A 205388-nucleotide genomic window follows, 5' to 3' on the forward strand; every position below is an offset into this window, starting at 1 on the left:
TAGCCTTTGGTCGCTGGGGGCTCGCCAATCGACAGGGCAATTTCACGCTGTGCCTGGGCGTAGCGGGTGAGACTATCCATCAGCATGAGGACCTGCTGGCCTGTGTCTCTGAAATATTCTGCCAGCCGGGTGGTCAGCTCGGCCGCTCGCAATCGCATGAGTGGCGAATCATCCGCAGGCGAGGCGACTACGACCGCACGTTTGAGACCTTCGGGACCGAGGATGTCTTCAATAAATTCCTTGACCTCCCTGCCCCGTTCGCCGATCAGACCAACGACGACCACATCGGCCGTCGTGAAGCGGGTCATCATGCCCAGCAGCATTGATTTGCCAACGCCACTACCAGCAAAGAGACCAAGTCGCTGTCCCACGCCCACAGTCAGGAGGGAGTTGATGGCAGCAATACCGACATCCTGCTTGGCACGAATGGGCGCTCTGGCAAGCGGATTAATCGTTTCGCCATGAAAGGGGATGAGTTTGGCGCAGTCGAGTGGGCCCTTTCCATCCAGAGGTACACCGGCGCCGTTGAGCACGCGGCCCAATAGCCCGGGCCCAACGCGGATGCCTTGCGATGCAGTCATCGGCCGAACGATGGCACCAGGCTGTAGACCTTCAACGGTGTTGATTGGCATCAGGAAAGTGACACGGTCGTCAAAGCCGACGACTTCTGCTTCGGCGGTGCGACCATTGGCCAGTTCGATAACGCAACGGGCGCCGAGTGTCATTGGGCAACCGGCAGCTTCCAGCGTGAGACCAACCACGCGGGTGAGGCGGCCACAGACTTGAGGCTGCACCTGAGATGGCAGGAATTTTCGGTAAGCTTTCAGCCTGCCAGGCAGCGTATTGAAAGTCTCGAGCGCCGACTGCTTAGTCATCGGTCTCACCGTCACGAGCCTCGACTGACCGCAATCCATCGCTATCTGCATCATCGGGATCGGCAGCGTCGCTTTCAGCGTCATCCTCGTCTGCTGATTCAGCAGCAGGATTCCGGTTCAGCATGTCCGAGATCACCTGCGCGAATCGCTTGTCGGTACTGAAATCTACCAGGGTAGTTCGATTGTCGAGGCGACAGCCACCGGGTGCCAGTGCGGGGTCGGCAACACACTGAGCGAGCCACTCGGGCTGCGGACGGGCATGTTCCTGAAGAAAGGCGAGGTCATCAGGATTTACAAATATTCTGAGCGGCTTGTCCGATTCTGGTAACTGAGTCAATGCGTAACGGACAATGTCAGCCACATGGCTGGCATCCAGTGTCAGCTCTCGAGCGACTACGCTGCGGCTAATGGCGAGAACGAGCGAGAGACTCGCCGCTTCTAGCTCATCACTGAGAGCATCAACTGGACTGGCGAGCACCTGTACGACCTGATCGAGCCTCGACACACCGCTATCAATCTGGCTTCGCAGTTCGGCCATGATTTCGGTACGACCACTGGCCATGCCATCAGTTCGACCCTGTGTCTTGCCCTTTTCATAGCCACTCTTGAACCCTGATTCGTAGCCTTTCTTGCGGCCTTCCTCAAGACCCTGTGCCAATCCATCCTGATAGGCCGCTTCACGAATGGCTTCAAGATCGGCTGCGGTTGGGGGTTTGATGGGGGCGGGCGGCTCGCGGCGCTTCGCCATCTGCCCGGCTTCGCTGATTGCAGGCATTTCCCAGCGCTCATAAGCAGTGAGGCTCTCGGCGGGAATGCGCTCGACCGGCATGCGTTCGCCCGCTGAGTCCCGAGGCTCATGACTCGCAGTCGCGGCGGGTTTGTACGGTCCGTTGCTCATGTCTACAGCATTTCTTCGCCGCTACCACCGAGCATGATTTCTCCTGCATCGGCCATGCGGCGTGCAATGGTCAGAATCTCTTTCTGTGCCGCTTCGACTTCGCTGAGTCGAACCGGACCCCGCGCCTCGAGATCGTCTTTCAGCAACTCACCGGCTCGTTTCGACATGTTACCAAAGATCTTCTCCTGCAATTCGTTGTCCGCTCCCTTGAGCGCAAGGATGAGCGTGTCGCTGGCGACCTCACGCAGGAGTGATTGAATGCCCTTGTCGTCGACATCCTTGAGGTTGTCGAATACGAACATGAGATCCTCGATCTGTGTGCCGAGATCGTTGTCGGAGTTCTTGATCTTCTCCATCAGCACCGCTTCGATGGAGCTTTCCATGAAGTTCATGATGTCGGCAGCACGTTTCACACCGCCAATCTTGCTGGTCTGGCCCTGGGCACCCCCGGAGAACTGCTTCTCTAGAATGGTGTTCAGTTCCTGAAGCGCCTGGGGCTGTATGGTTTCGAGAGAGGCCACTCGCATCATGATTTCGAGACGCACGTTTTCGTCGAAATTGCTGAGCACTTCTGCAGCCTGATCAGGATCGAGATACGACAGCACGATGGCCTGAATCTGAGGATGCTCGAAACGAACGATATCGGAGACCGCACGCGGCTCCATCCACTTCAGCGTATCGAGACCAGTGGTATTGCCACCGATCAAAATCCGGTCGACCAGGCTTGCCGCCTTATCCGCACCCAGAGCCTGCGTCAGCATGGAACGAATGTATTCATCCGCGCCGATGCCCAGACCGGTCTGACCACCTACGGCCTCGAGAAACTCGCTGGTCGCGTCCTCGACAATCTCCTGCGTGACGTTCTGCAGGGTCGCCATGGCCGCACCTACACGCTGAACCTCCTTGGGGCCCATGTGCTTCAGAATCTGCGCCGCATCCGCCTCGCCAAGCGACATCAGCAGGATAGCCGCCTTTTCGAGACGGGACACCTTGGCGCCAGCTCTGGCCTTGTCATCACTCATCCGCTAGAACCCATGTTCTTACAACCTGTGCAACCCGACCAGGATCTTCAGCGATCAGGCCCTTGAGGGCGTTGACCTGTTTTTCATAACTGTCGGATGCACCCGGCAAAAGGAAATCTCCAGAGGCACTGAGACCTACGGAAGACTGAGAATCTGGCATGTCGCCGAGACGTTCGAGCTCGGCCAGGCCATCATCGTCACCAGCCAGGGCAAGGCTCTTGGCGTCGGAACCACCACTGGCCAGTCCCTTAATAGTAGGCCGGACTACGAAGAAAACCAGTATGAGCACGATAAGCAGCGCAGCAACCCACTTGATGGCATTGCCGAACCAATCCTGTTCCCACAACGGTACTTCCAAAGCTTCGAAGACTTCCTGTTCCGCCATGAAAGGCGTGTTGATCACGTTGACGCTGTCACCTCTGGCGGCAGAGTAACCAACGGCATCGCGAACCAGCAGGGTCAGGCGCTCCAGGTCTTCTGCGGGCCAGGCTTCGAAGGTAGCAGCCCCCTCTGGGCCGACCCGACGAATATCGTCGACTACCACAGCTACAGACAGGCGCTCGAGCCGGCCAAGCTGTGAGCGGGTATAACTGACAGTTCTGTCCACTTCATAGTTGCGCACGCTCTGTGTCCGAACATCGGTAGCAACATCGGCTTCACCGGCTGCGCCATTGCCTGCGTTGGCCACTTCAGGGGCAATGCCTGCGCCAGGAGGCTGATTGGCCAGCGCACCAGGCACACCATCTACCGCGCCTGCGATGCGCCGCTCACCAGACTGTTGTTCGCTGCGCAGTGCAGTCAGATCAGGATTGAAGGTTTCTGCAGCCTGCTCGCTGGTACTGAAATCCACATCGGCAGAGACTTCTGCGCGAAACTTTTCAGCACCGAGCACAGGCTCGAGAATGCTGTAGATACGACGTGACAGTACTTCTTCCAGCTTGCGGGCATAAGCGAATTCGCGTGAAGTGCGCTTGTCTTCATCGCTGAGGTTGTTCTGCGACAACAGGTTGCCTTTCTGGTCGACCACGGTGACGCCACTGCTCTCGAGCTCCGGCACACTGCTCGCCACCAGATTGACGATGGCTTCCACTTGAGCCTGATTCAGGTTACCGGACCCTGTGAGCTCGAGAAATACTGAAGCTGAAGGCTTGCGCGGATCACGAATGAACACGCTCTGCTTCGGGATGGCCAGGTGGACCCGTGCGCCTTTGACGTTGCGAATACTGCTGATGGTGCGAACCAGTTCGCCTTCGAGACCACGTCTGTAGCGCGTGGTCTCCATGAACTGACTCGTGCCGAGACCGGTTTCCTGGTCCAGCAGTTCAAAACCAATGGTCTTGTCCTGGGTGATACCCATGGAAGCCAGCTTTAGACGGGCGCGATGGATGTCTTCGGCAGCAATCAGCAGTGCACCACTGTTGGGTTCGATTTTGTAGGCGACATTGTCCTGCTGCAGCACGGCTGCGACCTCGGTGGGGTCGTAACTACTCATGTCATTGAACAAGGGACGATAACTTGGCTCGCTTGCCCACATGATGATCGCGATGCCGAGCGCAATACTCGCTGCCACCCCAACCATGAGGATGAGCTGGCGAATGACCGACAACCGATTGAGACCGAGCAGCGTATCGTTCTTCTCCTCGATCATCGAGTCATCATCATTGCGGCCACGTGGCAGTTCGGCGGGTACTGTAGACATATCTGATTCCTGGCTCTGTTACTGCGCTAGCCTTAGACCGGCATATTCATGATGTCTTCATAGGCCTGAACGACCCGGTTACGCACCTGAGTCAAAGCCTGAAAACCGACTGATGCTTTTTGTGAGGCAATCATGACTTCGGTGAGGTCGACATTGGGATCGCCCTGCTGCCATCTGGTCTGCATGGATGAGCTGGTCTGCTGCATGTCATTGACGCCATCGATGGCCTGCTTGAACATCTGACCAAAACCGGCGCCTTCGACCTTGCCTGTAGGATTGACGCTGGTCGTGTCAGGCCGAATCTCGCGAACCTGGTTTGCAGCCATCGTTGCAGGATTCTGCATCTGTGCCCGCAGGTTCCTGATATCGGCTAGAACATTGCTGACATCGATTCGATTATTCATAGACTCGCCCACCAAAACTCAATTGCGTGTGTATTGCCTTTCTGATCTTCAGCCAGCTGCCAGGCAGGCATCGATATCGATACCTGACTCGCGCATCTTCGCGATCTTGTAGCGCAGGGTGCGGGGTGAAATACCCAGCTTCTCGGCTACACGATTGCGGCGTCCAGATTCATTGCGCAGGGTTTCGAGAATGACCTGATATTCGCGCTGCCGGACTTCCTGACCGAGATCCGGACCTTCGCCGCGTGTTTCATCGAAATTGTCTTCATAGCCTGCGTTATCATCCAGTTCGGCAACAGTATGGTCATCACTGACGAAGCTGCTGGTCATGCTGTCGAGGCAGAGGTCAGCTGAACTGATCAGACCGTTCTGTTGCATGATAAGGGCGCGCTGGATGATGTTATCCATTTCGCGAATGTTGCCTGGCCAGTTGTAAGCCTGCAGCGCGCTGCGAGCAGCTTCACTGAACTGAACGCCGTTGAGCTTCATCTTGCTGCTGTGCATGCCAAGCAGGTGCTTCGCCAGTGGCAGGATATCGCCACGACGCTCACGCAAAGGCAGCCAATGCACTGGAAATACCGAGAGGCGGTAAAACAGATCTTCCCGGAAGCTACCGGCGGCTACCGACTTCTTGAGGTCCCGGTTCGTGGTCGCAACGACGCGAACGTCCAGCTTGATGGTCTTGCGGCTGCCGAGACGCTCGACTTCACGCTCCTGCAGCACGCGCAGTAACTTGGACTGCAGACCAAGGTCCATTTCAGTAATTTCGTCCAGCAGCAGAGTGCCGCCTTCTGCCTGCTCGAATTTACCAGGCATGCTGTTCATGGCGCCCGTAAAAGCGCCCTTCTCGTAGCCGAAGAGAATGGCTTCGAGCATGTTCTCAGGAATCGCCGCGCAGTTGATGGCTACGAAAGGACCGGACTTGCGTGGTGACTGTTCATGGATGTATCGCGCCAGCACTTCCTTGCCAGTACCGCTCTCACCGGAGATAAGTACAGTTGAATCTGTCTTCGCTACGCGGGCAGCCAGTTCGAAAGTACGCTTGCTGGCGGCATCAGCAGCAATCGGCCCGTTCACGACTGCAGGTGTCGATTTGTTGGTATAGCGGCCGATGGCTTCGATGAAATGCGTGGCGTTGAAAGGCTTGACCAGGTAGTCGGCAGCACCATTCTGTAAAGCCGAGACCGCCTGACTGATCTGGCCATAAGCCGTCATCAGCATGACTGGCAGGCCCGGATGCTGCTTGCGTACAGCAGCGAGAAACTGAAAGCCATCCATGTTAGGCATATTGATATCACTAACGACCAGATCGACCGGTACTCGCTCGAGTATGGTCAGGGCTTCAGCCGCGCTGTCGAATGCGATGTAATCAATACCTTCGACATCGAGCGTTGCAGTCAGCGCTTCGAGCAAATCGAGATCGTCTTCTACCAGGCAAATTTTAGCTTTCATGAAGAAGTACCTCTGAACAGGCGAACATTAGTGTCTGCAGCAAGCGTGTCGGCTTCCTGTGGTAGCTGGCCTGCTGGTGCAGGATTGAGCGGCAGTGAGATAAAGGCGGAGGCGCCCTTGTCTACGCCGGCCGAGGCTAGCGCGAACTGGCCGCTGTGTGCCTGGATGACCTGCCGAACCACCGCCAGACCCAGGCCTGTACCGTGAGACTTGGTGCTGACGAAGGCTTCCTGGATGCTCTCACCGCGAGCCGCCGTAAAACCCTGGCCGTTATCGACGACCAGTACTTCAAGGCGCTTCGTTCCTGCAGCTTTACCAGCAGCAGCGACCTCTCTCACTCGCAGCGTAACGCTCACGAGTGGGTCTGCCACCTTATGACAGGCTTCGACAGCGTTATTGACCAGGTTGTAGATGGCACCGAGCAGCGTGTCCTTGTTGCACACGAGCAGCGCGCTATCTTCAACCTGGTTATCGAATTCGATCCGAACCGGCGTCTTGTTGTTGCCTGGCCGCTGAATCAGCGCTGGCAGTGAAGCGATACCGCTGACCAGCTCATCCCCAAACCGTACCGCCGTGATGCGCTCGGCAGCGGGTCTGTCACCGCGGGCAAACACCAGCATGTCCCTGACCTGCTGCTCGAGCGAATTCAGTCTATCGGCCAGCTTGCCGGCGCATGACACTCGCAGCTCGTCGTTCAGTTCAGGGCGTTGCAGATGCCCTGCGTACAACATTGCTGCAGTGAGCGGGGTTCTGATCTGATGAGCCAGAGCTGCGACCATACGGCCCATGGAGGCCAGGCGCTCGTCACGTGAAATGGTAGCCTGCAGGCGACGGGTCTCAGTCATGTCTGTCAGCAGAATAAGCTGACCCACCTGCTGTGAGAGAGAACGGGTTTCAACACTGACTCTGCGCCCATCACGAAGCGACACTTCGTGGCCATCGTCGGCACGCGGCGCAAAGCTTCTATCGATGATGCTGCTCCAGCGTTGACCTACGAGCGGCTCACCGAGGAACTCGATCGCTACAGGGTTGGCTTCCTGTATGATGCCGCGTGAGTCCAGGATGACCACGCCAGCGGGCAGGATTTCAAGCAAGGCCGAAAAGCTGGCGTGCTGCTGAAAATGTGGTGCTGAATCTGCGCCTGCCTGTCTTGCTGCGAGTTGAAGTGCCATTTGCCGCTCCACTGAACGTTAATACCGAAGTCCGTGTTGTGGCAGTCAGTGATATTGACGCTGGCTGCCGGATACGGGAGGTACTGCACAGAGGGGGCCCAATTGGCGATTCTGAACGAAAATCAGCCATTTGCATTAGACTGGCGGTAGGGGCATAACTATTTTTTGACGCCCCCAACACTGTGGAGGCGGGAAAGACTATTCGTTGGCGCTGAGTTCGTACTTGCGCATCTTCTCGACCAGTGTGGTGCGACGGACCTGTAGCTTTTCAGCTGCACGCGCCACCACGCCATCGGTATCGTCCAGCGCCTGCTTGATCAGATTCCGCTCTATGGTGGCGAGATATTCTTTCAGATCAAGCCCATTGGTCGGCAGTATCGCCGGCGAATCCATCATCCCGCCGGATGGCATGTCTTCGCCTGGTTCAACGAAGCGCTCTTCGGTGTCATCGACATGACGAAACTTCGGAGGCAGCTCATGAACGCCTATCACACCGTAAGGGTGCATGATCGCGATTCGCTCCACCAGGTTGGCCAGTTCACGAACGTTGCCAGCCCATTCATGGCGACACAGGCTAAGTATGGCGGCAGAATTGAAACGTAATGAGCCCCGCTTCTCTTTCTCCATCCGTGAGATCAGTTCATTGATGAGCAGGGGCACATCCTCAGAGCGCTCCCGTAGGGGCGGCATCTCGATGGGAAACACGTTCAGGCGATAATACAGATCCTCACGGAACTCGCCCTGCTCGATCATGGTTTCAAGATTCTTGTGAGTCGCCGCGATCACACGAACATCAGCCTGATTGGTCTTGTTACTGCCCACGCGCTCGTAGGTCTTCTCCTGCAGCACGCGAAGGATCTTCACCTGCATGCTCAGAGGCATATCGCCGATTTCATCAAGGAACAGCGTTCCGCCCTGTGCCAGCTCGAATCGGCCAACCCGGGTAGTAATTGCTCCGGTGAAAGCGCCTTTTTCGTGACCGAAGAGTTCACTTTCCAGAAGTTCGCCAGGTATGGCGCCGCAATTGACTGGGACAAAGGGGCCGGTTCGTCGATGGCTGTTGTAGTGAAGATTACGCGCCACGACCTCTTTTCCAGTGCCCGACTCTCCAGTGATGAGCACACTCACCTCCTTGTCAGCCACCTGCCCCATGAGTTCCCTCACTTGCTGAATCTTGCGGCTAGTGCCGACAAGGCTACGAAACAGCTGAACATCACGCTGCTGCCCCCGCCCTGCGGAGGCCGCGAACTGCTCCCTATACACCTGGGCGCGATAGAGATTGTCCATCAGATCGTTGTAGCGCAGAGGTAAGTCGAAGCTCATGATGATCTTCTTGCGCAGTTCTTCATCAAGCTTTTCAAAAGTGGACCGGCCCAGCGTCAATACTGGCAAGCCAGGATCAAAGGCGTGCAGCTCGCTGAGAAAGGCGTCCGTCACCAGCTCCGATTGGACCAGCGCGGCCTGTATGTCCGATGTATTGGCATACTGCTCATTCAGCGCCCGTCGCCACGGGCTCACAGCAAGTTTGCCATCGGGCTCGCCCGATCCGGATGCCGGAACCCTGGGCATGTCCACCAGTGAAAAGGACTCATTCAGGAACGTAAGGACCACCGACAGGACGTCTGCAAGCTGCTTATCGTTACTGACTACAATGATGGAACCCGCATCCGTCATAACTGCTTTTTCGTTGCTAAAGATGGGAGCAATTAAAGTAGTGTTTAGCGGGCTGGTCAAATTAATGACGCCGAAGTGAGGTGCGTGAACAGCCGCCAGAAAACCGTTTACGGCACTCTGGCAGACTGTTCCCGAGGATTACCAATACGATAAGTCCAGCCTCAGCTTCTTCGGCTATTGCTGACGATGGCATCGATCAGGGCTTCCCTGTCGTCGTTATTGGCTAGTTGAATATTCAATGACTTCACATGAGCCTTCAGTTCCTCGTCGGTCCAGCTCTGAAGTTCGGGCTTGGAATAGCCGCCTCTGCCGGGTGCCTGGGTTGAAGGTTGCTCGCGGGCAGTAAACTCGCTGTTGAAATTCTTGCCTTTCTCCAGCTTGGTCTGCTGATCACCTGACTTGATGAAATCCTGCTTCACAGTCTTCGTCGCCATGGATGTTCTCCTGCTAGTGCTGAATTAAGCGGACTCTGACTTGGCTCGCCAAATGCCCACCTCCACTTAGCCTGCACAATATGAGCCAGCGGTCAGCTTCACACATCCTCCGGGTGCTTATATTCCCCGGAATTGACCCGTTGCCCTTCGCACGGTATTTGCTTGTCATTCGCACTGCACCCTGTTTGCGCGAGAGAAGCGCTGCGAACTGTCCACGAAATGGAGGATCATGTGAGCGAACCAGAGCTTATAGACAGCAGTGAAACAAGAATTGCCACGAGGCATGTAGAGATACCTGCAATCGGCTTTGGCACTTGGCAGCTAGAGGGTTCTGCAGCAGAGAGAGCCGTCACCACAGCGCTGGAGGCTGGTTATACCCATATCGATACTGCCCAGATTTACGACAACGAAAAGCAGGTCGGTGACGCTATCGCGAAATCCGGATTGAACCGATCAAGTATATTTCTCACCACAAAAATATGGATCGAGAATTTCAGTCCTTCCAGCTTTCAGGATTCCCTTCAGCAAAGCTTGGAAAAATTACAAACTGACTACGTCGATTTGTTATTACTGCATTGGCCGAACGAAGATGCAGACATGGAATTAACCTTTCGGGAGCTGAATCAGGTTCATAACGAAGGGCTGACGAAGCACATCGGCGTCAGCAATTTTACCAAGGCCTGGCTACGCGATGCGATTGCTGCGCTCGACGCGCCTGTCGTCAACAACCAGATCGAATGCCACCCTTTTCTGGACCAATCTGTCATGGTGAAGGAGTGCAGGGCAAGCGACGTCGTGGTAACAGCTTATTCGCCACTCGCCAGGGGCAAGGTGTTCGAAAACGAAACAATCAACGCTATAGCAAAGAAACACGGAAAGTCGGCTGTGCAGGTGTCATTGCGGTGGCTGAATCAGAACGGCATCGTGGCTATTCCGAAGGGGTCGAGTGAAGAGCATATCAAGGCCAATCTTGATATTTTCGATTTCAGACTCGAAGAGGAGGACATGGCCGCTATCAACCGCCTCGGCAGTCGTGGAGGGCGCCTTATCGACCCTGATTTCGCACCCGAATGGGACTGAACGCCTAGTCGCTATTCCTTGATGCCTGTCGTATGACAGGCATGATCCTTCAATAGTATCCGGAAGAGTCCAGGTAGCGCTGGGCGGCATTATGACGCTTTCTGGCCGTACCAGCTGATTTGGCAGCTTCCTGCTGTTGACCCTGTACCGCAGCCAGAAGAATGGAAAACTGCTTTGCCAGCTCGCTGAGAGCCTCGTAAGCATCCTGATAGATTGCGGTATCTCTGACATGTCCTGATGGCTGATGAGCCTCCTGCACCGACACCACCGCTGCAAAACGCGCAACCGCAGTATTGATGGACTCATCGAGGTCGCCAACCAATTGTATCAGCTGATCACTATCGTTAGACGGGGTCTCGCTGGTTTTATCAAAGGCCGATCCTTGCGACCGGCCAATGAGTTGCAGACTTTGCTCGATTCTCTGAGTCAGCGCTCGGAACTGCTCAGACAGATCGTTGATAGCTGACTCAAAGTTCGACATTGTCACCTCATCCCAGGAATTTGATCATGATACCGGCTGCAACGGCCGATCCAATCACGCCCGCGACGTTGGGCCCCATGGCATGCATCAGGAGAAAGTTCTGCGGGTTGGCTTCAAGCCCGACCTTGTTCGAAACGCGAGCGGCCATTGGCACGGCGGACACCCCAGCTGAACCAATAAGCGGATTAATCGGCTCCTTGGTAAAGCGGTTGAGCACCTTCGCCATCAGAACACCGGACGCTGTACCAACACAGAAGGCAGCCATACCGAGAATCATGATACCCAAGGTCTGCAGGTCGAGAAACTTGTCGGCAGACAGCTTGCTGCCCACCGCCAAACCCAGCACGATCGTCACGATGTTGATGAGCGCATTTTGTGCAGTGTCGTTCAGACGCTCAACTACCCCACACTCGCGGAATAGGTTACCCAGACAGAACATACCCAGAAGTGGGGCCGCATCCGGAAGAAAGAGTGCAACGAGTACAAGCAGCATGATCGGGAAGATGATCTTCTCCTGCTGCGACACTGGACGCAGCTGCTCCATCTTGATCTTGCGCTCTTCTGGCGTTGTCAGCCATTTCATGATCGGCGGCTGAATCAGTGGCACCAGCGCCATGTAAGAGTATGCTGCCACCGCAATGGCTCCCAGAAGATGTGGCGCCAGCATAGTAGCTACATAGATGGATGTCGGACCATCCGCACCGCCTATGATGCCTATGGCTGCGGCCTCCTTCATCGTGAAGTCCATAGTCCCGGTCATCGTCAACACAACCGCGCCAAGCACGGTTCCGAAGATACCGAACTGGGCAGCAGCACCGAGCAGCAGCGTCTTGGGATTCGCCAGCAGTGGACCGAAGTCGGTCATTGCTCCGACCCCAAGGAAGATCAGCAGAGGCGCTACACCCGTTTCAATGGCAACCTTGAAGAACATGTTGAGAATACCGCTCGTATATCCCATCTCTGCAGCGAGCGAACTCAAGGCCTGATAGGTCGTATAGTCAGCGGTCTTGTAGCCTTCGTACAGCGCATCGCGCACTGTATCTATGGGCACGGCTGCACCATCGCCCAGCATCAGCAGATTAATACCGAGTACATCGGCCACCCGCTCCAACTGGAGCATGGAGCCAAGATGGATCGCATTTTCGACCGCCGACAGCGCCATTCCAGCTTCGGGAATGTTGGCCATGAGACCGCCGAAGCCAATTGGCACGAGCAGCAGAGGCTCAAAGCCTTTCCGAATGGCGAGGAATAGCAACAACAGACAGATGCCTATCATCACCACCTGGCCGAATTCCAGATTATAGAAACCGCTTCCGTAGAAGAGTTTGGAAATTCCATCCATTTAAAGCGTACTCCTAAGCCAGGTTCAGAAGAGTCTGACCAACGACGACAGCGTCGCCTGGTTTGACTTCGAAGTTCACTACCGTACCGGCTTTGAACGCTCTGACTTCCGTTTCCATCTTCATGGCTTCGAGAATCAGCAGCAGATCACCTTCCTGTACCTGGTCGCCGGGCTTGGCAACCATCCGAACGATGGTCCCACCCAGGGGTGACCCGATCGGCTCGCCACCGCTCACAGGTGCTGGCGCTGGTGCACTGGCCGAAGCCTGACCTGAGGCCTGTTGTCCGCCTGCCGCAGCCAGTTTCTCGATATCACCACCATCGGTCACCTGCACGACATAGGACTGACCATTAACCTCGACGGTATAGACATTGGGGGTGTCGGACGTTTCAGCAGCTGCGGATGTTTCAGAACCATCCGGTGCAGGTTCGAAGGCGCTAGCGTCGCCACGATTTTCGAGGAACTTCAGACCAACCTGAGGAAAGAGTGCGTAAGTCAGCACGTCATCAACCTGGTCGTCGGCCAGCTTGATATTCTTTTCACTCGCGAGCTGCGTAAGCTCCTGCGTGAGTTTGTCCATCTCATCATCAATATTGTCAGCTGGTCGACAGGTGATGGGCTGGGCACCTTCAAGAACTCTCTTCTGCAATTCGGCATTGAACGGGGCAGGCGCAGCGCCGTATTCACCCTTCAGCACACCGGCGGTTTCCTTGGAGATGGACTTGTATCGTTCACCAGTGAGGATGTTCAGCACTGCCTGGGTACCAACGATTTGTGAAGTCGGGGTCACCAGAGGGATAAAACCGAGGTCTTCACGCACCCGTGGAATTTCAGCGAGTACCTGATCAAATTTGTCCAGGGCGCCCTGCTCTTTCAGCTGGCCTTCCATATTTGTCAACATGCCACCTGGCACTTGAGCCACAAGAATTCTTGAGTCTACACCGCGAAGTGAACCTTCGAACTTGGCGTATTTCTTTCGAACTTCGCGGAAGTAGCCAGCGATTTCTTCCAGTAGCTTGATGTCCAGACCAGTATCGCGATCAGTACCCTCGAGAATCGCTACCACAGCTTCAGTTGGCGAATGACCATAGGTCATACTCATTGAGGAGATGGCCGTATCGACGTTGTCGATGCCCGCTTCAGCTGCCTTCAGGGCTGTGGCTGTGGACATGCCAGTCGTCGCATGACACTGCATGTGAATAGGCACTTTGAGTGTCTTTTTCAGCTTGGTGACGAGCTCGAATGCATCGTAGGGCTTGAGCAGGCCGGCCATGTCCTTTATTGCGATGGATTCGGCACCCATTGATTCGACTGTTTTTGCGAGATCAACCCAGGTATCGATTGTGTGGACGGGGCTCACGGTATAGGCAATCGTGCCCTGTGCGTGCTTGCCAACTTCCAGTACTGCCTTGATGGCAGTTTCCAGGTTGCGCGGATCGTTCATCGCATCGAATATGCGGAAAACGTCAATACCGTTGGTAGCCGCTCGCTCCACAAATTTGCGAACGACATCGTCGGCATAGTGTCTGTAACCCAACAGGTTCTGACCACGCAGCAGCATCTGCTGAGGAGTTTTCGGCATCGCTTTCTTCAGTTCGCGAATACGGTGCCAGGGATCTTCTCCAAGATAGCGGATACAACTATCGAAAGTCGCTCCGCCCCAGGATTCAAGCGACCAGAAGCCGACTTCATCCAGCTTTTTGGCAATGGGCAGCATGTCGTCGAGCCGCATTCTGGTCGCCAGCAGCGACTGATGAGCGTCGCGAAGTACGACATCTGTTATCCCCAGGGGTTTCTTGGTTTGAGCCATGGTTGAGTCCTGCGTTTCCATTTCAAATTGTGTTGAGCTGGTTAGTCCCTGATCGGACCGCTGTTAGCGGACCGACGACACGTCAAGACCTGCGTCGGGCCCTGTGCTGTTTGATCGCGGCAGATATGGCTGCCTTCAGTTGCGGATCAGTATTCTGCGCCTGACCTGCGGGCTGTTGAGCCGCTGATAACTTCGGCGTCGAGGCTACTACTGGCGGCTGATAATGCATGACAATTTTCGACATCAGGCCGGTGAGCACCACGAGTAGTGCAAGGAACGAGAACACGAAGCCCATGCCGATCAACATGAGGTTGAGGGCTTGCATCAATAAATCCCACATAGCTAGGCGTCCTTAAAACTGTAATAGTTTGGTGTAACGATAGCCCGATTGAAATGCACGGCGAATGGTTACCGTCCACGCAAAACCCGGCGAAAAAAATCGCGTCAATGTACCCAAATTTGGGTTGGGGTGCAATCTGGCGTTACCTTCCTTACCCACAAGACTCTCCATTCATTCAGGATGTATGAGCTCGAAAACGCTGAGGCCAGCGCAGGCAGGATCGACATTAACCAAGACAGCCGCGCCAGAATAGCCGCAGCAGGGGAACTAAAAAGAAGTGGCGCGCTCGGGAGGATTCGAACCTCCGACCGCCTGGTTCGTAGCCAGGTACTCTATCCAGCTGAGCTACGAGCGCGCATAAAAATTGACTCAGTTCCTAACTTTTCAACTTCACCAGAACTGACGTCACAATGGCGGAGAGGGAGGGATTCGAACCCTCGATAAGGTTTCCCCTATACGCCCTTAGCAGGGGCGCGCCTTCAGCCACTCGGCCACCTCTCCAGAAGGCGCGTATGTTACCACAATGATTTGAAAAGGCTAGGCCAATTGAACCAAGAATTTACAAAAGAGTGCGAGAAAACGAAGTGGAGCCAATCCTGATACTTTGTGCATCAGGCAGAGGCGCTTCAATCCGATCAGGAATTGCCAAATTCAGGCGCATCGTCTGCGGCCGACTTCTCCTGCTGAATCCGCTGATAGATTTCCTCACGATGCACAGCCACTTCCTTGGGCGCGTTAACGCCGATCCGGACCTGATTGCCCTTGACCCCGAGCACTGTCACCGTGACTTCATCTCCAACCATTAAAGTTTCGCCCACTCTCCGGGTCAAAATAAGCATACATACTCTCCTTATATCCGTCTCTTACGATCCATAGATCCAGCACTGCCAAGTGCCTTCATTTTTTATGCTTGTTTTAAAAACCACGTTACGGATTGCAATGGCGGTTTTTACTGCACACGAATGCTAACTTACGGCGAAATTGTCGCAAGCGACTTTCCTACTTTTTCTATACTACTTTAAATCAAGCATACGCGCGCGGGCGCATCAGGGAGCTTCAGAAAGCTCGAATGCACTGTGTAGCGCACGTACGGCCAATTCGAGATACTTTTCATCCACTACGACTGACACCTTGATTTCGGATGTCGAAATCATCTGTATGTTGATGCCCTCTTTATAAAGCGCCTCGAACATCTTGCTGGCTACGCCGGCATGCGAGCGCATACCTACGCCCACGATAGAGACTTTCGCGATCTTCTTGTTACCGCGAACGGCCTTAGCTTCCAGAGAACCTTTGAGGCCTTCGAGAATGCCGAGTGCCTTTTCATAGTCGTTACGATGCACTGTGAAGGTAAAGTCGGTCTTCTGATCGTCGCCTACGTTCTGCACGATCATATCGACTTCGACATTGGCTTCGCTGATCGGCGTCAGAATGCGCGCAGCCACACCAGGAATGTCCGGCACCCCTGTCAACGTCAACTTGGCTTCGTCGCGGTTGAATGCTATGCCGGATACGACTGGCTGTTCCATGCTTTCTCCATCTTTTCGAATTTTCTTTTCTACAGGGCCATCAGTAGTGATCAGAGTCCCCGGGCCTTCCTCAAAGCTTGAGAGTACTCTGAGCGGCACATTGTACTTACCAGCAAACTCCACTGCACGAATCTGCAGCACCTTTGAGCCCAGGCTCGCCATTTCCAGCATTTCCTCGAAGGTAATGCTGGTCAGACGACGGGCTGAGTCGACGACCCGTGGGTCGGTGGTGTATACACCGTCGACATCGGTATAGATATGACACTCGTCGGCATCCAGGGCTGCTGCCAGTGCAACGCCAGTCGTGTCGCTGCCACCACGGCCGAGGGTTGTAATATTGCCCTGCTCGTCTACGCCCTGAAAACCAGCAACGATGACGACATTGCCGCGCGCCAGATCTGCACGAATGGCAGCATCATCAATGGAGAGAATCCGCGCCTTGCTATAGGCGTTGTCAGTCAGAATCCTGACCTGCGACCCTGTATAGGACCGGGCATTGACCCCGATCTTCTGCAGCGCAATGGCCAAGAGGGCTATCGTCACCTGTTCGCCGGTAGACAGCAGAACGTCAAGCTCACGCTCGGAAGGCCTGTCGTTCAATTCCTGAGACAGTCCTATGAGCCGATTGGTTTCGCCCGACATGGCAGAGACCACGACAACCAGGTCATGGCCCTCCTCTCGGCATCGCTTGATCTTGTCGGCCACCTTGGCGATCCGCTCCACGGTGCCGACCGAGGTCCCACCGTATTTATGTACATATAAACCCATTACTGATGATTACCTGAGCTGATGGTGAATGAAAATAGTTCCAAGCCGCGCCCAATGCCAGATCTTATTCAGAAATCTGCTGCTTCAACCAGGCTTCCACTGCTGCGAAAGCTTCGTCCAATTTGGCGGAGTCGCCGCCTCCGCCCTGGGCCATGTCCGGCCGGCCGCCGCCCTTTCCGCCCATGACAGCAGTCATCTGTTTGATGACATCACCGGCTTTGACCGTCGCGCTGAGTGCCTTGGTCACACCAGCTACCAGCGCCATGGCTCCATCGTCTTCCGAAGCCAGAACAACCACGCCCTGCCCCAGCTTGTTCTTCAACTGATCGGCCGTTTCCATGAGCGTCTTGCGATCCGCGCCATCGATTGAGGCCATAAGATAGCTGATGTCGCCATGCTTTTTCGCCTGGGCCAGCAAGTCGTCTCCCGCCTGCGAAGCCGCCTGGGACTTCAGCTGGCCAAGCTGCTTTTCCAACGCTTTCTGGCGATCCATAACGGTGGACAGCTGCTCACAGACCTTGTCAGGACTTGTCTTCAGAAGTCCAGCAGCAGCTCTGAGACTCGCAAGCGCTTCGGCTGCATGACGATCTGCACCAGCGCCGGTGACAGCCTCCACGCGTCTAACGCCGGAGGCAATGGCTGACTCACTGGTGATAATCAGATGACCAATATCACCGGTGCGACGCACATGGGTACCGCCACAAAGCTCGATACTGAAGGGCGCACCTCTTTCATCTGTTTCCCCCATTTCCAGCACGCGCACCTGCTCGCCGTATTTTTCACCAAACAGCGCCATTGCGCCCCTGCTTCGTGCAGCGGCAATCGACATCTCTTCGGTGTGAACAGGGGTATTCGCCCTGATCTGCGAGTTGACCATATGATTCACGGCTGTCAGTTCTTCGTCGCTGATGGACTCGAAATGGGTAAAGTCGAAACGCAGGCGCTCGGAGTTTACCAGTGAGCCCTTCTGTTGCACATGCTCGCCGAGCACTTTGCGCAGTGCGGCATGTAGCAGGTGAGTCGCCGAATGATTGGCCGCTGTGGCGCTGCGCAAACTCCCGTCGACTCGCGCCGTGACGACCGAATCCACGCGAAAGGCGCCTTTCAGCACAACGCCCAGATGCAGCACACTGTCCTGCAGCCTACGGGTATCACGGACTTCAAACAGGGAGCCATCGTTGCTTTCCATGAAACCACAGTCGCCGATCTGGCCGCCTGACTCACTATAAAACGGCGTCTGGTCCAGAATGATCTGAAGATCGCAGTCGGTATCTGCATCCGCAACGGAGATACGTTCGCCATCACAGATGATGGCCTTGATGCTGGCTTGCGTATGGAGTGACTCATAACCTACGAAGCTGGTCGCCTCACCCTCTGCAGCGGCAGAGTAATCGGTATTGAAAGAGCTGGCTGCACGGGCTCGTTGCCGCTGCACTTCCATTTCTTCTTCGAAGCCGGTCTTGTCCAGCTCCAGGCCCCTCTCCCTTGCGATATCATTAGTCAGATCCAAGGGAAAACCATAGGTGTCGTAAAGCGTGAAAACAGTCTTGCCTGGAATGAGACTGGAATCCAGGCGCTCGATTTCGGCCTCGAGCAGTCGCAAGCCCTTATCGAGCGTACGGCTGAATTGTGCTTCCTCATTGGCCAGGATCCGACTGATCATTTCCTCGCCACGTTGCAGCTCCGGGTAGGCTGTGCCCATTTCGAGTACAAGTGGTTTGACGAGGCGGGAGAAGAAGCCTTCGGAAAAGCCGAGCTTGTGCCCATGCCTCACCGCTCGGCGAATGATTCTTCGAAGAACGAAACCGCGGTTTTCGTTGGATGGCGTGATGCCATCAGCTATCAGGAAGGCGCAGGACCGAATGTGATCCGCTATGACCCGCATCGAAGCCTGACCGACGAGTTCATCGACCTCGGCAGTAATCGAATTGTTTTCCTGCTTGAGCAGCCTGGCAGCAGCCGTGAGCAGGTTGACGAACAGATCGATCTCATAGTTAGAGTGTACGTCCTGCAGCACCGCAGCTACCCGTTCCAGCCCCATACCTGTATCTACAGAAGGCTTGGGTAATGGCTCCATCGTCCCGTCCGCCTGGCGATTGAACTGCATGAATACGACGTTCCAGATTTCGATGAAACGATCGCCATCTTCTTCTGGACTCCCCGGCGGCCCGCCAGGAATATCAGCACCATGGTCATAGAAAACTTCAGTACAGGGTCCACAGGGGCCGGTATCGCCCATTTGCCAGAAGTTGTCCGACTCGTAGCGTTCGCCCTTGTCACCGATGCGAATGATGCGCGCCTCCGGAACACCGATCTTGTCACGCCAGATTGCAAAGGACTCGTCATCTTCGGAATAGACAGTGACTGTCAAACGATCTGCGGACAGACCCAGCCATTCCTTTGACGTCAGAAACTCCCAGGCGAACGCAATGGCGTCTTCCTTGAAATAGTCACCGAAGCTGAAGTTACCAAGCATTTCGAAAAAGGTGTGGTGGCGTGCGGTATAGCCGACATTGTCCAGGTCGTTATGCTTGCCGCCAGCCCGGACACACTTCTGAGCACTGGCCGCGCGATTATAAGACCGCTTTTCCCTGCCCAGGAACAGATCCTTGAACTGGTTCATGCCGGCATTGGTAAACAGCAGAGTGGGATCCTCTGCAGGAACGAGCGAGCTGCTGCTGACGACTTCATGTTGTCTCGCAGCGAAATAATCGAGGAACGACTGACGGAGTTCGGTAGTTTTCATGGCCAGGTCTTTGGTTGAAATGCTTGCATATGAAAGCGCCCGACACACAGGCCGGGCAGCCAATTAATGTAGCATAGTCAAACCTGCGTCACTAGACCCTAGCCAAGTCACCAGAATCTAGCCAGCAGTGAGCTTTTCACCAGTCGAGCGCATGAAACTCAGGAAATCTGCAAAGGCGTCAGGCTCTGGAGCCTGGCCTGACAACGGGGCAGCGCCATCTTCTCCAGCTGGGGCTGCGACGGGCACGGAGATCGCACCCTGTTCATACAAGGCTTTGGCCGATGCTTCCACAAAATCAAGCAGGCCAGCGCCATCGTTGAGCGCCTCCGCCGACTCCAGTGCAGACCGGAGGTTCTCGATAAAGCGAGCCAGTGGCGAAAAGTCATTGGCCGGCAGCGCAGGCTCGGCTGCTGACTGTCCTTTAACGGGCTGCGCGCTGGCGCCGCTTTCGTAGGCCTGGCTGATCGAAGAGTACGAGACCGACGAGAGGTTGACGGCAAAGGAGGCGATCTCGCCCATATCGACGTCGAGCGAGAGCGCTTTGTCAAAAGCTGCCTGCATATCGCCGGCGAAAAAGTCATTGGCCACTGAGTCGATCTGTTTGAGGAATCCACCGATTGCCTCGAGCTCGCCCTCGTCGAGTTGTCCTTCGACGTCCAGCATGAACTGCTTGCCAGAGACGCCCTGCAGGACTTCCTGAAGACTACCGCCATTAGCCTTGATTTCCGCTGAAGCCGCGGCAACCTGGCTCAATGACAGCTTCACAGTGTCTCCATCACGAGTCTTCAACTGGATGACTGAACTTTCAGCGCGCAAAAAGTCCGAGCGTTCAGTAACAGCACCACCGACAGAACGGGGCGCAGCGAGTGAAGCAGTCTCGGCAATGTCACGCGTCTGCGGCAGCCGACCAGCAATGTTATCGGCCACCTGGGCGAAACCCTTTTGCACTGCGGCATAGCCAGCGTCGATGGCCTTTTCCAGCTGACCGTCGTCGCTCGGCAGAAAACCTCTGGCCTTCAATTCCTCACGGGCTTCACCATAGCCCTGCTCCACGCCGGCTCTGGCCTGCTGCAACATCGCGTCCAGACGCTCCGGGCTTGCGCCGTCAGCTTTGGCGAGCGCAATGCGCTTTTCGACGAAACCCAGAATCGTACCTGCGACCTTGTCAGGCGATGGGATATTATCTGACTCCCCAGCTTTGCCGTAGCCGCCCGGACTGACGCTGGCTCCCATTCGCGGAAGGCTCGGCTCCGCCACAGTAGCGCCACCCATGGCTCGGTCGACCCTGCGTACGATGAGTTCAGCTGCAAATGCACCCGGTCTGCGTCCTTCACTCAGTGCCGCGTAGCCCTTTTCCAGTGCCGCAGTCATATCCCCGCCGGACAGCGCAGGCTTTGCACTGCCTGCCGGGCTCTCTGCTGGATTGACGGGAGAAGCCTGCCCATTGACCCTGACGCTGGGCATTTGACGCAGACCATCTGAAAACAGGCGATCGAATGACGAATTGAAAAGTTGATTGTTCATCTGCCGGGCCATCCTGAATGATGCTCGCACGGGAAAGGACACCGTACTCATAGAAAATATGCTAATAAAGGTATCGGCGGCACGATTCAAAACTTTAGCGAAAGCCCCCAAAACATTGTTAACATGCTGCAATACACGATCGGCAGTATGGAACGGGCTGAGTTGATACCGCCTGCCGCTGCTGGCGAATCTGACTCAAGGTGAAGCTCCTGTATCATGCCTGCACCAACTGTTGAAGCGACGCGCAAGGCGCCGCTCCCCCGCCGTTTCGCGGCCATGTTTTACGACTTCCTTCTGTGTCTGGCGCTGGCGCTGGCCACTACTGCCTTTTATGTGGCGGTCAAGGGATGGTGGATTGGTCGCGAAGCACTCGATGCACAAGTTGAAGCGGGAACGCTGAGTCAGGGGCCTGTACTGACAATACTGCTGTTACTGGTGGTGACCCTCTTTTTCTGCTATTTCTGGACCCGAACAGGCCAGACGCTCGGCATGCAGGCCTGGAAGGTTCAGATTCTCACCCGGGATGGACGATTGCCTACCCTCGCCCAGTCACTTATGCGACTGGCCGGGGCGACCCTGTCGTTTGCCGTGTTCGGCGCTGGATATTTCTGGATGCTGTTCGATCGTGAACAACTCACCTGGCACGAGCGAATCTCCGGCACCCATACCGTTTTTCGCGATCATAAAAAAGAGCAGTCCAGCGCCTGGAGGCAAGTGAATTGACCAGTGACTCATCATTGAAGCTCGATGTACGTGATGTCCATAAACGGTTTGGCAATCTCGAGGTCCTCAAGGGCATCTCTCTCACCGCCAGCAGCGGCGATGTGATTTCCATGATCGGTTCATCCGGATCGGGCAAGAGCACCTTCCTTCGCTGCATCAACCTCTTGGAAATACCCACCTCTGGCGAGCTCTATCTCAGCGGTGAACAGGTCCAATTCACGGCAGCCTCCGGCAGTTCCGAACGCAAGCCCAAGGACAGCAAGCAGGTCACCAGGCTTCGCGCAAAACTCTCCATGGTTTTCCAGTCTTTCAACCTCTGGTCACATATGACCGTGATGGAAAATATCTGTGCCGCACCGGTTCATGTGCTTGGTCTATCGAAGAAGGAAGCCAGAACCCGTGCCGAACATTACCTGCAACAGGTAGGCATCTGGGAGCGGCGGGATTACTACCCCAACCACATGAGCGGTGGTCAGCAACAGCGCGCAGCCATCGCCCGAGCCCTGGCAATGGAGCCAGAAGTCATGCTCTTCGACGAACCTACCTCAGCCCTCGACCCAGAACTGGTTGGCGAGGTTCTGAAAGTCATGCGGAATCTGGCTGAGGAAGGTCGGACCATGATCGTGGTCACCCATGAGATGGCGTTCGCAAAAGATGTATCGAACAAGGTCCTGTTTCTCCACGAGGGACTGATCGAAGAAGAAGGCCACCCCTCGAAGGTACTGGTGAACCCGGATTCCGAGCGGGTAAAAGGCTTTCTGAGTCGAACGTATTGACACTGCCCCAGCCTGCCCTGACGAACAATCGGACAGCAAATATTTACAAGGCCGTATAGATAAGCGTATTTTTGAACGCGTGCGAACTTCAACCGGTCTAGAAGAAAGGAACTACTCATGAATAGTAAAAAATTCCTCGCAGGCGCTCTGTTGGCCACCTCACTCGTGTCCGGGCCAATCATGGCCAAAGAGTGGAAGGAAGTCCGAATCGCGGTCGATGTGCCTTACGAACCATTCGAATTCAAGAAGCCTGACGGCACCTTGACTGGCTTCGAAGTGGACCTGGGTAATGCCGTTTGCGCTGATCTCGAGTGGAAATGCGAGTGGGTCATTCAGGCCTGGGATGGGATGATTCCAGGACTGATGACGCGCAAGTTCGACGCCATCATGTCATCAATGTCAATCACTGAAGAGCGGGCCAAGCAGGTTGCTTTCAGCGAGCCATACTACAATACGCCAAGCGCGTGGTTCGGCAAGCAGTCTGACAGCAAGATGGACGTGACATCCAAGGACGCGCTGAAGGGCAAGACCCTAGGCGCCCAGCGCGGTACGATTCAAGACGATTACATCACTGAAGAGTTCGGCGATGTTGCCGAGATAAAGCGATACAGCACTGCCGACGATCTGGTACTTGATCTCAAGGGCGGACGTCTCGATCTCGTGTTTCTTGACTACCCGGTTGGTGATGAAACGGTCACTACCGACAAGAATTACGCTCAGATTGGTGAGCAGATCAAACTGGGCGACGGTATTGGCGTAGCCATGAGAAAGCGCGACACGGATCTTGCTGAGGCATTCAACAAATCCCTGGCCAAGCTCAAGGAAAATGGCACCTACGACGAAATCATGAAGAAGTACTTCGATTACGATATCAAGATGTAAGTAGCTCCGGCCGGTAACATGGCGTTGCCGGCCGGCTCCCACCTGAAGCGAGCGTCATGTTTGAATATCTCTTTGACTTCAAGGGCTATGGTCCAGAGCTGTTACGTGGCGCCTTCCTTACTGCCCAACTTGCCGGCCTCTCCCTCTTGCTTGCGCTCGTACTTGGCCTGGCTGGTGCTGCTGCAAAACTCTCTTCCAGCAGAGCTGCACGAGGCATAGCCCTTACTTATACCACCCTGATTCGCGGCGTGCCCGATCTCGTCATGATGATGCTGATCTTTTATGGCGGTCAGGCGCTTCTCAATATGCTGTCTGACTTCGTATACAACGAGTGGGACATCGACTTCTTCATCAATGTCGACCAGTTCATTGCTGGTGTACTGTCCATTGGCTTCATCTTCGGTGCCTACATGGCCGAAACCTTCCGGGGCGCCTTCCTGGCCGTGCCTGATGGGCAGCTGGAAGCGGGCCGAGCTTATGGCATGAGTGAATGGCAGGTATTCCGGCGTATCATGGTACCTCAGATGATCCGGCATGCCATTCCTGGTGTAGGCAACAATTGGCTCGTCATGCTGAAGACCACGGCACTGGTGTCGATTATCGGCCTGACCGACATTGTTCGTGTGGCCAGTGAAGCCTCCAAGTCGCTCCACCTGCCCTTCAAGTTTTTTATCCCCGTCGTCCTGTTTTATCTGCTGATGACGCTGGTATCCGAACTCTTCCTCAAGTATCTGTCTCGACGTTATAGCGTCGGCGTGCGTGAGGTGGCCTGATGGAATGGTTAGAAGGTCTGCTGGCCGGCAACGACATCTTCACGATGCAAACGCTGTCTGAATACGGCACAGGGCTGATCAACACCCTTCAGCTTGTCGTATTGTCTATCATACTGGGACTTCTGCTTGCACTTCCGCTGGCACTGATGCGCGCCTCGAAACGCTTCTGGGTCAGCCAGCCGGTGCAGGTCTTTACCTATATCTTTCGCGGCACACCGCTGCTGGTGCAGTTGTACATCATCTATTACGGTTCCAGCTTCGTCCTGATCGACACGCCGCTCTGGTTCATGTTCAAAGACGCCTTCATTCCTGCCCTGCTGGCCTTTACCCTGAACACAGCCGCCTATACCACCGAGATCATCCGTGGCGCCATCGTGGCCACTCCGGCGGGAGAACTGGAAGCAGCAAAAGCTTATGGCATGAACTACTGGACGAGAACGCGTTGTGTTGTCTTGCCGAGCGCTTTCAGGCGCGCGCTTCCAGCCTATACCAACGAAGTGATCTTCATGCTTCACGCCAGCGCAGTGGCCTTCACTGTCACCATTCTCGACTTGACGGGCGCAGCGTATCTTATCTATTCGCGCTTTTACGCGCCCTTCTCTGCTTTTATATTCGTTGCCTGTATCTATCTCTGCCTGACATTCTCCATCATCATGCTGTTCCGAAAAATTGAGTTCCGAATGCTGGCGCATTTGCGTCCGCGAACGGAGGCCTGAACCATGCCTGCGTTTCTGAGTGCTGCGTTGAAGCCTTTCGCGAGCTCTTTTCGCTGGCAGGGCCACGGCATCCTGGAGTGGACGCCACCAGAATCCTTGACCGCTACTCAAGAGATTTTTGTGATCAGCGCTGGCATTCACGGCAACGAAACGGCGCCCGTCGAGCTGCTCGACCAGCTCGTTGACGAGTTCGTACAGTCAGAAAAAGCGGCCGCGCCCTGTCTTTTCCTGCTCGGCAATCTGGAAGCCATGCAAACTCAGCAACGCTTTATAGGCACCAATCTCAACCGATTGTTCGGGCCGGACAGTGAGTCTGCGCCAATCGCCACCGGGAACACCGCAGCGGCACGTGAGCAGCATCGGGCGAGAACCCTGCAACTCGCAGTGCGCTGTTTTCAGGCTCGGCACTCCGACAGACTCATGATCCATCTGGATCTGCACACAGCGATCCGGCGCTCAGAGTTCACCCGGTTTGCCATTCTGCCACCAGAGAACGATCCATCTGAACGCTTACCTGATACAGCATTGCTGAATCCATTGCTGGTGGCTGCGGGTATGCAGGCCTGTGTCCGACATCAGGAGTCAGGATCCACTTTCAGTGGCTGGACTGCGAGAGAGTTCAGAGCTGTCTCAGCCACTCTGGAATTGGGACAGGTACAGGCATTTGGAGAAAATGATCTCAGCGTGCTGGATGAGATCAGGCAGACCATGAGCCTGTGTTGCAGTGCAGAGGCCAGACAGGGCCGCTCACTCGAGGAAGCCCTCGGAGAACACCCTGTGAGCGGTGAGATGATCAGTTTTGCAGTTCACCATGAGATCGTGAGACAGACCAGCGGATTTACACTGCACCTGGCCGATGATGTGGCCAATTTTCAACGCTTACCGGAGGGTATGCGCTTATACAGTGACGCCGACCAGCACTACGAAGTCGACCACCCTGAAGCCAGGATTCTGTTTCCGAATGCCAAAGTGGAAATAGGTCATCGCGCCGGACTGATTGTCATACCGGCAGATTCGGTTACTCGGCCAACACAGGCAAACTGAACCAGAACAGACTGCCGGACTCCGCATCAGAATTGTGCAGTTTCGCAGGCTGATAGCCAATTCGCCCCCCATGGGCCTGAACGATGTTCTGACACAATGTCAGGCCAATTCCCATCCCTGTCTTCTTGGTTGTGAAGAACGGGTTGAACAGGAATGGCTGGTTCTCTTCAGTGACGCCTGTACCACGGTCTTCTATCTCGAAATGGACGTGATTGTCGCCAGCCTTGTTGTGATAAACCCTGAAGAAGACACTATCCGATGCTGTGCTCAGGCTCGCTTCCATGGCGTTGCGCAAGAGGTTCAATGCCACCTGTTGTATCTGAATAGCCTCTACCCGCAGCTCAGGAAGCTTCGATTCGATATCTGTATTGAGGGTCATCGAATGCTGTTTGGCTTCAATGCCAGTGAGCTGAATGATGGCCTCTGCCAACTCAGTGGCCGATAAACGGGTCTTGCCTTCGGTCGGCTTGCGCACGAAATCCCTGATGTGTTGAATAACGTCGCTTGCCCGCAGGCTCTGCTGCTCTATTTTTTCCAGCGTTTCCGCAGCCGCCTCGAGCTCCTTGGTCGCCATCACCCGGTTCTTGAGCGATACCAATTGACGACTGGCCAACCTGGCGTAGTTCACAATTGCCGTTAGTGGCTGGTTCACTTCATGCGCAATACCCGCAGCCATCTCCCCCATGGTACTCAGGCGCGACACGTGAGTCAGCTGAGCCCGCTGCGCTTCCAGCTTCAAGCGGGCCTGCTCGAGTTCACGCTCCTGCGCCAGCTTGTCGGAGATATCACGGAACACGACAACCGCATGAGTTGAGCTGGCCGAGTCTGGAACGATGGTCAACTGAAAGGAGGCTGGGAAAAAACCACCAGCCGGCCGAAAAAACAGGGCTTGTTCGACTCGAATAGATTCATCGTCAGCCATCGCCTGTTCCACATGCCGGATCATCCGCTCATGGTCAAACTCGGTAGCGGCTCCGCTACTTTGTCCAGGCACAGCGCCTCGACCAGAAAACTGAAGCTCGACGAAACGCTGTCCCAGCAAGGTATCCACTTCGCATTGATTAGCCCGACAGGCTGCAGGATTGGCAAAGATGATCTGCCCACCCTTATCAAGGCCGTAAATACCCTCGCCCATTGCCCGAAGAATCGAGCTGTTGTCGATCAGCAGTTCCTTGTTTTGCTGTCCGAGCGCCTTTTCCAGGAGACGCAGTCGGAGGTGCGTATCGACGCGGGCGATAACCTCCTTGACCTGAAAGGGCTTGGATATATAGTCGACGCCGCCCAACTCAAAGCCGAGCACCTTGGCGTCGGTATCATCGAGGGCGGAAAGGAAAACCACCGAGACTGACTCGGTAAGTCCATTTTGCTGCAGACGCCGACAGACTTCGTAGCCATCCATTCCCGGCATCATGATGTCGAGCAGGATGAGCTCCGGCTGCATCTTCTGGGCAATGCTCAGGGCTTTGGCACCTGAATCGGCGACCAGCAGCTTGTAACCTCTGCCGTTCAGGGTTTCGTAGAGTATCTTGAGGTTGGCCGGGTTATCGTCGACCAGTAGTACCAGACCTCTGGTGGTGTCAGTCTTCACGTGCAGTCATGACCATCTGCACGAGCTGCGCCAGTGAATGTGTGCCCATTTTCTGCATCACGCGTGATCGGTGAATTTCCACTGTACGCTGGCTGATATTGAGGTCGATGGCGATGACCTTGTTGGCATTGCCGGCAATCATGAGGTCCATGATTTCTGTTTCGCGAGGGGTAAGCGATGCGATCTTTTTCTGCAGAAGGGTTTTTTCCTCGTTCTTGCCATGACCAGCCTGCTCGAGCCGGATTGCTTCCCTCACCTTGCTCAAAAGCTCTTCTTCCTGGTAAGGCTTCTGGATGAAGTCCAGCGCACCAGACTTGATGGCCTCAACGGCGAGAGGCACATCACCGTGACCGGTAACAAAGATGACCGGGAGGCGGCATTGGCGCTTGATGAGCTCACCATGAAGCTCCATACCGGACATGCCTGGCATTCTGATATCGAGAATGGCACAGCCTCGCAGTTGCTCCACCTTGAGCTTCAGAAAGTCGCTGGGGCTTGCGTAGGGGTCGGTGTCGTAGCCTTCAGCGCGTAGCAACAGGACCAGAGAATCACGAACTGCATCGTCATCTTCTACTACATACACTCTGACGGGTTCACCGCTCAGTCCCGGCCCGTTTGGACGTGATCCGCTCGGACTTCCACCATTCACACTGTCCTGTGCATTCGTGGCCATGTCATTTACTCTCCAGTAAGGTCTGCATATCGGGCACCAGCAACTGTGGATCTACCCGCGCTTTTTTCCAGTTCATTCGCCAATCGAGATGGGGACCTGTGACTCGGCCAGTCGCCCCAACCTCGGCGATAGGATCCCCCTGCTCGACTTGCTGCCCAACTTCGACCAGCACCTTGCTCAGATGCAGAAAGCTCGATGTAACGTCGTAGCCATGATTCATGATGACAGTGCCACCCGAATAGTAGAGATCAGGACTGGCAAGTACCACGACACCTGCGGCCGGCGCCTTCACGATAGTGCCAGTCGGTACGGCGACATCCACACCGAAATGCGGGCGGCTCGGGTTACCATTATACCAGCGCTGACTGCCGTAGACGCCACTGATGGGGCCAATAGTAGGCCATTCAAATTCGCTGAACACAGCGTCGTGCGATATGGCTATCAGTCGGGCATTGGCAACGAGGGTCACCTCCTGCCGAATGCGTTTGAGAACTTCTGGAGCAGGCGCCACGTACTTGTGTGCAATACCTTCGACCCGTTGCTCAGCATATGTTCTATCCGGCAATGAGAAACTGTATGAGCTCGTCTTGCCAGTCAGTTCGGTCAGCTCGAGGGTTTGCTTGCCGGGCGCGTCCCGATCAAAACCGAAGACGAAATGACCTGAGTCGCTGACCTTGAGCGCTGTTTCATTCAGTCTGACCTGGGCACCGGGGCTCACCTTTCCACGCACGAGGGCGCCTTGACGCAGCTGATCTCGAAGGCCGAAAACAGCGCGGACTTCCGAGTGAGCCGCCGCGGCGTCCAGATCTTTCGCCGTCGCCCGGCCGTTAGTAGCGGTCATTGCGAGTAGCGCGAGCGCCCCGATGGCCAGAAAGACGGTTCGAATGGGCATCAGATTCAGAAGAGATATAGGCATAATGGCTTGGAAAAGTGACTTCCTGTTGGGAAATAACGAGCTACAGCATATTGCATTGTCCGGCGGTGATGTTCAACTCTACACGGATGTTCTGGCCACCGCCGCAGCCGAGGCGGTGTATAGTCATTTGCGGGATGAACTGCATTGGCGTCAGGATCAAATCAGAATTCATGGCCGTGTTCTGAATATTCCCAGGCTCCAGGCCTGGTACGGCGAACCTCACTGCGTCTACACCTACTCTGGTACTACGCTCGCCCCACGCCCGATGCCGCACATGCTCCAGCAACTGGCTGCACTGAGTTCGGCGCTCAGCGGCAGTGACTTCAACTGCGTGCTCTGCAATCTGTACCGGGACGGAGAGGACAGCATGGGTTGGCATGCCGACAACGAGCCAGAACTTGGACCTGAACCTGTTATTGCCTCATGGTCCTTTGGCGCGATCAGGCGCTTTCACCTGAAACCGCTTCTACGCGCTGGCCGTTCCGCCCTGGCGCCACTGGATCCAGACGCTCGGGTTAGAATCGACCTCCCCCACAACTCGCTGCTGCTGATGCAGGGCGCGACGCAGCAGAACTGGCAACATCGTGTGTCGAAGTCCCGCCAGGTCGATACGCCACGCCTCAATCTGACATTTCGCTATATCGCTGAAGCAGACGCCGGTTCCGCATGAGTCTTTTCAATCTCGCGCATTTTAGCGATGCGATTGCGAACACGTTCATACACCTCCTCGTAACCCGGCACTGAGGTATCGCTAAGCAGTAACTCCAGCACATGCTCTACCCGGTCCACGGCATACACATGGAACTTGCCTTCCTTGCATGCGGCCAGTACTTCGTCGGCGAGCATCAGGTTACGCGCATTCTGTCGTGGAATAATGACGCCCTGCGAACCGGTGAGCCCCTGTAGCCGACAGGTATCGAAGAAGCCTTCGATCTTTTCGTTCACGCCGCCAATCGGCTGAGCATCACCGAACTGGTTCATGGAGCCGGTGATGGCCAGATCCTGTCTCACAGGCATGCCAGACATCGCGCTGATAAGTGCACAAAACTCAGCCATCGACGCACTGTCGCCGTCGACCTCATGATAGGACTGCTCGAAAGTGAGACTCGTCGACAGCGGTATCGGCCCGTCCTGGGCGAACAGCGTCGACAGGTAAGCCTTCAGTATCATCATGCCCTTGGAGTGGATGGCACCGGCCAGCTTGACGTCACGTTCGATGTCGACAATGCTGCCGTCGCCGAAATAGGTAGTCGCCGTCAGGCGTGAGGTCACACCAAATTCCTGGTCGCCAGTGGTCAATACCGAGAGTGCGTTCACCTGCCCCACGGTAGCGCCACGCGTGCTGAGCATGGTCGCCCCGTCGCGAATCCCCTCGAAAACCTGATCCCGGATTCGACCGGCGCGGTACTTTGCATTGATCAGCGCCTGCTTGACGTCCTCCAGGCCAATGACCTTGTGGCTCGCCCTCTGGGCGCAGTAATTCGCCTCGCGCAGTAAATTTGCCACGTCTGCGGCATGAAGGCTCAGCTTGTGCTGATGCGCAGCATCCCGGGCGCTCTGTTCAATGATTTTCATCACGGCTGGTCGATCGCAGTTGAGCAGACCTTTTTCTTTTATCAGCCCGGCGATGAAGCGGGCATATTGAAGTTGTGTTTCTTCGGTGCGGTCGATCTCGGTTTCGAAATCCGCCACGACCTTGAACAATTCGATGAAATCCGGATCGTAGCGCTGCAGCAGAAGATAGGTATCGCGATCGCCAAACAGGATGATTTTCAGGTCGGCAGGAATGGATTCGGGCTCAAGTGAAATGGTGCCAGAAATGGATATTTCCTTTTCCAGCGCATGAATACCGATTTTGCCGGAACGCATCAGACGCTTCAGTGCCTCCCAGACAAAAGGCTGCTCCAGCAGCTTGACTGCATCGATGAGCAGATAGCCACCGTTAGCCCGGTGAACGGAACCTGGCCGGATCAGTGTAAAATCGGTAAAGACCGTGCCCTTGAAAGTGATATTTTCTACCGCTCCGAAGAGGTTATGGTAGTTGGGATTGTCTTCTACCAGAATCGGCACGCTTTCATTCTTGTCATGATGGACGAAAGCATTAATTTGATAGCGTCTCGGCAGCTTGTTATCCATGGTGGCCGCGGCCAGGGCATTGGCCTCTTCCGAGTCGTCGAGAAACAGGTCGATATTTTTCAGGATGTCCTTTTGGATCGCATCGAGATGATCCACCACATCTTTTTGTTCGCGATAGGTCTCCTTCACGCTGTCAATGAGGTGCTGACTGACATTGAGGGCGACTTCTTCGTTGAGTTGTTGCTGGCGCTCTGCGTAGTCCTGCTCACGCGAAGCGAGTTGACGCAGCGTCTTTCTGAGCCGTTTTTCAAGTTTCACGATTTTCGCTTCAATCGCCAGCTGCGCCTCTTCCGACAGGGCTGAAAACACATCAGCAGACATCGGCTCGTCTCCGTCGGCAGCAACCAGCCGATAGCCGCCCGGCGTCGCGATTGTCAGCGATACCCCCTGACGTCGGGCTGAGCGTCCAATCGTCGATAGCGCTTTCTCCTGGCGCTGTGCCAACTCGTTCTTGAGCTTTTCGGATCGCTCAAAGTAAGACTCGTTCTCAAAGGCCTGGGGAATGTTCTTGTACAGACGATTCAATAACTGCTCGACATCGTTTTTCAGCTTCTGCCCCATGCCGACGGGCAATCTAAGTACACGCGGAACACGGGGATCTTCGAAACTGTTGACATAACACCAGTCACTCAGTTTCCCAGAACCTGCAGAGTGCTCAGCCAGATATCGCTCGATCATGGTTCGCTTGCCAAGACCACTACTGCCAACCGCGAAGATGTTATAGCCCGATTCCGCCATCGCGATGGCAAAAGAGAGCGCATCCTTTGCCCTGTCCTGCCCCAGAATGCCGTTCAGGCTGGCGAGTGACGCAGTCGTCTTGAAACGCAGCGATTTCGGATCGCAGGGCCTATACAAATCAGAGTGATCGAGGGATTTCGTATGCATATCTATCGGATGTACCACCAGAAAGAGAGATCATCGACGCAGGCTGAGCGCGGGCCTACCGGAATGCAAGGAAAATAGCAGCCATCAGACGGAGCCACAACCAGCCACTACTAAAGTATTTCGTTTTCATGCCGATATATATAATGAAACACCTGAAACCGCACCGCTCGCATTCTGCGTCGGTCTGACTGATACCGTGACAATAGGGGGTAGCCATGTTTCCAATAGATTCCCGCAACAAGCCCTCAGCGGCACCAGCGCCGACGCCAGATGCCTACAGAGTAAACAGGACGAAGCAGCCGCAGGAAGTCATACCTGTGGATACAGACGAGCCTGCTGAAGAAGAGCGTCGACGTCGCCCGGAGCGTCGATTCAATACGCGTCGCTATGAAGGCAAGGAGAGACGTCGGCGGGTTGATAGAAGACGCCCTGAACTACTGGACGCTCGCTATGGACGCCCGGAACGGCTGAATGACCGTCGGGGTGCCGAAATCGACGTGACTGTGTAATTTCACCCGCTCTGTCGGGAATCTTCGCATTCCTTTGTATTTTTTTGTAAACTCCATCCATCTTAAAGGCAGACGCTGGGGCGGCTTCAAACTTACATAATGCACGAATTCAATTTCAGGCAGCAGCTCGAACGACGCATCAAACGACGTCACGACACAGACGAATTACGGGTTATTGCTGCGCCGAAAGGGTTTTTCGGATTTTCGAAGCAGGCTCGTGAGGTCGACTGTTTTGACTTCAATCGTTATGGCATGGCAATTGGCTTTCCAGGAAAGCTGAAGGTCGGCGATCGTCTCAGTTTCAGTTTTACTGCCAAATATGTGAATGAAAAAGCGATTACTGGCAGAGTTGCAAATGTCGACAGCGACGCGGTGACCACGCATGGCGTCACGCGAGTCGGCATCACTTTTGACTGCTGGGCTTCTGAGAAGAATTATGATCGTGCTGTCGATAATGCATTGGCCCGTATCGAGCGTATCTTCAGCGAGAACAGTCAACAGACTGCGAAAACAGACATCTAGAAGGGCATTGCTCAGTCTTTGGCAGCCCAGCGTGCTGCGGCAAGCCCATCACTGTCTTTGGAAGCGACCCAACTCTGTCCGCTGGCGCTGATTTCTTTTTTCCAGAAAGGCGCTTCGGTTTTCAGACGGTCCATGATGTAGGCGCAGGCTTCAAAAGCAGCGTGTCGATGGGACGACGCCACCGAGACCACCACAACCACCTCACCCAGCTCAATTCGGCCGACGCGGTGGACAATGGCTATTGCCAGCAGTTGCCAACGCTCTGCAGCGTGTTCAGCAATCTCACGAAGCGAGCGCTCCGTCATTCCCGGATAATGTTCCAGTTCGAGCGCGATGACATTTCTGTCATCGCCGTACTCTCTCACCAGACCCTCAAAACTGCATATCGCGCCAAGCGAACTCGAGCCCTGATTCAAACCAGCCCTGAAGGACCTAGCCAGGGTAAGGTTATCAATAGGCGCGGGACCGAGTTCGACGCGAATATGCACGGCTTAACTCATTAACCAGCAGCTTCGGCTTCTACTTCGGGCACAGCTTTTGGACCAATGGGCTTCGGCAGCAACTTATCGCGAATCTTGCCTTCAATCTCAGCAAGCATTGTCGAATTTTCCTCAAGGAACTTGGCGGCATTGGCTTTGCCCTGACCAATCTTGTCGCCATTGTAGCTGTACCAGGCGCCTGCCTTGTCTACAAAACCTTCCTTCACGCCGAGATCAACCACCTCACCGGTGCGATAAATGCCACGGCCGTAAAGAATCTGGAACTCGGTCTGACGGAAAGGCGGGCTCACCTTGTTCTTGACGACCTTCACTCGCGTTTCGTTACCAACCACCTCATCGCCTTCCTTGACCGCGCCGATACGACGGATGTCCAGTCGAACGGAAGCGTAGAACTTCAGGGCATTGCCGCCTGTAGTCGTTTCAGGCGAACCAAACATCACACCGATCTTCATTCTGATCTGATTGATGAACACCATCAGCACGTTAGCCTGCTTGACGTTACCGGTCAGCTTTCGAAGGGCCTGGGACATCAGTCTGGCTTGCAGCCCGACGTGCGAGTCACCCATTTCACCTTCGATTTCAGCCTTGGGCGTGAGTGCCGCCACGGAGTCGATGACGATAACGTCTACGGCACCGGAGCGAACCAGCATATCGGCGATCTCGAGTGCCTGCTCGCCGGTGTCCGGCTGGGAGACCAGCAGATCATCGATATTGACATCCAGCTTCTCGGCATAAATTGGGTCGAGTGCATGCTCTGCATCGATGAAAGCGCAGGTCTTCCCTTTCTTCTGCGCTTCTGCAATCACCTGGAGCGTCAGCGTCGTCTTGCCTGAACTTTCAGGACCATAGACTTCAACAATACGTCCATAAGGCAGCCCACCTATACCGAGTGCAATATCGAGCCCGAGTGAGCCGGTAGACACTGCAGGCATCGCTTCCCTGGGCTTTTCACCCATACGCATGACCGCGCCTTTACCGTACTGTCGTTCGATCTGACTCAGCGCTGCGGTGAGCGCCTTCTTGCGATTATCATCCATTCTTGATTTCACCTTTGATTAATTGAGGTCGGTCAGCAGTGGGAGTTCAGTGCCCTCTGCAGACCAGACAGTAGCTGGCCGGTATGCCAACCATTCTGCGTCCATGCAGTTTGTCGCCTAAGCAATACTGTATAAAACAACAGCAGTATGTCACAAGATAAATCTGCCGTGCAAGCCTGCTGTATGGCTTTTGACCAAATTTTACTGATGCCTGGCAGTCACAATCCCGGCTCCAGATTCTGCAGCAGTCCATACAGCTTTGCCAGGCTGTAGGCGATGGTCTGCTCACGTACGGCCGCACGGTCGCCACTGAAGTGTCGCCGCTCAGTGACGGTATCACCCGGCAGATGCCACCCGAAGCAGACCGTACCAACCGGTTTATCCGCGCTGCCACCACCTGGACCAGCAATACCGCTCACTGCCAGGGCAATTTGTGCTCCAGCACACCTCGCGGCACCCAATGCCATGGCTCCCGCCACCGGCTCACTGACCGCCCCATGATCGAGTAGCAACTGCGCCGGCACCTCGAGCATGCGCTCTTTCGCTGCGTTGCTGTAAACAATGAAGCCCTGCTCGAACCAGGCAGAGCTGCCAGCAATGCTCGTCAGCGCATAGCCTATGCCGCCCGCTGTGCAGGACTCTGCGACGGTGACCTGCCACTGCAGCTTTTGCAAGCTCGCTCCGATCGAAACTAGCAACTCCAGTTCGGGAAGCTTTATACTCAGCCGCTGGGCAGCATCAGACAAATCGTTCTCCATGTATGCGGTCCTTCAGGAAGGTTCAGTGGCAAATGCCGTCACTTTTGGACATTCTGCCCTCGGCGTCCGCGCCGGTCAAAACACGCTCAGCCATATCCCGGACATTAATGACAACGACCACTCAGACAGTCTCGCACCATGAGTCAGACAGCTCATCAATGACAACGACCACTCAGACAGTCTCGCACCATGAGTCAGACAGCTCATCAATGACAACGACCACTCAGACAGTCTCGCACCATGAGTCAGACAGCTCATCGACGAATACAGCACATGGATCGGCCCTGTCGCAGCACACCCCGATGATGCAGCAATTTCTGCGCATAAAGGCAGAGCACCCCGATCAGTTCCTGTTCTACCGCATGGGTGATTTCTACGAACTCTTCTTCGATGATGCGTTGCAGGTATCAGCGCTGCTGGACATCACGCTTACGCACCGCGGGCAGTCAGCTGGCAAGCCAATCCCCATGGCTGGGGTTCCCTATCACGCCGCCGAGGCTTATCTGGCCAAGCTCGTGAAACTCGGGCACAGCGTTGTTATCTGTGAACAGGTCGGTACGCCCGGTGAAAGCAAGGGGCCGGTGGAGCGCAAGGTCGCACGAACGGTCACGCCAGGCACCTTGACGGATGATGCCTTTCTCGATGAGCGCAGCGATAACATCATCGTCGCAGTACACGCTGGTCCTGCTGCAAAAGGCAAGGAAGGACAGGCCGCCAGCCTCGTCTATGGTATCGCCATGCTTGATGTGAGCACTGCTCGCTTCAGCCTGCAGGAAGTCGACTCGCTGGTAGCGGTGGCCGATGAACTCGGTAGACTTCGACCCTCGGAACTTCTATTGAACGAAAGTGGAGCATTGGCTGAAGCTGGCGGTAGTCTGCTCCGACAACAGATTCTTCGAAGCACGGTGCGAAAGCTGCCTGAGTGGCACTTCGACAAAGCCACCTGCGAGCGTATTCTCTGTGAGCAGCTGGGCGTTCTCCACCTTGACGGCTACGGCTGCAGCGACAAACCGGCAGCTGTATCGGCTGCTGGCGCCCTTTTGCATTATGTTCGTGAAACGCAGCAGAACGCCCTGCCCCACATCTGCACACTGGTGACCGAGCGTCATGACGACGCCATCCTCATTGATGCCGCGACGCGGCGAAATCTCGAGATAGATCAGACCAGCGGCGGCGAGTTCCGTCACTCCCTGTGCTGGGCGCTCGATACGACCGCCGGCGTCATGGGCGCGAGGTTGCTGAAGCGGCTGCTGAACAGGCCGCTTCGTGATCCGGTAGCCATCGGCGAACGGCATGATGCTGTAGCGGCATTGATTGAACGCCTGCGCTTCGAGGCAGTTCGAGAGGTCCTGAAAGGCATCGGTGATATGGAGCGAGTGCTGACGCGAATTGCGCTTGGCTCAGCCAGGCCGAGAGACCTCGTCAGACTGCGTGATGCACTGGGCAGAATACCGGCCTTGCATGCCGCGCTCAGCTGGGCCGCGCTGCATGAGGGCGAGACTCCGTCGCTTCTGACAAGCCTCAAGGAAGCCGCAAGACCGCTACCCGATATGTGCGCACTGCTCGAGGCCGCCATAGAAGAAAACCCGCCAGTAGTCATTCGAGACGGTGGGGTTCTTCGTGACAGCTATGACGCAGAACTGGCCGAACTACGGGCTCTCGGCAATAACGCCAGCGATCAGCTACTGGCCATTGAGACGCGTGAACGTGAACGGACGAAACTGTCCAGCCTGAAAGTCGGTTATAACCGGGTTCATGGCTATTATATCGAGATGAGCCGATCACAAGCCGATCAAGCCCCCACTGATTATGTCCGCCGCCAGACGCTGAAGAATACCGAGCGTTTCATTACGCCCGAGCTCAAGCTCTTCGAAGACAAGGCTCTTGGGGCCAAGAGTAAGGCGCTCAGCCGGGAGAAAATGCTCTACGAATCGCTCATAGCAGAAGTGGCTACCCAGCTGCAGGTCCTGCAATCATGTGCTGCCGCGATTGCGATGATCGATGTGTTGGCTTGCTTCGCCGAGCGCGCGCATCAGCTGAATCTGGTCCGGCCCGGCTTCAGCGATACACAGCAGATCAACATTGATGCGGGCAGGCACCTGGTGGTAGAAGCGGTGTCGTCCGAAGCCTTTGTGCCAAACGGTATATCGCTGGATGCAGAGCGTTCGATGTGCATCATCACTGGCCCAAACATGGGCGGTAAATCGACATTTATGCGGCAGACCGCCCTGGTGGTCCTGCTCGCATGCTGTGGCTGTTTCGTACCAGCCCGCTCCGCCACGCTGGGCCCCATTGACCGTATATTTACCCGAATGGGCGCCTCTGACGATACCGCGTCCGGACGCTCGACTTTCATGGTCGAAATGACGGAGACCGCCAACATTCTCAATACGGCGACGACACAAAGCCTCGTGCTGCTCGATGAGATTGGGCGAGGCACGAGCACCTATGATGGTCTGGCCCTGGCCTGGGCCGTTATCGAGCATCTGCATGACAAGGTAGGCTGCCTGACGCTGTTCGCTACGCATTATTTCGAGCTCACAAAACTTGACCAGGCGCACAAGGGTATCCATAACCTGCATCTGGCTGCTGTCGAATATCGCGAGGATATCGTGTTTCAGCACAAGGTGCTCGAGGGCCCGGCCAGTCGCAGCTATGGCATTCAGGTGGCCAAGCTCGCCGGCGTGCCACCCGATGTGCTGGCCTTCGCACGAACCCGCCTCAAGGCGCTTGAAGAGCAGGGCCACCACAACTCCGCCGGTCCTGATGTCTGGCAGCACGAGCTCTTTCCCTCGTCAGATTCGGACAAATTGGCTTCGGTCGAGATGGAGCCGAATGAGGATTCCGGACATGTCGAAGCCGAATCGCATCGAGTAGCGCTAGAAGCGATGCTCGATGCCACCGATCCTGATGAACTATCGCCCAAAGAGGCGCTCGCCCTCGTCTATGCCATGAAAAGCCTGAAGAGCGACTGCCTTGAGCGTCCAAATCATCTACAATAGCCGCAATTCCGTTTTTGAAACTTAAGTCTCTTTACTGAGGGCTCTACCAATGACATTTGTTGTGACCGAAAACTGCATCAAGTGCAAATATACAGACTGCGTTGAGGTCTGCCCTGTCGACTGCTTCTACGAGGGCCCGAATTTTCTGGTCATCGATCCTGATGAGTGCATCGACTGTGCACTGTGCGAGCCTGAGTGTCCGGCCAACGCTATCTTTTCCGAAGATGAAGTGCCCGATGACCAGAAGGAGTTTCTCGAGATTAACGCCGAGCTCGCGTCCAAGTGGGATAACATTACCGAAAAGAAGGATCCCCTGCCCGATGCTGAAGAGTGGGACGGCAAGCCGAACAAGAAGCCACTACTCGAACGTTAGAGGAGACACAAATGTTTAGAGCCATAGTCATCGAAAAGCACGACGATTCGACCTCGGCCTCAGTCGCCTCGGTGGACGAGAAAGATCTACCGGCTGGAGAAGTGGTCGTCGATATTGACTATTCGACTCTGAACTACAAGGACGCGCTGGCCATTACCGGTCAGGCGCCCGTCGTCAGGCACTTCCCGATGGTGGCCGGTATTGACTTTGCCGGGACCGTGGCGGCGAGCGACTCTGATCGCTTCAAGCCTGGGGCCAAGGTCGTGCTCAACGGTTGGGGCGTGGGTGAGTCGCACTGGGGAGGACTGGCCCAGAAGGCCCGCGTCAAGGCCGACTGGCTTATCCCGCTCCCTGATGCGCTGAGCACATTCGATGCCATGGCCTGCGGCACTGCGGGCTATACTGCCATGCTGTGCGTTCAGGCGCTGGAAGCACAGGGTGTGACACCGGACGACGGCGAAATTGTCGTTACCGGAGCCTCTGGTGGCGTCGGCAGCGTGGCGGTATTTCTGTTGGCCAACCGTGGCTATCGTGTCGTAGCCGTAACTGGGCGCATGCAGGAGGCCGACTACCTGCGGTCGCTTGGCGCTACGGAAGTCCTGGACCGTTCCGCATTTTCTGAGAAGGGCCGGCCTTTAGCCCGCGAGCGCTGGGCGGGCGCGGTAGATGTAGCCGGCAGCCACACCCTCGCCAACGTCTGCGCCTCAACGAAATACCTGGGTACGGTCACCTGTTGTGGACTTGCTCAAGGTATGGATTTCCCGGCATCGGTCGCTCCGTTCATACTGCGGGGCGTCAAATTGATCGGCATCGATAGTGTCAACTGTCCGGCTGCTATCCGAGAGAAAGCCTGGGCCGCCCTGGCCAGCGAATGGACACCGGATCTGCTGAAATCGGTAACCAATACCACGACCCTTGATGAGACAGTCGAGGCAGCCGAACGCTTGCTGAATGGCGAAATCAGAGGCCGCCTCGTCATCGATGTCAACGACGGCTAAGGGACCGCTCAGGCCACTACTGAGACATTGAGCAACTTTCTGATTGGCGCAAATGAGCGCCGATGCAGTGGGCATATCCCATGTTGCGTCAGCGCTTTCATATGTTGCGCTGTGGGATATCCCATGTGTCTTTCGAAGCCGTACTGCGGATACTCCAGAGCTGCTCTGCACATCTGATCGTCCCTGTGCACCTTGGCCAGTATTGAAGCTGCTCCGATGGCCTGAATACTATCATCGCCGCCCACTACCGCGGTCGCTGGAAGCGTGAGCTTCGGTAGTCGATTGCCGTCTACGAAGGCATGCTCGATACTGCCTAGCAGGTCTGGCGGTAAGGCCGCCAGCGCTCGTTCCATGGCCAGCATACTGGCGTAAAGAATGTTTATTCGATCTATTTCTTCAATATTGGCCTCGCCTATCGCAAAGCCGACGGCGCTCATTCGGATATCACTGCAGAGCAGCACGCGGTTCTTTGCACTGAGCTTCTTGGAGTCACGCACGCCAACGATGTGCTGCGATTCGTACATGACCACGGCTGCTGCCACGACAGAGCCTGCTAGCGGCCCGCGACCAACCTCATCGAGTCCTACTATCAATCTACCCATCAGCCCGTTCGTCCCTGACCTTGTCCAATATCTGAGCCCTTATGGCCTTTGCAGCGCGCTCACTGGCGTTGCGGTGAATTAACTCATGCAGACCTGCGAAGCGCTGCGTAAGGGCCGCCGCTCGAGCCGGTTCGGTTTCCTTCAGCAGCGCTTCAGCGATTCGCTCGGGTGTTACATCATCCTGAATAAGCTCAGGCACGAGCGCTTCATCCGCCAGCAGGTTCGGCAAGGCAATGTATTTCGACTTCATCAGCCGCTTCATGATCCAGTAGGTGGGCCTCGCCAGACGATAGGCGACCACCATGGGGCGACCGACCAACATAGCCTCGAGACTTGCCGTGCCCGAAGCGAGGATCACACCGTCGGCTGCCTGCATGGCCATTCTGGCCTGTCCCTGGAGTACACGAACGGAATTGTCCGCTGTCAGATCAGGACAGTCGGTGAGCAGGTGGTTCAGCTGTGCTTCACGCAGTTCGCTGGATGCTGGCACCAGAAATACGGCGCCTGGCTGCTGTTGCTTGAGAAGTCGGGCTGCCTGGAAAAACAACTTCCCTAGACGACTCACTTCGCTGCCCCGGGAGCCAGGCAAGATCGCATACACCGGCGCTGAGTGATCTTTTGCAAGCCCGAGGTGCCCACGCGCGGGCGCCTTATCAAGCCCTAGTGGTATCTCGTCAGCCAGCGGATGTCCGACGAACGCGACGGGCACCCGCCAATGTTCATAGAAATCGGCTTCGAACGGCAGCAGCGTCAGCATGAGATCGACAGAGCGTTTTATGCCGTGAATTCGACCCTGACGCCATGCCCAGACGGATGGACTGACGTAGTGCACCGTGGGGATCCCCGCCATTTTCAACTTGCTCGCCAGTCTGAGATTGAAGTCCGGGGCATCGATACCGATGAAAACGTCGGCTTTCCAGCCCACGAAATAGGCAAGCAACCTGGCCCTGAGCTCAAAGAGCTGGGGCAAGCTATCAAGCACTTCGACCAGCCCCATGATCGACAGATGCTCCATGGGAAACAAGGATTCGCAACCTGCCCCCTGCATGAGCGGCCCACCCATGCCACCAAACTCCGCATCCGGATATTGCGCACGCAAGGCATGAATCAAACCCGCACCGAGAAGATCTCCGGAAGCCTCACCGGCGACTATGGCGACTCTCACAAAGACCCCTTCATGGTCAGATCACCCGTCTAGCGAACGATGCCGCGTGTGGCGCGCTTCAGACTTGAAATGAATACCTTTAGTTCCGCAGACTCGTTGTCTGCATCGAGTTGATCAATCTCTTCGATCGCCTGCTCGAATGTAAGTCCAGCTCGGTAGAGCGTCTTGTAGGCCTTGCGTAAAAGCGCAACGGATTCGGCACTGACATCGCGCCGACGCAGGCCTTCGGTATTAAGCCCGTGAGCCGTAGCAGACTGCCCTCCAGCCATGACGTAGGCCGGCACATCCTTGAGTACGATACTTCCACCAGCGCACATGCTTTGAGTACCAATATGACAGAACTGATGCACCAGTGTACCGCCACCCAGAATCGCAAAATCGTCGACGCGTACGTGCCCGGCTATCGTGGCAAGATTGGCGAGGATGGTGCCGTTACCTACGATACAGTCATGAGCGACATGGGATGAGGCCATGAAAAGATTGCCATTGCCAATCGTGGTTTCGCCCCGATCCTGGACAGTACCGCGATGAATGCTGCAGTTTTCGCGGACGATGTTGTCGTCGCCCATGACCAGACGGGTCGGTTCGCCATTGTATTTCTTATCCTGGCAGTCCTCACCTACGCTGGCGAACTGATAAATATGATTATTACGGCCGATGACAGAGGGGCCACGAATAACGACATGAGAGGCAACAACTGTTCCGGCACCAATTTCAACATCGGGTCCGATAACGGTAAAGGGCCCAACACTGACACTCGGATGAATCCGGGCAGATGGGCTGACAATTGCCTGCTCATGTATTGTCATGTCAGTTTTCTCTCCGCTGTCAGTATTTCAGCACTACACACCAGGACACCACCGACGTCAGAGGTGCAGTGAAACTTCCATATGCCGCGACGATCCGTGACGTAGCTGGCGTGCAGGTTCAATTGGTCGCCTGGCACTACCGGCTTCTTGAAGCGAACCTTGTCGGTACCGGCCAGGTAATAGGTTACCCCGTCAGCAGGCTTCTGGTTGGTCGTCAGAAACCCAAGAATTCCAGCCACCTGCGCCATCGCCTCAACGATGAGGACACCAGGCATGATGGCGTAATCAGGAAAATGTCCCTGAAAATACGGCTCATTATGGGTAACGTTCTTGAGGCCCGAAATCGTTTTACCGAGTTCATAGCTCGTGACTCTGTCCACGAGCAAAAACGGGTAGCGATGCGGAAGGTACTCGCGGATATCAACATTTTCCATGTCAGTTACTCTGCCTTTGCGTCACGGTCCGCTATCGCTGCTCAATGCGCTCACGAAGGTCACGGACTTCTTTCTCGAGATTGATCAGCGTTCTGATGTAGCCGTCCAGTTGACGGAAGCGAGCCACATTTCGTCGCCAGTTGGAATTGGGCTCGACAGCGGTTCCGGAAGAATAAACACCCGGGCTGCTGATGTCCTTGGTCACCAGCGTCATGCCGGTGATGTTGACCTGATCACAAATCGTCAGATGGCCGGCTATGCCTACGCCGCCGCCGATCATGCAGTGTTTACCCACTCGCGTGCTGCCAGCTATTCCAACGCAGGCTGCAAGAACGGTGTGGTCACCAATTTCGACGTTATGGGCAATCTGGATCTGATTGTCCAGTTTTACACCATCGCCAATAACGGTATCATCCAGGGCGCCCCGGTCAATCGTGGTACCGGCACCTATCTCGACATCGGAACCAATCCTGACGCCACCAAGCTGCTCGATCTTGATGAATCCATCCCGGTGCGGCGCGAAGCCGAAGCCATCGGAGCCGACGGTGCAATGACTATGAATAATGCTCCTGTCGCCGATAATGACATCGTGATAAATGCTCGCCTGGGGATAAATCAGCACATTCCTGCCGATACGACTGCGCGAACCCACTGACGTACCGGCTGCAATGCGTGCACCGTCACCTATCTGCACGCCGCTACCAATCACGACATTCGGCCCGATACAGACGCCCTGCCCAAGCCGGGCATCGCTGGCTATATGTGCGCTAGGGTGGATGTTCTGAATGAACGCATCAGCACCCTCCCCTGAAGCCTTCGCCGTCTGGTCGCCGAACAATAGTTCGGTTTTATCGTGACTGAACAGATGGGTCAGTTTTGCGTAGGCTGAATAGGGGTCCGGGGTAATGAAACATGGCACTGGACTATCTTCGGCGTGCTGTGGCTTCAGGATCACCGCGATGGCGCCAGTAGCCCTGAGTTGTGCAAGGTACTGATCGCTGGCGAGAAATGCGACCTGTTGTGAGCCGGCTCTGGCCAATGTAGCCAGACCCGTCACAGGACTCGACAGTAATGCAGGCGCTGTATCGTCTCCCTCGGCGCCTGATACTGAAGCAGGCGTAAGGGTGATTCCAAGATGATCAGCAACGTCAGACAAGGTAACCGTCATACGCAATGAACCGCTAGTCAGTCTGACAGGCTAAAGCCTGCGAATGCATATGAGCCTACTGCTTGTTGAGTTCTTCGATCAACTTGTCAGTGATATCCAGTGCAGGCGCCGAAAAGACAGCAACAGTTTTCGGGAGAACCAGGTCCAGATCATTATCTGCAGCCAATTTCTTGATCGCTGCATCGACCTTGGGCTTCGACTGATTGACGAACAGCTCTTCACGCTTGGCGACAGAATTCTGGAACTTGTTTTTCAGGAAATTGAACTCCTGAACCTTCTCTTCAAGCTCAGCTTGCGCCTTTTCCTTTTCGCTCTCGCTCATGATTGCGCCGTCTTTTTGCAGCCGCTGCTGCAGCTTCTGCGCCTCTTCGCCCACCTTGCGAATACGGGCATCATCATCGGCGAAATCCTTCTCCATCTGGGTAGAAAAGGATTTTGCTGACTCCGAACCCAGCAGGGCCGCCCTCAGGTCAATGATGCCGATCTGCATTTCTGCAGTGGCGAACCCTGCAACGGACAATAATGAGCAGGTGAGAACAAGTCTTTTTAAAAACATACAGCTACCTTCTTTGAATATGAAGTTGTCACTGACTGATAATGGCAGAAAGTGTACCCCTTTCCCAAGCGCGGGGCTATGTCCTGTGAAATCAAACTCATAGAGTCTGGCCAAGCAGGAACTGGAAGAACTGCGGTCGATCACCGTCCTGGTCGTTGATCGCCCGAGCAACACTGAAACTGAGGGGCCCGATCGGCGTTATCCACGACAGCGAAAGACCTGCAGCGAATCTTAACTCATCAAATTCTGGGTCGAAGCTACGATCCGTATCAAACACATTCCCGCCGTCCAGAAAGATCGCTGACCTGACCTGCGAGCGATCTTCGAGAAATATGAAAGGGACGATGAGTTCAAGCGACCCTTCGATTTGAAGATTGCCGCCAAATGGATCCGCACGGCCAATAGCGCCCTCAGGTGGTGTGCTCTTCGCGCCAAGAGAGTTCGGCCTGTACCCCCGCACCGACCCGATGCCGCCGCCGTAATAGTGTTCGAAGAAAGGCAGGTCATCTACATCGCCAAAACCTGCGCCGTAGCGAACGTCACCCCTGGTTCTGAACACCCATTCGTGATCGTCGCTGAGCGGAAAATAGGCATTGGTGCCGTAGCCAGTCTTATAGAAGGTAAAGTCGCTTACTTCTGGCAGGATCACGCGGAGACTCACACGTTGTGACGTACCTGAGGTCGGGAAGAGCCCCCTGTTCAGGGTCGATCTTCGCCATTGAGCAGTCACGTCGAAGAAGTCGTAGCTGTCACCGAACTCCTCGAGGAAGCTCGCAATCTCGATGACAGGGCGATCAACCTGGATTCTGGTATGGGTATACCCAACGCCGAAATTCAGCCGCGAATAACGATCTATCGGGTAACCGAAGTTGACTCCGCCGCCAACACTGTCTTCGATGTAGGACGTGAGCTCCGTATTGCTGCCACTGAGATCGGTCTCCCGGTAAAAGAGGTTGAAACCACGGCTGACACCATCAACGGTATAGTAGGGATTGGTGTAGTTGAAATTGGCGCTGCGGACGGTATCGCTTCGGTTCACGCCAAAAGATACCTGCCGACCGGTACCGAGGAAATTATTCTCGGACACGCTGGCACCGAGCACCAGGCCACTGGTGCTATAGCCCAGACTTGCCGAAAGGCTGCCGGTTGACTGTTCTTCGACTGAGTAATTGACGTCGATCTGATCATCAGTACCGGGCACCAGAGGCGTTTCGACAGAGACTGTCTTGAAAAAGCCGAGACGTTCGAGACGGGATTTCGAGGATTCTATGAGGTCAGTCGAGGCCGCTGCTGCTTCCATCTGCATCATTTCCTGGCGCAGGACTTCATCGCTCGTGGTGATGTTGCCACGGAAGTTGATCCGCCTGACATAGGTCCGTCGCCCAGGCTCCACGAAGAAGGTAACCGAGGCTGTATTGTCATCGTGAGGCTCCGGTATGGCGTTGACATCGGCAAAGGTGTAGCCGTCGTTGCCGAGCCTCTTGGCAATAATGTCCGAGGTATAAGTCAACAATTGTCTGGAGAATACATCACCCTCCTTGATCACAATCAGCTTACGCAGTTCCTCTTCGTCAATCTTGAGATCGCCGCGAAGCGCAATATCCTTTATGGTAAATCGCTCACCCTCGTCAACGTTGACGGTGATGTACACATTTTCCCGGTCTCTGGACACCGATACCTGCGTACTTTCAATGCTGAACTTGATGAAACCACGGTCAAGATAATAAGACGTGATTTTTTCGATATCGCCGTTGAGCTTCTGCTTGCTGTACTTATCACTGCCAAAGATAGACGCCCAGAAACCAGTGGTTTCAAGTTCCATCAACGCTCGCAAAGTGTCGTCATCATAGGTCTTGTTACCGACGAAATTGATGTGGGCAATCGACGACACGGGCCCTTCCTTGATCTTGATATCGATGCGGACACGGTTCCGTTCCTGGTCCGTGATACCGGCATCGACCGAGGCGTTGTAGCGTCCCTGTGCAATATAGCTCTGAAGAATCTCCAGCTCGATTCGCTCAAGCGTGGAGCGCTGAAGCACTTCGCCTTCGGCAAGGCCGTTGGACTTCAACCCTTCGAGCAGATCTTCAGAAGGCAGATTCTGGTTACCTTCAATTTCAATCTTGCTAATCGAAGGCCGCTCTTCAACCTTCAGAACGAGAACATCGGTATCCCGAAACACCTTGATATCAGTGAAGAGGCCCGTGGCGAAAAGACTCCGAGTGGCGTCAGCGAGCTGTTCAGGCGTGAACTCACGTCCAACCTGCAAGGGAAAGGCACTGAAGACACTGCCAGCGGAAACCCGCTGTAGTCCCTCAACCCTGACGTCCTTGACAACGAAGGTCTCGATAGCGGCGACAGAAGTTGCTGCGAGAACCAGCGCACAAAAAGATAGAAAACGAAAAAATCTCATGAATAGAGGCTTACATTGTTTTGAGGGTCGGGACAGATTCTCAACACAGGTCGATAGTCGTCCTGCGGATCGGTCGCTTGAGCGCCTATCAATCGGTTTAACAATTAATCATAGACGGGCGAAGTCATTGAATATCGCCAGCAGCATGACACCGCCGAGCAACATCATGCCAAGGCGGATACCCGCCATCTGGATACTTTCCGGCAGTGGTTTTCCACGAACGAGCTCTGCAAAATAATACAACAGGTGTCCGCCATCAAGTACCGGCACCGGTAACAGATTAAGCACACCCAGCATTATACTCAGGTGCGCCAGAAAGCTGATAAAAGCTTCCGAGCCGAATCCAGCGGACTGACCAGCAGCCTTGGCTATGGTAATCGGTCCGCCGAGGTTGTCTGGAGAAATTGCACCGACCACCAACTTCTTCAAGGAAGTCAAAATCATCGCAGCCATGTCGCCGGTTTTGACGACCGACTCCCAGAGCGCTTCGACGGGCCCGTAGCTGATCTCCATCAACTTGTCGGCAGGCCATTCAGGTACATCGACGCTGGCGCCGATGAAGCCCTGACTTGCACCGTTAACGGCGCGGGACTCCGGAACCAGCGTTGCCTGAATGGTTTCAGCGCTGTCCAGTCGGCGATACTCGATGTCCAGCGGCTTCTCGGGCGAAGCCTGTATAAACTCCACCAACGCATCCCAGGTTTGCACCTCGACGCCGTTCACGCCAGTGATCAGATCGCCAGCTGCCAGACCAGCCTGCTCGGCCCGCCCACCTTCAACTACGGTCTCAATTCTTGGCGTGATAGCGGGACGCCAGGGCGAGATGCCAAGTGCCTGCATTGGGTTTGGATCACGCTGCCCACTCAGCCAGTTGGTAATGGGCAGATTGAACTCTCGTGCCGTTCCATCCTCATCGAGCGTCGCCAGCCTGATGCTACCGCTGTCGCCAAGGCGATCGATGAGCTGAAGATTCACTTCAGTCCAGTCGGAGGTCGCATTGCCGTCGACGCCTACGATGGTGAGTTCGGGAGTCACGCCGCTTTCTGCGGCAACGGAGTCTTCCGCGATCTGGCCAGTCAGCGGCTTGACCGCCTGAACACCGACAACGAACACCACCCAGTACACGAGAATGGCGAAGAGAAAATTGGCAAGAGGACCCGCCGCGGCTATGGCAATACGCTGCTGTACCGGCTTGCGATTGAAGCTCTGCTCGAGTTCATCCTCATCGACTGGCCCTTCCCGTTCATCAAGCATCTTGACGTAACCGCCAAGTGGAATGGCTGCGATAACGTATTCAGTGCCAGTTGCGCCGATCCGTTTCCAGATAGGTCGACCGAAGCCAACGGAAAAACGAAGCACCTTCACGCCACAGCGTCTGGCCACCCAGAAATGGCCGAACTCGTGGATGGTCACAAGGATTCCCAGTGTGACAATCAGTGCAAGTGCGTTCTGAATGAAGGGCATACGTTGGAGAACCTGAATCCTGCTTGCTAAGAGAATCTACGCACGAGTTCTTCTGCGCAGACACGACTCCTGGCGTCGGCCTCGACGATAGCCTCCAGAGTCGAAGCTTCATGGATGATACATGAATCAAGACTCGCCTGTATTACTTTTGAGATATCCAGGAAGCCGATCTGCCCGTCAATAAAGGCCTGGACAGCCACTTCGTTGGCGGCATTCAACACAGCCGGAGCGGCACCGCCGGCCTCGAAGGCCTCCCCTGCCAGACGCAGGCAGGGAAAGGCCACAAGATCCGGCGCTTCGAAATGCAGGCCATTCAGAGCGAACAGGTCCAGTCTGGCGGACCGGCTTCCGATTCGTCTGGGCCACCCGAGCGCAGAGGCGATGGGCGTCTTCATATCCGGCGCGCCAAGTTGTGCCAGCACTGAACCGTCGATGAACTCCACCATCGAATGAATGATCGATTCGGGATGGATGACAACATTGATCTGCTTCGGTCTGAGATCGAAAAGCCAGCAGGCTTCGATAAGCTCCAGTCCCTTGTTCATGAGGCTTGCCGAATCTATCGATATCTTCTGCCCCATCTGCCAATTGGGATGCTTGCAGGCCTCCTCTGGCGTCACCTTCGATAGACTGTCCCTCGACCGCCCCCTGAACGGGCCACCAGAGGCGGTGAGATGTACGCGAGAGATGCCGTCCCACAAAGTGTCGGCGGCAGCTGCGTCTGGTAAATGCTGAAGGGCTGACTTGCAGGCTACAGCCTGCTGCAGGCGATCTGGCAAACATTGGAAGATGGCATTGTGTTCACTGTCGATCGGCAGCAGGGTGGCGCCATGCCTCAGGACGGTGTCCATGAGCACGGCGCCACTCATGACCAAGGCTTCCTTGTTCGCCAGAAGAATGCGCTTGCCATGTCGGGCCGCTGCGAAAACGGATGCCAGCCCTGCAGCACCAACGATCCCGGCCACCACCACGTCGACTTCAGCCATGGACACCAGCTGATCGAGAGCGTCGGCACCCTGAATGATGTCCGTGCCAGCCTCATCGGCGACTCGCCTGAGCGCTTCGAATGCCTCTGCATCCATCGCTTCCCGATTGTTATCACTTACAACTGCGATTCGGGGCCTGAACTCGCTGATAATCCCTGCAAGAACCTGAAGGTTCTTATGCGCCGTGACCGCAAAAAGAACGAAAGACTCGGGATTTTCTCGAATGACGTCGAGTGTGCTACAACCTATTGAGCCACTGGCACCGAGTAGTGCCACACGCTTCCGCTGACTCATTGGGCACCACCAGTCATGTCTGTGCCGCCAGCCAGCCGCTCAACAACATGACACACATGAACACAGGCGCTGCCGCCGTCACACTATCGATACGGTCCATGATGCCGCCATGTCCAGGCAATAGCTTGCCACTGTCCTTGACGCCAGCCACCCGCTTGAGCAGGCTTTCAGTAAGATCTCCAACAACAGAAAGCGCTGCCGCGAACAGTGTCACGAGCGTGAGCCATATAAACGCTGACGGTCCTGCCCCGCTATACAATGCCACGCCTACCGGGAGCACAAGTACCGCCAGCAGCCCGCCAATCAGGCCCTCGATGGACTTGCCTGGGCTCACTCGAGGGGCAAGCTTGCGCTTGCCGAAACGCTTGCCGGAAAAATAGGCGCCTATATCTGCTATCCAGACGATGACGAAAATATAGAAAATGAGCCAGGCACCCGACACGCTCGGCATGCCCTCGATCGAACTCACGCGAGCCTGCATGAGCGCCGCCCAGGCCGGGACCAGGATCAGAACACCAGCGAGCATGCGTAGCCCTGGTCTGTTCCATAAGCCCACGCCCGACGGATACATCTTGACGAGCACTGTGCAGGCGAGCCACCAGAGCAGACCCGCCGCCAGTACCAGGGAGATGGGCACGAATCGCAGACAGTAGATGAGTGCGAGCACCAGCAACACATACAGCGCCTTATGCAAAGGCTGACTGAGCCCGGACATAGCCCCCAGCTCCCAGGCGCCCAGCGCAAAAATAAGCGCCAGAAAAAGTGCAAACTGGCCAGGCGTGGTCGCAAAGAGACCCAGACCGAATACGGTCACCAGCACCAAGGCGGTGATGACCCGCTGTTTCAACATCGCTATGCTCCCTGCAGGCGGTTCAGAAATCGATCCGCCGCGCTATTTGATCGTCGGTTTGGCCAAAACGGCGAACGCGCTGACTATAGGCGGTCAACGCAGCACGCATCTGCTCTGTCTTGAAGTCTGGCCAGAAGACCGTACTGAAATAAAATTCGGAGTAGGCCATCTGCCATAACATGAAATTGCTAATTCGCTGCTCATTCGCCGTTCTTATACAGAGATCAGGCGGTGGCACCTCACCAAGATACAAATGCTGCTGAATAAGATCTTCAGTGATATCCCGAGGCTCCAGATTGCCATCCCTGACCTGCTGCGCAATTTGGCGAACGCTGTGAGCAATGTCCGCACGGCCGCCATAATTGGCTGCTATGATCAGCGTCATCGCAGTATTGTCAGCCGTCAACTCTTCAGCTTCAGCCATGCTGGCCTGAAGTACTGTCGAGAATGCTGAGCGGTCGCCCATGATGCGCAGCCTGATCTTGTTGCGGTGAAGCTTGCGCACTTCGCGCTTCAAGGCAATTAGAAAAAGACGCATCAGGGCATTCACCTCGTCTTCCGGTCGGCGCCAGTTCTCGCTACTGAAAGCAAAGAGCGTGAGATAGCGGACGCCAGCCTGGGCGCAGGTCTGGACGCAGGCGCGAACTGACTCTACACCGGCTTTATGACCAGCGATTCCAGGAAGCTTCCGGGCTTTGGCCCATCGATTATTGCCATCCATAATAATGGCGACGTGCTCTGGCGGCCCACCAGAGTTGAGGGGTATTCCAGCTGATCCCATAATTCACTTCAGTCAGGGCCCGAGGATACGCGCCGCAATAGTGCGGGCGCCAGGACCGAAATTGATTTCATCGCCCCGAGAGAGCTCCGGGGCAGACAGACTCAGACTTCCATCAAGTCCTTTTCTTTATCAGCAAGCTGCTCGTCGACGCGGGCGACATATTTGTCGGTCATCTTCTGAACATCGTCGAGTGCCTTCTTCTCCTCATCCTCGCTGATCATCTTTTCCTTCAGCGCTTCCTTGATTTCGGAATTGGCATCGCGGCGCGCATTGCGAACAGACACCCGGGCATTTTCTGCCTCGGCCTTGGCCTGTTTGACATAATTGCGTCTCGTTTCTTCCGTGAGTGCAGGCATTGGCACGCGAATCACCCCGCCAGAAGTCGATGGATTCAGACCAAGGTCCGACTTCATTATAGCCTTCTCGACTTCAGGGACCATATTCTTCTCCCAAGGCGTCACCATGAGAGTTCTGGCATCCTCGACAGTGATGTTGGCCATCTGCGGCAGCGGCGTGTTACTACCATAGTAGGACACCATGACCGAAGACAGGATATTTGGACTGGCCCGGCCCGTTCTGATGCGGCCGAAGGCGTGACCAAGTGCTTCTATGGCCTTTTGCATACTGGCTTCAGCGGTTTTCTTGATATCATTTAGCATTGCTCGTACCTCGTTCTATCAGCGTTCCTTCGTCCTCTCCGAGCACGATTTTAGTCAGTGCACCCGCTTTGTTCATATTGAACACGCGGACCGGCATACCATGGTCCCGACACAGGCATATCGCCGTAAGATCCATGACGCCGAGCTTCTTGTCGAGCACTTCGTCGTAGGTCAGTCTGTCGTATTTCTTTGCATCTGGATACTGCATCGGGTCAGCGGAGAATACGCCGTCCACCTTGGTGGCCTTCAGAACGCAGTCAGCGTCTACTTCTATACCCCGAAGACAGGCTGCAGAGTCAGTTGTAAAAAACGGATTGCCTGTACCGGCACAGAAGATGACCACATCGCCTTCTCGCAGATCTCGAATGGCTCGTCGTCTGTCATAGTGCTCGACAATACCACTCATGGGAATGGCGGACATGATGCGAGTGGTGATATTCGACCGCTCCAGCGCATCACGCATGGCCAGCGAGTTCATCACAGTCGCCAGCATACCCATATGGTCACCGGTCACCCGATCCATGCCGGCAGCTTGCAGGGAGGCTCCACGGAAAAGGTTTCCGCCTCCTACCACCAAACCTACCTGAACCCCGATGCCAACCAGCTGCCCAATCTCGAGCGCCATACGATTCAGCACTTTCGGATCAATGCCGAAATTGCCATCGCCCATGAGCGCCTCACCGGAAAGCTTGAGCAGAACCCTGCGATATTTTGACTGAGTAAGACTCTCTTGCGGCATACAGATGGATCCTTGGACTTTGGAAAGTAAAAACTATGTCATCGCCTGCCTGGGCGCTACACAAAAAAAAGGCGGTCACAGAATAGCTGCGCCCGCCGATTTTCTGAAGCGATTCCTCAGCCTTTGAGCTGCGCTGCCACTTCTGCAGCGAAATCGACTTCTTCTTTCTCAATACCTTCGCCAACTTCAACCCGTGCCATCGCAGTCACAGAAGCACCATGCTTCTTGGCCAGTGCGCCGACCTTGATATCAGGATCCTTGACGAATGCCTGCTCGAGCAGGCTGATTTCAGCCAGGTACTTGCTGATACGACCCTCAACCATCTTTGCGATGATTTCAGCAGGCTTGCCGCTCTGTTCGGCCTGGGCAGAATAGATTTCGCGCTCCTGATTGATCAGTTCTTCGCTGACGTCTTCCTTGCTGATGACCATCGGGTTGACGGCAGCAACGTGCATGGCGATATCTCTGGCCAGGTCGGCATCGCCGCCCTTGAGACCGATCAGTGTCGCAATACGGTTGTTGCTGTGGACGTAAGCGCCAACAACTTCGGCCTCAACGGTCACTACCCGACGAACATTGATGTTCTCACCGATCTTCTGAACCAGCGCTTCGCGCTTGCTTTCGAGATCGCCTTGCATCAGCGCAGCGACATCGGTCTGCCTGTCGGCAAAGGCCTTGTCTGCCACTTCATTACAGAAGTTGAGAAAATTCTCGTCACGAGCGACGAAGTCAGTTTCGCTATTGATTTCAATAATGAGACCGAAACCACCGTTGTCTGCAACGCGGGCAACCACAACGCCGTCGGCTGAAACACGACCGGCCTTCTTGGCAGCCTTGAGGCCACTGCTCTTGCGGAGATTTTCGATTGCGAGCTCGATGTCGCCATCAGCTTCAACGAGTGCTTTCTTGCACTCCATCATGCCGAGACTGGTGCGCTCTCTCAGCTCTTTGACCATAGATGCGGATATCGCAGCCATCTATAAGTTCCTCGTAAACTTGTCGAAAATAAGACAGACAGCGCGCCGAAACGCGACTGTCTCTGAATTAGTAGCCAGGTGAAACACGCAAGAACGCGTCACCTGGTGGTACTTGGCAGGGCTCAGGCGCCTTCGGAAGTAGCCTGATCGCCAGCTGCATCAGCTTTCTTGCCCGCATCCATCGCATCGTTGACTTCGATGAACTCGTCTGCACTACCGGCGCCTTCAGCCTGGGCTTCGAGACAGGCGTCAGCGATGGCACCGATGTAGATCTGGAGCGCTCTGATCGCGTCGTCGTTACCCGGGATAACAAAATCGACACCGTCAGGATCGCTGTTGGTATCGACGATACCAACAACTGGGATACCAAGCTTGTTGGCTTCCTTGATGGCAATACGCTCGTGATCGACGTCGATGACGAACAGCGCATCAGGCAGACTACCCATCTCCTTGATACCACCGATGCTGCGCTCGAGCTTTTCTCTCTCACGAGTCAGCATGAGCGTTTCTTTCTTGGTCAGCTTCTCGAACGTACCGTCGGTCTGCTGGCCTTCAAGTTCACGCAGTCGCTTGATTGACTGGCGAATGGTCTTGTAGTTGGTCAGCATGCCGCCGAGCCAGCGGTGGTTGACGTAAGGCATGTTGCAGCGCTCAGCCTGCTCCTTGACGATCTTGCTGGCGGCACGTTTGGTGCCGACGAACAGGATCTTGTTCTTGCGCTCGGCCAGATTATGCACGAACTGCAGCGCTTCGTTCAGCGCAGGCACAGTCTGCTCGAGGTTGATGATATGAATCTTGTTGCGTGCACCAAAGATATAGTGACGCATTTTCGGGTTCCAGAAACGGGTCTGGTGACCGAAGTGTGCACCTGCCTTCAGCAGGTCTCGCATTGAAACAGCAGCCATAACGATTGTACTCTCTAGTTCGGGTTTGACTTCCATGCTTCCCGGACATCAACCATCCAGGGACGGCACCCAATGTTCGTGTCGAAGCATGTGCGTATTTTCTCGGTGAGGAGGCTTTGAGGCCGAAACTCAGACGGGAATTTTAGGGCGCGTTTTATACCATAGTCCGCGAGGATACGCCAGTTTCTTGGGCGTCGCGATGTTGGCAACGGGCGCTTTCTCAATCCGACCCACCCAGCCCTGCGACCCCAGCGACATGTGAAGCGCGTAGAACTGGCGGTCGGAACCAGCTAACATAGTCATATTACAGAGACGAGGCGGATCCAGCACTCACGATGAAGGTCACTATCAAGAACCAGGAAGAAATCGAAGCCATGCGCGTTGCCGGCCGGCTGGCGGGCGAAGTGCTCGAAATGATTGGCGAGCATGTCGTGGCAGGCGCAACGACTGAAGATCTCGACCGTATCTGTCACGATTATATCGTCAACGAGCAGAAAGCCATTCCTGCTCCGCTCAATTATAAAGGCTTTCCGAAATCGATCTGCACCTCTGTAAACCATGTTGTCTGTCATGGCATTCCGAGCGACAAGAAGGTCCTGAAGAATGGTGACATCATTAATATCGATGTCACTGTCATCAAGAACGGCTTTCATGGCGATACCAGCAAGATGTTCGTTATTGGTCCGCCCGAGCCTTCGACCGAACGCCTCATCCAGGTGACCCATGAGTGCATGTTCAAGGGTATCGAGATGGTGAAGCCCGGCGTCCGCCTCGGCGATATCGGCCATGTGATTCAGACTCACGCCGAAAGTCATCATTACTCAGTGGTGCGGGAATATTGCGGTCATGGCATCGGTCGCGTGTTTCATGAGGAGCCCCAGGTCATGCATTACGGGCGGCCCGGCACTGGCATGGCCCTGGTCGAAGGCATGACCTTCACCATAGAACCAATGATCAATCAGGGACGCCGTGAAACCAAGCTGCTGCCCGATAAATGGACCGTCGTCACCAAGGATCGAAAGCTTTCCGCGCAGTTCGAGCACACCATTCTGGTCACCAGCGACGGCTATGAGATACTGACGCTGCGTGACGAAGAGCGCGCTCAGCGCTAGCGCTGCCGACAATATGCCAAGCGCGCACGATACGGTTACGCTGTCCCTTCAGGGCAACTCCCTGCCCAATGCGCCTGACCTGACCACCACATTTGTTCTCCCTACCAGTATCGAAGCTGTCATCGAGCAGCTTCGCAGTACTGATGCTGATGGCAGTGCCATTCCAGAGCTACGCAAGCTTCTGCAGAACGGCAATGAGCTGCTTTTCAGTTCATTCGACTCCGGACTCGATGTACGCGCTCTGGTCGCTGCTCGCAGTGTGCTGGTCGATTCCGCCCTGCAGACCGTCTGGAAAACGCTGCCACCCGCTGTGGGCGCGCAGTTATGCCTGATAGCGGTTGGTGGCTACGGTCGTGGAGAGCTGTTTCCCTATTCTGATGTCGACCTGCTGATTCTTTTACCTGAACGCGGCACGACCGATCTCGAGGAATCGCTACTGGAGCAGAGTCTGAGCCAGCTCATCGCCTCATTCTGGGATATGGGCCTTGATATTGGGCATAGCGTCAGGACGCCCGATGAGTGTATCGAGCAGGCCTCTGCGGATATCACCATAGCTACGAACCTGCTGGAGACACGCCTGCTGGCCGGCAGTACCGATCTCTATTCGGGTCTGGTGATCAGGGCCTTCAGCGATGAAAGCTGGACCAGCCGGGATTTCTATATTGCGAAACGATCGGAGCAGGCACAGCGGCACGAAAAGTATGAGGACACCGAGTACAACCTCGAGCCAAACCTGAAAACCTCACCTGGTGGCCTGCGAGATGTGCAGACCATAGGCTGGATCAGCAAGCGCTACTACGGCGGCATCGGCGGTTCGAGCCACGCCCGGGGCGAGAATGAGCCGCCAAGAGACATGGTGGTGGACAACGAGATCCACGAGGGCGAAATGCCCGACAATGTCGCCGGCACCATGCAGGATTCTGCGGATATAGGCCACTACAGCTTCCTGAATAGCGGCGAATTTCGCGCCCTCAAGGAAGCAGAGAACGTGCTGTGGTGGCTGCGCTTCGGTCTGCACCGCATATGCAGGCGTAGTGAAAACAGGCTGTTGTTCGATCATCAGCGCACCCTCGCCCTGATGACCCAGGATTCCGACACCGTCGCAGTCGAGGCGGTAGAAGCCATGATGCGGGAGTTTTACCTGCATAGTCAGAGCATTCAGGTGCTCAACGACGTGATGCTGCAGCACTTCGACGAGGTGCACCGTAATTTCCACGACACCGGCAGCGAGAATATCAAGGCGCTGAACCGCCGGTTTCAGGTTCGCAATCATTATATAGAGGCCGTATCGCCGGATATATTCCAACAGCAACCCTTCGCGCTGATCGAGGTCTTTCTCCTGCTGGCCCAATATGAGAATGTCCTCGGCATCAGCGCCGACACCATTCGGGCCATCCGGGAAAATCTTCATCTCATCACCGAGCGGTTCTCGAGGGACCTGATTAACACCTCGCTTTTCATGGAAATTCTCAAGACGCCACACGAGCTATACAAAACCTTGGGGGCCATGAAACGCTACGGTGTGCTAGGACGATATCTACCTGCGTTTGGTCGAATTGAAGGTCAGATGCAGCACGACTTATTTCACGTCTACACTGTCGACGTCCATACCCTGCATTTCATAGAGAATATCGATAGCCTGTTTCAGGATAGTGGCAAGACACGCTTTCCGAACGCCCATGATCTGGCAGCCAAGCTGCCTAAACGGGAACTGCTGTACATCGCAGGCCTGTTCCACGACATTGCCAAAGGCCGGGGTGGCGACCATTCGGAGCTTGGCGCAGAGGAAGTTCGCGAGTTTGCCAGGCGACATCAGCTGAGCCAGCGCGACACTTCGCTACTCGCCTGGCTGGTGGAAAATCACCTGATGATGTCCACGACGGCGCAGCGACGCGATATCAGCGACCCGGTCGTCATTCATGAATTTGCTCAGCGTTTCGACAGTAACATTCACCTCGATTATCTCTACACCATGACTGTCTGCGACATCGCCGCCACCAGCCCGAATCTGTGGAACTCGTGGCGTGCGGTATTGCTGCAGAATCTGTATACCGAGACCCGTGCAGCGCTGGCTCGTGGCAAGGGCAAGGCCATCAATCGTGAGGACTGGATTGCCAGCACCCGCTCGGAGGTTCTGGAAATACTGCTTGAAGACGAAGAGTTCACGGAGCAGCAGCTGACGGCGCTGTGGAACCGGCTTGACGACGAGTATTTCCAGCAGGACTCCACTCGCGATATCGCCAGTCAGACGGCCACAATTCTGCGTCACGGTGATAGCACCCGTCCACTCGTGAGCATTGAGCAGGCGCGTGGCGGGACAGCCGCGGGCTATCTCGAAGTACTGGTGTATATGGAGGACAAGGAAAAGCTGTTTGCAGGTATCGTCTCCACCTTCGACAAACTGGATCTCGGCGTTCTGGAGGCGCGGATTTTTCAGGGCGAAGGCAATCTCAGTCTGAGCCTGTTCATCGTCAGCGAAACGGACAGTCGTGACATGCTCATTCCGCGTCAGCATATTCTGAAGAACCTCATGGAAGTGCTCGACGCCATCCAGAATAATCGGCCCTTTCCACCACCAAGGCAAAATCGGCGCACCTCGAGGCAGTTGCAGTACTTCAGTTTTCCCACTGAGGTGGTACTGAGCAATAATGCTGATACCATGCGCACCATACTGTCAGTCGTGACACCGGACCGCTCCGGCGTACTGGCCCGCATCGCTTCCGTATTCGTGACCATGAACGTGCAGATTCTGAGAGCACGGATCGCCACGCTGGGTGAGCGGGTCGAGGATAGTTTCGAAATCTGTGAGCCCGATGATTCGCCGCTGTCCAACCCAGAACGTTGTAACGAACTGCAGGAAATGCTCTGCGAAGTGCTCGATCGGGCCAATGAAAATGCTGCCTGACTAGCCGCAGCGCGCTGATAGATGCGGCGCGCTGAGTCTTTAAACTACTCAACAGGATCTCTCATGCTTTTATTCGGAATCGGTATCGCTGCACGCAACAATGCCGGCGATCTTCTCGATACCCTGTATCCCCTGCCCCTCACCTTCGATGCCTCGCTCGAAAGCGAATTAGCCTCACTGGCCATGAAGCATTTCAACCTGACGCCCAATTCCAGCTACAGCGAGATTACACTGGCGCAGGCAGATGCCTTCTCTGAAGCCTTGCAGCAGGCCCATGGGAGCGAAGCAGCGGCAGTCAGAACATCCGTGGAAGCTTTGAGAGAAAGTGCTCCCACAAACAGCATCGTTGTCGCAACGCTGGTAGATGCTTCTAAAGCGGTGACCAGTACGCCCGACGCTTATCTCAGGCTGCAGGCGCTCTCGCACCGTCTGCTCAAGCCACACAGCATCAGTCTTGAAGCTGTATTTGGTCAGCTTCCAAATGTTGCCTGGACCAGCGAAGGGCCGGTCGATCTCCGTGAGCTACCGGCACGACGCCTGGCCGCCCGCAGCAAGGGGCAGTGGCTGGGCGTAAAATCTGTAGACAAATTTCCCCCGATGGCTGACTACGTGGTGCCGGCAGGCGTTCGTATTGCCGATACCGCCCGGGTTCGTCTTGGTGCCTATATCGGCGAAGGCACGACCATCATGCACGAGGGCTTCGTCAACTTTAACGCCGGTACCGAGGGCACCTCGATGATCGAGGGTCGAATTTCAGCGGGCGTCATGGTTGGAGAGGGTTCTGACCTCGGTGGTGGCTGCTCCACCATGGGCACCCTGTCGGGTGGCGGCAAGATGATCATATCGGTCGGTAAGCAATGCCTGATCGGCGCGAATGCTGGTATTGGCATCCCTCTGGGCGATCGTTGTATCGTCGAGGCTGGCCTGTATCTGACGGCTGGGGCGAAAGTTACCTTGATCGACAATGAAGGCCAGGCCATGGAGGCTGTGAAAGCTCGGGAGCTGGCGGGGCAAAGTGATCTGCAGTTCCGCCGCAACTCGCTCAATGGCCGGATAGAGGCGGTCAGTAACAGGACGGTCGTCGAGCTCAATAGCATGCTTCACAAGCACAACTAGACGGAAGGCCTCATGACTAGCCCGGATTACGCATCGGATCCTACACTCGCTCTGGCTCAGGCCCTGATTCGCCAGGCCTCAGTGACGCCAGACGATGCTGGGTGCCAGGCCATGCTGGCAGCGCGCCTGAAACCCCTAGGCTTCAACTGTCAACGATTACCCTTTGGCGATGTCGAGAACCTGTGGGCTACCCGGGGAGACGCCGCGCCGCGTTTCGTGTTTGCCGGCCATACCGATGTGGTTCCAACCGGACCCGCCGCACAGTGGACGCACCCGCCTTTCGGTGGGTTGATCATCGACGGTATGTTGCATGGTCGGGGCGCTGCCGACATGAAGGGCAGTATTGCCGCGTTCATCACCGCTTGCGAACGCTTTCTCGCAAGATACCCTGAGTTACAGGGCTCACTCGGCCTGCTGATCACCAGCGACGAGGAAGGTCGTGCAATTCACGGCACTGTAAAAGTCATCGAGCACCTCGAAGCTGCTGGGCAGAAATTCAGATACTGCCTGGTAGGAGAGCCCAGCAGCACCCGGCAGATAGGCGACATCATCAAGAATGGCCGTCGTGGCTCCCTGGGTGCCGTGCTGACGGTAAAAGGCATACAGGGGCATGTGGCCTACCCGCATCTGGCAAAAAACCCGATACACCTGTCCATGGCAGCGCTGCACGATCTCTCCCATCAGGAGTGGGATGCTGGCAACGACAGCTTTCCACCGACCACACTGCAGATTTCCAACATCAATTCCGGCACTGGCGCCACCAATGTGATTCCAGGGGAGCTCGAAGCGGTATTCAATTTGCGCTTCTCGACCGAGCTGGATGTGGAGACCATACAGTTGAGGGTCGCCGCTATTCTGGCCAGACACGAGCTCGATTACGACATCGAATGGACAGTGAATGGTTTACCGTTTCTTACAGAGGAAGGTGATCTGGTGGCTGCTGCACAGGCAGCCGTGCAGGAGATCTGTGGATATCCTGCAGAGCTATCGACCTCGGGGGGCACTTCGGATGGCCGCTTCATTGCGCCTACGGGTGCACAGGTGATTGAACTGGGCCCCTTGAATGCCACCATCCATCGCATCGATGAGCAGGTGAGTACTGAGGACCTGATCACGCTGTCCAAAGTCTATGAGCGCATCATGGAGCGATTGCTGGTGACCGGGCAGAGCTAGTCAGCAGATGTCGCGCGGCGGGCCCATGAGTCGAGGGAAATCCTGGCTGGAAGAGAAAGGCATCGATCAGCGGACGTGCTTCACGAGTTTTCTGGCTGCGGTCATCACGGCCCTGTCCTGCCTTGGGACGGTCTTTCTGATCAAAGGGCAGCTCGCCACCGCTTTCGACGAGCTGCTCATACTGCTGGCACTGGTCATGCTCGTGCCAGCTTTGGTGATCGCGCTCTCAACCTATGTCGCCCTGATCGTTCTACGACTAGGCTGACAGCTGACCCTAGCCTTCACTGACGACTGAAACGTCTTCGGCCTGGGGTCCCTTCTCACCTTCCACAATATTGAAACGGACTTCCTGCCCTGGCTTGAGGTGACGATGGCCTGCGCCCTTGATGGAACGGAAGTGCACAAAGATCTCCTCGCCATCATCAAGCGTTATGAAGCCAAAACCTTTTTTCACATTGAACCACTTGACCGTACCGTACTCTTCTCCAAGTACGCCATCGTCTTCCGCAAAATCCTGTTCAGGTGCTGTTGTTGCTTCGTGCTGGCGTGGCGCAGGCTGATTTCTCGGCTGAGGCGCGGTATTTGCCCGGGGCGCGGCGTTCGTCTTTGGCGCTGCGGCAGATGGTCTTGCAGCTGGCTCCGCACGCTTGCGGAACAGATGAACGATGTTCGACAGGTAGCCCGCTATAAAGAACAGTGCAGCCATCAGGAGGTAGAACATGAAGCCTTTGGCACTTATCAGGAAAATGAACGGAGATTCTGGGTCAGCGGAAATGGTAGCACCGTCGCCAGCCACGAGGCTGATGATGGACACGCCGGATAGCGCCAGGAAGGCCAGACACAAGAGCGGCGCCACGAGGGCATAGATCAGTATAGGCAGTAGATTGGATGAGCCTGTGTTTTTCATAAATGTTGATTACCTTTGCTGTTAGCTGAATTAGAGATGGAGTCAGCTTGGTTGGCTTGTAGAGCTGGAAATAGCATTGACAGCGCGTGACTAAAGCTGCCGCCAGATACTTCAGACGACTGTGTCACGCGAGGGACTATTGTAACGTGCAGGTAACCTGACGCAATGGGTATCTAATCTGTGCAGAATGGCAGTGGCAGAACTCTGACGCTATAGCGGCACGGTGGTGGCTCTCAGCGTCTGCATGGACTGCCGAATGGCGGCTTCGAGCTCGCCATGGACTTCATCGACCGTTCGGCCGGCTGTCTGGATTGGTGCGCCGATCTTCACGCGAATCTGGCCGGGATACTTCCTGATCATCCCTGCAGGCCAGCAGCTACCGGCGTTATGGGCTACCGGTAGTATCGGCACCCCACTGCGAATTGCCAGCATGGCGCCGCCCTTGTTGAAGCGGCCGGTCATCATGGGCCGAACCCGAGTGCCCTCTGGATAGATCACCACCCAGCAACCCTCCTGAATGGCCGCAGTACCTTCACGCAGCACCAGCTTCAATGCGGCAGTCGGTTTGTTGCGGTCGAGCGGTATGGGCCGGAGCATGCGCAGCCCCCATCCAAAGAGTGGAATATTGAGCAACTCTTTCTTCAGCACGGTGGCCTGAGGCCTGAACATCCAGCCAAGAAAGAACGTTTCCCAGGCGCTTTCGTGATTCGACACCACCACACAGGGCGTCGCAGGTATGTTTTCCTGGCCTTCACAACGGAAGCGCATACCGCAGACAAGGCGTGCCCAGTAGATGATCGCGATACTGAACTGGGAGAGCACGCGATAGCGCATTGGAAATCGACAGACTGGTACGGCCAGCAACACAGCGACACCGGACAAAGCCATGGCACTGCCATAGCCAACATAGAAAATCAGGCCGCGCAGGAGCGCGAGACTTTCACGCACTGAGCGAGCAGAGGTTTTTCCTGAAGTGTGAGTCATGCCAGATCCAGTTGTCCAATTTCACCCGATGGGGCAGGCAGATCGGCCGATATCAGCATTCGATTCCACCCAGTTGTCATAGCAGTCTTCGACGAGTCCGGGTAGAAATCGTTTCCAGGAAAGTTGCTTGATGCCAAAAGTATTTCGTAGTTTGAGACAGTTCAGGGTCCCGTTCATGGGCAGCAGCGTGGAGCGTATGAGCTGAGACTCACTTGCTTGCTCAATGACCGGGTTCACCTGCTGATACCCACTTAATATATCGAGAATGGTATCAACGAGCTCAGCGTAGCTGACAGTATCGAGCCCACTGTAATGATAAACGCCCCAGACGTCGATGCCGCAGGTCAGCTGCTTGAGCACCGCGAGCATCACCCGGCTGAGGTCGTCAGTGGCAGTGGGCGCCAGCTGAACCTCGTCCGAGACCGCTATGGGCTGTCCTTCCAGCGCCCTGGTCACGATGCTCTGGAGCCAGCCTGCGGGATCGTTCTCGAGCAACCAGCCACTGCGAAGGATGATGTGCTTCGGCATCCGCTCGCGCAATAACTCCTCAGAGGCCCATTTGGTCTTGCCGAATTCAGTGACGGGCTTGGTCGGATGACTGGGAAGGTATGGCTTGTCTCGTCGGCCATCGAATACAAGATTGCTTGACGAAAGAATAACGGGAATATTGAAGGACTCGGCATACTTGCTCACGGCCGAAATGGAATCGACGTTGTGCCGCCATGCGGCCGCAGGGTTCGATTCAGTCTGATCGAGATGATGCAGGTCATGGCAATGGATGATCAGATCAGGCTGCCTGAACTGCCGAAGACGTTCCTCCGAGGCCTCGGATGATCGGGTGAAGATCCCGCCTTCGATGCCGATAGACTGAATTCCCACCTGGTTTTTGAGGAGCGAAAGAAGAGATCTTCCCTGCGGACTCTCACTGCCAATGACATAGACTGTAGTCAAACGTGTTCCCATAGCGTGCGCGTCAACAATTCTTCGCGCCTTGATTCACTGGATTCAGACTATCAATATAGCGTCTCGGCACCCGTCGCGTCACCCCTGTCAGCAGATGATAGCTGATTGTGGAAGCCCAGCCGGCCACAAGATCGACTGGCAGGTGCTTGCCCCACAATTCGACACTGTCCCCGGCCCGGTAGTCACAATCAGCCGTCGGGCCAAGGTCGACTGTCAGCATATCCATCGAACAACGACCGACGAGGCGGCAGGGCTGCCCTTTCACCAGGACGTAAGGCTCGGTTCCAGCCGATTCTGTCCGGGTCGACACCTGCCGGGGATAGCCGTCGCCATAGCCAGCCGCTACGATGCCGACGCAGTGGTCTTCTGTAGCCACGTAGTCACCGCCATATCCGACCCGGTCACCTGCCCAAACCTGCTGCACGGCGACCAACCTGGTCTGCAGCGTCATCACCGGGCTCAGGCCGTGAGTCTGATGCAGCGTCGAGTCTAGCGCGCCATACAATGCAATGCCTGGCCTGACCTGATCGAAGGCATACTGGGGAAACTGTAACAGGCCGGCGGAATTGAGCAGGCTTCGACGCAGTCGACCCGCCTCACAGATGTTGTCGTATCCTGAGTTCACAAGGATCGCATGACATTTCGCAAAGCAGTCGAACTGTTGCTGATTGAGACCAGCTTCTGGAGTGTCTGCACAGGCCAGGTGGGAGGCAATACCAAGAACGATCACTGTCGACAGCTGTGCAAGCCGACGGAATACCTGCGGCACATCAGTGGGAGGAAATCCAAGGCGATTCATACCAGTATTGATCTTGATCCACACCCTGATTCCGGCGGTCGACTGCATTGGGCTGGACTCCAGCAGCTCGAGTTGCCAGTGACTATGAATCACCCACTCAACGCAGAATCCAAGCTGGCGAATGCGCTCGGGCTCATACAGATCGAAGAAACCTTCCAATATCAGGATCGATCGACCAGACAACAATTCAGAGTCCAGTCTGTCGAGTTCATTCGCAGTGGCCACGGCGAACTGTCCGACTTCTGGCAACGCTTCAATCACCCCCTGCAACCCGTGGCCGTAACCATCCGATTTGACCACGGCAACACAGTTGGCGCCTTGGCCCCTTTCGTTGAGCAGACTGAAGTTGCGCTTGAGTGCGCCAACATCGATCACGGCTTCCAGTGGCCGACCCGAACCGTGATGGGTCTTGCTACTCCTCGTCATAACTGGTGTCGTACCCAGGTGCCAGATTTTCGAACTTGGTATATCGACCAATAAATGCCAGGCGAACAGTACCTATGGGACCATTTCTCTGCTTGCCGATGATGATCTCGGCCGTGCCCTTGTCAGGACTCTCCTCGTTATAGACCTCATCACGGTAGATGAAGATGATAAGGTCGGCATCCTGCTCGATCGCACCTGACTCTCGCAGGTCCGAGTTGACCGGCCGCTTGTTCGGTCGCTGCTCCAGGCTGCGGTTCAGCTGAGACAGCGCGATGACCGGACAGTCCAACTCTTTAGCCAGGGCCTTCAGGCCTCGTGAGATTTCCGAAATTTCGGCGGTTCGCCCTTCCGTCGCGCCTGCTACCCGCATCAACTGCAGGTAATCGACCATGATGAGGCCCATCTTGCCGTTGTGCTCACGGGCAATCCTTCGCGCGCGGGCACGTACTTCAGTCGGACTCAGGGCTGGCGTATCGTCTATATATAGCGGCTTGTCCCGCAGCATATTGATTGCGGAGGTGACCCGAGGCCAATCGTCGCTATCGAGCTGACCAGTACGGATGCGGCTCTGATCGATGCTCCCTAGCGAAGACAACATACGCATGACCAGCGCATCTGCAGGCATTTCCATGGAAAAGACCACCATGGGAAGATCCGAGCTCATCAGGGCATTCTCTACCAGGTTCATGGCAAATGTCGTTTTGCCCATCGAAGGTCGGCCTGCAATGATAATCAGATCGGAGTTCTGCATTCCCGCGGTTCGTTTGTCGAGATTGTCGAAGCCTGTGGTGATACCGGTGATAGCGTTATCAGCCTCTACCAGCGCCTCGATTTTCTTCAGCGTCCGGGCGATGACCGGCTTGATGCCCACCGGTCCTGTCTGATTCGGTCGGTCTTCAGCAATCTGGAAAATTCTTCTTTCTGCCTCATCCAGTATTTCGTCGGAGGCCCTGCCCTCGGGTTGGTAAGCCATCTCGGCAATATCGGTACTGACGCCGATAAGATTCCGTAGCACCGCTCGCTCACGAACAATGGTGGCATACGCCCTGATATTGGCGGCACTTGGCGTATTCCTGACGAGCTCACTCAGGTAGGCGAGGCTGCCGGCAGAGTCGTCGTGATCCTGACCACGAGCAGCATCGATGCGTTCTGACAGTGTTACCGGATCGAAGGGTTCGTTGAGATCTGCCAGCGCATTAATGGCGCGGAAGATGGCCCTATGCTCAGCACGATAGAAGTCCGAATCGTTCAACAGACCCGCCATCTTTTCCCAGCCGGCGTTATCAAGCATGAGACCACCGATCACAGCCCTTTCGGCCTCAAGAGAAAACGGTGGCTTGCGCAGATTTTCGAGCACGGCATCGCCATTGCGCAGGTTATTCCCGGCGGCTAGCGCTCTCAACTTATCTTCAGCCTGGGAACTTGGCAGTTGGCTGGACTTGGGTTCCGTCATGGATACTCTTCGATGCTCTCATCAATGAATGTAGTGGGAGGATCACCCAGGGGCTGGCCCGTAGGAAACAATCTTAACGGATGAAGTGAAAATTACGAGGAATAAAAAAAACCGGGCTGAATAAACGAATACTCAGACCGGTTCTTTGGGGACACTTGAGTCACTGCAGCCGCAGCACCGACCTCAGGCATCCCCCTTGATAGCTGACGCTTACTGCGCGACGACGTTGACCGTAATAGTGGCCATCACATCGGAGTGCAGCTGTACATCGATTTCATACTGACCCAGGTTACGAATCGCACCCTCAGGCAGCTTGACTTCAGTGCGGGAAATGTTCGCATCCAGCTCAGTCAGAGCGTCCGCAATTTCGCGAGTGCTGACAGAACCGAAGAGCTTGCCTTCGTCACCAGACTTGGCAGTGATAGTCACAGTCTGTCCGTCAAGCTTCTGCTTTCTGCTTTCTGCTTCCGACTGACGCTCTTCTGCCTGCTTCTCGAGCTCGGCGCGACGCTTTTCAAACGCTTCGATATTCGAGCCGGTCGCTGGAACAGCTTTACCGTAAGGCACAAGGAAATTGCGTCCGTAGCCGGACTTTACCTTAACCTTGTCGCCGAGGTTGCCCAGATTGGCAACCTTCTCTAACAATATGACTTCCATTGAAGAATCCTCTATTAGCCGTTAAGCCGGCCAGTTCTCACAGATCGTGGCTGTCGGTGTAAGGCAGCAGTGCGATGAAACGTGCATGCTTGATCGCAGTGGACAGCTGACGCTGATACTTCGCCTTGGTGCCAGTGATCCGGCTTGGTACGATCTTGCCAGTTTCAGTGACGTAACCTTTCAGCAGCTCAAGATCCTTGTAATCGATCTGTTTGATGCCTTCCGCAGTAAAGCGGCAATACTTTCTTCTTCTGAAAAATCGAGCCATAGTGCTTATCCTCTTCTAAACCTGTTCGTGTTGAGCAGCTGTGAGCTACTCGTCATCGCCCTGATTGTCGTCATCCGAATCGGAGTCGCTGTCATTGTCGTTGTCAGAACGGCCACGCGAGCTGTCTGAAGCGTCAGAACGGCTACTGCTGCCGGTATCACGACGTGGCGGACGGCTATCCCGTGACTCACCAGCCTTGATAGGTGACATCTCGGTAACAGCTTCCTTGCGACGCAGGATGAGGTCACGAATGATCGCATCGTTGAAGCGGAAGTTATGAGCAAGCTCATCAAGCACTTCTTCTGTGCATTCGATGTTCAGAAGAATGTAATGGGCCTTGTGGATCTTTTCGATTGGGTAAGCCAGCTGGCGGCGGCCCCAGTCTTCATGACGGTGGATACTTCCACCGCTGCCTGTAACCATGGCGGAATACCGCTCGACCATGGCAGGAACCTGTTCGCTCTGATCAGGGTGAACCATGATCACGATTTCGTAGTGACGCATAAATGCTCCTTACGGGTTAGCAGCTTCCAGTTGATGGCCTTGGCCAATACGGACCGGAAGCAAGGAGATCGAACCTGCGGAGGACTGAAAAGCTCAGAACATGCAGGTTCGGGAGGCGCGAGATGATACTTGCTCAGGGCCTGATTGGCAAGCTCTGCCTGACGCTTTCAAACAGTGTGACGCCACAGGCAACAGAAACGTTCAGGCTCTCTATGGCGCCTGGCATGGGGATACTGAAGAGCTGGTCGCAACTTTCACGGGTCAGCCGTCGCATTCCTCGTCCTTCGGAGCCCAGAACAAAAGCCACACGATCAGGCAGTTTTAGCTGGAATATTGAATTCTCGGCCTCGCCATCGGCGCCGGCAATCCAGACGCCATACTGCTGAATAAGGCCAAGTGTTCGCGCGAGGTTGGTCACACGAATGACCGGTACCAGTTCAGCGGCGCCCACGGCTACCTTCCGCGCAACCGCAGTCAGAGAGGCGGAGCGGTCCTTCGGCATGATGACCGCAGCCACGCCAGCGGCACAGGCGCTGCGGAGACAGGCGCCCAGGTTATGCGGATCGGTGACGCCGTCGAGCACGAGCAGGCGCAGCGGGCTGGCTGAGTCGTTCCAGCGGTCCAGCAGCTCATCGAGAGCGCTTTCACCCTGTTCCTGCAAGGGCCTGACCTCAGCGACCACGCCCTGATGCACACCCGGCACCATGTCATCCAGCACAGGCCCATCTACCCGGGACACCTGCAGCTGACCGTTAGACGCCTTCACTGCCTCATCGATCTGTCCAAGCAGCTCAGCCAGCTTCTGCGATGGTTTATCGTTACGCACGCAAAGCCTGAGAATGGCCTCCGGACGGTGTGACAACAGGCTGGCTACGGCGTGTATACCGTAGACATAGGCGGCTGAATCACCGCCCGCATCAGCCTTTATCGCCCCCGCCTGACGCTTTCGCCCCCGCGGCCCCTGACGATTTGCGTCCGCCTGACCGGCTTCGTTTTCTGCCTGGCGAGGCCGGTTTCGCTGCTGTCTTGCCACTCGATTTTCCTTTCTTTGCGGCCGCGTCACCGCCGCCCTCTACTGAAGATGCCGACTTAGGCTTTCGCTTACGGCCGCCCTTGCCAGGCGCTTTTGCACCGGCCTTGGGATCACTTTTGTACTCCTGCTCCCACTTGGCCAGGATTTCCTTGCGCTTGCTGCCGGTCTTGGCCGGCACCACCGTCTCGCCAGCCTTCGTCTTGCCTGAAGACTTGTTTCTCGAGCTCTTTCGGCCCGTCTTCGCTCGACCCTTCAGCACAAGGTCGACCTTGCGCTCATCCAGGTTCACCTGAGCAACCTGAACAAGGAGCTGGTCGCCAAGCGTGAAAGAGCTGCCAGTGCGCTCACCAAGCAATCGCTGCTTGGCGGGTTCGAACTTGTAATAATCCGAATCGAGCGAGGACACGTGAATAAGGCCCTCCACGTAGAGATCCTTAAGCTCGACGAACAGGCCGAAGGCCGTTACGGCACTGATGGAGCCTTCGAACTCCTCACCGACATGATCAAGCAGATATTCGCACTTCAACCAGGCCATGACGTCGCGTGTGGCGTCGTCTGCACGCCGCTCGGTCATGCTGCAGTGCTCACCGAGGACCAGCAGGCTCGCCATGTCATGCTGATAGCGCTCTGCATCCTTGACTGCTGCAGTCGCTTCGGTGCGGATGACGTTCTGGTTTGGCTTGCCACTGCGAATCGCATCGCGAATGGCTCGATGAACCAGCAGATCAGGATAGCGCCTGATTGGCGAAGTGAAGTGTGTGTAGGCCTCGAAACCAAGACCGAAGTGGCCGTGGTTCTCCGGATGATAGATGGCCTGACTCATAGATCTGAGCAGTACCGTCTGCAGCACGTTGAAGTCCGGACGTTCACCAATTTCGGCGAGGAAAGCCTGGTAATCTGCCGGTGCCGGCTTGAGACCACCACCCAGATTGAGGCCGAGTTCGCCGAAGAAGCTGCGGGCATTGACGAGACGTTCAGCCTTCGGACCTTCGTGCACCCTGAATAGCGTTGGAATCTTGTACTTTTCCAGAAAGCGCGCAGTCGCAACGTTCGCGCAGAGCATGCACTCTTCGATGAGCTTGTGGGCATCGTTGCGCTCGACCGGCACGATGGTGTCTATCTTGCGATCAGCATTGAAGACGATGCGGGTTTCGGTCGTCTGAAAATCGATGGCACCACGAGCTCGACGCGCAGCCGATAGCGCCTGGTAGAGTTCATACAGGTTATTGAGCCCCGGCAGAATGTTCGAATAACGCTCGATGACTGCCTCTCCGGCAGGCGACTCCGGAGTCTCCAGATACGCGGCCACCTTGTTATAAGTCAGCCGCGCCTGCGAGCGCATCACGGCCTCGTAGAAACGGTAGCCACTCAGACGTCCCTGCTGGCTCACAGTCATTTCGCAGACCATACACAGGCGGTCGACATCGGGGTTCAGCGAACAGAGACCATTCGAGAGCACTTCCGGCAACATTGGCACGACACGGCTAGGGAAATAGACTGACGTACCGCGATTGACAGCTTCCTTGTCGAGGGGCGTGCCCGGACGAACATAGTGCGACACGTCGGCTATCGCGACATACAGACGCCAGCCACCACCCTTCTTGCGCTCACAATAGACAGCGTCATCGAAGTCACGGGCATCTTCCCCGTCGATGGTAATTAAAGGCACTTTACGAAGATCGATTCGACCAGCCAGATCTTCTTCAGTTAGTGGCTTATCCAGCGCATCTGCCGTCTGCAGTACGTCGTCCGGCCACTGGAATGGAATGTTATGCGAGCGCAGGGCCACTTCGACTTCCATGCCGGGCGCCATATGGTCACCCAGAATTTCGACCACGTGGCCCATGGGTGCTGACTTTAACTCAGGCTGACGCTTGATTTCGACAGAGACATATTGCCCGTCTTTCGCGCCAAGCAGTGCATGCTCCGGCACAAGGATATCCTGGGTGATGCGAATGCTTTCCGGTACGACGAAGGCTGAACCCTGATCTCGGTGCATGCGACCAACGATGTGCGTGGTCTTGCGCTCGACGACCTGAACGATCACCCCTTCCTTCTTGCCTTTGAAGCCGCGACCTTCTTCCCTGGCCAGAACGATATCGCCGTCAAACACCTGTTTCATCTGGCGAGCATTCAGGAATAGGTCGTCACTGCCATCTTCAGGTATGAAGAAGCCAAAGCCGTCACGGTGGCCGGATACCCGGCCCTTGATGAGGCTCATCTTGGCGGGGAGACCGTAAGTGCCGCTTCTGTTCTGCAGCAACTGACCATCACGAACCATGGCGATGAGACGACGCCTGAGACCCTCGAGTGCGTCCTCGTCTTCATCTTTATATTCGAGTATGTCGGCTATTGCATCCATTGTCAGCGGCCGTTCCTGCTCCTCTATCAGGCTCAGGATAAATTCGCGGCTGGCCACGGGATTTTCGTAGTTTGCCGCCTCACGTCCTGCATGTGGATCGTCTGGCATTTTTGGCATAAGCATCGTTACCGAAAAAAAATGTGTGTCATTGTTACGCAGTTGGGCGCTGTGAGCAACGTCAACCACCCGACAGTGCACTGAGCGGGTGGGACCCCGGCGCAGTCAGCTGGTAAAAGGGCCGCTGGATTCCGATAAATAATTTACAACATGGCGATTGACATTAACGCGGTTCCTTATTAATCTGCCGCCCTGCTTCCAGTCAGGCAACCAGTCGTTTCAAGCGCCGAGGTCCGGACTGAGCCATCTGCCCAGGTGGTGAAATTGGTAGACACGCCAGCTTCAGGTGCTGGTCCTCGCAAGGGGGTGGAGGTTCAAGTCCTCTCCTGGGCACCATTTATACCGATTTATCAATAGCTCATCTCTCGAGCGACACCCCTCAAGGTTCACCAGCAAACTCTGGCATTGCACGGCTAATCGCTTTTGCATGCGTCGAGGCCAGGCCATTCCTGCTGATATCTTCTATTAGCCACTCCATCTCCCTGATCTCCTTGCGCTGGCTAGTCATTATCCTGTCTGCCAGGGTGCGCACCCGTACATCTTCGATAGCAGCGCGCTCGCTGGTCAAGAGTGCGATCGAATGGTGCGGAATCATCGCTTTCATGTAAAGATCATCGCCTACTGTGCTCTGCGATCTCACCAGCCAGAGGGCGATGAGAAAGGTGAGACCGCTGCCGATAATGATGACGCTATTGATCAGTCGGTTGGTATACATGTGCAACATGAACAGCAGCATCACAATCGCCATTGTGGCGCCCATGATGATAGTCATGTAAAGCCGGGTCTCGCTAAAACGAACATGGCCGAATTCATAGGTATTCAAATACATAAGGCCGTACATGATGACGGTCGCTGTCGCCACCATGGCGGCAAAACGCCAATAGTGTCCAAAGCTTTCATCCATCACCTGGTCCCCCTCCTCTTCAGCCTACAGTTGCTACGACCATCGGCTCGCAACCGATTGAAGTGTCTCGGACTCAACGCGAATGCCTCCGATTTCGGCAAGCTCGTATCTCCTGACCTATACTTGTTTCCTAGCGGTCACGGGAGACCGCTCGCGACCGGCAAATGGCCTGAAACCCATAGGAACCGAGACTTGAAGCTTTCGTCTACACCAACTCACCTGAACATACTTGTGGTCAGCACCTCGCCCGACCTGGATCAGCTACAGGCGCAACTGCATTCCACGACCGTACAGGTAGCACTGAAGTCTGCTCACAGCTTCGCTGGCGCCCTGGCGGAAATCAGCAGCGGCCAAAGCCATCATGCCGTACTGCTCGATCAGCACCTCGCAGAGGGCAGCGGTCTTACCCTCCTGCAACATATTCGCGGAATTTCGGGACAGCAGATTGTGATCATCCTCAGCGACGCGGACGATCTGGAGGCTGGTCTGGCAAGCCTGGAGGCCGGTGCACAGGATTTCATACCACGCGCCGAGCTCAGCGTGGAGCGCCTGACGAGGTCCATACTGAAGTCGCAATTGCATGCGAGCCTTGATCAGAAACTTCAGCAGAGCCTCGCCAATGCCCAGAACCTGTCTGAGCGGGATTCGCTCACCGGTCTGGCCAATCGTTATCTGTTTGATGAAACGCTCAAGGTCTGTCTGACGAACAATCGTGGCAAGACGACCAAGTTGGCCTTGTTCCTGTTCGACCTGGATCGCTTCAAATTCATCAATGACTCCTACGGCCACGTGGTGGGAGATCGCCTGCTGCAGCAGTTCGCCTCACGGATGTCGACATTGCTGCGGCCGGATGAAATGTTCGCCCGCCTAGGGGGGGACGAATTTGCCCTGCTGGTGACGAATCTGCGAAGTGACAAGCCGGTCAGTAATATAGCCAATCGCATACTGCGCTCACTGTCAGATCCATTTGAAATCGAGCGGCATGTGCTGCCGGTGACCACGAGCATCGGCATCGTGGTGTCGCCCGAGAACGGTCTCAGTTCTGAAGACCTGCTGAAGAACGCTGACATTGCGATGTATCGCGCAAAGAAAAGTGGCAGAAACACCTTCTGCTTCTTTTCCGATGACATGCAGCATCATTACCATCAGCAGCAAACCACCGAACTCAAACTTCGCCAGTCCATCGAACGCAATCAGTTCATGCTCCACTATCAGCCGATCGTCAAGTGTGGCGAGGGTAGCGATCAATCGATCATCGGTGCGGAAGCCTTGTTGCGCTGGTGTGAAGATGGCACCACGATGCGCATGCCAGACAAATTTCTGAAGGTGGCCGAAGAAACGGGCCTCATGGGCGCCATCGGTGAATGGGTCATCCGTGAAGCCTGCGCAAGACTCGCTGACATTCGTGCGGCGCTGGATGGGCAGCAGCGCGACGAATTTTGCATGTCGATCAATGTGTCGCCGACGCAGCTGACCGATGGCAGTGTCGTTCTGGCAATCGAAGAAATGATCAGTACTTACCAGCTGCCGCCACAGAGCCTTGAACTCGAATTGACGGAAACGGCCTTCGTCGAGGATGCGGGCATGATCGAAAAAAGTATCAATGCCATTGCCGCTCTCGGCTGCAGGATTGCCCTGGATGATTTCGGCACCGGGTATTCGTCGATCCAGCACCTCCAGCGCTTCCCGATCTCCACAGTCAAGATTGATCGTTGCCTGATGCCGGACCCCACACAAACGGGCCTTGCCGGAGAGCCTGGAGCTGCCATGCTCAGTAACTCGGGTGGGTATCTGCATACGCTGGCCCTGTTGAAGGGCTTGCTCGCGATGCTGAACTCTCTCCAACTCACTACCACGGCGGAAGGCGTGGAAACTGAAGAGCACATCAAGCTGTGCATGAAAATGGGCGCGACGAGGATGCAGGGCTGGTACTATTCCAAAGCCGTACCCTTTGAAGAGTTCATGATCATGCTTGGTAATAAAACGTGCAGCAGGGCCACCTGAAAATCTGGCAGGTCAGTGACGGCAAGCCGGGTCATGCCAAACAGGCGACAGCGCTGATAGAAGCGCTTGCAGGTTTGCGAAAGATTCAACACGCCGTCCTGCCCCCCTGGCCTCTCACGAAAGTGTTGACCACCCTACTTCGCCCCAGGGGCAGCGGCTCGCAACAGCAGTCCGGATTGGTGATTGGCGTTGGCCATGGCACACATCCGACGGTACTTGCGCTGCAACGACAATTGGGCGCCCGCAGCGCGATCATCATGAATCCGAGCCTTCCGGCCAGGCTGTTCGATGTTGTGATTACGCCTTTTCATGATGGCTTCCAGCCGGGCGGCAACCGGCTGGTGACGCCGCTCTCGCTGGCACCAGTGCCTAAGTTCTCGAACCCGGACTATCGCCGCGGGCTGATCCTGCTGGGCGGCAAAAGTAGGCATTTTGAATGGGATAATGAAGACGTTCTTCAACAGATGAGCACACTGGCCGAACGCTATCCGGCCGTGCAGTGGCAGGCCACGACCTCAAGACGTACTCCGGCTGCGCTTGTAGCGGCCGCAGATGTCCTGCCTGCTTCCATCAAACTGCTCGACTGGACAGCGCTGCCAAGCGACTGGCTGCAGCACAGCCTGCCTGAAGCCGGACATATATGGATCACTGAAGACTCGGCGTCGATGCTTGCCGAGGCCATGAATACCCAAGCCTGTGTGGGACTCATCAAGCTCACTGATACGCAGAAGAAGAACAAGCTTCGTCGCGGCACAGGTGCACTGGAGGCGAAAGGCCAGCTTGCCACGCTGGAGCGTCCTTATGCAATGTCAGAAGATGTAGAAGCCGTACCGGCTGACCGCGCTTGCGGTCAGCGTGAAAATCCCAACATCGTGTGCGCACAGTCGCTGTTGGCCATGCTCGACCTTTAAGGCTCTGCATGGCAAATTCATCCTTCGAATTGCGCTCGACACTTACAAGAATCTTCCAGAGAACAACAGGTGCAAAAACCGAATCATTCGCAATCCAGGCCCGGCAACGCCGCCGGCAGCACAGCAAGTTCTCAGCCGTCTCAGCCAGGCACGTATCATAGCGACCGGCACAGCAGGCCTCTGCACATCGTGCAAGTGCTGCCCGAGTTGCAATCAGGCGGCGTCGAGCGCGGTACGATCGAATTTTCGCGCTACCTTGTTGAACAGGGCCATCGTTCCACCGTCATCTCCAATGGTGGGCGACTGGTTCGTCAACTGGAGGCCGACGGCGGCCACCATATTTCCATTCCCATTCATCGCAAGAGCCCCGCATCGCTGAGATATGTTGCACCGCTTCGGCAAGCGCTGTTTGCGCTGCATCCAGACATCGTGCATGTCCGCTCGCGAATGCCAGCCTGGCTCACTTGGCTCGCCATGCGCAAATTTTCCGAAAGGGAGCGGCCTGTAGTGGTCAGCACCTTCCACGGTCTGTATTCGGTCAATCGCTACAGCGCGATTATGAGCCGTGCCAATGCCGTCATTGCCATATCGCGCTGCGTGCGAGACTACATCGTCGACAACTATCGACTCGAAGCGGCGTCAATCAAGGTGATTCCAAGAGGCGTCGATATTGCCCAGTTTCCGCCTCGGACTGAGGCGAGCGCTGAATGGACCGCGCGCTACCGCGATGAATTTCCACTCGGCCGCGACCGCTTTATCCTGCTGATGCCTGGTCGGCTCACCCGATGGAAAGGACAGCTCGACTTTCTCAAGCTGATTGCCAGCCTGAAGCATGAAGCACCCGGCCAGTATTACGGCGTGATCGTGGGCGAGCCTGACCAGGGGAAAACGGCCTACCTGGACGAACTCACCAAGACAGCCCAGTCACTAGGCATCATGCAGGATCTGGCTTTCGCCGGTCACCGCAGCGATATGACCGAGTGGTATGCGGCAGCGTCTGCTGTGTTCAACCTGTCAACACAGCCAGAGCCCTTCGGTCGAACGGTCGTAGAGGCGCTGGCGACGGGCACCCCTGTCATTGCCTACGACCAGGGCGGGCCGGCGGAGGTTCTGGAGGATATCTATCCAGCAGGGCTGGTCAAAACAGGTGACCTTGCCCAGCTTGCACGTCAGACGCGAGCGTTATGTGAGCATGTCGAGGCCCAGCCGCCCATCGAATTCGGCAGCCCCTATACACTGGCAGCCCAAAGCGAAGCCACGCTGGCTGTGTATCGATCCGCCCTGTCGCTGAATAACTGAGGTCTGCCCGTAGAAGCCAGCCGTACCCAATGAGACTTCACACAACCATTCAAGACAGGAGTTTCTGCCATGGCGGATCATATTCTCATCGTTGTCAGTGGACATCAGACACTCGGCGATTCAGGTGAACCGACAGGCTGGTTTTGCAGCGAGGTTAGCCACCCGCTCGAGGTCTTTCGTGAGGCGGGCTTCAACGTCACCTTTTGCAGCCCGCAGGGTGGCGCGACCCAGCCAGATCCCGGCTCACTGGATAGAAGCGACCCGCTGAACAGCAAACTGCTCGACAACAAGGCAGACATGGAATCTCTCGCCACGACCTTCAAACCCGAAGAACTTGATGGCACTGCTTATAAGGCCATCTTCTTCGCGGGAGGCCATGGCACCATGTGGGACTTCCCCGATCATGCAGGTCTTCGCAAGCTCATTCAGTCGTGCTACGACTCCGGTAACGTTGTTTCAGCGGTTTGTCATGGCCCGGCGGCTCTGGTGAACGCAAAGCTTGGAGATGGCAGCTACCTCGTGGCAGGCAAGGATGTCACCTGCTTTACCGACTCTGAAGAGGCCGCTGTGGAGAAGGATGACATTGTTCCCTTCCTGCTTGAGAGCCGCATGCGAGAACGTGGAGCGACCGTCCACACCGCACCAGACTTCGGCGTATGCGTTCAGGTGAGCGAGCGACTGGTGACAGGCCAGAACCCGGCCTCTGCACAGGCTACGGCCCAAGCTGTGGTCGATCTCGTCTTCAATAGCGACAAACGTGTGGTGGCTCACGCCTGATTGTGACCAGAGGGCTGCTCAGCGCTCGTGAGATAGCAATGCTACCTCACGATCCCCGCCCAAAGCCTTGTTGAGCAGCCTCACTTTTCGATTGATAAAGCGTCTATCCATGATGCTCTCTATCGTCGGATCACTGGTCTTGACAATGTCATCCACAAACTCCACCAGGCCATCGGTTTGGTTGTCGTCCAGATCGGCGTAAGCGACGTTGATGCATGACTCGACCAGCTTGCCCACGACAATGGCGTCCTTTCGGCCGTACTCTCTTATGGGACCAAGCGTGGTGTACAAGAGCTCGAGAAAATCCTTCGCCGTGTAGAACATTCTTGGCTCCCCATCATCGTCGCACTCGACATCGAAACCCGGATGCCGGGCAAAATCGGCAAAGAGAATCGACAGCATGTCGAGCGCACGAATGGCCGTACCGGGATCGTTGATACCCGGACTCAGCGCCTTGATGGCGATCTCCGAGATCTGATTGAAGCCGAAGGTATAATGATCATCAGCGATTTCTGCAATATAAAAGGTAAAGCAATCCAGTATCGCTTTTACGACGTCATCATCGATCTTGCTATTTACCTTGACCATTGGCCTGCCTTTGGCCACGAATTCACCCCGATGCACCAGCGTCACCAGGCAGATATCGTTGTCTGACAGTATCTTCATCAGTTCGGTGATATTCGATTTCTTGAAGTAGCCGGTATGATCGTTCTGAATATCTATCCAGTCATCAATATCTGGCATTGACTGGTCGTCCCTGGAATCCTTGAGCCGCTCCAGACGATTGGCTATTTCACCGCGGGTTCTTTCGAAGATCGAATCCATCACGAAGTCGACCTGGATCGAGCGTGTAATCGAGTGGATGAAATACACGAAGAGCGCTAGCGAAACAATTCCAAAAAGCATGGCGAAGAAAATGCCAAGACCGGGCACCTTGAATCCATCGTCCACGCTATTGATATTGGTCAGCAGCACCAGCGAGAAAATAATGGTGCCTATGTAAACCCCAAGCGTTCTCTGGTGCTGAGGCTTGGTGATGAGGCCTGGTATGATTCGCGGTGACAGTGTGGCGGAGGCCCTTGTCAGCACCACCATGACCATGGAAAAGCTGAACACCGTCAGCGAAATGATGCCGCCCACAAGCGTGCCCAATATGGTTCGCGCGTTCTCGGCGTCATCGACGAAGAGAGTCGGCCAGTTATCTTTGAGACTCTGTGTCTGCGGCTGATATTCAAGATAGATTATCAGGAAATAGAACAGGAACATGCCAACTGCGACCACCGTCGGCACGAAGGCGATACTGTTGAAGACCCGCTGCACGAGGCGGAAGATCGCATTTTTCAGTCTTCTCATGTTGTCTGCCGATAGTGTTTCAAGACGATCTGATTCGAGCCGGTTCCGGCTCACTCAGCAGCTCGAGTGTGAAGGTTTCAAAGGCATCCAGGTCACAGGAGCGCCCTGAGGCTCTGGCAAGCTCGAGTCTGTCGAACATGGCTTCGTCCTCCTGATACTGAACAAGCTTGCAGAGCACTGTCGGATGGATATAGTACTCCCGACAAATGGTAATCGTATTCCCGAGCTTGGCTGCCACCAGTTTCACCAGCTGAGTTTCAAACTTTCGCTGCGGATGTTCGCGGACCAGCTTGACCGCTGAAGTAAACTGACGGGTAGCCTCTACGGTGCCGCCCCATGTTCGAAAGCCTTTTGCTGTGAAAGGCTGACCACTGATAGCCTGAATGTACTGATTCACATCATGGCTGTCGATGGCGCGATAACTTTTCGCTTCGCGGTCGTAATAACGGAACAGCTCATAACCAGGCAGTTCGCTCACAGCTTTCAACAGCTTTTCGAGCTTCCGGTCAGCAATCTGGATTGAACGGTATTTTCCACTCTTTGCCCGGTACTGCAGAGCGAGATGTCCGTTCTCTGCGTGTACATGCTTGCGCCTGAGTGTAGTGGCGCCGTAGGTCTGATTGGTATTGGTATAAGCCTGGTTTCCGATCCGAAGATGATAGGTGTCGAGAAGCCGGACCACCAGGGCGAGAACTTTTTCGCGTGGCCAGTCACGACGACGGAGGTCAGCGTCGAGCCGCTCTCTTATCGCAGGAAGTGCTTTTGCAAAATCGATCAGACCGGAAAATTTGCTGGCCTGGCGGTGTTTGCTCCATTCATCGTGATAACGGTACTGTTTGCGGTTCCGATCATCGTAACCGGTTGCCTGAAGATGACCGTTGGGCAAACTGCAGATCCACACCCGTTGCCAGTTCGGTGGAATGACCAGGGCCCGGATGCGCTCGAGCTGGGCAGGATCGCTCAATCTGATTCCGGCTTCGTCCATGTAGGTGAAGCCACGCCCACAGCGGCGTCTCAGGAAGCCTGGAGTGCTGTCATCAACATACGTCAGGTGCCTGGGACAAGTCGGTATTGTAGGCGCTTTCAACCTGGTTCCTTCCATTCGCCTTTGCTCGGTATAGCGCCGCGTCCGCTGCTGCCAGTATATTGGAAAAGCCGTGATCCTGCGGGACGACACCAGTTTGAGCAACGTCCATCTGCAGGCCCTGGAGCTGGCTCAGACAGGCAACGCCTATGCTCATGGTAATATCGATGCCCAGAGGCCTGCTGGTCTGCACGGCCCAGCGAAAACGGTCAGCCTTGTGTACGGCGTCGACGAGGGAGCAGTTTGGCAACAACAGCACAAGCTCTTCCCCGCCAATTCTAAAGGCGTAATCTTCAGTACGGGTATGTTGACTCATCAGCTTTGCGACCGCCTGCAAAATATCATCGCCAGCCTGGTGTCCAAACCTGTCATTCACCTGCTTGAAATGATCGATGTCGCACATCAACACGCTATAATCACCGTCATGGCGCAGGGCATTGGCGTGAACACGTTGGGCAATACTCTCCAGGGCATGTCTATTGAGCAGTCCCGTGAGCTGGTCTGTCAGCGCCATCGTCTCGAGGCGACTCTGTTCCTGTTCGATTCGACGCCGTTCCTGGTAGTCAGCCCACACACCGACCACGCGGCTGTGCAACTCTTCCAGAGAGACCGGCTTTATCAATACGTCATCGGCGCCAGCAGCAAGCATCTGCATCTTCTGAGCCTGATCCTGCAGGCCGGAGACAATAAAGCATGGCAGTAAGCGCCCCTGGGCACTTCCCTTGATACTCCGGACCAGAGAGAGCCCCGTCAATGTACCTTCCACCATGACATCAGCAACAACGACGTCGTAATCTTCCTTGAGCGTGGACTTCAGGGCGTTTCGCGCACTGGTAAAATGACTGACGCGAAAGCCCTTGGCATTGAAGTACTCAATGAAAAGCGTATAAATAGATGGACTGTCCTCGACGTAGAGCATATGCAGCGGCTTGTCCGGTAACACGGCCGCCATTTGGAAATCCGACACCAGACGATCAAGCGCCGCCGAGTCACCAGACTTGATCACGTCCGTTGCGCCGGCAACCAGCAGGGCATGAAGCGTAGTCTCTTCGAGACGATCTACCACCACGATGACCGGAGTGAGCGCATTATTTTCAGTCTGACGACACTGCCGAACCAGATGCCTCACGCGCTCGAGGAGAGATTCGTAGTTCTGCGCCCGCACCTTCACGACATGGTCACTATCCACGATGCTTGGATCCAGGCCCTTCTCCGGCTCGGAGGACTCAGGGAGGTAGACAAGAATGAGATCCTGCTTCTCAGCCTCTATATGAGTCAACGCCACATCGAGATCGGCAAAATCGCTGATCTGCATGTGTGTCGAGTCCACCTGTGCCTTGCTCCATAGGCGCCGGAATTGAAACTGCTCTGTACTGTCAATCTGGCATATCATCAAAACGGTATCTTGACCCTGCTTCAGTAATGGGTTCCGCACGAATAAGGTATGCAAATCCCGAGCCGGCTGAGAGCTATCCACACAATAGACCTGATTTTACCTTATCCATGAATCGATAGGCTCTGTTAATTAAGAGGTCGGACAATCTTTCAGGACCGGACATTTCCATTAAAATTACAATCGCCTTGTATTTGATTCAACGATTGTAACCCTTAAAAACTAGTTTACGTTGGGGAACTCGGCAATAGTCATTTCTGCTCGAAATCACTATAAAGTGCAGCCTGCAAGGGTTTCGGCGCTATTTAATATTCATCTGATGACATTTGAAGGCCGCCTGGCACGATTCTCGCTAGATAATTCAGCGAGTGCCAACCACAGGCATACACTGAAGCAACAAGGAGTTGATATGAATTGGGACCAAGTAGAAGGTAACTGGAAGCAGCTCAAAGGTAAGGTCCAGCAGAAGTGGGGTAAACTCACGGATGACGATCTCGATATTGCCAAAGGCCACAAGGAAGAGTTACTCGGAAAGATCCAGGAGAAGTACGGTATCTCCCGTGATGAAGCCGAGAAGCAGCTAAATGACTTCGAAAGCAGCATCTAATAGCGCTGTCAGCCAAGAAAAAGCCCCTGCTCAGTCAGGGGCTTTTTTGTGAAAATCGCTTTTCCAGAAGACTCAGCAGAACCTTCATGGTAATAGGCTTCTCGACATAAGCATCGAATCCTGATTGTACCGCACGAGATTTCATCTCGGTCTGGGTATGTCCCGTGGTGGCTACGCAGAACAACGCTTCGTGTCTGAGCCCTTCCTCCTCCAGCGCCCTCATCACTTCGAAACCATCCATATCTGGCAGCGATATATCCAGCAACAGCGCGTCAGGTCTGAAGCGCCTTAAGCGATGGACGGCATCGAACCCGGTATTGGCGACCTCAACCTCGAAGCCGTGCGCTGTCAGGAGCGCCTGCATCGCAGAGGTCACGTCGATATGATCATCCACCACGAGTATCTTGCGTTTCGAACTGGACATTCGCTCATGCGGCAACTGAAACCCACTCTGACGAGCGCGATGAAGACGAGCCTCCCACGCCTCGCCGCCTTTATTCTGCATGAAAAATTCTATCCGCCTGAGCAAGGCGCCAATATTGATAGGTTTGGCGAGATAATCGTCGCATCCAAGCCCAATGATCATTTCACGGTCCCCTTTCATCGCCGCAGCGGTAATCGCTATGATCGGCTGCTTGCAGCCCCTTCGCCTGAGCTCATGCACCGCAGTCCTGCCATCCATACGGGGCATCTGCATGTCCATCAGCACTATATCGATCGCTGACTCGTCATGAAGTGAATCCATGAATGCTTCGACAGCTTCTTCACCGTTCTGCGCCTGCACTACCGTACCACCACAGCTTTCTATGGCGCTGGCCAGGTAGCTGCGAATATCATCATTATCGTCGGCCACAAGCGCTCGGATTGGAAGTAGCGGGCGCTGAGCATCTGCCTCCATGGTGACGGCAACCGCATCGAGCAGGCCGGCGCTCAGCGTAGCTCCGTCCGGATGAATCAGCACTGGCAGGCGAAGGCAAAATAGGCTCCCGAGCCCGGGAGTACTTTCAAAACGCAGATCGCCAGCCATCCGTTCGGCCAGGTTCTTACTGATACTCAGGCCCAGCCCCGTGCCCTTCGCTTTCCTGACTTCTTCACCGCTGCCCCTGGAGAATGGCATGAAGAGCTGCCCATGAAATTCCTCGGGGATACCGATGCCCGTATCCTTGACAGTGAATTCGAGCATTCGAAAATTGTGAGCTGAGCAGGCTTCAAGGTGGCCAAACAGATCGGCCATATCGGCAGGCACTTCCGAAATGCTGCTGACTCCAACGGTGACAGTAATGCTGCCGTCGCCGGTGAACTTGATGGCATTGCCAATAAGGTTGTCAAGAATCTGCTTGAGGCGAACGGCATCGGTATTTACCCGCCGGGGCACCTGCTCAAGGATTTCGAAGCGCAGTGCAAGATTCTTCTCATCGCTGCGTGGGGAAGCCACCGCCAGAATATCCATGATGAGGTCCATGAGTTCGAAATCTTCGGGCTCGATGACCATCTTGCCCGCCTCGACCTTTGACAGATCGAGCAGGTCGTTGAGCAGTTCTTCCAGGTAGGTGCTGTTGCGCCTGATCACATTGATTTGATCCAGCGCGCGAGGATCCGCAATTTCAAGGCGAAGCAGTTCTGCAAAGCCGGCAATGGCAGTCAGGGGCGTTCGCAGTTCGTGACTGATCTTGGCCAGGAACTCCGACTTTGCCTGATTAGCGGCTCGAGCTTCGGCGGTCATCGCCTCGAGCTGTTGCTGATGCTGTTTGCGTTCAGTGATATCCACGAAGGTAATAACGGCACCTACGACCTTGCCCTTCTCATCAGTCTGCGGGTGACACCAGAGTTCCACTGGCACGGGCTGACCATCCCGACGCCAAAGCACCTCGGCATCAGAGTCGACCATCTGCCCGCTACTCAGACTCTGCATGATCAGACTCTCGGCCTCGGACATAGGCTCGCCTTCTGCGCTGGTATGCTGAATGGCTGCGTGAACCTTACTGCCAACCAGGAGCTCGGTTGAACTGTAGCCCAGCAGATTGACGGCGCTCTGGTTGCAAAAGGTACACCGTCCGGCAGCATCCACCCCGACGATGCCCTCGGCGGTGCTGTCCAGCAACAGTCGAATTCGACGAGCCGTGGCACTGGCCTTCTGCTCGCGCTTCCTGCTGGCAGAAACATCGAACTGACAGCCTATGAAATGGGTGATTTCACCAAGCTCATTCTTGACGGGCGTAATCGAAAGATCATTCCAGAAAGCGCTGCCATCCTTCCGGTAATTCTTTAGCGTCACGCGCACCGAACGCCGGGCTTCGATCGCCTGGCGAACTTTGTGGATAGAGACAGGGTCGGTGTCTTCGCCCTGAAGAAAACGACAGTTTCGCCCGAGCGCTTCCTCCCTGGTATAACCAGTCGTGTCGTAAAATCCAGCGTTGACGTAGGTAATGAGCCCAGATCTGGCATCGGTAATGACAATGCCCGCCTGTGAGACTTCGAGCGCCCGCTCTCGCAAAAACAGTTCGAAGTTGGCTGCCAGCCTGCTGCGGAGGTCAGTTGCGAGCACAAGGATGCTATGCTCACCGTCATCGAAACGGATACGCGACATCGACACTTCTACCGGAATCGGGCCGCCGCCACTGCGATTGATGACCTGGGCCTCACAGCTGGATGATCCTTCGGCGATCGCCTGTTCAAAGGCAGCCAGTGGCTGACTCCCGTTAAAGCTGCCCAGGGTATCGCGCACATGGGACTTGCTCAGAGTCGGCAAGTCGGTGCCAGTAAAATTGAGCAAGGTGCTATTGGCGTAGCTGATGCAACCATTCAGGTCGAGAAGCAGCGTCACGTGAGGAGACCGATCGCTCAGCTGTCTGAACTTGTCGGCTTCAAACTGTGCGCGCCTGAGTGAACTGATGTCGACCAGCATCAGGACTGTACCCGTGATGCGCTGAGACTTCTGTTCGCGATAAGGAAGCAGCCGAAGCAGATAACTCGTATTTTTGTGCGAATACACGCCGAGTTCGATCTCTGTCACGCCGCTGATGACCTCGCGAATATCATCTTCGAGGTTCTCCCGCTCAAGCGGCCTGGTGATGACTTCGAGACTTCGGCCCACATCATCAGGCACCAGGTCGAATATTCGCGCAGCCTCCGGAGTGAATCGACGGATGCGCAGGTCTTCACCGATGAACAGCACCCCGATTCGGGTATTCGCCATCAGGTTGTACATATCGTCGTTGGCTTCAGTCAGCTGGTGAATCTTGTTCTGGAACTCCAAATTTACCGTGTACAGTTCCTGGTTGAGCGACTGCAGCTCTTCGTTGGTGCTCTGCAGTTCTTCATTAGAGGAGACGAGTTCTTCATTCGACGCCTGCAGTTCTTCATTTGTGGTCTCCAGCTCTTCTATGGTCGCCTGCAGATCCTCCTGGGAAGCCTGCAGCTCGGCTTCGAGGCGGACGATGTGCTGGCGCGCCATTTCATCGATATCGACCGTGACGTCATCCAGCAAATCGATAGCCGCCACAGCCGAGGGGCGAAATGAGACCGCCATCAATGTGGGCGGCTCCGAGATCGTTCCGCATGGCCGAACTACCAGCTCGAAGCGACGGGACTTCTTCTGATTATCGTCGATCCTGAAGCCTTTGTAGCGGACTTCCTTTTTCAGTTCGCGAGCGCTATTGATCGCAGTGGCCACCGTCGAGCGCACATTGCCATCAAGCATGTCGACCAGCCGACGTGATACCCGGCCGGCATGAACGATCAGAAATTGCTCACCACCACCAAAGATGTGCATCAGCTCGCCCTGCTCATCGATAATGAACGTCGGCGGCATGTGATCCTGTAAAAGGCTCTCGAACAAGGCAGTCTGAACCCGTTCGCTGTCCCGCTGATTCCGTTGGGACGGCACCTGGCTTCCGGCATGAAACATTTCGGTTCGCGCTCGCAGACTCCCTCGGTCCGGTATTCTCAAGCGCACATCACGACGCTTCCGGAATAGCCTGGCCCGCTTGTCTATAACGTCGAATTCGTCGGCCAATTCGCCCAGGGATTCACTCGAGCCAAGCATGAGGATGCCCTGGGGTTTCAAACCAAAATGAAACAGCGAGATGACCTTACGCTGGACTTCAGGCTGGAAATAAATGAGCAGATTTCGACAGCTGACAAAGTCGAGGCTGGTAAATGGCGCATCACGGATAACGTCATGAGCCGCAAACGACACCAGCTTGCGAAGCTCAGGAATGACACGAAAATGTTCACCGTCCTGAACGAAGAAGGACTGTTGTCTCGATTCGCTCAACTCGCGGACGCTGTCCAGGCCGTAAAGGCCGGCAGAGGCAAAGCGCACAGACGACTGGTGCACGTCAGAGGCGAAAACCTTGAACCGTGGCGCTTCATGCATCCGCTTGAACTGTTCGAACAGCAACATCGCCATTGAATACGGCTCTTCACCAGTCGCACAGCCAGCGCACCATAGTCTGAGCTCCACAGATGCGTCTGTATTGTGCGCAAGAAACTGCGACACCAGCCTGGGTATGATCTGCTTTTCCAGTACCTGGAAGGCGACGCTATCACGGAAGAATCGCGTGACCCCGACCAGAAGATCCTTGTATAGGAGTTCGATTTCCTCAGGGTGCTCGTTGATAAAATCCAGGTAGGCCTTACTGCCGCGCCGACCGGTCAACAACATGCGACGCTCGATTCGACGACCGACTGTGCCAGTCTTGTATAGGCCGAAGTCGATACCGAAGGCATCTTGGAGCAAGGTAAAGACCGGACGAAACTCATCAAGTGATATTTCGCTCGTTGATGCAACGAAGCGGTCTGGAGAGAGCCCACTGCGAACAAAGCGTACCAGCGCATCCGGCATGTGCTCCGGCGCCAGCGACAGTGAGCTGACGCCGGTGGCTACAGCGCTGAGCGGCATACCATCAAAAGCAGCGCTCTCCTCGGACTGTGTAATAACCAGCCCGCCGGCACGCGCGATCTCGACAACACCCCTGGAGCCATCCGAGCCCGTACCAGAGAGCACGACCGCCACCGACCTATGTCCAAGCTCTCTGGCCAGAGAGCTGAAGAATGTATCTACCGGCAACGCCGGCTGATCAGCCGGATCCCGTTCGAGCAGCATCAACCGTCCGGCGCTGATCGTCATCGATTTGCCAGGGGGGAGCAGATACACCTCGTTTGGCGCTACCTCCATCTCATGGCCAGCAGGCTGCACGTGCAACTTAGTCTTTCGCGATAGCAGCTGTTCCATCTGGCTCTTGAAATCCGGAGACAGATGCTGAATGACAACGAAGGCCATTCCGGACAGATCCGGAACCGCAGCAAAGAATTTCTCAAGTGGCTCAAGCCCCCCAGCAGACGCACCAATCGCGACAATATGGAAAGCTTCTTGACCGCCGGCCACCGGCTGTTCAGACACTGGCACTTACATTCCTTTTCTTTTATAGGCTCTCGGGCTCGACGTAATAAACAGCAGGATCACCCCCTACAGATGTACTTCTTACATGGAAACAGCTCAAGAGAGAACGATTGACAATTAACAATGCGAGCACGACGAGCAAAGCGACAAGACAAAAATAGTTACTAAACTGTTTTTAATAGTGTTTTCCAGATCAGGCACTCTTATCGCATAGAACAAAGCATTGAGGAGCAACTCAATATCAAAAAAAGCAACGCAAGGAGTGAATTATGTTGTATTGGGCCCTAGTATTTTTCATCGTAGCAATTATCGCAGGTGCCATGGGATTCGGTGGTGTCGCGGGCGCTTCGTCCAGTATCGCCCAGATCCTGTTCTTCGTATTCCTGGTAGCACTGGTCATTTCCGTCATTATGCATTTCGCAAAAGGCCGGCGCTTATAACTGGTTAAAGTAGCATCCAAAGGCCTCCTCGTGAGGCCTTTTTTATGTCCAGTCGTGACCTTTCCCGAAAAGAATGGTATGAATAGCGGCAGTTTGCCGACCGCCAGTGCCGCGGCAGCTTGTACCAATCATTTTTATTACGGATACCATGAGCTGCATCGTAGAAAAGTTTTCACATTTCATAGCCCTGACCCCTGAGGAAGTTGACACGCTCAAGCACCTTGAAAAGGAGGAGTGCGCGTATAAAAAACGTGAGGTGATCTTCTCCCAGGACAGGCAGGTGGAGAACCTCTACGTGATCAAGGAAGGGCTGGCTATCTCCTATTGCGAGCACAGTGACGGGGGCCGCATTGTCCTAAACTTTCATTTCCCCGGCGATCTTGTGAATGCCATGACGCTGGGGCTGGGTGAATCCCCGTATAGTCTGATGGCAGTCACGGACAGTGTGCTATGCCCATTTCCGAAGGCGGGATTCAGTGAGCTATTTTCACAATCGGCCAGGCTCACTTCACTGATTTATGCTTTTGGCATGCTTGATAATACCGTTTTGATTGATCGACTTCGGGCGATTGGCCGAATGTCAGCTGAAAATCGGCTGGCGCTTCTGATCCTGCAGATTCACGCCCGCCTCAATCTTTTTTCAGATCACGAGACGCTTGAATTCGATGCGCCGATCTCTCAGGAAATCATGGCAGATGCCGTGGGCCTCACACCGGTCTACGTCAATCGAATTCTTAGCAACTTTCGTGAGCAAGGGCTCCTCTCCTTTCGCTCGCGTCGCGTTGTCATCCACGACAAAGCTGCACTGCTGGCAATGAGCGAATTCAAGGATCGTTATTACAATCTTGATATTTCATGGCTACCTAGGGAAGGTGTGGCAGCGGAAGACAATATCGACAGAAAACAAAGTCATTAAACCACTTTATAACTTTCTTTAAAATCTCGGCGTAATATCAGGAAAGTCATCACGTTTTCTCGACCTCTACTCGACAGCTTTACGGAGCGGTTATGGGTGCCATCAAGAAAAAGAATAATAGGAATGACTTATATTCGGCTCTGGAAGTGGTGAATCGCCGTTCGACGACTGAACAGAGCTCATATGCTGTCGCGACGGACATGGGAGGTCCAATTCAGCGAATTCGAATGGCGACAACTGCCGCAGTGGAACAACTAGAGTCGAGCAAAGCGCCAGCAGACATCCTGGCCAGTCTGCAGAAGCTTGATGATGAGTGCGAGATCTGCCGGGCAATCCTCTTCAGAGCGTTTACAGAACTCTAAATGCCTCGGCAGCGAAGCAAAAGTTATCCGCGATTCTGATGATCCGTCTTCTCAGGCACATCGACCTGCTGCCTGAGCAGTGAGACTATAGAGCTGAATTTCTTGCACTCGTTCAGAATTCTGTTGAGATTCTCGAAAACTTCCTGATCTGACTGGGAATTCTCGATCTTGAGCTTTGCCACTTCAGTATTCATCGATATCGCGTTGACAATATTCCGCAGTTCATGCAACTGATTGGCATCGCTGCGGCACTGGTCTACCAGGGATTTGTCGAGCGAATCGTCACGGCTCATTCCTTTACTCTCTCGTATTGATTCAGTCGGTTATACAGGGTCTTCAGACTCACGCCCAACATCTCTGCAGCCTTGCGCTTGTCGCCACCCAATTCTTCCACCGTCATCAGAATGAGCTGCCGCTCAGTATCCTCGATCGTAGTACCAACCCGGAGCCCTGTCGGTGCAATTTCCTCGCTGGAAAAGGGTGAAGCCAGCTGATCCGGAAACTCGATCTCATTGGATTCCGGATCGGACATGATATAGGCCCGGTGAATAGTATGACGAAGCTCCCGAACGTTACCGGGCCAGTCATAGCCCTGAAGCTTAGCCATATCGCGTTCTGGTAATTCAAGCGTCGTGCCGCCCCGCTCATTCAATTCTTTCAGGAAGTGCCGGGCCAACAAGGGGATATCACCTCTGCGATCACGGAGAGGCGGGATCGTAATCGGGAACACGGCGAGACGGTAATAGATATCTTCTCGCAGACAGTTCTTTTCAGCAATTTCCTGTGGAGAACGATTGGTCGCAGAAATCACCCGGCATTGTACCGGCAGCTCTTTCGTACCACCAACACGCAGAACCATCCCGGTCTCAAGCGTTCGCAAGAGGGTTGGCTGCAAATCCAGAGGCATTTCCGTCACTTCGTCGAGAAACAGCGTACCTTGGTCTGCGCGTTCGAAAAGGCCACCCTTGCGCGCAATGGCACCGGTGAAAGACCCTTTTTCATGGCCGAACAATTCGCTGCCAATCAACTCTCTCGAGAAAGCGCCGCAGTTTGCTGCGACAAAAGCGCCTGTGGGCGTAGCGCAGTTGTGAATCGCGCGGGCCACCAACTCCTTGCCGACCCCGCTTTCGCCTAGCAGCATCACGTTCGCACCACTATCAGCGACACGAGCTATGGTCTTGTAGAGCTTCTTCATGACCTCTGATTCGCCAACGAGGCAGTCGAAGTGAAGACCGTCGTCGACCTGACCCTTGTCACCGGCCTTGGCGAGCAGGCTCTTGATCTGATCCAGAGAAATGGGTTTTGTCAGATAGGATATATGCGGTCCGCATAGCGTGCGAACCTGTGCCTTGACCACTGGATGACCAGTAATAATAGCCAGATGAGTGGCACGTTGACCCTTGGACATCTCGTCCAATAGTTCGAGACCACTGCCGTCAGGGAGCATAAGGTCCAGCAATCCCAGGTCGAATTGTTCGACAGCCAAGGCTTGCTTTGCTTCGGCAACACTATGAGCGAGCGTTGCGTGGTGACCCAGCATCTCAATCATCTCACTGAAGGCCTCGGAAAAGGCATGATCATCATCAACAAGCAATATATTCAACAAAACGAAGCTTCCACGTATTAGACTGGCACAGAGTGTACCCGTCTTTACGCTAAAGCTCCATTAAACAGATAAAGGACACTCCTCTGGAGCGCCCCTATACTGCTCGATCCACGGAGATCAGTGGGTCTCTTCAAGCTGCTGACGGGCCTGTCGCAATTGTTGCGCACTGGCATCCATCAACTGACCTTTCAGACGGTCGCGCTGAGCGCCCATGATCCTGTCTTCGCGACGGGTGGACGGCAGAAGCAGTCCCAGCGCAGCACCGATGCCGATACCAATGGCGACCAATGCCAGCGGGTTCTGGTCGATGGTGTCAGAAATTCGTGAACGAACCTGACTCGCCTGCTGTTTTGCCTTCCTGGCGCCAGTCCGATACTGCTCGTGCACGGCCTGACCAGCCCTGTTCGCTGAGTCCCTGGCATCCTGGGCTACGTGGCCGGCCTTGTTCTTGAAGTCCTCAGCCTTACTCTTCATATCGTTTGAACCGGAATTTGAATTACTCATCAGATCACCTGCCTTGTTCTTGAGATCTCCAGCTTTCTCCTTGAGATCATCAGCGACATCACTTGCCTTTGATCGAAGACTGGAATCGGTATTGGAGCCGGACTGAGTGTTGCTCGACCCGCTCGTATCGAGCTGAACGTTCTGATCGCCACGGTCAGGCAAGCGATCAGTGCGTTGCGAGGGATCTTCACCTGTCCAACCGTTAATGTCCGCGGCGCGTCCATCGTGTCGCTCGCCCTTGTCACCACCATGATGTCCCGCAGTCGCGGCCGAGGGAGTTGCCAACGGAGAACCGGTCGACCCTGTTTCCCAGCGGGGCTGGGTTCCGGGCGTAGCGCTATTTACATCGAGATTTGACAGCTGCTCACGATCCGCCGAAACGGTCTTCTCATCAATACCACGAGCATTTTTCCGAAGTTTTTCCGAGTTTGGCGTTTGTGACGCCGACTTTGACTGTAAATGCTTGTCCTGAATAGTCATTAATAAACTCCTTTCAGTCAATTGAACTGGAGGACTACCTGATATCGTAGCCCTTTCATTGTCTTTTAGTGTCTTGGGCGCTGTGCAGTGCCGCTACCGTGTTGGCTGGAGCTCTGCGCGAAGCGGGCGAAAAGAAATGCCGCAGCCGCAGCGCAACCGATAACCACACCTGGATATCGCCTTGTAGCATCTTCCAGCTGGCGAATGACGTCGCCTGGCTCGGCGTTCTTGATCCGATCGCCTACGCCTGAGAGTTGACGCGCGGCATCGCTCATGTAACCCGCAACGACCTCATTTTCCTCTGCCAACTCATCAGCGGCACGATCGAGGGCCGATGAGAACCCCTGGACGCGTCCTGCAGCTTCATTTTTCTTCTGGGCCGCCATATCAGCGATGGCATGCTTGCCCTCTTCCAGGATTCGATTGCCTTCCTGTTTGATGTCGGCACCGCCAGCAGACTGTCTGGCCGAATGCTGATGGTCAGCCGCATTCGCGCCGTTCGCCTGACCGGCGCCTGAACCAGCGTTCGGCGAGTCAGCACTATTCGAACGTGATTTGTTATCGGTGTTTTGAGTCGTTGTTGTCATGGCAAATCTCCAGTCTTCTAATATTGAGCTCAGCAATAGTTGAGCAATTGCGACTTTCGCTGGACGGCTAGTCCGCCAGGATCATGAATCCGACGCCTTCCCGGATTCCAGGTAAAGAAGCGTGTCGTCCGCCAGGAGTCTCGCCTTGTTACCAAGTCCAGAAAGAGCGTTATCAATTGAACCAATCAACTCGACATACTGTTCACGTTGTGAAGCTTCGGCCTGTTCACCGAACATCTGCGCCTGCAGCTCACTCGCGGCTTTCACGCTGATCTGATCGAAACCCTGGCTATGGCTTACGCCAAGGATCATGAGCGCTGCGCCGAGGGTGAGAAACGAATGTTTGAGCACCGGTGCGCCGGAAAACCTTTTGAAGCTGTGCGAAATCATTGTGAAGAGCCTGTTGGTTCATTTCATGGTGAGGCGATAACAGGTTGTGCTCCTGCTCAACCGCTGCCTCACCGTGTTCATTGAGAGCTAGCTTTGCCAGCTATGAGCCAACATCGATTAACTGCTTATGAATCATAGGCTTGTAAAATTCAGGATTTATTTGCGGGCAAAGGGAGCCTCAATGAGCCCTGCAATTGCTGTTGCAATTACACAGGCTCTGGAAAAGTTGCCAAAATTTACAATGTTGGAACAGGCTGGGCAGTGCTATTGAGGATCAGGCAAGCTCTGAGCGAGGCTACGCTGAAGTTTACGTTCTGCATCCGAGGCCTGTGGGCGGGCGCCATCCGTCTGCCAGGCCGCGAGGTATTTTCCAACCAGCTGACTCAGGGCCTCGACATGTGCTGGCTCGGCATTCAGGCAAGGGATGAAGCCGTAAGCCTTACCACCGGCCTCAATAAAGTAATGGCGGTTCTCTTCTCCAATTTCCTCGATTGTTTCGAGACAATCAGCTGCAAACCCTGGGCAAAATACCTGTACCGATGCCACGCCTTCCGCAGCGAGTGATTTCAGCGTCATATCGGTATAAGGCTTGAGCCAGGGCTCCCGCCCGAAACGGGACTGGAAAGTGGTGAGATATTCGCCTTCGGCGAGGCCAAGCTTTTGGGCGATGAGCCGTGAAGTCTTGTGGCAATGGCAGTGGTAAGGATCGCCAGCAGACAGATAGCGCGCTGGAATACCGTGATAGGAGAGCAGCAACTTGTCACTGCGACCATGCTCTGCCCAGTAAGCCTGGATTTGGCTGGCGCAGGCAGCAATGAACGGATCGAAGTCGTGATAACAGTTGATGAACTGCAGCGCGGGCAACCAGCGACGACGGGTGAAATCAGCAGCAATAGCATCGAAGGTGGAGCCACTGGTCGCCGCGCAATATTGCGGATACAGCGGCAGCACGATCAGTTGCTCGACCCCCGCTTCCTGCATGCGAGTCAACTTGCTGGTAATCGACGGATTGCCATATCGCATGGCGAAATCCACCACGAGGTCTTCGCCAAAATCGGCCTGCAGCTGCCGCTCAAGTGCCTTGCACTGATCTTCGGTATGGAAGAGCAACGGCGAGCCACGATCAGTCCAGACCGTTTTATAAGCCTTGGCCGACCGGGCAGGTCGGATATTCAAAATCACCAGGTTGAGAATGCACCACCACAGGAGTCGAGGTACTTCCACTACTCTGGGATCGCTCAGAAACTCTTTCAGATACCGCCGAAGCGCTTTTTTTTCAGGCTGATCAGGTGTTCCAAGGTTAGTGATGAGTACGCCGGTGCGACGACGCTGTCCATGCTCAAAGCTGGTCTGCGCCTTGTACTGCGGGGTATCGACCGGGTGCTCGCGCCTGCTCAATTTTTGAATTCCGGCGTCTGCTTGGTCATTCGCGACTTCATGGCCTGCTGAATGTCGTCGCTCAGGATCATGGCGGAATTCCAGGTGGCGATGTAGTTCAGCCCTTCCTCGACACTATGGTCACGTGAAAACAGAATCATTTCCTTGGTGCCACGAATGGCCAATGGTGCCTTGCTCGCGATCTCTGTAGCTAATTCCCCAACCAGCATGTCCAACGCAGGCTTATCCTTGGCAATTGAATTGACCAGACCCATCGTCCTGGCTTCCTCGGCGCCAAACTCGCGGCCGGTATAGGCCAGCTCGCGCATGATACCGTCCGGAATGATTTTCGGTAACCGCTGCAGGGTGCCGACATCAGCGGTCATGCCAATATCGATCTCGCGTATTGAAAACTTTGCATCGCAGCTGGCGTACCGCATATCGCAGCAGGTAATCATGTCGATCGCGCCACCAATAACGGCGCCATGAACGGCGGCTATGACCGGGACCCGGCAACGTTCTATCGCAGTGAAGCTATCCTGCATCGCCAGGATCTGCCGACGCAGTCGTTCACGGAAACGGCCTTCGCAATCGCGCTTGGCGGTAAATATGGCTGAAAACTCAGCGAGATCGATCCCGCCGCAGAAATGTTTGCCTTCACCGGCCAGGATGACGACCCTGATATCAGCGACCTGGTCGATCGCTTCAAAGACCTGCCCTATTTCCGCCCAGAGCTGCATATTGAGCGCGTTGGCCTTATCGGGCCGGGAGAGTGTCACTGTCGCGACATGCTGGCTGACTTCGAGCGTCAGGTGCTCGTACTGAGACGCCTCGAGCGACTCGAGGGTGAGTTCTTTCAACAGTTGCATACATGTTTCCAAATACAGATAAGCAGAATCAGGACGATTCCGTCTTGAGATATTGGTCCAGCAATGGCTTGAAGGCCGCCTGCACACCCAAGCCCTTCATGATCCAGTAGTGACCAGCGATCATCCTGTCGATGAAGAGCGTTTCCACTGGCGGTTTGAACGACGCCAAGTGCTTGAATACAGTATTGGATTTGGCGGCAACTTTCAAATGGACATCGCCAGATTTGAAATCGTAAGTCTCGTCACTGAAGGGCTGGATGATGATATCGCGCCAGAGCGCGTAGTAGGCCTCGTCGACAGCCGGCATTTCCTCCACCCGGACCCCGAGGTCGATCATGAAGCGATCCAGCGCCGCATAGTCTTCTGCCAGCGCCGCATTCACCGATTTGCGATAGGCCTCCACGATCTCGGGCTTGAGTTTTTTCACGCAGCCAAAATCATAGATGATGAGGGTGCCGTCCGGTCGGAAGGCAAAATTACCCGCGTGAGGATCACCATGTATGGCCTTGAACCTGAAGAGCTGGTCGGCCATGGTGCGAAACAGCAACTCGCCAATCTCGTTGATAATGGTCTGGTAGTAGCGCTCGGTCGTGACTTCGCTGACATGATCGCCCGCGACGTATTCCATTGTCAGCACCCGGCGGGAACTCAGTCCTGGCAACACAGCGGGTATGAGCACTTTCGGCTCATCCTTGTGAAAGCCACGAAACAGGTCGACGTTACGCGCTTCATTCTCGTAGTCGAGTTCCTCGACCAGGCGCGCACGAATCTCCGCAAATAATTGATCGACCGACTCTTTTGGCATCTTCAGCAGGCCACCCAACTTGAGGGCCAGCCTCAGTTGCTTGAGGTCGGAGTCGACCGAACCGCCTACGCCTGGATATTGAACCTTGACGATGACGTCCTGGCCTTCACGGGTAGTGGCGCGATGCACCTGGCCGATGGAGGCCGCGGCATAGGGCTCTTCATCAAACGTGGCAAAGAGGCTCTTGTGGCTGGCACCGAGTTCTTCCTCGATCTGTTTGGCAATGACGTCGAAGTCCATTGGCGGCGCTTCCTTCTGCAAGCGCTGCAAGGCTTTCGAGAATTCTTTCGGGAGGAAATCCTGCGTCTGTGAGGCCACCTGCCCCACTTTCATGACTGCGCCTTTCAACTCACCGAGCGTGTCGACGATACGAGCGGCCATCTTGTCGTAGCTTTCGGCTTTCTGCTCATCGTGGGTCTGTTCATCGGTAAACTGGCGGCGAATCTTCTGACCAGCATAATTGCCGGCGACCGAAGCGGTCATGCCTGCCAGTTTGAAAAAACGTCGAGTACGGCTGACAGGCGTCACCCTGGATTTGCGGGGCTTGCTGTCCTTGTCGTTGGTCAAGAGTACACCTGGCTATCTTTGGATGGCTATGGCTGGATGAGCTACCTACTGTATACCATCAGCCAGAGGATATGGATTGCCGTACCGTTCATATGGCGCAGGTCTACTATGGTGCGTAGTGCGTGGAGCGGTTTCGGCCGCCCTGCTTGGACTTGTACAACGCCTGGTCGGCATGCTCTACCCACTGCATCGGTTCGCTGACGGTGTCGTTGACGGGTGCAATGCCAAGCGATACAGTCCAGCGAATGGCGATGCCTTCATGGTGCACCGTGAGACCTTCGATCTTCTTCCGCAGGCGCTCGGCAAAGATCATGGCATTTTCAGCAGAGGTATCTACCAGAATGACTGTGAACTCCTCACCACCATATCGTCCCGAAATATCGGTTTCGCGCATGGTCTCCATCAGTACTGCGGCAGTCTTCTTGATGACTTCGTCGCCCGCCGGGTGGCCGTAGGTATCGTTTACCTTCTTGAAATGATCGATGTCGAACATGACCAGCGTGCTTTGCTGCCCGGTTCGCTTGTGACGCGAATATTCGGCTTTGAGCGACTCCTGCCAGGCCCCCCGATTGTTCAGTCCTGTCAGCGCATCGGTTCTGCTGAGATATCCGAGCTTCTCGTTCGCGGCCTGAAGCTGTTTCGAGTTGGTGGCAATGTCAGTGACGTCGTAGATGATCAGGCAGATATGGTCGACCTGACCGGAGGCAGATATCAGCGGTGATATCGTGATGTTCTGGAACATGTAGGGCTCGGTTCCAGTGATCGGCCGGTAATTTCTGAAACGGAATAGATAAGGCCGCTGCGTCCAGGTGGTGAAGGTCCGGTTCTGCAACAGAAACACCGACTGGGTCTTGCTGAAAAACCAGTCTTTGGGAATCTCTGGAAACAGATCGAAGATGACCTGGTCCCTGACCGTATGCGGCTTCTTGCCGCTGTGGTTTTCCATGAAGCTGTTCCAGGCCTGCACCCGATAGGTTTTGTCCAGAACTACCAGACCAACATCTATGGTCTGCAGCATATCCATCAGCCAGTGAAATTCACCGGCATCCAGGCTTTCCGGTGCGGTCATCGTCGGTATCCTTTACTGGCGCCCTGGGTGCCCATGGGCGACTTATTCAATGAGGTACGCGACTTTGTCGCGCATGACTGGCAGAGAATCTTCGGTGAACATCAGCAGCAGGTCACACTGAATATTGTGATTCTCCACCTTGTAGGCAATTTCGATGGCCAGCATGCGCTCCCAGTTCCACTGGTTGTTCTCCATCAACTGTGACACATCGACATGCTGACCGAGCACCTGTGGATGCCCCTGGCTAAAGGAGATATCCATCTGCTCGGCGATGCCCTTGGTACAGGCACCGATCAGAATGGAAGCGGTGTCCATCAGTAATTCGAGCTCGCCGAGGGTGTTGAGTTCACCCTCATATTTCATGAGGCGGGCCAGGTCCGAGAAGCTGGCGTCGTGAAACAGGAGCAGGGCCTCGCCAGCGATGCCTGAGCCGATGAAGCCCTGGCACACTGCGGAATAGCTGTCCTTGTCCTGAGTCGCCTGCAGCGCCATTCGAAGCTCGCTCTGTTCCAGGAGGTTCACCTGTGGCACTGGCAGGAGGATAAAGACATCGAGCAACCTGGCCAGCAAGTCAGCTGCCTGCCCCATCGCAACGTTGGCGATTTCCTGATAGGCATCGAGCTCGCTGGTCTTGCCACTCTTTTCGAGCATTTTTGGCGTGAGTGCGGGCGCGGCGGCGGGACGTTCTGCTTCAGGCCCCAGAATGCCAAGACGCTGCAGAATCTCGGCCAGCTCGTCCGTGCCAATGGGCTTGCGAATGAAGTCGGCGGCACCAAGCTGCATGACCCGCTTGCGGGCATCCGGCTGAATATCACCAGACACCACCACGACGATGCTTGGCAGATCTTCTTTGGAGATCACGGCCAGGGTCTCGTAGCCATCCATGACCGGCATATTGAGATCGAGGAAGAGAATGTCGCCCTTGCCCTGCTTGATGAGCTCTATCGCTTCACCACCATGCTTGGCAAAAGATATCTCGATATCCCAGTCGCGGGGGAGCGACTTCGCCATTTGCTTGCGCGCGACGCTCGAGTCGTCACAGATCAGAACAGGTGTGGTCATTGATTCACTGGTCGCTATGGCTTATACAGGGGCCTTGTTTTTACACTCAGTAAAGTGCATGGATCAGAATATTGCAATGAGCCCCGCGCCCGATTCGAGCGACAGGGGCTGGCAGGAACGCTTTGGCGGCACTAGTCGTCTGTATGGCCCTGAGGCGCTCTCGCGTTTCATCGGCGCCCGAGTAGCCGTCGTCGGTCTTGGGGGTGTCGGGTCTTGGGCCGCCGAGTCACTGGTGCGAACGGGCATCGGACGAGTCGACCTGTTCGATCTGGACGATATCTGCGTGTCCAACACCAACCGACAATTGCACGCCACTACTGCCACGATTGGGCAGATGAAATGCGAGGCGCTGGCAGTCCGATTCCGGGCGATCAATCCCCTGGCCATCATTCAGGCGCATGCCACCTTTGTGACGCGAAGCAATCTCGAGGCGACGATTGGCAGGGAGTATGATTTCGTTGTTGACGCAATCGACTCGGTGAAGCACAAGGTGGCCTTGCTGGCCTACTGCGCGCGAAACAAGATTCCGGTGGCTACGGCAGGGGCCGCTGGGGGTCTGGTGGATCCATTTCAGCTGCAGCGAAGTGACCTGAGCGTCACTTATCACGACGCCTTGTTAGCGAAAGTGCGCCGGCTATTGCGGCAGGAGTATGGCTTTCCGGTGAACCCGAAGCGACGCTTTGGGATTCCAGCTGTATTTTCAGCCGAGCAGGCAAAACTGCCAATGCAGGCTGATGCCTGTGCTGTTGAGGATGATAAGGAAACGGAACTGGGAAAGAGTGCGCAGCAGTCCATGAGGCTGGACTGCGCGACAGGTTACGGTGCAAGCATGGCCGTTACCGCCAGCTTCGGGCTTGCACTGAGTGCAATCGCCCTGGCGAAGCTGGCAGCGAAGCCTGCGCGCTAGACCGCCCCTTCAGGCGGCCCGGCTCAGGCCGTCAGGGTTCAGGCTGAAGCCTGAGCTTTGGCCTTGCGACGGTAGGCGTGCAGCAATGGCTCGGTGTAGCCGTTTGGCTGCTCAGTGCCCTTGAACACGAGATCGCAGGCGGCTTCGAAGGCCACGCTTGAGTCGAAGTCAGCAGACATAGCCTTGTAGCCAGGATCCGATGCGTTCTGCTCATCAACGATCTTGGCCATGCGCTTCATGGCTTCCATGACTTCTTCCTTCGTGTACAGACCGTGACGCAGCCAGTTGGCAATGTGCTGACTGGAAATACGTAGCGTTGCACGGTCTTCCATGAGGCCCACGTCATTGATGTCTGGCACCTTGGAGCAACCAACGCCGCTTTCGACCCAGCGAACCACGTAGCCGAGCAGGCCCTGACAGTTGTTGTCCAGCTCCTGCTTCTTGTCTTCCGCAGTCAGCGACTGCGGATCCTTCAGAACCGGCACGGTCAGGATGTCATCCAGCTTGGCGTGCTCACGTGACTTGAGCTCCTGCTGCAGTGACATGACGTCGATCTGATGGTAGTGCATCGCGTGCAGCGTGGCTGCAGTCGGTGAAGGTACCCAGGCACAGTTGGCGCCAGACTTTGGATGGCCAATCTTGGTCTCCATCATCTGAGCCATCTGATCAGGAATAGGCCACATGCCCTTACCGATCTGTGCCTTACCGTCGAGACCTGTCTCAAGCCCCACATCAACGTTCCAGTTTTCGTAGGCGGCAATCCAGGCCTGTTGCTTCATCGGCCCCTTACGGACGACCGGTGCCAGCTCCATGCTGGTGTGGATTTCATCGCCGGTTCTGTCGAGGAAGCCAGTGTTGATGAACACGACGCGGTCTTTCGCCTGACGGATACATTCCTTCAGGTTGACGGTGGTGCGACGCTCTTCATCCATGATGCCGACCTTGATGGTGTTCTGCGGCAGACCCAGGCCCTGCTCGATCTGATCAAACAGCTTCATGGTGAGTGCCACTTCTTCCGGGCCGTGCATCTTCGGCTTGACGATATAGACGCTGCCATGACGACTGTTACTGATCGTGCTGCTGCCATTGAGGTCGTGGATGGCGATCAGGGTGGTGACGAAGCCATCCATGATGCCTTCCTGAATCTCGTTGCCATCCTTGTCGATGATGGCATCGTTGGACATCAGGTGACCGACGTTCCGCACGAACATCAGGCTTCGGCCGGGCAGTTTGAAGGCGCTGCCGTCGGCTCCCGTGTATTCACGGTCTTCATTGAGCTTGCGTGTGACGGTAGAGCCGCCTTTGGCAAAGCTTTCAACCAGATCACCCTTCATCAGGCCGAGCCAATTCGCGTAGACCACAACCTTATCTTCGGCATCTACGGCTGCGACGGAGTCTTCACAATCCTGAATGGTGGTCAGCGCAGCTTCCATCAACACGTCCTTGATGTGCGCCTTATCGGTCTCGCCTACAGGATGTGAAGCATCGAACTGAATTTCGAAACGCAGACCGTTGTTCTGCAGCAGCACCGCTTCAGGCTGGTTTGCAGCACCTTGATAGCCCGCAAATTTTTCAGCGTTTTTCAGTGTAGTGTCTTCGCCAGACTCCAGCTTGACCTTCAGCTGGCCATCGACCACCGCGTAGGCAACAGCCTTGCTGTGCGAGCCCTTGGCCAGCGGAGCGGCCTGATCGAGGAATTTCTTGGCGTAGGCCACGACCTTGTCACCACGGACCGGATTGTAACCCGGGCCCTTGCTGGCGCCGCCTTCTTCAGAAATGACGTCTGTGCCGTAGAGCGCGTCGTACAGGCTGCCCCAGCGCGCGTTCGCCGCGTTGAGCGCAAAGCGCGCGTTCATAACCGGAACGACCAGCTGTGGACCTGCCATGGTGGCAATTTCGGGGTCGACATTTTCAGTCGTGATGTTGAAATCGCCGCCTTCCGGAACGATGTAGCCGATGTCCTTCAGGAACTTCTTGTAGGCGCCGAGATCCTTGATCTCACCGTTCTGCTTGCGATTGTATTCGTCCAGTTGCGCCTGGATCTCATCGCGCTTGGCGAGCAGCTGTCTGTTTTCGGGACCGAGCTCATTGACGGCCTTTTCGAGGGCCGTCCAGAACGTTTCCGGTTCGACATCCGTGCCTGGAATCGCTTGCTCGTTGATGAACTTGTAAAGTACTTCTGCGACCTGTAGACCGCCAACCTGAACTCGTTGCGTCATGCTTGTTTCCCATCCTGACGAAAATTATGTCTGAGTGCCGTGCTAATGAATTTCAGGCGGCAGAGTTTACTGGATTACTGGCGGTATTACGACCATGCAGGACAGCAAGACCATAGCCATTGGAACACCAGGCGAAGGTCAGCAGGGGCCGGGAGGTGACTGCCGTAGCGTCGGCCCCTGTGGACGCCGTATCTGGCGAATGGGCCGCAGACACGAAAACGCCTGGCATGGACACAGGTTCGCCGTCATAGCAGATCAGAGGCAGCGCATCGCGCTCCCATGGCAGCAGGCGGCGCTCTGACAGCAGTTTTTTCAGGGTTGTGGACTTGTGGCGACCCGCCACCTTGATTCGGATGGCACCCGCTCTTGGCTCGCAGCTGACGATCTGGCCAGGCTCGGGAGCGATGACGGTACTGTGCATTGGCCAAACGCAATCGCCTTCAGGAGAGCTCCCGGCGAAAATGCCGAGTGAACCGGCCGTCTGTCTGTCAGGACCCGCTATATGGATGAAGAGCGCGCGCTGATACAGCGAAAGCAGCACCGGCTGGGGCAGACGCGTTTCACCACACCTTGCCCCCGGCAAATCGTGCGGCTTTGAACTGGACTGCGATGCAGGGGATTCTGCCAGTTCGACATTCGCCTGATGGCCGCTGTCATGGGAGGATCGCTCCACCGCCCCCAGTAGTTCTGCCCAGCCACCTTCAGACAGCGACAGTGACTGTTGTTTCAGCCAGTATCTCAGTAGATTGCGTTGCCGCGGAACGGGCCACTGATACAGTTCGGACAGCGGTAGCCTGGCGAGATAGTCGGACCCGAGGACTTCGCAAGCGCCTTTCTCCACCTGTACCAGATCAAGTTCGGCGAGCGTCTCGCAAAGTTCGGCCGCCTCTGACAGATATTGTGCGCTCTGGTTCATTCGAGCCAGCGCGCTTGGCCAGCGTGACAGCAGCGGCGGCAGCAGGACATGACGCAAATAGTTGCGGTCATGGACCGTGTCGGTATTACTGGGATCATTTACAGGATGAGGCGGCATGCCACTACCAACCAGCGTGATTTCGAGCAGTTCGAGATCGCGCCGCTGTAGGCCGGCAGCCAGGAAGGGTCTGAAGAGACCACCCTGCCCCAGTACCCTACACTGCGGTATTCCGCTCAGGCCATCCAGGCCGTGGCCTAGCGCCAGCCGGTATAGCACCGTCTCGGCCTGGTCATCAAGGTGATGCCCCTGCAGCAGTACGCCCTGAGCAGGGAGATGCGCCTCAAAAACGCCATAACGCGCTAATCGAGCGGCAGCTTCGGAACTGCCTCGAGCGTGCACCTTGACTGGCACGATATCTAAGGGCACACCCAAGAGGTCGCATGCGCTCATGCACCGCTGCGCCCATTCTGATGAGGCAGCCTGAAGACCATGATCGACATGAATTGCACGAAGTGACGGGCGCTCTCGCTCAGGCAGGTCTTGCCACCAGCGCACACTCAGACAAAGCAGAAGATGTGAATCCAGCCCACCACTATAGGCAATGGAAAAGGATGAGGCCGAATCTGCAGTCAGGGCATCGAGTCGCTCGAAAACCCTGAGAATAAGCGCTTGCTCAGAAGTATTTGTCATAGGCGACGAGGCGCTCGTACCGCTCGTTCACCAGCTGATCGGTAGGCTTGTCGACTAGGCTGTCGAGGGCTTTGACCAAAGACTTTTTCAGGCGTCGCGCGATTGAGCGTGGGTCGCGGTGCGCCCCGCCGAGTGGCTCATGCACCACTTCGTCGATAAGATCGAGCGCCTTCAGCTTGGCCGCAGTGATGCTCATGGCATCAGCGGCATCCGGCGCATAGTCGGCACTCTTCCAGAGAATGGAGGCGCAACCTTCAGGCGAAATGACAGCGTAGGTGGCGTATTGCAGCATCAGCAACTTGTCGCAGACGCCGATGGCCAGCGCGCCACCAGAGCCACCCTCCCCCACCACCGTGGCGATGATGGGAGTTTCGAGCCGGGACATCACGGCAAGATTGTAGGCGATGGCCTCGCTCTGTCCCCTCTCCTCTGCCCCGATGCCCGGATACGCGCCAGGTGTATCGATAAAAGTCAGAATTGGCAGTCCGAAGCGTTCAGCCATTTCCATCAATCGAAGTGCCTTGCGATAGCCTTCCGGCTTCGGCATGCCGAAGTTACGCTTCACTTTTTCCTTGATCTCGCGACCCTTCTGATGGCCGATGACCATGACTGGACGACCATTAAGTCGCGCGGTGCCACCTACGATGGCGGCATCGTCAGCAAAGGAGCGATCGCCATGGAGCTCGTCGAAGTCTGTAAAGATGCTGTTGATATAGTCGAGGGTATACGGCCTGCGAGGGTGTCGAGACAGTCTCGATATATCCCAGGGGGTAAGGTCGGAGAAAATGCTTTCCGTCAAATTCGAACTTTTGGAACGCAGTCGTTCGATCTCTTCGCTGATATTGACATCAGTTTCTGAACCGATGAGGCGGAGTTCCTCTATCTTTTCCTCCAGCTCCGCAATGGGCTGCTCGAAGTCGAGATAGTTCAGATTCATTGCTCTGTCGGCACTGGCCATATCGGCTAAAAATCCTTCAACTTATATAAAGTGGTCAACGTCAGTTATAGACGATGGCGACGTTCTGATCGCCCAGAAGATAACGCAATCCGTGCAGCAAGTCATCCGAGAGACTGACCCGCCAGCTGTCGTCCATGGCCAGCTCCGCCTCGGCGAAGTCATGCTGGTAGCGTATGCTGACCGGGCATCCGACCCGCTCATTGCTACCATTGCCATTGGCTGGCTTGAACTGCTGCAGCAGGCTGCTGAGCTCGCCAATAAGGGAGTCATCAACACGCTCACTGCCAATCGCCAGCGTCATCTTGCTCGCCAGGGCATTCCGGGCATCAGTGATGTTGACTGCTGAATGGCCGCGCACTCGCAGGCCGCCAGAGAAGGTGTCTTCCTCGACCTCACCCTCGATGACCAGAATCTGATCCATCGCCAGCACATCGCGGACGACCTCGAGCGCCTCACCGAAGAAGGCCACCTCTATTCGTGCGGTTCGATCATCCAGCGTGACGAAGCCCATGAGGTGGCCACGCTTGGTTTTCATCGTGCGCATGGCCACGACCAGGCCGGCGATCTTTCGAGTATCCTTGGCTGGCTGCAGTTCGGAGATCGGCAGGCGGGCGAAACGACGGGCTTCAGACTCATACTCATCGAAGGGATGTCCGCTGAGATACAGGCCGAGCGTGTCCTTTTCATAGGCCAGGCGCTGTTTGTCACTCCATTCACGGATGCGTGCGGCAGAGGCAAAGGGATCCGCAGCCACAGCGACCACGTCGTCGCCGAACATGTCCATCATGCCAGCGCTTTCGTTACGGTTGTGCTGGTCAGCCTGCTTGACGGCGTCTTCGAGCACCGCCAGCATCTTGGCCCGGCCAGGTCCCAGGGCGTCGAGTGCTCCGGATTTGATGAGTGCTTCGAGCGCCCGCTTGTTCACCTTGCGTAGATCCACACGGCGGCAAAAATCGAAAAGATCCTCGAAGGCTCCGTTCTGTCGTGCTTCAGTAATGCTCTGTACGGGGCCCTCACCCAGCCCCTTCACGGCGCCAAGTCCATATACCACATCGCCGTCGTCGTTCACGGTGAAGGTGAAGCTACTGACGTTGACATCCGGCAGGCGCACAACCAGCTTCATGCGTCGACATTCTTCAATGAGTGTGACCACCTTATCGGTATTTTGCATTTCAGCTGTCAGCACCGCGGCCATAAAAGGCGCCGGGTAATTTGTCTTCAGCCAGGCAGTCTGATAGGACACCAGTGCATAAGCGGCAGAGTGCGACTTGTTGAAACCGTAACCAGCGAACTTCTCAACAAGATCGAAGATCTTCTCAGCCAGATCGCGAGATATGCCGTTATTTTCACTACCGTCGACGAAGAAGGCCTTCTGCTTGTCCATCTCCTCCTGTTTCTTCTTGCCCATCGCACGGCGCAGCAGGTCGGCGCCACCTAGACTGTAGCCAGCCATGACCTGGGCAATCTGCATGACCTGTTCCTGATACAGGATGATGCCGTAGGTCGGTTCCAGTACAGGCTTCAGGGACTCATGCTGGAAGTCAGTGTGCGGATAGGCCAGCGGCGCCCGGCCGTGCTTCCGGTTGATGAAGTCGTCGACCATGCCACTCTGCAGCGGCCCCGGCCGGAACAGAGCCACGAGGGCGATGATGTCTTCGAAGCGGTCAGGCAGAAGCCGACGAATCAACTCCTTCATGCCGCGGCTTTCCAACTGGAAGACTGCCGTGGTTTCGGCACGTTTCAGTGTGTCGAACACCGCCTTGTCTTCAAGATCGATGCGGGCAATGTCGAGCGGTGGCTCGTTGGTCTTCTCGCGCTGGGCGTTGATGATCTTGATGGCCCAGTCGACGATGGTCAGGGTCCGCAGACCCAGGAAGTCGAATTTCACGAGACCGGCCGATTCCACGTCGTCCTTGTCGTACTGGGTGACCAGACCGCCACCGTGCTCGTCGCAGTACAGCGGCGAGAAGTCGGTGAGCTCGGTGGGGGCGATGACGACACCACCAGCGTGCTTACCCACGTTTCGGGTCACACCTTCGAGCTTGACCGCCATCTCCCAGACTTCAGCGGCTTCTTCGTCGTTGGCGATATATTCACGCAGCGCCTCTTCCTGCTCCAACGCCTTGGACAGCGTCATGCCGACTTCGAAGGGGATCATCTTCGACAGGCGGTCACCAAGCGAATAGGGCTTGCCCTGCACTCGCGCGACGTCACGTACGACGGCCTTGGCCGCCATCGTACCGAAGGTGATGATCTGTGATACAGCCGTCCGGCCGTAGGTCTCGGCCACATAGTTGATGACGTCGTCGCGACCATCCATGCAGAAGTCGACGTCGAAGTCGGGCATCGACACCCGCTCGGGATTCAGGAAGCGCTCGAACAGCAGGTCGTAGGCCAGTGGATCCAGGTCGGTGATGCCCAGCACGTAGGCGACGAGCGAACCCGCACCGGAACCCCGCCCAGGCCCCACCGGAATCTTGTTCTCCCGCGCCCAGCGGATGAAGTCCATGACGATGAGGAAGTAGCCCGGGAATCCCATTTGCGTGATGATGTCGAGTTCGAAGGTGAGCCGGTCGCGGTAGGTCTGGAACCTTGCCTGCCGCTCGGCTTCGTCCGGGTAAAGGAATTCAAGCCTGGCCTGAAGGCCGTCTTCACTGACCTTCACGAAGAACTGGTCAAGCGTCATGCCTTCCGGTATCGGATAGTTCGGCAGGAAGTACTTGCCCAGCGGAATGGTCAGGCTGCAGCGCTTGGCAATCTCGACCGTGTTCTCGATGGCTTCAGGCAAGTCGGCAAAGAGCTCAACCATCTCATCCGCGCTCTTGAAATACTGCGCGTCACTGAATTCGCGGCTGCGTCGGGAGTCGTCCAGCGTGCGGCTCTGGCCAATGCAGACCCGTGCCTCATGCGCCTCGAAGTCCGTCGCGCTGAGAAAGTGAACATCATTGGTAGCCACGACCGGACAGCCGGTTGCCTGAGCGAGCATGACGCTTTCATAGACGCACTGGTCGTCCCCCGCCCGGCCGGTGCGTTGAACTTCAAGATAGAACCGATCGGCGAAAATCGAACGCCAGCTGTCCAGACGCTCCCGCGCCAAACCCTGCTTGCCGGCGAGCAGTGCCTGCCCTACGTCACCATACTGGGCGCAGGACAACGCGATGAGGCCTTCGGCGTGATCACGGATCCAGTGCCGATTGACGACGGGATCACCCTGCCGCTGCTCGTCGGTATAGGCCCTGGAAATGAGCTGGGTCAGGTGTCGATAGCCTTTCGGATTGCAGACCAGCAAACAGATGGTGGAAATCTGACCAGGCGTATCAGGATCGACCACGCGCAGATCGCAGCCGATGATGGGCTTTACACCAGCGCCCTCACAGGCCTTGTAGAATTTGATGGCACCGCAGAGATTGGTCTGGTCGGTGAGTGCCAGCGCTGGCATGTTCTGCTTCGCAGCGGCGCCGACGAGTGCCTTGACCTTTGCCAGACCGTTGGCCAGGGAGAAATCTGAATGCACGCGCAGATGTATGAATTGTGTCATGCTATGAGAATTGGACCATGATTTGCGGGCTGTGGGGATCGAAGCCTCGGTGTTGCAGCTCACCCATTCTCGGTGCTTGAAGGCGATTTCGCAACCGCCTTTCGAGCAGATTTCGGTGTTTGTCCGGTGGCACCAGCTGCCATTCCGGTCGTATCATTTCAAACCAGTTTCAAGCCTTGCAAGGATCCCATGACTTCTGCCGTACCTGGAAAAGCCCCGAGAATGTTGCTCGCCATGCAGCTCAGCTACCTGCTTCTACTCATTGCCGTCTTCGCCGACAAGTGGTTCGCAGTCAATGCCGTGAACACTCAGCTCATCGACGAACAGGCCGCAGCTGACACCATCAGCCCGTGGGTCATCAGCTTTCTGACCATCCTCCCCTTACTGCTCTTCGCCTGGCCGGTTATCGCGGTGAAGCGCAAGTTGCTCGTCGGCTTCTGCTTCGTACTGTGCATCTATTTCGCCACAGCCATTGTCGACTGGCTGACCTATAACCAGCTCATCGCCAGTGCCGTAGCCCTGCTGTGTGCAGCCCACTTCACGGCGATAGGCCTCTATCTGAAAATGAGCAGACCAGCGCCGCCGGTGGACTCGGCAGAGGAATCTGCAGCGCTCTGATATTGCTGAAATAAGCCAGGGGGCATTCAGCCCCCAGCTGTTGTCGCTGCCTGGTCGAGATGCTCCGTCAACAGCTGCGCCCCCTGCCTTTCCAGACTTTCCCACAGGTATGTCAGTTGCGAGTGCGAATTATTGCGAAGGCGATATAGCCTGACTTCGAGCGGTATCCGACTCTGCAGTTGATCGATCAAGGCCAACTGCCCGTGCTGCAAGGCTGAGTGCGCCAACCTGCCTGGTAACCAGCCCACACCGAAGCCGCCCTTCACCAGCGCCTTGACGCCGATACAATGCTTTTCTGAACAGACCACTTCCAGGCTCACACCCAGGTCGATCGATTCCATCGTTGCCTGCACCACCGGGCCGAGCAAGGCGTCGCTATCGTAGGTAATGCATGGCAAGCTGCGCCTCACCGCCGTACCCGGCACAAAGGTATGCACCGCCTCACCAGCGCCATTCGCTGCACTGCATAGCAACAGTTGCTCATGATTGACGGTAATATGCTGAAGCAGCTGTGACTGCTCAGGACTGAACAGCGCCATTTCCGGATGCCAGTAGGTCAGCATCAGATCTGTCGTTCCACTCAGTAGCGCATCAGCAAATTCGCGCGCCCCCCATTTCGAGGAATTGAGATCGTAGTCGATGGTCAGGTCAAGCCGGTCGGACAGCGGCTTCAGCCAGCTCTGGTACAGGTTGATATAGAGTGACTGCGTGGTCGCGAAATTGAGGCGTTCGGTGTCGTCGGCCTGAATACGCTGACACTGCTCGCGGGTATCTGCCAACAAGGCGGTGATGCGTTCAGCCGAGTGCAGAAACACCTCGCCGGCAGGCGTCAGTGAGAGCGGCAGCGTGTTCCGGTTGATCAGCAAGGCACCCATTTCCTCCTCCAGCAGCTTTATTCTGCGGCTGAAGGTCGGTTGAGTGACGTTTTGCTGATCAGCTGCCCGTGAAAAGTGCCTGGTATGCGCCAGAGCGATGAAGTCGTTGAGCCAGCGCAATTCCACTGGATATGACTCAGCTGGTCAGAATTGCGGTCAGTCTTTGCGCGTGCTCTGCGGCCTCGATGCCGAGATCCGTCAGATAGCCACCGTCGTTCTGGGTAACCAGGCCTTTCTGGTACAGCCGCTCGGCAGCGGCTACAGCCTCGGGTGCGGCCGAATGCTTATGCACCTTCAGACCTTCCTGCGTAGACGACAGACTGAACAGCACCAGCAGGTTGGTTTCAGCGACAAGATCGTGTGTAAGCGCCATATCCGTTTCCTTGTTATTTTGGACGATGGTGTAGTTTTATACGATCTCGCGCCAGTCTACAAAGGGACTTTGTAAAGCGGCATCGATTTGTTCACGTTCGCACGGGTTCTGCAGCCGCCGGGCTGAGGACAGCGGGCCGTGGTTTTACCAGCTTCAATACGCCCACACTGACCAGAACCACCACAATACCTGCCCACAGCAAGGGCGTCAGCGCCTCGTCCGGGAACACCGCAAGCGCCACAACGACTGTCACTACCGGCCCAAACATCGCCACCACGCCCGCTTCGACAGAGTTCGAGCGCTTGATGCCTTCGAAAAGAATGAAGAACGGCACCACTGTGGAGAAAATCACCAGCAGGGTCATCCAGCCAAAGGCTGCCGGCGTCAGCGCCAACTGCGAAAGCTCGAGCGTGGGCAGCAGAAAAATGGCCAGCGCCACCAGGGTGAAACTGTTCGTCACCTGGTTGAAGCGCACTGAGCCGATCGCGTTCATGATAGGCTGGCTCATGCGCCAGAAGATGGCGTACGACAGCGCTGCGCCCAGGCCATAGGCGAGACCGACAGCGCCCAGCTCCCCGCCATGCCAGTCTGGCAGTACAATCATACCGATTCCGGCCCAGGCACCAGCAAAGATCAACAGCTGACGCGTGGTCGGCATCTGCCGCAGCTCCAGCGCTTCGATCAGGATCAGAATCGCCGGGAACAGGTACAGCACCATACGAGAGATGCTGGCGCCGAGCGCTTCGATGGCGTGAAAGTCACACCAGGCACTGATAAAAAACAGAAAACCGGTGATCCCGCACAGATACCACTCCTTCGCCGTCAGCGGAGGCTTGTCACGACCACGCATCATCAGCACGCCGCCGAACCAGAACAGCGGTACCGCCAGAATAAATCGCCACACCAGCAGTGCGTTGACGACGACGCCCTCCTGATACACGAGTCGGGCAAAAATGCCCTTGAAGGCCATGGCGAAGGTCGCCACTGCGACCAATATCAAGCCTGAGTGAAGGATCTGCTTCCGTGTCACGTCTATCTCCCGAGTGGACGATGATTCTAGCCGAAGACAGTGTGATGGTGCGCCGATGCTTGCTATTCGCCAAGCGCAGAGCCAGAGTATCAGCTATTCATAATTCAATTAGCGGGTGTCATGGATATCAAACAGCTCCGCCTGTTCATTCAGGTGGCGGAAGTGGGGAGTCTTTCAGGTGCCTCACGGCTGACAGACCTTTCGCAGCCATCGATCGGTCGGGTTATTCGACAACTCGAGACCGAACTGAAGGTGACGCTGTTTCGGCGGACCGGTCGTGGCGTGGTACTCACCGAAGCTGGACTGCTGGTGCAACAGCATGCACGTACCCTGCTGGATGATGCCACTGCGTTGGAGCAGGCGTTGGCGGTGCAGAGCGCGAGTGTCAGTGGCAGCCTGGCCTTTGGCTTACCTCCGAGCATAGGGGTTCGGCTGACTGGTGGGCTTGTTGAGCAGTATCGTCAGGCCTATCCGAAGGTCCATCTCAGCATCTTTGAGACGCTGAGTGGCGATCTGCAGGAGCGCTTGCTGGACGGGAGTCTGAATCTTGCCATTTTGTACGGTAGCTCGATCAGCGCTAGCCTCGCAACGGTCTCTTTGGGGACCGAAGACCTGCAATTGATTTGCCGCAGCGGCCAACCAGAAGCAGAGCAGGTCTCGATCAGCTTCAGAGAAATGCTGCAGCTGCCGTTGATCCTGCCCGGCCGGCGACATGGCCTGAGAGCCCTGCTGGAACAAACCGCCTTTCGTGAGGCTCTGACCTTTACCACCGACATTGAGGTGGACTCGTTGAGGGTTCAGCTCGAACTGGTCAGCCGCGGCCTTGGCTACACCATTCTCCCTTCGCAGACCTTGAAAGCCAGCCATGCCAGGGATCTGGTTGCAGTGCCTATCGTGGCGCCGACGCCAAGGCGGCAGTGCGTGCTGGCGTGGTCACGGGATCGGGCGCTGGCACCAGCGGCTGGGGTGATGCGAGAGCTTGTAGTGAGGCTGTTTGGGCAGAACTAGGGTTTACCCTAGCTAGGGTTCGCCCTAGCTGTAGGACAGGACGCGACCGGGCACAATTGGGAAACTTGTCGTCACCATTCATGGAAGAGACCCTCATGACATCAATCACTGCCGCCCGCCCGGTGGACTCCCTCGCTCTCAGCGCAGCTAATGCACGCATGTCAAGCAGTAGCGCGCCAACTGAACTGAAAGCCTTCGAATTTACCGGGGCGATTGCACCGAGAACGCCATCGGCCCAGGAACTGGCCCAGGCTGTTGATAAGGCGAGCGCCCGGCTCGATCAGGGCGATCGTGCAGGCGCTTATCTTGAACTCTATTCAGTAACGGGAAACGAGCAACTGCTCATGCAGGCGCAAATTACCACCTATTCTGGCGCGATTGGCGGCATGGCGCTTGAGGGAAATTTCCGAGCGAAGATGGCTAAGCCGGAGCAGTACACACTGACGCTCGATCAGTTCTCGCATGAAATCGATAAGGCCGTTATTGGACTAGCCAGGAATGCCGCCGACGAAGGGCGTCCGGAACATTTCAATACCTATCAGATCATGCACACCGACCGAGCCGTCTGGGCGTCCAAGGGGATGGGAAACCATTTCCCTGGAAACGCGCAGTTCATCGGAATCCCTGGCGACGAGCATATCGCGAAATCGGAGGGTAGCCAAAACGCGATTCTGGCGCAGGATGAGGCCGAGCTCGGGCGGCGCCCATCGGAATATGCAAACGATCCTCGCTATGATATCAAGACCAGCAGGGACGGCCGCTTCGTTACTGTTGTGAATAACGAGACACAGCGTATTGAAGTGTTATTTGACAAGGCATTTGATTCCGATCATGGGTCAGCGCTTGACCGTCTACACTCGCCTGACCTGGAGCAGATCAAGGATGAGCCGCCCACCGATCGGATCGTTGCCGAGAGGGAACGGAAAATGAACTTCGTTCAGGCGGGGCTCATGGTGCCCGTGGATGAGCTCCCGGCGTTCAACCCGAGTCTTGCCAGACCAGCTGCAAACCTTGATCGGGTGTTTGAATTCGAGGGCGAGTACTATCAGGTAGATGACAGAGTTTTGTTCGAGCAAGCAGGCGTGGATTTCGAAAAGATGACTGAGGATAACTTTCCTGCGGCACTCAAATATGCCTGGGAGCTAAGCAGTATTGGCCGTGATGTAGATGCGCTTGTATCTGGTAAGAGACCTGATTCTCCAGATGCATTTCGCGAGACCTTCGATCAACTCGTCGAGACAAAAGCCGTTGTAAAACTGATCGATTCTAAGGTGGCGGCTCACCTGGCAAAGGATAAGCCGGAGATGGAGTACCACCCTATCAACGACGCCCATAGACAACTTCGATTCGATCTATTCACAGAACTCAAAGCTCAAGCGACTGAAAGCGCATGAAACAGCAGAGCCGTCGATTTTGAAGACGAATAATTTTCTCAAAAGCTGCAGCGGACTTATCGGTCTGCTGCTCTTGAGTGCTTGTGACGATCAGGCACCGAACACTTACGATACCCCCTGGACGGTGTATCTCAAGTCAGAGAAGGTCACATATACCCTGCGCGTGCCTTTCGGCGCGCTGTATCTCTACAATTTTGAGGACATCGACGAAGATAACCGCTCGGTAGTGAGAACAAGCACCGAAATGGAGTGGGACTCTGACAGCGAGAAACCGTATGCGCTCTGGAGGAAAGAACAACTTGACGCCAATCCTGATTTGGACACTGACCTCGTCGCGAAGAAATTCTGGTTTCACATTGGATTCACGGACCCTTCGACCGATTCCGGAAAACTGGCTCTAGGCGTTTATTTCGAGGGTTCGAGTAGTAAGTCATATCCTGCGGATGCACCATATTCCACCGGATTGATTTGGAACAACACCGCCGAACGATACGAACAGCATGCTTATGAGTACATCCTGATCAAGACTCGTGACAGCAACGACGCATCCATGATCGAGTGTTCGAAATCAGCCATTTACTGCAATCTCAGAGGCGCACGACTTACGCCTCACCTGAAGTTCCAAACCATCAGCATACCAAAGGACGACCTACAGAACTGGCGCAGCTATCAGGAGAAGGCGATCAGGCTGTTCAACAGCACCCTGGTGTCGAGCGAAATTCATTCTGCTGACGATCCGGCTGGTTAAGCGTCCGTCTAACATGAGGAACGCTTTCTCATTGCGTTGACGGTGGTATCCTAGCCCCTGCGAATGGAGATACGCGAACAAACCAGCCAGGAAGCCTAATGAATCGCCACAAAATATTGATTGCCCTACTCTCGACCTCGCTCTTGATTGTTTCACCGCTGGCATCCGCCAAAGAAGCGGCCGCGCCAAATGCCGATGACTTCGTTAATGCCTACATCAAGCTTTTCGTACCGATTCATATGGTGCGAGCGGTCGATAGGCGCTGTCTGATTGAGGAGCCGGAGCTTGTTCCCAGAAGTGCTATTCTGACCTGGGAGGACATCAACTCGGTAGGCAAGCTTGAAGGGGCGTCCGCCAAACTGATGACTCACTCAGCAGACTGGAAAGCCCTGCGGCCTCTGCTCGATGCCAAAATTGCCGAAACAATTGAAACTGACACGAAAAGCATGGACTGCAAAGACTTCAAAGCTACCATCGAAAAAGGTGGCTTTCAGGTACTGAAGTCTTCGCTTGATGATTATCTGGCGGTGATGAAGGGTTTCTCGGCGATGTTGAAGGAGGCCCGGGCTGCGGGGGGCTGATCGGCCCCTGGCGACTGTGGATATGCACCGCCGGGAGCACTCAAGGATCAGCGCCTGAGCCATTGGGCTATTCCACGCCAGCCGCAACAGCTGTTATCGTACAGCAGCCATCAGACGACTTTCCTGGTCGATTGATCCACGCCGACCAGGCTGATATCACGGACTTATCCAATCATGACTAATCTGGACAAGGCGATAGCCATCGCCACACGCGCCCACGCCGGGCAGACCGACAAGGGCGGCAATCCTTATATACTCCATGTGCTCAGGGTGATGATGCAGTTTGAGGACCACGATGAAATGATCGTTGCGGTGCTTCACGATGTGGTGGAAGACACAGGCCTATCGGCAGCGGATCTGGAGAAGTATGGGTTCTCGGAAGAGATCATCGCTTCAGTCGACTGTCTCTCGCGACAGCGTGGCGAGAGCTATGACAGCTTTCTCAACAGAATCGCTCAGGACGATCTCGCCAGACGGGTGAAGATCGCCGACATCAAGGACAATCTCAACCTCACCCGCCTGGATCAGCTCAGCAACCGGGACATCGCCCGGGCACGGAAGTATCACAAAGCTTTGAAGGTGCTGGCCGAGTAGATGTGAAGTCCCGCCGTCTAAGGCGTGCTAACGCCCGCTTCCAACTGCTGATCATCCGCTGGCTGGCCTCGACCGAGAATGATGTTGGCAGCGAGCGACAACGACAACATGATGAGCGCGACCGGCCAGAGCGTATCGTTGTGCAGCTGGGTCGAGAGCCCCCCGGCAAGGCCAGCGAGCAGATACTGAGTGGTGCCCAGGAAGGCCGACGCGGATCCAGTGTGATGCGAGAAGCAACTCATATACAGGGCGCTCGAATTCGGCACGATCATGCCATGGCTCCCTACTGTGAGAATAATACAGCCAGCCACTAACCAAAGTGGCGGATCAAAGGGCAGCGTACATGCGAGCGTCGCCACTGCGGCCAGCTGTATGCACAGGGCAAGGTTCAGCATCGTGGCGGGTGATCGCACGTTGAGCTGCCAGCTGTTGATCCGGTTCAGGATAGCGAGCATGACGATGTTCGCAGCGAACAGAAGGCCGAAGGTTCTTTCCGAGACGCCAAAATAGTCCTGATAGATAAACGACGCATTGGTGACGAACACGACCATCACACTGAAGGCCAGTGCCTGCGTGGCGAGGTATCGTCGAGCCCCGCGCTGACGCCAGACATGCAGATAGCGCTTCAGCACCGGTGTTGGCACCGCGACCGGATCGACGGCAGGACCCCTTCTCGGCAGCACACGCCAAATGATGATCATCATGAGCACGGCCACCACCGACAACACCGCGAAAATGCTGCGCCAGTCGGAAAACTGGAGAACCAGCGCACCCACGGACGGCGCCAGTGCAGGGACGGCGATCATGATGAGGCCCACCAGCGAGAACAGCTTGGCCGCCTCGACGCCGACTGCACGGTCACGAATCAGCGCTGGAATACAGACCGCCGTGAAGCCGCCACCAATCGCCTGTGCAAAGCGGGCCAGCTGCGCGACCCACAGCACATCAGCCATCATGATCACGAGGCTGCTCGCTGAGAACACCAGCAGTCCACTGAGGATAACGATGCGCCTGCCAAAGCGGTCCGACAGCGGACCGCCTACAAGCTGCCCAAGGGCTACGCCCAATACGAAAATACTGATCGTGGTGGCGATATCGTCCGCGCCCACACCGAAATCCAGTGCCATTGCAGGCATGGCGGGCAAATAGAGATCGAGCGCGAGCGGCACCAGCGCCATGACCATCGCGATCGGTAACGCAAATCTGAGATTATTCATCGGTTTCCTGGGTAAACTGAACGGGCATAGCCGTCAAGACAACTATCTTTCCAGAAAGAGAATACCTTGCATCTATCTTTCCGGCAAGGTAGTTTGCCGAACTTTCACAGAGCCCGGATGCCCATGAGCAACAGCCACCTGCCCTTCGACGAATTTCTCGCACTCATGCGGGAGAACTGGCCAGAAGCCCACTCACTGATGACAACCGCTGTGCCGCGTATGATTCGAGTGAACGAGGGTTTCCAGCTGGTCATTCGACAGGTAATGGAAGCTCAGGGTTTGCAGGATGCGGACTTCAGATTGCTGAGCACCTTGCGTCGAAGTGGCGAGCCGTACCGGCTGTCGCCGACCCAGCTGTATTACTACATGCTGGTAAGTTCGGGCGGTTTGACGAAGGTTCTGCATCGTCTCGAAGCGGCGGGATTGGTACGGCGGGTTGATAATGAACTGGATGGACGGAGTAAGCTGGTGGAGCTTACGGCTGCAGGCAAGACGGTGGCCGAGGACTCGATGCTTGCCATTAGTCGCAAGCACCGTGAGATGATTTCGAAGGTGTCGGATGAGGACATTGCACAATTGGATCGGCTGCTGGCTAGGGTGCTGCACTCTATGGAGTAGTGGCGGCGAGGGTCAGCTGCCAGCGGGCGTCGGCAAAACCCCTTCCACGAGAAAACAAGCTGAATCAAAACTGAACGGCTGATGGCGTCCGTCGTGACTCTCAAGCAGCAGCTGGACTTTTTCGGGGCTCGTGGTCACGATCATGTTCTGCTGCGAATGCGGCTTTGGTTTGGCAAGAGCCTGAGGGACAAATAGCGCAACATTTATGCCCGTGTAACCCTGCTCAGCGGTATAAGGCAGTTCAGACAATTCCGCCTGCAGACCTCTCGCAGATAAGAATTCAAATGCTTCGACAGAATTTTCACGCATTTCAGAGCCAAGACTTTGGGTTCTGGAATAGTCGACAGGACTAGTGAGTTCGCTGTGCAAGTCGCCCCAGCTGTCGGTCTGAAGCTGTACGCCGCGAGCGCATCGGTATTTTGCGGAGAACAGGAGATGCTGAGTTGTGAGCCCGTCTGCAAACGGGACTTTAATATCTGCCAGAAAAAGGCAGCGATAGTAAGCAATTTCGGCCAATGTCACAGCAATGTTGGAGCCACCGTAGAGCAAGCTGGGCTCGTGTGAGCGGCCGAAACGGGATCCATGGCGTAAGGGTGGATAGCGAAAGGGCGTCGCCAACAGGTAGTGCAGCTTTGCCGCAGCCGGGGGACGAGGCGGCTTACTGTCCTCCAGTAGCGCCTCAAGCGCCGCCTGCTCGTCGAGATTGTCTACGAGACCTATTGTGGCGACCTGCTCCTGTGACTCAACGACTAGATAGAGAAGGCCCTGAATAGGCTGAACTGCCGCCTCAATTCGACTGGTAAGGCTCAAATCTTGCCACGCATGGCATCGAGATATTGAGCGACCTGAACCAGGCCTTCTACTTTTTGCAATCGATCAAGAGGGCGAACATTTCCGAATGCACGATTTTCAGTCTTCACCCAGTGCTTCATGGCCTTCGAATCTCCGCCTACCAGAACAAACAGTGCCTGATAGATCCTGATGAGCAATAACGCCAGCTCTCCGGTTTTTCCCTTCGGATCGATACCGTCTCTTATGAGACCAGTTCGATTCCGGCCCAGCACATGCGCCAACTCATCTCGCGTCATACCCAAGCCTTCCGAAGCTCTCACAAGCGCCTTGGTTAACACAGCTCGATCATCAACCGCCGACGCTGTGGGGTGTAATGAGCTTATTTCATCTCTCCGACTCGACGATGCATATTCAACAAATAGCAGATTATTGATGAATATAATACATGCAAGGTCATCAGCGCCATGTCGATGGGTCTGATCACGTTGAAGTGGAATAGCTACTGCAGTTTTTCCAGCGAGGACTGAACCGTTTCCGGGCGCACATCGCGGTAATTATCCAACACTTCCTTCAATCCGCCGGACAGGCGCAGAAAGTCCAGGGCTTCCTGAAATCGCCCGATGACCGCATCCGGCACCTTGGGATTAAAAGCCAGGTATTGCGAGGATTCCTCCAACATGAAGGTCTCCTCGTAATCGTTAAGATCAACGCCTTCCTGAGTAAGATACCAGTGAGCGGGCTCTTTGCCATAGGCCCATACATCGACCCGGCCCCTCTTCAACATGGCAGCGCAGGCTTTAGGGCTATTCACGTAAAACAAGGCGCTGGCGGGAACACCTCTCTGCAACAATAGCTGCTCGCCAACATCTTCCCGAATAACGCAGATTCGCACGGCTTCGAGCTTTTCGGGTGGTGTCCCGGCAAAACCACGGTCCTTCCTGGCGGTCAATACAATATTTGAGCGGACAAGCGGTCCCACCCACTTGAAAAGCCTCTCTCGCTGGGGCGTTCTGGTGATCGCAAACAACACCGAATTGCGGCTGCGTTGTGCTTCTCTATAAGCACGGGCCCAGGGGAATACGTTGTTGACACTGGGCTGATTACGGGCACCGATAATGCCTGCGAGTTGGCTGAAAACGTCAACCGCCATACCCTTCAACTGCCCTTCACTATCCAGGTAATTGAAAGGCGCATATTCTTCTGTGTACACCTTCATGCGCTCGACAGCTAAAACAATCTTGATATCCTGCAGCGTCTTTTCATACAAACCGGAGGATTTTATTGCCCGTAATCCGCGATTGAATAGCTGGATAATTTTGTCTGCTTCCGGGTGATCGCGCGAGACGATCAGATGTACTGGTTCCTGTAAGAGAGGATTTTCATCGTAGACTAACGAGTCCGCATCCAGCGGAAAAAGGGTTTCCAGCAAGTGCTCGCCCACCAACGCATCGACCGGAAACAGATCGATCTCTCCTTTGATAAGCCGCTCGATATTCGCTGCGTCGGTAGGTGCGGAAGAGACCTTCAGCAAGTTTTTACGAACGGCTTCGTCAAAATCGGCGCCGTAGGCATATCCGGAGGTCACACCAACCCTTAGCGAGGAAAGGTCGGACAGCGTCTCCCAGCTGACATCAAGGTCTTTGTGGTGATAGAAGACGTTGGTGGTGTAGGCGATCGAGTCAGAGTAAAGCATCTGGCTTGCTCTCTCTTCTGAATGTAGCCAGCCAACGGAGGCGTCGACCTTGCCGGATGTGGCTGTCTCAAACGCATGCGGCCAGTCGGTCTGATAGAAACTGACCGCGTAGCCCTCACTGGCGAAGGCCGCTTTGGTCAGTGACGAAAGGATGCCGCCACTATTAATTTCAATATCGCTGAAAGGCGCCCATTGGCCAAAGGCAATCCTGAATTCGTGTGCCACTTTCGGGTTCGTTAGCGCCGACACCGGGTGACGATTATTCGATGACTCTGCAACGAGTGCGACGCGAGCAGAATTTTCCAGCGCGGACAGTGTTTCAGCCTTGAGAGCAGGAGATGTTACTGCAGTCACCAGTGTAAGGGTGACCAAGTAGCGAACGACACATATCATCTGGCTCAGTCCGGTGGGGAATCAATATCCATTAATAGCCCGGAAAGAGTCGTTGTCAACGCTTAGTCTGGCGGTGTTGCGGTCGATGGAATGGCGAACCCATCGATGAAGATGCGAATCCGGCTCTAAGTCGCACCGGATGTCGCGTTGTGATACGCGCCGATCGGCGCGTGGGGATAGGCGCACAGTCGAACCGTGCGCCTATCGCGTCAGCTAAGCAGCAACCGACGCACGCCTGAAGATTACTGACTTACAAAAGGACGGTCCAGATTGAGCGAATTAGTTCGGGAGCCGTTCTCGAGCTTGCCGCCTAGATAGAGGCTACCGCCACCAACGGCTAGAATATCCGTTCTTTCGAAACTGTATGGCTGGCCGTTAAGTTCCGAAAATTCGAAACCTATTTCAGTGGCCTGCATACCTTCCGTCGTAGTGACTGTCGACCCGAGTGTGTAAAGGCCATTAACGGTAGTCCTGATGGCGGTGGGCTCTCCGACACAGTCTGCATTGTCATAGGCATAAGTGAGATACTCGACGCCGCTTTCAGTGAAATTATACGCGCCGGCATAGTATGCCGCGCCACGCCTCGTCGAGTTCTCGGTGCATTGTCCCTTCCACTGGCCGATGAGGGCCTGAGCAACTGCGCTGTTATCTTCAGGTATGCCTGGATCCATACCATCTGTACCACTGACTGGCACATCACCTGCACCACCCTGAAGCGTGAAGACTCGGTCCAGATCGAGCGTCGTTGTTCGGCTTTCAGGTGTCGCGGCAAATTCATTACCAAAGTAGAGCCCGGCCGAATCAACATAGAAAATATCGTACTGGGTCGACGGCGGTGCATCTTCGGGTACAGGATCTACCTGCATGTCGAGCGCGCTGGCCTGGAGCCCATCGGTAGTGGCAACGGCTGTGCCGATGGCAAAGGTGCCACCCATTCGTTGTACTTCAGTAGTGGTGGAGGGTGTCGCGCAGTCTGGGTCGTCGTAAAAGTTCACGACCATTTCAAAGCGGTTCTTGTCGAATATCCTGCTCTGGCGACTGGAGCCCTCATCAGTCTCGCCACCCTGTCCAGGGGTACACTCAGCGATCCACGTACCCTCGAGCAACGTGGCTTCACCTGACCCGCCAAGCTCGGAGCCACCCTCACTCGAACTGTCCGTGACCGGTGGCGTCTGCACATCATCATCACCGCTCTTGCCATCGCTGCCACAACCAGCGAGCAAAACCAAGCAGAGTGCGAAACATTGTTTACGTTCGAACATAAGACATCCTTGTGTGATTTGATTATTTTGTGATTCCTGAGTCAGGCCTCGGCAGGCTGCATGATAGGGAGAGCTTTGGACAGAGGCAATCGTCCTTTGGGTTGGTTTCTGGGGAGGTACGGTCGAGGCGTAGGCCCACTAAGCCCCACGCCTCGGGTCCAGCGGTCGGCCGAAATGGCTGGGTCAGAATTTGGGACAACGAACATCTTCACGGGGGCAAGAACGATGTCAACGTTCATGATGAACAGGAGCATCCGATCCACCTATTGGCAACAAGACTAAGCCCAAATTTTATTCAATACAATCAATGATGGCAGCGCCAGCTGACCCACAGCTGACGCTTCAAGAAATACTACTGACGCAGTAAAGGCTCTTCCAGATTCAGGGAATCTGTTCGTGAACCGGTCTCGGACTCAGTACCGAGATATAGCGTATTACCGTCGACGGTTACCAGGTCCTGATACTCGAGACCGATGGCCTCACCATCAAGCTCGGAAAACACGAAATTTATTTCCCTCGCCGCGAGGCCCTCGGCGGTCGTCACCGGGCTACCGAGCGTGTACTCACCACGCAAAGTGCTGTTGTCGCCGGCACTGAGCTGCACCGTGCAATCCGGATCTTCATAGTATTCGACTCGGAAGTCGACACCAGACTCGCTAAAGCTGTACTGGTCGACATAGTGGCTTGATCCCCCTGGCGTCGGGTTTGCAGTACAAGCCCCCTTCCATTCACCGATCAAAGCCTGCGCCAGAGCATTACCGTCATCAGTGCCACCGTCATCAGTGCCANTGTACCACCGTCATCGCTACCACCGCCGTTTCCTGGCGTTCCGGGATTCTCAGCACCACCGTCATCCGGCGTCTCGGGTTCATCAGTGCCGCTACCTGGCTCTCCCCCCGCGCCAGGCACAGCCGCGCCACCCTGCTTGGTAAGCAAACTATCAAAATCGAGTGTCGTTGGTCTGCTTTCAGGCGTGGCACCCTGCTCCGCACCGAAATACAGACCTGCCTGGTCAAGGTAGAAAATGTCGTAGAGCGTTGTCGATGTTGCGGTACCGTTGGCTGAATCGACTCTCAGATCGATCGCCTTGGCCTCGAGTCCTGAGGAGGTGGCGACAGCCGAGCCAATGGCAAAGGTCCCGGCGAAACGCTGGGACGCTGTTGTAGTCGACGGTGTTGCACAGACGCCATCGTCGAAATAATCCAACCGGGATTCAAAACGATTCTTATCGAACGTCGCCGTAATCTTATTGGAGCCATCCACCACGTCGCCCTGACCTGGCTGGCAGGACGACGCCCACACGCCTTCCAGTTCCGTTGCCGCGCCTGTACCACCAAGATCTGAGCCGTCCCCGCTCGAACTACCGCCCAGAACGGGCGTTCCCCGATTATCACCACCGCCACTGCTACCGCCACCACAGCCGGCGAGCAACACCAGACAAAGTGCTAAACAAAGCTTTCGTTCGAACATGGGATTTCCTTGTGCGAGTTGATTTTATTATTCAGGGCCTGAGACAGGCTCTGCAGAGTGCATAGTATGAACGCCTTTTGAGTGGATCAATCATCTATTGGGTTAAGTTCCTGCAATTTGGGATCAGTGATTGTGCGCACTAGCTATCCAAGAAGATGCGAGAGCCTTATGGTCTCCGTCCGATTCAGGGCCCAATCCGGATACATGAGCTGTGGCGATCAAGTCAGATTGCAGCGCCATGAATTCGAGCAGTTCGATCAACGAAGGGAAGCACCTACGACTCATTGCAAGCCAATAATCCTTATCACATGGCTGATCAGCGCCCTCATGCTCAGTGCATGCGGCGACGACAAGAAAGTCCAAGGGATGTGGTGAAAAGCCCGCGACAGGCCCGCAAGTACCTACTTCCCACAGCAACATCTACCACTGCAAATCAAGTACAATCGCTACTCTCGCGAGGAGAGGCTTCGCGATAACTCTTCAGAGGAAAAGGATGAACCTCTTTACGATACCGGTGTTCGCCAAAGGCTATTTCCCACACGTAGACGGTCTGCGGGCGATAGCCGTGCTAGCTGTTGTTCTGTTTCACGCGGATTTCTGGTCTTCAAAGGCGGCTTCGTCGGCGTCGATGTTTTCTTCGTGATCAGCGGTTTTCTCATAACACGCTTGATCTATGCGGAAATCGAGCGTACTGGCACCTTCCGCTTCGACAAATTCTATCTCCGCCGGGTCAAACGGCTCTTGCCTGCGCTCCTGGTCGTGCTGCTGGCCACGACACTGGTAGCGACTGTCATTCTCTCTCCGCTGCATCTGGAACGCTTCGGCTCATCACTGGCTGCTGCTGTACTCAGTATTTCCAACTTCTTTTTCCTGGCGGAAGCCGACTATTTCGACAGCGCCACCCGGCTCAAGCCGCTCCTGCATACCTGGAGCCTGAGCGTGGAAGAGCAGTTTTATCTCATCTGGCCGCTCACCCTGCTCTTGCTGCTCAGGTATATCAAGGTTCGCTGGATTCCCTGGCTCCTGGTGGGCGCAGGCGGCGTGAGCCTGTATCTCAACTTCAAGTTCGCCGATGGCAATGTCAGTCTCCTATCCACGCATGCGCCGTGGCTTGCAAACTATCTTGCCAATGGCAAGGGCACGATCTTCTATCTCCTCCCATTCAGAGTATTCGAATTTATCATCGGTGCTCTGACGGTCTGGTTCATGCACGTGCAGCCCAAACGCCAGCTGGTCAGCGATGTGCTGATGCTCGTTGGCCTCGGCTTGATCGGCTACTCGATCTTCTTTTTCCATGAAGACATCCTGTTTCCCGCGCATAGCGCGCTTCTGCCCTGCCTGGGCACGGCATTGGTGATCCATTCTGGCGGCAACAGTCGACTCGTCGGCATGTTGCAGAACCCCCTCATGGTCTGGATTGGCCTGATCAGTTATTCGCTCTACCTGGTTCACTGGCCGGTCACGGTGTTCTGGCGATATCTCATGATCAGCGGTGAGTTCAGCCTGATCGATCAGTTCGGCATCGTGGCGCTGTCGTTTGCTCTGGCCTACGCGACTTATCGTTGGGTGGAAACGCCGGCCAGAAACGGGAAACTGGCGCTGACGGCTCCGCGCTGGGTGGTCGCTACGGTCGCCATCACCGGCTTCAATGTAGCGCTCGGCATGCATATGCAGGTCACGGAGGGCTGGAACTGGCGCGTCGATAATCCGGTAGCGGTTGTCATAGAAGGCGACGGCAGTGATTTCAGTCGGGAACACTATGGCGGCTATGGCTTTCCCTACTACGGCGCCGTTGCGGAAGCAGAACAGGACCCTGAGGGTGCTGATATTGTTCTGATTGGAGACAGTCACGGGCGTCACTACGCAGAAGGCATCTATAGAGAGCTGGCAGAGCCTTTTGGCCGCTCTATGTTCATCGCTTCGGGAACGAGTTGCCTGCATTTGCCGGGGTTCACCCGCAACTCTGTGGGGCAGGACTGGAATCGCTTGTGCCCATCGGCGTTCAAAAAGGCCATGAGCTACATCAATTCGGCAGAAAAGCCACCTCTGGTTATCGTTTCGCATGCCTGGCTGTATCAACTGGAGATGGCTGACAAGCTGGATCAATATGGCAAGCCCCTGCATCAGCGTATCGATGGTGAAACGCTGTTCCAGGGCATCCTTGAGCTAAAGGCGCAGATAGCGCCATCGCAACTGGTGGTCATCGGCAACGTGCCGAGTACAAACGGTGTTGATCTGTTCGATGTGCTGTTCAGGCCCAACCTGCCAGCGCTGACAGGGCGCGACTATGACAGCTTCACCAGAACGGGGATCGATCAGGGCGAGCTGAAAAAGAATCGCGTCTTCAACAGGCAGTTGCGACAGCTGGCGGAGGATTCAGGCGCCTTCGTGTTCGTCGATCCCTTTGATGCGCTGTGCCAGAAGCAGGCCTGCGAAAACCTGGACCCTGAGCGCCACCTCATCTACTCCGACCAGGCGCACCTCAGTCAGGATGGCTCTCGTCATGTCATCTCGCGTCTGCGATCGTCCTTTCTCAGGCAACCACCGCTGGCCTGAGGGCTGGTGGTGTCAGGCGCTGGGCCGAAGAGGTCCGCGAAGAAAACGCCACCGTGCGCTTTGGAATGGATTAGGCGTCAGCTTTTTCAGGGCAAAAAAAAGCGGGCAAATATGCCCGCTCGAAAGACCTTCAGTCAGTTCTACTTACCGTGCTTCTTCTCGTCGTGCTTCTTACCGTCGTGCTTTGATTTCTTGTCATCATGCTTTGGCTTCTTGTCGTCGTGCTTCGACTTTTTATCGTCGTGCTTCGACTTCTTGTCGTCATGCTTTTTCTTGTCATCATGCTTTTTATTGTCGTCATGCTTCTTGCCGTGCTTCGGCTTGTGGCCGTGCTTTCCGCCCTCTCCCCGCACGAAAGTTCGCAGTATCAGGCTACCGAAACGATCACCAACATTCAGTGCCTTCGAGCAGCTCAGGTGCATTGAAAGATCCTGCACTGTCTTGCCGCCCTGGATGATGCTGAAGTCAGTCTGGGCGTCGAACTTGCCATTCGCCGTCACCGTCACGAAACCACCTACGCCGATCAGTTCACCGCTCGGTGACGAGTTGGCGGACTCTGCAACGATCCGGACTGGCTTACTGGCATCAGGCTGTCCTGAACAGCTGAACTTGCCATCCTGATCATTCGCTGGCGAAGCCTCACAGGCCTGGCCGGTGTATTCGAACACCAGTTCCACCGGCTTGCCATCTTCACAGGAGCGCACTGGCGGCTCATCACGAGTGACAGTGACCGCATCGCTTGCCGCACAACTCACAGCTGAGTTACTGGCCACCGTACCAGTCGCCACGGCCGTATTGGTCACAGTGCTCTTGATGAACACAGGCGAACTTCTCACAATCGTCGTCTCGCCTGCAGCCAGGGTAGACGCTGAAGACAACATTTCGCCGAGCTTGTCGTCGAGCACGGATGACAGATCGACTGCTGTCGAGCCCAGGTTACGAACCTTGTATCGGAAGACCACTTCTGCGCCGCTGTGCGGGACCGAACAGCTGTCTGCAGCATTGCCGTTTTGAGGCGTCTCAACCATGACGACGTCATCTTTCTGGCGGAAATTGACCACTTCCCAGTTTGGTGACGGATCACCTTTCTCGCTGTTGGCAGGGCGCGGCGTATTGCCATCCAGAGGTGCTGGCTGGCCAGCCACGTATACCGCGGAACAACTGGTGTGGATGATTTCCTCCTGTCCGTTGATGGTTATCGTCGTCTTTGAGCCGAGCTTTTCGCCAACACCGGCGTCAATCGTGAAGCCGTTTTCTGAAGGCATGGTCAGCAGCGAGACCTTACTCTCCAGATTGATGTTCGAGTACACGGCATCGCCGCCATCTTTTCCGCTAAAGCTCACGGTCGCATTGGATACCGACGGCCCGATATACCGCAGAGTCGTCGCTGAAATGGCAGCTGTACACAGCTTGTCATCAGTCTGTTCGGTTTTCACGACACAGGTCTTGTCGATCGATAAGGCGCAGCTTACCGGAGCCTCGCAGTTGATGTAGGCTGGATCATCATCACTGACAGTCACACCAGTCACCGCTCCGTTGCCGCTGACCGCAGCGACGTTCAGCTTGGCACCAACAGCATCGCAGCGACCCGATGACTTCAGACGAGCCAGACCGCTGTCCAATGCTGTAAGGGCCAGCTCAGAACCTGCTGGCAGATCGCTCACAGCCACATTGCTGATGTTTAGCGCAGGATCATTGATGACGAGATCAGTGAGGTCTTCATCACCGACGTTGCGCAGCAGCAGGCGGTAGTGAGCGTCTGCACCGAGCTCGGCTACAGGAGCGGCCTCTGCCGTATCGGCATCGAACCATGGCTCGGATCCGTTCAGACTGACCTGCTTGAGCAGGAGAATCGCCGGACCGGTGATGCAGCGGACGTTGGCAGGATTTTCATCACTGACAGCGGCGCCGGTCACGGTGCCCTGAGCGTCTACTCTGGCCACGTTCGCCTTGTTACCTGGCTGACCTTCACAACGACCAGGCTGAAACAGGCTGCCGAAGCCGGCATCGCCTGCTTCCAGTATCCGGGTTTCGCCGCTGGCCAGATCCTCGATCACCACGTCGATGCCGAGTGCCTCGTCACGAATTCTTACCGAGCCCAGAAGCTCTGATCCAATGTTCTTTACGATAAAGCGGTAGTGAGCATCGGTGAGGCCAACAATACCTACTGGTACATCAGCGTCGCTGGCAGCATCGGCATCGAAGAAATTGATACCGTCGAGGCTGACCTGCTTGAGCAGTTCAATCTGTGGCTGCTCACAGCTGATATAAGCAGGATCTTCAGCTTCCACCGGTGTCGCACTCAGCTCACCAGTCGCGGTCACTTTCGCAGTATTGAGATGAACACCAATCGTGTTGCAGCGTCCGGCAGCATACAGCGCCGAATACCCGCTGATGGTCCTGTCGAGCACTACCGATGCGCCAGGCGCGAGGGTAGCCACGCCAACAGTGACGTCTGACAGTCCGAGGGCCGCATCGGTAATACGCGGATTCACGAGTGTTTCAGTGCCATCGTTGCGAACAGTAAAGCGATATTCTGCATCTGCACCGAGCTGGCCGGCAGGACCTGCCTCAGGCGTATTCGCATCGACGAACTGCCCTCCGGTCAGTCTAACTTCCTTGATGATGCTGATGTGTGGTTCTGTGACGCAGCGAACCATGGCAGGATCGTCATCGCTGACCGACAGGCCGCTGGTCTCGCCACGCCCTTTCACGCTAGCCATCTTGTTGACGTCGCCACCGAATGGACACACATCAGGCTGATTCAGGCCAAGATAGGCGCCGCTCGGGTCATCTACTGAAATCACGCAGCTCTCACCTGGATCCAGTGAACCGCAGCTGGCAGGGATGGCCACATTGGCAAGATTGAAATCTGTCGAATCGAGCACGATGTCGACGAGTCGCTCGGAGCCTGTATTGTGGACCACGAGCTGATAGGTGCCGTCGACGGCGCCCGCGATGCCAACCGGCACAGCCTGGGAAAAGCGATCACAGACATCGCTGGCAATACTGTCGGCGTCGGAAAATCCGCTGATCATGTCTGGCGCAAGGGTGACCAGCGTACAGAGTTCAATCACTGGCTGCGGCGGTGGATCAAGCGTCAATATGGCCGCATTCCAGGCCAATGATGCCGGATTGCCACCTACGTCGAGACGGTCTTCAGAAAACAGCTGGGCTGTCAGACTGGTCGCACCGGCCGGTACAATGACCGGGAGCACCAGCGTGTCCCACTCCTGCCCATCCACGCTGTCGAGTACGTTATCGAAAGTGGTGGTGGCACCAGCCACTGTGAGGTCGATGGCGCTCGGACGGAACTCGCCAGTCGACACCGTGCCGGAGATCGAAGAGACCGCCATTGTCATGGAGCCAGTGCGCTCGATGGCAGCGGGGGCGAAGGTATAAGTCTGGGGCACAGTGCTGCTGAGTGAGCCGGACCAGTATTTATAGGCGACGTCATTGCCGTCGCGCAGATCGATGCCGGTCTTTTGCCCGCCATCATCGACAATGACGAGCACGCCGGCGCCGTTGGCGATCCTGGAAAACGCGAGCCCATCGATTATCAGAGTATTTTCACCTGGCCCGATTAAGCCCAGCGCGGTGATGTCTGCACGGTAGGTCGTGCTGAAACCGGTGCCGCCCCATTTGGTTGGACCACCGATCCGTGTCCCCTCGACGTTCAGGCCGTTGACCAGAGCGCTCGAATCACCTGCAGCTTTATCCATGCCTTCCCAGTACAACAGCACCTGCTCGATCGTGGCGCCAGACGGGATGCTGAGATTGATTTCACCTGGCTGGGTGCCAAGTCCGGTACCGGCCATGAGGACCCCGGTTCCCTGGGCGATGGCAATACCTGGAGGACCGAGCGTTTCATTGCCATCGGCAAGAAGCTGGGTTGACGATGCCAGTAAAGCAAGCCCCATCGCCATCGAGCATTGCCGCTGAAAAGCGGCCAATGATGTTCTGATCATGTGTTCTGTCCTGTAGTGAGCGCTGAAACCGGTATTTTTTTTAGTTTCGCGGACCTTACAGGAGCGTCAATCAGTGCTCATGAACTAACTGATGATGCTACGGGAACTGTGATGCAGTGCATCCAATTAATTAAAAAAGTTGAATCAAAATGGACTGCGGACTGTGGTTTGAATCAGAGATGTGTCCGTCTTATCAGACAGATGTCACACACCATGCGATGATCGCGACTACAAAAGGAGTTTGGCGAAATGAATATTCACGGTGGTCCCCAGCAGCGCTATTCCTGGGTCCTCGCAACACTGATTCTCATCGTTCTGTTCATCGGCCATACACGGGCTTCGGGTAGCGAAGGCTTTGATGGCGCAGGCCCAACTCCCCTGACAGAGTCTAGATCCGGCGTTCCTGAACAGCGTGACAGGCTACCAGGTGTTCAGCGCTGATTCTGGCACCCTTCGGCTGATCAGGGCTCACCTGCCCCGGCAAGGCTTCGAGCCTTGGCACTTCCCGGCGACAGCGTTCGTTAGCATACGGGCAACGCTGATGAAACACGCAACCTGAAGGTAGATGTACCGGCGTAGGCACCTCGCCTTCGAGTCTGATGAAGGCTGGCCGTTCGTCGCGCAACCTTGGAATCGCACTCAACAGGGCACGGGTATACGGATGTTGCGGGCTGGCAAACAGAGCTCTTGCCGGCGCCAGCTCGCAGAGCGTACCGAGGTACATCACCGCCACCCTGCTGGCGAAATGCTCCACCACTGCCAGATCGTGGGTGATGAAGAGATAGGTGAGTGACCGTTCCTCCTGAGCGCTCGACATCAGATTGAGCACCTGTGCCTGTATCGATACATCGAGAGCGGAAATCGGCTCATCGGCCACAATGAATTCAGGGTCGACCACCAGTGCTCGGGCAATACTGATACGCTGGCGCTGACCGCCGGAGAACTCATGCGGGTAGCGGCTTCCCCACGATGCATCGATACCAACTGAGGCCATCACTTCTGCAATTTTGGCCATGTATTCATTGCGCGAGAGCTCTGGTTGATGCCAGCGTAGCGGCTCTTCCAGAGTCTGGGTAATCGTCATGCGCGGGTTCAGTGAAGCATAGGGATTCTGGAAGATCATCTGCATGCGACGGTGATAGGGTTTCCGCTCTGCGCCGGTCATGTCGTCGATACGCTCGCCGTCGTAAATCACCTTGCCGCTGCTAGGCCGCAGTAGACCGATGACCAGACGGGCCAGCGTGGATTTACCACAGCCGGACTCCCCCACGACGCACAGCGCTTCGCCCTTTCTGACTGTCAGCGACACGTCATTGACTGCATGCACATACTCGCGCTTGCGTCGGAGTCGTCCGTCCTCAAAGGTCAGCTGATCAAGCAGGTCACCATGGATGGCGAAGCGCTTGCTGATGTTATGGATTTCGACCAGATCGCTCATTGCCCGCGCTCCGTCTCGATCAGCACTGCGCCAGGATCCTTCACCAGATCTTCCACCATATGACAGGCAGCGAGTGATTCTCCTGCTTGCGTAAAGCCCGGCACCACGGAGTCACAGCGTGCCCGAACATAGGCACAGCGTGGATGGAAGGCGCAACCAGACGGCAGGTGTTCGAGCGTCGGCATGCTGCCGGGAATCTGGTTCAGCCGCTCCCCGGGCAGTGTCTGCTGTGGTAGTGCCCTGATGAGGCCCTGTGTATAAGGGTGCTGAGGATCGTTGATGATACCCTTGGTCGGCCCCTGCTCGATGATTCGGCCAGCGTACATAACCAGTGTTCGGTCGGTAATCTGAGAGACCACGCCGAGATCATGAGTGATGAGTATCAGCGCCAGGTGTTGCTGTGAACACAGATCCAGCAAGAGCTGCATGATTTCAGCCTGTATGGTGACGTCTAGCGCGGTGGTCGGCTCATCAGCAATGATCAGCTCCGGATCAAGCAGGAGCGCGATCGCGATAATGATGCGCTGCTTCATACCGCCGGACAACTCATGGGGATACTGATCGAGCCGCTTCTCAGGTGACGGCATCTGCACCAGCCGAAGCTTTTCCAGCGCGATGTCTCTGGCGGCACTGGTCGAGATCCTGCGGTGGGCCTTCAGGCATTCGATCATCTGCACGCCGATGCTCAGCACGGGATTCAGGGTCATCATCGGATCCTGAAATATCATGCTGATACGCTGCCCTCTCACCTGACGCAGCGCTTCACTATTGAGGGCACGCAAATCCTGACCGTCGAAACGAATATGACCAGCGGCTACGAAACCCGGCTCGCTAAGCAGATCGAGAATCGAAAAGGCGGCCACCGACTTGCCGGCACCCGACTCACCCACGATGCCCAGGCGCTCGCCGCGCTCCACTGAGAAACTGATGCCCCTGATGGCGGTGACCGCGCCATGCCGGTGGCCGAACTTCACGACCAGGTTGTCAACCTCGAGTAATGCCATGCTCAGCCTTTATAAAGTCGTGGGTTGAGCACATCTCGCAACCAGTCGCCCAGCAGGTTCATGACCAGCACGAGGACGACGAGTGCGATGCCAGGAATGATGGTGATCCACCACGATCCCGAGAAGATATAGTCGAAGCCGCTGGATATGAGCGAGCCGAGCGATGGCTGCGAAACAGGCATGCCCAGGCCGAGGAAGGACAACGAGGCTTCAGCGATGATGGCGTTGGCCACCTGCACGGTGGAGATGACCAGTATCGGCGACAGGGTATTGGGTAGAATGTGGCGAAACATGATACGCCTGGAACTCAGGCCGATAACCTGGGCCGCCTCGACATACTCCTTGTTTTTCTCCGCCAGCACCGAGGCGCGGATGGTGCGGGCATACTGCGGCCACTCGGCGATACCGATGACGACGATGAGCATGATGAGCGCCAGTTGCTGATACAGCTCTGCACCAAAGGCCGCCTGAAAAACGGCGAGTACGATGATGGCGACCATGAGCGTGGAAAACGAAAGCTGTACATCGGCAAAGCGCATCAGGAGGGAATCCAGCCGACCACCGTAATAGCCGGCCAGCAGCCCGATCACAATGCCGATGATGGCCTGCAGCAGCACGGCGAAAAGCCCGATTGTGAGCGAAATCCGCATGCCATAGAGAATGGTACTGAAAAGGTCGCGGCCCTGCGCATCTGTCCCCAGCAGGAAGCGTCCGTCGTTGTCATCGTTCTCGATCCACACTGGCGGCAGTTCGGAATCGAGAATATCGATCTGTGAGAGATCGTAGGGATCATAGGGGGCAAACAGCCCTGCCCCGACACTCAGGATGATGAGCACCAGCAGCATCGTGAAACTGACGATCGCGACCTTGTCCTGTCTGAATCGATGCCAGAAATGCGACTCCCTGAACTGCTTCAGTTTCGAGGCCTTGTCAGGCAGCACCATTGGCACGATGTTGGGTGTGTCGGTCATGCCGGCGCCCCCTGCGTCAGCCGAACCGTGGGGTTCACCAATCCATACACCAGGTCGACCAGGGTATTGGTGACCACGAAAATCAGCCCGACGACGATCAGGTAGGCCACGATAAGGGGCGTATCAACGCGGTTGACGGCTTCGAGAAACATGAAGCCCATTCCCGGCCACTGGAACACACGTTCGGTGAGTATGGTATAGGCCACCATCGTACCGATCTGCACCCCGCCCACCGTAATGACTGGCAGCATGGTGTTCTTGAGGGCGTGTAGAAAGTAGATACGGCTGAGCCTCAGGCCCTTCGCGCGGGCGAAGCGAACATAGTCCGCACTCAGCACTTCGAGCATTTCGGCCCGGATGAGGCGAATGAACAGCGGCATCATGATCGATGAGAGCGCAATCGAGGGCAGCACCAGATGCAGCAGTCCATCACTTGTAAGAAAGCCGGTATCCCAGTAGCCGAACACATGCACCAACTCGCCGCGCCCATACGATGGCATGAGACCCAGCTGTATTGCGAAAATGTACACTAGCAGAATGGCTGTGAGGAAGACCGGCACCGAGATGCCCACGATACTCACACCCATGACGATTCTGGTCAGCAGACTGCGGGGCTTTATTGCTGAATAGACGCCCAGCGGCACCGAGAATATAACGATTAATAAAGTGGCTCCAGCAACGAGCTCCAGTGTCGCTGGCAGCTTCTTCAGGATAACCGTCAGTGCCGGCTCCTTGAAAAAGTAGGAGGTGCCAAGATCGCCCTGCACCGCCTTGCCGAGAAAGCGGCTGTACTGCATGAGGAAGGGATCATTCAGCCCCAGCTCTTCACGCAGCGCATCGCGTTCTACCTCGGAGACCGACTGCCCGACGAGTTCGCGCAGTGGGTCTCCGAGATTATCCTGAATCGAGAAACTGATCAGGCTGATGACGAACATCACCACCAGTCCCTGGAACAGACGCCTGATCAGAAATGCCAGCATGCTAGTTGATCTTCAGGTCGCCGAAGTATGGGAAGTCCATGACGTTCAGGATAGGTTCGGCATCCACGTTTGGCTTGGCCGCCCAGGCTAGATCCTGCCAATGCAGTGGAACGAAGGCAGCATCGTCATACAGCATCTTTTCGATCTCCTGCATGAGCTTCGCCCGCTTGTCCATGTCGGTCATGGTACTGGCCTGCATGATCTTTTCATCGACAGCCTTGTTGCAGTATTGGCCGCTATTGTACTGGCCGAGACCGGTCTTCTTGTCCGGGCAGGCGACGAGGAATTCGAAGAAGTTGTTCGAATCTTCGGTGTCCGCATGCCAGCCAATCATCTGGATATCAGCCGTGCGCTCATCATAGGCAGGCCAGTACTGGGCTTTCGGCATGGTTTTCAGATCGACATCGATGTTGATCTTGGCGAGCATGGTCGCGACTGCCTGGGCGATCTTCTCATCATTTACATAGCGGTTGTTGGGCGCAATCATCGACACCTTGAAGCCTTTCTCGTAGCCAGCCTCTTTCATCAGCTGCTTGGCTTTTTCGATATCGAAGCGCGGCTTCAAAGACTCATTGTGGCCATCGTAGGAGTCCGGGCTGAGCTGCTCCGCGGGCGTGGCGAAATCCTTCATGATCTTCTTGACGATGCCTTCCTGATTCACTGCATAGGTGACGGCCTGGCGAACCCGTGGATCAGCAAAGGCCTTTACCCGTTCCTGATTGAGTTGGAACAGGATGATGCGGGTGCCACTGAGGGTGTACAGCTTTGCATTGTCACTCTGCCTGATTCGCTCCAGATCGTTGGGCGGCACTGGTGATATGAAGTCAACATCGCCAGACAGCAGCGCAGCTACGCGAGTGGGATCTTCGGCAATGGGTGTCAGCACGATGCTGTCGATGTTGCCTGGAGAATCCTCGTCCCAGTAATCCTTGTTGCGCTCGAACACGGTCTTCACGCCCTGTTCGCGTGAAGCCACCATAAAGGGGCCCGTGCCAGAAACATTGCGGGCGGCGAAGGCGTCACCATGCTTGGCCGTAGCACTCTTGTCACGGCCCTCCTCGTCCTGGCCGGTGTAGAACTTGCTGTCCATCGGGAAAATATAGGTCGCCGTATTCAGCGTGAGGGGAAAAGCTGCTTTCGCAACCAGGTCGACCGTATGGTCATCGATGACCTTGGCCTCTGCGATCTGCTCAAAGATGGCCTTGAAGTCGGCTGATGCCTTGAGCCGGTTCAGCGTCCATTTGACATCTTCGGCGGTGAAGGGATTGCCTGAGTGAAATGTCACGCCCTTGCGGAGTTTGAAGCGCATGGTCTTGTCGTCGACCTGCTCGAATGACTCTGCCAGTCTGGGCTCGAACGCCATTGATTTATCGAAACGAATGAGCGGATCGAACACCATGTGCGATAGCTGCAAGGTGGCACCGGACAGCTGCTCATGCGGGTCCAGGGAGACGGGATCCGCATCCCAGGCAAGTTTGAGCGTCTTGGCTTCGGCGATGGCTGGCACTGCGAGCGCCATGGTCAGCGCGGTCACAGCCGCAAGGATGTTACGCCGGAAGGGTTTCAGAGCTGGCTTTTCAGCCCTGCTCAATCTGGTGGTGAGCTTGTTCATGACAGCATCCTGTGTGTTATTTGCGGTTGCACTTCATTCGCCGTTTGCAGCTTCTTCGAGCCTGGGACTCCAACAAGCTAAAACTTTCGTTTCGTTTAGGCCAATCGAAAAAATGGATGCGGCTATACATTTTCTGTATCACCTATACTGAAGCCATATTCCTGACTGAGCTTCGATATGACCGCATTCAGATTTCCTGCAGCCCCCCTCGATGACCGCAGCCTGGTGATGGCCCTCGTTGACGATGGCGTGCTGGCGCAGGATGTGGCTGAACGCTACCTGACCCAGCCAAAGGCGAGCCGGACCGCACGCACGCACAGCAGTACCGGAGCAACAGCACTACCCCACCCATTGGAAAGCCTGGCCCAGGCGGAACTGACTGATCTCAAGTCACAGCGAGTGCTGACGCTGGACCGTCTGACGGCCTGGCTGGCCGAGCGTGCCGGACTGCCGCTGTTTCATATTGATCCACTGAAGATCAATGCCGGAGATGTATCGGAAGTGATGTCGTTTCCATTTGCACAACGTCACAGCATCCTGGCAGTGGAAGTCAGCGATAGCGAAGTCACCATCGCCACGCATGAACCCTTCGTGGAGAGCTGGAAGGACAATCTGCGCCATGTGCTGCGCAAGGATATTCGCGTAGTGGTCGCCAGCCCCGCTGACATCAAGCGTTTTACCATCGAGTTCTACAAGCTGGCGAGTTCTGTACAGGCCTTTTCAAGGACGCGTAACAAGACCGGTGCCGCGGTGTCCACTGGCAATCTGGAACAGCTGCTGGAAGTTGGCAGCCTGGCGTCGGCCGATGCCAACGATCAGCATATCGTCAGCATTGTCGACTGGCTGTTGCAATATGCCTTCGAACAGCGTGCGAGCGATATTCACATCGAGCCACGCCGCAAGCTCGGGCACGTGCGCTTCCGCATCGACGGGGTCTTGCATCCGGTGTATGAGATGCCAATACAGGTGAATGTGGCCGTGGTAAGCCGACTGAAAATTCTCGGTCGGCTGAATGTCGCCGAGAAGCGCAAGCCGCAAGATGGCCGCATCAAGACCAAGAATCCGGGTGGCAAGGAAATTGAACTCCGTCTATCGACACTGCCAACGGCCTTTGGCGAAAAGCTGGTCATGCGGATTTTCGATCCGGACGTATTGCTGCGCTCCTTCAGTGAGCTGGGACTGTCACAGGATGAATTGCAGCGCTGGCGACAGATGATCGCACAGCCCAACGGCATCATTCTGGTAACGGGGCCCACTGGCAGCGGCAAGACCACCACGCTGTACTCCTCGCTGAAGTCACTGGCCACCGAAGAGGTCAATGTCTGCACCATCGAGGATCCAATAGAGATGGTCGAACCGGCCTTCAACCAGATTCAGGTACAGGCACAGGTCGATCTCGATTTCGCGACCGGGGTCAAAGCCCTGCTGCGGCAGGATCCGGACATCATCATGATTGGTGAGATTCGTGATCTTGAGACGGCCGAAATGGCCATTCAGGCTGCGCTGACTGGCCATCTCGTGCTCTCCACCCTGCACACCAATGATGCGCCAGGCACTATCACGCGACTACTCGAGCTTGGTATCGCGCCTTACCTGGTGAAAGCCACTGTTCTAGGCGTTATGGCTCAGCGACTGGTTCGCACCCTGTGTCCAGAGTGCAAGCGCCCGGCAACACTTGACCCTGCCGACTGGAAGGCCCTGGTGAGCCCGTGGAAGGCAGATATGCCCACGAAGACTTTCGAGGCCGAAGGCTGTCTCGAATGTCGATTTACCGGCTTTCGCGGCCGAGCAGGCGTGTATGAGCTCATGCTGATGAGCGAGGGCGTGCGCAATCACATCAAGGATCACACTGACATCGATGCGCTGCGCCTGCAGGCCATGCGCGAGGGCATGAAAACCCTCCGTCTGAGTGGGGCCAACAAGATTGCACAGGGGCTCACAACGCCCGGTGAGGTTCTGCGGGTGACACCTTCGACCGGTGTTTGCTAGTATCCGCAGCCTACCTCACTGCTGTACGGAATAATTATAATGGTAACCAAATCTGCGACCCAGCCGAATATGAAGACCCACACGCGCCTGTTAGTGGCAGCCCTGACGTCGGCAATGTCTTTACCAGCCATGGCTGCCTTCTCGCTCGAAGGCAAGTCCGACGCCGAGAAAGGTCTGGCGGTTGCCCAGGAAGCCGAGCGCCGTGATGAAGGCTGGAGCGATTCCAGCGCCGACATGATCATGGTGCTGAAGAACAAGGGCGGGCGCGAGAGCCGACGCGAACTTCGTATCCTGTCACTGGAAGTCCCGGAAGATGGCGACAAGAGTCTGACCATTTTCGATTCTCCGCGCGATGTGGCCGGCACAGCACTGCTGACGCATTCGCACAAGGTCGACGCTGATGATCAGTGGCTTTACTTGCCGGCCCTCAAGCGCGTCAAGCGTATTGCCTCCAACAACAAGTCCGGACCTTTCGTTGGCAGCGAGTTTGCCTTCGAGGATCTCAGCAGCCAGGAAGTTGAAAAGTACAGCTACCTGTATCTGCGCAAGGAGCCCTGCCCCAGCGCAGAATCACTCGAATGCCATGTGGTCGAGCGTGATCCCGTGGATGAGAACAGCGGCTACACCAGGCAGGTCGCCTGGATAGATGCTGACGAGTTCCGCGTGCACAAGGTCGACTTCTACGACAGGAAGGAAAAGCTGCTAAAGACTCTGTCTGTGAGTGATTTCAAACAGTATCTGGACCAGTACTGGCGCGGCTTGAGCAGTGTCATGCAGAACCATCAGACTGGCAAGAGCACGAGCCTCGAGCTACAAAACCTCGAGTTCAAGACTGGCCTGACCGAGCAGGACTTTACCGAGAACAGCCTGAAACGGGCTCGATAGTCGCAGCGACGGCTTCAGCATTTCCGCTGGGTGGAACCGGGGCTCGTACCCGGGTCCAGAGCTGGGCATGGCGTTGACTGGCCGCCTGGAAGGCCGCCCACACGCCAGCTTCCGGATCGAGATAGCGAGCTGCAAATGCCTGAAAGTCCGGTGGCTTGTTGCTGATCCTGATGGCGTTGGACAGTTCCGCCAGTGGACCAATCCAGGCATGGCCTGCCTTCTGCAACTCGGCCAGATAGGGCTGTATCCGGCCTACGTAAACCAGTTCCAGAACATTCATCGCGATCTTCGTAGTCTCGTCGTCGAGGCGTTCGGGCCGACAGGGCGTACCATCCGAGTGCGTCAGCAGCGTCTCGAGTGTATCTGCAATACTCTGCAATTCTGCCGTCATTGCTTCAACCGACAATAGCACTCGTCCAGGATATGGATTCGCAATCAGGGTGGCATTGATCGCTTCGAGATCATCGAGCGCTGCGGTGTCCTCTCCCTGAACATAGCCCACCAGGCGTTCCAGCGCGCGGCCGAGCTGCTGAGATCGCGCGGCCGCGAAATCACGCTGCAGCAGACCATCTCCTGTAGAGAAAAGAGCCTGGAATTCGACGCTCGCAAAGGTGGCATTCCATTGAGCTATACCAAGCTCCTGGCGCTTGACGTCACGCACCTCAGCCAGGGCTGTCATCAGCTGGGTAACTTCGGACACATCCTCGCCTAGCAAGCGCAGACAGTCATCTACCGATGCGAGGAAGGCCTGTTCATAACGCCAGATCGCACTGGCTGACGCTACTTTTCCAAGCGCACTGTTGCGTTGGGCCACCAGCTGACCAACCGTGCAGGCGTCGAGGGTAAAGATATCGAGGATGCCCAGCGAGAACTCACTGGCCTGGCGTTGCAGATCACGGCGCTGAGGGTAACGGGGCTTGAGCACCTCGGGCGGCTCTGGCGCCTCAAATGACACTTCAAGAACGCGCTCCAGTCGTTGCCGATAGTCATCGAAGTCGGCTTCCGGATTTCCGAGAAGCTCAGATGAGCAGCCACCCGAGATCGACGCAGCGACCAGTATCGCGCCGAACACACTGGTTCGCCAGTCATGGAGCGCAGGCATCTGCAAGACGAGCCTGACCTTTCCTCAGGCCTGCTCGCCAAAGTCGATGGCGTGAAAATCCTCGACCACATCGATATCACTATCAGCGAAGTTGTCCCGCTCCGGCTCCACTGTGGCTGGTGCATCAGTCGGACGACGCAGCAACACGACCATGAAATCGGCAGCTTCGGCGGCTTCGGCCTCTTCGATGATATCGGTCAGGAACAGGATTTGGTCAGGTGGCTGGCCAACCTGCTCTGCAATGCGTCGGTAAGAGGATGCCTCCCGCTTGCCGCCAATCGTGGTATCGAAATAGCCGGTAAACAAGGGCGTCAGGTCGCCAAACTGGGAGTAGCCGAACATCAGCTTCTGCGCGGCAATCGAACCTGAAGAATAGACGTAAAGCTCTATACCATCAGCGTGCCAGGCTTTCAGCTGCTTCACCGCATCCGGGTACATATGGCCGCGCAGTTCGCCGGTTTCGTAGCCCTGACGCCAGATCAGTCCCTGTAGGGTTTTCAGCGGTGTAATTTTGACATCCGCCTCCATCCAGCCATGCAGCGCTTCAAGGCAATCTTCAATGAGTTCGGTGATCGCCTGCTTGCGTGGCAGACCGGCCTTGATGCGAACATCGTCGAGCAGGTCGAGCACATCAGGCTCATCGAGATTGGCCATAATGTAATCATCGATGGCCGCTTCAGCAAACGGAAACAGTGTTTCATGCACGAAAGCGATACTGCTGGTGGTACCCTCGATGTCGGTCACGATAGCTGCGGGCCGGGTTATTCTGGCGACTGGTCGTTCTCCAGAGACACTCATTGCATCAGCGCTTCATAACGGGGAATACGGGTGGCGATTGGATCACCAGTGAAGTCAGCGACCCAGCCTTCGGTATTGGTAAACAGGCGCAGCGCCATGAACTCGGGCTCCGGCCCCATATCGAACCAGTGCGTAGTCCCATGCGGCACGCTGATGAGGTCATTGCGTTCACAGAGAATGGCGTAGACCCGGTCGGCATGACGAATATAGAACAGGCCATGACCGCGCAGGAAAAACCGGATTTCGTCTTCGCTGTGCTTGTGCTCGTCGAGAAACTTCTTTCGCATCTCGGTCTTCTGCGGATGCTCCGGCGTCAGGGCAATGACATCGGCCGTCGTGAAGCCCTTTTGCGCCTTGAAGCGCTCGATATCGTCATGATAGATCGCCAGTACATCGTCCGGCGTCGCGCCTTGGGGCAGATCGCGGGCTTCCCAGCGGGTAAACGCAATGCCGATGTCAGCCAGCTGGCTGGCGATATCACTACCATCGCTGGTTTCCACCGAGGCAGAGGTGACTGCCGTGTCCTCATCGCGCACCTCGAAGATCCAAAGCTTGCTCATTCAGGTGTCCTCACTCTTGTTTTCTAAAAAGTTTCATCAGTTCGAGCTCGCAACTGCAGATGAACTCGAGCGCCTCGATGTGGCGCAGGCAGGTGCGCATATCGCTGGCCCAGGTATACAGCCCATGACCGGCTATGAGATAAGCAACGCAGTCAGGATGAACGTTCAGCCAGCCGTCGACGTCTTCGGCTAGCGCATCGATGTCCTGGGTGTTCGGAAAGATCGGAATCGCTAATTCGGTCTCGTGGGTGTGGCGGCCCGTGAGCGCTTTCTGCATTTCATAGTCCTCTACCACGAGCACGCCATCTTTCTGCAGGAACTTCGACAGTATGGTCGCTGCCGGCGAATGCGTATGCAGCACAGCGCCAATGTCTGGGTAGCGGCGGTACAGGCCCGTATGCAAGGCGGTTTCTGCCGAGCTTTTCTCATCAGGATTGAATGCAGTGCCCTCCACTTCAAGCAATTTGCCCTGAAGATCGATAGCGAGAATGTCCGCCTTCATGAGCTGACCCTTGTGGCGCCCGGATGCAGTAATGGCTGCGGTGTCAGCGCCGAGGCGCACTGAATAGTTGCTGCTGGTGGCTGGCGACCAGCCCTGGCCGTAGAGAAAGCGGCCTGCCTGCATGAGCTGTTCGGCGGCGGGTCCGAACGTGGAGTCTTTTATCATCATGGTCTCTGTGCTGCCTGCCTCTGGCCCGGTATGATTGGCCTATGATTCCAGAATTGCCCGACATTATCACCTTTCAGTTGGCCCTGCACAAAATGGCTCGGCGCGGACGATCCAGCTCTGTACGAATGCCATGACAGATACTGCTGAGGCGCGCCCCCGACATCGACAACTTCGCTGGCTGTGCGCCGATGCCTCAGGTTCGCAGCGACTGCTCGAGCAGCTCCACGAGCGCCTGGCAGACTCGGCTGTGCGAGCACTCATTGTCGATGACCGCTTCAAGCGCCGGTATCAGGATTATCTGGGGCAGGAGTATGACCTGCTGCTGGTCTCGGCCTGGTCAGGTTTTTCGCCAAATGTCCTTGCAGCGCTCTCAGCCACAGTACGAGGCGGTGGCCTGATAATACTGTTGACCCCAGCGCCTGCGCAGTGGTTGACCTACGATGATCCTGAGTACGCACGGCTCCTGGCTCACCCCTGGACAGCCTTAGACAGTCCTGCCTACTTTCTGCGTTACTTTATCGGCGCCCTGACAGCGTCTACAGGCGCGCCCCGAAGGTTTGAGTCAGGCGCGATAGAAGACATGGTCGACGAGTTCCTGGGGTGCATTCAGGCTGATTCGCCGTCAGCTGCCACCACGGCTATCTCCGGTCCCACCGACGAACAGGCCAGCGTGCTGGCGAATTTAGAAGCAGCCAGCGGCCGGGTCGATATCATCAGTGCAGAACGTGGCCGCGGGAAATCGACCCTACTGGGATATCTGGCTGGAAGTCTGGCCGCCGCTGAGCCAATCAGTGGCATCACGGCGCTGCATCCCTGGCAATGTAGTGTAGCCTTGCGGCAGGCTGCGGGCAGCCTCAATTTCCGCGCACCTGACGAGATACTGCAGTCGGGGCAGCGCCCGGCACTGCTGTTCATTGATGAAGCAGCGGCACTGCCCTTGCCCATGTTACTGGCCCTGATCGATTGCGCCGATCAGGTCGTGCTGGCGTCGACCAGCCACGGCTATGAAGGCAGCGGCCAGGGCTTCCGCCTCAGACTGGCCGGGCATCTGCAGGCGCGGGGTCGAGAGGTCCATTGGCATGCACTGGAGCAGCCCGTTCGCTGGGATGCGCAGGATCCTGTCGAAGCCTTTGTCGCCAGGATCCTGCTGTTTCAGAACACCTCGGGCATCCAGCCACCACCTTCTAAGGCAATCGGCTCTCCCGAGGTGATCGATAAGACGATTCTGGCAGACGATCCTGCCGCGCTGGCTGCCATCATGCGGCTGCTGATGGAGAGCCATTATCAAACCAGCGCAGACGATGCGCGGGTAATCCTCGACAGCCCCGGCATCCAGCTGTCAGGTATCTTCGTGGCTGACAGTTCGGAGCCTGTCGCCATATTGATGACTGACACCGAGGAGCCCTTCGAAGATGCACTTCGGGAGGCTATCTGGCAAGGCAGGCGGCGTCCACGCGGTCATCTCACGCAGCAGGTGCTGGCGCAGCAGCTTGGCGTGGAAGCAGCGCTCGAATCGACAATTGTACGCATCGTTCGCGTGGCGGTGGCGAGCGCCTATCGCCGCCAGGGTCTTGCGAGCAGCTTGCTGGCGCATCTCGAGGCGTTCGAAGACAAAGCGGAAGCAGGATCAGCGCTTCATGCAGCCAGCTTTGGCAACGATCCGGTGAGCCTGGCCTTCTGGCTCAGCCAGGGCTATACGCTGGTAAGACAGGGCCAGCGGCAATCGGGCAGCCACGGCGGCGAAGCTTTACTGGTGATAAAACCCATGGAAGAGTCTGGCGAGCAGCTCACGCGGGACGCGCTGTTGGCTCGGGGCCGAGCCCTGGCCACTGAACCCGCAGAACCAGCCAGCGATAGCCACTGCTTATGGCCTCAGCCTGCCCTGGAGCCATGGGAGCGTGAACTCATCGGTCTGTTCTGCGATGGCGCCCGGCCGATCGAAGCTGTTCTGCCCCTGTTATTGATCGACCGCTGCCAGAGCTCCGCCGAACTGGAAGCGCCCTGGCAGTCGGCGCTGCGTGATCTCGCAGGTGGTGGCGATTGGGCGGCGATCGGCCGGCTGACCGGATTGTCTGGTAAAAAAGCCATTGTGGCCGGACTGCGACTGGCGGTCGCCCGGATTATTTGACCTGATTCACCCTGAAACCCTGTTTTCTGAGCAGATCCGCGACGCCGCCAGGCCCCACCATATGACCGGCACCGACGGCCAGCATGCAGCGCAGATTTTCACTCAGGCACTGCTTGAACCCGGTGGTCATTGACTCGTTTCGATCGAAGAACAGCATCTTGTAGAAAGGCTCGAGCTCTGGTGACTCGCGCATGGGTTCGGCGATCGCGGCCTGATAAAGGGCGCCACCATTGCCTGTTTTCCAGGCCTCGCCCATATCGCGGTACATTTCAGGCGCCTCATAGAATTCTTCGAGGTAGCCCAGCACCGCCTTTTCATCAGCGGGCAACTTGTCGAGCAGCTTCATTTGCCCTTCGAAGGTTTCGAGACCCTTGACCCTTATCTCCGGCCGCTTGCGTGCCTGGTTGGTGAGATACAGATCGATGCCGTACTCGGGCGACAGACCCTCGCGCATGGCCTGTAGCACACTCAGCGTGACCACGGTATAGACCGGCTTCTGTGCACGAATACTGTCGGCCGGCACGCCAACGCTTTCCACCGCCTGTTCCAGCTTCTTCACTGTGGACGGGCTGTAGAGATCAGCAATGGTCTGCCCCTTGGGGAGCGAGGCAAAGGAGCTGAACAGCTTCATATTCTCTGTCTGATCGCCCTCTGCCTCATCCAGTTCCACCAGCAGCACATCAGTGCTATCCAGCGCATCCATGATCGGCTTGGCCAGCGGGTAGTAGCTTGAGTCGGCGATATGCACTGTACCGATGAGGTAACCGGGCGCGAATTTTTCCTTGGCGTCTGCTGGCGGTTCGACCTTCCAGAACAGTCCGCTAACGCCGGATTCAGTGCCGCTACCAGTGCGCGTGGGTGCTTCGCTTGCTGGATCGAGCGCCTGTGCGGCAAGCGGTGTAAACAGCGCCAGCGCCAGCAGGAGATGACGAGGCCGCGGAAATTTTGCCAGATTGAGGCTGGTCATAGATTGTTCGTGCCTTGTTGAGTTGAAGTTGAGGGCTGATCTGCCACCACAGGCGGATCCTGAAACAGACGATGCATCAGCCCCCTGAATTTGTCCATCCCGATACTGGCTGATGCCGGCGGCAATTCGATGCCTGGCCTGAAATTGTTTATGGCTAGAAAGGCTGCGACCAGCGCCCTGTCTCGGCTGATGACGTGCACCGGCACATCAAGCGATGCGCCGTCGCCGGTGATGATTGGTGCCGCCTGGTGATCACCGAGAACGATAAGCAGGGAGTCCCCGAGATATGACCGGGCATAGCTGCCAATGACGCCCAACGAGTAGTCGACCGCTCGAGCATATTGTGCCCTCACCCGCTCCGGATCCTGCCACAGCGACTCCGGTGTCTCCGCATTTTCGATGAGGCGATGGAAGTTCATGCCATTGCCAATAGCATCCCAGTCATCCAGCACAGGCAGCACCGGTGTCCAGGGCGCATGACTGCTGATCAGCGCGATTTCGGCAAACACCGGCTGGTCAGCGGAGGCCGCCAAGGTGTCGCGCAGCCATGACAGTGTGTACTGATCCGGCATGGTGACCCAGTTGAGTGCGGGGCCAGCATAGCCAAGACCCGCGTTATCGGCGATCTGATCGTAGCCAAGCCGCTCGCCATCGGGCCATGCTGCCGTAATAGCGGGCATCACCGCCAGGGTGTCATGACCCGTCAGCGAAAAATCATCTACCAGCGTGGTCGCATCGCTGCGGACCAGCTCGTCGTAGCGGAACTGGTCATCGATCCACAAACCACTCAGGACCGTCGCGTGAGCGAGCCAGGATTGCCCACCCTGGACTGGTGAGCGCAACCGCCCAGTCGCCATATGAATACCACGCAGCTCGAGGTCAGCCTGAATAGCCTTCAGCCGTGGCCGCAATACCGCCTTGTAAGGCGCATCGAGCAAGGCAGAGACGCCGTAGGATTCGACGAAAGTCAGCAGGGTGTGCTGCTGCCCGAGCCGCTCCATCGCCATGGCGGGCGTGGGTGAGTCTTGCATCTGCCGACGCAGCTCGCTGGTCGAGTCCAGGGATCGGCGATAGGTATCCATCTGCTGCAAGGCCAGATCCAGGACTGCAGACTTTGGTAGCACGCCGTGCTTGTAGAAGCCGTAGCCGCCATAAAGTGCAGCGCCGATGAGTAATGCGAGTGAAGTGCGAAGCCGCAGTGACGGCATGCCGGCGCTTCCGGACGAGCCCTCGATCGCCAGGGCCGAAGCGTTGAGGCGAATGAGGCTGGCCGTACACAGATAGCCAAGCAGGCCTATGAATAAAATAGCTATTGCGGTCCCGATCATCGCCCACAGAGTCCCGACGCTGCCGGAGAACACGTCAAAACCGGCCAGCAGCAGCTGAGCATCGAGCATCAGGTTGAAGGGTCGGTTCAGGCTATAGGCCATCGCCAGCGCAGAGAGCACGATCAGCAGCATCAGCGCGTAGAGCACCCCCGAAAGGCTGGCGAGCGCGAGCGCTGCCGAAGCTGGCAACAAAATGATCAGGCCCAGCAACACTAGAGCGTCCAGCGGAAGCCACTGCGTAATGAACGGCGGATGCAGCTGCACCGTCAGCAGTGCCAGCATGAGCACGACGATCACAGCCTGCACCAGCGAACTCACTCGCCAGCTGCAGACCCGATCAGCAGTGTCAAGCTTCGGCAAAACGGAAGGTATGCTGCTGCACGCTGGCGAGGGGTGCTGCAGCGTCGTCCACACCCTCAGCCGCGAGCCCGAGGCTGACCTCGAGCACGGCGCCAGGCATCAACGCACCGACGCCAGCCGGCGTACCAGTGAGCACGAGATCACCCGGATTCAGCGTGAAGTGGCGGCTGATATGGCTGAGCAGCTCGATACAGCCGGTCAGCATCTGGCTGGCACGGCCTTGCTGACGCAGTTCACCGTTAAAGCGCATGTCGAAACCGAGCGCCGTCCACAGCGCGTTCGGCTCCAGCTGAGACTTGTCGATAAAGCGGCCTGGCGAGACAAAACTGCCAACGGGGCAACTGCCGTCGAAAGCCTTGGACAGCTCCCAGGGGTGGCCCTGTTTCTTCAACACTGACTGCAGCTCGCGTTTGGTGAGATCGAGGGCGACGCCAATGCCGGCCACACTGTCCACCAGCCTGCGATGATCCCCCGCCACATCCGGACCGATCTGCTCACCTATGAGCAGCGCAATTTCGGTCTCGTAGTGCAGCGACTCATCGTGCTGACTGCCCGCGTCGTGCAGCGGGCAAGAGGTGAGGCCTTCTGCATCGGGCATCACCAGCGAACTGGCCGGTTTGATGAAGAGGATCGGTTCTTCAGGCACCGGATTGTTCAGTTCAGCGGCGTGCGCGGCATAGTTTCGGCCGACACAGACGATCTTGCCTGGTCGCAGCGCTGAGATTTGCTGGTCGAGCACGAAGGTGTCCGAACCAGAGGAAGAGACCTGTGTCATCACACAGCCTCTCCTGCCGCCAGTAATTTACCCGGGTTCATCACATTGTTCGGATCGAAAGCCGCCTTGATGGCCCGCATGTAGGCGATTTCTTCAGCACTTCTGGAATACGGCAGATAAGGCTGCTTCAGCAGACCTACCCCATGTTCGGCCGAAATAGTGCCGCCACAGTCTTTGACGATGTCGAAGACCATGGTATTGACCCGCTCGCAGCGGCTGAAGAAAGTGTCCTTGTCGAGATCGACTGGCTTGAGGATGTTCAGGTGCAGGTTGCCGTCGCCGATATGGCCAAACCAGATGATCTCGAAGTCCGGATATTCAGCACTCACCACTTCGTCGATCCGCTTCAGGAATTCCGGCACGCGGCTCGGCCTCACAGCGATATCATTCTTGTAAGGGGTGTGCGGCGCGATACTTTCCGAGATGCCTTCACGCAGGCGCCAGAGGCTGGCTGCCTGTGCTTCGCTCTGACTGACGACACCGTCGACGACCCAGCCAGCCTCGACCGCCTGTTCAAACTGCGCCATGGCCTCTTCTTCCACGGCCTCGCTCACCACTTCATATTCGAGCAGCGCATAGTAGGGCGCGTCTTCAGCGAAGGGCGCCGCCACACCGCCATGCGCCAGCACGTGGCTCATGGCCTGGTGTGAGAAGAATTCGAAAGCGGTGATCTCGATGGTCTTGCTGAAAGTCTTCAGCACATCCATGACGTTATCGAAATGGCTGAGCCCCAGCACCATGACCTGCAGGTTCTTCGGCTTTCTGGTCAGTCGCATGGTCGCTTCGGTGATGAAACCGAGCGTGCCCTCGCCCGCAATGAAGAGCTGCTTGAGATCGTAACCGGTGTTGTTCTTCACCAGGCCGCGATTGAGCTCGAGAATATCGCCCTTGCCCGTGACGACCGTGAGGCCCGAGACCCAGTCGCGGCTCATGCCCCAGCGGATGACCTTGATGCCACCAGCATTGGTCGAGAGATTACCGCCAATCTGGCTGCTACCGGCTGAAGCGAAGTCGACCGGATAATAGAGGTCATTGTCTTCGGCGAAGCGTTGCAGCTGCTCGGTGATGACGCCAGCCTGGCACTGTACAAGGCGATCACCAGCATCGAAGTCGATAATATTGTTCATCTTGTCGAAGGCGACGACGATTTCGCCATTGGCCGCCACGGCACCACCGCTCAAGCCTGTGCGGCCACCAGAGGGCACCAGCGCCAGTTTCTGCTCATTGGCATAACGCACCAGCGCCTGCACTTCCTCGGTCGTTTTCGGAAATACGATAGCTGTTGGCGCTGGGGTATATTTCTTCGTCCAGTCTTTGCCGTAGTGTTCGAGCGAGTCCTGATCGGTCAGAACGCGCTCACCAAACTGGCTCGTGAGCCACTCGATTACAACATTACTCATAGCTTGGCTCTTTATGCTTCCAAAGATTCGGGGCATATATGTTACCATAGCCCGCTATTTTTCTGCTTGGATCTGTACCCATGACTCGCACGTCCCTTGATAAAAGCAAAATCAAAATCTTACTGCTCGAAGGCATCCATCAGTCAGCCATCGATACCTTGCATGCTGCGGGTTATGACAACATCGAGCATCACGCCAAGGCGCTCAATGATGAGGACCTCAAGACTGCTATCGCCGATGCGCATTTCGTGGGCATCCGTTCACGCACCCAGCTGACCGAAGAAGTCCTGGAAGTGGCGAGCAAGCTGATCGGGATCGGCTGTTTCTGCATTGGTACCAATCAGGTAGACCTGATGGCAGCCATGGAACGCGGCATTGCCGTATTCAACGCGCCCTATTCCAATACGCGCAGCGTAGCCGAACTGGTTCTGGCAGAAGCCATCCTCCTGCTGCGTGGCGTGCCCGAGAAAAACGCATCCTGTCACCGTGGCGGCTGGTTGAAGACAGCGAAAGACAGCTACGAAATTCGCGGCAAGACCATGGGCATCGTGGGTTACGGCTCCATCGGCACCCAGCTGAGCATCCTCGCCGAGAACCTCGGCATGCGTGTCATCTATCATGACATCGTGACCAAACTGTCACTTGGCAATGCGAGCCAGGTCGAATCGCTCGAAGAGCTGCTGGCGATGAGCGACATCGTCACCCTGCATGTGCCAGAGACGGCGGCGACCAGAAACATGTTCGCGGCAGAGCAGTTTGCACAGATGAAGGACAAGAGCATCTTCATCAACGCTTCACGTGGCACCGTTGTGGATATCGAGGCGCTGGCCGATGTGCTGCGAAGCGGCAAGTTGCTTGGTGCTGCAGTCGACGTGTTCCCCGTTGAACCGCGCGGCAATGATGATGAGTTCGTCTCGCCACTGCGTGAATTCGACAACGTGATACTGACCCCGCACGTTGGCGGCAGCACGATGGAAGCCCAGGAAAACATTGGTCGTGAAGTCGGCGAGAAGCTGGCGCGCTACAGCGATACCGGCATGACCGTGACCTCTGTCAACTTCCCTGAAGTGTCGCTGCCTGCGCATCCTAACAACCACAGACTGCTGCACATTCACCACAACGTGCCCGGCGTGATGTCCGAGATCAACGCCGTCTTCTCCGAAAACGACATCAACATCTGTGCGCAATATCTGCAGACCAATGAGCGGCTTGGCTACGTAGTCATTGATGTCGACAAGGCCTATTCCGATCTCGCCATGCAGAAGCTGAAATCGGTCAAGGGCACCATCAAGAGCCGGGTGCTGTTCTAGCCGGACAGCGGTATCACCCCACCAGTCCAGGAGGTCTTCTGAGTCCCGAGAAACAGCAAAAGTTCAGATTCTGGGGCAATGCAGGCCTCTTTGAGCTGCTCTGGCCGGCGGCCGTCGTGGGCGCCTACTATGGCAGCAACGCCTGGGCCGTCGCGGTGCTGATCGCCATGTTCGTATGGAGCAAGGCCTTTGGTGGCTCGCTGGCACAGGACCTGCGCATGGCCTTCGTCGGCCTGCTCGTGGCGTTTACCTTCGAGCCCATCTGGATGGGCGCGGACCTGTTGCTGTACTCATTACAACCCCCGTACATCTATCCACCGGTCTGGATAGTCTGTCTCTGGATTGGCTTTGCCATGAGCTTCAACCACTGCCTGTACTGGTTGCGGGGTCGCTACGGCCTGGCCGCTGTGTTCGGTGCAATAGGCAGCGTACTGTCGATTACAGCAGCGGAGCGAATCGGTGCGGTGACCATGCCTTCAGGTTGGTGGCCAGCCGCCATCAGCTATGCCCTCCCCTGGGCCTTCATCACGCCTGCCTTTGCCTGGTTTACCGATGTTCTCAAGCGCCGGGCCGAAGGCGACAGCGGCATGAGTCAGGATAAAAGCCGGGCGGCCGTGAACGCTGATCCCGACAAGCCGGCACCGCCACCCCGATGAGCAGGGCTGTGCAGCCAGATCTTTCATACATAGGGTAAAAGCGAGAGCGCGAGAGCTTGGGCTACCTAATGAGGTGCTAAGCTGTCCCTGGACGAGCCCAGGGCGGACCTGGACCTGATTCAGCTGCCAGGTGTGGGATCTGTTGAGCGAGTTTCTGAGCAACAGCGCTCGGAACGACCGTGGGCAGCTCTTCGCAGATACTGATTATTTTGTTGATCGTGGCAGGCGCCGCGGTGGGCGCCTGGCTGGCGACCAGATTGACTATCTGGCGCCTCTTCTATGAACGCGACCGGCTTCGCTAGCCTGCGTCTGCAGTGGGCACGAGCTTCAATTCCACGCGGCGGTTCGCGGCGCGACCTGACGATGAGTCATTGCTGGCAATGGGGTCGCGCTGACCATAGCCTTTGGTCTGGACCCGGCCACCGGCTACGCCCTGGGAAGTGAGATAAGAACCCACGCTTTCCGCCCGACGCTGGCTCAGGGCCTGGTTGTACTCGGCTGCGCCTGTGGAGTCGGTGTGCCCGGCGACCATGATATTTGTTTCATCGAATTCCTCGAGTACGATGGCTACAGATTTGAGCGTTTCGTAGAAGGAAGACTTCACGGCATCACGGTCAGTATCGAAAGTGATATTGCCAGGCATGACCAGTGTAATCAGGTTCCCGGTACGTTCGACTCTTACACCACTGCCTTCCAGCTGACGACGCAGCTCTGATTCCTGGCGGTCCATGTAGTAGCCGATACCACCACCGGCTGCGCCACCAGCGGCAGCACCAATCAGTGCACCCTTCTTGCGGTCGCCGTGATTCGCCGCGGCACCGGCGGCGGCACCACCTATGGCGCCAATCACGGCACCTTTAGTGGCATTGGAAGTCTTTTCTTCCCCTGTATATGGGTCGTAAGTCATGCAACCGCCGGTAGCGAGCAGACCAGCTGTCAGGCCGGTCGCCACGAGCGATCGCTTGAAACGGGGTATCAATGTCATCATTCAGTTAGTTCCTCTATACACGCTACGTCGACAGATAGGCTCGACGGTACTGTTCTGAGTGTAGCAGGCCTGCGCCAGCTGCCACCTCGTCCAGTCAGATGAAAGTATAAAAACGGATACTGTTGCGCCCAATGGGTGGATCAGCGGAGCTCGCAGTGGATCTCCTCGCCAGTGTCCGCAGGGAGACTGGCGTTTTTCCGCGCAATGCTCCGACCTGCAGCAGCCTGTCGACTTCGCAGGCCAAGCGCGACCAGCGGCGCCACGATCATCATTGAGCCCGCCAGGAACCAGAGATCCGGCACTTCACTGAACCCTACCCAGCCAATCAGTACCGCCCATATCAAACCGGTGTACTCGGCGCTGGTGACCTGATTGGCTGCGACGTGACGGTAGGCCAGCAGAACCGCAAAGTTATAGCCAAGAATGAAAAACGAAGAGGCGCCGGCGCTGGCCATCAGGCTCCAGCTCCACTCGCGGCCCTCTATCAAAGCCAAAACGCCAGCCACCGGCAGACAGAGCAGATAATTCAGGGCGACTGAATGTACCATGGTCTGGTGCCTGGGGAGCTTGCGCACCAGCAGGGCATTGAAAGCGAGGGAAAACGCGGTAATGAGCGCGCCAAGAGCGCCCCATCCGAACTCTACAGGACGCAGGATGACCAGTATGCCAAGGAAGCCACTGATCACCGCGATCACGCTGAGCAAGGTGAGTTGTTCACGAAAGATCACGACTGAGAGCACCACTACGATGAGCGGCGCAGCGTAGAACACCGCATTGGCCGTCGCCAGCGGCAGCGTCGCCAGCGCCATGACCATGGCCGCAATGCCGACGATACCGATATGCGCGCGCAGCGCATGGTAGCCCAGGCCAGCGAATAGGGCCTGTCGATCGATCATTTTATAGAAGGGCAGCAGCATCAGCACGGTACACAGGCAGCGTAGGAATACGAACTGCAATACTGGTACATCTTCACCAAGTAATTTGATGACCACATCGCTAATGAGTGCCAGCGCATTGCCGATGACTAAAAGCACGATGGCACTGTTGACTGTCTTTCCCGGCATACTCGAATCCAGTTGAAGGCCTGACGAAGATTGCCGAGACTAGAGCCTTATGCCTGTCGCTTCAACTGCAGCCGCCCAAGGTCTCAGCTGGCCCCCGATTCAGCCTGGCGTGTTCTCGCTTTTCTTCCGCATCACTGGTCGTGCGGAACGCTTCACATCGCTGATGAGAAAACCTTCAGGCGGTTGGGCGGGCATTCTGGAAAGATCGATCGCAAGATCCTGCTCAGGCACCTTGTACGCCATCTCGCCGACCAACATCCGCACGGCCTGCTTCAGCATTTCGATGGTAAGCCACTCTCCCGCACAGCGATGATTGATGTCGAACGTGCCGCCACCCTGAGGGATCAGGTTGAACGGTGTAATGTCCGCCTCGAGGAAGCGGGCAGCATTGAATTGATCGGCGTTCTTCCAGATGGCTTCATCCCGGTTGGTCCCATAGAGATCCAGCAGGACGAGATCGCCCTTCCGGAATTCATGGCTCCGCCACTTGAACGGCTCCCGGACGAGACCACCTGCAAAGGGGAAGAAGGGATAGTAGCGGCGAACCTCCTGCACGAACGATGTCAGATAGTCATCGTCTTCGAGCAGGCGCTTTCGGTCCGGCTCATGAACGTGAAGCGCGTGGCCCGCGAACATCACATAGCGACCGATGGCCACGGTAGGACGCAGAATATTCAGCAACTCCACTGCGGCCACTTCTTCACTCAGCTGATCGCCCTGGGCATCTTCATGAAAAGCGATGATGCTCAGCGGTCTGTTCGGCGCCACCTCGACGCCCCCGCGTCGCACCTGACGGATGAGCGCCCTGGCCCATTTTTCCGTTCGCCGGCGTAACCAGAGGCCCCGCCAGTTCCGCGGGCCTGCAGTGCCGGCACCGTCGATCATGGCAGCAAGCTCGCTGGTGCGCTTGTCCAGTTCGTTCTCGCTCAGGTTCACGCCACTCCAGGTACAGACCGCCTTGCAGATCACCCTGTTGATGCTACCCAGCAGCGACACCGGTTTATCGCCAGACCAGCCAGGTATGGCCTCACGCCAGGCGTCGGTAAATAGTTCTGACAGTCCACCGATCGAACCCGGGGTCATCATAGACATGAACATCTGCTTGCGCCGATGATGCTCGGCGGCATCAAGTACCGCGACACTTCCTTCGTCCTGCAGGGACCAGAGGATGGGCTTCGGCAGAGCGCCCTTGCGGGTGAATCTTTCGGGCTTATAGAACACTTCCGCAGCCTCTTCTCCGCCAATACAGACAGTAGGTTTGAGCATCAGACGGATCCTGAATATATCGCTCTCATAGCGGCGTCGACGCTTCTGAATAAATTCATAACCATCGCTCAGAATGGCGAGTGTGCTATCCAGTGCACTGTCTTTGGGTATATCAGACATCGGGACCTCCAGTGTCTTCGGGTTGTCGAGGATGCAATTAAGATTTGCACGATTTGTATTGCTTCTCAGACGTACGGGCGACCGTCATGAGAGGTTGACGGGTGTTTGAAAATTCAGTGGCACGCGCTCTGCATCCCATTCGTCAGACAAGGAGAATTCCAGACAAGAACCGAAGGAGGCATTTGTTATGGCTATTTTTGCACAGGATTCACAGAAACTGGCGGAACGGCGGAACAGCATGGTCGATCGACAGATAGCTGCCCGAGGTGTGCGGTCCAAAAACGTTCTGCAGGCGATGCGGACTGTTCCGCGAGAGAAATTCCTGCCGCAGAGTTCGGTTGATCGTGCCTATGATGACTCTCCGCTACCGATAGCCGCAGGTCAGACGATCTCACAGCCTTACATCGTGGCCCTGATGACTGAAGCACTCCAGCTCGAGGGGGGCGAACGGGTACTGGAAGTCGGCGCTGGTTCCGGCTATGCCGCTGCCGTACTGGCCGAGATCGCCAGCGAAGTCTACACCATCGAGCGTCATGCCTCACTGGCTGAAAAAGCAAAGCGCACACTTGCTCGTGTCGGCTACGAAAACGTCAAGGTCATTTGTGGTGACGGTACGCTCGGCTGGCCGGATGGCGCGCCCTATGATGCGATCACCGTCGCGGCAGGGGCACCAGTCGTGCCGGAAACACTCAGGCAGCAGCTGAAAACCGGTGGCAGACTGGTCATTCCCGTCGGCGACAGAAATTCGCATCAGGCGCTGCTAAGGATCACACGGCTCGGTAAGAATGAATTCCGGGAGGAGCATCTTTCCGATGTGCGATTCGTACCGCTGATCGGCGAGGCCGGGTGGCGTGAGAAAACAGGCAGGGGAGATCAGCAAGGTACCCAGCGGACGTCACAGCAGGCTCTCGAAAAGCTCCCGGAGGAGGCCCGCCTGATCGCTGAAGCGGCCGAACCCTTCGAGTCTATCGACAGTGCAAAGCTCGATGCCTTGCTCGAGCGCATAGGCGATTCGAAAGTGGTACTGATCGGCGAGGCCTCACATGGCACCTCCGAGTTCTACACGATGCGTGCACGTATTACCCAGGCCCTGATCGAGAAGAAAGGGTTCAACATCGTGGCCGCCGAGGCTGACTGGCCTGACGCCTCGCGGATCAATCAATACGTGAGACATCTGGAGAGTCCCGAAGCAAGGTGGCAGACCTTCGCCCGGTTCCCGACGTGGATGTGGCGCAATCGAGAGGTACAGGCTTTCGTGGATTGGTTGCATGAGCACAACGGCAATGTGGCCGAGCAGGAACGCGCGGGCTTTTACGGCCTCGACCTCTATAGCCTGTATACCTCGATAGAAGCGGTTCTCGAATATCTGGACAAGAAAGACCCTGAGGCAGCTGAACTCGCGCGCGAGCAATATGGCTGTCTGCTGCCATGGGAGCCCGATCCGGCCGCCTACGGCAGGGCTGCGGCCAGCAGCCGATACAAGGACTGCGAAGGCGAAGTCACTGCTGCACTGCAGGATTTGCTGAAGCAGCGGATCGAGCAGGCTAACGGCTCGAAGACGGATCGAGCCGAGTTTTATCTGGATGCTGTTCAGAACGCCCGCCTGGTGGCGAATGCTGAAGAGTACTATCGCACCATGTACAGTGGTTACAGCGATTCATGGAACCTTCGCGACAGCCATATGTTCGAGACACTGGAAGCCTTGCTGGCGCATCATGGCCCGGATGCCAAGGCCGTCGTGTGGGAGCATAATTCACATGTCGGCAATGCCAAGGGTACTGATATGCCGGCACGGGGACAGCTCAACGTGGGTCAACTGTGCCGCGAACGCTTCGGCACTGACGTCTATATCATCGGGTTTGGTACCCACACAGGCACAGTCGCTGCAGCAGATGATTGGGGCGACGACATGCAGATAAAGACCGTGCGCCCCTCTCTTGAGCGAAGCTGGGAACGGCTGTGTCATGACACGCAGATACCGCGATTCATGCTACCGCTGCGGGATCCTGCGTCGCAGGACCTGGCTCGCCTCCTCAGCAAGGAACGGCTCGAACGGGCCATCGGCGTGATCTATCGACCCCAGACCGAGCGGGCCAGCCACTACTTCGGCGCACGGCTTGGCAAGCAGTTCGATGAATATATCTGGTTCGACGAGAGCAGAGCCGTAGAGCCGCTTGAAACAACTGAGGTAGACAATTTCCCTGACACCTACCCCTTTGCAATCTGATTCCAGGTCCAGCCATCCTGAAGGATGAGTGCCTTGAGGAGCTTGCGGCGACGTGATAGCGCCTCAGGCTCCCGCTCGGAGCCCACTTTCTTCGCTGTACCCTTGCGGAGACGCTGCGGCAGAATCTGAGGCGGTTCCTCATCAGCCGGATGAATGAAGGCCTTGTTCAGGGTGTTGAGAAAGGTGGAAATGGCATTGGAGCACATGTGTTCCGCAACCCGCAGGGCCGGATTCACCTCGTAGGCCTCCGCAGGCAACGCCAGTATTGCCTCGTCCAGCGCAGCCAGCTTCAGGGGCAGCGCCGTGTCCGGTTCCGGACTGTGGAAGAAATGCAGAATGGGATAGGCCAGATGTTTCTGTGAAATATCCAGGATCTGAGGTGTCAAGTCGGAGAAGTAGGTGTCCACTCCCTGATAATGCCCGGCCTCGGCCCATTGAGCTGCGAGGGCCTCTGCAGATTCTCCCATCACCGCTATTTGCCTGGCGACCGTCCGTTTGGCTGCCGCCGCCTGTACGACCGGTATGGCATAGGTAATGGATAGCGTAATCAAAGCTATACCGTTAAAAGCGGTGATGACCGTCATCGCCTGCCAGAACCCGTCGGCGGGTACGTAGTCGCCCGTGCCTAGCGTAGTCAGCGTAAAGCCTACGAAGTAGATCGTGGAAGAAATATCGGCCGGTAGCAGTGTGGTTCCGTTCAGCACAGGCGCCTCAGCACCAAGATAGATGAGTGACCAGCCCAACCAGACGACAGATACCCACATGTTGATCAGCACAATGATGATGAGCGGCCCCACGCACGCAAGGAGAGCATGCGATTTGAAGGGCTTGTTGATGAATAAAAACACCCGCCAGACGCCATAGGCGACTCGCCTCGAAACCGGCCCACTTTGGGAAGCGGTCAATGCCGTTGCCACGAAGTCGAACCACACCAGGAGCACGAGGAAAGCGCCTGCTATTGTCATCAGTATACTCATGCGCTGCGGAGCCCTCCTGCAGTCAAAACCTCGGATCACGCAAACATCGTGCCTGCCACGGGGCGGTTTACGTCTGCAGAAAGGCGCTGTTCCTGCCCAAAAAAAAGCACCACATATACTTTTTTACAAAATAAAAGCAAGCCTTACACTGGCACGACCACCTTAACGCCATATTTAGCGGCATAAATACATATTTGCTGCATCTGGATGAGCATTCTCAATATGGTCGGTGCTTTGCATGAGTCGTGCTGTTCAGGTTTACCATTTTTCAACCTGCCAGGGAGGCATGCCTATGAGCAATCCCGTCTACGTCATAGATGGTGCAAGAACACCATTCCTCAAGGCCCACGGAAGACCGGGTCCATTTTCACCTGTCGACCTTGCGGTGCAGTGCGGCCGACCGCTCCTGCTACGCCAGAACTTTTCGCCTGATCTTTTCGACCAGGTCATCCTGGGCTGTGTGAATGTTCTGCCTGATGAAATGAATCCTGCCAGAATCGCTGCCCTGCGACTGGGAATGGGTGATGACATGAAAGCCTTCACGGTGCAGATAAACTGCGGCTCAGGCATGCAGTCCATCGATACGGCCTATCGCTATATACAGGACGGCTCGGCGGATCTCATTCTCGCCGGCGGCACTGAAGCCCTCAGTCAGGCGCCCATGGTACTCAAGCCTGAAGCCGTGGAGTGGTTTGCCAGTCTTCGCCAGCAAAGCTCACCGGCGGCTTACGTGAAACAGCTTCGGGAGTTCGACAGCGCATTCCTGATACCCGAGATTTCGCTGAAGAGCGGGCTGACAGACCCGATCGTCGGCTTGAGTATGGGGCAGACAGCCGAAGTGGTCGCGCAACTCTTCAACATCACGCGGGAGCAGGCTGACGAGTATGCAGTACGCAGCCATCATCGACTCGCTAAAGCACAGGACGAAGGCTGGCTTGATGACGAAGTGGTGACCATCATCTCACGCGACGGCGAATGCTTCGATAGGGACGATGGTGTTCGACCGGACACCACGGTAGAGCAGCTGGCAAGCCTGAAGCCGGTATTCGAGCCACCATATGGTCAGGTGACGGCGGGAAACAGTTCCCAGGTCACCGACGGCGCCTGCTGGACGATTCTGGCCTCTGAAAAAATGGTCGAGAAGCTCAAGCTGACGCCGAAGGCGCAGATTGTCGACTCACAATGGTCTGCGCTTGATCCCAAGATCATGGGGCTGGCACCGGTGATCGCCGTGACCGAGATGCTCAAGCGTCAGAACCGGCAGCTGCAGGACATAGATCTCTGGGAGCTCAACGAGGCCTTTGCGGCGCAGGTTCTTGGCTGTCTCAGGGCCTGGGACGACGACGCTTTCATGCAAGCGGCAACGACCCAGGGCTCCTCGCTGGGCCGGATAGATGAATCCCGCCTCAATATCGACGGTGGTGCTGTCAGCCTCGGTCATCCGGTGGGGGCGAGCGGCAACCGGATCGTTCTGCACCTCGCCAATGCAATGCAACGCAAGCAGGTGAAGCAGGGCGTCGCCAGCGAGTGCATCGGCGGTGGGCAGTCCGGCGCAATGCTCCTGCAGGCCGTTTAATCCACGATTTCATGGAGGACAGATGATGACTGGACAAATACTGCAGTCGTTACAGAACAAGAAACGCGAGATGGAGACAGGGCCACTGAATGGAACCGGCACCGCCAAGGCTTCAAAGGCCTTCAGCCACTGGACACTGGCACGCCAGGATGACGTAGCCTGGCTGTTTCTGGACAAAGCAGACAGCAGCGCAAATACGCTGTCTCAGGCAGTGATCCAGGAGCTGGGCGCCGTTCTCGAACAGCTGGACCAGACACCCCCAAAAGGGCTCATCATCCGTTCACTGAAGGCAAATGGCTTCTGCATGGGTGCGGATATCCATGAATTTGCTGATATCGAGAACGAAGCCATTGTCAGGGATCGCCTCACTGAAGCACATCAGATTGTGGATCGGCTCGCCGCGCTGCCCTACCCTACGGTTGCAGTCATCCATGGACAGTGCCTCGGCGGCGGGCTCGAGCTTGCGCTCTGCTGCAAATATCGCCTGGCTGCTCCAGGCGCCAAAATGGGTTTTCCGGAAGTTCAGCTGGGGCTGCACCCAGGCCTCGGCGGGACGGCCCGCCTCACTCATCTCATCGATCCGATGCAGGCAATGACGATGATGCTGACTGGCAAGACGCTGGATGCCGGTCGGGCGAAGTCAGCAGGTCTTGTGGACGATGTGGTGGAAGAACGCCATATCGCCGCAGCCGCACAAGCCGCCATCAAGGGCAGGGTCGAAGCGAATGATACCTCGTTCAAGGAACGCGTTCTCACCTCGACGATAGCACGCAAGTTCGAAGCTCGACAGATGCGCAGCAAGGCGGCCGAGAAAGCGCCGCCGGAACACTACCCCGCCCCGGGTGCCCTGATCGATCTGTGGGAAAACTACGGCAATGACGCAGAAGCCATGCGACAGAAGGAGATTGCTTCCTTCGCCACGCTGCTCACGAGCCCTGCGTCAAAGAACCTCGTCAGGGTGTTCTTCCTAAGGGAGGAGATGAAATCCCTTACTCGCAAGGATGCCGATAAAATTCGCCATGTACACGTGATCGGTGCAGGCGCCATGGGCGGTGATATCGCCGGCTGGTGTGCCTTTAAGGGTCTGAAAGCCAGCCTCTACGATATGGAAGGCGAAGCAATCGTGAAAGCGGTGCGGGATGCGCGAAAGCTGTGTCAGAAGAAGCACCTCTCTGACCGGGAAGAACGAGCAGTTATGGATAGGCTCATACCCGACTTCGCCAACGATGGTGTTCGCCAGGCCGACCTGGTCATAGAGGCTGTACCCGAGAAAGCCGATATCAAGCTGAAGGTCTACCAGGATGCCGAACCACGGATGAAGGCAGGCGCACTACTCGCGACCAATACCTCCAGTATTCCACTCGACGAACTCGCTGGCTCACTGAAGCGGCCGGAGCGTTTCGTCGGTCTGCATTTCTTCAATCCAGTGGCAAAGATGCAGCTCGTGGAAATCGTGAAACACGAGGGTGTCAGTGAGGAGACGCTGGACCGGGCACATCGATTTGTAGGTCAGATTGACCGCCTGCCAGCCCCGGTCCGCAGTTCCCCCGGATTCCTGGTCAACCGGGCCCTCATGCCCTACCTGCTCGAAGCAGTACTCATGGTGGACGAGGGTGTGGATCCGAAGGCCATTGATAAGGTCGCCGAAGACTTTGGCATGCCGATGGGACCGGTCGAACTCGCCGATCAGGTCGGCCTGGATATCTGCCTGTCGGTAGGCGAAATGCTGGGTGAGAAACTAGATGTTCCGATACCCGAGTTTCCAGGGTGGTTCAGGGAAAAGGTCGACGATGGCAAGCTCGGCAAGAAAACGGGCGAAGGCTTCTATAAATGGAAGGACGGCGAAGCACAGAAGAAAAGCAGCGGTTCGAAAGCGCCAGACGATACGCTGGACCGGCTCATTCTGCCGATGCTGAACGCCTGCATGACCTGCCTGACCGATGAGGTCATAGACAGCGCCGACGTGCTCGATGGCGCCATGATATTCGGCACTGGCTTCGCGCCTTTCCGCGGCGGCCCAATGCACTACGCCAGATCTCGCGGCTACGACAATATCAGGACGCGGCTGCAGACACTGAAGGAGACGGCTGGCCCACGGTTCCAGCCTGACGACGGCTGGCACGCCTCCAGTACCGTTCAAGAAAGGCCATGAAGGATGTCCTGGGCTTCCATGAACGCAATAAATAAACCATCGACTTCAAACAGTGAGGAACACGATATGAACGACTTTGGTATCAAATCTGTTTTTACGGCAACTGTACTGACCATGAGCGTAAGTACGGCCCTTGCCGATACGAAACCACTCCCGACCTTCCAGGAAGGTGACCGGGCGGTACTGACCGTGGAGAGCAACGGCAAGACGATGACCATCGATACGGCGGACATGATGTATAACCCGCTGGACAAGCAGTATGGCGAGCCAATCGAGAAAGGCGATAGTGTCTATGTCTACGGTGAAGTGGATGACGAGTTCTTCTCAAAGCGGGAGATCTCGGCAAACTCCGTAGTGAAGTTGAGGGACGCCAGCGAGCAGTCCTGACGAACCCGTCAAGCCGGCAGCCACGGGCTGCCGGCTTTTCCATCAGTCCAGAAACAGATCCTTCATCAGCTGACCATCAAAGCTTTCGTCATAACGATAGCCCTCGAAATCGTCCACGCCTTCCGTTTTCAGAAAGGGTTCATCAACCAGCCACTGTCCTGTGAGACTGCAGTGCGGCACGCTGAGGATGGCATACGCCGCATCAGCCATGATCGCCGGCTTCCTTCCCTTCTGCAGTGCAGCTTCACCGCCCGCTTCAAACTCCACGGCGGCGGTCGAAATCAGCGTTTGCGGCCACAGCGAGTTAACTGCAATGCCATAACGCTTGAGTTCAGCCGCGAGACTCATCGTGAGCATGGACATACCATATTTGGTAATCGTATAGGGCCCAAAATTCTCGAACCATTTCGGGTTCAGATTGACCGGTGGGGAGAGATTGAGAATGTGGCCGCAATGGGACTTCTTCAGATGCGGCAGACAGGCCTGGGTGCAGGCCAGCACGGCTCTGGTGTTGATCTGGTACATCAGGTCGAAGCGCTTGAGGGGTAAGGACTCGGCAGTAGCCAGTTTGATGGCGCCTGCATTGTTGATCAGCCCATCGATACCGCCAAAGGTGTCGACGGCTTCTTCGACCATGTCCCGGATCTGCTGCTCGTCGCGAACGTCGACCTGCACCGCAAGGGCCTGACCACCTGCCTCACGAACCTCATCTGCAACGGAATGTATGGTGCCCGGCAACTTGGGATGCGGCTCGGCTGACTTCGCGGCTATGACGATATTGGCGCCGTCGGCAGCGAACCTGAGCGCCATCTCGCGACCAATGCCGCGGCTTCCGCCGGTTATGACGATCGTCCTGTCCTTCAAGGATTCTGAAACGTTATTCATGGTGTTGTTGATTCCTTATTGTTGTGGGCGTTGGTCGGGATGTCAGAATTTCTGAGGGTTGGCTATGATGTCCGCCGCCCGCCTTTTGATCTTGTCCAGCTCATCCCCAGATTTTTCATCCAGCATTTTCAACATCATCGTCATCCTCCTGTTGTGCTTGAAAAACTCACGCTTCTCATCCAGGAAATTCCAGTACAGGCTATTGAACGGACAGGAAAGTTCGCCAGTCTTGTCCTTCACCTTGTAAGTGCATTCCTTACAATAGTTGCTCATCTTGTTGATATACGACCCACTGGAGACATAGGGCTTCGTAGCCACAATACCGCCATCGGCAAACTGGCTCATGCCACGCGTGTTGGTGATTTCCACCCATTCCAGCGCGTCGATATAAATACCCAGATACCAGGCATCCACTTCATCGGGGTGAGTCTGGGTCAGTAGCGCGTAATTGCCTGTAATCATCAGCCGCTGGATATGATGTGCATAGGCATTGTTCAGACTTTGCCTGATGCTGTGCTTCAGGCAATTCATTTTTGTATCGCCACTCCAGTAGAAGGCAGGCAACTCGTTCTGGTTGTCCAGCTTGTTGCTGCGCTTGTACCCCGGCATTTCTTTCCAGTAAATGCCCCGCATGTATTCGCGCCAGCCCAGAATCTGCCTCACAAAACCTTCCACCTGGGAGATATCAATCTCGTCCTTATGCGCTCTCCAGTAGTCGACAACAGCCTGTATTACCTCTTTCGGGCTGAGCATCTTGGTATTCAAGGCAAAGGATAAGCGGGAATGAAACAGATAGGCCTGCTCGGTATGCAGGGCATCCTGGAAGTCGCCAAAATGCACGAGCAGGTGCTTGCAGAAGTAATTCAGTACCGACAGTGAATCTTCCCGGCTTGTTGGCCAGTGAAAACTGGTCTCCTCAATTTGCCCAAAGCTCTTGATCCCGGCCTGTCTTATCTCATTGAGAATACCTGAAACGTCCTTTCTGAAGCCTCGCTCGTGGGGAATTTCAGGTTTGCCGGACCATTTTCTGCGGTTGGCGGCGTCGAAATTCCATTGTCCGCCTTCGGGGTCGGCGTCATTGACCATGAGCACGTCATATTTCCTGCGCATGTCGCGGTAGAAATACTCCATGGTCATCTGCTGCTTCCCTTCGTAGAACCTGGCGAGATCATCTCTGGAGGTGAGGAAATGTTCGGTATCGAAAGCCTCAGAGTCTATGGATAATGTTTTGCAGAAATCCCTGAGCTGAACATCGAGCCGGTATTCATCGGGCAGCTGGTATTCAAATTTCCCGATCTCGTATTCTGACAGCAACCCGTTCAGGTTCTCGGGCAAGGTCTGCTTGTTCTTCCTGTCGTTGATGCCGAGATAGATGACCTGGTGTTCGCGTTCTTTCAGGTATTGAGCAAAATTCTGCATTGCACAGAAGAAACCCACGACCTTCTGGATATGGTGAAGCACATAGTCGGTTTCCTGCCGCATCTCCATGAACACATACAGCACCTCACCCGGGTCATCCCTGAACCAGCTATGGTGGTGATTGAGTTGATCACCCAGAATAAGCCTCAAGGTCTTCATGCGCCCAGCCATACGTCCTGCCTTTGGTGTTACAGCGCTATGCCGCCCGCTCTTCGGCCGCAGCCACCAGCCAGGGCGCGGGACAGTCTAGCCTAGCAGCGATGACCATCGCAGATTGCACACCGCTTTCCTGCAGGGGTATGCCGGGTACCGCGTAGGAGCCGCAGTACCAGATGCGACGCCCCGGCTGCTGATGCAGTTGTGCCAGCGACTTCAGGGCAGCGAGGCTCTCAAGCGTCACCACTGGCCGCTCGAACATGGCGCGTCCAAGCACGTAATCTTCATCAGGCTGCACCAGCGGATTCCAGGTCTGGAAGATCGGTCGCGCCTTTTTCAGCTGCGGATAGAGATGATTCAACTGGATACTGGCCATCGGCTTGTCGGCCAGCGGGTCGAGCAGAAACTGCAGCGGTGCCGTCGAACGACCTCGTGCCGGAGCGAATTTCGGATCGCTATGCACCACGAGCTCACTGGCCTGATAGTCGATCTTGCTGAGAAGTGCGCTGGCCTCGGCTTCCTCATGAGCGACCAGCTCACGCGCCTGATTGGCCTGGCTGGCGATGACCACGTGATCGAACTGCGCTGAGCCGCCATCGAAGTCGACCTGCACGCCGCTGCCATCTTCCGAACTCTCTACGCGGGTGACACTGGTGTTACAGCGGATGTCCCGACTGTTGGCCAGCATACGGTCGATGGCATCATCTGCACCGTGTTGGGCCCGCCAGATATTGTTGAACAGTAGGCCACCGGCATAGAACTTTATCACCAGCGCGGCCGGATAGGCCGCTGCTGCTTCGTAAGTGCAGGTACCAATGGCTGCCAGCGTTGGCAACATGAGCCTGTCGATGAACACCCGTGAATAACCAGCGGTTTCAAGATAGTCCAGCACTGTCATATCATCTGCCCGGCCTGCTGCAAGGTCTCTCGGCGCGACAAGCTGAAACACCGCCATGTCCTTGGCAATCAATAGTGACGACAGACCGAGACTGCGCAAATTATCCATCATGGGGAATGCAGATTTTCGCCACCCAAGATAGCGATAGCTGAGAAAATCGCTGGTAGCACCTTTCATGCTGAAGCCGGCCGAATGATCCGCATGGCTGGTCTCGACACCGATCATGGCGTAAAGCGCCGTCAGGTTTTCGTAGTAGCCATCGTTGAAGGCGCGCAGTGGAACATCTATTGTCGCGTCGATGCCAGCTTCGCTGTACTGTAAATTGAAGGCGCCCATGCCTGGACGAGCGTGGCGCTCGAACAAGGTGACTTCGTGAGTTCGCCCCAGTAGCCACGCGGCACTCAGCCCCGCTATACCACTGCCTATGATCCCTATTTTCATCAACTCCCTGCCTTGAATAATCGATGACGCCAGTAAACGGGGTTTGCCGACAGGCTGCAAGCCCTGCTCTCGTGACAACTCATGCTTTATCTCGCAACACGGCTGGTATACTGTTGAATGGCGCAGGTTTGCTGCACCGTATCAACAATAATAAGGCACGGACTCTCATGAACCCTATCCCGTTTTCAGCACCCGCACTGTCGGGCACACTCGCTCGCAAAATCGCACAGATGACCTGCATTTCAATGTTTGGTCTCCTGCTGGCTTGCAACGACAAGAGCACCGAGTCAGCATCATCTTCCGACGCCGCTGCAGTTCAGAATACAAACGGCGAGAAGTTCGAACTCAAGCTCGCCGAAACCTGGCAACCAAACTTCCCGATCTTTGGCGACACGCCACAACGGCTCGCCGAAAATGTCGAAAAGATGTCGGGCGGTAGGCTGACCATCAAGATCGATTCCGCGAACAAGCACAAATCGCCCTTCGGCGTATTCGACATGGTGAAGTCTGGTCAGTACGACATGGGCCACTCCGCGTCTTACTACTGGAAAGGCAAGATTCCGACGTCGATGTATTTCACCACCATGCCCTTCGGCATGATCGCGCCTGAACAGTACGCCTGGTTCTATTATGGCGATGGCATGAAGCTCATGCAGGAAGTCTACGACGAGCACGGCGTGCTGTCGTTTCCCGGCGGCAATACCAGCAATCAAATGGGTGGCTGGTTCCAGAAGGAGATCAATTCGGTCGAAGACCTCAAGGGCCTGAAGATGCGCATCCCCGGTTTCGCTGGCGAAGTGCTGGCCAAGCTCGGTGTGAGCGTGACCAATATTGCCCCCGGCGAACTCTATACCTCGCTGGAACGTGGCACCATTGATGCACTTGAATGGGTTGGCCCAGCCCTTGATCTGCGTATGGGCTTCCAGAAGATTGCGCCCTACTACTATACCGGCTGGCATGAGCCTGCGACAGAGCTGCAGTTCCTCATCAACAAGCAGGCGATGGACAAGCTGCCGGAAGACCTGCAGGCCATCCTGAAGATCGCCATGCGCGAGGCAGCCTACAACATGTACGTGCACTCCTATGCCGAGAGCGCCGAAAGCTGGGCCAGCATCCAGGAAGAATACCCGGAGGTGAAGATCAAGACCTTCCCACCTGAAGTCATGGAGGCCATGCGCCAGGCCAACCAGGAACTGCTGGAAGAAGAAGCCAAAAACAACCCGATGGCCAAGAAGATCCAGGAATCCCAGGCAGAATTTCTGCGAAAGGCGCGAGGCTGGACAGAAATATCTGACTTCGCCTATCTGAAGAGCCAGGAAGAAGCCAAAGCCGAGTAAGGATACCGAAACAGATGCTCGAAAAAGTGGATCGCGGCCTCGCGGCCATTAGTAACTTATGCGGCGTTCTCGCCGCAGTACTCTTCATCGCCATGCTGCTCAACGTCACCTACGATGTGAGCGCCCGTTACGCCTTCGACTCGGTGTCCGTAGGCATGCAGGAGCTCGAGTGGCATCTGCTTTCGGCAGCCTTCCTGTTGGCTATTCCCTACGCGGTGCAGACAGATGGTCACGTGCGCGTCGATGTATTCTATGAACGCGCCAGTGATCGAAGCAAAGCCATTATCAATCTGTTTGGCGCCATCGTTTTCCTGTTGCCCTTCGCCATACTCATACTCTGGTATGGTGTGGGCTTCACCGAAAATGCCTGGTCCATCGGTGAAACCAGTGGAGACCCGGGCGGCCTCACCCATCGCTGGATCATCAAGAGTCTCATTCCCATCTCCGCTGGCCTGCTGGCCCTGTCCGGCGTGGGCATGATCACGCACGCGATACTTGTGCTGGCAGGGCGCGCGCATTACTCCGAACCAACGGCCGCGCAGAGCGCCTCACCGAAAAAAGGAGCGCTGCTGTAATGGTCGGCCTGATCATGTTCGTCGTCGCGCTATTTTTACTGCTGCTTGGCTTTCCAGTAGCCTTTACCTTCGGCGGCGTTGCGCTGCTGTTTGGTGTGTTTTCGGAAGGTGTCGAGCTGTTCGCCTTCATGCCCTATCGCATACAGAGCATCATGCAGAACACCCTGCTGATGGCCATTCCCCTCTTTATTTTCATGGGCCTCGTCCTGCAGAAAACGAAGCTGGCAGAACAGCTGCTCGAAGCCATGGGCAAACTGTTCGGTGGTGTACGTGGTGGGCTGGCCATCGCGACCATCCTGGTCGGCGCCCTGCTGGCCGCCTCGACGGGTGTAGTCGGGGCCAGCGTGGTGGCCATGGGACTCATCTCCCTGCCGGTGATGCTCAAGTACGGCTACGACAAGGGCCTGGCCACCGGCGTCATCTGCGCCTCCGGCACCATGGGTCAGATCGTCCCACCGTCGATCATTCTCATCATACTTGGTGACGTGCTCGGCATTCCGGTGGGCGATCTCTTCCAGGCCGCCATACTGCCGAGTGCCATTCTCGTCGGCTGCTATATCGCCTATGTGCTCTTCATCAGCTGGCGTAATCCGGATGACGCCCCGGCCATTCAGGACCTCGATTCGACCGAGACCAAAACCCAGCAGTATCTGAGCGCCCTCATGGCCATCCTGCCACCGCTGGCCCTGATTCTCGTAGTGCTCGGCTCCATCTTCACCGGCATCGCCACGCCGACTGAATCGGCTGCGCTGGGTGGCATTGGCGCCATTGTTCTATCGCTGGTCTACCAGCAGTTTTCATTCCGCATGATCTGGGAAAGCTCGAAGGAGACCATGAGCATCACCGCCATGATCTTCGCCATACTGCTCGGGGCCACTGCGTTCTCCATGGCCTTCACCTACACTGGCGGCGATACGATCGTGGAAGAATGGATGCTGAGCCTGCCTGGCGAGAAATGGGGCTTCCTGCTCGTCAGTATGCTGATCATCCTGGTACTCGGCTTCTTCGTCGATTTCGTCGAGATCTCCTTCATCGTCGTGCCCATACTGGCGCCTGTCGCTGAAGCGCTGGGCATCAGCATGGTCTGGTTTGCGATGTTGATCGCCATGAACCTGCAGACCAGCTTCCTCACACCACCCTTCGGTTTCGCGCTCTTCTATCTCAAGGGCGTAGCACCGACTTCAGTACGGACGACCGACATCTACCGTGGCGTCATGCCCTTCATACTCATCCAGATGTTCGTCGTTCTGCTGCTGCTCTTTTCACCAGAACTGTTTGGACTGTAGGCTGACTGACCATGGATGATCTACCCTGCTCGGAGGCGAGCGAGCGAAACAAACGCCCCATACTCCAGGTGCTGGCCGGCCTGTTGCACGAAGGCCCCGTATATGCCTTTGAAATCGGCTCGGGCACCGGCCAGCATGCCACTTTTTTCGCCGCTGCCCACCCGCAATGGCGCTGGCAGCCGACCGAGCTACCAGAGAATCTTGGCATACTGGAACAGCGTTGCGAACGCAGCGGACTTGAGAATATTCTGCCCCCCATGGGATTCGAAGTGGGTGAGTCAGACGTCCCTGACTCGCTTCAGAATGGCTGCGACCTGGTATTTACCGCCAACACGCTACATATCATGCTGTCCGAGCGACTCCCCTTCTTTTTCCATAGCGCCGGCCGACTACTCAAACCGCAGGGTTTACTCGTCTGCTACGGCCCATTTATGGAAAATGCCGAACACAACAGTGCGAGCAATCATGAGTTCGATGTCGCACTCAGAGCCCAAGGCTGCGGTGGCATACCGGATATCAGGCAGCTCGAATTATTGGCCGACGCCAATGATCTGCGATTTCAGGAGCAGATTCACTTGCCGGCCAACAATCGCGTACTCGTATTCCAGAAACTGGCGACTTTTGATTAGTGCCTTGATGGACTTTATAAAGTTCGTTTTAAGATGATTATTTCCTTTTCGCCTGCTGATAACATTCACTTATCCAAGAGAGGAGTGAACGATCATGATCCAGCTCATCAGCTATGACACGCTTGGCCACGCCAACCACGGCTGGCTCAACGCGCGACACCACTTCAGTTTCGCCAATTATTACGACCCAGAGCGTATGGGCTTTGGCACCCTGCGCGTGGTGAACGACGATGTGATCGCAGCCGGCACCGGCTTCGGCACGCATCCTCATAACAATATGGAAATCATCACCTACGTGCGCCAGGGCGGCATTACCCATCGCGATAGTCTCGGTAACGAAGGCCGCACTGGTGCGGGAGATGTTCAGGTCATGAGTGCGGGCACCGGAGTCGCGCATTCGGAATACAACAGGGGAAGCGAGGCGACCAATCTGTATCAGATCTGGATCGAGCCAGCGAAGCGCAATGTAGCGCCGCGTTGGGAAGCGAGGGTCTTTCCTGAGGCACAGGTCGAAGATAAGCTGGTGCCCCTGGCATCAGGGCGCGAGGCAGATCTCGAACAGGGTGCCCTGCTCATCCATCAGGATGCGACGATATCAGGCGGTCGCCTGGCCGAGGGACGGTCGATAGAACACGAGCTGAAATATCTCGGTTACCTGCTCGTGTCGCACGGTAGCGTGGACGTGAACGGACAGAAGGCGAGCAAGGGGGATGCACTAGCTATCAGTGATGTCAGCCGCCTGACCATCACCGCCGATAGCGACAGTGAAGTCCTGCTTATTGACGTACCGGCTGCTGTTCAGCCTGCCTGAGTGAAGCCTCCAGGGCTTCTTCCATCAGGTTGAAGACGCGGTCCCTGTAGAGCACAGACTCGTTAACCAGGTGGTGACGGGCGTCGGGAATCACGATGCTCCTCGCCCAGGGAAACAGTGTCTCGATCACCGGCAGGTTGTGCTCCCACTCCACCGTCGCATCATCGCTGCCCTGCAGAATGGTAATACCCGGCAGGTTCTGCCGGGCTCTTTCCAGCGCACCGGGTCGTGCCGCTTCAGTTCGCGGGATCCAGTCTATCAAAGCCTCCACCCAACGCGCGTTGACCTGCCTCGGCTGAAGAGGATCACAGTTCTTGATGAAGTTGTGAAAACTCTCATCATGACTGTTGAGATTCCACTGCCTCGGCCAGTAATCGCGATAGCGTCCTATCAGACTGAACAGTAGCTTCGCCTTCTCCCAGGCCCGGGGCCGCACCAGCGGTGCCAGGAGGACGCAATGCTGAAACGGTGTCCTCGACAGGCTGGTGAGCAGATGTTCGAGCAGAATGGCGCCGCCAGTGCTCTGTCCGACTGCAAACTGCGGCAGGGCCGCCACTGCCGGGAACAGTTGGCGACAGTGCTCGATCACGCTATCGAACACCAGACGATACTCATCGAAGCTGCGCACAGCCGCCCTCGCCCCACTCGACAAGCCATGCCCTGGCAGGTCAAAAGCCACGACATTGAAGCCGAAGCTCAGCAAGCGAGTGATGACATGGCGATACAGGCCAACATGATCGAAATAGCCATGCAGCACTGTCACTGTGGCTCTGGCGGAGGCCACCTGAAACACCTGTACGGCGACACTATAGCCGGTCGTTTCCAGAATGCCGCAGTGATAGGCCGAGGTCAGCTCGATGCACTTGTCGAGCTTGTAGAGCTCGATGTAGTCCCCCAGCCCACCTGACTGGCCTTCGATGACCGTCGGAGCCTGCGCCGCCTCCGCCAGAGACGGAAGACTATGGCGCAGGTATGCGGCGTCGAAGCTCATGAGCGGCTCATCGGTCTAGCGCTCAAGCGATCAGTTGATCTTCGCAGCGAGTTCGCCCTTTTCATACCGGCTGGCCATGGCGTCGAGTGACATAGGCTTGATCTTGCTGGCCTGGCCTGCTGTGCCAAAGGCTTCGTAGCGCGCCTTGACGATTTCTGACATCGCCAGAGTCGCCTTGGCGAGATACTTCCGTGGGTCGAATTCAGCCGGGTGCTCAGTGAAATAACGACGGATCGCGCCAGTGGACGCCAGTCTCAGGTCAGTATCGATATTGACCTTGCGCACGCCGTGCTTGATGCCTTCCTGGATCTCTTCAACCGGCACGCCGTAGGTCTCGCTGATATTGCCGCCGTGCTCGTTGATGATCTTCAGCCACTCCTGCGGCACCGATGACGAGCCGTGCATGACCAGGTGCGTATTCGGGATGCGCTTGTGGATGGCTTTGATCTGGCCAATCGCGAGCGTGTCGCCTGTTGGCGGACGGGTGAACTTGTAGGCGCCGTGGCTGGTGCCGATGGCAATGGCCAGAGCATCGACCTGCGTGCGCTTCACGAAGTCTGCAGCTTCATCAGGATCGGTCAGCATCTGTTCATGGCTCAGTGTGCCTTCTGCACCCACGCCATCTTCCTCACCGGCCTGACCTGTTTCGAGCGAACCCAGGCAGCCGAGCTCGCCTTCAACCGATACACCACAGGCGTGAGCCATGGCGACGACCTGACGGGTGACTTCGACGTTGTAGTCGTAGTCAGCAGGTGTCTTGCCGTCTTCCTTGAGTGAGCCATCCATCATGACCGAGGAAAAGCCCAATTGAATGGAGCGCTGGCAAATGGCTGGCGAGGTGCCATGGTCCTGGTGCATGACCACCGGGATATGCGGAAACTCTTCGACGGCCGCCAGGATCAGGTGGCGCAGGAACGGCGCACCTGCGTACTTGCGGGCGCCAGCCGAAGCCTGCACGATCACCGGGCTGTTGGTGGCATCGGCTGCCTCCATGATCGCCCGCATCTGCTCGAGGTTGTTGACGTTAAATGCTGGTACGCCATAACCGTTTTCGGCGGCATGGTCGAGGAGCTGTCTCATGCTGATCAGCGCCATAATCTGTCTCCCTAAACTGGAACTGTTGAATGTGTTGAGCCGGTATTAATCTTTCTGCGCCGCGCGTTCTTCGAGAATTGCCACTGCCGGCAGTACTTTGCCTTCAACAAACTCGAGGAAGGCACCGCCGCCCGTCGAGATATAACTGACGCCATCAGCCACGCCATACTTGTCGATCGCCGCCAGTGTATCGCCACCACCTGCGATCGAGAAACCTTCCGAGGCCTCGATTGCCTTGGCAATTGCAGCAGTACCCTGACCAAACTGATCGAATTCGAAGACGCCCACCGGGCCGTTCCACAGTATGGTCTTGGCATCACGAATGATGTTGGACAGCTGCGAGCGGGTATGTGGTCCGATATCGAAAATCATGTCGTCGGTGGTGACATCTTCGATGATCTTTGTTTCAGCCTTGGCCGACTCGCTGAATTCCTTGCCACAGACGACGTCTTTTGGCAAAGGTACCTTTGTCTTACGAGCAATCTCCGCTGCTGTATCCAGCAACTCGTGCTCACAGAGGCTCTTGCCGACTTCATACCCTGCCGCAGCCAGGAATGTGTTGGCAATACCACCGCCCACGATGAGCTGGTCGCAGATGTCGGCCAGCTTGGTCAGTACGTCGAGTTTGGTCGAGACCTTGGAGCCGGCCACGATGGCAATCATCGGACGCGCGGGTCGGTCAAGCGCCTTTTCGAGGGCCTCGAGCTCCGCGGCCAGCAGTGGGCCTGCACAGGCTACCGGGGCGAATTTGGCCACGCCATGAGTCGACGCCTGAGCCCGGTGGGCCGTGCCGAAGGCATCCATGACGAATATATCGCCCAAGGCGGCATATTTGCGTGACAGGGCTTCATCGTCCTTGCCCTCGCCGGCATTGAAGCGCACGTTTTCGCAGAGCACGACTTCGCCGTCTTCGAGCTCGGGGCGGTTCTCGAGATAATCCTTCAGCAGACGGACCGGTTTGCCGAGGTCCCTGCTGAGATATCGTGCGACTGGCGCCAGGCTGTACTGTTCCTCAGGCTCACCTTCAGTCGGGCGGCCGAGATGCGAGAGCAGAATGACTTTGGCACCCTGGCTGACTGCAGACTTTATCGTCGGCAGTGCTGCGCGGATTCGGGCATCAGACTGAACTTCACCATCCTTGAGCGGCACGTTCAGGTCCTCACGGATGACGAGCGTCTTACCCTTCAGATCCAGATCTTCCATTTTGATCACATTCATTGCACCCGGCCCTCCACATCAGCCTTGTCTGTTTCAGTGTGTTCATCAAGCTTCTTTACTTCAATCTGCGCCCGGAAGGCGTCGTCCAGCCAGTAGCGGGCGACGTCGAGCATCCGGTTCGCAAATCCCCATTCATTATCAAACCAGATCATGACCTTGCAATGATGCCCATCGCTGACGCAGGTCTGGCTACCGTCGATGATGGCACTGTGCGGGTCGTGATTGAAGTCAGTCGAGATCAGTGGGGCCTCGGTGTAACTGAGCACCCTACAATACCCCTGAGTAGCCGTAGCCAGCACTTCATTCACTGCCGCAGCATCGGCTGCCGCGTCCAGTTGAACCGTCAGATCGATCAGCGATCCATTCATGACCGGCACCCGAATGGCGTTGGCGACGAAACGCCCTGCCATCAATGGTAGAAGACGTTCAATACCTTTCGCCAGTTCTGTCGCGACCGGAACAATAGACGCCATGCCGCTTCTGGTCTTGCGAAGATCGCCCGGTTGCCAGGCATCGATCAGCGGCTGATCGTTCATGGCCGCGTGAACCGTGGTCACACTGCCGCGAACAACGCCGAAGGCCTTGTCCAGGGCATCGATGACCGGCACCACACAGTTCGTGGTGCAGGACGCGTTGGACACGATGCTGTGACTGCGATCGAGCTGACTTTCGTTGACGCCATAGACGATGGTGGCATCGACCGAGGCTTCGGCCGGATTCGAGATCAGCACAGCGCCAGCGCCCTGCTGCAGATGCTGTTCAGCGCCAGCTCGTGTACGAATCACGCCAGTGCACTCCAGCACCAGGTCAACTTCGAGGTCTGCCCAGGGTAGCTGCTGCACGTCGGCAGTCTCGAACAGCTGGATCATATCGCCATTGACGATGAGCGCAGGCTGACCATCGGCAAATCGGGTCGAGCGGACTTCGCCGGGGAAAGGGCCGTGGGTGGTATCGTATTCGGTGAGATAGGCGATAGCGTCGGTGGCGGCGAGATCATTGATCGCCACCACCTGCATGGCCTCGCGGTGCCCCGATTCATACAGGGCCCGCAGCACGCACTGCCCGATTCGACCATAGCCATTGATGGCCAGGCGAAGATCCTTCACGGGCATATGCGGGGACGCCTGAAGCTGCCGGGCGCCTTTCAGCGCTGGCTGCCCAGCAGATCCTCGGCGGCTTCGACGATGGCAGCGCTGGTGATGCCGAAATGCTCGAACAGCTGTTCAGCAGGGGCTGACTCACCGAAGGTGCGCATACCGATGATGCGACCATCCAGGCCAGTAAATTTGTGCCAGTAGTCGACATGACCCGCTTCGACCGCAATTCGCTTGCGACACTCGGCTGGCAGCACGCTTTCCTGGTAGGCATGATCCTGCTCCATGAAGGCCTCGGCACAGGGCATGGAGACGACACGCACATAAGGCGCCCCCGGACCATGCGCCAGCTTGTTAGCCGCTTCCATGGCAATACCGACTTCAGAACCAGTGGCGATGATGATGACATCAGGGATGCCCTGCCCCGGCTTGGCCGAGTCGAAGAGCACATAGGCGCCGGCTGCGATATTCGCCAGCTGGCCATCGTCACGATCCTGGTGCGGCAGGTTCTGACGGGTGAAGATCAGCGCGGATGGACCGCTGTTTCGGACCAGCGCCTGCTTCCAGCACACGGCGCTTTCGACCGCGTCGGCCGGGCGCCAGGTGTGCAGGTTCGGCGTGGTACGCAGGTTGGTCAGCTGCTCGATGCCCTGGTGGGTCGGGCCGTCTTCGCCCAGACCGATGGAGTCGTGTGAATAGACGAAGATGACACGCTGCTTCATCAGTGCCGCCATGCGAACCGCGTTACGCGCGTATTCCATGAACACGAGGAAGGTGGCGCCGTAGGGAATGAAGCCGCCGTGCAGGGTGATGCCATTCATGATCGCGGACATACCGAACTCGCGCACGCCGTAGTGCACATAGTTGCCGTCGGCCTCTTTCTCTATCGAGTGATACTTCGCCCAGATGGTGTTGTTCGAGCCGGCAAGGTCGGCGGAGCCGCCGAGCAATTCCGGCAGCAGCACGCCGTAGGCGTTGAGGGCATTCTGAGAGGCCTTGCGGCTGGCAATGGTCTCACCCTTGCTCTGGCACTGCTGAATGTAAGCGTCGGCCTGGGCTTCGAAATCCAGCGGCAGGTCGCCCTGCAGACGGCGCATCAGCTCTTCAGCCAGCTCCGAATGCTCATTGCGATAGGCAATGTAGTCGCTCTTCCAGGTATCGCTCAGGCGCTGGCCCTTGCCCTTGGTGTCCCATTCGCGACGGATATCGTCTGGAATGACGAAAGGATCAGCCGACCAGCCAAGCGCCTTGCGGGTCGCCATGATTTCGTCATCACCCAGCGGGCTGCCGTGGCTTGATTCCTTGCCTTCCTTATTAGGCGAGCCGAAACCGATCTTGGTCTTGCAGATGATGATGCTCGGGCGGTCGCCCTCTGCCTGCGCGGCTTTAATGGCTGAAGCGATCTGCTCGCCGTCATGGCCATCGACAGCCGGTACGACATGCCAGCCGTAGGCTTCGAAACGCTTCGGCGTATCGTCAGTAAACCAGCCTTCGACTTCGCCATCGATAGAAATGCCGTTGTCGTCATAGAAGCAGATCAGCTTGCCGAGCTTGAGCGTGCCAGCCAGCGAACAGACTTCATGCGAGATACCTTCCATGAGGCAGCCATCACCCATGAAGACATAGGTGTGGTGGTTGACGATGTCGTGGCCCGGGCGGTTGAACTGCGCAGCCAGCGTCTTTTCAGCGATCGCCATACCCACGCCATTGGCAAGGCCCTGACCCAGCGGGCCAGTGGTGGTCTCGACGCCAGGCGTGTAGCCAAGCTCGGGGTGACCCGGGGTCTTGGAGTGGAGCTGACGGAAGTTCTTGATGTCTTCGATGCTGACATCGTAGCCGCTGAGGTGCAGCAGTGAGTACAGCAGCATCGAACCGTGGCCATTGGAGAGCACGAAACGGTCACGATTGACCCAGGTGGGGTCGCAGGGATTGTGCCGGAGGAAGTCGTTCCAGAGCACCTCGGCGATGTCGGCCATGCCCATCGGCGCGCCTGGATGTCCTGAGTTGGCCCTTTGAACGGCATCCATACTCAGAGCTCGAATTGCGTTGGCGCGATCACGACGTGAAGGCATGCGGCAGATCTCCTGAAAATTTGAAGGCGCGTATTTTCAACTATTCAGAGGGCGGCGGCAAATCTGATCGCTGTAACAAACAATATCAATTTTCTTTGATATTGTTCTTGAACCCTCCGCAAGCGCCTGTTAACCTCCATCGAATATTTTCAATATAGTTTTGAGATTGATGGCGATACCCCTTCCACAGCACCCAGAACAGCCCTCCGGCAGCGCCCTCAGCGTCGCCGAAAGCGCGCAGCTGTTCAAGGCCTGTGGGGACGAGATACGGCTTCAGGTGCTGCGACTGTTGCAGCAGGACACCTTCGGTGTGCTCGAGCTCAGCGCCCTGCTCGGTATCAAGCAGTCAGCCATGAGCCACCATCTGAAGGTGCTGAGCACCGCCGGGCTGGTGGAATCGCAGCGCGAAGGCAACACTATTTTCTATCGCCGCCCACTGCTCACCCCATCGGATGCCGGTCTGGATGAGTCAGTACTGAGCCGTGTATTCGATCTGGTGGATGAGCTGAGCATTAGCGACGAAGTCAAAACGAACCTCAGCCAGATCCGCACACAGCGCGCCGAACAGAGCCAGGCCTTCTTCGCCCGACACGCCGACGACATGCAGCTGCTGCAGGAGCGTGTGGCGGAATATGGTCTTTACGCCGAACCCGTCCTGAGACTGATCGATCAGCTCAGGGATCCGGACTGGCAGCACGCCATAGAAGTCGGCCCCGGTGAAGGCCACTTTCTTGTAGAACTCGCGCAGCGTTTCGAGCAGGTCACCGCCGTAGACAACTCAGCCGCCATGCTGGAAAAAGCCCGACAGCACTGCGAACAGGCCGCTGTCGCGTCAATCGATTTCAGGCATCTGGATACCGCAGAAGCCAAGGTCTCGGGTCTCGAAGCCGACCTGATCGTCATGAACATGGTGCTTCACCACGTCGCCTCGCCACAGTGTGTGATCGAAGACTGCAGCGCCATGCTCAAGCCCGGTGGCTGCCTGATCGTCTGCGATCTCAGCCACCATGATCAACGCTGGACCCGGGACGCCTGTGGCGATCTCTGGCTCGGCTTCGAAGCGGCCGAACTGCGCAAGTGGGCAGAGGCCAGCGGGCTCGAAGTCGGCGAATGCCTGTATATAGGTGTCCGCAACGGTTTCCAGGTCCAGGTACACGAATTCAGACGGCCGGCCCTTGCAGGGACAAACCGTCTTTCAATGCAGAGCCATAATTCTGCGCCCTACACCGTCGTCAGCTCGTCCTAAGTGATGACTCAGCCAATGCAATGCACGCAGGTACAAGGAACCAGTCAATGAGCGAATACTCAATCTTTACGTCCGAATCAGTCTCCGAAGGCCACCCGGATAAAATGGCCGACCAGATATCGGACGCCGTTCTCGACGCGATCCTCAAAGATGATCCGCACGCCCGTGTTGCCGTCGAAACGATGGTCAAGACCGGCATGGCCATCATTGCTGGTGAAGTCAGAACCAACACCTACGTCGAACTCGAAGAGATCGTGCGTAACGTCATCCTCGACATCGGCTACAACAGCTCTGACGTTGGCTTCGACGGCGCGTCTTGCGCGGTTCTGAACGCCATCGGCAAGCAGTCCAGCGACATCGCCATGGGCGTTGACGAAGCAGATGCGAAAGAACTCGGCGCTGGCGACCAGGGCCTGATGTTCGGCTACGCCACCGATGAGACCGACGTGCTCATGCCTGCGCCGATCTTCTACGCGCACCGCATGGTCGAGCGTCAGGCAGAACTGCGCAAGAACGGCGAGCTGAACTGGCTGCGTCCGGATGCGAAGAGCCAGATCACCCTGCGCTACGAAAACGGCAAGCCAGTCGCGGTTGATGCGGTTGTACTGTCTACCCAGCACAGCCCTGACGTGAGCCAGGCGAGCATTCGTGAAGCTGTCATGGAACTGATCGTCAAGAAGGTCATTCCTGCCGAGTGGCTGCACAAGGACACGCTGTACCACATCAACCCGACCGGCCAGTTCATCATTGGTGGCCCTGTTGGTGACTGTGGCCTGACTGGTCGCAAGATCATCGTCGACACCTACGGCGGCATGGCCCGTCACGGTGGTGGCGCGTTCTCTGGCAAGGATCCTTCAAAGGTAGACCGTAGCGCCGCTTATGCTGGCCGTTATGTTGCCAAGAACATCGTGGCGTCTGGTCTGGCGGCTCGCTGTGAAATTCAGGTGTCTTACGCCATCGGCGTGGTCGAGCCAACGTCTATTTCGGTCAACACTTTTGGCACTGGTATCGTGCCTGATGACCGTATCGCCGAGCTGGTCCGCAAACACTTTGACCTGCGCCCTGCTGGCCTGATCAAGATGCTGGATTTGAAGCGTCCTATTTATCGTCCGACTGCGGCCTATGGTCACTTCGGTCGCACCGGTGACAACTTCACCTGGGAAAAGACTGACAAGGCAGAAGCACTGAGAGCAGAAGCTTAAGCACTGCTGAAGACCAACGCATTCCACGAATTATTGAGGTAACAGTTATGGGACAGGTTGAGCCAATCACGACCCCCACGAATTTTTCAGATTACAAAGTCGCCGACATCAAGTTGTCGGGCTACGGCCGCAAGGAAATCAACATTGCGGAAAGTGAAATGCCAGCGCTGATCAAGCTGCGTGAGCGCTATCGTGCAGAGCAGCCGCTGAAGGATGCAAAAATCCTCGGCTGTATTCACATGACCATTCAGACTGCTGTACTGATCGAAACCCTGACTGCACTGGGTGCCGAAGTACGCTGGTCTTCATGCAACATCTTCTCTACGCAGGATCATGCGGCAGCTGCGATTGCGGCGGCTGGCATTCCGGTGTTCGCGTGGAAGGGTGAGACTGAAGAAGAATACGAGTGGTGCCTGCGTCAGACCGTCCTCAAGGATGGCCAGCCATGGGATGCCAATATGATTCTCGACGACGGCGGCGATCTGACGAACTTGCTGCACGATGAATTCCCTGAGATGCTCAATAAGGTCCACGGTATTTCAGAAGAGACGACCACTGGTGTACACCGTCTGCTCGAGCGTCTGCTGAAAGGCACGCTGCGGGTTCCGGCCATCAACGTCAACGACTCAGTCACCAAGAGCAAGAACGACAACAAGTACGGCTGCAGACACTCGCTGAGTGATGCCATCAAGCGTGGTACCGACCACCTGCTGTCAGGCAAGAAGGCGCTGGTTATCGGTTATGGCGACGTGGGCAAGGGTTCAGCCGCTTCACTGCGTCAGGAAGGCATGATCGTCAAGATCACAGAGATCGATCCGATCTGTGCGATGCAGGCCTGTATGGACGGCTACGAAGTCGTCTCTGCCTACAATAACGGCGAAACTACCGGCAAGGTTGAAGACGTCAATGTCGCGCTGCTGCAGAACACCGACCTGCTGGTGACCACCACTGGTAACGTCAACGTCTGTGACTCAGCCATCCTGAAGACGCTGAAGAAAGGCGCCGTGGTCTGCAACATCGGTCACTTCGACAACGAAATCGATACGCCGTTCATGCGCAAGACCTGGGAATGGGATGAGGTGAAGCCACAGGTTCACCTGGTCTACCGTGACCGCGCTAACGACGACTACCTCATCCTGCTGTCTGAAGGCCGTCTGGTGAACCTGGGTAATGCCACTGGTCACCCGTCACGCATCATGGATGGCAGCTTTGCCAACCAGGTACTGGCGCAGATGCACCTGTACGCCGAGCGTTTCGGTGATCTTCCGGAAGACGAGAAGAAAGGCAAGCTCTACGTCAAGGTACTGCCGAAGAAGCTCGACGAGGAAGTGGCTGCAGCGATGGTTCAGGGCTTTGGTGGCGTACTCACCAAGCTGACCTCGCAGCAGGCAGACTACATTGGTGTGAAGGTCGAAGGACCGTTCAAGCCAAATGACTACAAATATTGATCGCGTAAAGTCGATCTAAGCAGAGAAGGATCCTGGTGATGCAGTCGCAACAGAAGTTCAAGCCACGTTACAGCTTCGAGTTCTTTCCTCCGAAGACGGACGAGGGCTGGAAGAAGTTGCAGAAAGAGCGCGATGAGCTTGCCAAGCGCAAGCCCGACTTTTTCTCGGTGACCTACGGTGCTGGTGGCTCCACGCGTGAGCGTACCATCGACACTGTGCTGCAGCTGCACCGCCAGGGCATCTCCACCGCCCCTCACCTGTCGTGCATTGGTTCGACAAAAGAGGCGATGGACGATCTTCTCACCCTGTACAAGAATGAAGGCATTCAGCGTATCGTCGCCCTGCGCGGCGATTTGCCTTCTGGTATGGGCTCCTCCGGAGCCTTCCGCTATGCCAGCGATCTGGTTCGCCATATCCGCGAGCATAGTGGCCAGCATTTTCTGATCGAAGTCGCAGCCTACCCTGAGTTTCATCCTCAGGCGCCATCGGCCAGCAAGGACGTCGGTTTCTTCAAGCAGAAAGTCGAGTGTGGCGCCAACAGCGCCATCACCCAGTACTTCTACAATATCGACGCCTATTTCAGTTTCATCGACGAGTGCGAGAAACAGGGCATCGATATCCCGGTGGTCCCCGGCATCATGCCGATCACCAACTATTCCAAACTCGCCCGTTTCAGCGACATGTGTGGTGCGGAGATTCCCCGCTGGATTCGCTCGAAGCTCGAGGGCTACGGCGACGATAGCGAGAGCATCATGAAGTTCGGCGAAGAGGTCGTGAGCAGTTTGTGCGAGCGGCTAATTCAGGCTGGTGCGCCTGGGCTGCATTTCTATACCCTGAACCAGGCGGCGCCTAGTTTGGCGATTTGGGATAATTTGGGGTTGAAGTCGCCGATTGAGTTTTAGGTTGTTTTGAAGGGTTCGCAGCTTGCGGCTCTTCCTCCATATTTCGGAAACGATCAACGTTGAATAACTCTTCATTGCGCCATACAAGCGGTACTGCTTCAGTTGCCGGGCTGATCGGTTGCCGTTCAGCCCGGCGGACCTGGTCGATTAGCTCAACTTGACGTTCATGGTAATTTCCGCTGTGAACACCAGTTGACCACCCTCATCAAATACTTCGACTGGAACAGTTTTTTCACCAGCAGTAGTCCAATCAACCTCCTGTCCATTCGCGACAGCACGCAAAGCCGTCTTTGCCTTAGCTAGATATTTGACCGACATAGCCTGTGGGATCCACCGTCCATCGCCAGGTATCGACGCATCTGTCATCAATCCCGCCACTAGCTCAGCGACGTTGCACATCGCGATTGCGTGTACCGTACCCAAGTGGTTGGTAATTTCCTTTCTGAACGGCACCCGTGCTTCGGCGTATTCTGGTTTTAAATCTACGAGTTCTGGCTGGATCGTGCTGAAATACGGTGCCTGTTGGCACACCATGTTACCGAAGCTCTCGGGGCCGAACGCGTTGAATGCTGCTAGGGCTTGGCTCATAGGTAAGCTCTCCATGACATTGAAGGATAATCATCTAAACAGAATTATATTCTGTAAACGAACATTATTCTGTTTATGTCACAGCTGTCAAACGATAGAATCAAAGGTAACGCTAGCCCAAACGGATGAATGACAAATTGATCAGTGAATACAACATCTTGGAATTTCGGTTTCCGGGCCGTAGGGCTGCACTGAAGAGAGAGATCTTGAAGCAAGCGCTCGATTGCTTTAATGAACTTGGAGTGGAGGCAACCACGATCGATACAATCAAGGCTCGTTGCGAAACGAGTGTTGGAGCGATTTATCATCACTTTGGGAACAAAGAAGGCATTTTGAGTGCGCTTTTTTTTGCTGCACAAGATGATCAGCGACAACACCTGGAGCAGGAGTTGGCCAAGACGGACAGTCTTCGCGACGCAGTCTATTCGATCGTATCGAGCTATTTGGACTGGGTTGTAGCCCACCCGAGTTGGGCAAGATTCCTGTTTCAGGCACGCTCTTCAGTATCAAAGGGGCCATTTCATCAGGAACTGAAAGCTCGGAACGCCAAGAATTATCAGGAACTGAAAGAGAAGTTGCTCAGTTTTGAATACAAAGATACCAAGATTGTTCAGCCGTTCGAGATTCTATCTTCTCTGATCGTAGGCCCATCGGAGAACTATTGCAGAGCGTGGCTGGCACATCGGGTCCAGACATCCCCTAGCGACTACCGGGACGAATTCGCGGAATCTGCATGGCGCTCGCTGCAGAGGTGATCCAATCGATCGCTTCAACCAAGCGGCGATCGCATAAAGTGGCGTGTGGTTCCAGGCGTCATGCCAATCACCAACTATTCCAAACTCGCGCTTCAGCGACATGTGTGGTGCGGAGATTCCGTGCTGGATTCGCTCGAAGCTCGAGGGCTATAGCGACGATAGCGATAGCAAGCTAGGATGAAGCGATAATGTTTGATCATTTTGCATGGGCGACCATTATCCTTGCGCTCACCCTGCTGACCGTAAGCCCTGGGGTGGATACCCTGCTCGTGTTGCGAAACGCGAGCAAGGGTGGGCATATCGATGGCTGGCTCACCGCATTCGGCATCTGCATGGGCCTTTTCGTCCACGCATCAATTTCAGCCGCAGGCCTGTCGGCGATACTGCTCGGCTCGGCCACACTCTTCGCTGCACTGAAGCTGGCTGGTGCAAGCTACCTGATCTGGCTGGGTATCCAGAGTCTGCGAGCTGCAAGGCGCAGTGAGTTCGATGTTCCTGACGCGCCGAGGACATCTCGAAGCGTGCCTGCCTGGACATCGTTCAGGGAAGGACTGCTCTCGAACGTCCTTAATCCCAAGCCCATTATCTTTTACATGGCCTTCATGCCGCAGTTCATAGATCCCGAACACTCTGCCGCGCTGCAGTCGCTGTTTATCGCCGGTCTGCATTTCACGATAGCCATGATCTTCCTCGGCACACTGGCCAGCGCTATCGAGTTCGCCAGAAGCTGGCTTCAACGGCCGCGAGTCCGCAGTACTATTGACGGCACCACAGGCGCTCTTCTGCTTGGCTTCGGTGCACATTTGCTGCTGACGTCCGCTGACACCGACCAGTGAATCATCTTGCTCACCTGTTTCTCGCCCCTGATGAGCCTGCTATCAGGATAGGCAGCGTTTGTGGCGACTTTCTGAAGGGTATATCGATGCAGGACATGCCGCCTGCGATGCAGATCGGCATTCGCCATCATCTTGCAGTCGATGGCTACACCGATAGACATCCGGAGGTCCTGGCCAGCAAGCGCCTGTTTTCAAGCGAGAGGCGCCGTTTTGCCGGCGTCGCACTCGACGTGCTCTACGATCATTACCTGTTGAAGAACTGGGAGCACTACAGCGCGCAGAGGTCGAATGGCTTCATCAGCCAGCGCTATCATGAGCTGGAGGCATTCGAACACCTGATGCCTCCAGCAATGCTCCCGGTAGCGAGGCAGATACGCCAGCACGACTGGTTCGGCCAGTACCGCGATCTCGACAATATTGGATACGCGCTCGACCGGATCTCACGGCGAATCAGGTTCCCCAATCGTTTCGAGGGCATTATCACCGAAATCAAGCTGCATCATGTTGAGCTTGAACAACGGTTCCAACGGTTTTTCGAAGATCTGCAGCCAGCGGCCCGAGACTTCTGACACCTTCGTTTTTGCACCAGGGCGTCTTCAGGATTCCGTCGCATCAACCTGCTTCAGTGGCGACTTGCCAATGTAATCCTCAAAGGCAATCGGTGCAGACAGGCAGCCGTCCGGTATGGCGAAGCTCTCGACGTAGGCCAGCGCGTCCGGACGAATCTCGGCAAGTAGTCTGATGCGCACCTTCCGCAGCGCGCGGTGCTTCTCTGGCTGAAAGTAGCCGTTGTCGAGAAACCACGCCGAATCACTGTAGATGGCATCGATCGCAGACAGCTGACGCATTTTCTCCAGCGCGTCCCTGGCGGGCCCTTCACTCATGGCGTCTACTATCGTGAAAAACTGCTCTGCAATGTGCCGCTCCATTTCAGCGGTTGCGTAGGACATCAGATGATCCTGAATCTGGTTGAACGCCAAGAAGGGATCAACATCGTTGTCGATCCTCTTGCGAATGCGTCTGGCAGCCGAGACCAGCAGGTTATGGGCTCGAAGGCTCAGTATGTCGCGATGAAAATCGGCATCGCGCAGATGATCGTCGTCTGTCTTGCGGGCGATGAGTGGATTGCCTTCGAGCAGCTCGGTTTTAGCCTTGCGGGTCAGCTCGCGTACGAAGGTCAGCACCAGGTCCTGCTCGAAGCCCTTGGCGTAGTTGGCCAGGTTGTTCTTTGCCAGCAGCTGCATGAGCACCGTATTGTCGCCCTCGAAGGTCGCGAACACATCGACATCGCGGCGTATGATCGAGATCTGGTTTTCACTGAGAAAACCTTGCCCACCGCAACACTCGCGCGCGGCCTGAGTGGCACTAATCGCATGCCAGGACGCCATCGCCTTGATGCCTGCTGCCAGTGTTTCGATATCGCGGCTGGTGTCAGGCGTCCGGTGCCTGAACTGCTGTATAAGATCCTCGACAGCGAAGTGCAGCGCAAAATTGTGTGCCAGCGCGGGGAACAGACGCAGCTGGTGCGTGGTGTAATCAAGAATTGTCATATCGCCGTCGCCGCCGCCAAACTGCCGTCTGAGCGCTCCGTAACGAACGGCTATGGCAAGCGATTTTCGTGCAGCCACCACCGACGCCGCAGCTACACTGATGCGTCCACCGACCAGTGTTCCAAGCATGGTGAAAAAGCGCTTGTTTTCGCCAGGAATCGGACTGTCGTAAGCACCGTCAGTGCTCACGCTGGCATAGCGGTCCAGCAGATTGTCGCGTGGAACTTTGACCTGATCGAAATAGAGCCGGCCGTTGTCGACGCCATTCAAACCCATCTTGTGGCCGCAATCTTCGACCCGCACGCCGTCGAGCAGTGCACCGTCATCATCGCGAATGTCCACGACGAATGCGTGGACGCCATACTGCTCTCCGCCGGTTTCAAGCTGTGCGAACACGGTCATGGTTCGACCATCACGGGCGGCGTTGCCGATCCACTCCTTGCGTGACGAAATCGTGGGACTGTTGAGAACGAAAGAACCGGATTCCGGGTCATAAGTCGCCGTTGTCTCCAGCTCGCGCACGTTTGAACCATGCCCAGACTCACTCATGGCAAAACCGCCCAATCGCTTCAAAGAAGCGATGTCAGCAAGATACTTCTTGTGGTGCCGCTCAGAACCGAGGAAGAGGATGCTGCCGCCGAACAGACCGAACTGCACACCAAATTTGACGACCAGGCTCAGGTCGAACATGGCGAGTGCCGCAAACATATGGATGAATGCCGGCATGTCATCCTTGCCGCCAACGGACTCTGGCATCATGACGAGGCCCATCTTCTCGCTCGCCAGATGCTTGAGCCAGTCCAACACAGCTTTGCGTTGGCTCTCAGAGCTTTCGCCAAATGAGTATGCGAATGATTCCGCACCAAGAATCCTTCGTACCGCGGCCCATTCGGAGGCGTAGTCGCCTTCGAGCACTGCCTGCAGATCCTCTGCCTGGAAGCTCGGCGAGGGCTCGGCGAAGTCCTGCTGCACGGGCTCCTCCACGTGGGAGAAGATTTCAGCGTACACGCCGGCACCACTTATATAGTGTTCTTGCTCATAAGCGGCGACTGCAGCGGTGAGTTTCTCGCCGCAATCAGCCTTCATGGCGGCACACATGGCGACCAGGGTTGGCTTGTGCTGCTTCATTTGCTCACGAATGTGCCGGCGTAAGGCGCTCAGCTCAGTGGCAGTTGGCGGTTTGTCAGGCTTCAGCCAGGTGTCCAGTGTCGCCCTGGATTCATCATCCATCTCTGGTAGGGCACTCGACAGCTCAGAAATGCGCTCGCATTCCGGTTCATTGAGCTCGACATCAGCCCAGGCGATATAAAGAACCGGGAGCAGCGGCTGTAATTGCTCATTATCAAGTAGCGAGCTCAGGCGGTTATCAGTCATCGTCGTCCTCTTGTTCATGAAGGCAGCCGGTTTTCCCAAACGCAGCTGGCCGGCAAGTCAGTAGCCGGCAAAAGAATGATCGTCACATGGGTTACGACAGAGCGCCTCTGAAGAGCTCATGAAGACAGCAGCGCCGAGTGACCAGGTTGGCTGGCAGGCTAGTATGGATATGGTCTGTGAGACCATGCTGGCTGCGCAAACGTATCCGTCTCCTCGACATCTTTACTGGATATTCATGAGACTACCTTACATCGGCAGCAGCGCAGCCATCGTGCTGTTCCACTGCCTGGCTTATCTAGCAAGCAGTGCGGCAAGCAGTTTGGCAAGCGCTGCCGACGTGCCTGCTGCAATAGAGACTGGATTGACCACAACCGAACGTAAACCCCTCTGGGAGCTTGGTCTTGGAGCGGCAGCCCTGCACCAGACTTATTACACAGGCACCAGACAGACTCGAACCCTCGGCGTGCCGGTCCCCCTGATAATCTATCGCGGGGAGATCTTCAGATCCGACAACGAGGGCATTCGGGCCGAGCTGATCGATGATGAGCGCTTTGAGCTGGACCTGAGCTTTGGCCTCAATCTGGGGATCGACAGCGAAGATGTCGATCTTCGCAAGGGTATGGACGACACCGACACGCTGTTCGAGATCGGTCCATCACTCAAGATTACGCTGGCAAAAACTGAGCTGAGCGAATGGCGCCTGAATTTGCCGCTACGGGTCAATCTTGGCTTCAGCAGCGACGGCATCGATGAATCAGGCTTCACTTTCGCACCTGATATCCGTTATTCGAGGAGATTATTCGAATGGTCGGATCAGACCTGGATCGGCACCGCGTCAGCTGGCGTGCAGTTTGGCACACGCGAGTTCCAGAACAACTACTATGGCGTTGAGCCTGAATTTGCAAGCGATGAGCGACCCGCCTATGAGGCCGAGAGCGGATTTTCAGGTTCTCGGCTGACGCTAACGCTGCGTTCCAAGACTGATCAGCGGCTTATCGGAATTTTCGGCCGCGTTGAGAATATCAGTGGTGCAAGCTTCGAAGACTCTCCGCTGGTCGAAACCAGGACCGGCTTCACTGTTGGGCTCGCCTTTAGCTGGTTCTTTCTGAGGTCATCGGCTCTCGAACCAGGCTGACAGCTCGTGCTGGCCCTGTCATTATCTACTCAAGCTCAGACATGAGCTAAAACGGAGAGACTCAAATGAAAAGGTTATTGAAAATTCCAGTGCTCGTCGCCGCGCTCTGCATAGGCATGATGGCTCACGCCGATTTCGCCCTGCCGTACGGACTTGCCAGTCCGCCGGACTCGACCCTGGTGATCGGGGATGTGTTTGACTCGGCCGGTGGAGATAGAGAGGAGTCGATAGCCAGATTCAGTACCAGCGCCTCACGGCAGGACAGTATCGAATTCTACACACTGGCGCTTGAAAAGGTTGGCTTCGAGATCTATTCCTCATCTGACACTGAAAAACGCGCGATGATCGCAGGCAAGCGAGCCGACGATCGGGTGACGGTGTACTTCAAAGACGAGAGTGACTGGGCTGAAGCGGGCGAGAGCGAGATCTCCGTTCATGCCGTGTATAACAAGTAGCGCGTCGCACACAGCCAGGGCCTATGGGTGGGACAACACTTCCTTGCTTGCCATGATAAGTGACTGGCGGCGTTGAGCATATGCCAGGGCAGTGGGATGCACAGCGCCGCCGGTGCCGGTTTCCAGCCAGCGGCGCACGCGATCGGCATCGCCGATATGCGAACGTTTGCCGAATGAATCCAACAGCACGATAGCCAATCGGCGTTCCTGGATTTCTGCCTGTAATAACAGGCAACGGCCCGCCACTTTGGTGAAGCCAGTCTTGCTCGCCTGGATCTGCCAATGCGCCGCGCGAACGAGAGGGTTGGTGTTATAGAAGGCGCGCACATGCCTCGGAGCGCGGAAATGGACATCTTTTTTTGGCGTGACACTGAGGGCCGTGATAACAGGATTGTTTGCGGATGCCTGGATCAGCAATGCCAGATCACGTGGCGTGGACACATTCCCGGCAGATAAACCCGTGGGCTCAACGAAGTGGCTATTACTCATGCCCAGCGTCGCGGCTTTAACGTTCATGGCGGTAATAAAGGCGTCGTAACCACCGCTGTAGTGGTGCGCCAAAGTGGCGGCCGCGCGATTTTCCGATGCCATGAGCGCCAATAGCAGCATGTCGCGGCGCTGTAGCTGACTACCAAGCCGCACATGGGAAAACACGTTATTCATTTCTGCAGTTTTCGCCACATCCACCGTAATCCACTCATCCAGTGGAGCGCTCTCCACATCGTCCAGTACAACCAGCGCAGTCATCATTTTAGTGACCGAGGCAATGGGTACAATCGCATCAGGATTGCGTGAATACAGAATCTCATTGGTGTTCAAGTCCATGATCAACGCGTTCACCGAAGCCAACTGCAATTTCGCAGGATCTGGCGTAACAGTTTGTGCGCAAACCAAAGCGGTTGAAAACAGCGACAAGACGATCAGAACGAAAACAGTCCGCACAAAAATATCTCGTAATATAAGGGATAAGGCCCAGCACTTGGACTACTTTTGGTGTAACCCTTCAAGTCTAGTGCGCTTTATAGAGTAATGCTGAAAAAATATGGGACCTGCTCCGCAAGATCCACAAGCGCAAGCGATGACTGATGCGCCCCTTTCCGAATATGACCCGGCTCCGGTCAGTCAACCTCCGCCAAAGCCAGTCCGACGCAGGTTTTGGCGCAGGTTGCTGCTGTTCGCTGCGCTATTGTGCATAGGGATTGTCGGGCTCGCCTGGTTTGAGGCGCGCACATCCTGGCTGCAAGCGCGCTTACTGCCGGACTACGCCCGTTCGCTGTCGTTTGATCTCGAGGAGGGGCCGAGCGACCGTATTCGTTTCCCGGTACAGGGTCCTTTCGACCAGCGTTTGGGCTATGTAAATTTGCCCGCGATGCTCGACCGCTTGCAAACCAATGGTTTCTACATTGATCGCCAGGTACGTTTCTCGTCGCCACTCATGACCTTCGTAGACGCCGGTTTTTACCCGCCCTACCCTGAAAAAAATCAAGCGGGCTTGTCGGTACGCGATGTCGATCAACAGCTCATGTTTGACTTTGGTTATCCCCGTCGTGTGTTTGAGGGCTTCGAAGATATTCCACCGTTGATGGTCGAATCCCTCCTGTTTATCGAGGATCGCCGCCTGCTCTCCGACGATCGCCCGCAGATGAACCCGACGGTGAACTGGGGTCGGTTCCTCAAGGCAGCTGTCTTCAAAGCTGGCGAGGCCATGAATCTGAACACACCGTCGATGGGCGGCAGTACGCTAGCCACGCAGATTGAAAAATTTCGCCATTCAGATGACGGCGTGACTGGTTCGATCACGGAGAAGCTGCGGCAGATGGTGTCGTCGAGTGTGCGGGTGTACCGGCACGGAGAGGACACCATGCCAGCGCGTCGGCAACTGGTGCTGGATTACCTGAACACGGTACCGCTTGCGGCGGCACCGGGTTATGGGGAGGTCAATGGCATCGGCGACGGGCTTCGTGTCTGGTTCGCAGCGGACCCCGCGGAGGTGAATCGCTTGCTGGCACTCAAGTCTCCGGAGGAAGACGAATTACGGCTGCAGGGCCTTGCATTGCGCCAAGTGCTGGCGCTGATGATTGCCCACCGGCGGCCGTCTTATTATTTGCTGCAAAACCGGACCGAGCTGGGAGAGATGGCGGACGCTCATTTGCGCCTGCTACGAAGGCGTGACCGTATTAGTCCGGCGCTCGCCGAGGCCGGACTGGAGCAGGCCCTTGAATTTCGTAACTTCCGCGAGCAGCCAGCAGTGATACCGGGGGACACCAACAAAGGCGTCAATATGGTGCGCAACCGCTTGAGCAAACTGCTGGATGTCTCTCTCTATCAGCTCGACCGGATGGACTTGAAGGTGACCACCACGCTTGATCGTAGCCTGCAAGAGCAGATCACCGCACATCTGCGCAGTTTGCGTGATCCCGCTGTGGCTGAAGCTAACGGTCTGGTTGGGGAATCTTTACTTCGCCCCGGGCAGGCGGCAAGCCTTCGTTACAGTTTCACGCTGTTTGAACGCAGTGATCTGGGCAACCAGGTACGGGTGCAAACGGATAACACCGATATTCCCTTCGACATCAATGAAGGCAGCAAGCTGGAGTTGGGCTCTACTGCCAAGCTGCGAGTGCTGGCATCCTATCTGGAGATCATTGCCGAGCTTTACGAGCGTTACGCCCCGCTGCCACGCGCAGCGCAGCCGGCTGATACCGACCCGCTCACCCGCTGGGTGGTGGGGCAATTGATTGTTCAACCCGAGATGACCCTGGAGCAGATGTTGGCAGCGGCGATGGACCGACGCTATTCCGCCAGCGCCGCTGAGTCATTTTTTACTGGCGGTGGCAAACATACGTTCAGCAATTTCCGGCGCGAGGACAACAGTCGCAATCCCACAGTACGCGAAGCACTCAACGAATCCATCAACTTGCCCTTCGTGCGGATGTTGCGGGATGTCATCAGTCATCTCACCCAGCAGCAGTGGCAAGACCTGCGCACACTGATGGGTAATGACAATGACCCTCGTCGTGCCCAAGTGCTGGCTCGCTTTGCGGATCGGGAAGGGACCCAGTTCCTGTCTCGTTTCTGGGGCAAGTACGTGAACAAAGGGGACGACGAGCGCGTAAGTGCTTTTCTCTCCGGGCTACAGCTCACACCAGTGCGGGCAGCGGTGATTTACCGTTACCTGAATCCGTCGGCGGATCTGGACAGTTTCAACCAGTTCATGGCGGAGAAGCTGGTTCAGGTACCAGAGGCCACTGCCTTGGCGCGTCTGTATGGGCGCTACGATCCCCAGCTCTTTAATTTGCAGGATCTGGGCTACCTTGCCAACGTGCATCCGCTGGAATTATGGCTGGTGGGTTATCTGCTGCAAAACGATAAGGCCACCTTTTCCGAAGTACTGACAGCCAGCGCCAATCAGCGTCAAGAGGTCTACCGCTGGCTCAGCCGCACCCGCGCCAGCAATGCACGCGACAGCCGCATACGCACGATGCTGGACGTCGAGGCCTTTGCCGAACTGCACCGGCGCTGGCGGCGCCTGGGGTTTCCCTTTGACTATCTGGTGCCATCACTGGCCACTGCTCTCGGCAGTTCAGGTGATCGACCCGCAGCCTTGGCGGAGCTGATGAGCACCATAATGAACGACGGCGCGCGTATCTCGCCCCGTCGTATCAATCGGCTAGTGTTTGCGGCAGATACCCCCTATGAAACCCATCTCAGCCCGGCGCTGGCCATGGCCGATCAGGTGATGCATCCAGACGTAGCCCGTGTGATGAAGCTCGCCCTCGCCGATGTGGTCAATAAAGGCACTGGGCGACGCCTGCTGGGCACCTTCAAACGCGCCGACGGTAGCGACCTGAACATGGGCGGCAAAACAGGTACGGGCGACAACCGCCTGGTATCCACCGCCGGCGGCCAGCGCATCACCGGTCGCGCCCTCAGCCGCACCGCTACGCTGGTGTTCTACCTAGGCGACAATCACTTCGGCACGCTCACCGCGTTCGTTGTCGGTGATGAGGCTGGGCAATACCGATTTACATCAGCCCTGCCCTCCCAAGTGCTGAAAGGTATGGCGCCGATTATAGAGCCATATATTCAACGCGCAGCCGCCATAGAGGTGTCAATTCCAGAAGCGGCCTTCCCGGCTGGACTTTGGGACGAGGAGATGTACCTGGACGAGACTCCGGAATTGGCTGAACCTGTATTGGAATGAGATAAAAGCCTTACAGTCCGCGGGTGGACGTTCGGTGTGGTGGCATCGCGCTTAACCAAACCTTAAATCAGTAGTGATAGCGAAGCTGGGCGATAAGCAAAGCGTCATCCGTGACCTTGTAAACTATTCGGTGCTCTTCATTAATTCGGCGAGACCAGTAACCGGCGAGGTTGTGCTTGAGAGGCTCCGGCTTGCCAACACCTTCAAACGGTGCTCGCTTGGTCTCTTTGATAAAAGTATGCCTGCGGCAGCTGCTATATCTCTCAAAGAGAAATGGTGTTGCAATGGCGGAGTGAACGCTAAGAGCATTTATAGAATCTGGGGTACAAGTCCAGAACATCGAATACACAGCGAATCACTTTCAGAACGACCTCTGAAAGCCAAACATTAGACGACGGAGAAAGTATGATGGGTGACAAGGAGATATATCGACAGAAAGCTGAGGCCAAACTAGATGAGTGGAAAGCAGAGCTGGACAAGTTAAAGGCGCAGGCATCCCATAAAAGCGCAGATGTAAAGCAGGATGTGAATCATCAGATCGCAGCGCTCGAAGCTAAGCTCGAAGAGCAGAAGACAAAGATTGCAGAAATCAAAGAAGCTAGTGGCGAGGCATGGGATACCTTGAAGGACGGCATGGAATCAGCATTCGATTCAATGAAGTCTGCTTTCAGTGACGCTAAGAACAAATTCAAGAAGTAGAGCGTAGAAACCGGTGGACCTCGGTCACAGGCAAGACCTGTCCATTCATCTGAATAACAGGAACGGCGCTAAAACCGTTTATACCTGCACTTAAACAGGACGCCATCAAAACGTTGGTGTCGATTATTGCCTGCAGCATGCTGGTGATTGCCACCGTTTCGGTAACGTCGATGGTGTCGGCCGACGCTTCTGCATCGGGCACGGCAGCGCGCCAGAGCAACCTGTTAGGCCTTCTGTTTTTTTGGCGCTATCAGCCCATTTCGAAAAATATCTATCAAACACGAGCTATCAAACAACCATGACGAGAAAGACTTTAGGTTTAACCCGGCCACGAAATAAAGACGCCAAACATGTGGCTGAGGCAACCGAAGCGGTGTCTGAAGCTGATCCACAAAAGCGGTTTTTAAACGGCGTAGTTATCAATCCGGCTCCAGGGATTCGCCTGGAGCTGGGTTCAGAAGAATTCTCGGTGCGCGCGATGGATTTGATCACGCCGATCGGAATGGGACAGCGAGGCTTGATCGTTGCGCCGCCGGGGTCTGGAAAATCGACGATCTTGAAACATATTTGCCAGGCGGTGGGAAAGGCGTATCCCGAGATTAAACTGTACGCCTTATTGATCGATGAGCGGCCCGAAGAGGTCACTGATTTCAAGCGTAGCGTCCCGGCTGAGGTACACGCGTCTTCTTCGGATGAAAGCTATGCGCATCACGTTCGCGTTGCCGATGAGCTGCTTGATACCGCCCGCCAACAAGCTGGTGAGGGTCACGACGTCATGATTGTGATTGATTCTCTCACGAGGCTTTCACGTGTGCATAATGCGGAGCGAAAAGGCAGCGGTCGTACCATGTCCGGCGGGCTTGATGCTCGAGCGATGGAGATCCCGCGGAGGATGTTTGGCGCTGCTCGAAACCTTGAGAATGGCGGCTCGCTGACCATTTTAGCCACCGTTCTGGTCGATACTGGCAGCCGTATGGACCAGGTGATATTTGAGGAGTTCAAAGGCACGGGGAACATGGAGCTGGTGTTATCAAGGGACGTTGCGCAACAGCGAATCTTCCCAGCGCTGGATATCTCGAAAAGTAGTACTCGCCGTGAAGAGCTGCTGTTAGATCCGAAAGATCTGGACAAAATAAGAGGCTTGCGCCGGGCGCTGAGCGGTCTAAAACCGCTAGAGGGCACAAAAAAGCTGGTTGAGTTGCTGGAGAAGTACCCGACGAATGCCGAGCTTCTGGAGAACGTTCCCGGGTAGCCCAGCGATTGAGTCCGCGCTAGGGGTTGGACCGGCGTCGGCCATAGATTTTTCGAGCTACCCGTTGCGGGCCACCCAGGCCTTCCCATCACGCTCCCCTTGCGCCCAGGTATCCTCGACCTTCAACTTATCCGAGAAGTCGATTTTGTCTGCTGCCACTTCTTCGCTTGGCTGAATATAGGTGCGTCGGTCAATGCGCGGCAAATTGCGGTAGCGCGAAGTCAGAAGAAGCAGCGTGTTACCGATATCCGGTTTCGGCAGCGGCGCTTTGTCGAATATCCCGCCATCCAGCACACGCAAGCCATTCCACTCTGGCACATCGAATACGGGGGGAATGGTTGCGGCTGCACAAATCAAGTCAATCAGTTTTCCATCACGGGCAGCCTGGCGCATATCGACGCGCTTCCCCTCCAGCCCAATCGAGTGCGTCCACCGCAAATCGTTGTTGGCAAACGCATTCACCATCGCATCCAGCAAAGCCCGTTCCCGATTCGCTATCCACGCAGCTGCCGACAGGGCTCCGCCCGAGACCGTCGATATCCGTTCCGGCTTCAGGGCCAGTGCATCGCCCGCTGCGGCCAGGAATCCGCCATGCCAAAAACACCGGATACCGCCGCCGGAAAAGACCAATTGCTCAAAATCGAATGCAGCCATGATTGCTCCTTTACCCTGCTGATCGTAGCCGATGTCACGACCATCGCCCTCATCAATCACTCGGAAATGCAGATAAGCCGTTATGTTTCTCGTAGGGCGGGCTCAAGCCCAAGGTGCTCAACAAAAGGGATAAAGTCGCGATCCAGAAACAGCAGGGGTAGCGCCTTCTCTATACAGAATGTCGCGATGATCACGTCGGCAGTCTTTCTGATTGTGATGCCCCTTTTTCGAAGCGCTCGGTAATTGTCGGCGCACTTGGCTGCCATATCTTTGCCAAACATCTCATATTGATCCAGCGCGAGCAGGCTTTGTTTGGTCTGGTGGTATTGTTTGTCGTTGCGGATGCCTTGCAGGATTTCGAGAAATATGAGGTCGCCGATAGCGACAGACCCTTGGATTATCGAGGCATCCAGCAGATCAGTATGTGGGTTAGCGGTCCCGTTGAAATAGTCGATCCAGACGCTGGTATCCACCAGTATCATCGACTACTCCGCATTTCATCCAGGTCGCCTTCCCACTTGATTTTGCCTCGCAACTTTCGAAGTTCCTGCTGCTTGCTCAGCTGGACTAGCAGTTTCAGACCTTGCTCAACGGCCTCTCTTTTGGTTTCGTAGCCGGAGGCCTTGAGGGCTTCGGCCATCAACTGATCGTCAATGACAATATTCGTTCTCATGTTGCACCTATGTGTATGGATCCAGCCTTACATACACATTCTAGCGCCTCAGGGAGAACATAACAATCGGCCCACAGCGACCGCTTTTCCGCCGCTTCGCGGCTCAGTATGGACGAATATTCTGATTCACCCGGAACAGGTTCTCCGGATCGTACTTCTGCTTGATCTCCACCAGCCGTTTGTAGGCCGCACCGTAGGCGAACTCGACCCGGTCGGTTTCGTCATTCGACAGGAAATTGATGTAGGCGCCACCGCTGGCGTAGGGCTTGGCGGCCTCGAAGAATGCGCGTGCCCACTGGCGACAGTGATCGTCTTCCCCGGACGTGTCCCAGCGGCCATGCACGTTCATGACATAGTTTGCGTCACGGCTGGAGTAGGCCATGGCGTCTTCCGCTACCCTGCCGGTCTGGCCACCAATAGAGGCGATAAAGATCTCACAGTGGGGTGATGCCAGCTTCTCTCCGTACTCCAGCGCCACCCGAATCACATCGTCCGTGAGTTTGACGAAGTTGTGAGACTTCCAGTAATTGCGCGCACCGTCTGCCAGCAGTGGATCAAAGGCCTGCTGCCAGTCGACGTAGGGCTGAACACCGACATGCTCTCCGTGTGCGTCGCCGAATGAGCGCAGGGGTGCGATCAGTTTTTCGCCCTCTTCGGGATCCCCGGCATAGCAGATCGCCAGGGCGACAATCCGCTTTCCATGAACAGACTCGGGCAGGAATGGCAGCGGTGGCGCCTGGCGCATCACGAGCCAGACGTTGAGCTCGTCGGGCATGTTCTCAGTGAAACGCGCGAATTGAGTCAGTACCGCCCGGGCCTGGTCGAACGGAAAAACGATCAGACCACTCAACAATTCCGGCCCCACGGGGTGCAGCTTAAACTCGAAGCGTGTGACGATACCGAAGTTGCCGTCACCGCCCCGCGTGCCCCAGAACAAGTCAGCATTCTCTGTGGCACTTGCGTGTCTCTGCCGCCCGTCAGCGGTCACCATATCGACGGAGATCAGGTTATCGACGGTCATGCCAAACTTGCGACTGAGCCAGCCAAAGCCGCCGCCCAGGGTCAGGCCTGCGACACCGGTCGTGGAGTTGATGCCGAGGGGCGTCGCCAGTCCGTGTGCCTGTGCGGCCGCGTCAAAATCTGCGAGCCGACAACCAGGGCCTACGTAGGCACGCTGGTTCTCGACATTGATATCAATGTCCTTCATGTATGACAGGTCAATCATCAGGCCATCATCGCATACAGCATTGCCCGCGATGTTGTGGCCCCCTCCCCTGACCGAAATCAGCATGGACTGCTCACGCCCGAAGTTGACCGCGGCCACCACATCGTCCGCTGACAGGCATCGAGCGATCAGCGCCGGCTTCCGGTCAATCATCGCGTTCCAGATCTGACGGGCCTCGTTGTAGCCGTCATCTGTGGGCTCGAATACGGGGCCACCAAGTTCCCCTCTGAAGGTGTCGATCGCTGCGTGCTCTAAGGTCGTCATCGCTATCTCCCTGCCCCGTAAACTTCACTCCCCATCTTGCGCCCTTCGAGCCTGAACACCAGCGCGTTGTTAGACCCATTGGGCGCAATAGCGGCAGTGTTAGACGATCCCGGATTAAAGAGGCCGGAAGCTAACGGCTTGGAAGGTGCCGCGAGATATGGTGGCAGTGCAGGGCTGAGTGCGCTACTTCTGGAGCGCGGCGACGGCGTTGGGGGCCTGTGGCGGGACCTCCCTGCCTGGCAGAACATCAAGGTTCTTGTTTCCTATGGATTCCAACAGCTGCGCGGCAATCCGGGTATCCGCCGTGTAATACAGTGACGCGAAGCCGAGACGGTTGCGGCCCAGGTTGTGAAATACCATGCCGAAAGAAATATCACCGGCGCTGAAGTGCTCATGGTTGTCGGCAAAATATTGGGCGGGTTTGCTGTATTCTTCATCCACCAGCAGCGACCGGATGCGGCCAGGGCCGCCGTGATAGGCCTGAATCAGGATAAGCCGATAGAGCTGTTCCTGCTTTTCCACAGGTAAGTGGCCAAAGCGCGCCAGGAAAGGGCCTTGCAACATGCGGTGATTGCGTTCGAACAACCAGAGGGCGCAGTCAATCTGGGCAATGCGATGCAGGTGCTTATTCGTGGGCACACCGCAGTCCTTCAAGACCAGGGGAGTCAGTTGCAGGATACCGCGCGCCTTCGCATTGGACCTGGCTTCCCTAACGCCGCCACTTTCGATGATAAGAATGCCCGCCAGGTCCGGCAGCAGGTTGATGGGGAGACTGATCCGTTTTTGCTGGGCCCGACGTTGATACACCGCGTAGAGGGTGTCATGGATCGAGACCTGCTTTGTCGCCGTGCCAACTGTGATCCCGTCCCAGGTGCCCGTGAGGCGCCCGTCCGGATGCTCCCCCATATAGCGTTTGATGGCCAGGGGCAGGTCCACATTGGGCTGATGACACCGGATCGCGAAGGGATAGCCGAGGGTGCTGGCATTACCTTCCACCCAGGCGTGAACTCGCCCTTCCCGGACCATGTCCTGACGAGTGGCATTTAATCGAAGCTGCGTTTCCACGGAATCGATGGCGTCGTCGATATAGTTCAGAAAGGTGCCACGCCTATCGAACAGCACATGACGGTTCTCATGGGTACAGTGACCGGACCGGGTCAGTATCCAGCGCCTGACGGTCATCACGTTGTCATAGACGCCCTGGCTGTCCGCATAGGGTTTGTCGCGGACCACCTCGGCCCAGTTGAGCTGCGGCAGCACCGGGCTTTCCGCCAGGGCAACATTGTGGTTCAACAGGGCCCAGAATACGGCCACCAAAGCGCCCCACCAGGGTCTGGCGGGTTTAATGAACCCCATGCAAGCTCCGAATACTACAGTTACGGCGCGTAGGTAAAACCCAGACAAGGGCCCGGGTTTCAGAGAAATGGTTGCCGCTCGTCTCAAGTATAATCTGGCCCCTGACTTTCAATATGGGCGTTACAAAAATATATGTTTCCTGTTGCCAAACGAGAACGTGATCGCAGTATTAACCGTCGCCGTGTACTTGATTTGGACGAGGGTGGTTTCGGACAGGTCAGCGTAATTGCGCCGAGAGTCTCTCTATTGCACCCGCGCCGCTTGACCCGCACCGGCCACCACCGTTAGATTATTGGCATGTCGCACCCAAATTTCTTCAACAGCGCAATGATTATGACCGTCATTCTCACCATGGCGGGCTAGCTCACATCTACCCAAAACCCGCCCAAGAGGCGGGTTTTTCGATTTGTCTCCTGGGCCTAAATAGAACCAGGAGCAACTATGACCACCCTTCTAGATCCACATAGCACGAACGCCAAGCCGCTCAGCGGCGGACCCGATTCTCTCAGTGATGGCTGTAAGCCGACGACGACAAAGCGAGCTGAGCCGGATCTGCTGCTGAAGCGGTACGTTACCAGCATCCTATCCGCTCCGGTCTATGACGTTGCCATCGAGACACCGCTCCAAAGTGCGGATCGTCTGTCTTTGAGCCTCGGCAATCGGGTACTCGTGAAGCGTGAAGATCTTCAGCCGGTATTTTCTTTCAAGATTCGAGGCGCTTACACCAAGCTGGCTCGCCTCAACCGGCAGAAAAAGATTCTCGGTGTGATCACTGCGTCAGCGGGTAACCATGCTCAGGGTCTGGCATTGGCAGCGAAGAGGCTGGGTATCGAGGCGCTCATCGTCATGCCGGTCACAACGCCGGAGCTTAAGTTGCACGGGGTGCGTTCGCGTGGCGGCAAGGCCGTGTTACATGGCGACGCTTTCCCTCAAGCCCTGGCCCATGCGCTGAAGCTCGCCGAGGAAACCGGCTACGACTTTATACCGCCCTTTGACGATCCCGATGTCATTGCAGGTCAGGGCACGGTGGCGATGGAGATTCTTCGTCAACAGCCGGGCCAGCTCGATGCGATTTTTGTACCCGTCGGTGGCGGCAGTCTGATTGCGGGCGTGGCTGCCTACGTGAAATATCTACGACCCGAGGTCAGGGTCATCGGGGTCGAGCCCAACGACTCCAACTGCTGTCAGCAGGCGATGGCAGCGGGTGAGCGGGTGGTTTTACCAAAGGTCGGCGCGTTTGCAGACGGCGTCGCAGTGGCGCAGATCGGGGCTCACAATTTTGAGTTATGTCGGCGCTATGTGGACGAAGTGATCACGGTGACGTCCGACGAGCTGTGCTCGGCGATCAAGACTATCTACGACGACACCCGCTCGATCACCGAGCCAGCAGGTGCCCTGGCAGTGGCTGGGCTAAAGAAGTATGTCGAGCGAGAGGGTTGTCGTGATCAGGTGTTGGTCGCTATCAACTCCGGTGCCAACGTCAACTTTGATCGACTACGCCACGTGGCGGAGCGTGCGGAACTGGGCGAAAGGCGGGAGGCGATCCTGGCGGTAACCATTCCAGAGCGACCGGGTAGCTTCAAGGCATTCTGTAATGCGCTGGGCCGTCGTCAGATCACTGAGTTCAACTACCGGTTTCACACCGACAAAGAGGCACATGTGTTCATCGGTGTGCAGACCCATCCAGACTGGGACCCTCGAGATGCGCTGGTGCAGCGTTTGCGCGAGCAAGGTTATCCCGTGATTGATCTAACGGACAATGAGCTGGCCAAGCTCCACGTTCGACATACCGTTGGTGGACATGCCGGACCGGTGCCGCGCGAGCAGGTGTTTCGGGTGGAGTTTCCAGAGCACCCCGCGGCATTGGCGGACTTTCTCAATCAATTGGGCAGGCACTGGAACATCACCCTCTTCCACTACCGGAATCATGGCGCTGACGCTGGCCGAGTGTTCGTGGGCGTGCAGGTTCCGGCTGACGAACCTTCGTCTGTGCAATCCACGTTTGATGCTTTGGGCTATGCCTATTCAGACGAGACAGAAAACCCGGCGTATAAGTTGTTCATTGGGTAGGTTGGACGTCTAGTGAGTACGAGAGTTCATAATATCCCGACTAAGGAGAGTCAAAATTGGAACTAGCCAAGGTAGTCCCGTGGGGGCGGTCTTTCGAATAATACCGAGCAATGTTTGCGTTATTGGAAGCCGATCTCAACAGGCGAATTCTTGGTTGTGGTGATGGACCCGCCAGCTTCAATGCCGAGGCAAGCGACCGTGGGTGCCAAGTCATCTCTTGTGACCCCGGGTATCAGTTCGATGTGGAAGAGATCCGCCGTCGAATTGACGAGGTTTACCCGGAAATCATTGTTCAGATGCAACAGCGCGCCGACGACTATCTTTGGGACTCCCTGAGCAGTGTCGAGCAACTTGGCGAAGTTCGGATGAAGGCTATGTCGAGCTTCCTTGCTGATTTTAATGCAGGAACTCGCGAAGGGAGATATGTATCAGCATCGTTACCTTCGCTCCCATTTTTCGATTCGGAATTCGAGCTAGCTATCTGCTCAAACTGTCTTTTTCTCTAAAGCGATCGTCTGGATGGGCCGACTCAACTGCATCGGTGCGAAAGTTGTGCAGGTTGGCATCTGACGTTCGCATTTTTTCTGTCGTCTCATTGGATGGGAAAATTAAAAAACGCCTGAATTTAGTTATGACGGCACTGTCCGCTGACGGCATCGACGTCTCGCTAAGGAGTGTCAGTTACCGCTTTCCAAGGAGGCTACCGAGATGTTGGTGATGAAGTCGGCGTAGCCGGTGGCAGCTATAGGAAGCTAGCGTGTTTGCGGGCGGCGAGCAGATGTTCAGAGCATAGTTTATGCAATGCGTTCTTCACCGGCGCTAGCTGATGGTTTTTATTTGAGCGCAGCAGCTAATAACCTACGGTGCTGGAGGCTCCACGCGTGAGCGCACCATAGACACCGTGCTTCAGCTGCTCCGCCAGGGTATTTCCACCGCCCCTCACCTGTCGTGAATTGGTTCGACAAAAGAGGCGCTGGACGATGTTCTCACCCTGTACAAGAATGAAGACATTAATCGTATTATCGGACAGCCATTTCTCTTCGGAAGAGTTTCGACAGGAGCTCCAAGGCAACTTGCACCAACGGCTCAGTACGGCGTGCCCGGCCGTTGGGGTGCAGTGTTAGCCATACAAGCGGCCGCATTGGACGAATGAATGCTGCTGAGCCGAACTAGCCAGGTGGCTTGCCAGAACAGGAGTATAAGCCGACCAAATAGTAATTATGGCGGCAACTGGGTGACAGCTGATGCGCTATGATTTATTCGACTGGCTAGCATCGCTGCTTACCTGTGGCTCGGCTATTAACGAGCGCTATAGTGGGTTAGATTTTCGCTGCGCTGCAGGCCATCCGCAAAATGCTGCTCCAGATTGCTAGAAGCAGTGCAAACTCGCGGGAGATATACAAGTCCAAGAGGGATTATCTTGAAAGAAGGTTTTTTTGCCAAACGGCGACGTTCTCTAGAAACATGCAGCCACGCTGCAACGATTTTTTCGGGGGTCATAGTTGGTGTGGCTGCGATTTATGTCAGCTATCAGTCCAATCAGATTGCAGCCGCCACCCTTCGAACGGCCGAGGCGCAGGCCTCGGCCGCCGCCGAACAGGTTGCGATCGCGAAAGAGCAGACACGGCTGAGCAAATTACAGTACCTTCCGCGAATAACGTTCGCGCGGGAGCTGATTGAAGATAAGGACGGTGTCCGGAAAGAAAAGGTGCATGTTTCGAACGCTGGCAACGCGCTCCACAGCCTTGACGTACAACCATTCGTGTTCCTTCATGTCCGGGAGCTTGCCTTGCTAAACATCGGTGAGTCCATTAAGAGGCTGCCTGCCCTCCACCATGCATCGTTGCCTGTCAAAAACTTCTTTAGCCCCGTCCGTTACTCGGTGGCGGCGGAAACAGGCGTATTGACCACGCTTGAAATACCTAATTCTCGAGTCTTTTCGTCTGTAACGGAAAACCTGCATCAAATATTCCGTACCGAGAAAATCAGCATGATATCTGATATTCAGGTCTACTTCAGAGTGGGGTATACAGATATGTTTGGGGAAAACCACGAAAGATATTTTCTCGTCCAGGCAACAGGAGAATCGCTGCCTATCCCCAAAGAAAAGGCGGGCGAGCTCTATGAAAGATGGCAAGAAGCCCTCAACACGACAGCCCTAGATGCAAGCGGGCCTGACATAGCCGTTCTGAACCAAGGCTGGCTAAGAGGAAAAATGAAGCTGTAGGCGACAAAACATCTAACCCAAACGAGCCATCTCGCACCCGATAGGCATGGTTTTGTCCGAGCTAGCGGCCGATCCAAACCCATTAACGAGAGAGCCTGCATCCTCAGTCTCGCTGGGCTCTCAGACACTCACAGAGTACACATCTAGGGCTCTCTTCCGTAGCTTTGGGCCACAGCCTGAGCGCTCGTTCCATCCGTGGTCCAGGGGCACTAGACCTTCACCGGTTAACCGGTCACTGGCAGTATTCAAGGTATCGGTTGCCCTACGGGCCATAGATCTTGCATGCGATGGCCGTTCGATCAAGCGGCTTCGTCGACCTGTACCGACTCGCCTGCAGCCTACGCCACGTATGATGTTCTTGTTCATCAGCTCGCAGCTTTGCTGGCGTATTCATGCCGGCCAGCGCCCCGGAGACAGCTCCTCGCGGGTCGGCCCTTGCCATTCGCTAGTGGTTAGCGTTCAATCGGGGAAACCCAGTGAACGGTAATCTTTCCATAGGAGACTTTCCCTCCAGCAGTTCATGCCAATTCTGGGCTTACCCAAATCGCTGCAACCGACCGCTTGCAGCGGCAACTGATCGAAGCGTTTAGATGAGCGAGGCATATGATTCAGTTTCTTTCAGACAATATTGACCAACTAGATCTCGCTCTTGATCAGCTAGCAGTTTCCGACCGGAATTTCGATCGTTTTGCTTTGATGCTGGTAGACAATGTGGTCGAGCTTACCTTGCACCGCTTTATACAGGACAGCGCGAATCAAAATGAGTTGTGGGGGAGGTTTAGTGACCATAAACATGACCCAAAACTAATTCAAAAAGGCTTAGGTCAAAACTTCGATAGTAAAGCGAGAGTGTCTCGTAAGTTGGGTTTTTTTGATGATGCTCTGTGTGAATCCCTTTTAAATCTTCATTCATTTAGAAATTCCTCCTACCACAAGGGTCTTAGACATGAAGGAATATTGCATTCTCTGTCGATTTTTTACTTTACCTGTGCCTGCGAGATCTTAACGGCTTACAAACCTACGATATGGTGCTGGTCAAGCACGGACAAAATTTCATACCGTGCCAAAAAATATTTAGGCGAGGCTAGAAGCTTTAATCAGGAAGAAGCATTCCAGGCGGCATATTCTCGATTACGTGAGGTTGCGGCTCATATGGGTAAATCGCTAATCGCGGATCTGGCTTTGGATATGAGGTCAACTATTGAATCCGTGGATGAGTCAATCAGGTTCTTATCTGAAGATGGGCCAGATAGAAAAAGTCGAAATGAAGTGGTAGTCGACTCTCAAGCCTGGCCATTTGCGTTCACAGATGAAGGAAAGCGTTTCGCATATGAAGGCGGGTATATAGGAAAAACGGTAGGGGGTCTTGTTGACTGGATTATAAAGAACTATAGCTGGCAAGTGAGCGCTGACCCTATTCCAAGCTGGCGTTCGCGACTTGAGTCTCTCTCAAGAGAAGATGACGAGCATAAGGCGTTAAAAAAATATTGTGATTTTATGAGGCAAACAGAAGATATTAGGTCACAAATTGATGAATCCGCTGCGCAGCTTGATGGGCATATCCAGCAGCAAATAGATATCATGCGTGGAAAATGAGTTATCTAACGATCGCGCTAATTAGGACGCTCGCAAGCTCGCGCCTACTACTTTTTCGTCGTAGTGGGCATAACTCCTGAATTCTGAGATTTCTTACTGCTGTTACCGGCACTCTATTTTTTATAAGGCATATAATGAAATTATTACAATTCCGCGTAACCAACTTCCGATCTGTAACCGATAGTGGCTGGCTTGATGTTTCCGATGTTACCGCTCTTATTGGTGAAAACGAAGCAGGAAAAACAAATCTGTTACTACCGCTTTGGAAATTTAACCCAACTGCTGCTGGTGAAATTAGCCTTCTTGATGACATGCCACGTAGTCGATACGCCGAAATGCGCAATGAACCGGAATCACATCGGTTCATCTACTGCAAGTTTGAACTGGACGAATCTGATATTCGACTTGCAAACAGCTATGGTATCGAAGCCATAGAAGGAACGACAATTATTGCTCGGCGAAATTTCGCGGGACAATACGGCTTCGAACTCCCTAGTTTTCCAGATGTAGTATTGTCAGACACCTTTAATCCAGCATTGGAAAAGCCCGCTGAAACTGGCGAAGATCCTAATAAGGGGCCAAGCCTAAGGGATCGTTTTAAGAACCGCTTACCGCATTTCGTATACTACTCTAACTACGGAAATCTTGACGATCAAATCTATTTGCCACATGTCGTTGAGAACATGGAGCGTAAAGATCTGGGGCAGCGAGAAGCTGCAAAGGCTCGGACTTTAAAAGTATTGTTTGATCTAGTGAGCCTTAGTGCTGAAGAAATGTTAGAACTAGCCCGTTCGACAGGCGTGGTTGAGAGAATAAATCATCAAGGCCAAAAGGTGGGAAATGTTACAAATAAAACTGACGTTGAGATAAAAGAAGACGACAAGCAACTTCGTGAGCGCTTGGCATTGTTGCAATCCGCATCATCCAAGCTAACGAAGAGCTTTTCGGACTGGTGGAAGCAAGGTAACTACCGGTTTCGGCTGATTGCCGATGGGAACTACTTTCGGATTTTGGTCGCGGATGACCGGCGTCCTGAAGAAATCGAACTAGAGAACAGGAGCGCTGGTCTTCAATGGTTCCTGAGCTTCTTTTTAGTCTTTACTTATGAAAGCGAAGATACCCATCAAGAGGCAATTGTGCTTCTTGACGAACCAGGACATTCTTTGCATCCACTTGCACAGCGAGATTTAACAGCGTTCTTCAACAACCTCGCCGAAACTAATCAACTTATTTTTACAACCCACTCGCCATTTATGATCGATGCAGATCGTCTAGATCGTGTTCGAAAAGTGTTCGTGGGAGAAGATGGTAGTACAGAGGCTTCAAGCGACCTGGGAGTCACTAGAGGAGCCAAAGGACTGAAAGACAAGGGGGCGACCTACGCGGTTCACTCTGCTTTGAACTTGACCGTAGCAGAAAGCCTGCTTCTAGGCTGTCAGCCAATCATCGTTGAAGGCCCATCAGACCAACATTACCTCACCGCTATCAAAAGCATTTTGATCGGCAAGAAGAAGATTGCGCCTAAGTCCGAATTAGTTTTTCCCCCCTCAGGTGGTGCCAAGACGGCAAAGATCATTGCGTCAATTTTGTCTGGACGAGATGACGATCTACCGAAGGTGCTTTTAGACAGTGACGCGGCTGGGAAGCAAGCAATAAAATCTCTTCAAAGTGATCTTTATTCTGATGCAAAGAATAAGGTGATAGAAACTGACGATGTGTTTACCGACCTCAAAGGTACAGAGATCGAAGATCTACTACCCACTAGCCTGATGATTCTGGTGCTCGACCGAATGGAACGACGCGCCGAACAGGAGTTTGAAGACGTGCACGATCCGAAGAAACCGATAGTCCCTCAAATAAAGAATTGGGCTGAAAGAGAAGGCTTCGTTATGGAGCATGGATGGAAAGTGAAGCTTGCATTAGGCGTCAAAGAAAGGCTTCTAACGAATCCAAGTAAATACGTTGAGGATAGTGATATAAAGCGATGGAAAGAGCTTTTCGACAAGTTACTTTGATTTACCCTATGTGGTTAGGCTGCGCCCTAGTGGATTATCAATGGTTGCAACCTAGACCGGCAACACCGCCGCATATGTTGGAGCTGGATTGTCTTTCGCTCCCACGGCATATCAGGCGTTAAATGGTATACGTACAGAAAGAAGAAAGCAGAGGCTTTACCATTTGCATATCTTGCACATTTTAGAATGAGCCCGGATTTCGCCTAAAAAATGCTTCTAGTGTCCCGTCTGGTTAATC

178 protein-coding genes, 3 tRNA genes and 2 pseudogenes (1 of these 183 cut by a window edge) are annotated in these 205388 nt (G+C 55.9%); 68 read left to right on the forward strand and 115 right to left on the reverse strand.

Going from position 1 to position 205388, the window contains the following annotated elements:
- The 9 genes from fliI to ABD735_RS14160 all read right to left on the reverse strand — a co-directional run.
- Positions 1–875, reverse strand: partial view of a flagellar protein export ATPase FliI gene (gene fliI / locus ABD735_RS14120; protein WP_344807522.1) — the 5' portion only. 547 nt of this gene lie to the left of the window's left edge; only the first 875 of its 1422 coding nucleotides appear in the window; it begins with the start codon at positions 873–875; its stop codon lies beyond the left edge, outside the window.
- On the reverse strand, positions 868–1773 hold the full coding sequence (locus ABD735_RS14125) for a flagellar assembly protein FliH (protein WP_344807524.1): 906 nt from the start codon (positions 1771–1773) through the stop codon (positions 868–870). The genes fliI and ABD735_RS14125 overlap by 8 nt, the downstream gene beginning before the upstream one ends.
- Positions 1774–1775: 2 nt before the next feature.
- Positions 1776–2795 (reverse strand): flagellar motor switch protein FliG, encoded by a 1020-nt coding sequence (gene fliG, locus ABD735_RS14130; protein WP_344807526.1) that lies wholly within the window; start codon positions 2793–2795, stop codon positions 1776–1778.
- The gene (gene fliF / locus ABD735_RS14135) at positions 2788–4494 is read right to left on the reverse strand and encodes a flagellar basal-body MS-ring/collar protein FliF (protein ID WP_344807528.1); all 1707 of its coding nucleotides are present in this window, start codon (positions 4492–4494) and stop codon (positions 2788–2790) included. The genes fliG and fliF overlap by 8 nt, the downstream gene beginning before the upstream one ends.
- A gap of 32 nt (positions 4495–4526) precedes the next feature.
- Positions 4527–4898 carry a flagellar hook-basal body complex protein FliE gene (gene fliE, locus ABD735_RS14140; protein WP_344807530.1) on the reverse strand — a complete coding sequence of 124 codons (372 nt, stop codon included), beginning with the start codon at positions 4896–4898 and terminating at the stop codon, positions 4527–4529.
- 48 nt (positions 4899–4946) lie between these two features.
- Entirely contained in the window at positions 4947–6350 is a 1404-nt protein-coding gene (locus ABD735_RS14145; protein ID WP_344807532.1) for a sigma-54-dependent transcriptional regulator, read from the reverse strand.
- Positions 6347–7522 carry a sensor histidine kinase gene (locus tag ABD735_RS14150; RefSeq protein WP_344807534.1) on the reverse strand — a complete coding sequence of 392 codons (1176 nt, stop codon included), beginning with the start codon at positions 7520–7522 and terminating at the stop codon, positions 6347–6349. Before ABD735_RS14150 ends, ABD735_RS14145 begins: the two co-directional genes overlap by 4 nt.
- A 198-nt stretch (positions 7523–7720) precedes the next feature.
- Complete coding sequence (locus ABD735_RS14155) at positions 7721–9196, reverse strand: sigma-54 dependent transcriptional regulator (protein ID WP_344807536.1); 1476 nt, start codon at positions 9194–9196, stop codon at positions 7721–7723.
- 161 nt (positions 9197–9357) lie between these two features.
- Positions 9358–9630, reverse strand: coding sequence for a hypothetical protein (locus ABD735_RS14160; protein WP_344807538.1), 273 nt, complete (start codon positions 9628–9630; stop codon positions 9358–9360).
- Positions 9631–9861: 231 nt separating this feature from the next.
- Between ABD735_RS14160 and ABD735_RS14165 the strand changes: the two genes are divergently transcribed.
- A complete protein-coding gene (locus ABD735_RS14165) occupies positions 9862–10710 on the forward strand; it encodes an aldo/keto reductase (RefSeq protein WP_344807540.1) in 849 nt (282 codons plus the stop codon).
- A gap of 49 nt (positions 10711–10759) precedes the next feature.
- Here ABD735_RS14165 and ABD735_RS14170 read toward each other — a convergent pair whose 3' ends face one another.
- The 10 genes from ABD735_RS14170 to ABD735_RS14215 form a co-directional block, all read right to left on the reverse strand.
- Positions 10760–11191 (reverse strand): hypothetical protein, encoded by a 432-nt coding sequence (locus ABD735_RS14170; protein WP_344807542.1) that lies wholly within the window; start codon positions 11189–11191, stop codon positions 10760–10762.
- A 7-nt stretch (positions 11192–11198) separates the two neighbouring features.
- On the reverse strand, positions 11199–12533 hold the full coding sequence (locus tag ABD735_RS14175) for a sodium ion-translocating decarboxylase subunit beta (RefSeq protein WP_344807544.1): 1335 nt from the start codon (positions 12531–12533) through the stop codon (positions 11199–11201).
- 13 nt (positions 12534–12546) lie between these two features.
- Positions 12547–14343 carry a sodium-extruding oxaloacetate decarboxylase subunit alpha gene (gene oadA, locus ABD735_RS14180; RefSeq protein WP_344807546.1) on the reverse strand — a complete coding sequence of 599 codons (1797 nt, stop codon included), beginning with the start codon at positions 14341–14343 and terminating at the stop codon, positions 12547–12549.
- An 82-nt stretch (positions 14344–14425) separates the two neighbouring features.
- Positions 14426–14668, reverse strand: coding sequence for an OadG family protein (locus ABD735_RS14185; RefSeq protein ID WP_344807548.1), 243 nt, complete (start codon positions 14666–14668; stop codon positions 14426–14428).
- Positions 14669–14961: 293 nt separating this feature from the next.
- Positions 14962–15038: transfer RNA gene (locus ABD735_RS14190), tRNA-Arg, on the reverse strand.
- A gap of 56 nt (positions 15039–15094) precedes the next feature.
- Positions 15095–15184 (reverse strand) — tRNA-Ser (locus tag ABD735_RS14195).
- Positions 15185–15318: 134 nt separating this feature from the next.
- Positions 15319–15522: a carbon storage regulator CsrA gene (gene csrA, locus ABD735_RS14200; protein ID WP_344807549.1), complete on the reverse strand. Its 204-nt coding sequence runs from the start codon at positions 15520–15522 to the stop codon at positions 15319–15321.
- Between the two features lie 207 nt (positions 15523–15729).
- The gene (locus tag ABD735_RS14205) at positions 15730–16980 is read right to left on the reverse strand and encodes an aspartate kinase (RefSeq protein WP_344807551.1); all 1251 of its coding nucleotides are present in this window, start codon (positions 16978–16980) and stop codon (positions 15730–15732) included.
- Positions 16981–17044: 64 nt separating this feature from the next.
- A complete protein-coding gene (gene alaS / locus ABD735_RS14210; protein WP_344807553.1) occupies positions 17045–19726 on the reverse strand; it encodes an alanine--tRNA ligase in 2682 nt (893 codons plus the stop codon).
- Positions 19727–19843: 117 nt separating this feature from the next.
- Complete coding sequence (locus ABD735_RS14215; RefSeq protein WP_344807555.1) at positions 19844–21250, reverse strand: DUF5610 domain-containing protein; 1407 nt, start codon at positions 21248–21250, stop codon at positions 19844–19846.
- 216 nt (positions 21251–21466) lie between these two features.
- Between ABD735_RS14215 and ABD735_RS14220 the strand changes: the two genes are divergently transcribed.
- The 6 genes from ABD735_RS14220 to ABD735_RS14245 all read left to right on the forward strand — a co-directional run bounded on the left by ABD735_RS14220 (position 21467) and on the right by ABD735_RS14245 (position 26164).
- Entirely contained in the window at positions 21467–21973 is a 507-nt protein-coding gene (locus ABD735_RS14220; protein WP_344807557.1) for an RDD family protein, read from the forward strand.
- Positions 21970–22749, forward strand: coding sequence for an ABC transporter ATP-binding protein (locus tag ABD735_RS14225; RefSeq protein ID WP_425548616.1), 780 nt, complete (start codon positions 21970–21972; stop codon positions 22747–22749). Before ABD735_RS14220 ends, ABD735_RS14225 begins: the two co-directional genes overlap by 4 nt.
- A 117-nt stretch (positions 22750–22866) precedes the next feature.
- Positions 22867–23631 (forward strand): transporter substrate-binding domain-containing protein, encoded by a 765-nt coding sequence (locus tag ABD735_RS14230; protein ID WP_344807559.1) that lies wholly within the window; start codon positions 22867–22869, stop codon positions 23629–23631.
- Between the two features lie 56 nt (positions 23632–23687).
- Positions 23688–24404: an ABC transporter permease gene (locus tag ABD735_RS14235; protein ID WP_344807561.1), complete on the forward strand. Its 717-nt coding sequence runs from the start codon at positions 23688–23690 to the stop codon at positions 24402–24404.
- Complete coding sequence (locus tag ABD735_RS14240) at positions 24404–25120, forward strand: ABC transporter permease (RefSeq protein ID WP_344807563.1); 717 nt, start codon at positions 24404–24406, stop codon at positions 25118–25120. The genes ABD735_RS14235 and ABD735_RS14240 overlap by 1 nt, the downstream gene beginning before the upstream one ends.
- 3 nt (positions 25121–25123) lie before the next feature.
- Positions 25124–26164 (forward strand): succinylglutamate desuccinylase, encoded by a 1041-nt coding sequence (locus ABD735_RS14245; protein ID WP_344807565.1) that lies wholly within the window; start codon positions 25124–25126, stop codon positions 26162–26164.
- Here the strand turns inward: ABD735_RS14245 and ABD735_RS14250 are convergent.
- Genes ABD735_RS14250 through ABD735_RS14260 form a run of 3 tightly spaced genes read right to left on the reverse strand, consistent with a single transcriptional unit; the run spans position 26139 to position 29317 of the window.
- On the reverse strand, positions 26139–27752 hold the full coding sequence (locus ABD735_RS14250) for a response regulator (RefSeq protein WP_344807567.1): 1614 nt from the start codon (positions 27750–27752) through the stop codon (positions 26139–26141). The two genes, ABD735_RS14245 and ABD735_RS14250, sit on opposite strands and share 26 nt — an antisense overlap.
- Positions 27742–28425: a response regulator transcription factor gene (locus ABD735_RS14255; protein WP_344807568.1), complete on the reverse strand. Its 684-nt coding sequence runs from the start codon at positions 28423–28425 to the stop codon at positions 27742–27744. Before ABD735_RS14255 ends, ABD735_RS14250 begins: the two co-directional genes overlap by 11 nt.
- Position 28426: 1 nt before the next feature.
- Positions 28427–29317 (reverse strand): M23 family metallopeptidase, encoded by an 891-nt coding sequence (locus ABD735_RS14260; protein ID WP_344807570.1) that lies wholly within the window; start codon positions 29315–29317, stop codon positions 28427–28429.
- Positions 29318–29342: 25 nt separating this feature from the next.
- Here ABD735_RS14260 and ABD735_RS14265 point away from each other — a divergent pair, with 25 nt between their 5' ends.
- Positions 29343–30011, forward strand: coding sequence for an alpha-ketoglutarate-dependent dioxygenase AlkB family protein (locus ABD735_RS14265; protein WP_344807572.1), 669 nt, complete (start codon positions 29343–29345; stop codon positions 30009–30011).
- Here ABD735_RS14265 and ABD735_RS14270 read toward each other — a convergent pair.
- Positions 29978–32362 carry a Lon protease family protein gene (locus ABD735_RS14270; protein ID WP_344807574.1) on the reverse strand — a complete coding sequence of 795 codons (2385 nt, stop codon included), beginning with the start codon at positions 32360–32362 and terminating at the stop codon, positions 29978–29980. The genes ABD735_RS14265 and ABD735_RS14270 overlap by 34 nt on opposite strands.
- A gap of 215 nt (positions 32363–32577) precedes the next feature.
- On the opposite strand from ABD735_RS14270, the gene ABD735_RS14275 reads away from it, so the two are divergent.
- Positions 32578–32871 (forward strand): hypothetical protein, encoded by a 294-nt coding sequence (locus ABD735_RS14275; protein ID WP_344807576.1) that lies wholly within the window; start codon positions 32578–32580, stop codon positions 32869–32871.
- A 99-nt stretch (positions 32872–32970) separates the two neighbouring features.
- A complete protein-coding gene (locus tag ABD735_RS14280; protein WP_344807578.1) occupies positions 32971–33393 on the forward strand; it encodes a hypothetical protein in 423 nt (140 codons plus the stop codon).
- A gap of 11 nt (positions 33394–33404) precedes the next feature.
- On the opposite strand, the gene ABD735_RS14285 is transcribed toward ABD735_RS14280, so the two are convergent.
- The 3 genes from ABD735_RS14285 to ABD735_RS14295 form a co-directional block, all read right to left on the reverse strand.
- A complete protein-coding gene (locus ABD735_RS14285) occupies positions 33405–33881 on the reverse strand; it encodes a molybdenum cofactor biosynthesis protein MoaE (RefSeq protein WP_344807580.1) in 477 nt (158 codons plus the stop codon).
- An 11-nt stretch (positions 33882–33892) separates the two neighbouring features.
- Positions 33893–34930, reverse strand: coding sequence for a recombinase RecA (recA, locus tag ABD735_RS14290; protein WP_344807582.1), 1038 nt, complete (start codon positions 34928–34930; stop codon positions 33893–33895).
- 218 nt (positions 34931–35148) lie between these two features.
- The gene (locus tag ABD735_RS14295; RefSeq protein ID WP_344807584.1) at positions 35149–35688 is read right to left on the reverse strand and encodes a CinA family protein; all 540 of its coding nucleotides are present in this window, start codon (positions 35686–35688) and stop codon (positions 35149–35151) included.
- A gap of 209 nt (positions 35689–35897) precedes the next feature.
- Between ABD735_RS14295 and mutS the strand changes: the two genes are divergently transcribed.
- Genes mutS through acuI form a run of 3 tightly spaced genes read left to right on the forward strand, consistent with a single transcriptional unit; the run spans position 35898 to position 40061 of the window.
- A complete protein-coding gene (mutS, locus tag ABD735_RS14300) occupies positions 35898–38690 on the forward strand; it encodes a DNA mismatch repair protein MutS (RefSeq protein WP_344807585.1) in 2793 nt (930 codons plus the stop codon).
- Positions 38691–38739: 49 nt separating this feature from the next.
- Positions 38740–39063 (forward strand): ferredoxin FdxA, encoded by a 324-nt coding sequence (fdxA, locus tag ABD735_RS14305; protein WP_344807587.1) that lies wholly within the window; start codon positions 38740–38742, stop codon positions 39061–39063.
- An 11-nt stretch (positions 39064–39074) separates the two neighbouring features.
- Positions 39075–40061, forward strand: a complete 987-nt coding sequence (gene acuI / locus ABD735_RS14310) for an acrylyl-CoA reductase (NADPH) (RefSeq protein WP_344807589.1) — start codon at positions 39075–39077, stop codon at positions 40059–40061.
- An 8-nt stretch (positions 40062–40069) separates the two neighbouring features.
- Here the strand turns inward: acuI and ABD735_RS14315 are convergent, their stop codons facing one another.
- From ABD735_RS14315 to rpsB, 15 genes are all read right to left on the reverse strand, one after another.
- Entirely contained in the window at positions 40070–40663 is a 594-nt protein-coding gene (locus ABD735_RS14315; RefSeq protein WP_344807591.1) for a ribonuclease HII, read from the reverse strand.
- Entirely contained in the window at positions 40656–41828 is a 1173-nt protein-coding gene (gene lpxB, locus ABD735_RS14320) for a lipid-A-disaccharide synthase (protein ID WP_344807593.1), read from the reverse strand. Before lpxB ends, ABD735_RS14315 begins: the two co-directional genes overlap by 8 nt.
- A 29-nt stretch (positions 41829–41857) precedes the next feature.
- Entirely contained in the window at positions 41858–42637 is a 780-nt protein-coding gene (lpxA, locus tag ABD735_RS14325) for an acyl-ACP--UDP-N-acetylglucosamine O-acyltransferase (protein ID WP_344807595.1), read from the reverse strand.
- Positions 42634–43071 (reverse strand): 3-hydroxyacyl-ACP dehydratase FabZ, encoded by a 438-nt coding sequence (fabZ, locus tag ABD735_RS14330; RefSeq protein WP_344807597.1) that lies wholly within the window; start codon positions 43069–43071, stop codon positions 42634–42636. Before fabZ ends, lpxA begins: the two co-directional genes overlap by 4 nt.
- 31 nt (positions 43072–43102) lie before the next feature.
- Positions 43103–44239, reverse strand: coding sequence for a UDP-3-O-(3-hydroxymyristoyl)glucosamine N-acyltransferase (lpxD, locus tag ABD735_RS14335; RefSeq protein WP_344807599.1), 1137 nt, complete (start codon positions 44237–44239; stop codon positions 43103–43105).
- A gap of 55 nt (positions 44240–44294) precedes the next feature.
- Positions 44295–44795, reverse strand: a complete 501-nt coding sequence (locus ABD735_RS14340) for an OmpH/Skp family outer membrane protein (RefSeq protein WP_344807600.1) — start codon at positions 44793–44795, stop codon at positions 44295–44297.
- Between the two features lie 97 nt (positions 44796–44892).
- On the reverse strand, positions 44893–47208 hold the full coding sequence (gene bamA, locus ABD735_RS14345; protein ID WP_344807602.1) for an outer membrane protein assembly factor BamA: 2316 nt from the start codon (positions 47206–47208) through the stop codon (positions 44893–44895).
- A 108-nt stretch (positions 47209–47316) separates the two neighbouring features.
- Positions 47317–48672, reverse strand: coding sequence for an RIP metalloprotease RseP (rseP, locus tag ABD735_RS14350; protein WP_344807604.1), 1356 nt, complete (start codon positions 48670–48672; stop codon positions 47317–47319).
- 26 nt (positions 48673–48698) lie between these two features.
- Positions 48699–49952 carry a 1-deoxy-D-xylulose-5-phosphate reductoisomerase gene (locus tag ABD735_RS14355; RefSeq protein ID WP_344807606.1) on the reverse strand — a complete coding sequence of 418 codons (1254 nt, stop codon included), beginning with the start codon at positions 49950–49952 and terminating at the stop codon, positions 48699–48701.
- 13 nt (positions 49953–49965) lie between these two features.
- The gene (locus ABD735_RS14360) at positions 49966–50802 is read right to left on the reverse strand and encodes a phosphatidate cytidylyltransferase (RefSeq protein ID WP_344807608.1); all 837 of its coding nucleotides are present in this window, start codon (positions 50800–50802) and stop codon (positions 49966–49968) included.
- 22 nt (positions 50803–50824) lie between these two features.
- Positions 50825–51583 carry an undecaprenyl pyrophosphate synthase gene (uppS, locus tag ABD735_RS14365; protein WP_344807609.1) on the reverse strand — a complete coding sequence of 253 codons (759 nt, stop codon included), beginning with the start codon at positions 51581–51583 and terminating at the stop codon, positions 50825–50827.
- Positions 51584–51684: 101 nt separating this feature from the next.
- A complete protein-coding gene (gene frr, locus ABD735_RS14370) occupies positions 51685–52242 on the reverse strand; it encodes a ribosome recycling factor (RefSeq protein ID WP_344807611.1) in 558 nt (185 codons plus the stop codon).
- Positions 52232–52981, reverse strand: a complete 750-nt coding sequence (gene pyrH, locus ABD735_RS14375) for a UMP kinase (RefSeq protein WP_344807613.1) — start codon at positions 52979–52981, stop codon at positions 52232–52234. The genes frr and pyrH overlap by 11 nt, the downstream gene beginning before the upstream one ends.
- Before the next feature lie 116 nt (positions 52982–53097).
- On the reverse strand, positions 53098–53958 hold the full coding sequence (gene tsf / locus ABD735_RS14380; RefSeq protein WP_344807615.1) for a translation elongation factor Ts: 861 nt from the start codon (positions 53956–53958) through the stop codon (positions 53098–53100).
- Positions 53959–54080: 122 nt separating this feature from the next.
- Entirely contained in the window at positions 54081–54863 is a 783-nt protein-coding gene (gene rpsB, locus ABD735_RS14385; RefSeq protein ID WP_344807617.1) for a 30S ribosomal protein S2, read from the reverse strand.
- A 335-nt stretch (positions 54864–55198) separates the two neighbouring features.
- On the opposite strand from rpsB, the gene map reads away from it, so the two are divergent.
- The 5 genes from map (at position 55199) to ABD735_RS14410 (ending at position 61434) form a co-directional block, all read left to right on the forward strand.
- On the forward strand, positions 55199–55975 hold the full coding sequence (gene map, locus ABD735_RS14390) for a type I methionyl aminopeptidase (RefSeq protein WP_344807619.1): 777 nt from the start codon (positions 55199–55201) through the stop codon (positions 55973–55975).
- Entirely contained in the window at positions 55950–58880 is a 2931-nt protein-coding gene (gene glnD, locus ABD735_RS14395; protein WP_344807621.1) for a [protein-PII] uridylyltransferase, read from the forward strand. The genes map and glnD overlap by 26 nt, the downstream gene beginning before the upstream one ends.
- 63 nt (positions 58881–58943) lie before the next feature.
- Positions 58944–59996, forward strand: a complete 1053-nt coding sequence (locus ABD735_RS14400; protein ID WP_344807623.1) for a DapH/DapD/GlmU-related protein — start codon at positions 58944–58946, stop codon at positions 59994–59996.
- Positions 59997–60008: 12 nt separating this feature from the next.
- Positions 60009–61169, forward strand: coding sequence for a succinyl-diaminopimelate desuccinylase (dapE, locus tag ABD735_RS14405; protein ID WP_344807625.1), 1161 nt, complete (start codon positions 60009–60011; stop codon positions 61167–61169).
- Between the two features lie 25 nt (positions 61170–61194).
- Positions 61195–61434 carry a hypothetical protein gene (locus ABD735_RS14410; RefSeq protein WP_344807627.1) on the forward strand — a complete coding sequence of 80 codons (240 nt, stop codon included), beginning with the start codon at positions 61195–61197 and terminating at the stop codon, positions 61432–61434.
- A 9-nt stretch (positions 61435–61443) separates the two neighbouring features.
- On the opposite strand, the gene ABD735_RS14415 is transcribed toward ABD735_RS14410, so the two are convergent.
- From ABD735_RS14415 to rnr, 10 genes are all read right to left on the reverse strand, one after another.
- A complete protein-coding gene (locus tag ABD735_RS14415) occupies positions 61444–62076 on the reverse strand; it encodes a cold-shock protein (protein WP_344807630.1) in 633 nt (210 codons plus the stop codon).
- 210 nt (positions 62077–62286) lie between these two features.
- Positions 62287–63060, reverse strand: coding sequence for a lysophospholipid acyltransferase family protein (locus tag ABD735_RS14420; protein ID WP_344807632.1), 774 nt, complete (start codon positions 63058–63060; stop codon positions 62287–62289).
- 21 nt (positions 63061–63081) lie between these two features.
- A complete protein-coding gene (locus ABD735_RS14425; RefSeq protein WP_344807634.1) occupies positions 63082–64011 on the reverse strand; it encodes an SDR family oxidoreductase in 930 nt (309 codons plus the stop codon).
- 22 nt (positions 64012–64033) lie between these two features.
- Entirely contained in the window at positions 64034–65248 is a 1215-nt protein-coding gene (gene alr, locus ABD735_RS14430; protein ID WP_344807636.1) for an alanine racemase, read from the reverse strand.
- A complete protein-coding gene (gene dnaB, locus ABD735_RS14435; RefSeq protein ID WP_344807638.1) occupies positions 65235–66701 on the reverse strand; it encodes a replicative DNA helicase in 1467 nt (488 codons plus the stop codon). Before dnaB ends, alr begins: the two co-directional genes overlap by 14 nt.
- Before the next feature lie 210 nt (positions 66702–66911).
- Positions 66912–67358 (reverse strand): 50S ribosomal protein L9, encoded by a 447-nt coding sequence (rplI, locus tag ABD735_RS14440; RefSeq protein ID WP_344807640.1) that lies wholly within the window; start codon positions 67356–67358, stop codon positions 66912–66914.
- A 37-nt stretch (positions 67359–67395) separates the two neighbouring features.
- The gene (rpsR, locus tag ABD735_RS14445; RefSeq protein WP_344807642.1) at positions 67396–67626 is read right to left on the reverse strand and encodes a 30S ribosomal protein S18; all 231 of its coding nucleotides are present in this window, start codon (positions 67624–67626) and stop codon (positions 67396–67398) included.
- A gap of 45 nt (positions 67627–67671) precedes the next feature.
- Positions 67672–68130: a 30S ribosomal protein S6 gene (gene rpsF, locus ABD735_RS14450; RefSeq protein ID WP_344807644.1), complete on the reverse strand. Its 459-nt coding sequence runs from the start codon at positions 68128–68130 to the stop codon at positions 67672–67674.
- 133 nt (positions 68131–68263) lie between these two features.
- Positions 68264–69163, reverse strand: a complete 900-nt coding sequence (rlmB, locus tag ABD735_RS14455; RefSeq protein ID WP_344807646.1) for a 23S rRNA (guanosine(2251)-2'-O)-methyltransferase RlmB — start codon at positions 69161–69163, stop codon at positions 68264–68266.
- On the reverse strand, positions 69048–71642 hold the full coding sequence (gene rnr / locus ABD735_RS14460; RefSeq protein ID WP_344807648.1) for a ribonuclease R: 2595 nt from the start codon (positions 71640–71642) through the stop codon (positions 69048–69050). The genes rlmB and rnr overlap by 116 nt, the downstream gene beginning before the upstream one ends.
- 249 nt (positions 71643–71891) lie before the next feature.
- On the opposite strand from rnr, the gene ABD735_RS14465 reads away from it, so the two are divergent.
- Positions 71892–71978, forward strand: a tRNA-Leu gene (locus ABD735_RS14465).
- A 43-nt stretch (positions 71979–72021) separates the two neighbouring features.
- On the opposite strand, the gene ABD735_RS14470 is transcribed toward ABD735_RS14465, so the two are convergent.
- Entirely contained in the window at positions 72022–72546 is a 525-nt protein-coding gene (locus ABD735_RS14470) for a DUF305 domain-containing protein (protein WP_344807869.1), read from the reverse strand.
- A gap of 192 nt (positions 72547–72738) precedes the next feature.
- On the opposite strand from ABD735_RS14470, the gene ABD735_RS14475 reads away from it, so the two are divergent.
- The 4 genes from ABD735_RS14475 (at position 72739) to ABD735_RS14490 (ending at position 77537) form a co-directional block, all read left to right on the forward strand.
- Complete coding sequence (locus ABD735_RS14475; protein ID WP_344807650.1) at positions 72739–74550, forward strand: putative bifunctional diguanylate cyclase/phosphodiesterase; 1812 nt, start codon at positions 72739–72741, stop codon at positions 74548–74550.
- A complete protein-coding gene (locus ABD735_RS14480; protein WP_344807652.1) occupies positions 74532–75461 on the forward strand; it encodes an ELM1/GtrOC1 family putative glycosyltransferase in 930 nt (309 codons plus the stop codon). The genes ABD735_RS14475 and ABD735_RS14480 overlap by 19 nt, the downstream gene beginning before the upstream one ends.
- 189 nt (positions 75462–75650) lie before the next feature.
- A complete protein-coding gene (locus ABD735_RS14485) occupies positions 75651–76760 on the forward strand; it encodes a glycosyltransferase family 4 protein (protein ID WP_344807654.1) in 1110 nt (369 codons plus the stop codon).
- A gap of 69 nt (positions 76761–76829) precedes the next feature.
- Positions 76830–77537: a type 1 glutamine amidotransferase domain-containing protein gene (locus ABD735_RS14490; protein WP_344807656.1), complete on the forward strand. Its 708-nt coding sequence runs from the start codon at positions 76830–76832 to the stop codon at positions 77535–77537.
- An 18-nt stretch (positions 77538–77555) separates the two neighbouring features.
- On the opposite strand, the gene ABD735_RS14495 is transcribed toward ABD735_RS14490, so the two are convergent.
- The 3 genes from ABD735_RS14495 to ABD735_RS14505 are packed head-to-tail and all read right to left on the reverse strand — an operon-like array spanning position 77556 to position 81289.
- Positions 77556–78890, reverse strand: a complete 1335-nt coding sequence (locus ABD735_RS14495) for a DUF2254 domain-containing protein (RefSeq protein WP_344807658.1) — start codon at positions 78888–78890, stop codon at positions 77556–77558.
- Between the two features lie 19 nt (positions 78891–78909).
- Positions 78910–79875: a DNA topoisomerase IB gene (locus ABD735_RS14500; RefSeq protein WP_344807660.1), complete on the reverse strand. Its 966-nt coding sequence runs from the start codon at positions 79873–79875 to the stop codon at positions 78910–78912.
- A gap of 52 nt (positions 79876–79927) precedes the next feature.
- Positions 79928–81289: a GGDEF domain-containing response regulator gene (locus ABD735_RS14505; protein WP_344807662.1), complete on the reverse strand. Its 1362-nt coding sequence runs from the start codon at positions 81287–81289 to the stop codon at positions 79928–79930.
- A gap of 487 nt (positions 81290–81776) precedes the next feature.
- Between ABD735_RS14505 and ABD735_RS14510 the strand changes: the two genes are divergently transcribed.
- Positions 81777–81974: a CsbD family protein gene (locus tag ABD735_RS14510; RefSeq protein WP_344807664.1), complete on the forward strand. Its 198-nt coding sequence runs from the start codon at positions 81777–81779 to the stop codon at positions 81972–81974.
- Between the two features lie 34 nt (positions 81975–82008).
- Here ABD735_RS14510 and ABD735_RS14515 read toward each other — a convergent pair whose 3' ends face one another.
- A complete protein-coding gene (locus ABD735_RS14515; protein ID WP_344807666.1) occupies positions 82009–87384 on the reverse strand; it encodes a chemotaxis protein CheB in 5376 nt (1791 codons plus the stop codon).
- A 263-nt stretch (positions 87385–87647) separates the two neighbouring features.
- Here ABD735_RS14515 and ABD735_RS14520 point away from each other — a divergent pair, with 263 nt between their 5' ends.
- Together ABD735_RS14520 and ABD735_RS14525 are read left to right on the forward strand one after the other, a co-directional pair.
- Positions 87648–87818: a DUF1328 domain-containing protein gene (locus tag ABD735_RS14520; RefSeq protein ID WP_344807668.1), complete on the forward strand. Its 171-nt coding sequence runs from the start codon at positions 87648–87650 to the stop codon at positions 87816–87818.
- A 106-nt stretch (positions 87819–87924) separates the two neighbouring features.
- On the forward strand, positions 87925–88734 hold the full coding sequence (locus ABD735_RS14525) for a Crp/Fnr family transcriptional regulator (protein ID WP_344807670.1): 810 nt from the start codon (positions 87925–87927) through the stop codon (positions 88732–88734).
- Between the two features lie 385 nt (positions 88735–89119).
- Here ABD735_RS14525 and ABD735_RS14530 read toward each other — a convergent pair whose 3' ends face one another.
- The 10 genes from ABD735_RS14530 to ABD735_RS14575 all read right to left on the reverse strand — a co-directional run bounded on the left by ABD735_RS14530 (position 89120) and on the right by ABD735_RS14575 (position 98412).
- Positions 89120–89389: a hypothetical protein gene (locus ABD735_RS14530; protein WP_344807672.1), complete on the reverse strand. Its 270-nt coding sequence runs from the start codon at positions 89387–89389 to the stop codon at positions 89120–89122.
- Complete coding sequence (locus ABD735_RS14535) at positions 89386–90702, reverse strand: sigma-54-dependent transcriptional regulator (RefSeq protein WP_344807674.1); 1317 nt, start codon at positions 90700–90702, stop codon at positions 89386–89388. Before ABD735_RS14535 ends, ABD735_RS14530 begins: the two co-directional genes overlap by 4 nt.
- A gap of 117 nt (positions 90703–90819) precedes the next feature.
- Positions 90820–91686: an ElaB/YgaM/YqjD family protein gene (locus tag ABD735_RS14540; RefSeq protein ID WP_344807676.1), complete on the reverse strand. Its 867-nt coding sequence runs from the start codon at positions 91684–91686 to the stop codon at positions 90820–90822.
- A gap of 65 nt (positions 91687–91751) precedes the next feature.
- The gene (locus ABD735_RS14545; RefSeq protein ID WP_344807678.1) at positions 91752–92273 is read right to left on the reverse strand and encodes a hypothetical protein; all 522 of its coding nucleotides are present in this window, start codon (positions 92271–92273) and stop codon (positions 91752–91754) included.
- Between the two features lie 81 nt (positions 92274–92354).
- Positions 92355–92663: a hypothetical protein gene (locus ABD735_RS14550; RefSeq protein WP_344807680.1), complete on the reverse strand. Its 309-nt coding sequence runs from the start codon at positions 92661–92663 to the stop codon at positions 92355–92357.
- A gap of 264 nt (positions 92664–92927) precedes the next feature.
- Complete coding sequence (gene hemH / locus ABD735_RS14555; RefSeq protein WP_344807682.1) at positions 92928–94061, reverse strand: ferrochelatase; 1134 nt, start codon at positions 94059–94061, stop codon at positions 92928–92930.
- Positions 94058–94909, reverse strand: a complete 852-nt coding sequence (locus ABD735_RS14560) for a crotonase/enoyl-CoA hydratase family protein (protein WP_344807684.1) — start codon at positions 94907–94909, stop codon at positions 94058–94060. The genes hemH and ABD735_RS14560 overlap by 4 nt, the downstream gene beginning before the upstream one ends.
- A gap of 28 nt (positions 94910–94937) precedes the next feature.
- Positions 94938–96281 (reverse strand): ABC1 kinase family protein, encoded by a 1344-nt coding sequence (locus tag ABD735_RS14565; protein WP_344807686.1) that lies wholly within the window; start codon positions 96279–96281, stop codon positions 94938–94940.
- A 106-nt stretch (positions 96282–96387) separates the two neighbouring features.
- Positions 96388–97350: a GGDEF domain-containing protein gene (locus ABD735_RS14570; protein WP_344807687.1), complete on the reverse strand. Its 963-nt coding sequence runs from the start codon at positions 97348–97350 to the stop codon at positions 96388–96390.
- A 42-nt stretch (positions 97351–97392) separates the two neighbouring features.
- Entirely contained in the window at positions 97393–98412 is a 1020-nt protein-coding gene (locus ABD735_RS14575) for a response regulator (protein ID WP_344807688.1), read from the reverse strand.
- A gap of 58 nt (positions 98413–98470) precedes the next feature.
- Here ABD735_RS14575 and ABD735_RS14580 point away from each other — a divergent pair, with 58 nt between their 5' ends.
- Positions 98471–99319, forward strand: coding sequence for a tRNA threonylcarbamoyladenosine dehydratase (locus tag ABD735_RS14580; protein WP_344807690.1), 849 nt, complete (start codon positions 98471–98473; stop codon positions 99317–99319).
- Between the two features lie 38 nt (positions 99320–99357).
- Here the strand turns inward: ABD735_RS14580 and ABD735_RS14585 are convergent, their stop codons facing one another.
- The 4 genes from ABD735_RS14585 to dnaE all read right to left on the reverse strand — a co-directional run bounded on the left by ABD735_RS14585 (position 99358) and on the right by dnaE (position 107640).
- A complete protein-coding gene (locus tag ABD735_RS14585) occupies positions 99358–101538 on the reverse strand; it encodes a malate synthase G (RefSeq protein WP_344807692.1) in 2181 nt (726 codons plus the stop codon).
- Between the two features lie 52 nt (positions 101539–101590).
- Positions 101591–103144, reverse strand: a complete 1554-nt coding sequence (gene tilS / locus ABD735_RS14590) for a tRNA lysidine(34) synthetase TilS (protein ID WP_344807694.1) — start codon at positions 103142–103144, stop codon at positions 101591–101593.
- Positions 103128–104081: an acetyl-CoA carboxylase carboxyltransferase subunit alpha gene (locus ABD735_RS14595; protein WP_344807871.1), complete on the reverse strand. Its 954-nt coding sequence runs from the start codon at positions 104079–104081 to the stop codon at positions 103128–103130. The genes tilS and ABD735_RS14595 overlap by 17 nt, the downstream gene beginning before the upstream one ends.
- Before the next feature lie 61 nt (positions 104082–104142).
- Positions 104143–107640: a DNA polymerase III subunit alpha gene (dnaE, locus tag ABD735_RS14600; protein WP_344807696.1), complete on the reverse strand. Its 3498-nt coding sequence runs from the start codon at positions 107638–107640 to the stop codon at positions 104143–104145.
- Positions 107641–107829: 189 nt separating this feature from the next.
- Here dnaE and ABD735_RS14605 point away from each other — a divergent pair, with 189 nt between their 5' ends.
- Entirely contained in the window at positions 107830–108258 is a 429-nt protein-coding gene (locus ABD735_RS14605; protein ID WP_344807698.1) for a DUF2069 domain-containing protein, read from the forward strand.
- 26 nt (positions 108259–108284) lie between these two features.
- Here ABD735_RS14605 and ABD735_RS14610 read toward each other — a convergent pair whose 3' ends face one another.
- From ABD735_RS14610 to ABD735_RS14620, 3 genes are all read right to left on the reverse strand, one after another.
- Positions 108285–109259: a LysR family transcriptional regulator gene (locus ABD735_RS14610; protein ID WP_344807700.1), complete on the reverse strand. Its 975-nt coding sequence runs from the start codon at positions 109257–109259 to the stop codon at positions 108285–108287.
- Positions 109260–109269: 10 nt separating this feature from the next.
- Complete coding sequence (locus ABD735_RS14615; protein WP_344807702.1) at positions 109270–109506, reverse strand: TIGR02647 family protein; 237 nt, start codon at positions 109504–109506, stop codon at positions 109270–109272.
- 91 nt (positions 109507–109597) lie between these two features.
- Positions 109598–110536, reverse strand: coding sequence for a DMT family transporter (locus ABD735_RS14620; protein ID WP_344807704.1), 939 nt, complete (start codon positions 110534–110536; stop codon positions 109598–109600).
- Positions 110537–110656: 120 nt separating this feature from the next.
- On the opposite strand from ABD735_RS14620, the gene ABD735_RS14625 reads away from it, so the two are divergent.
- The 5 genes from ABD735_RS14625 to ABD735_RS14645 all read left to right on the forward strand — a co-directional run bounded on the left by ABD735_RS14625 (position 110657) and on the right by ABD735_RS14645 (position 114861).
- Positions 110657–111544, forward strand: coding sequence for a LysR family transcriptional regulator (locus ABD735_RS14625; protein ID WP_344807706.1), 888 nt, complete (start codon positions 110657–110659; stop codon positions 111542–111544).
- Positions 111545–111639: 95 nt separating this feature from the next.
- On the forward strand, positions 111640–112938 hold the full coding sequence (locus tag ABD735_RS14630; RefSeq protein ID WP_344807708.1) for a hypothetical protein: 1299 nt from the start codon (positions 111640–111642) through the stop codon (positions 112936–112938).
- Positions 112939–112957: 19 nt separating this feature from the next.
- Positions 112958–113686: a hypothetical protein gene (locus ABD735_RS14635; protein WP_344807710.1), complete on the forward strand. Its 729-nt coding sequence runs from the start codon at positions 112958–112960 to the stop codon at positions 113684–113686.
- 98 nt (positions 113687–113784) lie between these two features.
- Positions 113785–114267 carry a hypothetical protein gene (locus ABD735_RS14640; protein ID WP_344807712.1) on the forward strand — a complete coding sequence of 161 codons (483 nt, stop codon included), beginning with the start codon at positions 113785–113787 and terminating at the stop codon, positions 114265–114267.
- Between the two features lie 174 nt (positions 114268–114441).
- A complete protein-coding gene (locus ABD735_RS14645; RefSeq protein ID WP_344807714.1) occupies positions 114442–114861 on the forward strand; it encodes an HD domain-containing protein in 420 nt (139 codons plus the stop codon).
- Positions 114862–114878: 17 nt separating this feature from the next.
- Here the strand turns inward: ABD735_RS14645 and ABD735_RS14650 are convergent, their stop codons facing one another.
- Entirely contained in the window at positions 114879–116078 is a 1200-nt protein-coding gene (locus ABD735_RS14650; protein WP_344807716.1) for a multidrug effflux MFS transporter, read from the reverse strand.
- Between the two features lie 123 nt (positions 116079–116201).
- On the opposite strand from ABD735_RS14650, the gene ABD735_RS14655 reads away from it, so the two are divergent.
- Entirely contained in the window at positions 116202–116696 is a 495-nt protein-coding gene (locus tag ABD735_RS14655) for a MarR family winged helix-turn-helix transcriptional regulator (RefSeq protein ID WP_344807718.1), read from the forward strand.
- A 12-nt stretch (positions 116697–116708) separates the two neighbouring features.
- Here ABD735_RS14655 and ABD735_RS14660 read toward each other — a convergent pair whose 3' ends face one another.
- The 5 genes from ABD735_RS14660 to ABD735_RS14680 form a co-directional block, all read right to left on the reverse strand.
- On the reverse strand, positions 116709–117506 hold the full coding sequence (locus ABD735_RS14660; RefSeq protein ID WP_344807720.1) for an RES family NAD+ phosphorylase: 798 nt from the start codon (positions 117504–117506) through the stop codon (positions 116709–116711).
- A complete protein-coding gene (locus ABD735_RS14665) occupies positions 117503–117985 on the reverse strand; it encodes an antitoxin Xre/MbcA/ParS toxin-binding domain-containing protein (RefSeq protein WP_344807873.1) in 483 nt (160 codons plus the stop codon). The genes ABD735_RS14660 and ABD735_RS14665 overlap by 4 nt, the downstream gene beginning before the upstream one ends.
- 2 nt (positions 117986–117987) lie before the next feature.
- Complete coding sequence (locus tag ABD735_RS14670) at positions 117988–119574, reverse strand: substrate-binding periplasmic protein (RefSeq protein WP_344807722.1); 1587 nt, start codon at positions 119572–119574, stop codon at positions 117988–117990.
- 242 nt (positions 119575–119816) lie between these two features.
- Positions 119817–120836 carry a hypothetical protein gene (locus tag ABD735_RS14675; protein WP_344807724.1) on the reverse strand — a complete coding sequence of 340 codons (1020 nt, stop codon included), beginning with the start codon at positions 120834–120836 and terminating at the stop codon, positions 119817–119819.
- A gap of 352 nt (positions 120837–121188) precedes the next feature.
- Positions 121189–121575, reverse strand: a complete 387-nt coding sequence (locus ABD735_RS14680; protein ID WP_344807726.1) for a hypothetical protein — start codon at positions 121573–121575, stop codon at positions 121189–121191.
- 1224 nt (positions 121576–122799) lie between these two features.
- On the opposite strand from ABD735_RS14680, the gene ABD735_RS14685 reads away from it, so the two are divergent.
- The gene (locus tag ABD735_RS14685; protein ID WP_344807728.1) at positions 122800–122949 is read left to right on the forward strand and encodes a hypothetical protein; all 150 of its coding nucleotides are present in this window, start codon (positions 122800–122802) and stop codon (positions 122947–122949) included.
- Positions 122946–124862, forward strand: coding sequence for an acyltransferase family protein (locus ABD735_RS14690; RefSeq protein WP_344807730.1), 1917 nt, complete (start codon positions 122946–122948; stop codon positions 124860–124862). The genes ABD735_RS14685 and ABD735_RS14690 overlap by 4 nt, the downstream gene beginning before the upstream one ends.
- A gap of 140 nt (positions 124863–125002) precedes the next feature.
- Here ABD735_RS14690 and ABD735_RS14695 read toward each other — a convergent pair whose 3' ends face one another.
- The 6 genes from ABD735_RS14695 to ABD735_RS14720 form a co-directional block, all read right to left on the reverse strand.
- Positions 125003–128830 carry a DUF7467 domain-containing protein gene (locus ABD735_RS14695; protein ID WP_344807732.1) on the reverse strand — a complete coding sequence of 1276 codons (3828 nt, stop codon included), beginning with the start codon at positions 128828–128830 and terminating at the stop codon, positions 125003–125005.
- Positions 128831–129218: 388 nt separating this feature from the next.
- Entirely contained in the window at positions 129219–130268 is a 1050-nt protein-coding gene (locus ABD735_RS14700) for an ABC transporter ATP-binding protein (RefSeq protein WP_344807734.1), read from the reverse strand.
- A complete protein-coding gene (locus ABD735_RS14705; protein ID WP_344807736.1) occupies positions 130265–131272 on the reverse strand; it encodes an ABC transporter ATP-binding protein in 1008 nt (335 codons plus the stop codon). The genes ABD735_RS14700 and ABD735_RS14705 overlap by 4 nt, the downstream gene beginning before the upstream one ends.
- A gap of 2 nt (positions 131273–131274) precedes the next feature.
- Complete coding sequence (locus ABD735_RS14710) at positions 131275–132243, reverse strand: ABC transporter permease (protein WP_344807738.1); 969 nt, start codon at positions 132241–132243, stop codon at positions 131275–131277.
- Positions 132240–133223: an ABC transporter permease gene (locus ABD735_RS14715; protein WP_344807740.1), complete on the reverse strand. Its 984-nt coding sequence runs from the start codon at positions 133221–133223 to the stop codon at positions 132240–132242. Before ABD735_RS14715 ends, ABD735_RS14710 begins: the two co-directional genes overlap by 4 nt.
- Before the next feature lies 1 nt (position 133224).
- Positions 133225–134835, reverse strand: a complete 1611-nt coding sequence (locus ABD735_RS14720; protein ID WP_425548617.1) for an ABC transporter substrate-binding protein — start codon at positions 134833–134835, stop codon at positions 133225–133227.
- Positions 134836–135012: 177 nt separating this feature from the next.
- Here ABD735_RS14720 and tfpB point away from each other — a divergent pair, with 177 nt between their 5' ends.
- On the forward strand, positions 135013–136824 hold the full coding sequence (gene tfpB, locus ABD735_RS14725; RefSeq protein ID WP_344807742.1) for a type IV pilus assembly ATPase TfpB: 1812 nt from the start codon (positions 135013–135015) through the stop codon (positions 136822–136824).
- Positions 136825–136863: 39 nt separating this feature from the next.
- Complete coding sequence (locus ABD735_RS14730) at positions 136864–137709, forward strand: outer membrane lipoprotein-sorting protein (protein ID WP_344807745.1); 846 nt, start codon at positions 136864–136866, stop codon at positions 137707–137709.
- Here the strand turns inward: ABD735_RS14730 and ABD735_RS14735 are convergent.
- From ABD735_RS14735 to ABD735_RS14750, 4 genes are read right to left on the reverse strand one after another with little or no spacing between them, the layout of a single operon-like run.
- Positions 137678–138811 carry a DUF3080 family protein gene (locus ABD735_RS14735; protein WP_344807747.1) on the reverse strand — a complete coding sequence of 378 codons (1134 nt, stop codon included), beginning with the start codon at positions 138809–138811 and terminating at the stop codon, positions 137678–137680. The two genes, ABD735_RS14730 and ABD735_RS14735, sit on opposite strands and share 32 nt — an antisense overlap.
- A 24-nt stretch (positions 138812–138835) precedes the next feature.
- Positions 138836–139609 (reverse strand): acireductone synthase, encoded by a 774-nt coding sequence (mtnC, locus tag ABD735_RS14740; RefSeq protein ID WP_344807749.1) that lies wholly within the window; start codon positions 139607–139609, stop codon positions 138836–138838.
- The gene (locus ABD735_RS14745) at positions 139606–140169 is read right to left on the reverse strand and encodes a 1,2-dihydroxy-3-keto-5-methylthiopentene dioxygenase (protein ID WP_344807750.1); all 564 of its coding nucleotides are present in this window, start codon (positions 140167–140169) and stop codon (positions 139606–139608) included. The genes mtnC and ABD735_RS14745 overlap by 4 nt, the downstream gene beginning before the upstream one ends.
- 10 nt (positions 140170–140179) lie before the next feature.
- Positions 140180–140839: a methylthioribulose 1-phosphate dehydratase gene (locus ABD735_RS14750; protein ID WP_344807751.1), complete on the reverse strand. Its 660-nt coding sequence runs from the start codon at positions 140837–140839 to the stop codon at positions 140180–140182.
- A 130-nt stretch (positions 140840–140969) separates the two neighbouring features.
- Here ABD735_RS14750 and ABD735_RS14755 point away from each other — a divergent pair, with 130 nt between their 5' ends.
- Entirely contained in the window at positions 140970–142967 is a 1998-nt protein-coding gene (locus tag ABD735_RS14755) for a GNAT family N-acetyltransferase (protein WP_344807754.1), read from the forward strand.
- Here the strand turns inward: ABD735_RS14755 and ABD735_RS14760 are convergent.
- The 4 genes from ABD735_RS14760 to ABD735_RS14775 are packed head-to-tail and all read right to left on the reverse strand — an operon-like array spanning position 142960 to position 147797.
- A complete protein-coding gene (locus ABD735_RS14760) occupies positions 142960–143934 on the reverse strand; it encodes a TraB/GumN family protein (RefSeq protein ID WP_344807755.1) in 975 nt (324 codons plus the stop codon). The genes ABD735_RS14755 and ABD735_RS14760 overlap by 8 nt on opposite strands.
- Complete coding sequence (locus tag ABD735_RS14765; protein ID WP_344807757.1) at positions 143931–145580, reverse strand: alkaline phosphatase family protein; 1650 nt, start codon at positions 145578–145580, stop codon at positions 143931–143933. Before ABD735_RS14765 ends, ABD735_RS14760 begins: the two co-directional genes overlap by 4 nt.
- 28 nt (positions 145581–145608) lie before the next feature.
- Positions 145609–146397, reverse strand: a complete 789-nt coding sequence (locus ABD735_RS14770; protein WP_344807877.1) for a fumarylacetoacetate hydrolase family protein — start codon at positions 146395–146397, stop codon at positions 145609–145611.
- The gene (locus ABD735_RS14775) at positions 146397–147797 is read right to left on the reverse strand and encodes an FAD-binding oxidoreductase (RefSeq protein ID WP_344807759.1); all 1401 of its coding nucleotides are present in this window, start codon (positions 147795–147797) and stop codon (positions 146397–146399) included. The genes ABD735_RS14770 and ABD735_RS14775 overlap by 1 nt, the downstream gene beginning before the upstream one ends.
- An 80-nt stretch (positions 147798–147877) precedes the next feature.
- Here ABD735_RS14775 and serA point away from each other — a divergent pair, with 80 nt between their 5' ends.
- Both serA and ABD735_RS14785 read left to right on the forward strand, forming a co-directional pair.
- Positions 147878–149107 (forward strand): phosphoglycerate dehydrogenase, encoded by a 1230-nt coding sequence (gene serA, locus ABD735_RS14780; RefSeq protein WP_344807762.1) that lies wholly within the window; start codon positions 147878–147880, stop codon positions 149105–149107.
- A 38-nt stretch (positions 149108–149145) separates the two neighbouring features.
- Positions 149146–149763: a DUF2878 domain-containing protein gene (locus ABD735_RS14785; RefSeq protein WP_344807879.1), complete on the forward strand. Its 618-nt coding sequence runs from the start codon at positions 149146–149148 to the stop codon at positions 149761–149763.
- Positions 149764–150061: 298 nt separating this feature from the next.
- Here ABD735_RS14785 and ABD735_RS14790 read toward each other — a convergent pair whose 3' ends face one another.
- The 3 genes from ABD735_RS14790 to ABD735_RS14800 all read right to left on the reverse strand — a co-directional run bounded on the left by ABD735_RS14790 (position 150062) and on the right by ABD735_RS14800 (position 153201).
- Positions 150062–150751, reverse strand: a complete 690-nt coding sequence (locus ABD735_RS14790; RefSeq protein ID WP_425548618.1) for a YiaD family glycine zipper/OmpA-like lipoprotein — start codon at positions 150749–150751, stop codon at positions 150062–150064.
- A 140-nt stretch (positions 150752–150891) separates the two neighbouring features.
- Entirely contained in the window at positions 150892–151815 is a 924-nt protein-coding gene (locus ABD735_RS14795; RefSeq protein ID WP_344807764.1) for a DMT family transporter, read from the reverse strand.
- Between the two features lie 99 nt (positions 151816–151914).
- A complete protein-coding gene (locus ABD735_RS14800; protein ID WP_344807766.1) occupies positions 151915–153201 on the reverse strand; it encodes a cytochrome P450 in 1287 nt (428 codons plus the stop codon).
- A 187-nt stretch (positions 153202–153388) separates the two neighbouring features.
- Here ABD735_RS14800 and ABD735_RS14805 point away from each other — a divergent pair, with 187 nt between their 5' ends.
- Positions 153389–155428: a protein-L-isoaspartate(D-aspartate) O-methyltransferase gene (locus ABD735_RS14805; protein WP_344807768.1), complete on the forward strand. Its 2040-nt coding sequence runs from the start codon at positions 153389–153391 to the stop codon at positions 155426–155428.
- Here ABD735_RS14805 and ABD735_RS14810 read toward each other — a convergent pair.
- Positions 155410–156405 carry a potassium channel family protein gene (locus tag ABD735_RS14810; RefSeq protein WP_344807770.1) on the reverse strand — a complete coding sequence of 332 codons (996 nt, stop codon included), beginning with the start codon at positions 156403–156405 and terminating at the stop codon, positions 155410–155412. The two genes, ABD735_RS14805 and ABD735_RS14810, sit on opposite strands and share 19 nt — an antisense overlap.
- A 292-nt stretch (positions 156406–156697) precedes the next feature.
- Here ABD735_RS14810 and ABD735_RS14815 point away from each other — a divergent pair, with 292 nt between their 5' ends.
- From ABD735_RS14815 to ABD735_RS14825, 3 genes are all read left to right on the forward strand, one after another.
- Positions 156698–157981 carry an acetyl-CoA C-acetyltransferase gene (locus ABD735_RS14815; RefSeq protein WP_344807772.1) on the forward strand — a complete coding sequence of 428 codons (1284 nt, stop codon included), beginning with the start codon at positions 156698–156700 and terminating at the stop codon, positions 157979–157981.
- Positions 157982–158003: 22 nt separating this feature from the next.
- Positions 158004–160133, forward strand: coding sequence for a 3-hydroxyacyl-CoA dehydrogenase NAD-binding domain-containing protein (locus ABD735_RS14820; RefSeq protein WP_344807774.1), 2130 nt, complete (start codon positions 158004–158006; stop codon positions 160131–160133).
- A 66-nt stretch (positions 160134–160199) separates the two neighbouring features.
- Positions 160200–160520 carry an OB-fold nucleic acid binding domain-containing protein gene (locus ABD735_RS14825; RefSeq protein WP_344807776.1) on the forward strand — a complete coding sequence of 107 codons (321 nt, stop codon included), beginning with the start codon at positions 160200–160202 and terminating at the stop codon, positions 160518–160520.
- Between the two features lie 42 nt (positions 160521–160562).
- Here ABD735_RS14825 and ABD735_RS14830 read toward each other — a convergent pair whose 3' ends face one another.
- The 3 genes from ABD735_RS14830 to ABD735_RS14840 are packed head-to-tail and all read right to left on the reverse strand — an operon-like array spanning position 160563 to position 164319.
- The gene (locus ABD735_RS14830; protein ID WP_344807778.1) at positions 160563–161405 is read right to left on the reverse strand and encodes an SDR family oxidoreductase; all 843 of its coding nucleotides are present in this window, start codon (positions 161403–161405) and stop codon (positions 160563–160565) included.
- A gap of 42 nt (positions 161406–161447) precedes the next feature.
- Positions 161448–162995, reverse strand: a complete 1548-nt coding sequence (locus ABD735_RS14835; protein WP_344807780.1) for a cryptochrome/photolyase family protein — start codon at positions 162993–162995, stop codon at positions 161448–161450.
- A gap of 25 nt (positions 162996–163020) precedes the next feature.
- Positions 163021–164319 carry an FAD-dependent oxidoreductase gene (locus ABD735_RS14840; protein WP_344807782.1) on the reverse strand — a complete coding sequence of 433 codons (1299 nt, stop codon included), beginning with the start codon at positions 164317–164319 and terminating at the stop codon, positions 163021–163023.
- Between the two features lie 167 nt (positions 164320–164486).
- Here ABD735_RS14840 and ABD735_RS14845 point away from each other — a divergent pair, with 167 nt between their 5' ends.
- The 5 genes from ABD735_RS14845 (at position 164487) to ABD735_RS14865 (ending at position 168957) form a co-directional block, all read left to right on the forward strand.
- Entirely contained in the window at positions 164487–165656 is a 1170-nt protein-coding gene (locus tag ABD735_RS14845) for a TRAP transporter substrate-binding protein (protein ID WP_344807785.1), read from the forward strand.
- A 14-nt stretch (positions 165657–165670) separates the two neighbouring features.
- Positions 165671–166231, forward strand: coding sequence for a TRAP transporter small permease subunit (locus tag ABD735_RS14850; protein ID WP_344807787.1), 561 nt, complete (start codon positions 165671–165673; stop codon positions 166229–166231).
- Positions 166231–167517: a TRAP transporter large permease gene (locus tag ABD735_RS14855; RefSeq protein WP_344807789.1), complete on the forward strand. Its 1287-nt coding sequence runs from the start codon at positions 166231–166233 to the stop codon at positions 167515–167517. The genes ABD735_RS14850 and ABD735_RS14855 overlap by 1 nt, the downstream gene beginning before the upstream one ends.
- A gap of 11 nt (positions 167518–167528) precedes the next feature.
- A complete protein-coding gene (locus ABD735_RS14860) occupies positions 167529–168146 on the forward strand; it encodes a DUF938 domain-containing protein (RefSeq protein ID WP_344807790.1) in 618 nt (205 codons plus the stop codon).
- A 94-nt stretch (positions 168147–168240) separates the two neighbouring features.
- Complete coding sequence (locus ABD735_RS14865; protein ID WP_344807792.1) at positions 168241–168957, forward strand: pirin family protein; 717 nt, start codon at positions 168241–168243, stop codon at positions 168955–168957.
- On the opposite strand, the gene ABD735_RS14870 is transcribed toward ABD735_RS14865, so the two are convergent.
- The 5 genes from ABD735_RS14870 to tkt are packed head-to-tail and all read right to left on the reverse strand — an operon-like array spanning position 168923 to position 175427.
- Positions 168923–169948 (reverse strand): alpha/beta hydrolase, encoded by a 1026-nt coding sequence (locus tag ABD735_RS14870; protein ID WP_344807794.1) that lies wholly within the window; start codon positions 169946–169948, stop codon positions 168923–168925. The two genes, ABD735_RS14865 and ABD735_RS14870, sit on opposite strands and share 35 nt — an antisense overlap.
- 30 nt (positions 169949–169978) lie before the next feature.
- Positions 169979–171043, reverse strand: coding sequence for a class II fructose-bisphosphate aldolase (gene fba / locus ABD735_RS14875; RefSeq protein ID WP_344807796.1), 1065 nt, complete (start codon positions 171041–171043; stop codon positions 169979–169981).
- A 45-nt stretch (positions 171044–171088) separates the two neighbouring features.
- Positions 171089–172261 carry a phosphoglycerate kinase gene (locus tag ABD735_RS14880; RefSeq protein ID WP_344807798.1) on the reverse strand — a complete coding sequence of 391 codons (1173 nt, stop codon included), beginning with the start codon at positions 172259–172261 and terminating at the stop codon, positions 171089–171091.
- Positions 172258–173373, reverse strand: a complete 1116-nt coding sequence (locus ABD735_RS14885) for a type I glyceraldehyde-3-phosphate dehydrogenase (RefSeq protein WP_344807800.1) — start codon at positions 173371–173373, stop codon at positions 172258–172260. The genes ABD735_RS14880 and ABD735_RS14885 overlap by 4 nt, the downstream gene beginning before the upstream one ends.
- A 32-nt stretch (positions 173374–173405) precedes the next feature.
- A complete protein-coding gene (gene tkt / locus ABD735_RS14890) occupies positions 173406–175427 on the reverse strand; it encodes a transketolase (protein WP_344807802.1) in 2022 nt (673 codons plus the stop codon).
- Positions 175428–175596: 169 nt separating this feature from the next.
- On the opposite strand from tkt, the gene ABD735_RS14895 reads away from it, so the two are divergent.
- The 4 genes from ABD735_RS14895 to metF are packed head-to-tail and all read left to right on the forward strand — an operon-like array spanning position 175597 to position 180225.
- A complete protein-coding gene (locus ABD735_RS14895) occupies positions 175597–176673 on the forward strand; it encodes a metalloregulator ArsR/SmtB family transcription factor (RefSeq protein WP_344807804.1) in 1077 nt (358 codons plus the stop codon).
- Between the two features lie 47 nt (positions 176674–176720).
- Entirely contained in the window at positions 176721–177875 is a 1155-nt protein-coding gene (gene metK / locus ABD735_RS14900) for a methionine adenosyltransferase (RefSeq protein ID WP_344807806.1), read from the forward strand.
- A gap of 47 nt (positions 177876–177922) precedes the next feature.
- Positions 177923–179323, forward strand: coding sequence for an adenosylhomocysteinase (ahcY, locus tag ABD735_RS14905; protein ID WP_344807808.1), 1401 nt, complete (start codon positions 177923–177925; stop codon positions 179321–179323).
- 38 nt (positions 179324–179361) lie between these two features.
- Positions 179362–180225, forward strand: coding sequence for a methylenetetrahydrofolate reductase [NAD(P)H] (gene metF, locus ABD735_RS14910; RefSeq protein ID WP_344807810.1), 864 nt, complete (start codon positions 179362–179364; stop codon positions 180223–180225).
- Positions 180226–180372: 147 nt separating this feature from the next.
- Here the strand turns inward: metF and ABD735_RS14915 are convergent, their stop codons facing one another.
- Complete coding sequence (locus tag ABD735_RS14915; protein WP_344807812.1) at positions 180373–180813, reverse strand: hotdog fold domain-containing protein; 441 nt, start codon at positions 180811–180813, stop codon at positions 180373–180375.
- Between the two features lie 206 nt (positions 180814–181019).
- Between ABD735_RS14915 and ABD735_RS14920 the strand changes: the two genes are divergently transcribed.
- From ABD735_RS14920 to ABD735_RS14935, 4 genes and pseudogenes are all read left to right on the forward strand, one after another.
- On the forward strand, positions 181020–181568 hold the full coding sequence (locus tag ABD735_RS14920) for a TetR/AcrR family transcriptional regulator (protein ID WP_344807814.1): 549 nt from the start codon (positions 181020–181022) through the stop codon (positions 181566–181568).
- Between the two features lie 45 nt (positions 181569–181613).
- A pseudogene (locus ABD735_RS14925) lies at positions 181614–181737 on the forward strand (methylenetetrahydrofolate reductase); the annotation flags it as partial.
- Between the two features lie 19 nt (positions 181738–181756).
- A complete protein-coding gene (locus ABD735_RS14930; protein ID WP_344807816.1) occupies positions 181757–182404 on the forward strand; it encodes a LysE family translocator in 648 nt (215 codons plus the stop codon).
- A complete protein-coding gene (locus tag ABD735_RS14935; RefSeq protein ID WP_344807818.1) occupies positions 182401–182973 on the forward strand; it encodes an acyl carrier protein phosphodiesterase in 573 nt (190 codons plus the stop codon). The genes ABD735_RS14930 and ABD735_RS14935 overlap by 4 nt, the downstream gene beginning before the upstream one ends.
- A gap of 27 nt (positions 182974–183000) precedes the next feature.
- Here the strand turns inward: ABD735_RS14935 and ABD735_RS14940 are convergent, their stop codons facing one another.
- Complete coding sequence (locus ABD735_RS14940) at positions 183001–185328, reverse strand: acyl-CoA dehydrogenase family protein (RefSeq protein WP_344807820.1); 2328 nt, start codon at positions 185326–185328, stop codon at positions 183001–183003.
- Positions 185329–185446: 118 nt separating this feature from the next.
- On the opposite strand from ABD735_RS14940, the gene ABD735_RS14945 reads away from it, so the two are divergent.
- Entirely contained in the window at positions 185447–186463 is a 1017-nt protein-coding gene (locus ABD735_RS14945; protein ID WP_344807822.1) for a MipA/OmpV family protein, read from the forward strand.
- A 65-nt stretch (positions 186464–186528) separates the two neighbouring features.
- Positions 186529–186918, forward strand: a complete 390-nt coding sequence (locus ABD735_RS14950; protein ID WP_344807824.1) for a hypothetical protein — start codon at positions 186529–186531, stop codon at positions 186916–186918.
- 21 nt (positions 186919–186939) lie between these two features.
- On the opposite strand, the gene pbpG is transcribed toward ABD735_RS14950, so the two are convergent.
- Entirely contained in the window at positions 186940–187860 is a 921-nt protein-coding gene (pbpG, locus tag ABD735_RS14955) for a D-alanyl-D-alanine endopeptidase (RefSeq protein WP_344807826.1), read from the reverse strand.
- 223 nt (positions 187861–188083) lie between these two features.
- On the opposite strand from pbpG, the gene ABD735_RS14960 reads away from it, so the two are divergent.
- Entirely contained in the window at positions 188084–191119 is a 3036-nt protein-coding gene (locus tag ABD735_RS14960; protein WP_344807828.1) for a transglycosylase domain-containing protein, read from the forward strand.
- A gap of 67 nt (positions 191120–191186) precedes the next feature.
- Here the strand turns inward: ABD735_RS14960 and ABD735_RS14965 are convergent.
- Positions 191187–191366 (reverse strand): annotated as a pseudogene (locus tag ABD735_RS14965) (Txe/YoeB family addiction module toxin); the annotation flags it as partial.
- Between the two features lie 158 nt (positions 191367–191524).
- Here ABD735_RS14965 and ABD735_RS14970 point away from each other — a divergent pair.
- Positions 191525–191818: a sll1863 family stress response protein gene (locus ABD735_RS14970; protein ID WP_344807830.1), complete on the forward strand. Its 294-nt coding sequence runs from the start codon at positions 191525–191527 to the stop codon at positions 191816–191818.
- Here ABD735_RS14970 and ABD735_RS14975 read toward each other — a convergent pair.
- The gene (locus ABD735_RS14975) at positions 191808–192020 is read right to left on the reverse strand and encodes a hypothetical protein (RefSeq protein WP_344807832.1); all 213 of its coding nucleotides are present in this window, start codon (positions 192018–192020) and stop codon (positions 191808–191810) included. The two genes, ABD735_RS14970 and ABD735_RS14975, sit on opposite strands and share 11 nt — an antisense overlap.
- A gap of 96 nt (positions 192021–192116) precedes the next feature.
- Here ABD735_RS14975 and rho point away from each other — a divergent pair, with 96 nt between their 5' ends.
- Positions 192117–193070: a transcription termination factor Rho gene (gene rho / locus ABD735_RS14980; RefSeq protein ID WP_344807834.1), complete on the forward strand. Its 954-nt coding sequence runs from the start codon at positions 192117–192119 to the stop codon at positions 193068–193070.
- A 57-nt stretch (positions 193071–193127) separates the two neighbouring features.
- Here the strand turns inward: rho and ABD735_RS14985 are convergent, their stop codons facing one another.
- The 5 genes from ABD735_RS14985 to ABD735_RS15005 all read right to left on the reverse strand — a co-directional run bounded on the left by ABD735_RS14985 (position 193128) and on the right by ABD735_RS15005 (position 197242).
- On the reverse strand, positions 193128–193784 hold the full coding sequence (locus ABD735_RS14985) for a patatin-like phospholipase family protein (RefSeq protein ID WP_344807836.1): 657 nt from the start codon (positions 193782–193784) through the stop codon (positions 193128–193130).
- A 20-nt stretch (positions 193785–193804) separates the two neighbouring features.
- Entirely contained in the window at positions 193805–194206 is a 402-nt protein-coding gene (gene vapC / locus ABD735_RS14990; protein ID WP_344807838.1) for a type II toxin-antitoxin system VapC family toxin, read from the reverse strand.
- Positions 194203–194397, reverse strand: a complete 195-nt coding sequence (locus ABD735_RS14995; RefSeq protein WP_344807840.1) for a type II toxin-antitoxin system VapB family antitoxin — start codon at positions 194395–194397, stop codon at positions 194203–194205. Before ABD735_RS14995 ends, vapC begins: the two co-directional genes overlap by 4 nt.
- A 103-nt stretch (positions 194398–194500) precedes the next feature.
- Positions 194501–195886, reverse strand: a complete 1386-nt coding sequence (locus ABD735_RS15000) for an FAD-binding oxidoreductase (protein ID WP_344807842.1) — start codon at positions 195884–195886, stop codon at positions 194501–194503.
- A gap of 183 nt (positions 195887–196069) precedes the next feature.
- Entirely contained in the window at positions 196070–197242 is a 1173-nt protein-coding gene (locus tag ABD735_RS15005) for a transglycosylase SLT domain-containing protein (protein WP_344807844.1), read from the reverse strand.
- A 441-nt stretch (positions 197243–197683) separates the two neighbouring features.
- Here ABD735_RS15005 and ilvA point away from each other — a divergent pair, with 441 nt between their 5' ends.
- From ilvA to ABD735_RS15030, 5 genes are all read left to right on the forward strand, one after another.
- A complete protein-coding gene (gene ilvA / locus ABD735_RS15010) occupies positions 197684–199312 on the forward strand; it encodes a threonine ammonia-lyase, biosynthetic (protein ID WP_344807846.1) in 1629 nt (542 codons plus the stop codon).
- A 110-nt stretch (positions 199313–199422) separates the two neighbouring features.
- Positions 199423–199818, forward strand: coding sequence for a hypothetical protein (locus ABD735_RS15015; protein ID WP_344807848.1), 396 nt, complete (start codon positions 199423–199425; stop codon positions 199816–199818).
- Positions 199819–200732: 914 nt separating this feature from the next.
- Positions 200733–201539 carry a hypothetical protein gene (locus ABD735_RS15020; protein WP_344807850.1) on the forward strand — a complete coding sequence of 269 codons (807 nt, stop codon included), beginning with the start codon at positions 200733–200735 and terminating at the stop codon, positions 201537–201539.
- Positions 201540–202142: 603 nt separating this feature from the next.
- Complete coding sequence (locus tag ABD735_RS15025) at positions 202143–203135, forward strand: hypothetical protein (protein ID WP_344807852.1); 993 nt, start codon at positions 202143–202145, stop codon at positions 203133–203135.
- Positions 203136–203269: 134 nt separating this feature from the next.
- Complete coding sequence (locus ABD735_RS15030) at positions 203270–205150, forward strand: AAA family ATPase (RefSeq protein WP_344807854.1); 1881 nt, start codon at positions 203270–203272, stop codon at positions 205148–205150.
- The last annotated feature ends 238 nt before the right edge of the window (positions 205151–205388 follow it).

The sequence above is a fragment of the Allohahella marinimesophila genome, from assembly GCF_039538005.1.
In the GTDB taxonomy this organism is placed as follows: domain Bacteria; phylum Pseudomonadota; class Gammaproteobacteria; order Pseudomonadales; family Oleiphilaceae; genus Allohahella; species Allohahella marinimesophila.

Bases quoted from the DNA above. Each gene is read 5' to 3' on its own strand.
- ABD735_RS14170 (WP_344807542.1), bottom strand. From the start codon at position 11,191: ATGTCGAACTTTGAGTCAGCTATCAACGATCTGTCTGAGCAGTTCCGA.
- ABD735_RS14630 (WP_344807708.1), top strand. From the start codon at position 111,640: ATGACATCAATCACTGCCGCCCGCCCGGTGGACTCCCTCGCTCTCAGC.
- tsf (WP_344807615.1), bottom strand. From the start codon at position 53,958: ATGGCTGCGATATCCGCATCTATGGTCAAAGAGCTGAGAGAGCGCACC.
- ABD735_RS14970 (WP_344807830.1), top strand. From the start codon at position 191,525: ATGATGGGTGACAAGGAGATATATCGACAGAAAGCTGAGGCCAAACTA.
- ABD735_RS14885 (WP_344807800.1), bottom strand. From the start codon at position 173,373: ATGCCCGTGAAGGATCTTCGCCTGGCCATCAATGGCTATGGTCGAATC.
- bamA (WP_344807602.1), bottom strand. From the start codon at position 47,208: ATGAGATTTTTTCGTTTTCTATCTTTTTGTGCGCTGGTTCTCGCAGCA.
- serA (WP_344807762.1), top strand. From the start codon at position 147,878: ATGACTCGCACGTCCCTTGATAAAAGCAAAATCAAAATCTTACTGCTC.
- fba (WP_344807796.1), bottom strand. From the start codon at position 171,043: ATGGCGCTGATCAGCATGAGACAGCTCCTCGACCATGCCGCCGAAAAC.
- ABD735_RS14755 (WP_344807754.1), top strand. From the start codon at position 140,970: ATGACAGATACTGCTGAGGCGCGCCCCCGACATCGACAACTTCGCTGG.
- ABD735_RS14870 (WP_344807794.1), bottom strand. From the start codon at position 169,948: ATGAGCTTCGACGCCGCATACCTGCGCCATAGTCTTCCGTCTCTGGCG.
- ABD735_RS14855 (WP_344807789.1), top strand. From the start codon at position 166,231: ATGGTCGGCCTGATCATGTTCGTCGTCGCGCTATTTTTACTGCTGCTT.
- csrA (WP_344807549.1), bottom strand. From the start codon at position 15,522: ATGCTTATTTTGACCCGGAGAGTGGGCGAAACTTTAATGGTTGGAGAT.
- ABD735_RS14495 (WP_344807658.1), bottom strand. From the start codon at position 78,890: ATGAGAAGACTGAAAAATGCGATCTTCCGCCTCGTGCAGCGGGTCTTC.
- ABD735_RS14860 (WP_344807790.1), top strand. From the start codon at position 167,529: ATGGATGATCTACCCTGCTCGGAGGCGAGCGAGCGAAACAAACGCCCC.
- ABD735_RS14575 (WP_344807688.1), bottom strand. From the start codon at position 98,412: ATGACCACACCTGTTCTGATCTGTGACGACTCGAGCGTCGCGCGCAAG.
- ABD735_RS14280 (WP_344807578.1), top strand. From the start codon at position 32,971: ATGCACGAATTCAATTTCAGGCAGCAGCTCGAACGACGCATCAAACGA.
- ABD735_RS14815 (WP_344807772.1), top strand. From the start codon at position 156,698: ATGAGCAATCCCGTCTACGTCATAGATGGTGCAAGAACACCATTCCTC.
- fliF (WP_344807528.1), bottom strand. From the start codon at position 4,494: ATGTCTACAGTACCCGCCGAACTGCCACGTGGCCGCAATGATGATGAC.
- ABD735_RS14215 (WP_344807555.1), bottom strand. From the start codon at position 21,250: ATGAACAATCAACTTTTCAATTCGTCATTCGATCGCCTGTTTTCAGAT.
- ABD735_RS14735 (WP_344807747.1), bottom strand. From the start codon at position 138,811: ATGCCTGCGCTCCATGACTGGCGAACCAGTGTGTTCGGCGCGATACTG.
- tfpB (WP_344807742.1), top strand. From the start codon at position 135,013: ATGACCGCATTCAGATTTCCTGCAGCCCCCCTCGATGACCGCAGCCTG.
- ABD735_RS14840 (WP_344807782.1), bottom strand. From the start codon at position 164,319: ATGAAAATAGGGATCATAGGCAGTGGTATAGCGGGGCTGAGTGCCGCG.
- ABD735_RS14810 (WP_344807770.1), bottom strand. From the start codon at position 156,405: ATGAGTATACTGATGACAATAGCAGGCGCTTTCCTCGTGCTCCTGGTG.
- ABD735_RS14490 (WP_344807656.1), top strand. From the start codon at position 76,830: ATGGCGGATCATATTCTCATCGTTGTCAGTGGACATCAGACACTCGGC.
- mtnC (WP_344807749.1), bottom strand. From the start codon at position 139,609: ATGAGTGTCTCTGGAGAACGACCAGTCGCCAGAATAACCCGGCCCGCA.
- rpsB (WP_344807617.1), bottom strand. From the start codon at position 54,863: ATGGCTGCTGTTTCAATGCGAGACCTGCTGAAGGCAGGTGCACACTTC.
- fliE (WP_344807530.1), bottom strand. From the start codon at position 4,898: ATGAATAATCGAATCGATGTCAGCAATGTTCTAGCCGATATCAGGAAC.
- ABD735_RS14675 (WP_344807724.1), bottom strand. From the start codon at position 120,836: ATGTTCGAACGTAAACAATGTTTCGCACTCTGCTTGGTTTTGCTCGCT.
- ABD735_RS14700 (WP_344807734.1), bottom strand. From the start codon at position 130,268: ATGAGCGATCTGGTCGAAATCCATAACATCAGCAAGCGCTTCGCCATC.
- map (WP_344807619.1), top strand. From the start codon at position 55,199: ATGAAGGTCACTATCAAGAACCAGGAAGAAATCGAAGCCATGCGCGTT.
- ABD735_RS14415 (WP_344807630.1), bottom strand. From the start codon at position 62,076: ATGAAAAACACAGGCTCATCCAATCTACTGCCTATACTGATCTATGCC.
- ABD735_RS14220 (WP_344807557.1), top strand. From the start codon at position 21,467: ATGCCTGCACCAACTGTTGAAGCGACGCGCAAGGCGCCGCTCCCCCGC.
- ABD735_RS14795 (WP_344807764.1), bottom strand. From the start codon at position 151,815: ATGCCGGGAAAGACAGTCAACAGTGCCATCGTGCTTTTAGTCATCGGC.
- ABD735_RS15030 (WP_344807854.1), top strand. From the start codon at position 203,270: ATGAAATTATTACAATTCCGCGTAACCAACTTCCGATCTGTAACCGAT.
- lpxD (WP_344807599.1), bottom strand. From the start codon at position 44,239: ATGACGGTTACCTTGTCTGACGTTGCTGATCATCTTGGAATCACCCTT.
- ABD735_RS14295 (WP_344807584.1), bottom strand. From the start codon at position 35,688: ATGGAGAACGATTTGTCTGATGCTGCCCAGCGGCTGAGTATAAAGCTT.
- ABD735_RS14640 (WP_344807712.1), top strand. From the start codon at position 113,785: ATGAATCGCCACAAAATATTGATTGCCCTACTCTCGACCTCGCTCTTG.
- ABD735_RS14260 (WP_344807570.1), bottom strand. From the start codon at position 29,317: ATGCCCATTCGAACCGTCTTTCTGGCCATCGGGGCGCTCGCGCTACTC.
- ABD735_RS14510 (WP_344807664.1), top strand. From the start codon at position 81,777: ATGAATTGGGACCAAGTAGAAGGTAACTGGAAGCAGCTCAAAGGTAAG.
- ABD735_RS14715 (WP_344807740.1), bottom strand. From the start codon at position 133,223: ATGCTGGCATTTCTGATCAGGCGTCTGTTCCAGGGACTGGTGGTGATG.
- ABD735_RS14670 (WP_344807722.1), bottom strand. From the start codon at position 119,574: ATGATATGTGTCGTTCGCTACTTGGTCACCCTTACACTGGTGACTGCA.
- uppS (WP_344807609.1), bottom strand. From the start codon at position 51,583: ATGGGATCAGCTGGAATACCCCTCAACTCTGGTGGGCCGCCAGAGCAC.
- ABD735_RS14545 (WP_344807678.1), bottom strand. From the start codon at position 92,273: ATGACAACAACGACTCAAAACACCGATAACAAATCACGTTCGAATAGT.
- ABD735_RS14705 (WP_344807736.1), bottom strand. From the start codon at position 131,272: ATGGCATTACTCGAGGTTGACAACCTGGTCGTGAAGTTCGGCCACCGG.
- oadA (WP_344807546.1), bottom strand. From the start codon at position 14,343: ATGGCTCAAACCAAGAAACCCCTGGGGATAACAGATGTCGTACTTCGC.
- ABD735_RS14775 (WP_344807759.1), bottom strand. From the start codon at position 147,797: ATGAGTAATGTTGTAATCGAGTGGCTCACGAGCCAGTTTGGTGAGCGC.
- ABD735_RS14750 (WP_344807751.1), bottom strand. From the start codon at position 140,839: ATGATGATAAAAGACTCCACGTTCGGACCCGCCGCCGAACAGCTCATG.
- ABD735_RS14695 (WP_344807732.1), bottom strand. From the start codon at position 128,830: ATGATCAGAACATCATTGGCCGCTTTTCAGCGGCAATGCTCGATGGCG.
- ABD735_RS14585 (WP_344807692.1), bottom strand. From the start codon at position 101,538: ATGACGCAACGAGTTCAGGTTGGCGGTCTACAGGTCGCAGAAGTACTT.
- ABD735_RS14505 (WP_344807662.1), bottom strand. From the start codon at position 81,289: ATGCAGATCAGCGATTTTGCCGATCTCGATGTGGCGTTGACTCATATA.
- ABD735_RS14615 (WP_344807702.1), bottom strand. From the start codon at position 109,506: ATGGCGCTTACACACGATCTTGTCGCTGAAACCAACCTGCTGGTGCTG.
- rho (WP_344807834.1), top strand. From the start codon at position 192,117: ATGACGAGAAAGACTTTAGGTTTAACCCGGCCACGAAATAAAGACGCC.
- ABD735_RS14570 (WP_344807687.1), bottom strand. From the start codon at position 97,350: ATGACCGCACCGGAAAGCCTGGATGCCGGTGAATTTCACTGGCTGATG.
- ABD735_RS14770 (WP_344807877.1), bottom strand. From the start codon at position 146,397: ATGACACAGGTCTCTTCCTCTGGTTCGGACACCTTCGTGCTCGACCAG.
- ABD735_RS14940 (WP_344807820.1), bottom strand. From the start codon at position 185,328: ATGACTGATAACCGCCTGAGCTCGCTACTTGATAATGAGCAATTACAG.
- ABD735_RS14850 (WP_344807787.1), top strand. From the start codon at position 165,671: ATGCTCGAAAAAGTGGATCGCGGCCTCGCGGCCATTAGTAACTTATGC.
- ABD735_RS14580 (WP_344807690.1), top strand. From the start codon at position 98,471: ATGGATCAGAATATTGCAATGAGCCCCGCGCCCGATTCGAGCGACAGG.
- fdxA (WP_344807587.1), top strand. From the start codon at position 38,740: ATGACATTTGTTGTGACCGAAAACTGCATCAAGTGCAAATATACAGAC.
- ahcY (WP_344807808.1), top strand. From the start codon at position 177,923: ATGGGACAGGTTGAGCCAATCACGACCCCCACGAATTTTTCAGATTAC.
- frr (WP_344807611.1), bottom strand. From the start codon at position 52,242: ATGCTAAATGATATCAAGAAAACCGCTGAAGCCAGTATGCAAAAGGCC.
- ABD735_RS14205 (WP_344807551.1), bottom strand. From the start codon at position 16,980: ATGGGTTTATATGTACATAAATACGGTGGGACCTCGGTCGGCACCGTG.
- ABD735_RS14605 (WP_344807698.1), top strand. From the start codon at position 107,830: ATGACTTCTGCCGTACCTGGAAAAGCCCCGAGAATGTTGCTCGCCATG.
- ABD735_RS14355 (WP_344807606.1), bottom strand. From the start codon at position 49,952: ATGAGTCAGCGGAAGCGTGTGGCACTACTCGGTGCCAGTGGCTCAATA.
- ABD735_RS14265 (WP_344807572.1), top strand. From the start codon at position 29,343: ATGGCTTGGAAAAGTGACTTCCTGTTGGGAAATAACGAGCTACAGCAT.
- lpxA (WP_344807595.1), bottom strand. From the start codon at position 42,637: ATGACAATACATGAGCAGGCAATTGTCAGCCCATCTGCCCGGATTCAT.
- mutS (WP_344807585.1), top strand. From the start codon at position 35,898: ATGACAACGACCACTCAGACAGTCTCGCACCATGAGTCAGACAGCTCA.
- tkt (WP_344807802.1), bottom strand. From the start codon at position 175,427: ATGCCTTCACGTCGTGATCGCGCCAACGCAATTCGAGCTCTGAGTATG.
- ABD735_RS15025 (WP_344807852.1), top strand. From the start codon at position 202,143: ATGATTCAGTTTCTTTCAGACAATATTGACCAACTAGATCTCGCTCTT.
- ABD735_RS14275 (WP_344807576.1), top strand. From the start codon at position 32,578: ATGTTTCCAATAGATTCCCGCAACAAGCCCTCAGCGGCACCAGCGCCG.
- metK (WP_344807806.1), top strand. From the start codon at position 176,721: ATGAGCGAATACTCAATCTTTACGTCCGAATCAGTCTCCGAAGGCCAC.
- ABD735_RS14500 (WP_344807660.1), bottom strand. From the start codon at position 79,875: ATGGACGAAGCCGGAATCAGATTGAGCGATCCTGCCCAGCTCGAGCGC.
- ABD735_RS14340 (WP_344807600.1), bottom strand. From the start codon at position 44,795: ATGTTTTTAAAAAGACTTGTTCTCACCTGCTCATTATTGTCCGTTGCA.
- ABD735_RS15005 (WP_344807844.1), bottom strand. From the start codon at position 197,242: ATGGGGTTCATTAAACCCGCCAGACCCTGGTGGGGCGCTTTGGTGGCC.
- ABD735_RS14540 (WP_344807676.1), bottom strand. From the start codon at position 91,686: ATGACTATTCAGGACAAGCATTTACAGTCAAAGTCGGCGTCACAAACG.
- dnaB (WP_344807638.1), bottom strand. From the start codon at position 66,701: ATGACGGAACCCAAGTCCAGCCAACTGCCAAGTTCCCAGGCTGAAGAT.
- ABD735_RS14235 (WP_344807561.1), top strand. From the start codon at position 23,688: ATGTTTGAATATCTCTTTGACTTCAAGGGCTATGGTCCAGAGCTGTTA.
- ABD735_RS14650 (WP_344807716.1), bottom strand. From the start codon at position 116,078: ATGAATAATCTCAGATTTGCGTTACCGATCGCGATGGTCATGGCGCTG.
- ABD735_RS14410 (WP_344807627.1), top strand. From the start codon at position 61,195: ATGAGTCGAGGGAAATCCTGGCTGGAAGAGAAAGGCATCGATCAGCGG.
- ABD735_RS14845 (WP_344807785.1), top strand. From the start codon at position 164,487: ATGAACCCTATCCCGTTTTCAGCACCCGCACTGTCGGGCACACTCGCT.
- ABD735_RS14625 (WP_344807706.1), top strand. From the start codon at position 110,657: ATGGATATCAAACAGCTCCGCCTGTTCATTCAGGTGGCGGAAGTGGGG.
- tilS (WP_344807694.1), bottom strand. From the start codon at position 103,144: ATGACAAATACTTCTGAGCAAGCGCTTATTCTCAGGGTTTTCGAGCGA.
- pyrH (WP_344807613.1), bottom strand. From the start codon at position 52,981: ATGCCGCAAGAGAGTCTTACTCAGTCAAAATATCGCAGGGTTCTGCTC.
- ABD735_RS14790 (WP_425548618.1), bottom strand. From the start codon at position 150,751: ATGATGACATTGATACCCCGTTTCAAGCGATCGCTCGTGGCGACCGGC.
- ABD735_RS14730 (WP_344807745.1), top strand. From the start codon at position 136,864: ATGGTAACCAAATCTGCGACCCAGCCGAATATGAAGACCCACACGCGC.
- ABD735_RS14685 (WP_344807728.1), top strand. From the start codon at position 122,800: ATGAACCTCTTTACGATACCGGTGTTCGCCAAAGGCTATTTCCCACAC.
- ABD735_RS14865 (WP_344807792.1), top strand. From the start codon at position 168,241: ATGATCCAGCTCATCAGCTATGACACGCTTGGCCACGCCAACCACGGC.
- acuI (WP_344807589.1), top strand. From the start codon at position 39,075: ATGTTTAGAGCCATAGTCATCGAAAAGCACGACGATTCGACCTCGGCC.
- ABD735_RS14835 (WP_344807780.1), bottom strand. From the start codon at position 162,995: ATGGCTGGGCGCATGAAGACCTTGAGGCTTATTCTGGGTGATCAACTC.
- rpsR (WP_344807642.1), bottom strand. From the start codon at position 67,626: ATGGCTCGATTTTTCAGAAGAAGAAAGTATTGCCGCTTTACTGCGGAA.
- rpsF (WP_344807644.1), bottom strand. From the start codon at position 68,130: ATGCGTCACTACGAAATCGTGATCATGGTTCACCCTGATCAGAGCGAA.
- ABD735_RS14950 (WP_344807824.1), top strand. From the start codon at position 186,529: ATGAAAAGGTTATTGAAAATTCCAGTGCTCGTCGCCGCGCTCTGCATA.
- ABD735_RS14125 (WP_344807524.1), bottom strand. From the start codon at position 1,773: ATGAGCAACGGACCGTACAAACCCGCCGCGACTGCGAGTCATGAGCCT.
- ABD735_RS14915 (WP_344807812.1), bottom strand. From the start codon at position 180,813: ATGAGCCAAGCCCTAGCAGCATTCAACGCGTTCGGCCCCGAGAGCTTC.
- metF (WP_344807810.1), top strand. From the start codon at position 179,362: ATGCAGTCGCAACAGAAGTTCAAGCCACGTTACAGCTTCGAGTTCTTT.
- ABD735_RS14230 (WP_344807559.1), top strand. From the start codon at position 22,867: ATGAATAGTAAAAAATTCCTCGCAGGCGCTCTGTTGGCCACCTCACTC.
- dapE (WP_344807625.1), top strand. From the start codon at position 60,009: ATGACTAGCCCGGATTACGCATCGGATCCTACACTCGCTCTGGCTCAG.
- ABD735_RS14945 (WP_344807822.1), top strand. From the start codon at position 185,447: ATGAAGACAGCAGCGCCGAGTGACCAGGTTGGCTGGCAGGCTAGTATG.
- ABD735_RS15015 (WP_344807848.1), top strand. From the start codon at position 199,423: ATGTTTGCGTTATTGGAAGCCGATCTCAACAGGCGAATTCTTGGTTGT.
- ABD735_RS14255 (WP_344807568.1), bottom strand. From the start codon at position 28,425: ATGGCCACGAATGCACAGGACAGTGTGAATGGTGGAAGTCCGAGCGGA.
- rseP (WP_344807604.1), bottom strand. From the start codon at position 48,672: ATGCCCTTCATTCAGAACGCACTTGCACTGATTGTCACACTGGGAATC.
- ABD735_RS14820 (WP_344807774.1), top strand. From the start codon at position 158,004: ATGATGACTGGACAAATACTGCAGTCGTTACAGAACAAGAAACGCGAG.
- vapC (WP_344807838.1), bottom strand. From the start codon at position 194,206: ATGATACTGGTGGATACCAGCGTCTGGATCGACTATTTCAACGGGACC.
- fabZ (WP_344807597.1), bottom strand. From the start codon at position 43,071: ATGGAAAATGTTGATATCCGCGAGTACCTTCCGCATCGCTACCCGTTT.
- rplI (WP_344807640.1), bottom strand. From the start codon at position 67,358: ATGGAAGTCATATTGTTAGAGAAGGTTGCCAATCTGGGCAACCTCGGC.
- ABD735_RS15000 (WP_344807842.1), bottom strand. From the start codon at position 195,886: ATGACGACCTTAGAGCACGCAGCGATCGACACCTTCAGAGGGGAACTT.
- ABD735_RS14760 (WP_344807755.1), bottom strand. From the start codon at position 143,934: ATGACCAGCCTCAATCTGGCAAAATTTCCGCGGCCTCGTCATCTCCTG.
- ABD735_RS14245 (WP_344807565.1), top strand. From the start codon at position 25,124: ATGCCTGCGTTTCTGAGTGCTGCGTTGAAGCCTTTCGCGAGCTCTTTT.
- ABD735_RS14240 (WP_344807563.1), top strand. From the start codon at position 24,404: ATGGAATGGTTAGAAGGTCTGCTGGCCGGCAACGACATCTTCACGATG.
- ABD735_RS14155 (WP_344807536.1), bottom strand. From the start codon at position 9,196: ATGACGGATGCGGGTTCCATCATTGTAGTCAGTAACGATAAGCAGCTT.
- ABD735_RS14360 (WP_344807608.1), bottom strand. From the start codon at position 50,802: ATGTTGAAACAGCGGGTCATCACCGCCTTGGTGCTGGTGACCGTATTC.
- ABD735_RS14550 (WP_344807680.1), bottom strand. From the start codon at position 92,663: ATGATTTCGCACAGCTTCAAAAGGTTTTCCGGCGCACCGGTGCTCAAA.
- fliG (WP_344807526.1), bottom strand. From the start codon at position 2,795: ATGAGTGATGACAAGGCCAGAGCTGGCGCCAAGGTGTCCCGTCTCGAA.
- ABD735_RS14160 (WP_344807538.1), bottom strand. From the start codon at position 9,630: ATGGCGACGAAGACTGTGAAGCAGGATTTCATCAAGTCAGGTGATCAG.
- ABD735_RS14420 (WP_344807632.1), bottom strand. From the start codon at position 63,060: ATGACTCACACTTCAGGAAAAACCTCTGCTCGCTCAGTGCGTGAAAGT.
- rnr (WP_344807648.1), bottom strand. From the start codon at position 71,642: ATGCCAAAAATGCCAGACGATCCACATGCAGGACGTGAGGCGGCAAAC.
- recA (WP_344807582.1), bottom strand. From the start codon at position 34,930: ATGGATGATAATCGCAAGAAGGCGCTCACCGCAGCGCTGAGTCAGATC.
- ABD735_RS14315 (WP_344807591.1), bottom strand. From the start codon at position 40,663: ATGGGTAGATTGATAGTAGGACTCGATGAGGTTGGTCGCGGGCCGCTA.
- ABD735_RS14645 (WP_344807714.1), top strand. From the start codon at position 114,442: ATGACTAATCTGGACAAGGCGATAGCCATCGCCACACGCGCCCACGCC.
- dnaE (WP_344807696.1), bottom strand. From the start codon at position 107,640: ATGACACAATTCATACATCTGCGCGTGCATTCAGATTTCTCCCTGGCC.
- ABD735_RS14745 (WP_344807750.1), bottom strand. From the start codon at position 140,169: ATGAGCAAGCTTTGGATCTTCGAGGTGCGCGATGAGGACACGGCAGTC.
- ABD735_RS14710 (WP_344807738.1), bottom strand. From the start codon at position 132,243: ATGACCGACACACCCAACATCGTGCCAATGGTGCTGCCTGACAAGGCC.
- alaS (WP_344807553.1), bottom strand. From the start codon at position 19,726: ATGAAAACTACCGAACTCCGTCAGTCGTTCCTCGATTATTTCGCTGCG.
- ABD735_RS14880 (WP_344807798.1), bottom strand. From the start codon at position 172,261: ATGAATGTGATCAAAATGGAAGATCTGGATCTGAAGGGTAAGACGCTC.
- ABD735_RS14520 (WP_344807668.1), top strand. From the start codon at position 87,648: ATGTTGTATTGGGCCCTAGTATTTTTCATCGTAGCAATTATCGCAGGT.
- ABD735_RS14995 (WP_344807840.1), bottom strand. From the start codon at position 194,397: ATGAGAACGAATATTGTCATTGACGATCAGTTGATGGCCGAAGCCCTC.
- ABD735_RS14560 (WP_344807684.1), bottom strand. From the start codon at position 94,909: ATGCAACTGTTGAAAGAACTCACCCTCGAGTCGCTCGAGGCGTCTCAG.
- ABD735_RS14175 (WP_344807544.1), bottom strand. From the start codon at position 12,533: ATGGATGGAATTTCCAAACTCTTCTACGGAAGCGGTTTCTATAATCTG.
- ABD735_RS14530 (WP_344807672.1), bottom strand. From the start codon at position 89,389: ATGAGCCGTGACGATTCGCTCGACAAATCCCTGGTAGACCAGTGCCGC.
- ABD735_RS14185 (WP_344807548.1), bottom strand. From the start codon at position 14,668: ATGCAAGCCCTCAACCTCATGTTGATCGGCATGGGCTTCGTGTTCTCG.
- ABD735_RS14595 (WP_344807871.1), bottom strand. From the start codon at position 104,081: ATGAATCTGAACTATCTCGACTTCGAGCAGCCCATTGCGGAGCTGGAG.
- ABD735_RS14150 (WP_344807534.1), bottom strand. From the start codon at position 7,522: ATGGCACTTCAACTCGCAGCAAGACAGGCAGGCGCAGATTCAGCACCA.
- ABD735_RS14720 (WP_425548617.1), bottom strand. From the start codon at position 134,835: ATGAACAAGCTCACCACCAGATTGAGCAGGGCTGAAAAGCCAGCTCTG.
- ABD735_RS14655 (WP_344807718.1), top strand. From the start codon at position 116,202: ATGAGCAACAGCCACCTGCCCTTCGACGAATTTCTCGCACTCATGCGG.
- ABD735_RS14145 (WP_344807532.1), bottom strand. From the start codon at position 6,350: ATGAAAGCTAAAATTTGCCTGGTAGAAGACGATCTCGATTTGCTCGAA.
- ABD735_RS14830 (WP_344807778.1), bottom strand. From the start codon at position 161,405: ATGAATAACGTTTCAGAATCCTTGAAGGACAGGACGATCGTCATAACC.
- ABD735_RS14805 (WP_344807768.1), top strand. From the start codon at position 153,389: ATGGCTATTTTTGCACAGGATTCACAGAAACTGGCGGAACGGCGGAAC.
- ABD735_RS14800 (WP_344807766.1), bottom strand. From the start codon at position 153,201: ATGTCTGATATACCCAAAGACAGTGCACTGGATAGCACACTCGCCATT.
- ABD735_RS14400 (WP_344807623.1), top strand. From the start codon at position 58,944: ATGCTTTTATTCGGAATCGGTATCGCTGCACGCAACAATGCCGGCGAT.
- alr (WP_344807636.1), bottom strand. From the start codon at position 65,248: ATGACGAGGAGTAGCAAGACCCATCACGGTTCGGGTCGGCCACTGGAA.
- ABD735_RS14270 (WP_344807574.1), bottom strand. From the start codon at position 32,362: ATGCATACGAAATCCCTCGATCACTCTGATTTGTATAGGCCCTGCGAT.
- ABD735_RS14825 (WP_344807776.1), top strand. From the start codon at position 160,200: ATGAACGACTTTGGTATCAAATCTGTTTTTACGGCAACTGTACTGACC.
- ABD735_RS14470 (WP_344807869.1), bottom strand. From the start codon at position 72,546: ATGGATGAAAGCTTTGGACACTATTGGCGTTTTGCCGCCATGGTGGCG.
- ABD735_RS14930 (WP_344807816.1), top strand. From the start codon at position 181,757: ATGTTTGATCATTTTGCATGGGCGACCATTATCCTTGCGCTCACCCTG.
- ilvA (WP_344807846.1), top strand. From the start codon at position 197,684: ATGACCACCCTTCTAGATCCACATAGCACGAACGCCAAGCCGCTCAGC.
- ABD735_RS14895 (WP_344807804.1), top strand. From the start codon at position 175,597: ATGGCGATACCCCTTCCACAGCACCCAGAACAGCCCTCCGGCAGCGCC.